This is a genomic window from Snodgrassella sp. (assembly GCF_024103505.1).
GTDB lineage: Bacteria > Pseudomonadota > Gammaproteobacteria > Burkholderiales > Neisseriaceae > Snodgrassella > Snodgrassella communis.
Map to the genome: position 1 here is coordinate 57,672 of NZ_JAGGIJ010000003.1, position 169,728 is coordinate 227,399.

Below are 169,728 nucleotides of genomic sequence, written 5' to 3' on the forward strand. Positions count from 1 at the left end.
TACAGATTTAGAAACTGCATACCTCAATGTAGCATAAATTATCAAATGGCTTAAACCAACAAAGAAACCAAGCAATTTGGCTTCAAATCTATAAATATCTCAAGCCAAATATCTAATTTAGCTAAGTTAGCAGCTTTAGCCTCCCCACACTCACCGTAATCACCCCCAGAAATCATTCCAGCACATATCAGGCTTGATGCATAGCCTTCGCCTCCATTGCCCAGTTATGAACACATTCACCAGCTCACTATTGTAATGCATAATTTACACCCTACTATTTCCGCTTATACCTGTTATAACCATAATAAAAGCCTGCTTGATTATTCGGAAAGTGTGCAAGACTTTATCAAAAACAACAACCCTATTCTGGGTTATATTCACCAGCATAGTAAAGTCGTTAACTAAGGGGCAATTGCATACTGCTTTAATAATAAAATCGTGCCTGTTTAGAATAATATTGCTCATTTTTAGCAGATTTCTTGAGAAAATAGCGATTCAACTGCGATCGCCAATAATTAATTTCAAATCATTAATTTGTAATTAAAACCTATCGATTTATTTATATAAATCAAAGCATTTTGTACTTGCCATACTTAAAAATTAACGATATATTACAGTTAAATACTATTAATTTACGCTATTAAAACACCTGAAGCACTATTCAATCGACTGAAATTTAATTCACAAAGGTAGCAAGATGAAACGATGGCTGTGTATTTTGATTTTATGCTTAGCTGGCTGTATTGACGGCCGCAGTGAAGAAGAAAAAAACAAGCAATTACAGGATAAATTAGCAATGAAAGATACCACTGAAATTACGGTTTTGATTCCTTCCAAGGTTTCAAGCAAAAAACTGGCGATTACTCTACCGCGCTGTTTTTTTGGGCCTAACTTGAAAAATAAAATTGTTGATGGAAAAGTTGAAGAGAAAGCGGTTAGCATTATGTATCAACTACCTACTTTCTCCGGTTTTCCCAATGATGAAGAAGCACTACATCAATGCCCTGATTTTTCCAAGCCAATCTCTGGCATAGGTATACGACCATTATTTACCCAAACAAGCGAAAGCAAATTGGAATATGGTAATTACTGGTTAAAACAGCAATACTACCGATTTTCAGTAAAAGAAGAACGAAATAATCAAGCACTGTACCGTGCTGGCATTGCGGGAAAACTAGCTATATTCGCTAATCAATCTGATAAAAATCAGCAAGATATCAGCATTGAATTCTGGCCATTTGATGCAAAGGATGAAAGCGACTCCTACCCTCATCAGACTGATATTCATTCCGTACTGGATAAGGAATTTGGCTTAGGGTATACCGTGTATTCCTCAAGATATCTGCATGGTAAGCATAAACCATCGCCAAATCAATGGTATTTTGCTGATGCTTTGATTGATATCTATAAACATAATGAAAGCCTGCTGGATCATCCGGAAATTGTCCAAGGCTTTATTGAAAACAATAATCGTATTCTGGATTATATTCACCAACACAGTAAGGTCGTTGACTAAGGAGCAGTTGCATACTGCTTTAATAATAATATCGTGCCTGTTTAGCATAATATTGCTCATTTTTAGCAGATTTCTTAAGAAAATAGCTATTAAGTTACGATTGCCAATAATCAATTTTAAATAATTAAATTTAAAGGTTTTAAAATGAAACGATGGCTGTGTATTTTAATTCTGTGCTTAGCTGGCTGTATTGATGGTCGCAGTGAAGAAGAAAAAAACAAGCAATTACAGGATAAATTAGCAATGAAAGATACCACTGAAATTACGGTTTTGATTCCTTCCAAGGTTTCAAGCAAAAAACTGGCGATTACTCTACCGCGCTGTTTTTTTGGGCCTAACTTGAAAAATAAAATTGTTGATGGAAAAGTTGAAGAGAAAGCGGTTAGCATTATGTATCAACTACCTACTTTCTCCGGTTTTCCCAATGATGAAGAAGCACTACATCAATGCCCTGATTTTTCCAAGCCAATCTCTGGCATAGGTATACGACCATTATTTACCCAAACAAGCGAAAGCAAATTGGAATATGGTAATTACTGGTTAAAACAGCAATACTACCGATTTTCAGTAAAAGAAGAACGAAATAATCAAGCACTGTACCGTGCTGGCATTGCGGGAAAACTAGCTATATTCGCTAATCAATCTGATAAAAATCAGCAAGATATCAGCATTGAATTCTGGCCATTTGATGCAAAGGATGAAAGCGACTCCTACCCTCATCAGACTGATATTCATTCCGTACTGGATAAGGAATTTGGCTTAGGGTATACCGTGTATTCCTCAAGATATCTGCATGGTAAGCATAAACCATCGCCAAATCAATGGTATTTTGCTGATGCTTTGATTGATATCTATAAACATAATGAAAGCCTGCTGGATCATCCGGAAATTGTCCAAGGCTTTATTGAAAACAATAATCGTATTCTGGATTATATTCACCAACACAGTAAGGTCGTTGACTAAGGAGCAGTTGCATACTGCTTTAATAATAATATCGTGCCTGTTTAGCATAATATTGCTCATTTTTAGCAGATTTCTTAAGAAAATAGCTATTAAGTTACGATTGCCAATAATCAATTTTAAATAATTAAATTTAAAGGTTTTAAAATGAAACGATGGCTGTGTATTTTAATTCTGTGCTTAGCTGGCTGTATTGATGGTCGCAGTGAAGAAGAAAAAAACAAGCAATTACAGGATAAATTAGCAATGAAAGATACCACTGAAATTACGGTTTTGATTCCTTCCAAGGTTTCAAGCAAAAAACTGGCGATTACTCTACCGCGCTGTTTTTTTGGGCCTAACTTGAAAAATAAAATTGTTGATGGAAAAGTTGAAGAGAAAGCGGTTAGCATTATGTATCAACTACCTACTTTCTCCGGTTTTCCCAATGATGAAGAAGCACTACATCAATGCCCTGATTTTTCCAAGCCAATCTCTGGCATAGGTATACGACCATTATTTACCCAAACAAGCGAAAGCAAATTGGAATATGGTAATTACTGGTTAAAACAGCAATACTACCGATTTTCAGTAAAAGAAGAACGAAATAATCAAGCACTGTACCGTGCTGGCATTGCGGGAAAACTAGCTATATTCGCTAATCAATCTGATAAAAATCAGCAAGATATCAGCATTGAATTCTGGCCATTTGATGCAAAGGATGAAAGCGACTCCTACCCTCATCAGACTGATATTCATTCCGTACTGGATAAGGAATTTGGCTTAGGGTATACCGTGTATTCCTCAAGATATCTGCATGGTAAGCATAAACCATCGCCAAATCAATGGTATTTTGCTGATGCTTTGATTGATATCTATAAACATAATGAAAGCCTGCTGGATCATCCGGAAATTGTCCAAGGCTTTATTGAAAACAATAATCGTATTCTGGATTATATTCACCAACACAGTAAGGTCGTTGACTAAGGAGCAGTTGCATACTGCTTTAATAATAATATCGTGCCTGTTTAGCATAATATTGCTCATTTTTAGCAGATTTCTTAAGAAAATAGCTATTAAGTTACGATTGCCAATAATCAATTTTAAATAATTAAATTTAAAGGTTTTAAAATGAAACGATGGCTGTGTATTTTAATTCTGTGCTTAGCTGGCTGTATTGATGGTCGCAGTGAAGAAGAAAAAAACAAGCAATTACAGGATAAATTAGCAATGAAAGATACCACTGAAATTACGGTTTTGATTCCTTCCAAGGTTTCAAGCAAAAAACTGGCGATTACTCTACCGCGCTGTTTTTTTGGGCCTAACTTGAAAAATAAAATTGTTGATGGAAAAGTTGAAGAGAAAGCGGTTAGCATTATGTATCAACTACCTACTTTCTCCGGTTTTCCCAATGATGAAGAAGCACTACATCAATGCCCTGATTTTTCCAAGCCAATCTCTGGCATAGGTATACGACCATTATTTACCCAAACAAGCGAAAGCAAATTGGAATATGGTAATTACTGGTTAAAACAGCAATACTACCGATTTTCAGTAAAAGAAGAACGAAATAATCAAGCACTGTACCGTGCTGGCATTGCGGGAAAACTAGCTATATTCGCTAATCAATCTGATAAAAATCAGCAAGATATCAGCATTGAATTCTGGCCATTTGATGCAAAGGATGAAAGCGACTCCTACCCTCATCAGACTGATATTCATTCCGTACTGGATAAGGAATTTGGCTTAGGGTATACCGTGTATTCCTCAAGATATCTGCATGGTAAGCATAAACCATCGCCAAATCAATGGTATTTTGCTGATGCTTTGATTGATATCTATAAACATAATGAAAGCCTGCTGGATCATCCGGAAATTGTCCAAGGCTTTATTGAAAACAATAATCGTATTTTGGATTATATTCATCAACACAGTAAAGTCGTTAATTAACCAGCAAGACTTACTATCTGCTTTAATAATGACATTAGATTAATTGCCATAATATTGCTAGTTTCAGGCATATTTGTTTGTAAAATAGCCATTAGACAGCAATTGCCTATTATAAAATTTTAAACAATTGCTTTCTGTTGTTTTTTATCTGTTTAGTGATATAAATCAAACATCTTATACTTGCCAGATTTGATAATTAACGCTATATTTATGTTAAACACTGTTAGTTTATGCTATTAAAGCACTTAGATAATTTAATTTGCTCAAACTCAATTAGCAAAGGTAGCAATATGAAACGATGGTTGTGTATTTTGATTTTGTGCTTAGCTGGCTGTATTGATGGCCGCAGTGAAGAAGAAAAAAACAAGCAATTACAGGATAAATTAGCAATGAAAGATACCACTGAAATTACGGTTTTGATTCCTTCCAAGGTTTCAAGCAAAAAACTGGCGATTACTCTACCGCGCTGTTTTTTTGGGCCTAACTTGAAAAATAAAATTGTTGATGGAAAAGTTGAAGAGAAAGCGGTTAGCATTATGTATCAACTACCTACTTTCTCCGGTTTTCCCAATGATGAAGAAGCACTACATCAATGCCCTGATTTTTCCAAGCCAATCTCTGGCATAGGTATACGACCATTATTTACCCAAACAAGCGAAAGCAAATTGGAATATGGTAATTACTGGTTAAAACAGCAATACTACCGATTTTCAGTAAAAGAAGAACGAAATAATCAAGCACTGTACCGTGCTGGCATTGCGGGAAAACTAGCTATATTCGCTAATCAATCTGATAAAAATCAGCAAGATATCAGCATTGAATTCTGGCCATTTGATGCAAAGGATGAAAGCGACTCCTACCCTCATCAGACTGATATTCATTCCGTACTGGATAAGGAATTTGGCTTAGGGTATACCGTGTATTCCTCAAGATATCTGCATGGTAAGCATAAACCATCGCCAAATCAATGGTATTTTGCTGATGCTTTGATTGATATCTATAAACATAATGAAAGCCTGCTGGATCATCCGGAAATTGTCCAAGGCTTTATTGAAAACAATAATCGTATTTTGGATTATATTCATCAACACAGTAAAGTCGTTAATTAACCAGCAAGACTTACTATCTGCTTTAATAATGACATTAGATTAATTGCCATAATATTGCTAGTTTCAGGCATATTTGTTTGTAAAATAGCCATTAGACAGCAATTGCCTATTATAAAATTTTAAACAATTGCTTTCTGTTGTTTTTTATCTGTTTAGTGATATAAATCAAACATCTTATACTTGCCAGATTTGATAATTAACGATATATTTATGTTAAACACTGTTATTTTATGCTATTAAAGCACTCAGGTAATTTAATTTGCTCAAACTCAATTAGCAAAGGTAGCAAGATGAAACGATGGCTGTGTATTTTGATTTTGTGCTTAGCTGGCTGTATTGATGGACGCAGTGAAGAAGAAAAAAACAAGCAATTACAGGATAAATTAGCAATGAAAGATACCACTGAAATTACGGTTTTGATTCCTTCCAAGGTTTCAAGCAAAAAACTGGCGATTACTCTACCGCGCTGTTTTTTTGGGCCTAACTTGAAAAATAAAATTGTTGATGGAAAAGTTGAAGAGAAAGCGGTTAGCATTATGTATCAACTACCTACTTTCTCCGGTTTTCCCAATGATGAAGAAGCACTACATCAATGCCCTGATTTTTCCAAGCCAATCTCTGGCATAGGTATACGACCATTATTTACCCAAACAAGCGAAAGCAAATTGGAATATGGTAATTACTGGTTAAAACAGCAATACTACCGATTTTCAGTAAAAGAAGAACGAAATAATCAAGCACTGTACCGTGCTGGCATTGCGGGAAAACTAGCTATATTCGCTAATCAATCTGATAAAAATCAGCAAGATATCAGCATTGAATTCTGGCCATTTGATGCAAAGGATGAAAGCGACTCCTACCCTCATCAGACTGATATTCATTCCGTACTGGATAAGGAATTTGGCTTAGGGTATACCGTGTATTCCTCAAGATATCTGCATGGTAAGCATAAACCATCGCCAAATCAATGGTATTTTGCTGATGCTTTGATTGATATCTATAAACATAATGAAAGCCTGCTGGATCATCCGGAAATTGTCCAAGGCTTTATTGAAAACAATAATCGTATTCTGGATTATATTCATCAACACAGTAAGGTCATTGACTAGAAAGGAGTAGGTATGCATTGCTTTATTAAAGGTGAAGGTTTCCAAGGATATCTTAATTTAGACTCTTATATAGCCGAAAAGAATTCCTATGATTTGACTGAAGCTCAAAAAGCGGAATTAAAATCAATTCTAACAGATATCAGGAATAGGCTTGCTCATGGCGAAGATGCAAATTATTCCAAGGCCTATGATTATTTAAAATCTACTATTCCAGCCGGTAATGTGGATGCCAATGGGTTAAATTGGTGGCTGAATGTGGCTGTGGGCACCAATAGCCGCGGACAGGCCGGCGGAGTCTTGGGCAATGTAATAGATAAAGCACTGCGCGTAAACACTGATCTGATTTTACGCTCCCGGCTGGGCAGATTTGATTGTAATAAATATAATAAATTTTCTAATGATATGGCTGCTGCTTTGCTAAACAATATAGCCGAATCTGGCAGAGTTTCGTTAGATGGTATTTTAAAATCGGATGCACAAGGCTTTACCCGCTTTGACCCAGATAGCCTGACTCCCAAGGACTGGCCGGGTTCGACACTTGACTGGCATCATCTTGATAAAATTGATACAGATAGTATCAACCTAGGGGATTTATTAAGAACCATGGGTAATCTTGCTGTTGGAACCTACAATTTTCGGAATGATCCACTTAATTTTGGCGGCTGGATTTGTGAAGATCTGAGAGACTGGCTTGATTTACCTCGCGACGGTAAATATTATGTCTATGACCCGCTGGTACTGGATCTGGATGGTGATGGAATTGAAACGACTGGTTCGAGAAAATTAAGTGGGGCGTTATTTGACCATGATGGTGATGGTATCCGTACGGCTACTGGCTGGGTAAAGGCTGATGACGGCCTGCTGGCAGTAGACCGTAATGGCGATGGGATTATTAATGATGGTACGGAGCTCTTTGGTGACAGTACGCTGCTGGCGGATGGCAGCAAGGCGGCCAATGGCTATGCGGCACTGCGCGAGTTTGACAGTAATGGCGATGGCCGGGTAGATGCGCAGGATGCGCACTTTGATCAGTTGCGCGTGTGGCGTGATTTGAATCAGGATGGTATCTGCCAAAGCAATGAGCTGTTTACGCTGGAGCAGGTAGGCGTGAAAGCATTAAATCTGGCCAATAAAAACAGTAATACCAATTTGAAGAATGGTAATACGCTGGCTCAGATCGGCAGCTATGAAACCACTGACGGGCAAAATCGGGTTATGGGTGATGTGAATTTCGAGCATAAGCCGGTTTTCAGTGAGTATGCTGAGGAAGTAAAACTGACTGAGGAGCAAAAGCAGGCGCCTAATCTGAAAGGTACGGGGCGGGTACGCGATTTACGCGATGCTGCGGCGCTGTCTCAAAATCTGGCTGCGGTGTTGCAATCTTACGCGCAGGCGCAAACGCGCTCGGAGCAACTGGCATTGCTGGATAAGCTGCTGCTGGAATGGGCTAAATCCGATCCGCAGTTTGATGAAAATGCTGACTATGCTTTAGGCATGAACTGGGTGAATACTGGTTCTGCCAGCTCTGGCGGTTCTGCGATCAGGCCATCTGAAGAAAGTAAGCTTACTGTTGTTGATCCGGAATGGGCGAAGAAGTTTAAGACTTATAGTGATAAGCTGAATGTGCTGAATGCGTTTACTGGTGAAACCTCAAGATTATTCTATGCGGGTACGCCAAAGCAGCGGCAGAAGCTTCTGGATACGATTGATAAGACTTATAACGGAATTCGCACTAGTCTGTATGAGAGTTTGTTATTTCAAACGCGGCTAAAGCCATATATGGAAAAACTTACCTTTAAGCTGGAAAATGATGAGGTTTCGCTGGATTTTTCGGGTATTGCGGCTACTTTTAATCAGGTTTTCCAGCACAATCCGCAAAAGGCGTTTGTGGATTTAGGTGAATTTTTGGCTTATCACTATACGGGCTTCTGGCCGGATGGGATGAAGCTTTTCGGTGAATATGTTGATTACGCGAAAGCGCATAATGTATTGGATCAGTGGTGTGATCTGCTAGGTAAGACGGTACAGGATAAGCTAAGTGTGCAGTCTGGCAGTGATGGCAATGATATTCTGATTGGTACGAATCTGCTTGGTGGTGGCCGCGATATTCTTCAAGGCGGTGCCGGAGACGATGTGCTTATTGGTGGTATCGGCAATGATGAGCTGGACGGTGGCGCCGGATCGGATGTGTATGAGTTTGCACGTGGATTCGGGCGGGATATTATTCGTAATCATGATACCGGGGTAAATAAGGTTGATAAAATTCGGTTTACGGATGGTATTGTGCAGGATGAGGTGATTTTTGCCCGTAATGGTAATCATCTGTTGTTGAAAATCAAGGGTACTTCTGATCAGATTACGGTAGTAAATTTCTTTACTGGCGATGGTCATGGTGGCGACCAGATTGATGTGGTAGAGTTTGCTGATGGCTCGCAGCTTGATGTAGAGGCAATCAAGGTGTTGTTGTTAAAGCCTACGGCAGGCAATGATGTGCTGATTGGCTATGAATCTGATGATACTTTGATTGGTCTTGGCGGTAATGATGTACTTAAGGGTCATGGCGGTAATGATTTTCTGGATGGCGGTGACGGCGATGACAATCTGGATGGCGGTGCCGGCAATGATGTGTTAATCGGTGGCGCCGGCAATGATTTTATCTATGGCGGTGATGGCGATGATACGATTAACGGCGGTACGGGCAATGATTATCTTGAAGGTGGTATAGGCTCGGATTTATTTGTATTTGATAAGAACTTTGGCCATGATCAGCTGCTTGAATTTAATCCTAGCGGTAAAGATGTTAATACGGTGTTCTTTAATAATTGGTCAAAATATGATTTTACCTATTCCCGTAAGGGGCAGGATCTTTATATTACAGCGAAGTATTCTGATGATTCGCTGAAAATTATTAATTTCTTCCGTGAATCTGGTGTTAATCAGATTGATGTGATTAAATTTTCTGGTTGCGGGCAGTTGAATGTTGATGATATCCGTGCACTCACTCAGTTAGGTACTAATGGCGATGATGAGTTATATGCTTATGGCTCTAAGCCTACTTATCTGCATGGTGGTCTGGGCAACGACCAGCTATTTGGAGCAGATGGCAATGATACGCTGATCGGTGGTGCCGGCAATGATCGCCTGTATGGCGGTGCCGGTAATGATTTCCTCTTTGGTGAGCTGGGTGATGATTATCTGGATGGTGGTAGTGGAGATGATCGTTTATACGGTGGTGTAGGCGATGATATTCTTGTTGGTGGTCTGGGTAATGATTATCTGGAAGGTGGTACTGGCAATGACGTTTATGTTTTCAGTAAGGGGCATGGTCAAGATACTATTTTGGAATATAATCCTTACAGTATGGATGTGAATACGATCAGATTCAAGGATGTTCGGGCTAATGAGGTGGTGTATCGCAAGGATGGCTTTGATCTGGTTATGTCTGGCTATAATGGTACAGATTCTGTTGTGGTTAAAAATTTCTTTTGCAGTACTGTGCACCAGATTGAGGTGTTCGAGTTTGCGGATAAGACGATAACCCGGCAACAGCTTGGGCTGGATAAGGTTGGTGCCTTTGCTCAGAACGGTATCATTACCCCTGCAAATCACATGGATGCGATTGGGCTTTATAATGATGATGCTGATTTATTCAGTATTAATTTTGCCCGTTTTGCTGACAACCATGTGGCTGAAAATGACAATGTGAATCATCTGAATGGTGTGCAATATTTATTTGATAAAGGTTCAAGCGAATATCAAAATTCAGGTAATGCTGAAAATGCACAGGTTACGACACAGGTGCAATATTTGATTACGGCCATGGCAAATATGTCGTCTGGTCATGCCGAGGCTTTAGCTGCGCCCGAACAGATAGTATTGACTCAGCAGGATAGGGTGATATCTGCCTACTGGGGTAGTTAATTATTGATTTTGGTTCAGAAGCCTGCAATTAATTTTGCAGGCTTTTTTATGGACTGCTGTATTTGAGTTTTTATTTTTGCAGATCAGTTGTTGTTAAGGTAACGCTGATGTGGAAAATTATGCTGCGGGTTTTGGTTTGTATTCAGATGGGTTATATGATTGCGTAAATGGTGCATATTTGAATAGTAACACTGGCTTTTGTCTGATTTGAAACAGGGACAATCGGTACTTTATTTTTTATTTGCATTAACAACCCGATGTACATTATTTGCAAGTATTTTATATTTTAGGGTTATGCTATTTTAGGAGATGGTTACTGTGCTAGCTTTTTAGGTTGTGGAGATCTTGAATGATACTTTATTCTGTCACGGTAGTTTGATGAGAAAGTCTATATAATGTTTAATTTAAAGTAACTTTGTCTGTATCAGTGTAAATACTTTTGCTATGCAGAACGGTTTATTAGCTAGGATAAGGGAGATAAGCGGGAAAATATGTGTAATCAATACCGGTTCAATCGGAATATACGCTGAATAATTCGGCTATTTACAGCCGGCATCTGCCTACAATTAAGCAACTGCAATATTTTCTGGCGGTATGTGAGGAAGGCAATTTTCGCAAGGCTGCCAGCAGGCTGGGGATAAGCCAGCCACCACTATCCATGCAAATTAAGGCGCTGGAAGAGAAACTGCAAACCACGCTATTTGTACGCAATACCCGTTATGTGCTGCTTACTGCACAGGGCAGGCAATTTCGAGATAAGGCCAGAAGCTGGCTGGAAGGTTTATCACTGGCAATAAGCAATATCAACCCCTACTCTGCTGACCGGTTAACAATTGGTATTACTAAAATTCTGGGATTTAATTTTGTTCCGCTGTTCCATGAATTTAGTAGCCGTTTTCAGCAGCACATTGATCTGTTGCAGCAGGACTATTCTTCTAAGGAGCTGCTGGCTGAATTCAATAAAAATAATATTGATTTGGTGATTATTTCTGATTATAAACATGATAGTCATCAGGCCAGCAGTTTATTGGTCTATCAGGAAACCATGCTGCTGGCTTTACCGGAAAACCATCCGGCTTGTGCACAGGAAAAAATAGATTTAAATGCGGTGGTGGATTTACCTCTTTACTGTTGCAAACGCTATCAGAATCCGGCGTTGTACGACCGGCTGCAAAAAATAATCAGCCAATTATCCACTCCGCTGGTGTTGCAGCAGAAATTGCATAATTTTTTAACTATGCTGATGGAAATTGCCATGGGCAGGGGTATGTTGTTGCTGCCAGCATCAATGGCACAGGCTCATGTGGAGGGAGTGGTGTATAAAAGGCTGTCTGCAAAATATGAGCAGCAGCTATCGATGGATATGCATCTGCTCTGGCATAAGTCGGCAGCGGACAACATCATAATCAATGAGATGATTGGGTACTTTAAGCTTCACAATACAGCTTCTGTATTCGTATAAAGACTTTATATCCTGCTATCCTAAAAAGACACAATAGATTGATATGTTTTTTATATCAATAATTTTGTATTTCTCTTCTCAGGTTGAATTATTTACTATCAATTTCAGCAATCAAGCATCTGCCTGATTTGAACTAAGTATATGGAATACTGGATAAAGCAGTTCAGGCACAATTAATTCTGATAGGATAATAAATAATGACTCATTCTTTACCCCAACGAAAACTTGGCCAGCATCTTACTGTCTCAGCCATTGGCTATGGCGCTATGGGGCTGAGCGAATTCTATGGTGCTGTGGAGACAGCACATGCACAAAAGATATTGCATCAAGTAATTGATTGTGGCGTTACTTTGATAGACACAGCGGATATGTATGGCCGCGGTGAAAATGAAAAGCTGATTGGTTCGGTACTGAAAACGCTGTCTGATTCAGCTCGGGCGCAACTCACTATTGCCACTAAATAAAGAAGATTTGGCTGAAAATGATTTCCGCCGTACCAATCCGCGCTTTCAAGATAATAATCTGGAACATAATAAACGGCCGCTACAGGCATTAGAACCCATGACGATCAAATACAATTGTACTATGGGGCAGATTGCGCTGGCATGGTTGCTGGCACAATGGGCACATATTGTACCGATTCCGAGTACCAAAAATGAGAAATACTTGCGCGAGAATAACCAGGCCAGCTTGTTGCAATTAGAAGAATCGGATGTCAATCTATTAAATGATCTGAAAAACTGTATTCAAATTCAAGGAGAACGGTATACGCCTGAAGGAATGAAAGGTATCTTCTGAATTTAGGCATACTCATGTCTGAGTAAGTGAATAAGCAGTAACTACCTCGCCACTGAATTTAATCTGTGGCGGGGTACTGTTAAATCAATGGCTGATAATTAATAATGATTTAATTGCCTGACGCTGATCCATTGCCTGATAGGCAGCCTGAATATCGGCTAAATCAAAGCGCTGGTTAAAGACTTTGCCCGGCTGAATTTCTTCATTCAAAACTGCTTGCAGCAATAGGTCTTTATCATATGTGGTAACGCTGGCAATACCACCACGCAAACCGATATTACGCCAGAAAATATCGCCGGTTTTGATTTCAGTCTGCTGTGGTACGCCTACACAGCCAACAATGGCGCCCGAGCGCGCAACTGCAATGGCTGTCTGTAAAGATTGTTTGGTACCTACGCATTCCAGTACGGCATCTGCTCCAGCCTGACTGGTGAGCGCTAATACTTTTTCAACTGCTTCATCACCTCGTTCCGGTACTATATCGGTAGCACCGAACTCCTGCGCCAGTTGTGCTCTGTCCGGATGCCGGCTCATGGCAATAATACGTTCTGCACCACGCAATTTCGCTGCAATGACACCACACAGGCCAACTGCACCATCTCCCATGACAACTACGGTATCACCGGGTTTGACTTCGGCACTGGCCGCGGCATGATAGCCGGTAGCCATGACATCGGCTAAGGTGAGCAATGAATTCAGCACGCTATCGGAATAATCCTGTGGCTGGCCGGGAATTTTAACCAGCGCCCAGTCTGCATTGCTAAAACGCAGATACTCTCCCTGATAGCCACCATTGCCACCCTGCTCCTGATTCTGGCAATTGCCGTCAAATCCGGCCTTGCAGGCAGCACAATGTCCACAGCCATGAGTAAAGGGTACGATAACAAAATCACCACTCTGAATATGCGTTACTGCATGGCCTACAGCTTCGACGATACCGATGGCTTCATGCCCGACGGGGCTTTCGGTTTTGCGCTGGCTGATACCGCGAAACCACCATAAATCTGAACCACAAACACAGGCACGGACAATACGGATAATGGCATCGGTAGGCTGCTGGATAACAGGTTTATCCATTTCTCGTATGGCCACTTCACCGGGCGCAACAAATACTGCTACTTTCATGGTTATCTTTCCTTAGCTGTTGAATTAAATCAATTTTGCCGTTAGTTTATAGCGGTTTAATCATCATACCATGCCAGCTGATAAAGAACAGATTCGTTTAGGTTATGATATTTTAGACTGTGGCTTATAGCTGGTATTGATGTAACAGTAATGCTATTGCTACAGATAAGATATTAGATATACAAAATACATTTAATTAACGGATTAAACATTAATCTGATATATTTAGATTTATGCTTCTGTTTATATTCACTTGGCGTGATTTGTATAGTACTCATGTGTTATTACTAACTGAATCTGATGCAGTTATATTGTGGCAACTATGCGATGGATATGTTTTTTTTTGCATGATTATGTCCAGTATTATGTTGTTAATCAGTGCATATGGCAGAAAAAATTAATTGTGTTTCTATTATATACCGCTATATTATTTATATATTCAGAAATAAATAATATTTTTATTCCTAAATTATTATCATTCTATTAATGAGTTTATATGGCTAATAGATATAAAAAAAGTGTTGTATTGTTTTTGGGTTTATCGCTATTTAGTTTTATTGTTTATGCTCAGTTTTTTGATCAAAGACAAACAGGTGCGCAAAAGGTTGGTCAGGTTGTCGATCAGTTTAATGGTGTCAATGTATATTACAATGGGCAAATAAGTCATGTCAGCGGGCGTAACCTAACTAAGGATGGTTACAATTTAGGGCAAAAATATCAATGTGTTGAATTTATAAAACGCTATTATTATGAGCGTTTCAAGCATAAAATGCCCGATAGTTATGGCCATGCTAAAGATTTTTTTGATGCTTCGATTGCCGATGGCCATATTAATCCAAAGCGTAATTTGCTACAGTTTCATAATGGTTCGCCAACTCGGCCAAAAGTTGATGATATTATCGTTTTTAGCTGGTCGCAATATGGCCATGTTGCCATTATAAGTAAGGTTAGTAATAATGAAATTGAAATTGTGCAACAGAATCCAGGCCCTTACGCGAGCAGTCGCGCTACTTATCCATTAATTTATAAAGATGGATTATGGAAGATTGATAATTTCCGTGTATTGGGCTATTTACGTAAAATCTGAAGTTATGACTATCCATGCTTAGTACGCCATTGATTCAAGCAGCTACATTGATATACGCCCGCTGCTGGGACTGCGATTAATATTTAATTGTCATTTACCAGTGGCACAAATAAAGTCTGCTGTACACAGGTTTCCTGAAAACCTTCAGCAGTTTTATCGATTACCCATAAAAACTGTACTCCGCCCTCATCCAGTGGTAGTACCATGCGGCCGCCTACTGACATTTGCTGCAATAAAGGCAGTGGTACTTCTTTAGGGGCGGCTGTGAGAATAATGCCATCAAAGGGTGCTTCCTGCGCTAGACCCAGATAACCATCACCGCATACAAGCCGGGCATGAGCCAGTAAGCGCACTGCGCGCAGATTCTGCTTGGCACGTTCATGCAACGGGCGCAGGCGCTCTATTGAATAGATGTCACGTAAACCGAGTGCTTGCAGAATTGCTGTCTGATAACCACAACCGGTACCGATTTCCAGAATGCGCAGTTTATTATTTATCGGGCGTTTGTCAAACAGCAACTGTGTCATCACTGCTACGGTATAGGGCTGGGAGATGGTCTGTCCCAGCCCTAGCGGCAGGGACATATCATCATAAGCATGGGAGCGCAGTGCTTCTTCAACAAAAACATGGCGAGGCACAGCAGACATGGCCGCCAGTACTTCGGCTCGGGTGATTCCCATCTGCCGCAGTCTTTCCACCATCCGTGCTCGTCGGAATTCATATCCGGTCCAGCTTACGCCCTGTCCCACTGTTGTCACCACTGTATATCTTGCAAAAATGTGTTTACTGTACCCAATTGCTGGTAGTTGGTTAAATCTAGTGTCAGCGGGGTAATGGTAACAAAGCCGGCTTCATTGGCGCAAAAGTCGGTATCCTGCCTGCTGGTATCGGCAGCACCCACGCCTCCGATCCAGTACATGGTTTCTCCACGCGGGCTATTAAACGGTACAATACACTGATCATGATGCCGCCGTCCCAGTTTGGCCACCTGATAGCCCTGCACTGCTTCTACGTTAACTGCCGGAATATTGATATTCCATAAAACGGGCTCGGCTGCTGGCTGCGCACACACTCGGGCTAAAACTGTATGCACTGCTTTTTCAGCCGTAGCCCAGTACTGGCCGCTGCGGTCGTTAATAGAAAATGCCAGAGCAGGAATACCCATTAGAAAAGCTTCGGTAGCAGCAGCTACGGTGCCGGAATACAAAACATCATCGCCCATGTTGGCACCATGATTGATACCAGACAGAACTAAATCAGGTTTAAAATCGGCCATGGTATGTAGGGCGACATGGATACAGTCGGTTGGTGTGCCATTAACATAATAAAAGCCATTCGAGGCTTTTTTTATGGACAAGGGGCGATTCAGGGTAAAAGAGTTACTCACACCACTCTGATCACTTTCCGGTGCCACTACTCTTACTTCGGCAAACTGTGCTGCAACCTTAGCCAACAAGGCAATTCCCGCTGATAAATAACCATCATCATTGCAAATTAATATTTTCATAACCATCCAATTCAAAATTTCTGTCCGGCTGCCTCTATATTTTCAGGACTGTTTATCCTGTTATGACCAGTCAACCCCGTTTATTTGTCAGGATACATGGAGGCGGTTAATACTCAAAGCAGTCTGCGCAAAGCAGATATTATTTCAGGTGCAGCCAGTATGCTTATTTGCTACTTGTTATTCCACATTTTTTTCTGTGTACCTTCAATTATAACAATCTGTATACATTTGGCATTTCCCCGGCAGTTAATTATAAGGGTTTATATGCATTCTGGCAGCCTTATCGGCAATTTTTGCCCTATTACGCCAATATCCGGTACAGATATTGATCGTGAATCAGGCGTTCACGGTGCCAACAGTTAAAGCAGTTGGTCTGTTATCGCTATATTATTGTATACAGCATAAATGCAGAAAACGAACCGGAACGGTTCGTTTATTACTCAATTCTAAGCTAGCTCAGCAGATAATTTCAAGCAGAAAATTCTGCATTGGTATACAAGGCCACTACTGCCCCGCCTTTACTTGCTGAAACAGTCGTACAGCCAAACGGACTGCATCCTGCGATTTGGGCGATACCACAAAACTTTTCTCCAGTACTTCCTGTGTAGGGAATATACTCGGATCGCTACTGATTTCACTGTTCATCTGCGCCCGCGCCGGTTTGCTGGCTGGAGCAAAGGTGACATAGTTACCATTTTTCGCGGCCACTTTCGGGTCGAGTGTGTAATTGATGTATTTTAAGGCATTGGCTACATTCTGAGCATCTTTGGGAATCATAAAGGAGTCAATCCATATCCCAACACCCTCTTTCGGAGCCAGTACCTGCAAATGTACCCCGCTTTTGGCATCTTCGGCTCGTTTTTTGGCAATATTCAGATCACCACCATAACCCGTAGCCACGCACAGGTCACCGCGAGCCATATCATCAATATAGCCGGAAGAACTGAAACGTTTCACATCATTGCGCACGGATTTAATCAGGTTGGTAGCAGCACGGATATCATCAGGCTCACTGCTGTTCGGGTCTTTCCCCAGATAATGCAAAGCCAGCGGATAAAGTTCTGTAGGACTGTCAAACAGGGAAATACCACAGCTTTTCAGTTTGTGTGTGTAGGCTGGATTAAATACCAGATCCCACAAGTTATCCGGCAGTTTGCCATCCAGTGCCTTTTCTACCAGTTCGGTATTAATCCCGATTGTATTCATGCCCCAGAAATACGGCACTGCATATTTATTACCCGGATCTACTTTATCCATCATTTTCAGCAGATCAGGATCAATATTGTTGTAATAGGATAGCTGGCTTTTATTTATCGGCTGGTAAGCACCCGCCTTGATTTCACGGCCTACGTTGGCTATAGATGGTACAACCAGATCATAGCCGGAACGGCCAATCAGAATTTTGGCCTCAAGGGTTTCGTTACTATCGTAATAATCGTAGCGAACCTTAATCTTGTTTTCTTTCTCAAATGCTTTAACTGTATCGGGATCAACATAATCCGACCAGTTATAGATATTGAGCTGGTCAGTTGAATTCATAACTGCGTTACTGGAGGCAGCATTTTTATTTGCTGTACCGGCATCCGAACAGGCAACCATCAGCACACTTACGATGGCTGACAATACCAGTGATTTTTTCATACATGATTTCCAATTTGTATGCCCGCGGTAAGGCGGGAAGCAAGTATTTATGACGTGCACCAGCACAGCCACCACTAAACCGACATTAAACTGTGAAATAACGCGCCTTGCAAGAGCATTTGGCAAATTATTACAGAGTAGCTGCCAGTAAGGACACAAAACAGTAATCTGCAATCAGAAAATCAGGCGGAAAAACCAGAATAATCCACCGGCCAGCGCAATGGATACGGGCAAGGTAAGTACCCATGCCATCAACAGATTACGGATAGTAGATTTCTGCAAACCGCTTTTATTTGCAGCCATAGTACCGGCAATCCCTGAAGTCAGTACATGAGTAGTGCTCACCGGCAGACCAAAACGATCTGCTGCCAAAATCAGTGCAGCGGTTACCAGCTCAGCAGAAGCACCCTGAGCATAGGACAAATGGGTTTTACCGATCTTTTCGCCTACGGTGACTACAATACGCCTCCAGCCAACCAGTGTACCCAGCCCCAGTGCTAAAGCCACCAGTACTTTTACCCATACTGGAATATATTTGGTGGCATGGTCAATCGATCGGTGGTAGGCGTTTAAATTATTTGTCTGTACTGTGTTAAGTGTATATTGGTTATGCAGGGTATTTTTTTGCAATAATGTTAAAGATTCGGAAACCAGATACATATCATTACGGATGTTACCCACTTGTTCAGGCGGCAAATTACGCAGGCTGTCGCTTTTACTTAGATTATGTTCAACGATTTGTATCAGTTGTGCCAGTGCAGCCAGTTGCTCTGATGTACCCTGTTTGTCTTCTACCAACGCTGTTACCTGAGTACGCACATCGGTATTGGTATGCAATACTAGCCCCGGTGGCAGTAATTCTTCGATGGTTTTCTGCGCCGCCTGTGAATTGGCGGAAAATTTTGCCCATTCCTCTTGTGGTACGGCATGATTGAGTGCATATGCCATTGGTACTGTACCAATCAGTATCAGCATAATCAGTCCCATGCCTTTTTGCCCGTCATTCGAACCATGAGCAAAGCTAACTGTAGTACAGGTAAAAATCAGTAACAGACGAATCGGCCAAGGTGGCGGTGCATCGTTTTCTGGTGCTTGATACAACGCAGGAATACGCAGCAGCCTTTTTGCTACAATAAGCAGCAACGCTGCCAGAATAAAGCCTAATAGTGGCGAAAATAGCAGTGATTCACCCACATGAATGACCTGATTCCAGCTCACGCCACTGGTACTTTGATGCGTTGACATCAGTTGATTGGCCACGCCTACCCCGATAATTGAACCGATCAGTGTGTGCGAGCTGGAAGCCGGCAATCCCAGCCACCAAGTACTCAGGTTCCAGATAATGGCAGAGGAAAGTAAAGCAAAAATCATTGCATAGCCAACATTGCTGCCCATGTGCAGAATTAATTCCACCGGCAGCAAAGAAATCACGCCATAGGCCACAGCACCGGTGGACAGCATCACGCCGAGAAAATTAAAAGCTCCTGACCAGATAACTGCTGTATTTGGCTTGAGTGAATGCGTATAGATAACGCTGGCTACTGCATTGGCGGTGTCATGAAAGCCATTGACAAACTCAAATGCCAGTGCAATCAGCAATGCTACTGTTAATAATGCATATACTATTAATGAAGAACTGGGCACACCCTGCAAATCATGGTAAATACAAATACCTGCATAAGCCAGACCGCCTAGCAGGATCAGCAGAAACACTATTTTACTTGCTTTACCAGTTTTCCCGGATGCCGACATAATTGCCCCAGACGAAGAAGTCGCAGATGACGCAGACACAGTTTTCTCCTGTTACCAGCTTTTATTCTGACTTATTGTAAAAGACCAATATGACAATTTTGTGACAGACAAAAATTTATTGTCTATTGTTGGAAATTCTGCTTATTTCGCCATTTCCAGTCACTTGCGATCTGTTTACAAACAGCCACATATCTGTGCCTACAGTACATTCAGTTTTATTGACAATGCAAAGCTGAATTCCTCATCTGCATTATTGAGTTACATCAGTATACAGAAGGTAATTAAACTCTACTATTGCCATCTTACAAAAATTGAACAATTCGGTTGCATATATGTCACTACAATAAAGCTGAAATTACGGGAATTGATTTTATCTAGTATACAGACAAATAACGTAATAAATTAATATATTTATATCATACAATTACCATGCAGATAAGCAAAAACTGACTTAATTCAGACTAGTTACCAGCAATTACTTCTATTAAAATAAAAATACAAATATTGACGTTTATGCTTTTATTTTTTAAAGTAACAATTGCTATTGCAATCTGTATTGTCCGTATTAATAATCAATAACATTTATTTTTCATAAATCACGCACGTCTATTTCATTAAATTGATGACAAACAAACTCATACATTGAGGAGGAATTACATGCACACATGGGTACAAAATTACTCTGCATTAGGCAACAGCATTTATCTCACCGTGCTGGCTGCCCTGTTACCGATTATCTTCTTCTTTGTGGCACTGACAGCCTTGCGCATGAAAGGTCATATTGCCGGTGCCATTACCCTGATTCTGGCTATTATTGTGGCAGTAGCAGCTTACAAAATGCCTTTCACTCTCGCCTTATCCGCTGCGCTATATGGTTTTTTCTATGGCTTGTGGCCGATTGCCTGGATTATTATTACTGCCGTTTTTCTCTACAATCTTACTGTCAAAAGCGGCCAGTTTGACATTATCCGCGCATCCATTCTTTCTATTACTGAAGACCAGCGTCTGCAATTGCTGCTTGTCGGCTTTTGCTTTGGTTCTTTTCTGGAAGGCGCAGCCGGATTTGGCGCACCTGTTGCCATAAGTGCGGCACTGTTGGTAGGACTGGGCTTCAAACCCCTATATGCAGCAGGTTTATGCCTGATCGCCGATACAGCACCCGTTGCCTTTGGCGCATTAGGGATTCCGATTCTGGTAGGTGGACAAGTATCCGGTCTTGATCCGTTTCATATCGGCCAGCTTGCCGGTCGGCAATTACCCCTGATGTCTATTGTGATTCCGTTCTACCTGATATTTATTATGGACGGAATGCGCGGTATTCGCCAAACTTGGCCGGCACTGCTGGTTTCCGGTATTTCCTTTGCCACCACTCAATTTATTACTGCCAATTTTATCGGGCCGGAATTGCCAGATGTCACCTCAGCGCTGGTAAGTTTGGTGTGTCTGGCACTGTTTCTGCAAAAATGGCAGCCAAAACAGATATTCACCTTTAGTGGTATGCAGCAGCCAAGTGAACAGCACAAACGCAAAGAATATAGCATCAGCCAGATTGCCCAAGCTTGGTCACCTTTTATCATTCTGACAGTCTGCGTTGCCGTCTGGACAATCAAACCCCTGCAAGCGTGGTTTAATTCATTTAGCCAAATCAAAATTCACTGGCCTATGCTGGACAATCTGGTGATTAAAACCGCGCCTATTGTCGCAGAAAACACGCCTATCGCCGCCGAATTCAAGCTGAATCTGGTAGGTGCAGTCGGTACATCCATCTTATTGGCATCCTTCATTTCCGTATTGATTCTGAAAATAAAACCACGTCTGGCTATCGATACGTTCAGACACACCCTCTACGATTTGCGCTATCCGATACTGTCAATTGGTCTGGTACTGGCATTTGCCTATGTGGTTAATTATTCCGGCCTGTCATCAACATTGGCACTGGTACTGGCCGATACTGGTAAAGCTTTCCCGTTTTTCTCGCCATTTCTCGGCTGGATAGGTGTTTTCCTCACTGGCTCTGATACTTCTGCTAATGCCTTATTTGGTGCATTACAGGCCAATACGGCCATGCAGGTAGGTATGGATCCGGTGCTTGCTGTTGCGGTTAATTCAGTCGGTGGGGTAACTGGCAAAATGATTTCACCACAGTCTATTGCCATCGCATGTGCTGCGGTAGGACTGGCTGGTAAAGAATCTGATCTGTTTCGCTTCACCGTGCGCCACAGCCTGCTCTTCTGTGTGATTGCCGGCCTGTTTACCGTCGTACAAACCTATTTGCTGCCATGGACATTAACCTTGTTCTGATTGCCCATACAATAAAAGCCCGCTCAATACAGCGGGCTTTTGTTTGGCTGTGATCACCGCTATGGCTAACCACCGGTTTTCGCCATAATGCGCACAATTTTGTCCGGCTGTTCATTAAATTCATGTTTTTCAGGTTTCAAATCCACCGCCCGCTGAATGGCATCTTCCAGCTGTGCTTCTGAACAATCAGCCAGCAGTAATGGCTTTAATGCCATACTTTGTTCCTGCCCCAGACACAGATACAAAGTTCCATCAACCGACATGCGTACGCGATTACAGGTGGCACAGAAATGCTGTGACCGTGGTGTAATCAGTCCTAAGGTGAAACGGCCATCAACACTTTCCCAATATTTAGCCGGCCCGCCTCCGTATACCCGCTGGCTCTCATGCAGCTGATACTTCGGCCGCAGATTTTCAATCAGCTCCAGCAGATTAAAATATTCCAGTTTCCGCCCGCTTACACCCATAGGCATTACCTCAATCAGCCGCAGAATAAAGCCATTGGCAATACAAAAGGCCACCATATCCTCAATATCACCGGTATTCACCCCCGGCAGCGGCACCATATTAATTTTAATCCGTTCAAAGCCTGCATCCCGTGCCACCTGCAAACTGTCAATTACTTTATCGAAGCTATCCTTGCCGGAAATCTCCTGCACACATTCACGCCGCAATGAATCCAGACTGACATTCAGCCGGTTCAGCCCTGCTTTACGTAAATCATGAGCAAAATGTTTAAGCTGCGTACCATTGGTGGTCAAAGACAAATCTTCTACCCCCGGCAAAGCTGCCAGCCGTGCTACCAGCTCCGGCAGATTTTTACGTAACAACGGTTCGCCACCGGTTAAGCGAAATCGAGACACGCCCATGCGGGCAAAAGCCCCGGCAACACGCTCAATGTCCGCGAACGACAACCAGTTAGCTGGCTTTTCAAATTCGGTAAATCCCTGAGGAATACAATAGGTACAGCGTAAATCGCATTTATCCGTTACCGAAATGCGTAAATAATCAATACGTCTGTTGAAGCGGTCAATCAGCATGAGAAAAGTAAGCGCCTGTAAGAAGGAAAATCATTTCAGAAACAAAAAACAAGACAAATATTTGGAATAATTAAGAAAAAAGCCGCATTTTATCCCATTTTACTCCTTAAATTCAATTGCATCAGCAACAATCATCTGCCACAAAAAGAAAAAACACGGCATAATAAACAATTATTGATTGATCCATGTTTTTATCATGATTACCGTGATTTATCTGGCACGTTTTGCCGAAGAGCTTGGCCTGACACAGGAACAGCTATCTCCCAACTTTACCGACAGCGATGCCCTTTTAGCCTACCTGCGCCAGCGTGGTGCCCCATTTAGTGAGGTTCTGGCAGCCGGTAAAGTATACAAAATTGCCGTCAATAATATTATTCAGCATGGCTGTGCTGCCCTTAAAGACGGTGACAGCATAGCACTGCTACCACCAGTAACCGGAGGCTAAAATGCAAATTCGGATACAAATACAAAACGAAGATTTTGACCTTAGCCAAGAACTGGCACTGGTTGACGCCAGCGCACCTGATTGCGGCGCTGTGGTCAGTTTCATTGGCAAAGTGCGTGGCCATGATAATCCGCAGCAGCCACTCAGCCACCTCTATCTTACCCATATGCCCGAAGTAACCGAGCACGAAATCAGCAAAATCATTGCTCAGGCAGCAGAACGCTGGTCATTACCCTATGTCTGCGTGATTCACCGCGTAGGCAAACTGCCAGTAGGCGCACAAATTGTACTGGTACTTACCGCCAGCGGTCACCGCGAACATGCCTATCAGGCCAATCATTTCATCATGGACTACCTGAAAACCGAAGCACCATTCTGGAAAAAAGAATATTTTGCTAACGGCCAGCAGCACTGGGTAGAAATGAAACACAGCGACCAGCAGCGCACTCAGTCATGGCAATAGATGCTCAGCTTGGCCTGATTGTCCTTGCCGGCGGTCTTGGCACTCGCGTTGGCGGTGCCAACAAAGCCTTACTACCGCTTAACGGCCAGCCGCTGCTGGCACATATTCTGCGCCAGCTTGGCGATTGCAGCGACCACATTATTATCAGTGCCAACCGCGATATTGCCCAGATACAGACTTATGGCTATCCGGTTTACCGCGATCTGCCTGCATATGCACAGATGGGACCACTGGCCGGTATCATCAGCGCAGCACAGGCCTTACCGGAACATATCGAATACCTGCAAATCGTACCGTGTGATCTGCCACGATTAAATGCCAACATCATCTTCCGTCTGTATCAGGAACTGCATAAGCAGCCCGAGCTGGATATTGTTTGTGCTGCCGACGCCAGCAATCTGCACCCCATTGTCTGTCAGATGCGCCGGCGTCATTTGCAGCCGATCCGGCAACAACTGAACAGCAGCGGCAAACACAGCGTACGCTCAATTATTCAGCCTTATCGCCACGCCATCGTTACTTTTGCCGATAGCACCCCGTTTACTAACTATAACAGCAGCGCTATGTTTACCAGCACGCGCAGCGGAGCAACAACATCATGATGGATTTTTATCAGGGACAGGAAACCTTACTACAACAGGCCAGCCGTATAGTCGACAGTGAAATCGTCCCCCTTAATCAGGCTGCCGGCCGCATTCTTGCCCAACCACTTATCGCCACTGCCGATGCCCCTGCATTCGACAACAGTGCCATGGATGGTTACGCCGTCTGCGGACTGGACTGCACTGCATGGCAACTTATCGGCACTGCTGCTGCCGGTGACACTCAGCAACTAACCCTGCAACATGGACAGGCTGTGCGCATCTATACTGGCGCCGGCATTCCGAGCAATACCGATGCCGTCATCATGCAGGAAAATACCAGCGTTAATGGCGACAGCCTGTGCAGCACCCGTACACCTGCTACCGGTGACAATATCCGCCGCCGTGGTGAAGAGCTGAAACAAGGTACTACCCTGCTGGAAAAAGGTGCCCTGCTCAACGCACAGGCAATCGGGCTGGCTGCCTCACAAGGTGCAAACGAACTGCATGTGTATCAGAAGTTGCGCGTCAGTGTATTTACCACTGGCGATGAGCTGGTAAGCGGCAATAGCCAGCTACAACAGCATCAGATATACGACAGCAACCGCCCGATGCTGCTGGCCAGCCTGAGCGAATATGCGTTTATTGAAATTATTGATGGCGGCATTCTGCCTGATAAACTCGATATCATCACCAATACCCTCGCCAAGGCGGCAGACAGCAGCCACAGCATCATTATTTCCGGCGGTGCCTCAGTAGGCGACCGCGATTTGGTTAAACCAGCCCTGCAACAGCTAGGCAATATTGAACACTGGAAACTGGCGATAAAACCGGGCAAACCTTTTGGCTGGGGCAATATTAAACAATGCCGCGTTATGCTGCTGCCCGGCAACCCGGTTGCCAGCTTTGTTACTTTCAAACTGCTCGGATTACCGGCACTGCAAACCGCAGCCGGCCGTCATATCATGCAGGCATTACCCGAATGCTATCAGGCCAAAGCTGCCTTTAGCATTGTGCCCAATCAGCAAAAACGGCGCGAATTTTTACGTGGCACGATCCGCTTTACCAATAACGGCCCCGAAGTGCAGCCATTGGCCAAGCAGGGATCTCATATGCTGTCTGGTTGCGTTGATGCACAGGTATTAATCGACATTCCCGCGCAAACCGATATTCAGCATGGGCAATGGTTGACTGTTTATCCTATATAAATATTTGATTTACTTAACAAAGCAAAAAAAAGCCTATGCTAAACATAGGCTTTTCTGTCATTTTTTATTGATTCACTTGTGTCTTTTAGAGGGTAATTCACCTTACCTCCTAAAAATTCGTATGCATTCGTGTAGCCTACCCATAAGCTTGCCTTTTGCATAACAATAAGTAAGCTTATTGCAGAATGCATTAGGAAAGACGTTGCCATTCCTGACTAATACAGGCATCTGCAACATGTTTTATACTGAAACACACCCATTATTTAAAACATCTTTATCAAAATCAGTTTTTTTAAATAGCAGATCAGCTAAATATCTTTTTTATCGATACTTTACAATTTAATAATCTTTATATACAATGCGCCCGCTTTCCTGAATCGTGCTGCTGCAGGAAAACAGTAATTATCCTCTCAGGAAGAGGAGGCTTTTTTATTGTTTTCTAGGTGGCAATGATGTCTACATTTATCCGTTTACAAAAACGATTATCCCGACTTGGGATTGAATGTCATTTTTATAATAATATCTATACTTTTCATCAACAAAATACAACTGCTCAAGTATTATTACCTCAGGCTTTGCCTTTAGAAGAAAAAGCAGTCAGGCAGTTACTGGATTTTGCATCAGTCAACGTACCTGACAGCTTAGGCCACGTGTGCGCAGCTCGAGCAACACCTGATTTTCACCCGGGCGCAATTGCACCAGTGGGCAGTATTGTGGCAACAACAGAAGACTTAGTTATTCCGGCAGCCATTGGCACTGATATTAATTGCGGTATGCGGCTTTTAGCAACTGGCTTAAGCTATGATCAAGTGAATGAACAAAAAGCAACCATTATCGCGCAACTCAAACGCGTATTATTGCAAGACGAGCGTAATGTTCCTGTTACACCGCAATCCTTTCAAGCATTGTTTGATGATGGTATAGCTGCATGGGTAGCGGCATTACCACAACAAGGTTTGTGGCAAGAAGTCAATTTAAAGCGACTACTGGCGGAGATTAATCAAATATCAGGGCAATCATTAATTACAGCGGATAGCAAATATGCGCCGGAGGCCTTTTTTGAGGCGCGAAACATTATCCGCCCAGCTAGCTTAGGTACAGTTGGCTTAGGTAACCATTTTGTTGAATTACAAATTGTAGATGAAATCCTTGATCGACATTTAGCTTATCAAATGGGATTAAAGAAAAACGCAATTGTAATAATGATTCATACCGGTTCGCGTGATGTGGGATTTTATATTGGTAACCGCTGGCAGGATAAAGCCAAAGCCTTATGGCCAGCAAATGCAAAATATCCAACATCAGGCTTATTTGGCTTAGCAGATGATGATGCACAAAATTACCTACAGGCGATGGGCGTTGCTGCACGTTATGCATGGATTAACCGCATTGTCATCACTGAGTTAATACGTAAAGAACTAATGGCGATTTTTAAGCACGATAATAGTCAATTAATCGTGGATATTTCGCATAACATTATTTTACCTGAGCATGGCATGAATATTCACCGTAAAGGAGCTACACCAGCCAATGATGGCGAATTTGTATTAATTCCCGGCTCAATGGGAGACTATTCTTATGTAGCAGTTGGCAAAGGAAATCCAGATTGGTTATGGTCTTGCTCGCACGGTGCAGGCAGAGCTGAAAAACGGCAATCAATGCGTAGCAAAAAAGTTATGTCTGATCAGGATAATTTATCATGGCAATGTATTACTTTAAAAGAGGAACGTTTACGTGAAGAAGCCCCTGCGGCGTATAAACCGATTACCCCGGTAATCGAAGCCCAAGAAAATGCTGATTTAATTCAGCCTGTAGTAAAACTTAAACCTTGGATCACTTTTAAAGCGTAATCACAAAAGCAGCCCAAGTTTTGTCAGTTTGGGCTGCTTTTATTGTTCTGTTGAGATATTGAACGTGAGAATGAATTATTGCTTATGCTATTAAATTGTCCATTATCCGAATAGGCTTTCACCAATAAAGCTTTGATAAGAAGATAAAATATAATTTATTTCCGGCTGGAATAAGATTTAATGCGGTTGCTTTTATTCCTTAAACATCATTCAACCCGCCCCATCTGTTTTAAAAAAATTTGCTGCTGTATAAACAGTTCAGGCAGAGTGATTTCATGATAATCAATCTGAAATTGCTTAGCTATTTGTTGGATAATCGCCGTTAAATGTAAGTAATGGCGATGGCTGAAACCGGGATAGATATGGTGAGTTAGGTGTAAATTCAGCCCGCCTAACCAGTATTCTATAATAGGATATTTTAATCGCCAATTAAGCGTCGTATTAAATACATGTTGTGTTGAACCATGTGGCATAAGACCATCAGTGGGCGCTTGGTAAAAAGTGGCTTTTGCCCAGTGGGTACCAAGAATCAGTATGACAAAAATCAGAGAAGCACACAGTTGGCTTAGTCCATAGGTGATGAGAATAAATCCTACACTGAATTGAGGACAAATAACTAAAGGAAGTACGATTGCCAGACTCACATGCAATCCTTTTATCATCAGAAAGGCAAACCAGCCAACGACACCATGATGGGTGAATTTATTTTTATCAAATTTTAGTCCCAACCGGTCTTGCCAGTCGAAACACCAGATAATAGCGGGAAAGGTCATGGCAGCAACCAATGGCCAGTAATAATGTTGATAACGCATAAACCAGTGATGCACTTGGAAAGGTGTCTGCCGGAGTACACCATTATAATCAATATCCAGATCGTAATTCTCAATATTGGTAAAAGGATGGTGCTGTACGACATGGCGTATGCGCCAACATTCCGGATCAATACCAAGCGGAATAGTCACAAGGCGATTAAGCCAAGTGTTGGCTTTGCTGGATTTAAAAAACACATTATGCGATGCGTCATGCACAACATTAATGGCTAATAGCAAGCCTAGCGAAATAAATATAACATAACAGAAAAAAAATAAATAAGCTGAGTGCTGATTAAGCGCACTGATATAAAACCCAAGACACAATATGGATAGTAAGCCTAGCTTAAAAAACATACCGCCATCTGCATAACGGTGATCTTTTGCCGTAAGTAAATAATTTTTAGCCGCGGTATTTAACGCTTCACGTAATGCTGCATCTTGTGTATTACTGAAAAGTAATATTGACTTGTTCGTACTTGGCATTAATTTAGCCCTTAATCGGAAGATTGTTTATCCGGTTTTTGCGCCAATTTGCGGATAAATTGTTGTTGCTGAACGAGCAGTTCAACATAACTCAATCTTCGGTAAGGTAATTGATATTGTTGGGCTAATCGTTCAATAATCAGCATTAACGCAGGATAATGACGATGGCTCCACCCCGGAAACAGATGATGGGTTAAATGTAAATTTAGTCCACCTAATAATTCGTTAAATATCTTCGGCGAAGGATACCAGTCACAACAGGTGGTAAATTGTTGATGATACCAACCGTGCTCCATGTGATTATCCGCAGGCGCAGTGTAGAAAGCCGGATCCGCCCAATGCGTACCTAAAAGTAAACAGACAACAATAAAAGATGAAACCATCTGCGTAATCAGATAGACCCATAACACACTATACCAACTGATGCCAACAGAAGATAAAATAAGTATTGGCACAATTAAGGCAATAATAAAGTGTAAAATTTTACTACCTAAAAATAGCGCCCAGCCTTTAATGCCCGTTAAGGTTTTTTTATCGGCGGCTAGCGGTGTTTTACCTAGCTGATCAGACCAATCAAATACCCAAGCAATATAAGGTAGCGACAATCCGGCGATAAAAGGCCAATAATACGGCTGAAACCGCATATGCGGATACCATTTTTGAAACGGTGTTTGACGAAAGACACCATTTTCCTCCATATCCAGATCATAGCCTTGAATATTGGGATAAATATGATGATAGTCGACATGCCTGACTTGCCAATAATGCGGATCAAGCCCTAACGGCAAAGTTACCAAGCGCCCGAAAATACGGTTAGCTAATCGTGATCGAAAAAGCACATTATGACATGCATCATGTTGAGCATTGATATTGGCCAGCATGGCTGACATGACAAAACCAAAATAACAGAGGGCAAATAACCCAATAGTCACTTGATGTAAGCTCAAGAGATAACACACAGCACAAAACAGTAATAATAATAGGTTTTTGAGCAGTAACGCGCTATTGGCAAAGCGATGATCACCTTTTTGGGCTAAATAAGCTTTGGCTTCTGCCATTAATATTTGGTGAAATTGCTCATCATGATGTGCGTAATGTAATTTAGCTAATGGCTTAGTTGACATAATATTGTCCTCTAAGCCACATAGCAAAAGTGATGGTACCGTGGATGACCATTAATCCCATAAATAGCTGCCAATAAATGGCAGACCATTGCAATAGGATAATAAAAAACAGCGGTATCAACCAGCAAAGTCCAAACCAACTGATCATTCCCCAGCGTTTACCTTCCGCCATGCCACCCAAGGCAATACTGCCTAAGACCAAACTACTAAATAACAGATACTGAGTAGCATTAACATTATGATAGCCATAGCCATAATCGTAAACATAACTTAGTACTAGCCCAAATAGAAATAAGCCGCCACTCACTAATAATGCATTGGGTAAACGATAATGCCCTAAACTCGGTGTATAGAGAATGTTGAACATTTTCATAAACGGTAACATGCTCGCCCAAAAAGGATTTTGCGACATAATGCCATGACTGCCATAGGCAATGGTTCTGTCTGTCGGCGTTGTTTCAAAGGTACCAAAAAGCTTATCCCAGATAATAAATGAACCTGAAAAATTACTATTTGCGTAATACTGATCTTTAAGGTGATGGACTTTATGGTGAGTTGGGGTAACTAATATCTGTTCCAATAGTCCTAATTTAGGTGTAATGGCATTATGATTAAAGAACTGGATTGAATAATGAAAAATAGATACGGCAATAAAAATTGGTGTAGGCACCCCGGCAATAGCTAATAAAGCAAAAAACGGGATAGAAGTGAGCGATGAATACCAAGAATTACGAATAGCCAAGGATAAATTAAAATGTTCACCCTGATGATGAACCATATGAATCGCCCATAACAGTGGTATTTTATGGTGCAGCCGATGCTCCCAGTAAAAGCCAAAATCCCAAGCTACTAAGGTAAATAACCAAGTTAATATAATCGGTACATGAACAAACAGATTAAAACTAAAATGCGTATAAATAAAATGATAGCAAACTAATTCCAGTCCACGAAATAACCACAGCATTAAATGCCCAGAATTTAAATTAAAAATGATATCCGGCCAGTTAATGGACACTTTTTTTACATATTGTAAAATCATGGCTTCAGTTATTATTAAGATTATCATAACTACAAAAGGTAAAACTAATTCCAGCATAATAATAATTCCTACTAACCTGACTGTTGTTGCGCTAAACGAGTAAACCCGTAACGCACGCCATATCCAACCATCAGCGCTAATACCATGCCTCCCATAAAATCAATAAAAAGATGGCGCCGAAGTTGAATAATCGAAAAGGCAATGGCCATGCCCCACAATGCCAAGATGATATTGCGCAGCGGATGATTGCGATCGAAGCTCCCCCAAATAGCAAGCATAGTTAAGGTCACATGGAGTGAGGGAAAGCAGTTAACCGGTACATCAATATCAATTAGTCTTGAAAGCAACCAAGAGCTGGCCGAGTTGCCCGTATCAACAGGAAAATCCATTGTGGTTGGAAAAAAAAGGTAACATAGCGCAGCCATTAACCCACTGAGCATAAAACAGGCAGACATCCAGCGCAGGCGGCTATATGGGGCAACCCAAAAACAAATTGGAATAATCAAAAAAAACGATAGATAAAACCAAATTGCATGAGGGGTAAAGTCAATCCACTGGTCAATCATCGAAGGTGCAAGGAGGGTTGGTTTACCTTGTAACTCAGCTGCGCTACGGTAACAGATCCCCACACTGATCCAACCCACCAGCAAATAGAACAATCGCATAAAACAAGGTTGCATTAGCTACCTCGCTGACGAATAATTCGCCGTCTTTTTTGCGCAAATTCATTTGGTAATGCCGTAACAGGTGTCAGCTTCCATGTTAACTGTTCAACATCTGCACCTTGTTGAATGAAATGAACATTTAATGCTTGTTGGCACTGGCTTAACTGCGCCTTGCTACAGCATCCCACCAGCTCAATGCAATGATCGGTATGCTGAATCAGGCGGTAATCGCTGGTTAATGGCAAAGTATTGGCAATCACCCGACTGCAATAATCGGCAAAAATAGTTAATGGATTGCCATATTGATCGGTTAGCAGTAGCTGATCATCGCATCGCCCTTCAATATGAGAAATTGCCATCCCTTGCCGCCCACATTGGCAAGGAGTAGAACGGCGAACTAAAATATCATCCAATTGATAACGGACGATAGGCTGCGTTTCACGGGTAAAATCGGTAATAAGCGGCGTAAATCGATTCTCATCTATCCACTGTGGTTCGATATAAATAAACTCTTCATTTAAATGTAGCGTTCCCAGTGGACAGGTGGCAGCAAGAAAACCTTCTGTGGCTTGATAAACTTCCGCTACCTGCTTAAATGCCTGTTTCAGCAGCTTTTTATCTTGCTCCTCAAGCACTTCTGCGGCTGATATCACTAAAACCGGATCGGCAGCTAACTGGCCGTTAAGCTTTTCTGTGGCCAAGGCGCGCAGTACCTGCGCAGGCGCCACAATAATGGTGGGTTGATATTCATTAAGTGATTGAATTTGATTCTTAAAATTATCAAACAAACCATAAAAACGAAAGGTCAGTCTGTTACTATTAGTGCTATGATAAAGGTGATTATCGGCTCTTAAAAACAGGGCAACGCGTTCTTTTGTCCATAGACCCCGCGGTAACATTTTCGCCAGTATGCCGCCTGCCCATATCTGTTGCTCTTTCGGGCTAACCACAAATAGCCCGCGTTGCCCTGAGGTACCCGAGGATAACCCCACACTAAATTTGCCCATTTTGGCGCTAAAATCGCGCCGTTGTTCGCTTTGTTGGGCGAGGGCCAATAAGGAATGGCAATTCAGGTGCGCGGTATTCATTTGATCAAAATGCGCCATCATTAGCTGTTTGTTCATTAAAGGCCATGTTTCAAATGGCCGATTAATAAACTGCCTAAAATACGGGCTTTTGGTTAATACACGCTGTTTAAATTTTTCTAATTGTTTCAACTGATATGCTTCAAGATCAGCACGTTGTTTAAATGTTAAGCGTTTCGTACGCCAATAATACCAAAGTATTTTTAGTAACCTCATTATTCACCCTCATGGCTTAAATAAATGGTAACGTTTGGCTGATACGAAAGTTGGTGCAGCTGCATAAGAGTTTGCTTATAGGCACGCGGATCGGCCATAATCAGCTGCGTCAAGCGCGAGGGTTGTTTTAACTCTTGATAATTGTCTTTAACCCATGCAGCATCACTGGCTAACAGCGTCCAACCTTCATCTGTCAAAATAAACGCGCCAATATGACCGGCAGCATGACCTGGCAGCGGGACTAAAATCACCTGTTTCTTGCTATTGGGTAAAATATAGCCATGAGTAAAAGGCGATAATTCCGGTGCCAGCGTGCATCGCTCGAACTGCTCTAAAAAACTGACTCGCTGTTCAAAATCAACCGGAATAAGATCCGGCACAAAGCCTTGCTTAAGGGCAAAAAATCCTCGCAAAGGTTTAACCGTTTGCCAACCTTGCTGTGAGCAGATAAAGCGGCTATGGATAAAATCTTTTAATCCAGCAATATGGTCCCCATGAAAATGCGAAATAATCACATGCTGTATACTGGCCAGCTCAATCCCCAACGCGGCAAATTGCGCTTTTAATGATTCACCCTGTTTCAGATAAACCGGTGTGGTTTTTTGATAAAGTTTAAAGATGCCCGATTGAGTATAGCGTTGAAAATATTCGGCATAACCGGTATCCCATAGCCAGCGATAGCCATCAACCTCAATCAGCCATGCCCGTGCCGGAAACTGACAGACATGAAATCCGGCACCGCGCATAGCCATACAAGCAATATGAGTACAATATCCGGCTTTAAAAGGAATAATTTTCGCCATCTCAGACTAACCCATTTTGTTGTAACCAGCGTGCCGTCAGTTCAATGCTTTCACTCAGATGATAAAGCGGTTGGTAACCCAAACGTTCTATCGCTTGTTTCTGGCTTAAGGTCATATCAAAATACAAACTACCAACGCTATAACGGGTTAAAGCTGGTTCTTGATGAGTTAAAGTGGCTACGCTTTCAAGCGTGGTCGCAATACCATAAAGCAAGCGATAAGGTAGCGCACGCACTTTATAATCGATATGCAGCTGATCACTTAACAACGCCTTTAATAACTGATTAAGCTGGCACGGTTGTTGGTTAGTTATATTAAAGACCTCGCCCGATTGGAGCGTTTGCTTGGTTGAGGCCAAAAATAACGCATACACCACATTTAGCACAAAAGTGAGATCAAGATAGGCTTTACCCCCTGCCGGTAAATATAACACGCCACCAGTGCGCTTTAATAACGCCAGCATACGCGGCATAATCACCCGATCATGTGGCCCAAAAATGCCACGCGGTCTTAATAGCAGGTAAACCGTACCCGGATAGCGTGTCACACATTCCTGAATGCGCTGTTCAGCCTGATATTTACTATCAGCATAATGATTAGCAAACCGTTTAGCGCAGTAATCTTCAGGAATATCGTGATGGGATTGAAAATCAAAATAGATCGACGGAGTTGAGACATGGATAAAGCGCTCAATCCCAAGCTGACCTGCCATATCGGCTAAACGTGAAGTCACCGCAACATTGGCCTGATAAAACCAATCATACTTACCCCAAGGGGATGATAATGCCGCACAATGCCAAACCACATCACAATCATTAAGTAATTGGCGGTATTCGCTATCTGTTGCTGTGATTAAATCAAGTTCAGTAAATCTTGCTCCCAGCGCAATAAGCTGCTGCCCTACCTTACCATTGCGACCTGTGGCATGCACCTGATAACCTTGTGTCAGTAACCACTCTACCGCATTACGACCCAAGCCACTGGTCGCACCAGTTACTAAAAACCTCATGGCAATAAAATCATTCCACCTAGGGTTAGCCCCGCGGCGGTACCAATTAACATGACCGGTTTACCCGGATTAAAGCGTTGAGTGATTATCGCTTCATGCAATGCACTAGGAATCGAAGCCGCCACTTGATTACCGCGAAAGCGATAAATATCAATCAAGGCGTCACTTGCCACATTAAGCCGTTTACGCATATGTTCCAGCGATAAATGACTGGCTTGATGAGGAATAACCGTAGCAATATCAGCAAGCGTTAAACCGGCTTGATTTAATAAACGGGCTAAATAAGGCTCAATTAATGACGATGCCAATCTGAATAGTGGCTTGCCTTGCATATGGAAAAGACAATCGCTTTCATCCATGCCAGTTCTCAGATTGCGACGGCTACCGCCACCGCGGATTTCGCACAGATCGATACCATCAGTATGCGTTTCTAATAAACAAGAAAGAATACCGCTGCGCCCATCTCCCTGTTCGACAATCGCACAAGCGGCGCCATCCCCAAAGATTAATGAGGATTCTTCGTCTTGCCAGTTTAAACCCCGTGAAGCCAAATCCGCCGAAACAATGGCAATGCGTCGATAAGCTCCGGTATTCAATAGCCCGGCAGCCACCTGTAACGCACTGATAAAACTGACGCAACTAACATTCACATCCAAGCTAGCAATGGTTTTGGGCAGTGAGCTGGCCTTTAAAATATGCGCTGCCGTATAAGGCAAAGCTTGAACAGGGAGTGCGCACGCTGAAATTAATAAATCAATGGATTGTGCAGCAATATCACAGCGATTCAGCGCATCATCAATCGCTTTGGCGGCCAAATCAGCTTGCTGTAACTGATGATCAGCATGATAACGATAGAGGATACCTGAACGCTTAAGCGAATAACCTACCGGTTTATTCAGTTTTTTATCTAATTCTGTGGCCTCAAGCTTATCCGGTGGTAATGCCACGCCAGTTGCAATAATTTTTATAGGGACTAGCGTTTTGATTGGTATTTCATTGTCATTAAACAAAAGAGATACTCCATAGGCTATCTGGTATCAATTATTATAGTCCACTATGTAATTTTAATAAATCTTTTTAAATTACAGGATAAAAGCGAATAAAAATTAACCATTTAAAATATTATTGATTAGATTTATTTGCCTAATAATGATAAAAAAGTAAAATCAGTTAAAAATAAATTTTATTCTTCATGCTCCGTATAATCCTCTAATACCGCATCGGTCATACGGTCTAAATGTTTAACTTTGCTCAGTGCTTTTAAATTGCGGTAGGGAATATAGCTGCAACGCTCCGATAATGGCCCGCTTTCTAGTAACGAAAATACCGGGCGGCGGATTTCTTGAAACACCTTTTCCTGCCGGCTATCTGGCGCAACAATATGTAGTTTAATATTCATATTGGGTTGTAAAGCAAGTAAATCCGCCATGCGTAAAATACCAGAATACACCGAAGTAGTATGTTCGACTTCAAACGCGCGCGTAATAGCGCGCCCTTTCAACCAAATCACATCAATTTGTTCAATGGTGCTTAAAGTGGTTTCATCATAATTAAGCGGTAATTTTTCTAATAATGCTTCAGTACCTTTTCTCCACTCTTTTAATACACGGCTACGATCAGCTTTCGGTAGCCAAATCTTCATTCCCATACAGGCACCGATCTGGGCAAGTAAAGCCTGCATTTTGAACGATTCGCGCACCTCTGGGTTTTGGGTTGGCACATCATAATCAACCAGCTCGCCATCAGTGGGCACTGATACCTTAACTACTTTATCGGTTCGGTTTACCGTATGGTTTTTTAATTTCTTTTGATCCTGCTCATTTAGAGGATAATCAGTGGCGATGTCATGTTGCTGTAATAGACAGTGCATTAATAACTTGCCATCTTTTTCATTAATTTTATTTAAACTATTACGCAGCAATCCAGTCCAACCCTTACTGTTTTTCTCAATGCCTTGGGTAAAAGAAAGATGTTGCCAAATTTGGTCAGTATACATAGGGATAGCTTGGGGGAATGGTAACCACACTTTAGCCCGAACATGAAAACGGATAGTAAAAGGATCATCCGATGCTAAAAAAAGTGGCGTATCATCTTCATAAGGACCATCAACCACCTCTAGCAGACCACACCAGCGAGATAGTCGAGTAAGATAACAAACAAAAATATCGCCGGCTTTGATTTTTTCGGCTAATGATTTTTGCCGCACGCGGAAACCGGCTACCGTTTTATCTGAATGGGTAAAAGCTTGGTATGTTTCTGGTGAAAAGATGTTGGTATAGTAAGCCATAAATAGTAATCCGCTTTGAATTAACCTTATTTCTGATTGTTCCGTTTTATTTTAAATTGATTAGCTAAATTGTTGTTTAATATCCCTAGTCCAAGATGAAAACTACTCAGTCATAGCGCATTTTCCCCTTATTGAGACCCACACCCACGCTAAAAACCGGTAAATCATTTATTGTTACAGGATTTATCTACCTCCTGAAAATAGTAGTGGAAATGATATATGGCATTAATCATAAATAATTGATTATATGCGTTTCCTGCATAAGCATATCTTATCTGTACTGCGGTAACACACTCCTTTTGAGCACAATTCAGGGATAACAGATATTTGTCCTTATCTGCAAGGGGATATAATATTTTTGTTTGCTATGGGTACTGTTAACAATACTTTTATTCCGAGCATAATAGGAAAAGATTTGATTACGCTAAAAAAATTTCTCCAGCCTTGTCATTGCAGCTACCCATTTACTCAGTCTCAAGGCTATTTATGCATTAAAGCTGTTTAGCTCCTGATTTTTATTTTAAGCCAAACAGCTTCCGGTTAATTTTAATGTCTGGGTACTTTACCCATGAGTAAAAACGGATTGGCACCACCGCGATGCCAACCGTCTTCGCTTAGCAGTATATCCAATGATAAAGAGGCTAAATCATCAGCAATCGGGTCAGCATACTGCTGTTTGGCCAGACGAAAGCGCTTGCGATAGGCATGGCAGCTCGGACAGCATTCAGCTTCGGCACCAGACAAGGCGCCATCACTAGCCTGTTCGATGCGATGTACACCTAAATCGCGGCTGTTATCACAGAAGCTGCACCGCGCACGTACGCTATGCCAGCGGCTGTTACACACACCACAGCACAGATAGCGCAGACCTTCAAGTTCGCCATGCCCGATTATCACCGCACCTACGGCATCAGTACCACAACATGGGCAGAATCCGGGTTCAGGCAATGGTTTGACTGCTGTAGCCGCTAAATTCAGCGCAGCATGGGTATAGATTATTTGTAGTACGGCGTTTACCCAAATCTGATAATCCTGCTGTGCCACGCCAAGCTGTTGGTTTAGTGCTTGCTGGCACAACTGGCTGCGTTCTTCGCTGCCTAGCTGCAATATTTCTTTCCATACCTGTGTAGCTGTTGGTGTTAATTGCTGTTGCAGTAAGGCATGTAAATCGGTAAACAGACGGCCGGTTAAATCGTGATTAGCTGTTAATAAAGCCGGAGTAAGCGGAAATTCAGCCGTATCGTCTGACGGCAGCATCCATGCAGCTTGTGCATAGCGCTCCAGCAAGGTTTGCTGGGCATGACATATAGCAGCAAGAAGCTGTAAATATGGCTGCCAGTCGCTGCTGTCTTCTGCGGCCAGTTCACTCAGGCGCAATGCACGCTGGCTGAAGATATCGGTCTGAGGCTGCTGCCAGAATGGGATATGAAAAAATTCCTGTGCCTGTATGGCTTCTGGTGTTGCTTGTGTTTTCATGTATCTATGCTATCTGATAGTGGTTACTCATGATGATGCGATTGTGCTGATACCATTATCAATGATTAAAATAACTGAGTTTAACTAAAATTATGCATTCTGTCTGGATTTGCTGGCGGTTATTTTTGCTGTGCTGCTGCAAGAGATGACGGTGATATCTGCAGCCAAGCACTTTATACAAACGAATAAGTTAACTGCGGGCAATAAAAAAGGTTCAGATTTTTCTGAACCTTTTTATCAGTATCAATCATTTATTTGATACCAAGGGATTTCTCGTATTCTCGCGCTTTTTCATCGTCAAAATCATGTTCCCAGCGTGAGATCACCAGTGAAGCCAGTGCATTACCGATTACATTCACTACGGTACGTCCCATATCCAGAATACGGTCGATACCTAGAATAAAGCCCAAGCCTTCCAGCGGGATGGATGTGGTAGCCAATGTAGCAGACAATACCAGAAATGATACTCCGGGCACGCCGGCAATACCTTTGGAAGCCACCATCAGGGTAATTACAATCATTACCTGATCTGTAACAGACAAGGGAATACCGTATAGCTGTGCCAGAAAGATAACGGCAATACTCTGATACAGAGTAGAACCATCCAGATTGAATGAGTAGCCGGTAGGAATCACAAAGCTGGTAATGGATTTCGGCGCACCATATGCTTCCATTTTCTCAATCATTTTTGGCAGTGCGGTTTCAGAACTGGAAGTTGAGAAAGCAACAATCAGCTCGTCTTTGAGAATCTTGATGATGGTAAAAATGTTGAAGCGGCAGATATAGGCCACGCCACCCAGAATCACCAGCGTAAACACCACCATCGCCAGATAAACGATGAGTATGAGTTTCATCAGCGGAATCAGTGAGCCAAAACCAAATTTGCTGATGGTTACGGTCATCAGGCCAAACACCCCAATCGGCGCATAGCGCATAATCATATTGGTGATTTTAAACATCACATCGGAGATGACTTTCAGAAAATCTGAAAAGAACAGGCGCTGGTTATCAGGCAGTTTGGTTAAACCCAGACCAAAGAATACACAGAAAAAGATTACCGGCAGGATTTCACCTGAGCTGAGAGAGTCAAAGATGTTATGTGGAATCATATCCAGAATCATCACAACCAGACCATGCGGTTTCTCGGCCAGTGTCTCGCTTTTCTGTACATACTGGGCAACGCTGCTGTGTTGCAGATTGGAAATATCAATACCGCTACCGGGATGGAACAGGTTACCAAAGAGCAGACCCACACCTATGGCAACGGTAGTAATAATCTCAAAGTACAGAATGGTTTTACCACCCAGTCTGCCCAGACTTTTGGAATTGCCCAGCCCAGCAATCCCCAGTGTCAGGGTACTGAGGATAATAGGCAGTACTATCATTTTAATCAGGCGGATAAAAATATCGCCCATTGGCTGTAATACATTAACTACCCATGATTGATAGGTTTTGTAGTACGGATGTGACGGATCTGCAAAGGTATGCAGATACAATCCTACTACTACACCCATGATCAATGCAAAGAGAATTTGCCAGGCCAAATTACGGCTATATCGTTTGATTATCGATAACATAGTCGTCCTTACTTTAATTGGTAATTTAGTTCTTATTCAAGCTAACAAGCAAAACAAAAACATATAGAGTATACCCTACTATTTCTTGTTTTATATATGCGTTAAGGATGAAAATATTGAGGATGGGTATAAATTACTTGGCGATTATAGCGCGCAAAACCCACCAGCGTGATATTAGCCTTGTGAGCTAAATCAATGGCATAGGTGGTAGGCGCAGATACGGCCACGATACACCCAATACCGGTTATTGCTGATTTCATTACCATTTCAAAACTAGCGCGACTGGACAATACCACAAAACCCTGCTTCCAATCCACTTTTGTACGCAATCCCCAGCCAATAAGTTTGTCTAAAGCATTGTGCCGGCCGATGTCTTCACGTACGGTTACAATCCTGCCAAACATGTCTGCCCACACCACACCGTGAACGGAACCGGTTTGCGCCCGCAACTGCTGACATTGGTTAAAATCAGTCAAAACTTGCCCGATTATACTAAAATTTATATGATCTGTACGTAATACTGGTTTTAATTCTGGTTGTACTGCTGCCAGACTATCAATGCCACACAAACCGCAGCCGGTGCGCCCGCTCATCTGGCGACGACGGCTTTTAAGACGGCTGAAAGCAGCGCTGGCCAGTTCAATCTCAACCATAATGCCATGCTGATGTTCACTGACTTCAATGGCATAAATCTGCTCTGCATTTTCAATAATACCCTCACTCAGGCTAAAACCCAGCGCCAGTTCGGTAATATTTGCAGGGGTAGCCATGAGTACAACATGGGATATACCATTATAAACGAGAGCTACTGGGATTTCGGCACTGATATTGTCACTGGTACTGCTGCACTGTCCGGCTTGTGCCACCCAGACTGTACGGCTTTGTGCGGGTGTATGATTCATGAGATTTCTTTGCCTGTATACAGGCAGTAACGGGGGGATAGACAATCCTGAACAGAAATCAGGACTAAAAGAAAGATATTAGTTTTACTGTCTGTATGGCGACAATAGCCATACAGACAGGATTACCAGATATTACCGGCAGGATTACTCGTTGGTCTGTGAACCAGAATTCTGTTGAGTTCTGGCTTCTTTTTTGGCCATCATTTCCCGATACCAGCGCGGATGGTGTTTTTTCGCCCATTCCTGAGTGACTACCCCTTCTACCATAGCCGGAATGGTACCTTTAATCCACAATGCGGCATAAACATGAATGATGATGCCAACAATCAGCAGAATAGCAGAAGCAGAATGTACCAGCAAGGCAATACGCACTACCCAGATAGGGAAATAACCGGAGAAATATTGCCGCCATGCTATCAGGCCGCTGAGTAATAACAACGCCATGCTGATCGTCATCACCCAGAACATGATTTTCTGACCAGCATTGTATTTGCCGGTATCGCCAATTTCTCTGCCCACCAGTATATGCCTGATGCCTAATAGCCATTTTAGGTCATCACGTTCAAAAAAGTTAAATTTAACGTAGCGGAAAAACTGGATAAAAAAGCCTAGGAACATCACGACACCGATAAACGGGTGCAGTATACGCGCCAGTTGCGGAGAACCGAACACTTCGGTTAACCAGAAGAAAGACGGATAGAAAAATCCCAGTCCTGAAATGGCCAGCAGTACAAAACAGCCTGCCACTACCCAGTGATTAAAACGTTCGGATTTTTTATAGCGCTGAAGTAACAATTTTTTCATTATGCGTCCCCTTTGTCCTTAAGGATTTCACCGTCGCGATTAAGAACCTGTTCTTCGTCATCATCGGGGCGATTCGGGCCAATGGTAATGTAGTGCAGCCAGCCTGCAAAAGCAGCAGTAGCAATACCAAAAGCAGCTATTGGTTTGAGCATACTTTTCCACAGTTTGACAGTGGTGCTGATACGCGGATTATCTGGTAAGCCGTGGTACAAGCTGGGTTTGTCGGCATGATGTAATACATACATGACATGGGTTCCCCCTACCCCCTGCGGGTCGTACAGCCCTGCTTGTTCAAAGCCACGCTGTTTCAAATCCTTAATGCGTTCACCCGCCAGACTTTTCATGTCTTCCTTGCTGCCAAAGTGGATAGCACCGGTAGGACAAGTTTTCACACAGGCCGGTTCCTGCCCGACAGCGACGCGGTCGGAGCATAAGGTACATTTATAGGCACGGTTGTCTTTTTTCGAGATGCGCGGGATATTGAACGGGCAGCCAGAAACACAGTAGCCGCAACCAATGCAATTTTCCTGATGGAAATCAACAATACCGTTTTCATATTGGATAATTGCTCCCGGTGATGGACAGGCTTTCAGACAGCCAGGATCGGCACAGTGCATACAGCCATCCTTGCGAATCAGCCACTCCAGTTTGCCGTATTCTTCGGTCTCGGAAAAGCGCATGACTGTCCAGCTATCAGCACTCAGGTCAATCGGGTTATCGTATACGCCATGATTGGTACCGACTTCGTCACGAATATCATTCCATTCAGAACACGCAGCCTGACAAGCCTTGCAGCCTATACAGGTAGAAACGTCAATCAGTTTGGCAATTTCAATCGGCTTGCGTGCCTGTGGCAGCGGCGTGAGCTGATTAGTGGCGGAACGACGTTTGATATCTAAAGATTGTAAAGCCATAATTTATTCCCCTCACGCTTTTTCGATATTACACAAAAAGGTTTTGTATTCTGGTGTCTGCGTATTGCAGTCACCAACAAATGGTGTGAGTGTATTGATGAGAAATTGTTTTTTCTCGCCAACATTTACCCAGCCACCATGCAGGGGAATACCAATCTGATGTACTGTCTGGCCGTTGATATCCAAAGGACGCAGACGTTTAGTGACTACGGCTTTGGCTTCCACCCAGCCGCGCTTGGTACTGATTTTAACGGTATCGCCTTTGGCAATATTTTTTTGTGCAGCCAGCTCCTCGCTGATTTCAACAAATTGTTCCGGCTGGGCAATCATCAGTAATTTCACTGATTTAGTCCAGAACTGGAAATGCTCAGTCAGGCGATAGGTGGTGCCGACGCAAGGAAATTCATTTTTATCACCGATGCGTTCTTTAACACTGTCAAACAGACGCACTGCGGGTGTATTCAGCACTTTCGGGTAGAGCAGATTTTTACCCACCGGAGATTCTGTCGGTTCATAAAATGTCGGGAATGGACCATCCACCAGTTTTTTAGTACAGAACAGACGACCAACGCCCTCCTCGTTCATGATAAACGGATTCATATTGGTGTCAGGTGCCTGATCGGCCTTATAGTCGGCAACATCAGCGCCAATCCATTTACGGCCATCCCAGTGAATCAGTATCCGTTCCGGATCCCAGGCTTTACCTGCCGGGTCGCAAGAAGCTCGGTTATAGAGAATGCGGCGATTTGCTGGCCATGACCATGCCCAACCCGGGGTATTGCCCAGTCCGGCATTGCTGTTATCGCGCCGTGCCATCTGATTGCCGTTTTTAGTCCATGAACCAGCAAAAATCCAGCAGGCACAGGCAGTAGTACCATCATCGCGTAACTGAGCAAAGCCATCCAGTTGTCCGCCTTTGGGCACGATAATATTGCCCTGTTCGTCCTTGATATCTGCCAAAGCCCAGCCATTGGACTCCTGTGCCATTTCTTCCGGTGTAGGTGAATGCGGTACTTTATACGGCCAGCTCAGATTAAGAATCGGTTCGGGTGCTTTACCGCCCTCTTTTTCATACAATGCCTTGATACGCAAATGCAGCTCAGCCAGAATCTCAAGGTCGGCTTTAGCTTCTTCTGGTGCTTCGGCGCCGGCATAGTGCCATTGTAACCAGCGTGAAGAATTGACAATAGAACCGTTTTCTTCCGCAAAACAGGGCACTGGCAGACGGAATACAGTAGTTTGGATAGCAGATGGGTCTACATTATGCGCATCACCATGATTTTCCCAGAAAGTAGCTGTTTCTGTATTCAGCGGATCCATCACTACCATCCACTTGAGGCGTGAGAATGCTTCAACAATACGATTAGAATCAGGGAAAGAACCCATTGCATTAAAGCCCTGTACCAGCAGACCATGCATCTGTCCCTGATACATCATTTCTGCCATTTGCAGCACATCGTACATTTTGTCCCACTTTGGCAGCCAATCATAGCCCCAATCATTTTCTTTGGTAGCGTTATCACCAAAGAACCATTTGAGCAGGCTTACCATAAATTTGGGCGTATTGTTCCAGTAATTAAGCTGTCCCGGGCGCAAGGCAGCCGGCGTCTGTACGTTTAAATAATCGGCAAAAGTAGGATTTTTCTTTTCATTGGGCAGGCTCAGATAGCCCGGTAAGCTGGTGGAAAGCAATCCCAGATCAGACAGCCCCTGAATATTGGAATGGCCACGCAGAGCATTGACACCACCTCCGGCCATGCCGATATTGCCAAGAATCAGCTGTATCATCGCCATGGTACGGATATTTTGCGAACCATAGGTATGCTGTGTCCAGCCAAGTGCATACAGAATCGTGCCAGCTTTGTTTTTTGCTGAAGTAGCTCCCAGTGCCTCACATACCAGCAGAAAGTCCTTAATCGGTGTGCCGGTAATTTTATGCATCATTTCCGGTGTGTACTGAGCATAATGTCGTTTCATTACCTGCCAGACACAACGCGGATCTTCCAGAGTCGGATCTACTTTGGCATAGCCGTTTTCATCCAGCTCATATGTCCAGCTGGCATTATTGTAGACAGCACCACCTTTAGCACCTTTTGGCGCGGCTTCCGGAGCCATGCTGCCGTCTTTAGTGGTGTAATCAGCATGCCCTGAAAACAGACCTTCATGAAATCCATAACCCTCGGCTACAATAAAAGCAGCATTGGTATAGTTTTTAACATAATCCCATTGAACTTTATTGTTCTTAATCAGCCAGTTAATTACCGCACCAAGAAAAGCAATATCTGTACCGGAACGAATCGGCAGATAATGGTCGGCCACGGAGGCAGTACGGTTAAAACGCGGGTCACACACAATCAGCTTGGTGCCCTTCTGTTTTTTGGCTTCAATAACCCATTTAAAACCAACCGGATGCGCTTCGGCGGCATTACCGCCCATGACCAGAATAAAATCTGCATTCTGAATATCCGTCCAAGTGTTGGTCATGGCACCACGGCCGAATGTTGCAGCCAGCGCCGATACTGTTGGACCATGACAAACTCGTGCCTGCGAATCGGTGCCTACCAGCCCGAGCGAACGCATGAATTTCTGCGTCAGAATACCAGTTTCATTGGAGCTGGCAGAAGCACACAGCATCCCCAGACTTTCCAGCCGATTTACGGTAACACCATCTGCATTTTTTTCAATCAGGTTGGCATCCCGTTCGTCTTTAATCAGACGGGCAATGCGATCCAGAGCCTCATCCCAGCTAATGTCTTTCCATTCACTGCTGCCTGCTTCACGCACCTGCGGATGCAGCACCCGGTTCGGGCTGTTCACAAAGTCAATCAGAGAAGCGCCTTTGGGACAAAGGCTGCCGCGGCTAACCGGATGATCCGGATCTCCTTCAATATGAAAGATTTTCTTTTTGGCATTTTTCGCGCCGTCACCGAGGCTGTACAACAACGTACCACAACCCACTGAACAATATGTGCAATTATTGCGTGTTTCAGTTGCCCGTAATAATTTGTACTGGCGGACTTCAGCAAAAGCAGTGGCTGGTGCCATGCCCATGACTGCTAATCCTGTCGCGCCGGCACCAGCTGCGGTAACCTTGAAAAACTGGCGTCTTGTCAGGTTCATGTTTGATGGTTCCTAATGAAATTATTTTTATTTATTGCAGAGAATTTAATCTCTTACAGTTTACTAAATATGCTAGTAATTTTATTAATGCTAACATTACACTCCATTATAATACTTTATTTGGACTCTTTATATTACAATTTTATCTCTAATTTTAATATTTATAAATAAATATAGTTTCATTTAAAACCTTGATTTATCTAATACATACAATTTTTTTTAATTAAATAATATGCTTAACCTGCTGGTGAAATTTATATTAGTCATTCAACAAATTATTTCATCTGCAAATAAATATTTGCATATATTCTGATTTATAAATATTTTTATTCACAATCACATATTAGGCTCAGATACAGGCCTCATTGCCTTTCGTTATATAGCAAGGTATATTTCGAAACAATTTTCTTTTATAATCAGCTCAGCTTAACCTCACCAAAGATAACAATATATTTTAACCAAGGATAAAACATGAGTCATATGTATACCCGTTTGAATGCCATTATCACCACAATAGGTCTATGCGTTATCAGCAATTCTTCTTTTGCCGCCAGCATCTCTGTGTCTGCTGCAACCAGTCTTTATAATGCATTCCAAGACATCGCCAAGGCATACATGCGGCAATATCCGGAAGACCAAGTTAAGCTCAATTTTGGTGCATCCGGAGCCCTGCTACAGCAGATGCAAAATGGTGCGCCGGTAGACGTATTTGCGTCGGCAGACCAGCAGACCATGGATCAGGCACAAGCCAGAAATCTGGTGCAGGCAAAAGACAGAATTAATTTTGTGAATAATACGCTGGTGCTGATTACACCCAAGAAAGGTGGCGTAACTGTACGTAGTCTGAAAGATCTGCAACAAAATGGTATTAAGCATATTGCACTGGGGAATCCGGCTTACACACCAGCGGGTCGCTATGCACAGGCAGCAATGGAGCAGGCGCATCTATGGAATAAGGTTCAGCCTAAAATCGTTAATGTAAATAATGTACGGCAAGCACTGGATTATGTGGCCAACCAATCTGCGGAAGCTGGTTTTGTTTTTGGTACGGATGCCGCTATTATGCCGGATAAGGTAAGTGTAGCCATTACCATTCCCACCCGTAAACCCGTCAGCTATCCTATCGCTAAAACCGTAGCCAGTAAGGAACCAGCGGCGGCATATCGTTTCATTGGCTTTATCCGCTCAGCAAAAGGTCAGCAGATACTTAAGAATTACGGTTTTCAGAGCGCCAGCTGAACATAATTTCTACTGGTAGTTATTACCATTGATTGCCTGAATTTTTCATTTTAAGGAGAAGCAATGGCTGCGGCGTGGATTGCCCTTGCCTTATCGCTAAAAATTGCCCTGTGGGCAACAGCTATCAATCTTGTTCTCGGTATTGGCACTGGCTATATACTCGCACGCAAGGCTGTATGGGGGCGGGAACTGATTGATACTGTCCTCACCCTGCCAATGGTGATGCCGCCAACGGTACTGGGTTATTATCTGCTGGTACTGATTGGTAAAAATGGTTTTATTGGCCAATGGCTACAGCATTATCTAAACATTAATCTGATTTTTACTTGGCAAGGTGCTGTAATAGCAGCCACAGTGGTATCGTTTCCGCTGGTATTTAAACCAGCGCGCGCTGCATTTGAGAGTCTGGATCCACAACTGGAACAGGCCGCCCGTGTTTTGGGTATCAGTAATGCCGGTGTTTTCCTGCGCATCACCCTGCCTCTGGCATGGCGCGGTATTCTGGCTGGTGTATTACTGGCGTTTGCCCGCAGTATGGGCGAATTCGGTGCTACACTGATGGTGGCTGGCAGCATTCCCGGGCAAACACAAACACTTTCAATTGCCGTATATGAAGCAGTACAGGCCGGTGATGACTTTCTGGCCAATACACTGGTACTGATAATTTCTGTGGTATGTATTCTGATATTACTGTTTACCAGCAAAATTTTATCCGGCAAAGTACCCATGCACAATCTTAAATAACCCAATGCCAGTACCGGAATATAACGATACTGCTTTTGCATTGCCTTGTTTGTGCTTGTTTTTAATTCAGCCAGTGGTTTTATGTTAGATTTTAATTTCCAAAAAAACCTCCAGCGTACTGATGGCAGCCAGTTTACACTGGATATTCGCCTGTGCACTCAGGCTCCACGTACGGTAATTATGGGCGCATCTGGTAGTGGTAAAAGCCTGATGTTGAAAGCCATTGCCGGCTTGTTAACTCCAACACAGGGTCATATTATTGTTAACGGAGTACCGCTGTTTCAGGCACCAGACCTCAATCTCAGCCCGCAGCAACGCAAACTGGCCTATGTTTTTCAGGATTATGCTCTTTTTCCACATTTGAATGTGCGCCAGAACATTGCCTGTGGTATTCAGCATGGTTTATTTAATCCGCGTAAATCCAGCCGTGATCCAGAAGTCGAACACTGGCTGACAGCTATGCAGCTTAATGCTGTAGCCGAACAATATCCGGCACACCTGTCTGGTGGCCAGCGCCAGCGCGTGGCACTTGCTCGGGCACTAATTGCAAGACCAAGTGCTATTCTGCTGGATGAGCCATTTTCCGCACTCGATACCCAGCTACGCGCACAAATGCGTACAGAACTGGCCAATTGGCAATACCAGCTAAACTTACCTATGCTACTGATTACGCATGACCCTGAAGATGCTGCTGCTTTTGACGCTCAAATCTGGCACATGGATAATGGACATTTATATTCAGCTCCCCATAGCAGCCATTATGAATGAATTCAATCTCGATACCGAACTGATTCCTACCATTAACGGCCAGCGAATTGGTAACAGCAAAAGGATCGCCCTACTCGAAAATATTCAGCGTTTTGGTTCGATTACTCAGGCAGCCAAAGCTGTACCCATGAGCTATAAAGCAGCATGGGATGCCATAGACGCGCTGAACAATCTCGCACCGCAACCTTTAGTATTACGCCAGACTGGCGGTCAGGGCGGTGGCAACAGCGTTTTAACCGCCTTTGGTGAAGCTTTTTTAAATTATTACCATACCATGCAGCAACGCCACCAGCAGTTACTCCGGCAACTGCAAAGCAATGCCGACTATAACCACTATGGTTTATGGCAGAAAATGAATCTGGATTTAAGTGCCGATAATCAGCTGGCCGGAATTGTAAGTCGCATCGTTGACGGGGCAGTAAATAATGAAGTTCATCTGCGCTTAAGCAGTGGGCAGGAACTGGTAGCAATGCTTACCCGGCACAGCTGTGAACAGATGGAACTAGCTGTTGGCATCGACGCACTTGCCCTGATTCAGGCATCAGCCATTATGCTTGCCCGTCCTGATGCCAATTTACTTATATCTGCACGCAATCAGCTTAACGGAAAAATACGCCATATCGATACCGGCGCAGTTAATAGTGTTATTACTGTAGACTTAGGTGCAGCGCTTAGCCTGACTGCTAGCGTTACCCGCAATAGCGTAGAAAATATGCAGTTGGATAGCGACGATGAAATTATATTGTTAATCAAAGCATCAAGTATCATTCTCGGGCGTCTGCGCTAAGCTAGCATATATTGGCATTTGTCATCCCATACACATAAACAAGCGAACAGCAGCCTGCCCTGCCTTATTCCACAGACTCATACACTGAAGCCAGAATAACCCTACTAATCAGTATCAAATTATTCTGGCTTATACTAATGCACAATAGCTAAGCTATTTACGGCCAGTGCATATTTTCTCTTTGTTTAAGTCTGTCATTTAAGCCGCAGGTAGATTGTAAACCCTATATATATGTATTTTAATAATATTTAGCAAAATTTATTCAAAAAAACTCTTTATATCATTTCATCACAATATATTGATAATTAATATCAATATGTATATTGATCATTTCCATTCTGCTGTTTAATCACAAGACTGAAAATATTATTTTATATCTTACCCAGACCTGAATCAGAAAATACCAGACATATAATACCTTCAGCATTATTTCAAAATCACCTCATCTTCCAGTTCATTAACTCCCGCATGTATACGTGGAAAATGCTGCGCCAGTAATTCTGTCAGTTCATCCAGTCCACCACTCAAACCGGCCATATAATTCTGCTGCTGAAATGCTTGTGTGATGTGATTGCATATCTGTTGCCACAGCGTCATGTCAACACAGGCATTAATACCCCGGTCTGCAATGATTTCCACCGCGCGGTCAGCAAACAGCACATAAACCAGAATGCCACTCTTTTCCGCCGTATCCCACACCCCCAGTTGTCCGAACCAGTACTGGGCACGCTGGCGTGCCGTTACATGATGGCAAAGACAGGCTGTGTTAAGACTGGATTCGATCACAAACCGCAGTTGCCCGGTATGGCGTTGTTCCGAGCGCGCAATCTGCTCAGTAAGCTGTTGCCGCGCCAGTATCGGAAAATACATACTTACCCGCTGGCGTGGATGTGTCCAGTGGCGCCAGAGCCGTGGCCACAACCTCATACTCAGTTTATTTGTACTCATACAGCCCATTCTTTCCTGTATATTGATTCAATTTGGTAGCACTACTGATTAATTTAAGAGTGTATGGAGTTTGATTTTATAAATCAACACTATAAAAATTATACTCATATTTAAACAGATACAGTTTTTTCCAATCAACAAGACTGATTTCACTGTTTTGTCTGTGACTGCTTTGAATATTTTTAGTACTGAGCAGATTAATGAAAAGAGTGAATTTTATGCAAAAGGTATAGGTATTTATCAGATTTACCTGTCTGAAAAGGAATAATCCTTTAAAAATCCTTATAAACTATCTATGGCATATTAAACTTAGCACCAATCAAGTAGCTCCCAAGCAGCTAAACAAATCCACGCAACTTTTTTATACAGGCATATGCAGCCTGTATACGCTGAGTATGCTCGGTTGCTTGCTGTGTTTCAGCAGCCGATAATTTCTGTTTGACCAGCTTGTCCGGATGATATTTATTCATCAGACGGCGGTATGCCTGTTTGATTTCCTGCACACTGGCATTTGCCGAGATACCCAGTACCTGATAAGCATCCTCATATGATTCTTCAACTGGTGGCGACTGTGTGTTACTCTGCCATTGTTGACGGTATTGCTGCTGTTGTTGGCGTTGCTGTTGTTGGCGTTGCTGCTGTTGGCGCTGCCGCTGTTGGCGCTGCCGCTGTTGGCGTTGCTGCTGTTTCCATTGCTCATTTGTCTGCCAGTAATGGTGGTGGTATTCATTATTCTGCTTATGTACTGTCTGGCTGGCAAAAATCAGCATTTGCGCATAGGGAATATGGAATTCATCCGCCATAATTTTCAAAATGTGCCGCTCATTGTTATGCAGCCGGCCATCTATCAGCGCAAATTCGAGTATATGTTTACAAAACAGCATCAAAACGTGCTTATCATGACTGTAGGCACCATACAGCCGGCTAAGCCGTGCTCTGAGCGGATAATTTTGCATTTGTCCGGTATTGAAAGCATAGCGTGTCAGCACTTCCGTTTCTGCATCCAGCTTCAATGCTTTAGTCATTGCATAAACACGCGACCGGTCTGCCTCTGAAACATGCCCCTTAGCAGCGCAAACTTGCCCTGCCACCTCAAACAGCACCGCAATATACAGATTTCTGTCTGTGGCAATAGACGCTTCAGCACCATCATTAACAATATGCACTGCATAGAGATAAAACAGAATCAGTATTATCAGCACAATATCAAGCAACATGCCGCTAACACCAAAACGCTTGGGTAAATACCACAGCACCAGAAAACAAATACCAAATCCGATTTTAGACATGTATGCCTACCAGAAAAGAAATCACATAATCCATGCAACAAAATAAATAACTATACTTTGTACCTCATACTGCTTTGTTTCAACATGCCCCAAAATTACCAGCGACCAGAAGCACCACCGCCACCATAGCCACCGCCTCCGCCACTAAAGCCGCCACCAGAGCCTCCTCCGCCAAAAAAATCATCGTCTCTGTTGCTATTGTAGCCACCGATAAACACATTACCGGCAAAAATAAAGGTCACGATAAATGACAAAATAGCAATAATTATCGCCACAAACAGATTCCAGCCAATGTACCAGCCTAGCGTTAACACCAGAAAAGCTACAATTGCACTGCCCAGCGTATTGCCAAATATATTCTTTAAAAATGCACCTGCTATAAATATTAGAAACATCGCTTCTACTAACATAGCGGTAAAACTGTTTGTTTGCTGCTGATCTGGTTGCTGTGCTGCTGGTAGATTTTCACCTTTAATCAGTTTTTCCAGCATATCTACTGCCTGTCGCACACCACCATCTGCATTATTTGCACGCAATTGTGGCTGCAACACATTATCCAATATTCTTTTAGCATAAATATCAGGAATGGCACCCTCCAGCCCACGTCCTGGAGCCAGAAATATTTTGTGCTCATCACGCACCAGTAATAGCAACACTCCATCATCCACTCCCTTACGCCCGGGTTTCCAGACATTCATCACTCGAGTGGCGTAATCAAATGGCGTTTCCGGTGCAATAGTAGGTACAGTTAATACCACAATCTGGCTGCCGTGCTCGCGACTGAATGCCCGCAATTGCTTGTTTAAATCATCACGGGTGTCTGGCTGTAACATATTAGCCGTATCCATTACCGGAGCAGTCAAAGCCGGAACTGGTACCAGATTTTCAGCAGCTGATGCCAGCAAGGCAAAGCAACAACCCAGAAGCAATAACAATAAATTGCGGGCTGATAAACGGATTATATTCATGATTTTCACCTTGTTGCTGTACGTACCGAGTTCATACCGGCTAGACAGCTCCTAGCTGTAACAAATAATTGTGCCATATTGTGGCCACTAAAACAGCAATAGCACAAGATAAACAGGAAGTCAGCAAACCGTACTGAATATTCAAATTTTCTGCTTACATTCATGCATGGCCGGTTTATACTCAGGTAACTAATATATCTTAAATATCAGAGCAATTTTGCCATAAAAACAGAATAGCGGTATTTGCAACAAAACAATGAAAAATACAAAATTTAATTTAATTTTAAACAGCTTTATTGGATAAAAACTATTTGGTAATACAATAATATAGGCACAAATACTAATTATGATCTAGACATTAATACTGCCGCCATTACTTCTTTTAAGACTAAGCTACAGCATCCCAATTAATAATATTTAAACAACTGGCTGTTATCAAACCGGCAGGCATCATTATAAATACATCACCATATGCATAGCCAGAAAATTAATGACACCATATCCAGACAGCTAATAGCGCAACTGAATTATATTCTGCAACAACCAAAATTTTGCCTGAATATGCAAGATTGAATGCTATCGAGCTGGTATAAGTCTGCTTTACTGCACCCGAAAAGCCGGTTTTGTAATGATTTGACAGAGAAACAGCCAGTTTATACAAACTGGCTGTTTAGGATTGAAATGAACAATCAGGCAGGCAACTAAACTAGAATTCTACATGCGGAGCCTGCTTCACAGCGGCCTCATTTTCCGGTACAAAATTTGGTCGTACATGCATACCAAAAATTTTGGCGGTGAGATTATTCGGGAAAGAGCGCAACGTAGTGTTATAAACCTGTACCGTCTGAATATAACGGTTACGCGCCAGCGCAATGCGGTTTTCCGTACCTTCCAGCTGCGCCTGTAAATCGCGGAAACTTTGGTCGGCTTTCAAATCAGGATAATTTTCACTTACTACCAGTAAACGGCTCAATGCACTGCTCAGATTACCCTGAGCTTGCGAGAACTGCTGCATTTTTGCCGGATCAACTGCATCGCTGCCAGTCATATTCAGACTGCCAACACGTGAACGAGCATTCGTAACATCAGTTAGAACCTGCTGTTCATGCTTGGCATAGCCCTTCACCGTATTCACCAGATTGGGCACCAGATCAGCACGACGCTGGTACTGATTCAGAACTTCCGACCAGGCCGCATTAGCGGCTTCATCCTGCGATTGCATAGTATTATAGCCGCAGCCACTGAGGCTCAAGGCCAAAATAAATACACTTAGCCAGCCCATCAACCGTTTATACATTGTAAACTCCCATATGTATTATTGTTACATTTTAACATGTTATCGTGACTTTTTACGCCATAATTAGCGCAATCTTATATACCTTAAGCTATAATTAATGCAAAATAATAAAAATCATTTTAACCAAACTGTAAAGGATTTTATATGTTCCCAGAATATCGCGAGCTGATTAGTAAATTGAAGGCGGAAAATAATCATTTTGCCAACCTATTTGAAGAACACAACCGGCTGGATGATAAAATTACCGGTCTGACCAATAATCCTGTTACCAGTGGTCTGGATAATCTAGATGAGCTAAAACGGGAGAAGTTGCGTCTGAAAGACGAAATTTATGCCATGCTACGGGAAGCAGATGGCAAAGCCTGATGTGTAAAACCCTGCCTAAAGCAGGGTTTTTACTGGCTTGAAATATATCAATCAGGTTCAAGTTCAGCGTTACAATTGGTAGCAGATTCATGAGTAGGTCTTAACACAAGTATCTACTGCGATGTTTAATGCCAAACCATTGCCATCCAAAACTTAAGTTGCTGCGTTAGCAACAATTTTTCAGGGTAAATATATCTTTCCTTAATGCCCTAATTAGACATAATCTCTATTTCTGTAACTGATCACTCCACAGATACTTATGCCTTTTATTTTCCGCTTACTTCACTTTTCAACAAAGCAGCAAGACGCTGCTGTATAACAGCCGGAAAAGAAATAGCCCTATTACTGTCCAGATCAAAAGCCACAAATACAACCTGTGCCTGAACCACTGTCTGGCCTGTATTTTTCAGTGTGATAGTCTGACTAACTTCCACTTTACGCGCTTGAACTTTACTAAAAGCTGTAGTAATCAGCAAATCATCACCAAAACCAGCACTGCGCCGGTAACTGATATCAATATTAATCACCGCCATACCACAGCCAGCAGTAGTCAATAACGGCGTTAAACCAGCTTCATCAAAATAGTGCCAACGTGCTTCTTCCAGAAATTCAAGATAACGCGCATTGTTAACATGCCGGTATACATCCAGATGAAAGCCGCGCACCCGAATTTCAGTCTGATGTCTCGGTAGCGGCAACTGAATCATTTTTGTATGTAAATCCTGCATCGTCTGAATTATTCCACTACTGTCCAGCCAATGGTTCCATTTGCACGCAGCGGAATCAGGCGCTCCTGACCATATGGAAAGTGTGGCGGGACAGTTTGAGTACATTTAACCAGTGTGATTGTATCCGTATTCGGATCCAGACCATAAAAACGTGGGCCGTTTTCAGCGGCGAAAGCCTGTAATTTATCCAGTGCTGCGACCTCTTCGAATGCCTCAGCATACAACTCAATAGCCGCAAAAGCACTAAAGATGCCCGCACAGCCACAAGTACATTCTTTACTGGCCTGTGCATGAGGAGCACTATCCGTGCCCAGAAAAAATTTATGTGCCTGTGCACCACAGACAGCCTGTAATAATGCCTGTCGATGGGTTTCACGCTTCAATACCGGCAGGCAATAATGATGTGGTTGTATTCCGCCCGCCAGCAAGGCATTGCGGTTATAAAGTAAGTGTTGTGGTGTTACCGTGGCTGCCACATTATCACCCGCTTCAGCTACCAGCTGTGCTGCTTCTGCGGTGGTAATATGCTCAAGTACCAGCTTCAGGCTGGGCAAACGCTGTAGTAGTGGTTGTAACAGCTCATCAATAAATACAGCCTCACGGTCAAAAATATCGATTTCGCTTTTGGTTACTTCCCCATGAATCAGTAGTGGCAAGCCTACTTCGGCCATAGTTTCCAGTACGGGTAATAAAGCCCATAAATCATTGACACCAGCAGCAGAATTGGTGGTAGCACCAGCCGGATACAGCTTGCACGCAATGATACCGGCAGCTTTGGCTGCGCGGATAAGTGTCGGCGTAGTCTGGTTGGTCAGGTATAGGGTCATCAGTGGCTGAAAATGGCTATCAGCCGGCACTGCGGCCAGAATACGCTCACGATAAGCCATAGCTGCCGCAACTGTGGTTACCGGTGGTTTCAGATTAGGCATAATCACAGCGCGCCCCATCTGACGTGCACTGAATGGCACCACTGCTTTTAAAGCTGCACCATCACGTACATGAAGATGCCAGTCATCGGGTCGGGTTATGGTGAGAGTCTGCATCTGCATCCGTTTCATTAACAGGCTGTTACACTGCTCAAAAAGACAATTGATTAATGTACTACTCTGCCGCTGCTCCGGCATCCGGTACTGGCATAACCCTAAAAAATGCCGAAAATAAGGGTATTAAATCATAGCCAGACTGATTCTAACGGTGTTTTATCCACATGATCATTACACCGTCATCCCTATTTTGCTGATGCAACAATTCATGTCCTGTCTGGCGGCAAAAAGCAGCAAAATCATCTGGCGCACTTTTATCCGTTGCCAATACCTGTAATACCTGCCCACCATCCAGTGCCGCCAGCGCTTTTTTGGCACGCAGAATCGGCATCGGGCAATTCAGACCGGTAACATCCAAAATAGCATCACTATGTGGTTCGCTCATAAACAACCCATCACAGATTATTGTAAAACACAATTATACAACGTGCATGCAAGAGACCAAACATTCTCAGCGGTAAACAGCCACAATCACAGCAATATTAATTACAATACAGCACCCACCAGATACATTCTGGCTGCATAACATTACTTCAGCCTTTCACACATACCACCTGCCGTAAGCGATGCACAATTTCTACCAACTCATTCTGTGCCGTCATCACAGCATCAATATCCTTGTAGGCCATCGGAATTTCATCAATCACATTGGCATCCTTGCGGCACTCCACATGAGCAGTAGCCTGAATCTGGTCAGCAATACTGAATCGTTTTTTGGCTTCGGTACGGCTCATCACTCTTCCGGCACCATGCGAGCAGGAGCAGAAACTGTCTGCATTACCTAAACCTTTGACAATATAACTCTGCGCACCCATTGAACCGGGAATAATGCCCAGTTCCCCTGCACGGGCTGAAACCGCACCCTTACGGGTAATATAAACTTCAGCACCAAAATGCTGCTCTTTCTGCACATAATTATGATGACAGTTTACTGCGGCCAGATGAGTATTAAAGGGTTTGCTGATTACCTGACGCAACGCCATAATCACATTGTGCATCATCGTTTCACGGTTTAAGCGCGCAAATTCCTGTGCCCAGTGTACGGCTGAAACATAATCCTCAAAATGTTCAGTGCCTTCACGCAAATAAGCCAGATTTTCATCAGGCAGATTCTGAATATGCACCTGCATATCCTTTTTCGCCAGTTCAATAAAAAAAGTACCAATGGCATTGCCAATACCGCGTGAACCACTATGCAACATTATCCACACCCGCTCAGCCTCATCCAGGCAGATTTCAATAAAATGATTGCCAGTGCCAAGCGTACCCAGATGGTGGTAGTTATTAGTATTGAGAAATCGCGGATATTTGGCGGTGAGCTGTTCAAATCCCGGCAGCAGTTGCTGCCAGTACTGGTCAACCACTGAGGGCGGACTCTGCCAGCTGCCCTGATCGCGACCCCGATGTCTGGGCGACAGCCCGTATGGTACCGCTTTTTCGATCTCCCGCCGTAACCCTTGCAGATTATCCGGTAAATCAGCCGCCATCAGTGAAGTCTGCACCGCCATCATGCCACAACCAATATCCACGCCCACAGCGGCCGGAATTATTGCACCAGATGTAGGTATAACACTGCCAATAGTAGAACCTTTCCCCACATGCACATCTGGCATAACCGCAATGTGCTGGAAAATAAACGGTAATTGAGCAGTTTTAATCAGTTGCGCTTTGGCTTTCTCATCTACCGGCACCCCTTGGGTCCACATCTTAATTGGTCTGGCATGTTCCGTTTGCAGTAAATTATATGTCGTCATTTTACCCCCTTGTTACCGCTTTATTTTTCATTAATCTGGCTAATTCAGGCTGGTAGTCAATGCCTTATAGACGGACAGCATATTTTCCAAAGTATTGTTGCTGTTAACAAAACTTGCCAGAACGATTAACCAAAAAGTTATAATACAGCAATGATATGTACCATATCATAGCAGAATTAAGTTCTATTATAGCTATCGCTCGGATTGAATAGCTTGCCTGTTGGACAGATAACCTTAAAACCCACAGGCAGACACACTAAAATTCTAAATCTTTCGATTTTTTAACTCTGCGATAATCATTCGATTGTTCTATCAAATGTATTTCCTAAAACCTCATCAGCTGCTTTATTATAGCTTAAAGCTTTATTTAAAATTTGTCTTGGCCTCCTTAGAGAAATCTAATCTTAATTAATAAGCCCCTCTCACATACCATAGCCCTTACCAATATAACAATGTAATTATCATTTTCAATGGGCAAATAATTTCTTCAAATTTCTCTACTTCTATCTAATTTTCCATAATCTAACAGTAAAAATTGACTTTTGAGATTCAAGATCAGAATCCAATCATCCTACTTAATAATTTTGTTAGAAAAATTTCCTGATGATTTTAGTATTTTATACTGATTCAGCATATTACTATCTATTTCGTATATTACATTAACTAAAAATACAATTTTTCTTAAACCAGTTTTGCCATAGTTCACTTCACACAGCTTTATAAATCACAGCATACTAAGCGTGAGAACTGAGCAGAATTTAGCAACAAAGATAATCCTTAGCTTTACCCGATAAAACCAGCATAACAGCTTCAATCTTGCGCCAGCTCCAGCATCTCCTTGGCATGATTACGCGTAGTGTCGGTAATAGTTTCACCACCAAGCATACGCGCAATCTCATCAACACGTTCAGCAGATGTTAAAACCTTTATTTCGCTGAATGTCTGCCCCTTACTGCTGTGTTTGCGTACCTGCCAATGCTGCTGTCCACAGGCAGCCACTTGTGGTAAATGGGTGACAGCCAGTATCTGACGGTTTTGTCCCAGACTGCGCAAAGCATGGCCAACAACATCGGCCACAGCCCCCCCAATACCGGTATCTACTTCATCAAAAATCAGCGTAGGTACAGCATTGTATTGACTAGTCACCATCTGCAACGCCAAACTGATACGTGCCAGTTCACCGCCGGAAGCCACTTTACTCATGGCACGTAAAGGTGTGCCCTGATTGGCCGCTACCTGATACTGTACCTGCTCCAGACCATGCAAAGAAGGTGAGGCACTTAGAAGTTCAATGTTAAAGCGTGCGCCCTGCATCGCCAGATTCTGCATGTGGGCAGTGGTTTGCTTCGCCAGCTTTTTGGCTGCCTGATGACGCTTTGCCGATAACTGCTGAGCTGCCTGCATATATTCATTTTTGCGCTCAGCTACCCGTGCATGTAATGCTTCAATATCTGCGGATGCTTCCAACTCGTTCAAGGCAGCTGCAACCTTAGCCAGTTCTTCAGGCAGCTGCGGTGGCTCCAACCGGTATTTACGCGCCACACTCATTAATTCCTGCATTCGCTGTCCCTGCTGTGCAAGCAGATTTTCATCTGTTTCAACACTAGCACTGGCTTCGCGCAGATAAGCACTCACTTCTCCCAATTCTGCTTCTACCGACTCCAATAATGTCACACTATCGGCAAAAGCAGGCGCAGCATTGGCCAGTACAGCCAGTTGCTGCCGGCAGTGATATAAACGGCCTTGCAAGCCATCATCACCATTAATTATTTCCTCCACGCTGGCTGCTGTATGCAGGATATCAGCTGCATGCACCAGTGCATCATGGCTCTGGCTAAGAGCATCCCATTCATTTTCTTGCAGATTCAATGCATTGAGTTCATCAAAGCGCCATTGCAAACGCTCACGTTCAATATTCAGGCTGTCCGCCTGAGTTTGTGCTTTTTCCAGCTCACGTTCTGCATCATGCCAGCGCTGATAAGCTTCGCGTACCTGCGCAACTTCCTTATCTGCACCTGCAAAAGCATCCAATAATACACGTTGTGCGGCTTCACTATTTAAAGAGTGATGGGCATTCTGACCATGAATATCAATCAGCAATTCGCCAATCTGGCGTAACTGACCAAGCGTTACTGCCTGATTATTGATAAAGCTGCGGCTTTTTCCTTTCACATCAATTATGCGACGGATACTCAACTGCGTTTCGTGTTCAGCCAGCAATCCTTGTTCCTGTAATAGCACACACGCCTGCGGTACATCACCAACATCAAATAGCGCAGATAACTGTGCCTCTTTGGCGCCATGGCGAATCTGTCCGTAATCAGCCTTATCACCTAGCAACAGACCTAAAGCATCCAGTGTAATCGATTTGCCCGCACCGGTTTCCCCTGTCAGAACAGTAAACCCGCCTTGAAAACTCAGATTCAGCTCATCAACAATCACAAAGTCCCGCAAAGATAACGCCAAAAGCATAAACAGCCTTTCTGAAAGAAAGCATTAATAATTTAGACCTGATTTTAGTATTTTTTAGAAGAACAGGAAACACTTTTTTAGAAAAAACTAAAATTACCTGTAATAAATTTCGATTTTATTAATTATTACCACATTTTTCTGATTATCGTCGAGATGATACTTTTGCCTTACAACTAGAGCTGGCCTCAAAAATTCATCAAAGCAGGATTAATTTCTGATTGAGTAAATATGATTTATATCCATTACTTCCTCCTTATACCAATTGATCACCCCAATGCAGTTTCTGGCGCAAAGTTTTGTAATACTGGTAATTAATCGGATGCAGAATTCTGAGAGAATTGCGATAACGATTGATACATACCTTATCCATACTCTTCAAATCAAAAAATACCTGACCATCGAAATGAGCACGAGCGTCACTGCCTTTAGTAACCAGCACTTCAATTTCACTGGTATCATTAACAGCAATTGGTCGGTTTGACATTGATTGCGGGCAAATAGGTACTAGACTAAAAGCACGCAAAGTCGGTTGCAGAATCGGGCCACCTGCAGCCAGTGCATATGCTGTTGAGCCTGTCGGCGTAGACACAATTAAACCATCCGAACGCTGAGTGTAGACAAATTCTTTATTAATAAAAACTTCAAATTCAATCATCTGCCCCAGCGCACCACGGCTAAGCACCACATCGTTCAACGCCAGCGAATGATAAACGTCCTCACCGGCGCGTACCACCGTGGCTTCCAGCAAAATACGTTCTTCAGGCAAATATTTTCCAGTAAGCATACCGGACAGCTCAGTTATCATTTGTGCTCGAGGCACTTGTGTCAAAAAGCCCAGATGCCCCTGATGTATGCCAATCAACGGTACTCGGTATGGCGCCAGTTTGCGAGCAACTGACAGCAATGTACCATCACCACCCAGTACAATAACCAGATCACAACGCCGCCCCATATCAGATTTTCTGATGACATGACAATATTGAAGCTGCTGCGGATTAATCTGGTTATCTGCTTGCGCCTCACTATCCAGATATACCGAAAGACCTTCATTGCATAAAAAAGCAATAAGTTCATTCAATACTGCACTCATCATCGGCGTTTGTGGCCGCGTCACTATACCGATATGATTAAACTGGCTATTCCTATTCATGAAGATATTTATTCCTGACTAAGTAGCTCACTTTACTAAAGCTACAATAATTTTTGTCCTGTTATTATAAATGTTAATGCATCAACATACTTGTATTATGTAATCTTTCGCCGAAAATACAAAAATCATTTATACGAGACAAGTTAAACATTAGCCTGAAACAACAAAACAGAACAATGATTCTTTATACATTGTCCCAAACTTCTGTATAGAAAAAAGCGCATAAATAATATCCCTGAGCATAACCAGAAGTATATGCTGAAAAATATGATATCCTGCGCCCACAATACCGCTACATACACGCTAATATATTAATCTTAAATAGCCTCAAGCAAAATTTAAATGTTCAAATCCAAATAAGCAACCCAGCAAATGCCATCAACCTGAAATCAATTCACCAATTAAGCGACATATTATCAAAGATTGATATACCAAATAGAAATCCCAAACAACGAATCAGTCATGCCTGATCAGCATACTTCTGCCAACCAATTCACGCCCATCATCACAACCTACCCCATAAGCACGATATATGAGCTCAGATTCAATTATCCTGCGAAATACCTAATATTACGCATATTGAATAAAATAAGATTGATATTAACTATAAAAATTTATATGTCTCATTTAAAATAGCCCAATTTCAATCTAACCAGCGTATCTGCTAACCAGATAAGCAGGTTTTAACCATACGGAAACTAAAATGGCAACTGATAAACTAAACAGTAAAAATAAAATGGCATTAAAAGCACGTGCACATCAACTTCATGCCGTTGTACTAATTGGACAACACGGACTAACTACCGAAGTAATCGCCGAAACTAACCGCAATCTTGATGCACACGAGCTGATAAAAGTACAGGTAGCTGGCGACGACCGTGCACAGCGTATTGCCATTGCTGAAGCACTGTGCACAGCAACTGGTGCAAAACTGATACAGCATATCGGCAAACAGCTGGTGTTATACCGCCAGAAATCCGAAACAACTGAATAAACAAAAGCGATTCATTCCATGAATCGCTTAGTTATTTACCCCTAGTGGTTTAACCCAAGACAACAGGCAACTGATTAAAACCACCTGCCTAAATATAAAAAACCTCAAGAATTTCATATTCACGCACACCACTGGGTGCCTGAACCTCAGCCACATCGCCTTCTTCCTTGCCTATCAGCGCGCGCGCTATCGGTGAGCCAACAAAAATCTTTGCCTGTTTAATATCGGCCTCATCTTCACCAACGATCTGATAACTAACCACTTCTTCAGTTTCCAGATCCTGCATTTTCACTGTTGCCCCAAATACCACTTTACCATCAGCATTGGTTTCTTTCGGGTCAATAATGTGTGCCAGAGAAAGTTTATGCTCAATTTCAGCAATCCGGCCTTCAATAAAGCCCTGTTTTTCCTTAGCAGCTTCGTATTCTGCATTTTCCGACAGATCGCCATGTGAACGTGCCTCAGCAATAGCCTCAATCACAGCCGGACGAGCCACACTCTTGAGTTCTTGCAGTTCCTGCTTCAGCAAATCGGCACCATTTACGGTCAATGGAATTTTTTGCATCATATTTCTCCAAGATACCGAAGTCGAATGCTCCAACGGTATTTCGCATTAATAACAAAAAGCAAGCCGCCCGATTCTGGCGGCTTGCGCTGTTCCATAGATGCTATTTTAGCAGACCAGTATAAAATAGCAAAGCTTATTTCGCAGGTGTAGAAATAAGTTCTTAGCTCCTGCTTTAAGATTGGCTGATGATTTTTGCCATCATTCGATACATTTGCAGATTCCAGCACAACATCGGCTCATTGTTTGGTCTATGATTACATTATGCCAATAATATATCTAGTTCTCCTTTAATGTATGCATAAGCTATACCTAAAACCATAAATAGCTGCATCATCCACTATTATTGCGCATAATATTAAAAAATAGACAAACTGACACAGTAACATAAACATTATTCATATGATAATAAAATTATACCGATTATTTATTATATGTTTACATATTAATTATTTTGTTTACTCACATACCGAAACAGCATAGCATCAAAAAACGCATACAATTTCGTATGATATTTAAAAGAAAGCAAGACAAAAATGGATAAAAAAAATAATTATCGTTGGTTTGTACTTGCAATTGGTGTTCTGGCACAAGCAACATTTGCAATGGGTTTTGCTGGTACTCCCATCACTGGAATTTTAATGCGAGATGCTTACCATTTTTCATTATACGAGCTTAGTTTTGTTTTAGGTTCAATGGGATTAGGAGTTGCAGCTTCCGAAATAATTTGGGGGATTCTGACAGACAAATTAGGTGATAAAAAAGTTCTGATTTTCGGCTTATGGTCATCAGCCATAGTATATGCCTTAATCGCCATATCACTTACGCCAGAGGCTTCACTTGGCGGCGTTAAGTATTTACACTTGGGAGTGGCACTAGCAGTCACAGGAGCGCTCAGTGGCAGTATTAACTCATCATCTGGCAGAACAGTGATGTCATGGTTTGATGATAATGAGCGTGGATTTGCCATGAGTGTTCGCCAGACTGCAATTCCGGTTGGCGGGGCAATTGGTACAGGGCTACTGCCTTGGCTGGCCTATTCATATGGTTTTGAACTAATGTTTATTGTGCTAGCCATCGCAGGTTTCAGCGTGGGGCTTGTAGTTGTATTGTTCATTAATACCAAACACGCCGAATCAGAATATACATCTAAATCAATGCTCACTATTCCTTCACCACTGAAAAGTGTTGAAGTATGGAAGATTGTTATAGTGGCTGGTTTTCTAACAGTACCTCAAATGGCCATACTTACATTTGGCAGCATTTACATGCGCGATATTCTACATATAGGTTTGGCATCAATCTCCATTATTCTTATTGGTGTGCAGATTGGCGGCGGAATGCTCAGGATTTGGTCCGGATACTATACAGACAAAAAAAAGAATCGCATTTCCTTACTAAAATATTACGCCATACTTGGTGGAATTGCCTCTTTGCTGCTCTGTGTAATGGTGAATAATACATATATGGGTGTTGTATTTGTTGTACTAACTGGTTTATTTGGTCATGCGTGGCATGGTATCGCTTATACCGAAGTGGCGGTGAAAGCTGGCATTGAACGGGCAGGAACAGCCCTAGGTATGGTTGGTACTACCGTATTTATCACTTCGTTTCTAACACCTATTATCATTGCCTGTATTGCCGATGGCTACGGATGGAGTGCTGTATGGGGCGCGGTAGCTATGCTGACATTTGCCACATTATTGTGTTTTATTCCATTCTCAAACAGAAGTAAATTTTAGTTTCTATCGCCCAAATCGATAAACCATTAAGCACGATGTAACGCAATAACCTTTTAATTTAATCCTTTTGTATGCAAACTAAATTGCCTTATCAAATATGATTAAATAATACAGTTTAATTGTTCTTATCTCGTAAGCAATATTAACCCTATTTATTGTTAAATATCCATTCAGTAAAGCGCACTTTGTTCAGGCAGTTCTTTAAGAGTCTTTTTCAAAAAGTTCCAGCATACAACGATCGTGCGCTTTCATTTGCGTTAATATTGGCGACAAGCGATTCAAATCAGCGTAATGAATATAGGAAATGAATTACATAAGCGTCATTTAGATGATATTCTAAATCAGCTAAATGCCATGTTCCTTAATACAACTTTTTATCTAATATAAAGTTATGAATAAAAACGTATTCATCATATTATTTGTTCTGCTTCTAGCCTCGTACAATAAAATTGAAGTAATAGAAGAGAATAATCGGGAGAGTCACATAGTAGTTAATAAAGAGTTAAATAGGGCCGATAGCGATACTATGGAAAAATTTATGAACTTTAATCAGATAGAACAAACACCTGTAGATAGTCTGATAAAAAAATACCCGCCCTTGTGGGATAAAACTTTTATTCTGGGTAAAAAAGACGGTTTTATTACCGAATTTAGAGTAGGACTATTCAAACAATTTACACAAAAGGAAATAAGGAGCAGAGATATAAAAATTAGGGAAGTAACTTGGGCTAGCAGTGATGAAGAAAACCTCACTGTTTGGTTTGAAGAAAAAGACCACAAATGGATTCCTGTTGAACATTTAATCTGGGATAAAAATGCTGAGTTTTAATGTTTACTTTAGCAATCAAATATTTCTCCTATAGGTGGCTGTACTATTTTAGGGAATAGTTACATATTAGATACAATTAGCCTAATCAAGATGCAGGTTTTAACGTATAAAAATATGGCATAGTTACCAGTAAATGAGATTAAAACCAACTATTATGCTGATTAATCACAATTCGGTTTACTCAATCTGCACTAAATAGGTTGTTTGAGTATTAGTGTCTTCCCTCATTAAATAAAACGCCCTTCAAATATACATCTGAAAGGCGAAAATTACCAAAAATCAATTTATCCAGCTAATTCAGTCATGAATTGGTTTTTAATCAATTTTGGATGATTAAAAAGGAATATCGTCATCAATATCATCCACCGGCGCCGGAGTTGGTGCTGGTCGTGGTGCCTGCCGACGTGGTGCTGCCGGTGGTGGACTGGAAGCAGCAGGCGCAGCATCATAACCGCCCTGGCTATAGTTATTGCCGCCCTGAGCATAATCAGCACCGCCACCGGCCTGATCATAGCCACCACCAGCGCTGGCGCCATCATTACGGCTGCCCAGCATTTTCATTTCATTGCCGATGATGTCGTAAGCTGTTCGTTCAATACCATCTTTGCCACTGTATTTACGGCTTTGAATACGGCCTTCAATATACACCTGACTACCTTTACGCAGATACTGGCTGGCTATTTCACCCAGCTTGCCAAACAGTGTAATGTTGTGCCATTCAGTACGGGTCTGGCGTTCGCCATTGCGGTCACGCCATTGTTCATCAGTAGCGATAGAAAAATTGGTTACTGCATCGCCGCTAGGCATATATCGCGTTTCCGGATCTCGCCCCAAACGCCCAACCAGGATGACTTTATTAACAGACATGGTGGTTTCCTAATAATGAATACAGGTAATCTTCGCAGACAACCCATGTTGATAAGATTTTTTGTTACAGAATGCTTGTTATGCCCATTGCCAGTGCCGCTGCCAGGCACCAATAACAGCATTTGAATAAGTAGTACGACCCAAACTGCCATTATAACGCGCCAGTGCTCTTGCCATATTACCATTCTCTCGATTTCGATAATAACGCAGAATGGTGCAACCATAGCGTAAGTTAGTGCGAATATCGAATAAGTTATGTTCTGGACGACCTATCTGCTTTACCCAGAAAGGCATTACCTGCATCAGCCCGCGAGCACCTACACCAGAAATAGCATACTGGCGAAAACGGCTTTCTACTTCAATTAAACCAAGTATCACCTGTGTATCCAGACCGGCACGCATCGCTTCATACTGGATATTGGTAAGTAGCCGTTTACGCGCATACTCATCTGGAACATATGGCGTAAGCCGTGTTGACATGGCATTTAACCAGCGGCTGGCTTCTGCAGGTGAAGCAAAAATCAACCGTGGTGGATTGGCATTATTGACAGCATTGCGCATAATGGAAGTCACGTCATCAGAAAGCGTTTCTTCACGTTGTGCTCCAGCCAGTGCCATCCGTGGCATGGCTACACCAAGCATGGCCGCGCTGCCTGCCAATAATAACCGACGTCGCGATACAGTCTTACTTCTGTACTGCATATGAGTTAATTCCAGTTGTGTACAACATATAAACTAAGTTAAAAGTTGATTGATTGTATACAATTGTAATGGATTATTTTAAATCAGGTTAGCAAGATTAAAGATTTTGCAATTAATTTATAGTTTAACAGGGTGATTTTAATACAGAATAATAAATGTCACAGAATAGCTTTTAATATAAAAAAGCCGATGTTTAACATTGGCTTTTTTATATAAGCAATAATACTGATTTAATTCAGAACAATAGATACGAATGTTTCGCGTGCCAGTTCCTCCTGCGCCAGATCGGTTACCACTGTTGAAATCTGTACCCCAAACCAATCCTTAAAATTATCAAAGCTTAAAGTTGGCCATAAGCTTTCATCCTCGCACCAGTCAGCCAGTTCAGCAGCAAAAATATCCTGATAACGCTGCTCAACTTCAGTCCATAAATCATTAGCATCCTCACGAGCAGAAGTCAGATAGGCATTGGCATCCTGCTGTAAAACCTCCAATGATAACTCTTCCAGATCAATATCTGGCAGGTTTTGTAACCATGCCCAGAATGGTTCAAGCGGAATGAGCAAAAATACACTGCGGTTTACTTCATACATAATTGCATCCCTGTGGTAATACGACCAGATTTTCAGTTACAAGTTTAAATTCTGGCAATGCCCATATTTGTGCTTAGTGCACATTCCAGTAAGGCTGGTTGACTGAGGCTGTATCAGCAGGTGCTGTAGTAGTACCGGCAACATATTCAGCAGAAGATACTGGCTCAGTTTTTACATGCTTGCTGTTGGTAGATGGTACAGAGGTCTTGATTGCTGCATCAGCAGGTTTATCTGCTGTAGCTGATGCTGGCTGTGTATGGGTGCTATTACCACCATCTGGTGCCACCAGATTGTCGATATCGTCGTCATCGTCCTCATCATCAGCAGGAAATAATGTACCTCCAACCTGTTGATTACGCAGTCTCATATACATATCACGCATATAAGTATAGCGATCCAGCGCTGCATCATTCAAGCTATCGGTTACATCCAGCAAAGCCTCACGAGTAGCAACTCCATTTAAGCCGGTAACACTCCAGCGTACAGTGTTATCCTTGAAAATAGCATTTTCTACTGGAAATGCATCAGTGATGGTGCTACCAATACTGTCACGTACGGTTGATGGACCCAAAATCGGATAAACAAAGTAATGACTGTTTTTCCAGCCCCATGAGGCAAAGGTGTCACCAAGTGTATTTTTATTATTCGGAATCTGACCTGCATCAGCAATATTCAGCAAACCGCCCAAACCAAAGGTGGTATTGATGCCTACGCGTACAAAATCTGTACTAGCCTTCTCAATATCCAGCCGCAACAGATTACTGCCGAAACTGACTACATCGCGTAGATTATTGAAAAAGTTGTTTACTCCGGTACGTACAGGTGACGGTGTTACTTTACGATAACCACGAGCTACCGGTGTCATGATGTAACGATCCAAATGATCATTAATATTAAACATTACCCGGTTATATCCTTCATAGGGGTCTTTATAGGCCTGCTCTTCAGCCCAACCCGCCTGACTCAGAAATAATAGCAGTGTGGCTGCCAGCAACTTTTTCTTACTCATTGTAAAGATTCCTCTACACCATAGAGTGCCATTAGGGTAATCAGTCCTGATGGCACACCAGTGATGTGCAACATAAATTTCTGTCTGTGTGCCAATCGCTTTGCGGCAATTAGTAAAGCCACACATGCTGAATCAGCTTCAGTGACGCCACTAACATCTATTTTTTCAATGCCTTCATTCTGAATACAATTGCAGAATCGCTTGTAATCGCTCTCCCCTACTGTACTCATGGTTATCTTGTCATGAAGCATCAGGGTTTTACCCTGCACAGTGGTCTGCACGGTTAATTACCGTTTTTCGCATGCAGATCAGCTATCAGTCCATCAATCCCTTTTTGGCTAATAGTCTGGTTGAATTGGTTACGGTAAACAGTCACTAAGCTAGCACCTTCTACCGTGACATTATAAATACGGTAAATATTTCCTGATTGATAGGTAGCATAATCCATACGTACTGGTTTACTGCCTGGTGCAGTAACATCGACACGTATAGTTACTTCACGCCCGTTTTTTGTCACTATCGGGTTATTGTTTACGTTGGCCTGTGCATTTTTAAATTTTAGCATTGTGCCGGAATAGGTTCGAATCAATAATGTCTTAAATTCTTGTGTCAAGGCCTGCTTCTGCGCAGGTGTTGCTCCCCGCCATGGAGCGCCTACAGCCAAAGCGGTCATACGTTCGAAATCGAAATATGGTGTTGCATAATTTTCTGCTTGTCTGCGCACTTGGTTATCATTACCGCCATTAGCAGCCCTGAGAATATTCAATACCTGATCGGCATTATTTTTAAGCTGAGTCACAGCCTGCTGTGGTGTCGCACATGCAATGCTGATACTCATAATACCAATACTTAATGCTCCTAATAGAGCTGATTTATTTAATTTCATAATTTTATCCTTCAAATTAAGAATACTTATTTTTCTCTAAATATTACTGCTTAATTACTCGCAGCAGTACTATTTGTTTTATTATCACTCTTGGCGTTACCTTCAGCAAAATTAGTCATGAATTTACCGATTAGTTGTTCCAGTACTAAAGCTGAACCAGTAAGATAAATTTCACTTCCATCAGTAAGATTATCCGGATCACCGCCCGGAGACAATCCGATATATTGATCACCCAACAATCCAGAAGTCAGAATTTGTGCAGAAGTATCCGTGCTTAATTGATATTTCTTATCAATTTTTAAAGTAACTTTTGCCTGATAATCTTTGGTATCAAGCACAATTTTATCCACTCTTCCTATAACCACACCGGCTATTTTGACAGGAGCCTGAGCTTTCAGCCCGCCAATATCATTAAATGATGCAGTTACAGTATAGCTAGGTTGTGCAGAACCGATACCATTACCACCAGCCACGCGAAAAGACAAAAATAGGATCGCCACTATGCCTATTAGAACGAATAGACCAACCAGCATTTCCAGACTGTTTTTTTTCATATCATTACCCTGTTAATCTGTATCTTATTTGGTAAACATCAGAGCTGTCAGCATAAAATCCACTGCCAGAATGGTCAGAGAACTGGATACTACGGTACGTGTATTAGCGCGCAAGATGCCTTCTGAAGTAGGCTTTGCATAAAAACCCTGATAAACCGCGATTAGTGTGACTACTACACCAAACACAAGTGACTTGATCAGACCGTTCACTACATCGTAATAAAAATCCAGATTGTTCTGCATTTGCCCCCAGAATACACCGTTGTCCATACCAAAATAGTTTACGCCAATCTGATAAGCGCCATATACACCAGCTACATTGAATATTGAAGCCAGCAAAGGCATGGAAAGCACACCAGCCCAGAAGCGCGGTGCCACTACCCGTGCCACCGGATCAATAGCCATAACATTCATTGCTTCCAGCTGCTCTGTGGTTTTCATTAGACCAATTTCACTGGTCATTGCACCACCGGCACTACTGGCAAACAGGATTGCTGCAAGCACTGGACCCAGTTCCCGCAGCATGGCTGCTGCCACCATATAACCAAGGATATCAGCCGACTTGAATTTAGCCAGCTGCGTATAAGCCTGTAAGCCCAGTACCATACCGACAAATAACCCTGATACGGCAATAATTATGATGGAGAGAACACCGGAAAAATACATTTGCCGAATCATGAGGCTCGGACGGCGTAATACTGTTCCACTACGCATCAGGACGGCAAACAGGAACAGTACGGCACGCCCCAGATGCTGGACAAAACTCAGGGTTTTTGCACCCAGTTGCTCGATTGCTTTCATCACGCGATATCTAAATCCTGTTGTAAGGTTGTGGTTGCCGGATAGCGAAATGCTACAGGCCCGTCAGCCAGTCCATGAATAAACTGATTTACCCATGGTGAATCCAGCTTACTCATTGCATGCGGAGAACCTGAAAAAATTATTTCTCCATGTGCCAGAAATACTACATGACTGGCAATATCCAGTGATTGCTGAATATCGTGTGTCACCATGACACTAGTGGTTTGCAAAGCCTTATTGATTTTACTTACCAAACTGGCTATTACGCCAAGTGAAATCGGATCCAGCCCTGTAAATGGTTCATCATATAACAATAGTGCCGGATCCAATGCGATTGTGCGCGCCAATGCCACCCGGCGAGACATGCCGCCGGAAAGCTCGGATGGCATTAAATGTTCTACTCCGCGCAAGCCTACTGCATTCAGCTTCATGATCACCAGATCATGAATCATAGTTTCCGGCAAATCGGTGTGCTCACGCATCGGATAGGCTACATTATCGAAAACAGACAGATCCGTAAATAGAGCACCAAACTGAAACAGCACGCCCATGTTGCGGCGGTGGTGATACAGTTCTTCACGATTAAATTTGGCAATATCGCGGCCATTAATCAACACTTGTCCCTGCTGTGCGGTAACCTGGCCAGTAATTAAGCGCAACAGTGTGGTTTTACCACTACCGGAACTACCCATAATAGCGGTGAAGCTACCTTGTTCCAGTTTAAAATTAATGTTTTTCAAAATGGTGCGATCGCCATAGGCGAAAGCCACATCTTTCATTTCAATAAACGGCGTAGCCATATTCAGATTTCCCATGCCGTATAGCAATTTAGATTTTATGATGTCTGCTGGTATTTATCAAATACAGGTGTATGCACTAATTAGGCTTCCAGTACTGGCTCATTTCAACCGCGGTATTAATGGCAGCAAACAGGCTGCTACTGGTAGCTTTGCCTGTAGCTGCAAGATCCAGTGCCGTACCATGATCCACTGAAGTACGGATAAAAGGCAGTCCGAGAGTAATATTGACTCCCTCACCAAAACTTGCATATTTTAATACTGGTAAACCTTGATCATGATACATCGCCAGAACTGCATCAGCCTGTTCAAGCATAAAAGGCTGAAATAGCGTATCTGCCGGAAATGGCCCGGTGATTTTCATACCTTGCTGCTGTAACTGGCCAATTACCGGCATAATAATATTGTTTTCCTCATGCCCCAGATGGCCACCCTCACCAGCATGAGGATTAAGTCCCGCAACCAGAATACGTGGCTGTAGCAAGCCAAATTTTTGCTGTAAATCAAGATGCAGAATAGTTAATATTTCTGTTAGTAGTTCTGCTGTCAGAGTATCGGCTACATTTCGCAGCGGTAAATGAGTAGTAGCCAAAGCCACTTTCAGGCCACCACCAGCAAGCATCATCACTACCCGTGGCGTTGCACTTTTGGCCGCCAGATATTCTGTATGACCACTAAACTGGATACCACTATCGTTGATAATTCCTTTATGTACCGGAGCTGTCACCATAGCTGCAAACTCATTTTGCTGAATGCCAATGTGGGCTCTATCCAGAAGTTGCAATACATAAGCAGCATTGTGCACGTTTAATATTCCTGCTTGTGCCGGTACCTGCAGCGGAGTGTGGCACACTTCCAGTATTCCGTGTGCAGATTTACCATCTGGCCGATACGGCTGGATGATTATATTCTTTCCCAGTAATGCTGCCCGCTGCTGCAATAGCTGCATATCCCCAAGTACGACTATGCGTCCCGGTAAATCACCGGCAGCCAGATCCAAGCAAATATCGGGACCAATACCAGCTGGTTCACCACTGGTAACAGCAATAACCGACTGGTTATTCATGTGACTCATATTAACATTCTGATTGCATTAAATACTGACGCATCAATAGAAGTAGAGTTTACAGCCAGTATGTCAAAAGACAGTTGCTGATGGCTGCAAACTGGGTGGATTAGCCTGCATCAGAAATATTAATCCAGAGGACGAATATTGATATAAGCCTGATCATGCAGCTGTTTCAGGAAATTCTGTAATAAAATTCCACGTTTTTCCTGTACCAGCACTGCACGCATACCATTACGCTGACGTTCTGAAGGGCTATCATTGCTTCTCACGTCTACCAGACGTATTACATGCCAGCCAAACTGGGTACGCACTGGCAAGGATATCTGCCCGGGTCGCAATGTTTTTACAGCTGCTTCAAATGGCGGTACGGTTTCACCGTCAATAATCCAGCCCAGATCACCACCATTTTGTGCACTGCCATCCTGTGAATACTGTCGTGCCAGTTGTTCAAATGAAGCACCGGAACGCGCCTGCTGGGCAATCTGCTCAATCAGCTTACGCGTGATATCATTATCATTTTTCAACAGAATATGTTGTACATGATAAGAATAGGCTGTCACTGGTGGCGGCAATTGCCGGCCTTCCTGCTGTGCCCGGGCAATGGCATCGTCAACTTCGGCATCACTTACCTGACTCTTACCCATGACTTCACTTTGTTCGATTTTCTGTGCCAGCAGGTTTTCAGTCATAGTACGACGTAACTGGTTTTCGCTAATACCTTCTTTTGCAATGCGCTGAATCAGCTCTTTAACACTCATGTGTCGTTGTGCTGCAAACTGTTCAATAGCTTCATTTATATCAGCATTACTCAGACGGATATTGGCACGTTTGGCCGCTTGTATCAGTAAATCTTTACGTATCAGCTGTGCCAGTGCCTGCTGCTGCAAATCTGCAGTATTAATGTTTTGGCCTTTTGGCAACTGTGAACGCATCTGGGCAGTAACCAGATCCAGCTCCTGCCGTGTAATCACATCATCGTTGACAACAGCGACAATGTTATCCACTGGTTTAATATCCAGAGCCTGTGCTGAAGGTAAGGCGAGAGCCAGCAGGCTTGCTGTCAGCCAGAAATGTGTGCGCTTCATTAGTGTTTTACCTCATAAGTATTGCTGTAACCGGGGATTTGAGAACTGAGCTGATTGAGTGGTCCGTTACCTACTCCAGTCAAGTCACGCAGCTGTAATTGAAATAATACGGCAGTTTTGCGTTTTTTATAGTCATCAGTATAACGTGTTCCTACTAGACCAGCACTCCAGCAGTGACATGGGCTCTGATATTCAAAACCTACTGTCTGACTTAGTGAAGTACTGTGCGTAAAATCATAATTTTGTCGCGCAACCAGATAGTAATTACGGGTTAAAGGCCACTGCACACCTACATCAATTGTACGCATTTTGCCATAAACATCGTCATATAAATTTTCGTCACGGCCATATTTATAGCGTACGCTTACTGTCTTACCCGGCTTTGGCGTGTAGCGGATACCAAAGTTATAACTTTCAGATGTCTTCAAATCCTGATTATAATGCCATTTAGATTCAGCAGTAATGTGATTACTCAAGGCTGCACGACCAAAAGCAACTATATCTGAGCGTTTACGTTCTTTATTTTTTGGGGTGTTGTCATTCAATTTAACATTGTCATCACGGAAATAAAAACGCTGGCCAATACCGGCCGCAAAGCGCTCTATACCACTAGTACTATCATAAATGCGTGATTGCAGTGCAGTAGTCAGAAAGTTGGCTGCATTGATTCTATCCTGACCGGAATAACGATTTTCACGAAAGAGCTGATCGTAAGTAAAGCTGTTTTCTGCGGTATCAAACAGCGGTATATCATCCTGGTTCCGTCTCGGAATGTAGGTATAAAACAAGCGTGGTTCTAGCGTCTGGATAAAACCTTTATGCAAATGGCGAGTTTCCCACAAACGTTCAAACGTAATACCTGAGTCTACGCTGAATAATGGCACTACCCGATCCATATTGCGGCTATCCTGATTATTCTGCTTACTTATATCATAATGAGTAGCATGAAAACTCAGTTTAGGCCGAATATAGCCCCAGTTATTGGCATAATCTGCCGTAAAGGTTGGTAATAATAACAAACGGGTGCCATTAGGATATTTATACATCCAGTCTTTATGTCCAGTTTGCCGACCTTCAAAGCGGGTTGCCGCTGCATACACATTAACCGCATAATGATTACCAAAATAACGATTCCAGGTAGCAGACAAGTGTGGTAGCCGTGAATAAGGCTGATCTTTATAGCCGCTGGTAGAAGCCAGAGTCTGATACTTCTGTACCATTAAATTACCATCAAAGGTTCCACCCCATAAATCCTGATGGTAATTCAGCCATGCCTGCCGGTTAAGGTTGACACTGCCACTGTCTCCATTCCAGAAATCACGGCGATAATCATCATCTGAAACCTGATGGTAATCAATACCTCCCGTTAATCCCTTTGCCAGTTGCTGGGTATGGGTAAAATCGATTTCTGCACGATTCTTGTGACTGCTTTTCTGATCATTAGGTACCCAGTCGGCACTGAGCTGTCCCTGATATTTAGGTTGAAGATAGCGAAAATCACCCCCCAGCTGTATACCACGGCTGCTGATAAAATGTGGGCGAATAGTCGCATCATAGTTGGGCGCTAGATTCAGATAGTAAGGAGTCATTAACTCAAAACCATCAGACCCTCCCTTGATTGTAGGCGCCAGAAAACCGCTTTTACGGCTGCCGTTTAACGGGAAATCAATCCATGGTGTATAAAACAGTGGTACCCCGCCAAATACCAGTGTTGCATTACGCGCTACACCAACATTTTTATCATAATCCAGATCAATACTGCCGGAACGGATATACCAGCTGTCGTCCCCCGGATTACAGGTATTGAATTTGGCACTTTGCAGACGGTAGCGATTTTTACCGCCCATCTGTATCTCATCACCAACTCCCTGTAGACGCCGGTTATCCTTTTCCATCTCAAAACGTCCGGCATCACCTACACCAGTACTTTTAGCCATGTCATAGGTCACATGTTCACCGGTAACACGTCCCTGACCATTATCCAGCGTAAAGTGATCACCAGCTTTAATAATCTGGGTCTGCTGATCATAATCAGCCCAGTCTGAATTCAGAGTAACGTCATTACGTTCAATAATGACATTGCCTTTGGCATGAACCTGAACCTGGGACTGCCCGTTAACATCATCAGCCACAAGCCGTGTAACATCGGTACCGAGGTTAGTTTCACCACTGCTCTGCACTGGTTTGACAAAATGTTGCGGACGCTGTGGTGCCGTACAGACATTGCCTTCTCCCATAGACAGAGGAGAGGCAGCAATAGCTAGCCCGGGTAAGGTACAAAAAACCGTAGTTAATGCCAAAACCAATGGTTTGGGAGAGAATAAGTAGGACAATGTATCACCTTAACGGCTTTGCCAGTTAAAATAGCGTTTATTTTAACCTGAAAAATGTCATGCAACGAGAATCCGCACTAAAAAAATGGTTACATACCTGCTATCCACAACAGGATTTTGTTTTAAGCTTCGCTGCTGCCGATGCTGATTTCCGGCGTTATTTCCGGGCTGAGTTTCATGATGGACAGACAGTAATCTGTATGGACGCGCCTCCAGATAAAATGAGCATCCAGCCTTATATGAAAGTACAGAAGCTTTTTCAAGCCATCAATGTTCCAGAAATTTATCACGCAGATGAACAACTGGGATTCATGACTCTGCAAGACTTTGGCAATACGCCCTATCTGGCTGCACTGCAACAGGATAAACGTATTGAAGTACACAAAGTATTATTGCTAGAAGCGATTGATGAACTCATCAAACTGCAAACAGCCAGTCTTCCTGATCAGCTTCCGGTCTATGATGAAGCTGTATTAAAGCGTGAAATGCAACTTTTTCCTGAATGGTACGTACAAAAAGAGCTGGGTTTGTCTTTGACAGAAAAGCAGCAACAACTGTGGCAGCAGAGCCTAGCTGCCATTCTACCTGTTATTCTCGCACAGCCACAGGTTTATGTGCATCGCGATTACATTGTACGCAATATCATGCTCACCCATAACCGCCCCGGTATTCTGGATTTTCAGGATGCATTATATGGCCCAATTACTTATGATTTGGTATCGTTATTACGTGATGCCTTTATTGAATGGGATGAAGAATTTATCCTTGATATTGCCATTCGTTACTGGGAAAAAGCACGGGCTGCCGGGCTGCCGGTACGTACTGATTTTGATCAGTTTTATCGTGATTTTGAATGGATGGGCGTGCAACGCCATCTGAAAGTAGCCGGTATCTTTGCCCGCCTGTATTATCGTGATGGTAAAGACAAATATCGTGGTGAAATTCATCGTTTCCTGAAATATTTGCGTAAGACCAGCCGCCGTTATCATGAATTGCGCCCATTACTGCAATTAATCACCGAGCTGATAGGAGCGGAAGAAGTTCAGACCGGTTACACTTTCTGAAATAATCAATCACATCTGAAAAATAAAAATATCCAAGCTGCTTTAACTGTAAGCAGCTTTTTTAAACTAATCAACAGGACTTTGAAATAACAGTTTAAGTTTTTGCCAGAATCCCATTGTTGTATAGTAATTTAGTCTGCTATTCAAATTCCATTCTCTTTGTTTCATTTTTGCCATTAGACATGCTAAGTCAGACATTTCAGCTTTCAATTTTTCATGTTCAATATTTAACAGATTGAATTGTCAATATTGAAAATTTAAAAAGATAGTTATCCTTCTCAATAATGAAATTGATCTTATGCCCAGACTTTTCTAGCCATTCGTCATTCTCTAGTATACAAAATATATTGTTTGCTAAATAATCCTGATCAATAAAAATTTTTCTTGCTTAAACTATAAAGGTATATACCCGTCAAATCGCGTGGTTTTGCCTAAATATTGAAACGCTGGTGTTTTTTCTGCCAAAACCACACCATTAGCCGGCCGTTTTACCACAACCCGCTTTCGGGCAAACTTTTGTGCGGCCAGCAGTAGAGCCTGATCATTATCCGCATCAGCAGTACCCAGTAATTCATGAAAATACGCCATTTCTTTTTTTACCGCTGCTGATTTCTGCTTTTGTGGGTACATTGGATCCAGATACACCACATCTGGTAAGGGTATCTGTTTTTGCGTTGGTTCCAACAAATTAATACTGCCATAATGCAGATTAATCCGCTGTGCTATCGGTGCAGTCTGCTCATCTGCCCGTGCACGCTGCAAACCATCTGCCAACAAGGCATGAACATAGGGATTGTGTTCAAACACCACCACATCTAAACCCAATGATGCCATTACAAACGCATCACGGCCTAAGCCTCCGGTAGCATCCCATACAAGTGGCTGATTTTTAGCCTGAACCGCGCGTGACAGTAATTCACCCCCACCAAACAGACGCCGGTGCCGTGCCGTACCCTGTACAAAATCCACACGCACTACTCCCTTATACCCCGCTTTAGCCAGAGCAAGGCCACTTTCTTCGTAAAGTAAATACAACCCTTGCGCAGGTGGCTGCGGCTGATAATGTAGCTTTTCAGCAGTGAACAAATTCTTTAAGTGAATAGGCAGATTCGTTATGTCTACTACCTGACCAGTTAAAACCAGTGGTTGCATCATCAAACAATACCCAATCGTTCCATCCGGTAACGCATCGATCGAAAGCTGATACCCAGTAATTTGGCCGCCTGTGTGCGGTTGTAGCGGGTTTGTACCAATGCCTGCTGCAAGATGTGTCGTTCTATATCGTCCAGATAATCCTGTATCTGAGTGTGTCCAAACTGAAAATCCTGAGGCGATGCATGACTATCTGACGATAAGTTGCTGCTACTGTCGGAAAACGCCGTATGCTGTGCCTCCAGTTGGTGACTATGAATCTGTAGATCATCAACCTCTATAACCTGATTTTTGGATAAAGCAATCGCTCGTTCCAAAATATTTTCCAATTCCCGGAAATTGCCCGGGTAGCTGTATTGCAATAAGGCTTTTTCAGCAGCGACAGTTAAAGTCATGGTTTCACCGTGCAAAATTCGTTGCAACAAAACCTGAATCAATTGCGGCAAATCATCACGTAACTCACGCAAAGGTGGCATGGTAATGGATACCACATTCAGACGGTAAAACAAATCCTGACGAAATTGTCCCGACTCAACCAAAGTATTCAGATCTTTATGTGTTGCACAGATAATACGCACATCAACCTGTTTTTCTTCCATCTCACCAATCCGGCGTACAGCACGTTCCTGAATGGCGCGCAACAGTTTAACCTGCATTGATAATGGCAAATCTGCTACTTCATCCAGAAATAATGTCCCGCCATCCGCATGTTGGAAAAAACCTGCCCGATCGGCATCAGCACCTGTAAAGCTGCCTTTTTTATAACCAAAAAATTCACTCTCCATCAGTGCTTCTGGTATGGCTCCGCAATTTACAGCGACAAACGCTTTATCTCTGCGTGCCGATAGCTCATGAATACTGCGTGCTGCCTGTTCTTTACCACTACCAGATTCCCCTGCGATATATACCGGTACATTACTTTTGGCCAGTTTACCAATAAGTTGTCGCACTTCTGCGATTAGCGGTGAACTACCCAGTAAGCGCTCACATACAGGTGTTTCGCTGGCTTTGTCAGAAGTTGGTTCATTTTTCATTTTTTTATCAGATTGTTTTGGTGCTGATGCTTGTTTGCTGATTGGTTCGATTTCCACTGTATTATTAATGGTTAGCACAGACTTAACCAGAGTACGCAGTTGTGCTAAGGTAATTGGTTTTTGCAGATAGTCGAAAGCACCATTTTTCAGCGCCTCTACAGCCTGTACGGCATTGCCGTAAGCTGTAATCACAGCAATCGGAATATCCAGATTATGGGCAGTAATATAATCAACAATCTCCAGACCGGATCCATCCGGCATCCGCATATCTGTGAGCACCAGTGAAAAAGTATGGTTACGTAAAGCCTTTTTAGCTTCAGCCACACCTGCAGCTGTTTGTACAGATAAACCCATTTTAATCAGGGTTAATTCCATCAAATCACGAATATCGGCTTCATCATCTATCACCAGTACCGGCTTCTTTAAATCTATTTGATTATTCATCAACCATCCTTGGCAACGTCAGTTCAAATCCATTCAACTGCGGGCAATAGCTTAACTGGCCATGATTGGCCTGAGCAAGTTCACGTGCGACATACAGCCCCAGCCCCGTCCCGCTGGCTTCAGTGGTAAAAAATGGTTCAAACAAGTGTAGCTGGTTTTCAGCACTCACTCCGGCACCATTATCTATTACTGTAATCGAAATTTTCTGCTGCGCCTGTCTATGGATAATTACACGAATTGCCTGCTTATTTTGCAAGCTATGGCGCCATGCATTATTCATCAGATTCCATAAAATCTGTTGCAGATGTACTGAGTCGCACCAGACAATTAAATGATCAATATCGATTTCCAGCTGAATACAATTTGCTGCCTGCGGCTTAATCAACAAAAACTCCTGCATAAATGCAGACCAGAAAACGCACAAATCAATTGCCTGCTTATTTTTTTTATCTCGCTTATTCAGCATACTGATATCTTCAAGCATTTTATCAATACGACTGATATTCTTATCCACAATTTGAAACAGTCTAAGCCGTGCCAAATCGTGCTCTTCTTCCTGTAATAACTCATTAGCCTGACGTACAGCCGACATCGGGTTACGGATTTCATGCGCCAGATTGGCCGTTAACTGTCCTAATGACGCAAGTTTGATTGCCATAGCTTCCTGATCGATTTCCGTACGAGAGCGCATTGACAGCATCAATAGAGGGATATTGGCCTCCTGTAATAGTCGTGCATGCACTCGCATCGGCCAACCATTCAGTGTGCAGTTCATCTCAAAAATATCTTTCTGTTCCGTATGCCAATAGTGCATTATCCGGCTGAATATTGTTGTGCGTGTATCTGTCATCAATATCGGAAAATAATTTTGTGCCTTACGATTAACTAACCACACCAGACCACTCTCATCCAGTACAACCACACCTTCCTGTACATAATTGAAAGCACGATCAAGTAAATGACGGTAACTATCCAGCATTTGCGATTGCTGATATTGCAAGCTTTGCGAACGCACCAGTGAAGTAGCGGCATAGGAGGTCAACCCGGCCACGAAATAAGCAGCAGCTATCAGCATGATGGCTATAGTACAAACCCGCATACCGATATTTTCAAAACCACTGTGACTTATCTGCAAACCGGCGATGATAACGATCAGTAAGGTGACATAGCCTGCATAAATCATCGGATAGCGACCACGGCTAAACAGACAAGCTGAACCAACAAATGGCAGCAGCAAAATACCGAAACCACTATCCACACCCCCACCCATGCTCATCAGCCAAGCAATCATGGTAATGTCTACAGCCGCATTAACATTCGGTAACGCATCCGTCTGATTCTGCCAGCGCGGTACCAGCATAGAAAACAATATCAGAAATCCATACAGTATCGCCCAGCTATAAAGTTCAATTGTATTGAATATAGGCCCGGTCAGATCCGGCTCGTCCATGCTCCGAGTCAGTACGTAAAACGTCATAATCGAAAACAGCAGACTCATGCGGGCAATATTGAGCAAGGCTGAAAGCCTGTCCAGATACTGCGGCCAGCTATTTATACGATTTTTCATACCGGCTTAATTTCAGTTATTTAAATCACCATGTATAGCAACAATATTACCCGTAACACTTAATTCTTTGCCTTTATGTCCACGTTTGTTACTGATATCCTGCACGCGTAATACCTCCTGATGACGTCCGCCACGTTTACCCTGTGTTTCCAGCATAAATTCTGCGCTATCCGATAGAACAAGATAATGTAGATTCTCATCTGTCGGCAAACTCATAATCTGCAGGCCACGGCCTTTGGTCATAACCTTCAGTTCATGCAGCGGGAAAGCCAGCAGACGATTGGCACTAGAAACGGCAATAAGCTGAGTGTTACTGGTCACAGCCAGACTATCAGCCTTAACTGGCTGTGGTGGCAACAATGTTTCATCGCCATTAACAGTCATTACTACCTTACCGTTTTTAGTACGGCTAACCAAATCCTTGAAGGCAACCACAAAACCATATCCACCACTGTTGGCAAGCACATAATGCTGATCAGGTAAGGCACTGAGCATAGCCACTATTCTTGCGCCTTTATCCAGTTCAATCAGTGAGCTAGCCGGTACACCATCACCGCGTCCGCCGGGAATGCTAGCTGCATCCACACTATAGGCTCGCCCATGTGAGTCAAGTAATATAACCGGCCATACCGTACGTCCTTCTACAGCCTGCAACAGGCCATCGCCTTCTTTGAAAGTAGTCTGACTCAAATCTAGATTATGCCCAACCCGTGTTTTCAGCCAGCCTTTCTGGGACAGTATCAACGTTACCGGCTCATCAGCCGTTGTCTGAGTAAGTGTAGCTCGTTCAGCAGGTTGAATTAGCGTGCGACGCTCATCCCCATAAATTTTGGTATCAGCCTCAATTTCCTTAATAATCAGACGTTTTTTAGCTTTTTCATCCTCTAATAAGGTAGTTAACTGTTCCCGCTCTTGTTGCAATTTGTTCAGTTCAGTTTCCAGCTTAAGCCATTCCAGTCTGGCCAACTGGCGCAAACGTATTTCCAGAATATCATCGGCCTGTATTTCGCTTAAGCCAAACCTAGACATCAGTTCATGTTTTGGTTCATCTGATTCACGGATAACGCGAATAACTTCATCAATGTGCAAGAAAACCGTCTGCCTGCCTTGCAATATATGAATGCGTTTTTCTACCTGCTCCAATCGGTATTGCAAACGTCGGGTTACAGTCAGGATACGAAAATCTAGCCATTCGCGCAAAATCTGAGATAAATTTTTTTGTGCCGGCTTATTATTCTGCCCCATCATAACCAGATTAACCGGCACATTACCTTCGAGGCTAGTTTGTGCCAGCAAGGTATTCATAAACTCTTCTGGTTTCAGACGACTGGATTTAGGCTCAAACACTAAGCGCACAGGATCCTGCCCGTCTGACTCATCACGTACCTTTTCCAATAGTGATAGCATCAGAGTACGCGTATTTTGCTGCTCCTGCGTCAGATTTTTTTTACCAGCCTTCGGTCTTGGATTAGTCTGTTCTTCTATTTCTGCCAGAATTTTTTGCGCAGATGTACCTGGCGGCAATTCGGTAACTATAGCACGCCAGTGTCCGCGTGCCAGTCTTTCAATTTCATAACGTGCACGCACCCGAATACTGCCCTTACCTTGTGCATATATTGCCTGAATATCTTCCGGCGCCGTAATAATCTGTCCACCACCGGCAAAGTCAGGGCCAGGCAAATATTGCATTAATGCCATTGTATCCAATTCTGGCTGTTTCAATAGTGCCACAGCAGCAGCACTGACTTCACGCAAATTATGAGAAGGAATTTCAGTTGCCATTCCTACTGCAATACCAGAAGCACCATTGAGTAATATCATTGGTAACCGCGCCGGCAGTACTGTAGGTTCAACAAAGGCACCATCATAATTGGGAATAAAATCCACTGTACCCATGTCGATTTCTGACAACAGTAATTCAGCAATCGGAGTTAATCGTGCTTCGGTATAGCGCATTGCCGCAGCACTGTCACCATCGCGGGAGCCAAAATTACCAATCCCATCAATCAGAGGGTAGCGCAAAGTAAAGTCCTGAGCCATCCGCACCATAGCATCATAAGCAGATGCATCACCATGCGGGTGGTATTTACCCAGAATCTCACCCACCACACGTGCTGATTTCACTGGCTTGGCTCCATGTACCAGTCCCATATCCTTCATCGCATACAAAATGCGTCGTTGTACTGGTTTTTGGCCATCCGCGACATCAGGCAAAGCTCGCCCTTTTACCACACTCATAGCATAGGCAAGATAAGCACGTTCAGCGTACTGTCCCAATAACAGATAATCGTCACCGCGGTCTGGCTGTTGGATTACTTCACTCATATCATTCTGACTTCACTAAATTTTTATCTGAAACAGATTACTCAGGCTATGTATTGTAAAGGATTTCTGTCTTATACCCAAAATTGTCAGATTCTGGTTTGCTTACAAGGTAATGGCTTCAGCAGCACAAAAATAGATATTGATACATTAAACCGATTGGCAATATTCATTGCTATACAGATTCTGCCGCACAACTTATCGTATATTTGTACAAGAGACACAAATTTCCGGCGTTAAATACAATTTCTGTTTTAACAGTATATTTCCTGAATAAATACTATTTATATTCAAACAATGAAAAAAGCTGTCCAGAATTTATTCTGGACAGCTCTGATATTGCTGAAATATTAATCAGCCTGTCGACGGATGACCGCCGGAATTTCAAAATCATCCAGCACAGACTGATTAGAAAAATCTGCAGCAGCCAGATTCATGCTTCGCGCACTGCGACCAGAGCGCACTACGCTACCAATATCCGGATAGACATCGTCTGTACCAGTAGACTGTACAGTTTGCAATACACGTAGATTGCTTGACTGCTGATGATGTAAAACTTTCTGCTCCTGTAAACCAGTAGCAATAATGGTTACCCGGATTTCGCCCTCTTCCATACTTGGATCTTCAGATGTGCCGTATTTCAAGGCTGCATCATCATGCGCATACTCATCGATCATGCACATAACTTCCTTGTATTCAGACATTTTCAGGCAACCCGGAGCAGTAGTAATGTTAACCAGTACACCTTGTGCGCCATCTAAAGTCACATCGTCCAGCAGAGGACTAGCAATAGCCTGTTCGGTTGCAATACGAGCACGGTCAACACCATGTGCACTACCTGAACCCATCATTGCCATGCCCATGATGCTCATCACGTTTTTCACATCGGCAAAATCCAGATTTATAATACCCGGATTAGTGATGACTTCGGCGATGCCTGCTACTGCATTGCGCAATACATTATCTGCCGCACGGAAAGCTTCACGCATACTTACGTCTTCGCCCAGTGCTGACATCAGCTTGTCATTTGGAATAACAATCAGAGAATCAACGGTATTTTTCAGAATTTCAATCCCGTTATTAGCCACCTGAATACGTTTACCTTCATATTCAAAAGGACGGGTGACTACTGCAACAGTCAGAATACCCATTTCCTTGGCCAACTCTGCCACTACTGGCGCAGCACCCGTACCGGTACCACCACCCATACCTGTAGTGATAAATAGCATATTAGCGCCACGAATGGCATCCGACAGTGATTCACGATCTTCCATCGCGGCATTACGGCCAATTTCCGGATCCGCACCAGCGCCGAGACCACGGGTCAAATTATTACCCAGCTGAATACGTTTTGAGGCCTTACTGTTTTGTAAAGACTGTGCGTCAGTATTGGCACTGATAAATTCAATACCAGCAACCGCATTATCAACCATATTGTTAATCGCATTACAGCCACCGCCACCAATACCAATTACTTTAATAACAGCAGATCCAACCACTGTCTCTACAACATCATATACCAATTGCATTCATGTCTCCTGACAAACCTGTGCATAAACGTCATCGACCTTTGTATAACTATCATTATATAGACATTTATACACAATGCGCAAAAATTCTGTCATTTAATATTTGAGTTAAGTTAAAAATTGTTCTTGAACCAAGCTTGTAATTTCCCAATCCATGACTCTTTCGGCTCGGTAGCAGCAGCTACTGGCATATTTGTTTTATTTTCATCTTCGTAGGCGGCCTGCAACAGACCAATTGCAGTGGCATAACGAGGATTGCGGATCCGTTCTGATACACCACCCATTTCCTGCGGTACGCCTATACGTGCCGGCAAATTAAATACGTCCTCAGCCAGTTCCACCATACCGGGCAATAGTGATGCGCCTCCGGTTAGAACCACACCGGAAGTCAAAACGTCTTCCGGGAAACCAGAACGACGCAATTCATTTAATGTCAATTCCAGAATTTCTTCCACACGCGGACCAATCACACTGGCCAGTGTGCGACGGGAAATTTGGCGCGGATTACGGTCGCCCACGCTGGGCACCTCAATCATATCATCCAGACCATCCATGGTAGCCAGTGCCACACCGTGATTGATTTTGATGTATTCGGCAGCACTATGCGGTGTACGTAACGCCTGAGCCAAATCTTTAGTAATTAAATCACCGGCCACCGGAATAACGGCGGTATGCCGGATAGCACCATTGGTATACACGGCAATATCTGTTGTACCACCACCAATGTCAATCACACACACACCAAGGTCTTTTTCATCTTCAGTCAACACAGCCTGACCACTGGCCAGAGGCTGTAAAATCATTTTACTGATTTGCAAACCGCAACGATTGACACATTTCTGGATGTTCTGCATGGCAGTTACTGCACCAGTGATAATATGGATACGCGTATCCAAACGCACACCACTCATACCAATTGGTTCTCGCACCCCAGGCTGATTATCAATGATAAATTCCTGCACCACCGTGTGCAGAATATCATGATCAGGCGGAATATTCACAGCCTTAGCCGTTTCAATTGCACGGTCTATATCAGCTTGACTGACTTCACCATCCTTGATTTTCACCACACCCTGTGAATTGAAACTGCGAATATGATTACCAGCAATACCAGTTGTAATACAGTCTACCGGTACATCGGCCATCATCTGCGCTTCTTCCATAGCCTGTTTGATTGCCTGTGCCGTGGTTTCGATATTAGTCACCATACCAGCTTTCAAGCCACGCGATGGTGCCTGTCCCAAACCAACAATGTGAATTTCGCTGTCGTCCTGTACTTCACCAATAAGGGCGATTACTTTTGACGTGCCGATATCCAATGCACTGATGTATTTTTTACCTTTAACCATGGTCATCACTTTAAATTCAAATAATCAATCGGTCGGTCCGTATCAGTCCAGTTATGCTCCATGCTGATCAATTGCTGCGGCAGCATCTGTTATATTAACACCAGCTGGTTCTGAAACAGTTCTATTTTTGTACCTTAGCGCAAAACCATCCGGATAACGCAAATCCACATAATCAATATTACTGGCCTGATTCTGCAAAACCTGCTGCCACGCCCAGACAAAGCTAGCCAGACGCTGCTCTACTTTTTCCCGTCCAAGTCGCAGGGTAATACCGTTAGTTAATATCAGCTGCCAAGCAGAACGGTCACTTAATTGCAATTCTTGAACATGCAGACCGGTCGGTTGCAATAGATTTTCAAATGTTAACAAATGTACAGTCATATAGCGAGCAGAACCGGTGGTTCCAACAAGCAAAGGCAACTGATCCTGAGCTACTGCATTAAATATCCGCCCGTCCATATCGACCAGTTGCTGTGTATTCCAGCGCGCTACCGGTACCCGCTCTTTAATATCCAATTGCACCGTATCCGGCCATATTCGCTTTACCTGAACCTTGGCTACCCATGGCAGCTTAGCCAGCTCCGCCTGCGCAGCATTTACATTCACCGTAAAAATATTACCTCGCAAATACTGACGGCTGATTTTTTCAATTTCAGTTGACTGCAAATGCTTCAGCGGTTGTAAAACCTGAATCTGTCGCACCGGAAAATAAGGTGAATGTACCACCCATGTTCCACCTGCTGCCAGCAGGCAGAATAATACACACACATATAACCAGCGATAAAGCCGTTTTAAGGCTTGCGCATTATCCCAAAGTCGCATGACTTAAAATTTCAACACACAAATCTTCAAAACTCAAGCCAATTTCACGTGCAGCTTTGGGCACCAGACTGTGCGCAGTCATACCGGGCACAGTATTTACCTCCAGAATATAGATAGTGCCATCAACATCACGCAAGAAATCTACCCGCCCCCAGCCACGTCCGCCCAGTGCTTTAAAGGCGCGGGCTGTTAAATCACGCATATACTGTTCATCTGGCGCGGTCAGATCGGCTGGGCACAAATATTTAGTATCATCGCGGTGATATTTAGCTTCATAATCATAAAATTCTGTTGCCGGTACAATACGAATACTCGGTAAAACCTGCTCACCAAGAATCCCGCAGGTATATTCACCACCTTCAATTGCCCGCTCAGCCAGAATTTCACCGTGATACTGTTTCAGCTGCTGATAAACCTGTGCCAGTTCACCAGTCTGTCTGATTTTAATCACACCAACACTACTACCCTCTGCCGCTGGTTTGACAAACAATGGCAAGCCCAGTTCTTTTTCTACTGCCGCAAAATCACTGTCATCCCGCAATACGATAAACGGTACACAAGGCAAACCAACACCTTGCCAGACCAGACGGCTACGAAACTTGTCCATACCCAAAGCACTGGCCGCCACGCCACAGCCAGTATAAGGAATACCTAAAGCTTCGAGCGCACCCTGTACTATTCCATCTTCACCATAAGAACCATGCAGAATATTAAAGGCTCGGGTAAACCCAGAACTGACCAGCTCAGATAGTGGGCGCTCAGATGGATCGAAAGCCTGCGCATCGATACCGCGACTTTGCAATGCTGTCAGAATTGCCGCTCCACTTGCCAGTGAAACTTCGCGTTCACTGGAGAAGCCACCCATCAGCACAGCGACTTTACCAAAATCATTCATTATTGTAATTAATCCTGTTTTTCTTTTTGCGTCTTCAACCTAGATAAAAATAGGCTGTCCGCACTATACCGCAGCAATACCCGTAAGCATAGCCGGTACCTTATTAATACTGCCGGCACCCATATTGAGCAAAACATCACCATCTTGCAACACATTTAATAAAGTAGACGCCATTTCGTCTACGTTTGCCACATAAATCGGTTCAACTTTACCCAATACCCTAATTGCGCGCATCAATGCTTTACTGTCTGCCGCCACAATCGGATCTTCACCAGCAGCATATACCTCAGTTAATACTACACCATCAGCTTTACTTAATACCTGCACAAAATCCTCAAAAAGGTCTCGTGTACGTGTATAGCGATGAGGTTGGAATGCAACCACCAGACGACGCTCAGGATAAGCACCACGTGCTGCTGCTATGGTTGCAGACATCTCTACCGGATGATGACCATAGTCATCAATCAGCAATGCCTTGCCTCCTTCCGGCAATGAAATATCACCGCATTGCTGAAAGCGGCGTCCTACACCAGCAAAACTTGCCAATCCAAGCTGAATAGCCGACACCGGCACGCCAATTTCCAGCGCCACACCAATCACTGCCAGTGCATTGAGCACATTGTGCTGTCCCGGCATATTAACCGTTACATTAAACGGTTCAATGCCCTTTTTGCGGGTATGCACATCAAAATGCATCTGCGCACCACAAGCAACAATATTAGTTGCATACAAATCAGCACTGTCATCAAGTCCATAAGTCACAAAAGGTTTCTGGATCTGCGGTAATATCTGGCGCACATGTTCACTGTCAATGCACAGAAAAGCCTTGCCATAAAACGGCATCCGATGCACAAAATCCACAAACGCCTGATGCAGCTTTTCTACATCGTGGTCATAAGTATCCATGTGATCGGTATCGATATTGGTAACTACTGTAAATAAAGGCGTTAAATAGAGAAATGACGCATCCGATTCATCTGCTTCAGCAACAATATATTCACCTTTGCCCAGCTTGGCATTTGTGCCGGCAGCAGTTAACCGGCCACCGATTACAAAAGTCGGATCCAGTCCGGCAGCCGCCAGCACAGAAGCCGTCAAACTAGTAGTAGTGGTTTTCCCGTGCGTACCGGCAATCGCAATGCCACGGCCAAAACGCATGACTTCTGCAAGCATCATAGCACGCGGGATCACTGGAATTTTCTGTGCCAGTGCAGCCACAACTTCCGGATTATCTTTTTTAACAGCCGTTGAAGTAACTACAACATCAGCCCCAATAACATTTTCTGCACGGTGACCAGAGCAGATACGTACACCGATTGCCTGTAAATGCCGAGTTGCTGCATTATCAGCCAAATCAGAACCACTGATCTGATAACCCTCATTATGCAAAACTTCAGCAATACCACACATACCAGTACCCCCAATACCCACAAAATGGATATGGCGGATACGGTCTTTCATATTTTCTTTCATACTGTATAACTTTTCCTGCTAATCCAGACTTCCGGCTGGATACTCGGCCAAACATCCTGCAAGCCGACTCAATCATAATTTAATGGATACTAGCCACGGCTGCCGCTGCCACCTTAGCTGCACTATCTGGCTGTGCCAGTGCACGTGCCTTAGCCGCCATCTGCAAACATCGTTCGCGCGATAAATCTTTCAGTACAGTCATTAACGCCTGCGCATTCAAACCACTTTGCGGCAATAACACAGCAGCACCATCCTTAACCATAAACTGCGCATTAGCAGTTTGATGATCATCAACAGCATGGGGATAAGGTACCAGAATTGCCCCTACTCCGGCCGCTGTTAACTCGGCAATAGTCAAAGCTCCGGCACGGCAAATCACCAAATCAGCATCACGATAGGCAGAAACCATATCCGTGATAAATTCAACACATTCAGCATTGACGCCACACTCAGCATAATTATGCTGCAATTGTGCCAGCTTATTGCGTCCAGACTGATGCATCAGCCGCGGACGCTGTGATACTGGCAATAAAGCCACTGCCTGCGGTATAACCTGATTCAAAACATCCGCACCCAGACTGCCACCAACCACCAGAATATTCAACACACCCTGCCTGCCGGCAAAGCGTTGTTGTGGCGGTGGCAATGCAGCGATATCAGCCCGTACCGGATTACCAACCAGCCCGTTCTTATTAGCAAATACCTGTGGGAATGCATACATTACCTGATTAGCAAAATGCGACAGCATCTTATTGGATAAACCGGCAATAGCATTCTGTTCATGCACAAGCAGTGGCAAACCACATAACTTGGCTGCTATCCCCCCCGGGAAAGTAACAAAACCACCAAAACCAATTACCGCGTCTACACCATGTTTGCGAATGATCTGCCGTGCTGCTGTAATAGTCCTTAGCAGCGTAAACGGTAATAGCAACTTACGTTTCAGCCCATTACCACGAATACCTTTTATGGCCAGCGTTTCCAGCGGTATGTCGTACTGTGGTACCAGACGTGTTTCCATCGCACCAGCACTACCCAGCCAGACAATACGATGCCCCTGCGCCTGCAATGCCTGAGCAACAGCGAGCGCTGGAAAAATATGCCCGCCTGTTCCGCCTGCCATGACCATAAAGGTTTTTACACTCATTGTTTTTTCGCCAAGCCAAAAATATTCTGTGATTATTTAAACTTTAAACCCACGCATGACGCGCCGATTCTCATAATCAACCCGTAACAGCAAACCCACACAAATTAAAACAATCATGACGGCCGAACCACCATAAGACAACAAAGGCAGAGTAAGACCCTTAGTCGGCAAAAGGCCAATATTCACACCAATATTAAAAAAACTTTGTATACCAATCCAAATACCAATGCCTTTTGCCACGAAAGAACCATAAAACAGTTCCAGATCACGCGCCTGTTTACCAATGGAAAAAGCACGAATCATCAGCCAAATGTAACAGAACATTAATACCAGAATACCCACAAAGCCAAATTCTTCCCCGATAACCGCCAAAATAAAATCCGTATGCGCCTCAGGTAAATAAAAACGTTTTTCCAGACTGGCGCCTAATCCTACACCAAACCAACCACCACGCCCGATTGCCATTAACGAATGCGTCAGCTGATAGCCTTTCCCCAGCGGGTCTGCCCATGGATCAAGAAAACCGGCAATACGAGCCATACGGTAAGGTTCGAACAAAACCAACATAATCATGGCCAGTAAACCAAATCCTACTACAGCCATAAACCAACGAAACGGCAAACCGGCCAAAAACAGCAAACCAATAGCAATAACAGAAACAACCACAAACGAACCAAAATCCGGTTCCAGCATAATCAACCCCAGCCCAAGCCCTATTGGAATACCGGCAAACCAAACCTTTTTGAATTCTTTCAGTATCTCAGCGCGCCGAGTAAAAAAACTCGATAAATATAAAATAATGGCCAGTTTGAAAACCTCTGTGGGCTGAATATTGATCATTCCCATATTAATCCAGCGTTTGGCACCATTAATTTCCCGCCCCATTACCAGCACCACAATCAGCAGCATAATACTGAATAGCAACACCAGTGGAGTCAATTTTTTCCAAGTACGCAAAGGAATACGAGCCGCTATACAGCCGAAGACACCCCCACTCAATAAAAAAACAGCCTGACGAATCAGATAAAAATAGCTACTGCCACCATCATGCTGTGCATAGGCAATTGAAGCCGAGTACACCATAATCAGGCTAAAACTCGCCATCAACACCACCATCCACAGCAGTGACTGGTCAAAAGTATCGCCGCGCCGCAACAAATTACGATCCAGCAGACGTGATTCAGTAATCATACTGCGCCGTCCTGCAACTGTTGAACACTGGCAATAAATACTTCACTGCGGTGTACATAACCCTTAAACATATCATAACTGGCACAGGCAGGGCTCAGCAGAACAATATCTCCCGGGTGCGCCAACGCAAAAGCTCGTTTAGTGGCCTGAGGCAAATCATCACAATATTCTACTGGATAAGTAGTCTCTGCCAGAGTAGTGCCCAGTTGATGAGCATCCACCCCAATCAGCAAAACAGCACGTGCCTTATCGCGCAATGCAAGCCGTAAAGGAGTAAAATCCTGTCCTTTTCCCTGTCCGCCTGCAATTAATACAATCGGCTTATCCAGCCCCTGCAAAGCGGCACACGTAGCACCAACATTTGTCCCCTTGGAATCATCAATAAATACCACACCATTGACTTCAGCCACTTTTTCTACCCGATGTGGCAAACCCTTAAATGCATGTACATGCTGGAGTAATTGCAACCGTGGTAAACCAATAGCTTCGCATAAGGCGAATGCAGCCAATACATTGGCTGCATTATGCGTACCCTGTAAAGACAATACATCATAATCCAGTAATGGCTCATTACCCGCACATAACACACCTTTATTAAGCCAGAAATCAGTAACCTGTTGTAAAGAAAACCACTTCACCGGACGATCATGTCGCAGCATCGCACGACAGAATACATCATCAGCATTTAATACCTGAATGGCCTGACCACGGAAAACCCGATCCTTACTATGGGCATAATCCAGCAAATCATCATAACGATCCAGATGGTCTTCTGACACATTCAGTACTGTGGCAGCAGACGCATTCAGACAGGGCGTGGTTTCCAGCTGAAAGCTCGATAACTCCAGCACCCAGACATCGGCAGCCTTACCAGCACGCTCCATATAGGCTTCAAGTACCGGCGTACCGATATTGCCAGCCACTACCGTATCCAGCCCACACTGTGCGCACAGAAAACCCACCAGACTAGTAGTAGTAGTTTTACCATTAGAACCAGTAATAGCAATAATTTTACTATCACTATCAGTAAGCAAATCAGCAAGAATCGCCACATCACCCAGCACCACACCGCCGGCACGTTTAAAAGCAACGATAGCTTCATCACGCTGACTGATTCCGGGACTTAAGGCCAGCACATCATACTGATACTGCCCGAGCACAGCAGCCAATTCACCTGTATGAATATCAACCTGATAGCATCCTGAGACTGACTGTCGTGTCTTTTCGTCTGGCTGAGCATCATAAGCGGCCACATCAGCACCCGCCTGTGTCAAAAATGCCAGCATTGAAACGCCTGTACGTCCCAGCCCTGCAACCAAAACCTTTTTATTACGCCAGTCAATCATGGCTCAGTCCTAGACTCATTTTCAATTACAATATCAATCAAGATACTATCTATTATATTCCTGTTACCACTAACGAATTTTCAGCGAAGACAATCCCACCAATACCAGCATCATAGTAATAATCCAGAAACGTACAACAACTTGCGTTTCTTTCCAGCCTTTCTGCTCAAAATGATGGTGAATCGGCGCCATCAAAAAAATACGCTTGCGCCGTAACTTGTATGACCCTACCTGTAACATGACAGACAAAGCTTCAACCACAAATAAGCCACCCATAATCACCAGCACAATTTCCTGACGCACAATCACCGCAATTGTACCCAGTGCTGCACCCAGTGCCAACGCACCGACATCGCCCATAAATACTTGCGCCGGATAGGCGTTAAACCATAGAAATCCCAGACAGGAACCACAAACGGCAGCACAGAAAATCATCACTTCATTGGCACCGGGCACATGCGGCAGCTGCAAATAATGGGCAAATTCAGCATGGCCGCTAACATAGGCGAAAATAGATAAACCGGCAGCCACCAACACTATTGGAAAAGCAGCCAGTCCATCCAAACCATCAGTCAGATTGACTGCATTAGAAGTACCAACAATCACAAAATAAGTCAGAACCACAAAGCCAATACCACCCAGCGGATAAGTAATTTCCTTGAAAAATGGCACAATAAAAGTAGTTGTTGAGCTTAAGTGTGCAGCATAAAACAGCACCAGACCGGCAATCAGCGCCACCGCGGACTGCCATACCATTTTAAATTTAGCCGAAACACCGTGCGGATCCTTATAGACTACTTTTTTCCAGTCATCATAAAAGCCCAAAGCACCAGTACTCAGCATCACCAGCAAAAGTACCCAGATATAAGGATTAGCCAAATTGCCCCATAATAAAGTTGTTACAGTAATGGCCATTAAAATCAGCGTACCGCCCATAGTCGGCGTACCCGTTTTGATCAGATGAGTTTTAGGACCATCATCGCGTACGGCCTGCCCCACCTTGAGCTGGGTTAATTTACGAATCATCCATGGCCCGAATGCCAGACTCAAGCCCATAGAAGTGAGTGCCGCCATCACAGCACGAAAAGTAGTATATTGAAATAAATGAAAACCATTTATCCAGTAATGAAAAAGTTCTGCTAACCACAACAGCATGGTTGTTTTCCCTTGCCACGGACAAAGCCATGACGGTTAATCTGATAATCACTGCTGCCCGAATGAAAACAGTCATTCAAGGCAGCCTGAACCGCACAAAACGGTATTCTAAGTTGTTCAATCCAGCTTGACGATAACTATCTACAGCTTATTCTTGCGTCAATGCCTGTACCACATCTTCCATATGCATAAAACGCGAACCTTTCACCAGAATAGTAGCCGTCTGCTGATCCCATGCACGTAAATCGTCAATCAGCCTGCTTCTGTCCTGATAAAGCGCTTCTGCAACGCCATAAGCTTCTGCCGCATACTGACAATTGTCACCGATAAAAAAAGCAGCCTCTATGCCGCGCTTTCTGATATAAGCACCGACTTCAGCATGTAAAGCAGGAGCATTACTGCCCAGTTCACCAATAGCACCCATAACAATAATCCTTGGCGCCGCAAATGCAGCCAGAACATCAATAGCAGCCTTGAACGCATCCGGATTGGCATTATAAGTATCATCAATCACAAGAGCACCATGAACACCGCGTTTCTGTTGCAATCGACCCTTAGCATTTTCAAACTCATTGAGTCCGCGCAAAGCCGTCAAAGGCAAACCGGCTGCCAGCGCCAGTGCACAGGCAGCCACAGCATTGTGCACCATATGCAATCCCGGCACCGGCACCTGTAAATTAATTACCCCTTGCGGGCTATGCAAATCAAAACAGATACCTAAAGGCTGCAAGACAATATTTTCAGCATGTACATCTCCCTGCTCCGTACCAAAACAGATATAACGCTTATCACGTAAAGCAGCAATGCAAATAGCAGACTGACTATCATCAGCAGGAACAAAGCCAATTCCATCCGCACCCAAACCCTCATAAATTTCACTTTTAGCACGGGCAATATCAGCCACATCTGCAAAACCACAGCCGATATGAGCACGCAAAGCATTATTAACCAGCGCATAGTCCGGACAGGCCAGACTGGTTAAATAACCTAGTTCACCGGCATGATTCATACCCATTTCAATTACCGCATAGCGGTGTTGTGGCTGTAGCTGCAACAACGTTAATGGCAAACCAATATGATTATTGAAATTGCCTGTAGTGGCCAGAACAGCTTCGTTGCCGGCATAATGACGCAAAATAGCCGCCAGCATTTCCTTTACAGTGGTTTTACCGGCCGAACCAGTAATACCAAAAACCTGCAATGCCGGATTAACCGCCATTCGCCAAGCGTGAGCCAGCTGCCCTAATGCCTTCTCAGTATCTGCTACTACCAGACAATGCGCCTTATTTTGACAGTCATCCCGACTGACAATACATAACCGAGCACCCTGAGCCAATACCTCATCAATGAAATCATGACCATCAAAGCGTTCACCCTGAATCGCGACAAACACATCGCCCGGCTGAATCTGACGGCTGTCAATAACCACCCGCGTTACCGGCTGATTAGCGACAGACAACACCTGTCCAAAAGCTTGATAAATAAAATCCAGATCTAAATTGAGCATGTTCTACCAACAGTTACATAGACATCAGGTGCGTTGACGCAAAGCAGCCTGAGCCACTTCAAAATCAGAAAAATGCTGCTTTTGACCACCGATATCCTGATAGGTTTCATGACCTTTACCCGCAATCAGCACAATGTCACCAATTGCTGCATGTTGCACAGCATAGTGAATCGCACTGCCACGGTCTGCCTCAACCAGCACCGGCGCCTTAATTGCCGGTAAAATATCGGCAATAATTGCCTGCGGATTCTCCGTACGTGGATTATCACTAGTTACCACCACACAATCGGCTCCGGCATCAGCTGCTGCCCCCATTAATGGTCGCTTACCCGCATCACGATCACCGCCACAACCAAAAACACACCACAAATGTGCACCGGCTGGTTTGATTTCCTGTAAAGTAGCCAACGCCTTTTCCAGCGCATCTGGCGTGTGGGCATAATCAACAACCACCAATGGCTGTTTATCTCCCATCAGACAATCCATACGTCCGGTAGCCGGATGAATCTGCGGCCACACAGCAAGCACCTCATCAAAAGCAAAGCCATTGGCACACAATACACCAACACAGGCAGCCAGATTCTGAGCATTGAAGCGCCCGAGCAAACGCGTATGCACAACACCTTCACCCCACGGTGTACGTAAATGTATCTGCATACCACTGGCAGAGGCCTGAAACTGATAAATATGAATATCGGCCTGTGCATGAAAGCCATAAGCCAATATAGTTAAATGCGAACGAGCACGGCGCAAATCCTGCCACAACTCATAGCCGAATTCATCATCGATATTAATAACAGCATGTTGCAGGCCAGACCAGTAAAACAATGAAGCTTTACATGCCCCATAGTTCCGCATACTATGATGATAATCCAAATGATCACGGGTCAGATTAGTAAATACCGCACTGGCAAAAGGCACACCAACCACACGACTTTGATCCAAGCCATGACTAGACACCTCCATGGCCACAGCTGTCGCATCCTCTTGCACAAACCGGCGCAGCCATGTCTGATTGGCAACCGCATCCATAGTCGTATTAACACTGTCATGTAACTGTTGCCAGTAGCCATTGCCTACCGTACCCATAATGGCACATTTTTTCCCAAGAATATCAGCAGCCTGTGCCAGCCATTGTGACACCGAAGTTTTACCATTGGTTCCAGTTACACCCCAGATGGATAGATCCCTGCCCGGATAGTCATAACAGGCAGCAGCCACCAATCCGGCACGCTGACGCAAATCCACTACAGCCTCATTTGCTACCTTCCAGCTAGCCTGCCACCTGAACCGACCATCATCATCCCAGAATACAAATACAGCACCCTTATCAATAGCAGCCTGAATAAAATCGCGTCCATCAGCGTATTCACCCTGACAGGCCACAAATACATCGCCCGGCTGTACCTGTCTGCTGTCAACCCGAAGAGTACGATCCGCAACCAGTGCACGAGTTTGAGCACTTAAATGATATTCTGCTAAAGGATTTTTCAGGGAAAACATAACACAGCCGTTTCGAACATTTCTATCAGATACAAACAGACAGACAATCTGTGCAAGCACAGATTGTCAGAAGATTAATGCCTTTCAGAATGCAAACCAGTCTTTACCGGCTTTGTAGGCGAGACACCCAGTACATTCAGCGTACCCACCATAACATCATGAAATACCGGGCCAGAAACCGGACCACCATAATAACCATTAGTAGTAGGATTCTGAATATTGACAGCCACAATCACACGCGGATTATCCGCCGGTGCAAAACCAATAAATGTAGCCATATGCTTAGAATCAGAATAACGCCCGTTTACCAGCATTCTTGCCGTACCAGTTTTAGCTGCAACATCATACCCATCTATAGCACCCTGCAAACCAGTACCACCAGGCTGAGTAACAGCAATCATCATATGGCGCACTTCCCGCGCTGTTTTGGACTGAATAATACGTTCACCTTGTGGTATCTTGTCCAGCTTAAGAAAGCTCACCGGCAATAACTCCCCATCATTGGTGAAAATAGTATATGCCCGCGCCAGCTGTAGTAAACTCATCTGAATACCATAACCAAAAGACATAGTAGCCTGCTCAATCGGACGCCAGTTGTGCCAGTCACGCACCACCCCCGGTGTTTCCCCCGGAAAACCCGAATGCATCCGGTGGCCAAAACCAATAGAAGTATACAAATTGTACATTTCTTCCGGCGTAAACATCGCAGAAATCTTACTTGTTCCCACATTAGACGACTTCTGAATAATGCCACGCACATCCAGATAAGGGTAATTATGCGTATCCCGCACCGTAGCCGGCCCGATTTTATACGGCATAGTATTGAAACCCGTGCCCGGCCTGATTTTGCCGCTATCCAGCCCCTTAGCAATAGTAAACGGCTTCATTGCACTACCCGGCTCAATCATATCAGTAACAGCACGGTTACGCCGTGCATCGCTTTCAGCCGCACCCGGATTATTAGGATCATAACCCGGTGAATTAACCAGTGCGAGAATCTCACCGGTTTTACCATCCAGCACAACTACCGAACCAGCCGAAGCAGTGTGATACTGCATTGCCTTATTTAAAGATTCATAGGCAATAGACTGAATACGCTGATCTATTGACAGCACCATATCGGCACCATTCTTCGGTGCCTGATTACGCGGTGAATCCAGACTATCAACAATATTACCTTTATTATCGCGCAGTACAACCTTAGCTCCGTCAACCCCATGCAGCATACTTTCACGCGACAGTTCCAGCCCCTCCTGCCCCTTACCATCAATATTGGTAAAACCAATAATATGAGAAAAAACCGATCCCATCGGGTAATGACGTTTACTTTCATGTTGAAAGGCCAAACCTTTAATATTCAGCGCAGCCACCTTTTCTACAATCTCTGGCGACAATTGCCGTTTCAGATAAATAAAATCCTTATTGCGACTGAGACGGCTTTTAATCGTAGACACCGGTACATCAATCAAAGCAGACAACTGTTGCAGCTCAGAATCAGCGGGCATCTGCTCCATAGCCGAAGGCACTGCATATAAAGAATCTGCTGGTGCACTGATAGCCAGAGCAGCCCCATTACGGTCAGTAATCGTGCCACGGGTAGCCACCAGAGGCAGAGTACGAACAAAGCGCTGATCACCCTGCTCTTTCAGAAATTCATGCTTTTCAGTCTGCAAATAAATACCACGTCCGATTAACATAGCAAATGCCATAGCCAGCGTACCCAGCACCAACACAATTCGCCCGTTGCTTGTCACAGGCTTAGCCTGTTTCACCTCACGGGGGAGCATACGCGGCTTATAATCGTTTTTAATTAACATAGTAGTTTGTTCCACTGCCGGATATAACTGCCCAAAAGCAGCATTCCATTATTCTCTGCCCGCGCATATCATCATTTAACTGTCTGCGGTGCAGCCAGCATCTGCGTTTCGGCCAGTGCTGGCGAATGCAAACCCTGCCGTGCTGAAGCATCCAGAATCAACTGATGATTAGATAACCTTGCCTGCGCTAACTTTAAACGACTGAAATCCTCATTCAGAAGATTTTCTCCTTTTTGCGCCTTATCCAATGCAATAAAAAACTGGCGCGAACGATCCTGTACTGTTACCACAGCAAAAGCTGAAGCCAGCACCAACAAAAGCAAAATAATGTTGATTTTATTCATAATCAACCAACCATAAATTTTTATCTAACAACAGCGTTCTGCCACACGCAATACTGCTGAACGAGCACGCGGATTGGCTTCAATCTCAGCCGAAGTGGGCTTTTGCGCCTTGCCTATCAAACGCAGCGGCGGTTGCTCACGATCAGCCTCCTTAACTACAGCCCAGCGCGGTAAAGGCGCCGGCCGACTGTATTGCTGCATAAAACGTTTAACAATACGATCCTCAAGCGAATGAAACGAAATCACTGCCAGCCTGCCACCAGCCACCAAACAATCCATCGCCTGTGGCAGCACAGCCGTTATTTCTTCCAGTTCACCGTTAATAAAGATACGAATGGCCTGGAAGGTACGTGTGGCCGGATCCTGGCCGCGCTCACGAGTACGGACGACTTGCGCCACGAGGCGCGCCAGCTGGCCGGTTGTGGTAATCGGCATTTCTTCCCGCTGTTCCACGATTGCGCGTGCAATCTGGCGACTAAACCGCTCTTCACCATAATTTCTAATCACCTCATGTATAGCCTGCTCTTCAGCTACTGCCAACCATTGGGCTGCCGACTGTCCACGCGTAGTATCCATACGCATATCCAGTGGCGCATCAAAGCGAAAACTGAAACCACGGCCAGCCTCATCAATCTGCGGGGATGAAATACCCAGATCGAACAACGCACCATTTATCTGCCTGATACCCAGCTGCTCCAATGAGCGAGTCAGTGCACAAAAACCCTCGTGCACTACCAGCACCCGCCCATCTTGCTGTGCCAGTTGCTTCGCCACAGCTATCGCCTGCGGATCCTTATCAAAAACAACCAGCCGGCCATCAACGCCCAGCTGCGACAGAATCAGGCGCGAATGACCGCCACGGCCAAAAGTTCCATCAACATACACCCCAGCGGGCTGCACCTGTAAACCAGCAACTGCCTCATTCAAAAGAACAGTCACATGGCCGCCATTACTCATCAGTTCACTCATAATTGCAGTTGAGTCTTGCCCAACTCTGCTGCCAGCATGTCTTCATCCATATCCAGTGCGGCATTATTCTGTTCTTCCCACAGAGCCCTACCCCATACCTCAATGCGATTGGCACGACCCACCACATAAACCTCACGTTCAAAATTCACCAAACGGCGCAAATGCGCCGGCAACAATACCCTGCCGGCACTATCCAGCTCCATCGTATCCGCATTATGCAACAGCAAATTCTGATAAGCCTGCAATACCCTGTTACCCGCCACAGGCAGCTGCAATAACTGCGCTTCCACACTGCGCCATGATGACTCAGGATACAACAGCAAATGCGTGCGCTTTTCCAGTGTAGCCACCAGAACCGGAGTGAAATGACGCGCCAGCAAATCGCGAAATTTAGCCGGAATGGCCAGTCGCCCTTTACTGTCTATACTCAACTCGTACGCGCCGCCAAACATCATTCAGCTCCAGTTCACCGTAACGGGATTATCCCCCACTTTGCCACACCTTTACACACTTATTCACACTATAAGGCAATTTTGCATACAGGGTCAACGTAATCCAGTCAAACTTTACCTATATAGAAAAGCAACCGAAAGCATAAAACACAATTATTTCAACATATTAAATTACCATTCATCCAAACCAGATTACCTGTGCCTTTTGCGATACTTTATCCGGGCAGACACAGATTAAAATCAACGTTTATAATGACTTCCTCCTTACAATTTTCACCGTCTATCCCATGGATCACTTACCCAGCCCTGAAAAAGCTGCCCTAGCCAGCTCTCAGACATTGACAGCACTTATTCAGCAAAAAATCCAGCAACAGAATAACTGGCTGTCTTTTACAGACTATATGCAAATGGCGCTTTACACACCCGAGTATGGTTATTACACCGGCGGTGCACAAAAATTTGGCAGGGATGGTGACTTTATTACCGCACCAGTATTGACACCACTATTCGGCCAGACACTGGCACAACAACTGAATGCACTATTACCCCAAACCGCAGGTAACATTTACGAATTTGGTGCCGGCACCGGCCAGCTGGCCGCATCTATCCTGCCAGCACTGCACCACAGCCAGCTTCAACACTACTACATCATCGAACTGTCAGCAGAACTGGCGCAGCGCCAGCGTGAATACATTCATACCCATGCCCCTGCGCAGGCAGATAAAGTTACCCATTTAACCCAGTTACCAGCACAATTTGATGGCATACTGCTCGGTAATGAAGTTCTGGATGCCATACCAGTACCGGTTTATCAACGTCATGGAAATCAGATAGCAGAGATGGGCGTCAGCTGGCTGGACGGCCAATTAAAATGGCAACCCCGTCCCCTTAACAATCCGGCTGCACAACAGCAGATACTGCAAACCTTCCCCGCAACAGCAGAACCCTATCAATCCGAACTGCATCCACAACAATATGCATTCATCGCCACACTGGCGCAAAAACTGCAACGCGGAGCCATGATCTGGATTGATTATGGCTTTGATGCAGCACAGTATTATCACCCGCAGCGCCGGCAAGGTACCCTGATCGGACATTATCGCCATCACACCATTCATAACCCCTTTTACTACCCCGGCCTAACCGACCTAACAGCCCATATCAACTTCACCCGCATTGCCGACGCCGCAATCGATAACCATCTAGACTTAATTGGTTACACCAATCAGGCAACATTCCTGCTCAATCTGGGCATAACCGAATTACTGGCACAAACCGGCAAGCCAGAAGATACAGCCTACATCCAGGCAGCCTCAGCCTGCCATACCCTGCTCAACGCACATGAAATGGGCGAATTATTTAAAGTTATCGCATTTGGCAAAGATATTGATATTGACTGGCAAGGATTTATACATGGAGATTTGTGTCATAAATTATAAACAAACCAATTACAGAAAAATCTTACTTGCAAGCATATAAACAAAATCACTTTATCTTACATAATATTCATTTATAGCCAATCGTCGCCTCATTTACAGCAACTTCTGGTAACAAAAAAATACCATAACAAATACACATAAAAAACCGGCTCAGCATCCCATCATCCGCCACAGATTAGCAAAAGAACAAACCAAACCCAGCGTTTTCCCACCCATTACCACCCACAATAAAAAGCCTGCAAATATAATTTGCAGGCTTACCTTTACAACACCGATTTTTACTTAACCGTAGGCTGCAAGAGTATTCTGAGGCGCAAATTGCTTCAACTCATCCGCAGCCCATATCCGGCCTTCACCGCTGCCACTAGAGAAAGTAGCCATCGCCCCTACCAGCTGCTGTACCTGTTTGGCTGTATAGTGCATACCATCCGCCGTATGAACCTGATACTGCCGGTAAGACTCCCCAGCAAACCAATTATCCAGCCGTACCTGATCATTAGAGCCAACATGACCAATAATCAGATCAGAGCCACTCTGTCTCAGCCGCAACTCATCACTGCGATAGTCAACAAAATCCAGAATATCGCCCTGCAACTCATTGGCTGCCTGATCAAATACCTCATCACTGCCATGACCGGCTCGGAACACATAACGATCCCGCTGCCAGCTACCGCCAACCAGAAAATCATTACCACTACCACCTTCGAGAACATCCTCTCCGGCACCACCAAACAACTGATCATTTCCGGCATCACCATACAGCGTATCATTGCCATCACCACCATCAAGCAAATCATTGCCACCATTGCCATGTAAAATATCATCACCGCCGTAGCCGTACATCAGATCCTTGCCTGCCGTACCAAAAAGCTCATTGGCCTTATCATTACCTTCAATAATGTGATCATAATTAGCAGCATTGTGGTGATGCACATTATTAGCTATCTGCTGCAAAGAGCGCATTACATAGGAATTAGTGCCATCAGCCGGCTGCGCAAAAAACAGATTATTCATATTCAGACTGCCGGCACGTCCATCCAGATAGTAACCAACCAGATAGATTACATCCCCATTAACACCATTAGTAACCTTAATACCCTTCTCATATGCACTGATCGACAGATTATCCAGCGGTACATCCACAATCACTATCGACTGCCCACTGTAATCCTCAATCGTTGTCATACCGTCGCCACTATTGAATACAAAGATATCATCACCTGCTCCCCCGTTCAGATAATCATTACCCTTGCCGCCATACAGCCAGTCACGACCCTCTCCGCCATAAATCCGATCGTTGCCATTACCGCCATAAAGAAAATCATTTCCCTCATCCCCTTGCAACAGATCATTACCTTCACCGCCGAAAATCGTATCATTGCCGGCACCGCCATAAATCACATCATCACCGCCAGCAGTGTCCGTATCATTTACATTCATCATATCACCGCCACTGAGAAAATCATTCCCATCTCCACCATAAATCACATCATTACCACCTCCGCCAAAAATAGTATCCTGCCCCGTACCACCATCAAGGTAATCATTACCATAGCCACCATCTATATAATCATTACCATCTTCACCATAGATCGTGTCATTACCATTATCCTGCGGCCGAGCTTCTTTAGGGCTATTCCAGCTCTGATCACCGAATAAAACATCATTGCCGGCACCGCCATAGATCACATCATTACCCAGCTGTCCCATTACCACATCATTACCGTCACCAGCGTAAATCCTATCGTTATAGCTATCATCCGTCGCCACAATATTCATACCAACACCCGAACTGAAATCACCGGCTATCTGATCGTCACCAGCGCCGCCATAAATAATATCGCGACCGCCACCACCAACGAGCACGTCATTACCGATGCCACCATCCAGCGTATCATCGCCATAGCCGCCCATTAACATATCATTGCCGGCGCCACCAGAAAGATAATCATTCCCCGCCATCTCCTTATTCAGCTCATGATTGGCCTGATTGTCATCGCCCCAGAGCACATCATCGCCATCACCGCCGATAATCCAGTCATCACCGCCTCCGCCGATCAGCAGATCATTGCCCGCTCCGCCATCAATAAAATCATTACCATGCTCGGTAATATTCCCATTGAGCCAATCACCAAAAATTTTATCATCGCCGTCATCGCCATAAAGCTCGTCATTGCCGGCTCCACCGATAATGTTGTCATTATCATCGCCGCCATGAATCACATCATCGCCATAACCACCATCCAGATAATCATTGCCGGCTCCGCCCCAGATATGGTCGTTACCTTTAAGTTCAGGGTGGGGAGCGCTGGATTTCCCATCATCTCCCCAGATTCGGTCATCACCATCGTCACCATATAGATAGTCATCACCCCCTCCACCGATTATCTCGTCATTACCGGCACCGCCATAAATAGTGTCATTGCCATGATATTTAGCATTCAGTCCCGTTTTTTCATCAATATTATCATCACCCCAGATCTTATCGTTGCCCGCGCCGCCGATAATGACATCATTGCCACCACCGCCAACTATCTTATCATTGCCATCACCACCATCAATATAGTCATTCCCATGCAAGGCACCATCCAGAGTATTCAGAAATCCTGGCTTGATAATACCATCACCATATAAAATATCATTTCCCTTACCACCGACAATATAATCATTACCGGCCATACCATAGATACTGTCGTCTCCCTGTTCTGTGCTGCCCGAAGCTACTGAATCACCTTCAATATAGTCATTCAGATTACCGCCTACAATATGATCACTGCCATCACCGCCATATAAAAAGTCGCCGCCCACATTCGCAGCATCATCAACCGCTTTGCTGATACCATCAAATATCGTAACATCGTTATGATCTATATATACACCCCAGTTTGGGCCAGCATAAATCAGCTTTTTACCATCAGCCGGCATCTTCCAGCGCTCACCCGGGCGGATGCGATCTTTCACGGTTAAATGATTATTCGCCCAGATAAAATCATCACCGGCACCGCCTTTAATGATGTCAGAGCCACCACCGCCGGTAAGTAAATCCGAACCATCGCCGCCGAAAATAATATCGTTGCCGCCCATACCGTCAATCGCATCTCCACCACCCAGACCATAAATCTCATCGGCGCCGTCTGTGCCTTTGATCACATCCTCAAAGCCCTTTTCAATCACACCATTAACAATCTCACCCTTGGCATTGCGGTTTTTCCAGCCCCAGTAATATCTGCCGGCATAATATTTATCCAGATTAAAATACCCCTCCTCATGAATAATCTTCGTGCGCCAGTCACCAACAATTTTATTGATCTTATTGTTATTATTACCATTTAATCTGGGCGGATTGATACCAAGCTTGCCACCCTTCATCTCATTCCAGCCCACAATCGTTAAAACATCATTTTTATTAGTCAACGACTGAATCACCAGATCACCACTAACTTCATCCAGATACATATGCCATTTATTATCATCTGAAAGCCAGTTATTTTTGTTTTTTGCTGTCCATCTGTATTGTGAAACTTGTTTATTATTTAAATAAACCACACCACGTCCGTCAGTATCGTAAACCTTATCCTGACCATCACCGGCATTAAAATAATACCGGTCTACACCATCTCCGCCAGCGAGAATATCATTGCCCGTACCGCCCCTGAGCGTATCATTGCCGGCTCCGCCAAACAGATAATCATTACCGGCTCCACCAGTAATATCATCATTACCCTTACCACCGAAAATCACATCCGCCTGTTTGCCACCCACCACTCTGGTATTGCCATTACCCAGCATCACCACCTGATGGGCATTATTGCCGGCATTAGCATCCGTACACCAGCTTTGCTTCGTTTGCTCGTCACGGAATAAAATAGCATCCTCCGCACCAAAGCCGTATTGTTTACGAATCGACTCAACTAATGATTTTTGTTGCTTATAACTATAAGCCTGTGACATTTTTAAAGCCGAAGTTTCATGAGTTAGCGCTTTACCTTCTAATGCTTTTTTATATTCATTTGCCTGAGCCAGACGCATTTCCTGAATCATCCACGTGCGCACCTTAATCCAGTCTTCGCCTACATCCTTAATCGCCCGCACCACCGGCATTTTGTCTGGATTCAGTACCACCACCGGATTCAGCTGCATCAGCGCATTCAGATACAGCGATACCAACTGCTTATTGCCCTGCTTTTCCCATGCCTGCAACTGCATTAATAATTTTTCTGGCAGCTCATCAATAAATGCCAGTTGATATTTAAATTCAAACTTGCCCGGCTGGCCGGCAATTTCCTGACGATGCCCATTCACCGGATCAAAAACAAATCCCACCCCTTTTTCGGCAAAATTATTCTCATTAATACTATTAACTCTTGGATTGGATGAATTAATGCTATTAGTATTTAATACTGCTGCAATAACCCATTGTGTTAGCCCTTTTCCTCCCACTAATGACCAATTGAATCTAAACTGTTGTTGTTCCGCATCGGTATTTTTCTGATTGGCAAAATAGCTGCCTGTATATTGATAAAATGGAGAAACATAGTCCTTGTACCATAAATTTTGTGAACCTTCGCGTGCATGTTCCACTAAAAAGTTCTTAAAGGAATCAACCATTTTAGTGTTATTGATCCAATTGGCAGCCACAGCCTGATCAGAAGCAGAAATAGTGATTTCTGCATAGCCATTATGTTTCGGATTTGGCGAAATTTGGTCTGTACCTAAATGCTCAGTATACCAGTATAGATTTATTGCAGTGGTTGACGTTGGCATTCCAGTAATTTTATCAATATAAATATGGCCACCCTTAATATCCTTTACTATATTAAATAGCTCATAACTACAGGACAAACCATTTATAACGGTTCCGCCGGTTTTCCACATCCGTTCCCACAGTAATTCAACAATATTTTCGCCCGAAAGTACCTGTCCGTTAGGCAGCTTGGCTGAAGCATAGCGTTCGATCAAGCGCATCGGCTCATACAGCGTCCAGTAGTTAATATCAAGATTATTATTGTTAAATACACTGATATGAAATTCCCGCATCTCTTTATAGGAAATATCCTGGCTAATACTGCCTGCTCCGGCATTCTTTTCTAATGTATCCAGATAAGCCATAGCCATCTCCTTGCGGATTTTATTAGTCTGATCCTGCGTCAAAATATGCTGCTTCTCTGTCGCCACCGCCTGCATAAATTCCAGCGCACCATGACCAGTAATAGTATCCGCAGACTCTACCCCATAAGCCCAACTGGCATAATGATAGCCACGCTCAGCTAGTTGCTGGTACACCGCGCCCACATCGGACAAATCACCATTTTTAATCCGATTCCGCCATGCCTGAATTTCGCTTCTGCTGACTTTTTGTGCTTCAAACATAGTACTCTCCTTGTGATAATTAATCAGTTGTACCACTACCAAAAACTAGGCCTTACCAATCTGTTTCCCCAGCAGCTTGCCTTCCCGTGTTACCCGCCAACTATCCAATATCTGCATAATCCTGCCCTCCATCTCTTGCCACTGAGACAGATACGTCCGGTTATAGATCATCCGTACCTGAATATGCCAGTCATCGTTATAAAACATATGACTACAAAAATTGATATGCTGAGTAAATTGACAATCAATATAGGTTTTAATATTGCCCGCCTGATCTTTTTTAAGCAAAATATCCTTGGCATTGACATCCGATTTCCACGGTTCACCGGTTTCCGGATCAATACCATTATTTGCCTTATACACAGTTAAGCCATACAGTGGTTGTTCCTGCTGGATATAATCAATATCGGTTACTTCTTTTGATATCTTAAAGCCTTCCTGCACATAGGCATTAAAATTCAATGGCGCCGCACCATAGACACCATAGGCACTAACACTTGCCCACGGGAAAGGTTTGCCATACGGAATTAGAGTCTCATTATCGCGACGATAATCCTCTTCTGTCTGCCGGAAGGAGGTATAGACATCGCCATCAGTAATCCGATACTGAAAGCCAAATGACTCAATTGCTAAATCATAGGTTTTAGGTGGACGCTGGTATTTCGCTTTGATTTTCGGATCGGCAAAATCACCCGGATCGCCAACATAGCGCGCCCAGCCATCAATCACCCCTGCCGGGATACTGATGGAGTGAGTACCCAGCTTACCAATGGTGTCATAACGCCCACGACTATCCTGATTGCGGAATGGTTCCTGTACCTGCTGCTCTGGTTGTTTTTCCGGCTGTTCGTTCACATAATAGTCACAGCCGGCTAGCAGCAATACCTGCCACAGCAGCATAAAAATCAGAATTCTCTTCCTTCCAGATTTCATCATCAGCCCTATTGCTCTATTTCTTAATACAAAAATTAACACAATATGTACAGCAATGGAATAGCCAAATAACCTTTTGTTGCAATTTTGTTGTTTTAAATTAAATACTAGCCATCTTTATGCAACAATAGTGCGGCTATCAAGACCAATAAATCTTTACATAAAAATAAACTCAATTAGCATAACTTGCCCAGTAATTGCTACACCGTGCCCACTTCGGACAAAACCAAAAACTAGGCCTTACCAATCTGTTTCTCCAGCAGCTTGCCTTCTGGGCTTACCCGCCAGCTATTCAGTATCTGTATAACCCTGTCCTCCATCTCCTGCCACTTCGGTAGATAAACACGGTTATAACCAATAAGAACTTTGATATGCCAGTCATCGTTATAAAACATATGATCACAAATATTTACATACTGAGTAAATTGACAGTCGATATAGGTTTTAATATTACCCGCCTGATCTTTATGAATCATTCGATCTCTGGCAAGGGTATCCGATTTCCACGGCTCGCCTGTTTCTGGATTAATACCATTATTTGCCTTATACACAGTTAAGCCATACAGTGGTTGTTCCTGCTGGATATAATCAATATCGGTTACTTCTTTTGATATCTTAAAGCCTTCCTGCACATAGGCATTAAAATTCAATGGCGCCGCACCATAGACACCATAGGCACTAACACTTGCCCACGGGAAAGGTTTGCCATACGGAATTAGAGTCTCATTATCGCGACGATAATCCTCTTCTGTCTGCCGGAAGGAGGTATAGACATCGCCATCAGTAATCCGATACTGAAAGCCAAATGACTCAATTGCTAAATCATAGGTTTTAGGTGGACGCTGGTATTTCGCTTTGATTTTCGGATCGGCAAAATCACCCGGATCGCCAACATAGCGCGCCCAGCCATCAATCACCCCTGCCGGGATACTGATGGAGTGAGTACCCAGCTTACCAATGGTGTCATAACGCCCACGACTATCCTGATTGCGGAATGGTTCCTGTACCTGCTGCGCTGGTTGTTTTTCCGGCTGTTCGTTTACATAATAATCACAGCCAGCTAGCAGCAATACCTGCCACAGCAGCATAAAAATCAGAATTTTCTGCCATCCAGACTTCATCATCAGCCCTATTGCTCTATTTCTTAATACAAAAATTAACACAATATATACAGCAATGGAATAGCCAAATAACCTTTTGTTGCAATTTTATTGTTTTAAATTAAATACTAGCCATCTTTATGCAACAATAGCGTGGCTATCAACCCCAATAAATCTTTACATATAAATAAACTCTATTAGCATAATTCACCTTATAACTGCTACACCGCGCCAATCTACGTGACTAATCCTTAAAATATGCTGATAATTAAGTAAATTTTCGAGATTACTGAATACATAAAAAAGGAAAAAGCCATGTCATTATTATTATCTCCAGTCACCATTGGCAATCTGTCGCTGAAAAACCGCGTAGTTATGTCGCCGATGTGTATGTATGAAGTAAAAAAGGAAGATGGAATAGTTACGCCGTTTCATTTTGCTCATTATGGCGCGCGAGCCATTGCCAATGTTGGTCTGATTATTATTGAAGCGACTGCTGTACAGCCAGATGGGCGCATTACTAAGTATGATTTAGGTCTGTGGGACGATAAGCAGACAGAAAAATTTAGCCAGCTGGTAGATTCATTACATTATCTGGGCAGTAAGGTTGGTGTCCAACTGGCTCATGCCGGACGTAAGGCAGTTGATGCACAACAGCCGGTAGCACCGAGTGCCATCGCTTTCAATACCAGTTCAATAACACCCAAAGCACTTAGCCTAGACGAAATCAAACAGATCCGGGCAGATTTTGTGGCTGCAAGCAGGCGTGCGCAACAGGCTGGTGTAGATGTTATTGAAATTCATGGTGCTCATGGATATCTGATCAATGAATTTCTGTCACCACTGAGTAATCAGCGCGGGGATGAATATGGCGGTTCGTTAGCGAATCGATATCGTTTGCTGCACGAAATTGCCACTGATATGCGCGCACAGTTCTCCGGCTCATTGTGGGTACGTTTGTCTTTATCCGATTACGACCAAAGTGGTCAGCAAAACAGTATTGCCGACTGGCAGCAAGTATGCCAGTGGCTTGAACGAGATGGTATTGATGTTATTGATGTATCCACCGGTGGTGTTATGGATTATGCCCCCGATTTGCCACTACATGGCGGTTATCAGACACCGTTTGCTACTGCCATAAAACAGGCCGTGAATATTCCGGTAGCGACAGTAGGCTTACTGGATAGTCCGGATCTGGCTGAATATATCCTGCAAACCAAGCAGGCAGACCTGATTCTGGAAGGACGGGTATTATTACGCAATATCAACTGGTTAGCTGATGCTGCCCGGCAGTTGCACGACCATCATTATCAGCCTTTCAATGATTCTTACCAGCGCGGGCAAATGAAATAAGATTATCCGGTCTGTTCAGTAATAGTAAACACTCTTTATTATTCTATTTCTGTTGCCACCTGCACGGATTGCGGTTGCAAACAAGACAGATATTGTGGCTGCATCTGTACCAGAAAACCGCGCTTACCGCCATTAATATAAATCAGTGGCAAAGCATAAATACTTTCCTCCACATATACCGGCAGCCCGGCCTTATTGCCAAACGGGCTGGTACCACCTACCAGATAACCCGTCCATTTATTGGCCTGCTGCGGGCTGGCCGGTTCTATATGCTTCATACCCAGCTTTCTTGCCAGCTGGCGTGTAGAAATATGCCGGTCACCGTGCATCAGTACAATCAAACCTTGCTTGTGTTCATTTTGCAGCACAATGGTTTTAATCACTGCATGTTCGTCCACGCCCAGTGCTAATGCCGATTGTGCCGTTCCTCCATGCTCAACGTAAGCATATTCACGAGGTTCAAACGGTATCTGGTGCGCACGCAAAAAACGGATAGCAGGAGTTACTGGAAATTTACTTTTACTCATCACTTCACCTCATCAATTCAGGCAAGGACAACTGTGCTAACATCATTGTTTTACTACTATAAGAGCCTGTACATGAGTATCGAATTTTACCAGAGCGGTAACCGCCTTGCAGAAGCCACCATTGCCAATGGTCTGATATTTCTCGCCGGACAGGTACCCACTAATGAGGATGCCGACATCACCGCACAAACTGCCAATGTTCTGGCACAGATAGATACTATTCTAGCTGCCTGTGGCAGTGACAAACAGCATATCTGCGAAGCAGTTATATACCTGAGCGATATGCAGGAATATGCGGGCATGAATCAGGTATGGGACAACTGGGTTACTTCTGGTAAAGCACCGGCAAGAGCCTGTGTTCAGGCTGTTCTGGCTAATCCAGAATGGAAAGTGGAAATCAAACTGACTGCGGTACAGAAATAATCCAGCTGAAACAATAAACCCGCTATAACAGCGGGTTTATTTTTGAGTAAGCTAACTAATTAGCTACGGTAATCAGCATTAATCGCCACATACTCTTTGGATAAATCACAGGTATAAATTTTCGCCTGCGCTTCAGCTCGTGCCAAATCAATTATCACGGTTATTTCATCCTGTGCCATTATCTGCTGACCAGCCTCTTCTGTATAGCTGCTGGCACGCCCACCTTTTTCTGCCACCAAAACATCACCCAGATATACTTTAATTGCTGCTACATCAAGATCAGCGATTCCTGCATAGCCAATAGCACACAAAATACGCCCCAGATTGGGATCACTGGCATAAAAAGCGGTTTTTACTAGTGGTGAACGAGCAACTGCATAACCCACTTGCCGCGCTTCAGCTTCTGTCAGCGCATGACGTACATCAATAGTAATAAATTTAGTTGCACCTTCACCATCGCGCACGATAGCCTGCGCCAGCTCCAGTGCCAGATCAGCCAGTACAATTTTCACCGCAGCATAATTCTTGCTGGACATAGAAACGATTCGACTTAATGAAGACTTACCCGTAGCCACAACCACAAAACTGTCATTCGTAGATGTATCGCCATCCACAGTAATCGCATTAAATGTTGTGGCCGCCACCTCTGCTACCATTTGTTGTAACAGTGGCTGGGCTATAGATACATCAGTAAACACAAATCCGAGCATAGTGGCCATATTCGGATGAATCATACCCGAACCTTTGGCAATTCCGGTAAAGTGTACCTTATGCCCATCAATATATACGGTACGGCTAGCCATTTTGGGCACAGTATCGGTAGTCATGATTGCGGCCGCAGCCTGCGGCCAGTGTCCAACTTTAACTTTTGGTAATGCTGCTACAATTTTATCTACTGGCAATGGCTCAAGAATCACCCCAGTAGAGAATGGCAGTACTTCTGAAGCTTGGCAGCCAATCTGTTGTGCTACCTTTTCACAAATAAACTCTGCATCTGCCAGCCCCTGCTGGCCGGTACCGGCATTGGCATTACCGGTATTAATCACCAGTGCACGTACTCCTGTACCGGCCGCCAAATGCTGCTTGGCAATCTGCACAGGTGCCGCACAAAAACGGTTTTGTGTGAATACAGCGCCAATGCTGTTTACACTATTAAGTACCACCAAAGTTAAATCATCGTGTTTTGGCTTTTTGATTCCAGCCTGACCAATGAAAACCTGCACACCATCAATAGCCAAAATCTGTTTATCACTCGGTACAGATAAATTAACTGCCATAAATATTCTCCTTTATATTGAATGCATCAGCTTATTTTTTACAACGCTAAATAAGTCCTCATCACGATTCTGGCTGAAATTTACGTTTGGTTAGCACGCGCCAGATAAACATCACATAGCCAGATAAACTATAGAGCAGGAAAAATGTAAACAACACCACCGATGGTTCCCATGTCACCACCAGCAGGAAGATTACAGCCAAAATCATCACAAAAAAAGGTACTTTGCGGTAAACATTAATTTCTTTAAACGACCAGAAAGGTATCTGCACTACCATAGACAAACCACCAAACAGGGTAATAATCAGGCAAAGCCAGTTTAAATGAGGTAAGCCGTGAAACGTATGACTTACCCAGATCAGACCAATCACCAGAGCAGCAGCTGTCGGGCTGGGAATCCCGATAAACCATTTCTTGCTTACCTTGCCAATCAGAGTATTGAAGAGTGCCAGCCGCAAAGCCGCACAGGCACAGTAAATAAAGGCTACTGAATAGCCAATTTTACCGAAATGAAATAACTGCCACTTATACGCAACCAGCGCTGGTGCTACGCCGAAACTCACCATATCTGCCAAACTGTCCAGCTGCTCACCAAACGCACTTTGGCTATTGGTTAGGCGTGCAACCCGTCCATCCATCCCGTCCAGCAGCATAGAAATAAATACTGCTATTGCTGCAATTTCATAATGACCATGCATAGACTGAGTAATCGCATAAAAAGCCGCAAACAGCGCAGCCAGCGTAAATGCATTCGGCAACAAATAAATACTGTTGTCACGTAGCCGCCGGCGCCGGCTCGGACGATTAGGACGATTATGTTTAATCATATTAGCTTGTTCTTGTGTCATCTTTAATCAAATCCTCGGTAGGCAGCATTAACTACCAACCTGTTCATCATGTCTTACATGCTTAAAGTTAGCCAGTTCAATCATGGCCGTACGCAAATCAGCCAGTCCACTACCATCTTGTACTGAAATATAAACTGCCTGTGGACGGCCTCGTGCATCACATACGATACCCTGTGGTCGTTGCGCAGCAGCCAGTTTGTCAATTTTATTATAAATAATCAATTGTGGTATGTTTGCTGCATTAATTTCTTTCAGCACCGCATTCACATCATCGATTTGCCGTTCAAATTCCGGATGAGTAACATCAACCACATGTAACAGCACATCAGCCAGCGCAGTTTCTTCCAGCGTAGCTGCAAAAGCAGCCACTAGACCATGCGGCAAATCACGCACAAAACCTACTGTATCAGACAACAATACACTTGTCTGATCATTCAGATACAGGCGACGCACCGTATTATCCAGCGTAGCAAACAGCTGGTCTTCCGCCACTACCTGTGCCTTAGTCAGGCGGTTAAACAAACTGGACTTACCCACATTAGTATAGCCTACCAGTGCAAAAGCAGGCAGCATACCCTGATTACGGCTTTTACGTTGTGTTGCCCGCTGCCGCCGTACTTGCTGCAACTGCTGGCGTAAACGGGTGATTTTCTGCCTGATAAGGCGGCGATCGGTTTCCAGACGTGTTTCACCCGGCCCGCGTAACCCTATCCCCCCGCGCTGGCTTTGCAAATGCCCATAACCCCGTATCAGCCGGCTGGACAAATGCACCAGCTGTGCCAGCTCTACCTGCAAACGTCCCTCCTGACTACGCGCACGCCGTGCAAAAATAGCCAGAATCAAGCCCACCCGATCCAATACCCGGCATTGCAGCAACCGTTCCAGATTACGTTCTTGCGTTGGCGTCAGCGCATGATTGAATACCACCAGATCAATCTTAGTCTCAGCTACCTGCTGCGCCAGCTCTTCAGCCTTGCCCTTGCCCACAAACAATGCACTATCCGGCTGCTGGCGTTTACAAGTCATCACGCCCACCAGTTCAGCCCCACTGGCACGCACCAGTTCCTGTGCTTCAGCCAGTGCCGACTGAAACAGCGTTGTACGGCGCTCAGCCACAACCGGAAAATCCTTATCCAGCATGACACCTACCAGCAACACCCGTTCAGCTGCCTGTTGGGCAGTCAAACTGGCTTTAGCAATTTCACTCATAAGCTATCTGATTAAATAACAACAGGCTGCCTGATCCCGAAAAGGAGCAAACAGCCTGTATAACAATAAATAATATTTATTCCTGTGACAGGACATGCTGTGCAGCTAGCGCTGCCCGGTCGGTGGCTTCTTTCACCATATCAGCCTGTTCTGTGGTGTTGTCCACAGAATTGGCACCATTTTCTGGCGCAGAAGTGGCAGCCGGCGGCGCATGTAAGGGCAAAGTAGCCAAAACTGTACTACTGGCTCTTACCTTATCACCAATTGCTACCAGCGCAGTGGCATCTTCAGGCAGATAAACATCCACACGCGAACCAAAGCGGATAAGACCATAACGATTACCGCGATGCAATATATCGTGTGCATTAACATAACACAGGATACGCCGTGCCACCAGACCGGCAACCTGTACAAAAGTTACCGGCCGGCCAGTCTTTGTTACCGCCAGCACCGCATTACGCTCATTTTGCACACTAGCCTTATCCATTGAAGCATTCAGAAAACTACCCTTAAAATAATCTACCCGCTCCACCTTACCATCAATTGGACAGCGATTGGAGTGAACATTAAACACATTCATGAACACACTGATTTTCAGCGCATTAACACCACGATATGGGTCAGTAGTTTTTTCCAGCACAACAATGCGCCCGTCTGCCGGGCTTAATACATCTTCCGGCCCCGTGGGAATATCACGTGCCGGGTCACGGAAAAACTGCACCACAAATACTGTCAGTGCCCATAACGGCAGCGACCACCATCCACACCAGATAGCCGTTAATATGCTCAGCACCAGACTGCCAATAATAAACGGCCAGCCTTCCTTTGCAATCAGAGGGTAAGGATACACACGCGACACAAGACTACTCCTTTACAGATGAGATACTGCGGACAGGCCGCCACATAGAAACAATGACAAAATTATAACCTGAAATCTGTCTTTTGAAATACTGCCTATAACTTTAAGCAGATTTCACAATACCAGCAATATAGTAATGAATACACACCACAACTTTGGGTTACGCAGGCAGCAACTATCATTTAAACAGAAAAATGGCCAGCATCACCAGCGCAATTACCGCCAGCCAGAAATTCTGCTGTCGCTGAGTACGCAGTAAATGAACATAGGCATCACGCCATTGCAGATGCTGCCTTTCATCTACCAAAGCATTCAGCTTGCGTGGCAGAACTGGCAGCATCTGAGCCCAGTCCGGAGCTTCCTGCCGTATCGCTTTCCACAGAGCTTTCAAACCAATCTGGTTATGCATCCAGCGGGTTAAAAACGGTTTGGCTGTCGCCCATAAATCCAGCTCGGGATCAAGCTGTCGCCCTAGCCCCTCAATATTCAATAACGTCTTCTGCAATAACACCAGCTGCGGCTGAATTTCAACATTAAAACGGCGACTGGTTTCAAATAACCGCATCAGCACCATACCAAAGGAAATCTCAGCCAGCGGCTTATTAAAAACCGGTTCACATACTGCACGTACCGCTGCCTCCAGCTCCTCCACCCTTGTGTCTGCCGGTACCCAGCCAGATTCCACATGCGCCACTGCCACCCGATGATAATCGCGATTAAAAAACGCCAGAAAATTAATCGCCAGATAACGTTTATCGTAATCAGTCAAAGTGCCAACAATACCAAAGTCCAGCGCAATATAACGGCCGTCATCCGCCACCATAATATTTCCCGGGTGCATATCCGCATGGAAAAATCCATTATCAAACACCTGAGTAAAGAAAATTTCTACCCCATAACGAGCCAGCTGGCGTAAATCAATATTTTTCTCACGCAACCTGCCCAGACTGGTAACAGGAATACCATCCATCCACTCAATAGTCAGTACTTGGCGGGCACAAAAATCATAATAAACTGCTGGAATAATCAGCATCGAACTATTACTGAACTGGCGCCCGAGTAAACTGGCGTTAGCGGCCTCTTTCATTAAATCCAGCTCATCATGCAGATAATTCTTGAATTCAGCCACCACCTCGCGCGGCTTCAGCCGCTTGCCATCAGCAAACAGCCATTCCACCCAGCGCGCACCCATAGCCATCAGTGCCAGATCCTGATCAATCACTGGAGCAATATTCGGACGCAACACCTTAACTGCTACCTTCTGACCAACACCACCATCTGCATTAAACAGATAAGCTTCATGTACCTGCGCAATAGAAGCACTGGCTACCGGCTGCGGATTAAAACGGGCATAAATCGCCTCCAGTGGCTTACCCAGCTCACTTTCAATAACCTTAATTGCCACATCGCTGTCAAACGGTGGCACACGGTCTTGCAACAGAGCCAGCTCATGAGCATAATCAGGCGGTATCAAATCTGGCCGCGTAGATAATACCTGCCCAAACTTTACAAAAATCGGCCCCAGACTCTCCAGCGCCAGACGCAAGCGTACTGCCGCCGATAACTGCCGGTATTTGCGACCACGAGGCATCATGGATACAAGCCTTTGTAACCATAACGACCTTATATGCACTTGCACCAGATCTAGCAAACCATATATATAAATCGTCTGGATAATTACCCAAATTCGTTTAGGCCAACACCACATGAATGCCGCTCCGGTTTATCCAAATAAAACGACTATTGTACGGGATTTTATTCCCCTTTACCGAGCAATAGCCGCACCTGCCGGTATCACTCTGTTTTAGCATTCTTTTCCGTTAACTGTACCGCACCGGCCACATCTCCCGGCATAAACACATAAGCACGCCCGAAACCGGTTACCAGACGCGCTTTTTCCAGTTGCAGGCGAAACAGCATAAAATCCGGCAACTCGCCCAGCACATCTACCGTTTTGCCTAGCTTAGCTTTCATCGTCTGCAAAGCCGCAATACCATCAGTAGTATCTTTTTCAATAGTGGTTACCGACACCGTGTAATTTAACCGCGCACGGGCAAATATATTGCGAGCAGAAGCTTCATCTTCAATCAGCATCACATTCGCCTGCTGCTGCCGCTGTAAATTCTGCGTATGTAACGACAACCCCGACAACAACACATACAGACAACCATCATGCTCGGCAAATGGCGCATAGCTCGCTAGTGGCACCCCATCCTGTCCTACTGTAGCCAGAACCAGAGAATCTAACTGCTGTAGCCGTGTTACGGCTGCCTGAAGTTCAGCTATATCATGTTGCTCGCTCATATATCTATTCCTAAATCGGATTAACCATATCAAATATTAATGATAATAATTTCCATCTGAAAACTCAAACACCATTTATACTCTGCACCACCCATCATTGCCCGCAAAAACATCCATACCCAACAATACAGATAAAAAAATAATTCTGAATCAATTATAAACATAAATAACTGATCTAAATCAACATATCTGCCATCCGTCAGCCCATTTTACAGCGGCAATAAAAACATATTAAATATCAACAACCCAAAATTTAGGTAAAATCACCAGCCGGCCTCCACTAACCCTTTCAAATCGACTTAACCAACCAGCAGTGGTACAGCATCATGACTAAACAGCATAATCAAACAACAAAACAACCCCAGAAACATCCTCGGCCATTTAAGCAGCGACTGCTCAAACTGGTATTATTCTGCGGTTTTCTGATTCTGTTTATCTTCCTGCAAGCCAATCTGGACAGCAGAACAGCCGAAAACCGCAAACCTTGGCACTCAGATTTCACCATTGCCGCATTTGAACCAAATGGCTCCTTTCTGGCCTTACCCTATTCCTATGTCCAGCAGCATTCACTGGCTAAAACTACCTTTCTGGCCAAAAAAACAGACGGCAGCAAACAAAAGAATGACAACGATACCTTTAGCTACAAAGTTGTACAGCAAACAGCGCAACAACAACTGATCCAAACCAGCTTGCGGACATCCCGCAGCATAACTGTTGCCACCTATCAAGCAACAGCCAGCACTGTTACACCCATCAAATCCACTGCCTATACCGTAGAACAGATATCCATAGCTGCGGTATTGGCCTTAATCAGCGTATTAATCTTACAGTTTTTATACCGGCTTTTACGCCGTCGCATTTCTCACCAGTAAGCAAATTAAACTTTTCCTTTCACATATCTCCTGCCTTATTCAAACACAAAAAAGCCACCTGTAACAGGTGGCCAAACAAACCATACCAATTGATTGAATTATTCAGGCTGAATCAATCCGTTTGCAGTTGACGTCACTGCTGCAACCGACTCTACTGCCTGCTGTTGTGCCTGTAATTTATGCCGTGCATCCAGATAACGCTGAATAGTCTGCATCAGCTCCTGCGTACCCTGATGTGCCAAAGCACTGATTTCAAAAACACGTGGCGTTGTCAGATCAAATTCAAACTCATCATTTGGCTGCGGATAATCCCAGCCGATATCGGCCAGAAACTGAGCCACACGGGCAGCGCGCTCATCCTCAGCCAGCATGTCTATTTTATTCAACACCAGCCAGCGTGGTTTATCGTGTAATGCCTCATCAAAACGGCGCAGCTCCTCAATAATCGCCAGCGCCTCAGCCGCCGGATTCACATCCTCATCAAAAGGTGCCAAATCCACCACATGTAACAACAATCCCGTACGCGACAAATGTTTCAGAAAACGATGCCCCAAACCAGCACCTTCGGCTGCACCTTCAATCAATCCGGGGATATCAGCCATCACAAAACTATGATTATCATCACTACGCACCACCCCCAGATTCGGATGCAAAGTCGTAAACGGATAATCAGCCACCTTAGGCCGCGCTGCTGAAACCGCACTAATCAACGTAGACTTACCGGCATTCGGCATACCCAGCAAGCCCACATCAGCCAGTACTTTTAATTCCAGCAGCAAACAGCGTGCCTCACCCTCTTCACCGGGTGTTGCCTGTTTTGGCGCGCGATTAACCGATGACTTGAAGTGAATATTACCTAAACCGCCCTTACCACCTTTAGCCAGACATATTCGTTGGCCATGATGCGTTAAATCGGCTACCACCTGCTCCGTATCCACATCACGAATCAGCGTGCCTACCGGCATCTTCAGCTCAATATCATCAGCACCACGTCCATAGCGGTCAGAACCGTGGCCTTTTTCACCATTTTTAGCCTGATAACGTTTAACAAAACGATATTCCACCAAAGTATTGATGTTTTCATCAGCCACCGCCCAGATACTGCCACCTCTGCCACCATCACCACCATCCGGGCCGCCCTTGGGCACAAATTTTTCGCGGCGGAAGCTGGCCGCACCATTGCCGCCACGGCCGGCAACTACCTCGATTTTTGCTTCATCAATAAACTTCATATCATTCTCAGTCTGCAATATTTATGCCCGGGCAGACAAAAAGCGTACTGCCCATGTGAAAGCGTCATAGCGTGATTATAGCTAAACTACAGCACAATAGTGCTGACTATTCACCACAACCGGCTTTACAACAAAAAAGCCCTGCCAGACAGGCAGGGCTTAGTATCAGTAAAAACTTACTCGTCTGCGCCAGTATACGGACGCACACTTACCGTTTTACGGTTCAACGCGCCTTTCACAGCAAATTCCACATAACCATCCACTTTAGCGAATAAAGTGTGGTCTTTACCCATACCTACATTTTCACCAGCGTGAAAACGGGTACCGCGTTGACGAACAATAATTGAACCAGCCGGAATCAACTCATTACCAAAAGCTTTAACGCCTAAGCGTTTGGCTTCTGAATCACGACCGTTGCGGGAGCTACCGCCTGCTTTTTTGTGTGCCATTCTGTTATTCCTTCACTCAATTAGGCAATCGCCACGATTTCAATCTGGGTAAAATTCTGGCGGTGACCTTGACGTTTCTGGTAATGTTTACGACGACGCATTTTGAAAATGCGTACCTTATCGTGACGGCCATGGGCAACCACTTTAGCGGTTACTTTCGCACCTTCAATAAAAGGTGTACCCACCTTCACCGCTTCACCGTCAGCAATCATCAAAACTTCATTCAGTTCGATCTGGCTGTCGAGTTCTGCTGGTATCTGTTCTACTTTTAATTTTTCGCCAACGGTAACTTTATACTGTTTACCGCCGGTTTTTACGACCGCGTACATACTCAACTCCAATAGGAATTCAATTAAAAAAACAAAAACTAAATTTCCGCACAAAAACGGAATTGGCAATTATAACAATCACTGATTTTACTGTCAAAACAGTAAATAAAATATCTTTCTGTCTGTATAGAGCTATACATATTAAAGACTGCAATCCGAATATATCTATCTGTCCACTATCAGCATCACACCTGTCAGTAAACCGCCTTACTAACAGCCAGTTAAGAAGCGGTAATCAAACCTGTAGCAATGACTTCATCAATAACACTCAGCACCATAGGCATCTGCATAAGACTTCCTATCTGCAACACTGACTAAGCTTAGCGTACTGTTCAAGCAAAAATCATGGCCACAAATTCTTGCTGATTAATCAAGCATCCAACAACCGGCTCCACACTACAAATAACTAACTTTATTAATCTGAAAACCTTATCCTAAAATACAGCCAATACACAAAAAAACCACAAAAAATTTCTTTACGAACACAGAAATTTGCAAAAAGCAATTTAATGCCAAAAAAGTCAATAAAAACCTATTATATTATTAATTATGACATATTTAAGCAATAAAATAACAAACAAATCACTCAAAACCAAGAATTACACACACCAAACCCATTCAGCATTTATCTATAAACTAATACTAACTATAACTTAGTGCTTGAATTAACATTGATTAGCGAATTTAAAATAGTATCAATAGCAGACAAGCTGAAAACCAGCTAGATACAAGGCTGAAATAAATTTCATCTCTAATTTCATAACAATCAATCGACATAAATATTAAAATCAAAAGCATAAAAAAAGGCCAATCGAAAATATTTAATCTCCAATTCAGCAAAATTTCCTCTCCTAAACTAATGTCATTTATACAACCTATTGAAAAAAATTAGACTTTATTTGTGTTAACATAAATTTTCCTTAATCAATCAATTTAGGAAATAAAATGAAAAAATTAGCCGTACTTTTTACATCTTTGCTTTTAGCCCTTCCCGCCAGCAGCTTTGCCGGTAATTCCAATGTAGGCATAGTTCACCCTATCGGTGATGTTAATTTACCTATTGCCAAACCGATTGAGATCACTTCTCCCTGGTTATTAGTTGAATCAAAACCCATTTTGCATATTCTGTACATTTGTACTTGGCAGCGTGCTACCATCAACATTAATGGCACCACCAAAATAGAGAAACAAACACATCTTGGCCTTGGTAGCTGTATACACACCATGCCCAGAAACTAAACAGCATTCAAATATCCATCTCAAACTCCTTATTCGTAAGGAGTTTTTTATTGACCATAGCATTTCAGACTGGCCACCCCCGATTTGCACAATCCAGCCAGATTATCTGGTCTCAATCATTGAAAACACCAAACAGCAACATACTTTGATTACCCAAAAACATTTACATAGCTATATACATACAAATCTGATAGTGAACCTATCTGCACAAACTTAGCTACAGTAAGCGCACAGCAACATTTTTACCTTACCAACCTCACCTGCCAATACATCAATCTTTATATATACCGGTAGACAAAACCACCATTAATTGCATACAGAAAAATAACCACACTAAATATAATCTTGACCGATTTCGTCTCTGCATCCCCTTACAGCAATATTGAAGCCATCGCCAAAAGCACAGCAAACAGCACAATACCTAGCGTAATACAGGAAAAACCAATATCTGTAGCCATAGACTTGTATTGATACCGAAAACATTATTCACACGCCCTAATCCATTAGCAAAATACACGCACTGTCTGTACAGGACAAAATCAGCTACCTAACAAGCATCAATCCAGCAGCCATACGTTACCAAAGCAAGCAACATACTCACCTAGAACAACTGCAATTTGATCAACCAACTGACTCACATATATCTACAGACATAAAAGCCTACTGCGCATTCAATCTTCAGCACCTTACTGCGGCCACAGAATCCATCTGAATTAACCCAATCTAACTTTTCTCTTTCCTAAATTGATTTCAAGTATAATAATAGACAATAGTGCCCAGCAGTTACGAGCACATATGGATTAAATCACATCACCAGTACCAGTTGCAGAAACCTTAAACACATGCTTGAAAACCTGCCTTATTTCCAAAAACACCTGCCAGAAGACCTAAACCGAGTTGATGCAGTAATCAACCGAGCTGTCGAATCTGAAGTTGTCCTGATTTCTCAAATCGGCCAGTATATTATCAGCGCCGGCGGAAAACGTCTGCGCCCGATAATCACCATTCTTGCCGGTAAGGCACTGGGCTACAATGAGGATCCACTGTTTTCACTGGCAGCCATGGTGGAATTCATCCACACCTCTACCCTGCTGCACGATGATGTAGTAGATGAAAGCGACCTGCGCCGTGGCCGTGAAACTGCCAACAACCTGTTTGGTAATGCCGCAGCCGTACTGGTAGGTGACTTCCTCTATACCCGCGCCTTTCAGCTAATGGTAGGTTCCGGCAGCCTGCGTATTCTGGAAGTAATGGCCGAAGCCACCAATATCATCGCTGAGGGTGAAGTGATGCAGCTGATGAATATTGGCAATATCGACGTAACCGAAGAACAGTATCTACAGGTAATCAAATACAAAACCGCCAAATTATTTCAGGCCGCAGCACAGGTGGGCGCCATACTGGCCAAGGCTACCGAAAAACAGGAACTGGCACTGAAAAACTACGGCACTTATCTGGGCACAGCATTCCAGATTATCGATGATGTGCTGGATTACGCCGGCGATGTAGATACCATTGGTAAAAACGTTGGTGACGATCTGGCCGAAGGTAAGCCCACCCTACCGCTGATTTACCTGCTCAATCAGGGCAGCCCTGCCGCCGCTGCTGATGTGCGCCACGCACTGGAGCATGCCGACCGCAGCTATTTCGACAAAATTCACCATCATGTTATTCATTCAGATGCATTGGCCTATTGCACCGAACAGGCCAAAAAAGCAGTAGATGCCGCCATTAACTGCCTGAATAATTTACCAAATAACGATACCACACAGGCCATGCGTGATTTAGCATTGGCATCTTTAGCCCGAATCTCTTAAAATAGCGGGCTATGGCTGATTCCAACCATAGCCCTGTTTTTCAGTCTCGCCGTAGTTCAACGGATAGAACACATGCCTCCTAAGCGTGTGATACAGGTTCGATTCCTGTCGGCGGGACCATTTCACCAGACCCGGTTACTACACGCTAAATAATCAGTTTTCTTCCTGATAATAAATCTTATAAAACTTACGCCCATCACCATCTCTACCTTTTTCAATCATATCTTTGCCACCATGAATATAGATATGAAAATTTTTATCCAGCTTCACTACACTCTTAAAATACCTCTCCTGTTTTTTTACTGCTTTCGGAGAAATATCAAAGTTCTTAACCGGTTCTAATTGAGTTTCCTGCGCATAATTCTGACTAAAATCTTGATATTTCTTAATTAAATCATCTTTAGCAAACACCTGCTGCTCAAATTCCTGTAAATCAAACTGTTCATTATTTTTAAAATAGTCCACAGAACGATTAAGTAAACCTATTTTTTCCGACTTACTGGCTTCATCATCAGCATCCATGGTTTGAGCTATAAATTGCTTGGCCGTTTCCATAATATATGTCGTCTGATGAAATTCGTTATTGATTGGTTTAATACTTAGAAAATCTTCTGTCCAGTACTTGGCTTCTGCACGTCTGTTAGTGTTATCCACAATGGCAATCAGATAGCCCTGTTCCCGATGCAGATTAAAAATTAGGCAACCTTTATCCAGCTTCTGAATACTTAAGCCTTCAATATCCGCCAAATCGTAACCAGTTTGCTTGTCTTCAACTTTAAGAATTTTCTGCTTATTTTCAGATTTAAAGATACCAATACAATCCACTAATTCATCATCAACTGTACAATCAGCAAGATAAAATACCCCTAACTCACCAGCTTTGATTTGCGGGTGGTTACTTTTATCATACAGATAACATCCAATATTCTTTGATTGATTAATAAAATTATCAATTTCTTTGTTCGCAAACATATTACTAATATAGGTATAAATCGGATTGAGTTCCAAAGTATGTGAAAAATAAAATTTATATAAGTCATCAAATTTAAAATTAGAAGTTATCAAATTATTAAGTGTTTCTTTAACCTTTTCATAATTAGTCAATTCATCATATAACCTTACACCATCACCATTACTTTTATTACCAATACCATGCATAATTAAATGACTTATAAATCCTAATTCTATTTTATTCATAATATACTATTCTTTTAGTAAATTTTTTGGAATGAGGGCATTATCACCAATAAATTCATCTACAAGATGAAAATTCTCCATTTTATGATTTTCCCAATAATGCGACTCTGCATGCTCCAATAAAATTAATTGAAAAGTCTCATCTGTGTCTTTATTTAAGGTATTAAAAAACTCATTTAATAAAAAGAATACATCAAGTAATTTATCACTATCATCTTCTCTTTCAAAATATGGTTTGCTAGGTTGATCTATAAATAAGATTTGCGGAACAAAATCACTTTTTGTATTCAGCAAATACCTATGTAGTCCTAAAAAGAAACATAAGTGCAGAATCATAAAATTTGACTGACTTCCTGTAATGATTGGAATCGATGATGATACATCTGATAAAGAAAAGATGTTCAAAGACATTGTTGCCATATTGAATTCTACTTTACAATCCTTAAAATCAGATATATTCTTAAATTTTTCAAAATAATATTGAATGCAACTATTTAATAGATTAATATTTGCAAATCTGGTATTTTTGGTTTTTCCACATATTTCAAGCAAATTTTTTCTATTTTTTTCTAATATTTTACACATTGCCTCTATCTTATTCTCATTAATATTACATCCAACATTAAATGATGATAATATATTATTTAATTCATTGCTAATTTCACCAATTCGTATATATTCTTCAGCCATATCAGGTAAATTATCAATTGATTGTTTCAGTGAACTAATTTCAATATCTATATTTTTTAATTCTTGTATTAATTTTTTTTCCTCATCTTGAACATCAATCGGAGGGTTTTTCTTTTTAGCTAAACTTTGTTTTATTTCTTTTAATGAGTCAGACAAATTAGCTAAAAATAATTTAGATTGATATGAATTAATAAGTTGGGAATTTAAATTTTTATACAAATAATCTATTGGTTGCAAGCTATCGGCCATCTTGTTAATATTATTCTTATACTTTTCATACTCATGATTAAAATTTCTAATTTCATTTAACTCTAGTAGTATTTGTCTCTTTTTAGACCTTAATGTATCTAATTTTTCAAATTTTTCAGAGTTTATAGCTGAATCTTTTTTATCTTGTATAATCTTTTCTATTAGGGTTATCGATTCACTAATATTCACGAAACTTATATCGTAGCCTAATAAATTATAGAATTTACACTTTTCGATTAAACTTTTAATTCTTTCAATTAATTTCGATTGTTTTTTAGTATATAGTTTTTTATCTTTTTCTAAATCAGATAGTTTTTTCTCAATTGTACATAGCTTGTTATACGCTTCAATGGTATTTAAATCATGTATCCCTATAGCTAGATCAAAAATTTTAGTTAATTTGTCAATATTTCCAAGGTTTGAATAAAAAATATTATCTAAATAAATATTACGTACACCAATTACAGTATCTGTCAAAGCACAAAAAATTAAAAAATCCCTATAGTCAAATTGATATTCTTTTTTTAAGGATTTATTTGAAGAGTTGGTAACAAAAAAAGATTTAATACTATTATTAAAACCAAATACCTTATTTAATTTCTCCTTTAATTCATTAATATTTTTGATATTATTTTCAGGTATTAAAGGAAAATCACCATAAGCAAAATAAATGTTTGATGAAATTCTTTTGTCACTAGGAGATTGGCGAACAATAGATATTTCACGTCCATTAACGCTAAAACGTAAGCCAAACCATGATGTTACTTTACTTATTGAAGTAGCAATATTAAAATTTTCAGATAATAAACAATAATCTATAATAGACCAAATTGTAGTTTTCCCAGTATTTGATAATCCTGTTATAACATTAATTTTATTCGGCAAAAAATTTAAACTTCTAGTTTTTGTGGTTTTATCATTAAACCAAATCTTTATTTCATGTATAGTTAGTTTCATAATTCAATCTTTAAAATCTTGTATAAGAAAGTTGTTTGATGAGATTCTATTAAATTTAAAAATTTTGGAATAACACTTTGTATTTTATTAAATCTAAGACCTAAATCTGCATTTCCAAAATTCCACAATCTTTTATTTACTATATTATTGTTAATAATATCAATTTCATTTATATCTTGAAATATAGTAATAAAATTAATATATACGGGTAATAAGGATAAATATCGTTTATTAAAAGATACAAATACTCTAGGGTTGTTTTTAATCAATTGTGATAGAGTTAATTGATTATCAGAATTTTTTATAAGGCAATTTACTGTTCGTTCGTCTAATAAGAATGGTAGCACTAAACAACCTCGAGCTATATCTAAATGTATAACCATGTTCAAAATTGATTTAAATATCGCCCCCACTAATGCCTCATTATTATATGTATAATAATAATTCATATTAATTTTTATATTTGTTTTCCCAGTCATAATGCCAACCTATTTCCAACTTATCTGAAAGATGATAAAAAAAACCATTATTTATCTCAATACCTACCGAATTTTCAAAACCTTTTATCTTTAAATCTAATTTTTTTAAAGCATTAACAATAAGAATTGCTCGCTGACATATATCTTGTTCTAGCTCATCAATAGTAGCTTTATCAACAAATATTGCTTTTTCTATTTCCCTATAATTATCATCAAATATTTCTCCCCACCTGAATAAACATTCGTTTTTGAAATTATCTATTTCTTCATTCGTTAAATAATTTTCATTAAGCCACCATTCAATATGATTTATAGCCTTGAGCATTAAAGTAGTATATTTTCTTATTCTTCTGAATTTATTGGCTCCATATCCCAACTCTCCGATCTCATCCAATTGTCTAATAAATATTTGCTTTTCAATATTTTCTGGCAACTCATCTGTAAAAGTTCTAACAGGTAATGAAATATGTCCATATATATCTGCACAACTACAGCATTTTAAAGCTTTGATCTCATCAAAAGTCATCATACAAGCCTGATGGTTCCTGATTGCATCATACTTACTATAATTTAACTTTGTGAATAATTGTGAATAAATTTTATCTAAGTCTTTTTCGTAAACTGGCCAATTATCGTTTATATAATTTTTAATTTTTTGTTCTATATCATCCACAGCAAGTTGAATATCAAGTTTCAGTAAAAATTTAGACAATTTATTTTCATTCAAGTTCAAAATTATATTTATATATTCTTTACTTTCTTTACTTCTGGTAGAGCTCAATAGCTCACTTAATTTTTGTTTGAAACATGATAAATCCTGATCTCTAATAAAATTTTTATGTATTTCAATAAATATATTATTATTTTCTGTTTTATTCGTAATAAGCCGAAATGAATGATTAGACAAAAAATTATCAAACTTTTTAATGTAGCCAACCCACCTATTAAGTGTTTTCCATAATATTGGATCAAGATTATTCATTTTCACAATACCGCCTGTCTTATCAGTCTGTATTGAATGCTTTAATTGTATTAATATTTTAGTATTTTCACTAACTTCCAAATAAATGTCTTCTTTGGATTCATAACCAATTTTCTCTCCCTTTTTTAATTGTAGAGCAAGATAAACAAAATAATAAAATTGGTAATCAAATCCTAACCCTTGCGCTCCTGCTGAACTTTTGTTTAACTCTATTTCGACTTTATCCATAACATAATTTCACTAAAATACATTTCAAACGATCTGTTATTAACATCACTTTGATACAGTAAATACTAAATTTTATTAAGATAATACTAATTTCGTTTTCGATGATTAATTATCATCAATTCTATTATTTTAAGCCAAAATAATATGGCTATTAGATTGAAACTTTAAAACATAATCCAATTTATTTTCAAATAGCAAAACCATTTCATCTATTTTTTATAAAAATCATAATGTTAAAATTTATATTTATATACAGTATGACTGTATTATGAAAACAACACTTCAAAATCACTTATTTTTCAATAATCTTTAACATTTGAAATTACATCATTAATGAGGTTATTAATTTATCTTAGTAACTGCATTCACTGATTTACCTTTTAGGTTTATATAAATACAACTACAATTATCATGATTTAACAACCATACTTTAAATTCCATTATAAGGAAATTCTATATGACAGCCAGCACCACACTACTCCCCATTACAGAAATCGCCCACAACTGTGGCATCCCAGAGCAATATCTTATTCCTTATGGTCATGAAGTAGCCAAGGTGGATTTACAGATGATTCAGTCAGATGCAAAACAAGGCAAGCTGGTACTGGTGTCGGCGATTACGCCTACGCCGCTGGGTGAAGGTAAAACGGTTACGACAATCGGGCTGAGTCAAGGGCTGAATTTTATCGGGCAGAAAGCGATTGCCTGTATCCGCCAGCCCAGTCTGGGGCCGGTGTTTGGGGTAAAAGGTGGTGCAGCCGGTGGCGGTAAGGCGCAGGTGTTGCCGATGGAGAAGCTTAATCTGCATTTAACTGGTGATATTCATGCGATTACGGCGGCACATGATCTGGCCTCTGCGGCACTGGATGCACGCTTATATCATGAGGAGCATCTGGGTGAGGAGTTTACGGCGCAAACGCAGTTGCCACGGCTGAATATTGATAAAAACCGGATTGTGTGGAAAAGGGTTATTGACCATAACGACCGTGCGCTGCGCCGGATTAAGGTGGGCGTGGGTGGTGGTGTTAATGGGGTAGAACGGGAAGACGGGTTTGAGATTTCGGCAGCTTCGGAGCTGATGGCGATTCTGGCTCTGGCTACTGATTTACAGGATATGCGCCAGCGCATCGGGCGGATTATTCTGGCTTATGATACTCAAGGTAATCCGGTTACGGCAGAACAACTGGAGGTAGCCGGCGCGATGACGGTATTACTGAAAGAGGCGATTAATCCTAATCTGATGCAGACGGCGGAACAGACGCCGGTGCTAATTCATGCCGGTCCGTTTGCCAATATTGCGCATGGGAATTCTTCAGTGCTGGCAGATAAGGTGGGATTGCAGCTCGCTGATTATGTGGTTACTGAAGCTGGTTTTGGTTCGGATATGGGTATGGAGAAGTTCTTTAATATCAAATATCGCCAGACTGGTGTAGCACCGTCGTGTGTAGTGCTGGTGGCTACGGTGCGCAGTTTGAAATCCAACAGTGGCCGCTTCAATATTAAGCCCGGGCAGGCGTTACCGGCGGAGGTAACGCAATGTAATGTGGAACTGCTGGCAGAAGGCAGTGCCAATCTGGGCTGGCATATTCAGAATGCGAAAAGTTATGGTTTGCCGGTGATTGTGGCGATTAACCGCTTCCCATACGATCATGATGAAGAACTGGATTTTGTTAAACAATATGCTTTGGAACACGGAGCCTGTGCTTGTGAAATCAGTGATGCGTTTACTCTGGGCGGTGCAGGTACGCAAGCGCTGGCGCGGCATGTGGTGGCTGCGTGTGCACAGGATAATGCGGTTACTCTGCCCTATGCGGACAATATGCCACTGGCAGAAAAGATTCAGACGATGGCAAAAAAATATGGCGCGCGTCAGGCTAATTTGTCGGCACAGGCTGAGCAGAATCTGGCGGAAATCCAGCAGCTTAAGCTCGACCATCTGCCTTTGTGTATGGTGAAAACGCCGTTGTCTATCAGTGCCGACCCTAATCTGAAAAATGTGCCTACTGATTTTGATGTTGAAATTACACGTTTGCAGCTATCAGCCGGTGCCGGTTTTATTCGGGTGTATGCGGGTAATGTGATGACGATGCCGGGGCTGGGTACTTTACCTGCTTACCGCCAGATTGATGTTGATGCTGCGGGCAATATTGTCGGCTTGCATTAGTGTTGTTTGAGCTTGATTAGCACGGATAGGTGTTAATTATCTCAGGAAAGGCCACGATGGTTTGTATGCTGTTGTGGCTTTTTTCTTGCGGTCTATTGTGGCGGGCTATGCTGGTACGGCTTCAGGCTGGGGGTTATCTATAGCGCTATTTTGCTAAGCGTTGTTAGTTGTGAAGTGATATTGGTCAGGATAGAGTTTAATTTTCTGGTATGGATAGATGGTGTTTTTGAGCTATATAAAGTAATTTGGCAAATATTATCATCTTTGTTTATATTTAATTTATTGCACAATTATATTTAACAATTTTATAATTTAAAATTAAAATAACAGGTATAAATTAAACATAATATAATTTATACCTGTTATTTTTTAACTTAAACCTTTAATTCAAAGGTTGTAATAAGGCATCGAAGGCATCTATAAATTGTTGTAATCCTTCCTGTTGCAGGCGGCTGGCCAGTATTTCAAGGTTGATACCTAGTTGCTCGATTTCAATCAGTACGCTTTTGGCGTGTTGTACGTCCTGAGTCAGGGTAGCCGCAGCTTTACCATGGTCGATAAAGGCGTTGAGGGTATTGGCTGGTACGGTATTGATGGTGTCTGCACCAATGATGTTTTCTATGTAGCAGACGTCGGAATAAGCCGGATTTTTGGTGCCGGTAGAGGCCCAGAGCAAACGCAGTGGTGCAGCCTGCTGTGCAGCCAGATCGGTAAACTCGCGGCTTTGGATAAATTGCTGCCATTCGGCATAAGCGGTTTTGGCCAGTGCTATGGCGGTTTTGCCCTGTAAAGAAGCTGGCAGGGTGATGTCCAGTGCGCTGTCAATCCGCGACAGGAAGAAGCTGGCTACTACCTGTATGCGGTTTACGGGCAGGTTGTTGGCCAGACGCTGGCGAATGCCGGCTGCATGTGCCTGCCATGATTTTTGCAGCTGGGCTTTGGAAAACAGCAGGGTAAGGTTGACGTTGATGCCTTGTGCCACAAGTGTGGTTAAAGCCTGTATGCCGCTATCGGTAGCAGGTATTTTTATCATGACGTTGGAGCGGTCGAGCAGCTGCCATAAGCGTACGGCTTCGGTAACGGTGGCCTGTGCGTCATCGGCCAGATCAGGAGCGACTTCCAGACTGACAAAACCGGCTTTTCCCTGACTGCTTTCATATAAAGGCAGGCAAATATCACAAGCAGCCTGTACATCCGCCACGGCTAGCTGTTCGTAACGTTGTTTCGGGGTAAGTGCCTGCTGTTTGAGACGGGCAATATCGCTTTGGTACAGGCTGTCACCGGCGAAGGCTTTCTGGAAAATAGCCGGATTGGAAGTCACGCCACTGATGCCCGCCTCCAGCATTTGTGCCAGCTCTCCTGACTGAATCAGGCTTCTGGAAAGGTTGTCTAGCCAGATTTGCTGTCCCAGTGTGTTGACTTGTGATAATACGGCCATTTTGTTTCCTTGTGGTAAATATCTGTTAGATATGATTTGTTTAGGTTAATCAATTGATTGAACCGGTTGTTAATGGGTTATGGCTTACTCTAACGAGGCTTGGGTATTTTGACAAGTTCCTTAAGCAAACATAATGACTGTTATCAGGTTATAATCAGGTTAAATTTGTTTTGTTTGCTTATTATTGCTGCTGATGGTGCTATGAACGTTCAGGATAAATATTTGGACTGGGGCAAGGAAGTTTTTGCTATTGAAGAACAGGCTGTACGGGAAGTTGCGTCCAGTCTGGATGAGCATTTTGCCGCGGCTGTGGCTACTATTCTGGATTGTCGCGGGCGGGTAATTATTACCGGTATGGGTAAAAGTGGCCATATCGGGCGCAAAATTGCTGCTTCTATGGCTTCTACTGGTACGCCAGCTTATTTTGTCCATCCGGCTGAAGCAGGACATGGCGATCTGGGTATGATTGTGGATGGCGATGTGTTGATTGCGCTGTCCAATTCTGGTGAAAGTGAAGAAATTCTGGCGCTGATACCGGCTATCAAGCGCAAACATGTGCAGCTAATCTGTATTACCGGCAAAGCCAGTTCCAGTATGGCGAAACATGCGGATATTCATTTGTGCGCTCATGTATCACATGAGGCTTGTCCGCTGGGGCTAGCGCCTACATCCAGTACCACTGCGGTGCTGGTACTAGGTGATGCGCTGACGGTTGCGTTATTGCGGGCGCGTCAGTTTACGCCGGAAGATTTTGCACTGAGCCATCCGGCCGGCAGTTTGGGTAAGCGTTTGTTGTTAACAGTGGCAGATGTGATGCATGGTGGTCAGGAAATGCCGCTGGTACAGGAAGATACGCTATTGCATCAGGCCATTGTGACTATGAGCGAAAAAGGTCTGGGTATGCTGATAGTGGTAGATTGCAACGGGCAGTTAAGTGGCTTATTTACAGATGGCGATTTACGCCGTCTGTTCCAGAATAACCAGCAATTGAAAGACTGGACAATGGCAGATGTGATGGGACATGCGCCTAAAACCATTAGGCCAGATCGGCTGGCTACGGAAGCATTAAAAACCATGCAAACCAATAAGGTAAATGGTCTGGTGGTTATTGATGAGGATAACCGTCCGGTTGGTGCGCTGAATATGCATGATTTATTACAGGCGCGCATTGTTTAGGCGGTCTGGCAAGTTATTTTAAGGGTATATTGATGAATGCAATGATGTCTGCTACTGCACTCTTGCAGGCTGCACAGCAAATCAAGCTGTTTATTATGGATGTAGACGGTGTGCTGACTGATGGCCGTATCTTTATCCGTGATAATGGCGAGGAAATCAAGGCATTCCATACGTTGGACGGGCATGGGCTGAAAATGCTACACCGGCACGGTATCCAGACGGCAATTATTACCGGACGTGATGCGCCCTCTGTTGGAATTCGTGTTCAGCAGCTCGGTATTCAGCATTACTTTAAAGGTATTACGGATAAGCGCAGTTGTTATCAGCAACTGCTCCAGCAACTGGAATTAGGTGAACAGCAATGTGCTTATATCGGTGATGATGTGGTGGATTTACCGGTGATGAGACATTGCGGGCTGGCGATAGCCGTACCGAATGCGCATGCGCTGGTATTACAGTATGCTGATTATGTTACTCGGGCGCAAGGTGGTGCCGGTGCGGTACGTGAAGTATGTGATTTGTTACTGGATGCACAAGGATTTCTGGCTGCTGAAATGGCGGAGTATCTGGCATGAGTGTGTTACGCAGCCGCAGTAACTGGGTTTTCCCGCTGATTCTGGCAGTGGCACTTGGTGGTATCAGCTTCTGGCTTGATCGCATTACTGAAGTGAAAATGGTGGAAATTCCGCTGAATCCGAAAGAACCAAAGTATGAGATTAGTACGATTAACGGCGAACGCTTTGATGAGCATGGGCAGTTAAGTGAAACGATCCATGCAACTGCTGCACGGCAGTTTCCGCAGCAGACTGTTATTTATATTGATAATCCTGATATGAGTTTGTATAAAAACGGCGCTGAACTGTATCGTATTAAGGCCAGTACCGGCCAGTATTATACTGACAGCCGGCAGGTGGATTTGCTTGGGCAGGTAGTGTGGCACAAGAAATCGGTAGGCGATGAGCCGGAAGGCCAGCTGCAAACCAGTGTTTTACATGTAGATACACAAACTCAGGTAATTAAAACCGATGCGCCGGTCACATACCAGTATGGGATGTCGCATGGTACATCGCAAGGTTTTGAATATGACAAACAGCGCGGTTTTCTGAATTTACCCGCGCGTGTAAAGGCTATTATTTATGATCCGCATTCGCACTAGTGGTAAAGTTTTAGCGGCTATGCTGCTACTCGCAGGCAGCATGGATGTCTGGGCACTGGAAAGTGACCGGCAGCAACCAATTCAGATTGAGGCTGATCAGGGCTCTCTGGACAAACAGAATCAGACAACGGTGTTTACTGGTAATGTTAAAATGCGGCAGGGTTCTATGTATATGAATGCTGCCCGTGTGACTGCGCATAAGGATAATACCGGTAACCAGACTATTATTGCTGATGGCAAACCGGCTACGTTTGGCCAGCAACTGGAAAAAGACGGCATGGTATTTGGTCAGGGCGATAATGTGCATTATGAAAGCCAGAGTGGCATTGTTACCATTACTGGTAATGCTCAGGTAAACCGCGGCGGCGATATGGCGCGCGGCGCTGTAATTGTTTACAACACCAATACTGAAGTTTATACGGTTAAAAGTTCACCCAAAGGGCGGGTACATGTCATTATCCAACCACAACAGAAAAAGAAATAGGCTAGGCTCATGAATGTAACGTCTACTGTGCCGCAAAGCCAGCTATGTGTCAGCGGCCTGCAAAAAAGTTTTAAACAGCGTCAGGTAGTCAATGATGTTGCTTTGGAAGTAAATAGTGGTGAGGTAATCGGTTTACTTGGCCCGAATGGTGCCGGTAAAACCACTAGCTTCTATATGATTGTGGGGCTGATTGCTGCCGATGGTGGTCGTATAACATTGGATGGTCAGGACATCACTCATCGTCCGATTTATGAACGTGCCCGTTTGGGTTTGGGCTATCTGCCACAAGAGGCATCGATTTTCCGCAAAATGACGGTAGCCCAGAACATCAATGCTATTCTGGAAATCAGTTATCCGCCGGAAAAACGCGCTGAACAGCTGGAGCTGCTGCTTGCAGATCTGCATATTGAGCATATACGCAATAATACTGCGATTTCTCTGTCTGGTGGTGAACGTCGCCGCGCCGAAATTGCGCGGGTACTGGCAATGAATCCGCGCTTTATTCTGCTGGATGAACCTTTTGCCGGGGTTGATCCGATTGCGCTGATTGACATTCAAAATCTGATTTCATTCCTGAAACAGCGTGGTATCGGCACACTGATTACAGACCATAATGTGCGTGAAACCCTGCGTATCTGTGATCGCGCTTATATTATTAATCAGGGTAGTGTACTGGCTTCCGGTATACCAGAAGAACTGGTTAATAATGAACAGGTGCGCGCTGTTTATCTGGGTGAGCATTTCGAGTATTAAGTGCGTATGCAAAAGACCTCTACTCATCTTAAACTCAATCTTACTACACGTCTTAGTCCCAAGCTGCAACAATCATTACAGGTATTGCAGCTATCCACACTGGAACTACAGGAACTGGTTTCTGGCTGGCTGGCCGATAATCCTTTCCTCGAAGAAGTTGAAAATACGCCTGAGGATGCTACAATTTTTTCTCAGTATGTTCAGCCGCCACAACATGGCATGATGGAAGGCGAAAGCGATATCTGGGAAACGCTGGCCGATGAGCCTGATATGTATGCATTACTGCGCCGGCAGGTGTGTGAATACGACTTGGACGATGCTACGGCAACTCTGGTTTATTTTTTGATTGATAATTTAAATGAACAGGGTTATCTGGACGGTAGTTTAACCGATCTGGTAGAAAATGCACCTCTGGAGTGGCGACTGGATGAAAAGGAGCTGGCTCGTGCTCTGGCTATCCTGCAACAGTTCGAACCAACGGGTGTTGGTGCACGTGATTTACAGGAATCGCTGCTACTGCAACTGGATAATCTGTCACTTGCACCAAGCGTGAATAGTGATGCCATTCATACCTGTGCGCACCTGTTGATTAGTGAATACTTTGGTCAGTGGCTCAGCACTCACCAGTTCAAGCAACTGTGCCGTAAATTGCCACAGTTTTCTGCCACTACTCTTGAAGCAGCCTGCAAACTGATTGGCACTCTGAATCCTTTTCCTTGTTATGGCTTACCTGATCGCAATGGTATTCTGGCTATACGTCCTGATCTGGAAGTGTATACCGATAACAACGGTTGCTGGCAAATCCGTATTCTGCGCGATGCTTTTCCACAATTGAAAATAGAAGCTGGTGTAGAGGAGTGGTTACAGCAAGAAAACACGGAAATGGATGCGATGTGCAAAAGCAAATGGCAGGAAGCACAAACCTGTATTAATAGTTTGCAAATGCGAAAAACCACTTTACAGCGTCTGGGAGAATGGATTTTGCAGCAGCAACAGGATTTTTTCAATTTTGGCTCACTGGCCTTAACTCCATTAACAATCAAGGAAACAGCTCAGGCACTGCAACTGGCAGAAAGCACCATTTCACGTGCAATTAATCAAAAATACCTGACTTGTTCACAAGGTGTTTTTCCTCTGCGTTACTTTTTCAGCCAGTCTGTAGCCACCACAGATGATGGCACAGGTAACAGCCAGACAGCTATTAAATCATTACTGCAAAGTATGATTAACGAAGAAGACCCACAACATCCCTACTCTGATTCGTATCTGGTCAGCCAGTTGGCGAAACAGGGCATCAATCTGGCACGGCGCACAGTAGCAAAATATCGTGAGGCCTTGAAAATTCCACCGGCGCACCAACGTAAAGTACAATACAACAATCATTAATTTTCAGTTAGCTTATATAAAATTTATTTTGTCTTTCCCAAAACCCTTAAAAAGGAGTTAAGCTATGAACCTGAAATTTGTCGGGCAAAACCTAGACGTTACCGCTGCCTTGAAAGATTACACCGTGAGTAAGCTGGAACGTATTATTCGACATGCGGATCAGGTAATCAGTGCAACTGTTACTTTTTCGGTATTAAAAGTTCAGAAAAAAGCGGAAATTGACTTACATCTTTCTGGTAAAGACATCCATATTGATTGTGTTGATAATGATATGTATGCGGCCATTGATTGTTTGATGGATAAGCTGGATCGGGCAGTCATTAAATACAAGGAAAAAAAGCAGCCTTCACATCAGACACCCGAGATAATAACCGATATTGCCACAGAATCTGAATAACTTGTTAGCTACCTTAAAATTATACCGATATGAATACCTTTGCAGTTCTGAATGCAATTTTCTGCTAAACTGGTTCACTACAGGTATATAATCAATCAGGAAATAATACTTTGTCTGCTATTAACAGTTTTCTAGCAATACAAATATGAATTGATACAAAATTATTCTATTACTCTTGAAAAAGGTATTAACATGAAACTGAATATGAAAACATTGGTATTACTAGCCGCAACAGCTGCATCTCTCTCTGCCTGTGCAGACATGACACCAGCTCAGCGCAATACAGCTGCTGGTGTTGTCGTGGGCGGTGTGGCTGGTAATCTGCTGGGAAAAGATACCGGTGCAACCTTGGGTGGCGCTGCACTGGGTGGCGTTATTGGCAGCCAGATTAAATAATCAAATTGTTAAATGTAAAAAGCCTACTATGAATAGTAGGCTTTTTTTATGACTACCTGTCTGTACCGAGTTATTCAGCTTCTGGCAGTTCAATTTTGCTGATACGTACCCGTTCCAGACGATGACCGTCCTTGCTCAATACTTCAAAACGATAACCGACATAATCAATAGTATCGCCGACATCGGGGATATCCTGCATTTCTTCCATGATTAATCCTGCTACAGTATGATATTCAGCATCTTCCGGTAGTGTCGGCAAAGACAGATGCTGAGCCAGAATGGCATATTCCAGACTGCCATCTACGGTAACACTGTGATCAGCATTTTGCTGAATACTAGGTGCATCTGCGCGTTCATACTCTTCCGGAAAATCACCGGCAATGGTTTCCATTAAATCTTTCATACTTACCAGCCCGAGAACGGCACCAAACTCATCCACGACCAAAGCAATATCTGCACTTCGTGAACGGAATAACTCCATAGCATCAAGCACGGTACTGCTATCAGGTAAGACTAGTGGCTGCCGTAAAGCAGCCTGAATATTTAACGATTCACCCTTTAAAAGTTGGTTTAACAAATCCTTTTTATTAACAAATCCCAAGGGTTCATCAATACCTGCCTTGCCTACTACTACCAGTCGGGAAAAGGGCGTATCTTGTAATTGCTGGTGCTGTTGTTGTCGTGGTTGCGATAAATCCAGTCGTTCAATGTCGCTGCGTGGTGTCATTACGCCCATTATCGGTCGTTCTGCCAGAGTCAACACACTACGTATCATGGATTTTTCATTTTCTTCAAAATGCTCATCGTCTTCTGCTTGGGTGCCATTCTTAGCCAGTTCCTTTTCACGCAATCCCATCATCCCCAATACACTGTCTGCGGTACGATACCGCCATGAACGACCAATCATGTCATTACGACGGCTATTACGTGTAGAAATCTGGTTAAAAATTTCAATCAGGATAGAAAAGGCGATAGCGGCATATAGGTAACCTTTAGGTATTGCAAAGTGCAACCCTTCAGCAATCAGGCTGAACCCAATCATCAGCAAAAAACCCAGACACAGCATCACCACTGTAGGATGCCGGTTTACAAACTCGGTTAATGGCCCGCTAGCCCAAATCATGATTGCCATAGCAATAATTACCGCCAACATGGCTACTGTAATGTGTTGCACCATGGCTACAGCAGTAATCACCGAATCAAGTGAGAATACCGCATCCAGCACCACAATCTGCAATACCACACTCCAGAAACTGGCATATACAGCCACATTGGTAATCGAGGCCATGGCCGTATGGCCTTCCAGACGCTCATGTAATTCAGTGGTTGCCTTATAAAGCAGAAATAGTCCACCGCCAAACATAATCAGATCTTTAATTGAAACGGCAAAACCACCAATATGCACAAACGGCTTGGTTAGAGTAATAATAAAAGACATCAGTGCCAGCATCACAATACGGATGAGCACGGCCAACGTTAAGCCGGCTATGCGGGCATGGTCGCGCTGCTTCGGACTGGTTTTATTCGCCAGAATCGCCACAAATACCAGATTGTCTATACCCAGAACAATTTCCAGAATCACTAGGGTAATCAGCCCCACCCATGTGGCCGGTTCTCCCAACCAGCTAAAATCCATTTTCTTTTCCTATACGTTAAACAAAAACAGGCAGCCTGCTACACGAGCAAAGCTGCCTGAAACCAGAGAAAAACATGTCTACATGCACAATACTACTGCCCGAGACCCCGTCTTCCATCTGAATGTTTCCTTAAAATAAACTTGTTTTAGTTTAGCAGTATGATATAAAAAATCAAGTGCCGTACATCAAAACCACTGTTAATCTATCTTTCTAAACTCGGATTATGCACAAAAAACATGGTATGCTATTACCTTGTTATCTTTTTTAGTTACTCATGAATCTGTTTCGTCACGCTCAGTTTTATACTACCGTTAATCACCTGAAAGATCTGCCTACAACAACCGCTGAAATTGCTTTTGTAGGTCGCAGTAATGCAGGTAAATCAAGCGCCATTAACACTCTGACCAACCACACCCGTTTGGCCTATGTGTCCAAAACGCCCGGCCGTACCCAGCATATCAATTTTTTTGAACTGACCAATGGCGGGTTCATGGTTGATTTACCCGGTTATGGTTATGCACAGGTACCGGAAGCAATACGCCGGCACTGGGTAACTCTACTAGGTGATTATCTGCAAACAAGGGCGCAGCTAATCGGGCTGATTCTGATTATGGATGCCCGCCATCCGCTTAAAGAGTTGGACAAACAGATGCTGGATTTTTTTGCAGTAACCAATCGCCCTGTTCATATTTTGTTATCCAAAGCAGACAAATTATCTAAAAATGAGCAGATTAAAACATTGGCCAGTGTTAAAAAAGCACTCCAACCATATTTTGCCCGCCAGCAAGTCACTGTACAACTATTCTCCAGTCTAAAAAAACACGGCATAGACGAGGTGAATCAGATTGTAGCTGATTGGTTTGACCAACACGCTTCTCTTCCTGTAGCAGAGACAGATACACCAGTACAGAAAGCAGACAACTAAATTTCCTACTATAGAAAATCTATTAAGAAAATTAAAATGACTGGATTTGAACAACAATGCCGTCAGAACTATTAGATGAAGATTTTTACCATTATTTTCAGGAAAGACTTACAAAGCTAATTGGTATGGTCGATAACGTTATGAAAAAGGAAAAAGATGGTTATGCAGAATTTATGATAAAATTATAATATCAATAATTTTGTTTAACCTATACATTATAATTAAATAGGTTATTATCTAGAATAGGATGTATTTTAAGCTATATTCATAGCTCTATTGATTATGTAGATAAATATAATCTTGTCCATTCAGATGATTAGATAAATATTATTATATTAACGGAATATTTTAAAACTGAAACATTATCGAATTTGTTGTGGTTAGCAATTTTATTTAGACACCAAGATTGGTTTGAAACCATTGTTAAAGCTGTCGATTCTGATCAAGAAAAACGAGAGAAAGCATTAGATAGTCTAATTGCAATGAAAATTGCAAACTACCCAATTACTGTAGAAAAAACACCACGAGAACTAAACTTTCGTAATCTTCTTTATAAAGCTATTCATGCGCAAACCGACAAAGATACGTTAAAGTTTTTAGATGAATACTTACGCCGTTGGTATGATGGTCTGCGTAAAACTGGATACAATTATGATGATAGTCATTTAAAACAGCAGGAGAACGCTAAAGACACTTGTTCTGTTGTGGGCTATTGGTGCTTTGAAGCCGCTGCGGTGGCACATTTGAAAGATATTGATGAGAGCAACCTACACCATTTTATTTAGTACCCCAAAGATAAGGTTGAATATGCTCGCAATAATCGTCAATAGATATTGCGTCAATTAATTGCAACGGGGGAAGATTATCGTTATTGTTGCTGGTTTTACAAGGTAGGCGCGTTAAGTCAATAGATTTCCCACTTTATATATTAGCGCTAAAAAAGATTAACTAGGTTCATACTGATTATCATCAGGAAATAAATATGACATAAATAAAATATAAAGAGGTAATTTTGTGGTTTTAAGTTCCTCTAACAAGATCACTTTCAGCTAAACCAATAAAATTGATTAACCGGCCGTGTAGTATTTTCGTGTTAATTTATATTAGTGGGCTTTTTTATAGCCAGCCTGAATCATTTACAGATAAGATGTAAATCAAATCAGACAATTTTGTATCAATAACGGATACATTAATCTTATGCCTAAACAGGCAATCCGGATAAAGACAATCACTTTATCCGGCTGCTGAATATTACTTAGCTTTTATCTTTCTGGCGACTTCTGTTTCTGCTCGGCGTAAATTTAGGCAACAAAAAATGCATACTTAAACCTTTGGGCTGCTGATTATCTGCATAAATCTTGCCATGGTGGCGATCAATAATATGCTTGGTTAAAGCCAGTCCCAAACCAGTACCCGGTTTATTGGCACTGCTGTCTGCGCGATAAAAGGCAGTAAAAATGTGCGGTAACTGATTCTCGGCCACACCGGGGCCATCATCACTGACATCAACCTGCCATTGCAACTTACCCCCTTCATGCACATGAATTTTGATTTCACTGCCTTCAGGGCTGTAATTAATTGCATTACGTACCACATTATCAAAAGCACGATACAAATAGCTTTCATTAGCTTTTACCATTGCAGTTTCTGGTATATCACTCTGCCATGATAAGGTTTGCTGGTGTTGCATGGCCACTGCCTGATTGTCTTCGACAATCTGTTTAATTAGTGGCACCAGTGGTAGCGGTTCAAGTGTAATTGGCAAGTCAGAAGTTTCTAGTCGCGACAAAGTAAGCAGTTCACCTACCAGTAAATCCATGCGCCCAAGCTCACTTTCTAGACGCTGCAAGTGCTGTTCCTGCTTTTGCGGCTGCACATGAATCAAACCGATAATGGCCTGCATACGTGCCAGCGGCGAACGCATTTCATGAGAGACGTGATGCAATAAGTGGCGTTCTTTTTCAACCAGCTTTTGTAATTTATCGGCCATATTGTCGAACTGTACAGCCAGAGAATACAGTTCATCACGCCTTTCTGAAAGCTGATGCGATACCCGAGTCTGCAAATTTCCATGTGCCAAACGATCCATACCTCGCCACAGAACACGGATCGGCTGGGTAATATTATTGGCCAGAATATAGGCTGTAAGCAGACCAACAACAATAATGAAACTGAGAATAATAAACTCATGCCAGACTGGTGCAATAGGCAGACCGGGTATAAAAAATGGACTTGGCGGACGAGGTGTGCGCTCATGACTCCAACCACGAATCATAAACAGATATTCTTCCCCAAGTGAATTATAAGAAATCTGCACCAGTTTTGAATCTGGATGTGACAAGGCAAATTCATGAGCCTTATCAATATCTTCAGGGTCAATAGGGCGCCCAAGAATATCGTTCTTGTTGTCACCAGTGATAACGTACAGATTTTCACCACCGGGACTATTACCCCACTCCTTTAACTGCTCCCGTATACCGGCATCACCACGAGCCTGAAATGCATTCATGGTACTGCTGAGCAGGTTTTCTTCAAAGTTACGCTGCTGTTTGAACCGGGTTTCAGCCAGCGTGTTTTGTACCAGCCAGAAAGAAGAACTGGCTACAAAAATGGCACAAACAATCACTGCACAAAACGTAGCAAATATACGGGGAAACAGTTTCATATGGTAGAACAGGCCGTTTATCAACAGCCTGTATTCTGGTTCAGTTTTTAACAAACAAATAACCCAGACCTCGTACGGTCTGAATCAGACTGGCATTGCCAAGCTTATGCCGGATACTGGAAATATGAACGTCTATACTACGGTCGAATTTGGCCAGTTTGCGCTCCAATGCTTCGAGTGACAGGGTTTCTTTGCTTACCACCTGCCCAGCATGACGCATCAGTACTTCGAGCAAATTAAATTCCGTACTGGTCAACTCAAGAGGTTCATCCTCAATAGTAACCTGACGCTTGGCCGGATACAGCACCACGCCACTGGCTGCAATACTGTTCGGGATACCATTTTGGTCATTGTCTTGACTCTGGTGCGTACGGCGTAAAATCGCATTAATGCGTGCTAATAACTCACGTGGCTGACATGGTTTCGGGACATAATCGTCCGCACCCATTTCCAGACCAATAATGCGATCAATATCATCACCTTTGGCTGTCAGCATAATGATCGGCACCTTGCTTTGTACGCGTACAGTTTTCAACACATCCAGGCCGTTCATTTTCGGCATCATGGAATCCAGTACCACTACGTTATACTGACCACTTAAAATTTCTTTAACACCAGCTTCGCCATCAGCGACACGACTTACTTCCAGTCCTTCTGCTGTTAGATACTCAGTGAGTAGTTCAGTCAACAAATTATCGTCATCAATTAATAATACACGATTCATATCATCCTCCTAAATGGAAGTGCACAGTTTGTATTTACTACAAACCCATATACTTTATTTACACTTTGTATCTTAACATGTGGGTTGAAATTATCTTTACAATAACAGGGCTTTTGCTCACTTTTTCATTAAAAACCACTATGTTAAATATGTGTTTAAACCCTATAAACAATTCATTTTCTGAGCACTTTGCTGCTGATATTTCAGACAATCCTGCTGCAACTGTGGTATCACTGCCACTGCTTGCGGTCGTTCCCTGATTCCATTTATGAAACTTGGAACTAATCCCGGATAATAATGACTTACCTGACTAAACCACAGCTGTGCAGCCTCATTCTGATGTTCCTGTTGCAAGTAAAGTCCACGCATGAAAGTGTTGCTGTAAGGGCGATATTGGCCAGCGAGCAATGCAGCTTGTTTACCCCATAAAGGTAAAGAAGAATTAGTAACATTAAGTTTTTCAATAACCGCCATATCAACATAATAACGCAGAAAATACATCTGTTTACGCAAGTCATGCATACGGCTTACTTGTTCCACCTGTGGCATGTCACGATTAGCACGCACCTTTAAAAAACGTTGATAAGACCACATTTGCTGCAACAACAATCCCATACATATCAATATCAACACAGCCCAGAACTGGTTTGCCCGAACAGAGGCTGGCAGACCCAATTGGGTCTGCTGATGCTGTGATAACGGTGTCAATGCGATGAATAGCACAAATACAGCAAGAAAATAGCTATACCATAACGGATATTCCAACATACTGTGGCATAAAGACACCAGAATCATGCTCATCAGCACAATGGATGCCGGGTTAAATCCTTTACGTAAATGTGGCCATATTGCCCAGATAAAAGAGAGACTAGCAATCAAGAATCCAATCAATCCTGTTTCTGCTAGTAATTGCAGTACAAGATTATGACAATGAGTAAACAGCACTGTATTTTCATACTGGCGAAATCCGCTCGGATAGATATCAGTAATGGCAAAACCCTGATAAGCATAGCTGCCCCAGCCATAACCAAACCAAGGAGCGCTTTTGAATATCAGCCATGCTTTATGCCATTCCATTTGGCGTCCGGACTGAGCAAATCCACCCTGCTCCAGCCGAGCAGTACCAGACTGAAAATTAATATGCATCAACATTTCAAATAAAGGGCTTAGTATCAACTGAAACAGCAATACCAGTCCGATAGCTGTGGCTAGCATTAGCAACAAACGGTTTGCCGCAGCACCAGCGCGCCAGCGCCAGAAAAATAGTGACAAACCAATAACCAGCACATACACAATAATCGTACGTGAACCAATCAGCCCCATTACTCCAGTAAACCAGATTAATAGTGACCATACCAGCCAATTAGGCAGACGCCGTTGCTGCCATAAAAAACATAAAGCCAGCACACCCCACATCAGGTAATGCCCAAGATGATTACGCTGTGCCAACTGCCCATAAATATAATAATTACCCGGACCATTCAATATACCGGGAAACCAGCCAGTCACACCAGTAAACTGCAGCACACAGACTAGCGACTGTAACCATACCCCCAGCACCAGCGCCATAGCCAAAATAGTCACTGCCTGAGTCTGGCCAATGCGAATCACCCAGTCGCGTGCAGCCCAGGCCAGTATAGCAAGCACCATAAAAACCAACGCAGTCAAGTCAGACTGGCTGGCATAAGGCAGTTGCATTATGCGTGCCTGTAGTACTAACAGAATAGCAAGCAATAGCAGCCCGATAGTGGTAGCTGGAAGTGAAAACTGTGTTTTGCGTGTCAGCACGGTTAACCCGGCCAGACAAAGTACAAAAAACAAGGTTCCTGCTTCCAGATAAAAACTTGACAACGTACCAACACGCCAGCTCGACATAAATGGTACGATGCACAAGGTTAGCATTCCCAGCCACCAGATTAGGGGGGATGAACGGTAAATATTCGGACACGAATCAATTCGTGGCTGATTCATATAATTCTCCAACGAACAATGTCGTTAACTGGCTTAGTATTTATAAACAGGCTGCCTGAAAATTTTCAGGCAGCCTGTTTATTTCAGTATACAAAATAAAAAATTTATTGTCTCCGCGAATGAACGGATAAAGCTGTCTCTTTCCTGTCACCACCCAGACAGCGACATATCAGAATCCCAACTTCATAAAGCAAAATCAAGGGAATAGCCAGCATGGTTTGCGACAAAACATCCGGCGGCGTTACCACTGCTGCCACAACAAAAGCCCCTACTACGATATAAGCACGGGCTTTTGTTAACTGTGTAACTGATACCATCCCAATTCTGTTTAGCAGAATCACCAGTACCGGAACTTCAAATGTTACGCCAAATGCCACAAACATACCTAGAATAAAGGATAAATATTTATCAATATCGGTCGCCATACTGACTCCGACAGGCGTAATACCAGTAAGAAAACGGAATATAACTGGAAAAACCAGATAGTAGGCAAATGCCATACCCAGAGCAAACAATAATATGCTGGCAATTAACAGCGGCAAAACCAAGCGTTTTTCATGTCGGTACAAACCCGGTGCAACGAAAGCCCAGATTTGATATAACGTATGTGGCAACGTTAGCAAAAATGCTGCCATCAACGTAACTTTTAATGGTACAAAAAATGGCGCAATCACTTCAGTAGCAATCATATGCTGACCGGCCGGTAAATTTGCCATTAACGGCTCAGCTACAAAAGTATATATTTTCTGCGCAAAAGGCACCATAAGCGCAAAACACAACAACATAATACCCAGAATCCACATCAGACGGCGACGCAATTCCAGCAAGTGATCAATCAATGTCAATTCAGTATTTTCATCAACCGGCATTACAAGCACCTATCCATTAATGTCGGCGTACGCGCAATTTTGGGCTTATGCTACGCCGTGGTCGCATATCCCGCCGGCGTTGTAAAGCCTGCCGGCGTAATGAAACCCGATGCAGCAATGGCGCTTCTGCTACTGGTGGGCAACAATCAGGCAAGGGTTCTGATAATACTGACATACTATCTGCCTCCACATGCGATTCATCTTTGCCCAGCTGGCGTTTCAGTGCATCTACTTCGCCTCGGATACTGCGCACATTGGAGTTGATATCGTGCTCAAGTGTTCGGGCGGTTGCTTCTATACTGTCACGTGCCTGTCTGAATTCCGCCACTCCGGCCTGTTGGCTCAATTCGGTCTTAACATTATTAATAAAATTCTGAATGCGACCTACCCACAAACCAGCGCTACGCGCCACCTTGGGCAACCGTTCCGGCCCAAGTACCACCAGTGCCACAACGGCAATCAGTAAAATTTCACCAAAGCCCAAGCCAAACATAAAAGTCTTCTACGCTTTATTGTCATCATTATTATGATCGATTACAGCATCCTTTTTCGCGATCTCTCGATCACTTTCATTCAGTCCCTGCTTAAAGTCATGTACCGCACCACCCAGATCCTTACCAATATTGCGTAACTTTTTAGTACCGAAAATCAGCACAACAATCAGCAAAACCACTGCCCAATGCCAAATTGAAAAACTACCCATAATATTATCCTTTACTTCAACTGCCTAAAAAAAACATGCGCCGGCTGTTTATTCACAGCAGCGCACATTTAAAAATACGTTGTAATTACTGTGATTTACGGCTGGCTTTTTCTGTCAAACCAGAAATATGCTGTCGCTGCTGCAATTCCTGTAACACATCTTCAACCCGTATCTGATGATACGTTAGCAACACCATAGTATGAAACCAGACATCAGCCACTTCCTTAATCAAATGCTGTCTGTCACCATCCTTGGATGCCATCAGCACTTCACCAGCCTCTTCAATAACTTTTTTGAGGATTTTATCTTCACCGCTATGCAATAACTGCGCAACATAAGAAGATTGAGGTGACGCCTCTCGCCTGGCATCAATTATATCAGCCAGCTCAGTTAAAACCATGGCCACATCTGCTGCTTCTGGTGTTTGTGTCATCCTGTTCCCTTTTAATCATCATGCGTCTGCTCCTGAGCAGAACGCATATATATCTCATTTTCAGCTTTAATAACCGGCTCGACACTTTGCCAGTTACCATTCTGGTAAAGCCGAAAAAAACAACTGGTATGCCCAGTATGACAAGCAATACCGCCATACTGTTCAACCAGTAACACCACAGCATCACCATCACAATCCAGCCGCAGTTCATATACCTTCTGCATATGGCTAGACTGTTCGCCTTTCTTCCACTGCTGTTGACGCGAACGGCTATAATAATGAGCAAAGCCCGTTGTTACTGTCTGGCGCAAAGCCTGTGCATTCATCCATGCTACCATCAGCACACGCAAAGTATGTCTGTCCTGCACTACTGCACAAACCAAACCATGCTCATCCCACTTTACTGCATCCAGAAGCGTATTCACCACAGCAATTGTCCTCATTTTCAGGTAAATATACAACCACCATCAGACCTGAACTATACACGCATTTCAATACCTGCATGTTTCATTGCCATTTTAGCATCCTGAATACGTACTTCGCCGAAATGGAAAATACTGGCTGCCAGCACTGCATCAGCATGACCTACCTGCACGCCCTCAATTAGATGCTCAATATTACCCACACCACCGGAAGCAATTACCGGTACGTTAACAGCATCACTTACAGCCCGAGTAAGAGGTAAATTGAAACCGGCCTTGGTACCATCACGATCCATACTGGTCAACAGAATCTCACCTGCTCCACGCAGCGCCATATCCTGCACCCACGCTACTGCATCCAGCCCTGTCTGTCTGCGCCCGCCATGAGTAAAAACCTCCCAGCACGTATTTTCAGCGTCAATTGCCTTGGCATCTACAGCCACAACAATCGCCTGATTGCCAAAAAATGCACTAGCTTTGTTTACTAGCCCGGGATTTGTCACTGCAGCTGTATTAATCGATACTTTATCTGCGCCTGCATTAAGCAGCCGGCGTATATCTTCAACACTGCGTACCCCGCCACCTACAGTCAGCGGAATAAACACTCGGCTGGCTACCGCCTCGATAACATGTAAAATCGTATCACGATTATCTGAACTGGCGGTGATATCCAGAAAAGTAAGCTCATCAGCGCCTTCATCATTATAGCGTTGGGCTATTTCCACGGGATTACCAGCATCGCGCAAGGAAACAAAATTAACACCTTTGACTACACGCCCGTTATCAACATCCAGACAAGGAATAATACGCTTGGCTAAAGCCATGATACTATCTTTCTCAGCTATGCAATAGCAATAATCAGTTCAGCCAGCGCTCAACCAGAGTAGGCATATTCAGCTGTAAATAATAATAGACAACACCTATTATTATTGAATAAATCGCGGCACTTAGGCTACTGAGGCAAACAATATCAAATAACCATATGGCAATAAACACATAAATCCATTGCGCAATCCATCCCAATAACCAAGCATTGTTCACATCTGGCCAAGCATGTTGCATGATGCAGTTTACCCCCATCATTATGATAATAAACATACTGGCCTCAAAAAAACTCTGCCTTTTGCGATTCATTGTCAAGAATAGCCATAACGCCAATATCAGCGAACCAAATATATTAACCATCACACTGTCTCCCTAATCATACAATATTACAGTTAAATAAATTACACCGGTTTCCCGATAACCCCTGTTATCAAACATCATTATTTTTCAATATTTTTAGTCAGAATCCAGATATTTTGCTGGACAGATGAAAGCAGAATCTAGCATTTATTCTGGTCAGCCATGCGCTGGGCAGTTGCCAGATCAAGGGAACCTTCATAAATTGCCCGTCCGACAATAGCACCGGCAACACCTTGTTCTGCTACTGCGCATAGTGCCTCTACATCTGCCATACTGGTCACACCACCGGATGCAATTACAGGCACAGCAACCTCCTGAGCCAATTTCACTGTGGCATTTATATTGACACCGCCCATCATTCCATCACGCCCGATATCAGTATAGATAATACTGTCAATACCATCATCTGCAAACCGTTTGGCCAGCTCTGTCACATGCAAATCAGTTACTTTTGCCCAGCCATCAATCGCAACCAGACCATCTTTAGCATCCAGTCCGACAATAATCTGCCCGGGGAAAGCAGCGCATGCCTGCCGGACAAACTGTGGATTCTTGACTGCAGCAGTGCCGATAATGACGTAACTTAGTCCCAGCTGTAAATATCGCTCAATAGTATGTAAATCACGAACACCACCGCCAAGCTGAACCGGCACATTATCAGCCACCTGCTCCAGTATTGCTTTGATAGAAATCATATTTTCTGGCTTACCGGCAAAAGCACCATCCAAATCCACCAAATGCAAACGGCGTGCTCCCTGTTGACACCAGTGCAAAGCCATCTTTGCCGGTTCATCAGAAAATACCGTCGCTCTGTCCATTAGACCTTGTTGCAGGCGCACACACTGTCCGCCCTTTAAGTCAATCGCAGGAATCAATAACATATCAAATTCGCATATACCAATAGATTAAACACCACCACCATTAAATTAAACTAACATGTACCATCCCACTGCAAAAAATTACCCAGTAGCTGCAAACCAGCCACATGGCTTTTTTCAGTATGAAACTGGGTAGCAAAAACATTATCCTTACCTACTATACAGGCAAAATCACTGCCATAATCTGCCTTACCCATAACAATAGACGAATCTTGTGGCAACAGATAATAACTATGAACAAAATAAAACCATTCATCTTGTTCAATCGAGGCAAACAAAGGGTGGTTTTGAGTCTGATGGACGCGATTCCAGCCCATATGCGGTATTTTCAGCAATCTTCCATCCGCATCTGAAGCATTCTGAAAACGCTGTACAGTTCCTTGAAACCAGCCCAACCCGGCAGTATTACCTTCCTCACTGAAATCAAACAATAATTGAGCACCAACACAAATACCAAAAAAGGGTTTACTCCGTAAACCATCCATTAGTGCCTCGGCCAACCCGCTTTGCTGCAAAGCTGCCATACAGTCCGGCATAGCTCCCTGCCCGGGAAAAATAATTTTATCTGCCGCATATACCTCATCCGGTCTCGCCGTCAAAATAATTTCGGCCTGCATCTGCTGTAACTGATTTGCAGCCTGTACCGAATGCAGCACCGAGTGCAGGTTGCCCATACCATAATTAACAATGGCTACCTTCATCTTCAAATCTTTATTAAAATCAAATGAGTATATTCGAACCAGATTCTCCTAGAATCTGACTCTCATTATACGGGCTGATTGTAACCCGTTACCTTACATGAAATGAGAATCGCTAAGAATCAGCAAAAATAGATTTGTCCAATACCTAGCTATCATTCTGAAGTGAAAAAGCTTGTTCTTACCATCAATCATCCCGGTGAACTAATCTCATCACACTGGTTTTATCTTCCAGCTGACAGTTCATTCATAGCTACCAAGCACTTAGCATCAACCCGTCTATTAGTAACGACTGCGGATTTGGCAAGGAAACCATCATTATAGCCACCAGATTTTACAATCGAACATTATCACAAATAAACAAATAAATATATAAATAAAAAATTATTTATATATTTTAATCTTAAAGCAGCCATCTAGAAGCATGTCAAGCATTCGCTATCGTCACACAGACAAACATCAAAAGTAGTGTTAACAATATACTTAAGACAGTACAGAAAAAATTATCCGTAAATGTATACACCTCAACATATAATCAATCTATCTAGAACCATTAATCAGTCAGCGTACCCTTGGTTGACGGCATTACCCCTGCCATACGCTCATCCGCAGCCACAGCCATCCGCAACGCGCGACCAAATGCCTTGAAAATCGTTTCTGCCTGATGATGCGCATTCACACCACGCAAATTATCAATATGCAACGTAATCATTGCATGATTCACCAAACCATGAAAAAACTCACTGAACAGATCAACATCAAAGCGCCCGATTAAAGCACGGGTAAACTCAACGTTATACACCAGCCCCGGTCGACCCGATAAATCCAGCACCACCCGGCTTAACGACTCATCCAGCGGCACATAACTGTGACCATAACGTGTAATTCCGCACTTATCTCCCCAAGCCTGTTTCAATGCCTGTCCCAGCGCAATACCAATATCCTCAACTGTATGGTGGTCATCAATATGCACATCTCCGCGACAGCGGATATCCAAATCAATCAACCCGTGGCGTGCAATCTGATCCAGCATATGCTCCAGAAAAGGCACGCCAGTATCAAAATTCCCCACACCAGTGCCATCTAAATTAATGCTTATCTGTATTTTAGTTTCGCTGGTATTACGTATAATTTTCGCAGTCCGCATGCAATTTCCCATTCAAAAATCATTTACCTGCTTATTTGGCGTAAATTGCCAACAGCATTCCTCTATTTACAACCACAATCTATACCAACTCATGTCTGCCGACAAGACTGCCCTATTATTTCTTATCGTATATTCTTAAAGCAGCATCCCTACTAAACATAACATTATCCGGCAACTTACCCTTGCTTTCGACCAGTTTGACTACATTATATTAATATTTAGCTAATCTTATTCAGTACAACCATGAGCCAAACCAGCCATTATCAGTTAGAACAAATAGACAACACAGCTCTGCAACGCCTGTGTGGAGTATTAGACCAGCATATTGCCAGTCTGGGCAAAGCCTTAAATCTTGAAATTACCCGCCGTTTCGACCATTTCACCTTAACTGGAAAACAAATCAGTCAAGGAATCAAAGCACTGGAAAATCTGGCCAGCATCGCGCGGGAACGCGACCTCAACGATAGCGACGTCCAGCTGGCTGCAATAGAAGCCAAAACCAGTATTCATCAAGATACAGAACATCACGAACCTAAAGTCTGGACATTGCGTACCCGTCGCGGCAATATCGGTGGCCGTACTCCACGCCAGAACGGCTATATACAGGCATTATTAAAACATGATGTAGTATTCGGTCTGGGTCCTGCCGGTACCGGCAAGACCTATCTGGCCGTAGCCGCAGCCGTAGATGCCATCGAAAAACATCAGGTAGAACGCATCGTACTAGTACGCCCTGCCGTAGAGGCTGGTGAAAAACTGGGCTTTCTGCCCGGTGATCTGGCACAGAAAGTCGACCCATACCTGCGCCCCCTGTATGATGCCCTCTACGACCTGATGGGTTTTGACCGTGTAACCAAACTGCTGGAAAAAGGACTGATTGAAATCGCGCCCTTAGCCTATATGCGCGGACGTACACTTAACGGCGCGTATATCATACTGGACGAAGCCCAGAATACCACACCTGAGCAAATGAAAATGTTCCTCACCCGCATAGGTTTTGGTGCTAAAGCAGTTATTACCGGTGACACCAGCCAGATTGACTTGCCTAAAAACATCAAAAGCGGCCTGAAAGACGCGCGCGAAAAGCTCAACAACATTGACGGCATCTATTTTCATGTATTTACCAGCGAAGATGTAGTACGCCATCCTCTGGTGCAAAAAATCGTTGATGCCTACGATGCTGCTGCCGAAAAGGAGCAATAATCCACAATGGTGTTTATCGAAATAACTAGAATATTTAATCTACAATAATGGAATTCAATGATTTAAATGGTATAACTTCCTTATATAATGAATATAAACATTACATAACAGTGCATAAAGACATACAGCAACTAAAACAGAAAGTAGTGGAAATCATAGTAGCAAAACAATTTATTCCCATGATGAACGACCTCAAATGGATTAAATTGCAGCATGCTGTGAGCAGCTTAGCTTTTGAACCGCCTTATGTATTGCGCTGTATCACAGATAAAGATAAAACCTGTCACACCTGCTTAAACGAAGTACCAAACTGGCTAGGTGACTGGAGTAACTACTATCATGAAGGTATGCCTCCACTCTTTATGATTGAGTGGCTGAAAGTTCGACCACAACTAAGCCAGCATAGAGGCAGATTAATTGCCGATGCAATCATTGATGAAACCACTGCATTCAGAGCAATCCTTGAACGCCTGCGTATCCCTTATGATGAAGAAGACAACATTTTTACCATTTATGGATATAAACAGGCCAAACATACAATCTTAGAAAACACATGCCATCCAGCATGTTAAACTAGAACCGTTAAAACGGATTTCAACCAAGTATAAACATGCAAAAAACCATCCTGATCACCGGTTGCTCCAGTGGCATTGGCTATGCCACAGCACAATTACTGCGTCAGGACAACTGGCGCGTCTATACAAGCTGCCGTCGCGCAGAAGATGTAGAACGCTTACGTGCCGAAGGTTTTCATAGTCTGCAACTGGATATCACCAGTGACGAACAAATACATACTGCTATCGAAACCGTAATCACCGAATTCGGCCGATTGGATGCCTTATTCTGCAATGCTGGCTATGGCCAGACTGGTGCTGCCGAAGACATCAGCCGCGCAGCCCTGCAGGAGCAGTTCAACACCAACGTATTTGGTACTTGGCAATGCATCAATGTCGCCATCAAAATCTTTCGCCGCCAGCAACATGGCCGCATTTTGGTTAACTCCAGCATACTGGGTTATGCAGCCATGCCATGGCGCAGTGCCTACATCAGCAGCAAATTCGCACTGGAAGGATTATGCGACACCCTGCGGCAGGAAACTCATGCCAGCGGTATCCATATCAGCCTACTCGAACCGGGGCCAATTGCCACCCGCTTCCGTCCCAATGCCCTTGTCAAATTCAAACAGTATATAGATGTTGAAAACAGCGTACATCGTGCTGCCTATCAGGCGCAGCTCAACCGCCTGCAAACTGCTGGTGCTGTAGCACCATTTACATTAACTGCCGAACAATGCGCCAGCGTCTGCGTGCGTGCCCTGAATGCCCGCAAACCCAAAGCACGCTATCCGGTTACCGTACCGGCACATCTATTCTGGTATTTAAAAAAGCTCTTACCCATTAGCTGGCTGGACTGGCTGTGTCGTATTGCCGTCAGCAAACAGGGAAAGTAAAACAGAATCAACCATCCCTCTTATCTTTACAGCAAACAAAAATCTTACCGCAATGACAGAACCATCCAGTACACGCCATTATCCCGCAAGAGACACAACAACCGCACAAAATAAGCCCACAATCAAACAGTACCAAACTTGCTTGCTTCATCTAGCTTGGCAGGTAACGGCCGTAAGCGGCGCCAAACTGCTTAAAAATACAACACCACTTGATACATTTACGAGCAATTCTTCAGCTTAATAAGACTCAATTAAACAAATCCTGCTACAGCCTAAAGAGAAATAGAAAACTAAACTTTTATTTTTCCTGAAATTTAGCTAAGCTCATCCTGAAAGCCGATTAATCTTCTTCAAAATTGATTTCAACTAGACAAACAGTCTATAGTAAAAACTAGACCAGCCGTCTAATTATCAACAACAGGAATACAACCATGTTAGCTAAAGCCATACTGTTAGAAAAAAATCAGACCGCGTTTTCCTGTCACATCCAGAACATCACCGAAGAAGCGTTATTGCAGCAAACAGGCGATACCCTGCTTCAAATACAGTATTCCAGTTTAAACTATAAAGATGCACTGGCCATCACCAATACTGGCCCAGTAGTGCGACAGTGGCCGATGATACCCGGCATAGACGGCGTTGGAACCATTATTCACAGCAACAGCAAACAATATCAGTCAGGAGACAGCGTCATCTTAAATGGCTGGGGCTGTGGTGAAACCCATTGGGGCTGTCTGAGCCAGTATGCTTATCTCAAATCAGACTGGCTGATACCTCTGCCCACAAATATCAGTGCCCAACAGGCCATGATTATCGGCACTGCCGGCTATACAGCCGCCTTGTGCGTCCAACGCATAATCGAACATGGCATCACCCCGGAACAAGGCAACATCCTGATCACCGGCGCAACCGGCGGCGTGGGTTCAGTCGCCATCATGTTGCTCACCCAACTGGGCTACACCATCACTGCTGCCACCAGCAAAATCAACAACACAGATTACCTACAACAACTAGGCGTGCAACATTTCATCGACAGCAAAACCTTAGCCTGCGCTGGCAAACCATTACAAAAAGAACAATGGGCAGCAGCCATAGACGTATTGGGTTCACACAGCTTAGCCAATATCTGTGCCCAAATCCAATATGGAGGCATCGTCACTGCCTGCGGCTTGGCACAGAGCATGGATTTTCCAGCAACAGTTGCCCCCTTTATCCTCAGAGGCATTACACTGGCTGGTATCGACAGCGTTATGGCACCCTATCCAAAACGCATTGCCGCATGGGATTTTCTAGCCAAAAATCTGAATACCAAACAATTGCAACACATCGGACAAATCATTTCCCTGAATGAATGCCCCAAAATTGCACAAGACATCATTAATGGTACAACCAAAGGGCGATTTATCGTCGACGTAAACCGTTAAACGGACAACTAACAAAACACCTACCGTCCCCAACATGAATAGAAAACAATTCAGCTTAAAGTAATGTTAAAATAACCACAGCAAACCTATACAATACATAACCACCTGCACCACACAAAACAATGAACCCGCCAACCATCTATCTGGCTTCAGGCAGCCCGCGCCGGCATGAAATCCTCACTAACCTTGGCTACCATGTCCTGCGCCTACCGGCAGAAATTGATGAAACGCCTTATCCGAGCGAAAACGCAACAGATTACGTCCAGCGCATGGCACGCATGAAAAATAGTGCTGCGCTTACCACATGGCAACAAAACCAACAACAGCCACCCGAATTTCCCCTTATCAGCGCCGATACCACCGTCAGCTTAAATAACCTGATTCTGGGCAAACCAGCCAGCCCCGACGATGCATTCCGCATACTCAAACTACTTTCAGGACGTCAACATCAAGTTCACACCGCAGTTTGTATTTACTGGCACAACCACACCAGCGACATTCTGCAAACCAGCACCGTCCACTTCGCCCCCTTACAGGACGAGCAGATTACTGCCTACATTGCTACCGGCGAACCACTGGATAAAGCAGGAGCCTATGGTATTCAAGGGTTAGGTGGCATGTTAGTCGAATACATCAGTGGCAGCTTTACCGGCATCATGGGTTTGCCTGTATATGAAACCACCCAGTTACTCAGCCAATATGGCTGTACACCACTTAACCAATCACAATCAATCAGTTCCGTACCAGTATAGAATCATGAAACGCTCTTCATTACTGCTCATTGTCACCATTACCTGCATAGCTGCCTGTTCACACCACGAAAACCATCGCAGCGCCAGCGAAACTGCGGCTATCACCGCTTCAGATGTACAAAATGCCCATCTGGAAGCCACCATTACTCTCGACCAAATAGCAAATGAAACAGCTTCGGGCAGCAGCACACCAATCTCACATCACCATTCAGCACAACCTGCCTCCACCCACTTACAAAACCAATAAATCAAATATCTAGAATATTAACTTATCAACATTAAATCATAATAAATCCATAACATATACAACCCATCCAATAGCAATCAACAACAACTATTTAAAATAATCAATCAATTACAAAATCAGTTAACTTGCATCAACACAAGTAATATTCAACAGCATAAAGCATAAAAAAACAAAACATTACCGGCCATCTACAGCAAGCATAATTGACGTACAAAAATCAAAACCCTACCATTCTTGATTAAATAACTTAATCAAGATGAGCATCTTAATGGTTGATACCGCAACAAAATCCAATGGACATGGAGGCACCAGAGCCGGAGCTGGACGTAAAGCCAAAATTGCCGGGCCCAAAATAGTCAAACGCATACCTGTAAGCCTGATACCCACAGTAGAACACCTGATAAACCAACTGGCTGATACCCCGCTGCGCCCAGCACAACATCTGCCTGCCAATTGCTGGAAAATAGCTGACAACCTCAGCCAATTAAACATCCCATTAGCCACAGAAACCATTCCTGCCGGCTTTCCCAGCCCGGCAGAACCTTATATCAGCGATTATCTGGATTTCAACCAATACCTAATAAAAAACCAGGCTGCCACCATTGCCGTACGCTGTGGCGGAGACTCCATGCACGATGCCGGCATCAGCCGCAACGACCTGCTCATCATCGATCGTTCCCTCACCCCCAGACACCGCGACATCGTCATGGCCGACTTGGGTAACGAATTCACCATCAAACGCCTGCACAAACTAAGTAACAACCACATCGAACTGCATTCCGAAAACAGCAGCCAGTCCTATCCCAACTTCAGCTTTAGAGAAGGCGATACCCTCACCATCGTCGGCGTAGTCACCTACATTATCAAACACACCCGTTAACCCATAAATCATGTTATCAGATCAACAACTTGCCTTTGTCGATATCGAAACTACCGGTGGCCGTACTACCAGCGATCGCATTACCGAAATCGCCGTCGTCTACACTGAAGCTGGTCAGCAACAGCCACAGGTTTTCCACACCCTGCTAAATCCCAACACCAGCATTCCACCTTTCATTCAGACTCTTACCGGCATCAGCAACCAAATGGTAGAACAGGCACCACATTTCAACGACGAAATTGCCGATCAGCTCAGTGCCATTTTCAAAGGGCGTATCTTCGCCGCCCACAACGTACGTTTTGATTACGGCTTCATCAAAGCCGCCTTCAAACGTCTGGGCAGAACCTTCAACCCACAACAACTATGTACCGTCAAACTGTCACGTCAGCTTTACCCTGAACACAAACATCATGGGCTGGACAAAATCATTGCCCGTCACAACATCGACATGCACAACCGCCACCGTGCCTTTGCCGATGCACGCGCCATCTACGACTTCTGGCAGCAGCTCAAACACAACTTTCCAGCCGACATACTGCATCAGGCTTGCAAAACCATCATGCAACGCCCCAGCCTGCCCGCCCACCTTAACAACGATATCCTGAAAAACATCAGTGACGATTACGGCGTGTACCTCATATACGGCGATAACGACCTCCCCTTATATATCGGCAAAAGCAAACAAGTTAAAACCCGCCTGCTGAGCCATTTCGGTCAGGATGTACACAACAACAAAGAAATGAGCCTGTCACAGCAGGCCAAAAAAATAGACGTAATCCCTTGCAGTGGCGAACTGGATGCCCTGCTCACCGAATCTGCACAAATCAAACAGCGCCAGCCTATCCTCAACCGTCGCCTGCGCCGTCAGAAAGACCTGTTCAGCTTCCAGCTCAGTACCAACACACACGGCTACGACACCTTGAACATCGTGCCCATGCATCACGTCCAGTTCAACCAGCAACAGCGCTACTACGGCCTGTTTCACAGCAAAAGCGATGCACAGAAAGCCATCAAAAATACCATCAGCAACACCGACCTGTGTCTGCAAACCCTTGGTATCGAAAAAGGCAGCAGCAACCGCCCCTGCTTCCGCCACCAACTACACCAATGCAGCGGCGCTTGCATCAACAAAATTACTGCCACCACCCATAACCTCAAACTGGCACTGGCCTTACAAAAAATCAAACTGGCCGATTGGCCATTTACCAGCTATGCCTATATCAAAGAACAACAAAAATACCATATCTTCCATCAATGGATTTATCTGGGTAGCGCCAGCAACAACGACCAACTGCACACCATCCTCAGCCAGCCACAAGGCCAGCTCGATCGAGACATTTATCAAATCATCCAGCAGCACAAACACCGCCTGCAAGCCCTGAATCCCACTCATGTTTGCCCTGATTGACGGCAATAACTTCTATTGCTCCTGCGAAAGAGTTTATCGCCCTGAACTCAAACAACAGCCCATCATCGTCCTGAGTAACAATGATGGCTGCGTCATCTCCCGTTCTAGCGAAGCCAAAGACATCGGCATCAAAATGGGCGTCCCCTATTTCCAGATTCAGCACCTCATTCAGCAGAGAAAACTCACCGTTTTTTCCTCCAATTACGAACTATATGCCGACCTGTCACGGCGCATGATGAACACCATCGCCTCCCTCGTGCCAGCGATTGAAATCTACTCCATCGACGAATGCTTTGCCGACCTGCACAACCTGAATAACCTGCACCAGCTCGGCCACAACATCCGCAACCGCATCCAGCAATGGGTAGGTATACCCACCTGCGTCGGCATCGCACCCACCCGCACTCTGGCCAAATTCTGCAACCATCTGGCCAAACGCTACCGCAACCATTTCAACGGCGTCATCGTCTGGACAGACTGGAATCCCAACATCCAGCAACGCGCCCTTGCCAGCACCCCTGTTAGCGAAATCTGGGGAATCGGCCGCAGAATCGGCCAGAAACTCGCAGCTCAAGGCATCCATACCGCCCTCGACTTCATCAACGCCCATACCCCCACCCTTAGAAAACAATTCGGCGTCGTACTCGAGCGTACCCAGCGCGAAATGCAGGGTTTACCCTGTAGCGAACTCATCATCAACGAAGCCAGTCGCCAACACATCGTTCGCAGCCGCAGCTTTGGCAACATAATTACCAGCCTCAACGGACTGCAAGCAGCCATCAGCCACCACATCAGTGCTGGTGCGGCCAAACTGCGTCAACAAAACAGCCACGCCCACATCATCAGCGTTTTTATCTACACCAACCGCTTTCGCCACGACCAATCTCAATACAACGGCTACCAGTCTATCAAACTGCCACAGCCCAGTGCCGACACCCTCACCCTAAACCATATCGCCCAGAATCTGCTGCGCAACATCTACCGCCCCGGCTACAAATATAAAAAATGCGGCATCGAACTAAGTGGCATTGAACCAGCACAGACATTCCAGCAACAGGACTTACTTTATCCCAACCAACACAACCACAGCACCAAACTCATGAGCGCATGGGATAGCATCACCAGCCGTTACGGCCGCAACAGCATCCAGCTAGGCAGCGAACTGCAATCCAGCCACTGGCACATGACCCGCGCCCAACTCAGCCCGTGCTATACCACCCAGTGGCATAATTTACTAGAGGTAACAGATTAATTGGCCAGAAATAATTACCTTTAAACCATACCAAAATTAATAATTAACCACATAATAAGTTGTAAAAAAGAGAATAAAAAACCATATAATTTATTATAAACATATCGAAATTACGATTTAAATTTAAAATAGGTTAATATTGGCTTTCCATTAGCATACAAAAATAGCTAAATAATGAACTTTTCACACTCATTAGCAAAATATAATCGATACTATACGGAAAGTAAGGTCTGGAAATTACTTAGAGCAACTACTGCACCACTCATTCTTGCCTTTATTGAGCAATTATTTTCCACTGGACAAAATGAAGTACCCTATAGTCAGGCTCGCGTGTTACTAGAAGCAGAATTGGAAAACAACCTGTGGGAAGCAGATACACCAGCATCCACCTATATTAATCAATGGATCAAAGATGGGTGGTTGCGTGAGATGGACAATAAACTAACTAAAACGGATGCATGCGAAATTGCATTGCGTTTCTGTCAGGGATTCGACGAACGTAGCATCAATACCAGCGCTTCACATCTACGGATTGTACAAGAGGCCGTTCGGGAACTAGTTATCGCATTAAACGAAAATCCAGAAGAAAGAATTGCCCTGCTCAACCAGCGCAAAGCTGAGCTGGAAAAAGAAATTGAAACCATACAAACCAAAGGCATTAAAATACTATCTGACCAGCAACAACGAGAAAGATTACGCGAAATCTACCAACTTGCTTCCGTATTAACCAACGATTTTCGCTATGTTGAAGAGGAAATTCGTCGTCTAGATCAAAATATCCGCGTCAAAATGATAGAAAAAGATAATAATCGTGGAGCAGTATTGCAAGCCATTATGGATCAGGAAGCCCTACTTGCCCAAAGCGATGCTGGCAGCGCATTTGAAGGATTCTTTCAACTACTTTGTGATCCAAACCGTTCAACCGAATTTAAAGAACAACTGGATATTATTCTCAGCCAGACCTCAGCCAGTCACCTGCAACCACCACAACGTAAATTTCTCAAACGTTTATTACAGGAACTCAATCAGGAAAGTGAACATATATTTCAAATCCGTCGGCGAACAGAAGAAAGCCTGAAAACCTATATCGAAAGTGGCGCAGCACAGGAAAAACGTACTGTTGATCGACTAATCACACAATTAGAACAACTAGCAGTCAATTTCACCAGAAATAAAGTTAACTTTAAACAAACTACCAGCCTAACATTACCTACCGGCAACATAGAAATTAACTCTCCCGACTCAATATCTTTAAAAGAACCCATAGCAGCAATACAAATCGCAGACATCACAGAACATACCAACTCAACCGCCCCAAGTGAAGCAGTCATAACCTTACTAGATACAGTACAGATTAAAGAATTAGCTACCACCATTTATCACAACCTTTGTACATTTGGACCATTAACTATCGCCGGTCTGGTTGAGAAAAAAGCAATTAACTTTGGACTGGAAGAACTAGTGGCCTATTTAAGGATTGCCCAGCATATTCAGGCAACCGAACTAAACACTAAAGAATCTATTATCATTCAGGATAAACAGGGAGTTCAGATAAAAGCCACTCTCCCCAAATATCTACTCAGTGCCTCACTTTTTCCTGCTAATCTGGAAGAGCTTTCACTATGAACCAAGAAGAAAATGACAAAAAATTATCAGCTGGCGAATTTTTTGATCAGCTTTGTGCAGAAATGATCCCCGTCGATTCTGTTAATCAACCAGACAATGAAATTATTAATAATGACGCAGAATACGCACAGTCGCCAATATTGCAGCCGGACAATATCGCACAACCAGAGTCTAGCTTCCTACCAACAGAAGCCAGACATGCTTTAGTAGCCTTACTCAAACATGGTGTGATTTTAGCTGCGCAAAAAAACAATATATTTACCAGTATTTGTCATTACAAAGCTCAAATAGAAACTTATTTAGCCAATATATATCTAAAATTAATATTGGATCAGCACTATGGAGTAGCTTACATCACCCAAATAAAAGAGGCCACAGAAGAAAATGATGAAATACCGCTATTAATCAATAAGCGGCAACTGACAGTTCATGACACATTAATATTAATTATCCTGCGTAAGTACTTTCAGGAACGAGAAACAGTAGGAGAAAGCAAAATAATTATCAGCTTTGAGCATATTGAAGAACTTTTAACCCCCTTCTCACCACTAACTAATCACTCGACACTTGAAAAAAAGACTCTTAACGCTGCCCTAAACCGTATGAAAGAGCGTCATATACTGGCAAACGTACGAGGCAGCGAGGATCGTTATGAAATCACGCCCATTATCCGCTATATTGTTAACGCCAGTTTTCTAGAAAACATGCTTACAGAGTACAGAAAATTAAGCGAAAAAGTACAGTCCGATACAGTAGAAGCAGAGAAAGAAGAATCAAATGAATAAACCCATGATAGATAATGAGCTATTCAAAGTTGGTCAAATCCGCTTACATGAACTATCTGTGTATAACTGGGGATCATTCCATGGTTTGCATACAGCCAAAATCGATCCAGTTGGTACACTAATAACTGGCGATAACGGCTCAGGTAAAACTACATTTATTGATGGATTGATGGCATTACTACTGCCAGCAGGACGCGCCAGTTTTAACGTTGCCGCAGCACAAGGTGATCGCAGCGACAGAACCCTGCTTTCATATATGCGCGGCAACTTCGGCTCCGCACATGACGGCAACAGAACCAAAGTAAAAAGCAAACGCAACCAATCAGTTATCACAGGATTACGTGCCTGTTATCTAGCTGATGAGGGTAATTACATCACACTGGCCGTATTATTTTGGGCAACACCTTCTGCAACCTCTTCAGCAGATATCAATCGTCACTACGTCATTGCCAATCGTAACCTTCAGCTTAAAGAATTACTGGAATACTTTAGAGATGGTGAACGACGCCTACTGAAACAGAGATTAAATAATGATGCAACAATTGCTTATTCAAACGACAATTTTTCTGACTATCAGGCACTCTACCGCAAATTGCTGCACATGGATAACAAAAACACCCCTGCTCTATTATCCCGAGCCCTAGGTTTAAAAAAAATCGACGACTTAACAGCCCTAATTCGTGAGCTCGTACTTGAACCAAGTGAAATCAAAGAAGAAGCTCGTAAAGTTGTAAAAGAATTTGCAGACTTAGAAACCACACATGCACAACTGCTTGACGCAAAAGAACAGCAGCGACATTTAATTAAATTACCTGAACTCAATCAGAAATATAATAATTGTCTAGAAATCTCAAATAACCTTGAACAGGAAAAAAACGGATTAACAGCCTATTTTGGCGAACTAAAATGTCAACTCTATACCACCAAGCTTCAGCAGCTTCAAAAACAAATTGATCACTTACAACACAAGCTCGACGAACTAAATCAAAATGAGCAAGAGTTAGAAAGCCAGGTTGAAAATTACCATGCAGCTTATCTTCTCGCCGGTGGCGAAAGCATTGAACCACTAAAAAAACAGCGTAAACATGTACAACTTGAATTAGAACGCGTAAATCTACAGGCATCAAAATATCAGAAAGAAACCCAAACATTAGGGTTAAATCCAGAACTGGTTCGAATACAATTTGAAAACAACCAACAACTAGCAACAGAAAAACTGCAAAACCTAAAGCAGGATACCCAAAATGCCCAAGATAGATTTGGTCACGTCAGTGGCGAATTAAGCAACTTACAAGCACAACTCAACCAAACCCAAGAACAAATTACCGGAATTAAGGCAAGACCAGATTCCAATATTGCACTCAAATTTCAACAACTTCGCGATGAAATGGTTGCATCACTAAACCTAACAATCGAACAATGTCGCTTTATTGGCGAATTAATTAACGTTAAAGAAAGTGAAAGTGACTGGCAAGGAGCCATTGAAAGAGCATTAGGCGGGCTCAGAACTACCATGATTGTTCCTTATGACGTTTTCTCACAAGTAACACGCTGGTTAAACACCCGTCACACTGGCTTGCATGTCAGAGTACAAGTCGTACCAGAATTATTTCAACACCAAAAAATAAAAGCCGAATTTAAACCGGAAGGCTATTTAAACAAACTAATCTGGCGCAATCATCCTTATCGGGACTGGTTAAAAAAGCATTTGCAGCGTTTCGATTTAACTTGTGTGGATTCAACCGAAGAGCTGGATAAAACGCCTTTTTCCATCACACAGGCAGGTTTAACCCATCTGGAACAGGGTCGTTTTGAAAAGAAGGATCAGAATAAAATAAATGATCAAACAGTTTGGCAACTAGGCTTTTCCAACAAAGCACGATTAGCGATATTAGAACAGGAGTTAACCTCACTGACACAAAAGATAGAAGCGCAGGCTCAAATCGTTCAGCAAAAGCGTAAAGATTTGGACAAAATCGAAGAGCAGAAACAGCTATGGCAAAAATTACAAAATTATTGCTGGGAAGAGATTGATCTACCAAGGCAGCAAGCTAAACTCAGTAGAATAGAAAAAGAATTAGCTGAACTATTACAAAACGGCAACGATTTAAACCAAGCACAATTACGCTGGGAAACGGCCAAAGCAGACTTACAACAATTACACGAACAAGAATTACAACTCAAGCAGGAACAAGGGAGTAGAAATAACGAGCTGGAAAACACAAAAAGAGAACTTCAGCGCGCACAGGATGATGCAGATCAAGGAATTGAACACACAGTAAGACAACTATTAAATCATCGTATTGGTCAATATAATGATGACATATTACCATCACTAATCAAAAAACAAAGTTTTTACCTAAAACAGATTGAAGATTCATTGAAGGAAAAAAACCAAGAAAATGAAAAAACGCGCGACAACCTGATTCGTGTCATGTCATATTTTAAGTCTCGCTGGTCTATAATCGCCAACGATTGGGCTACAAGTATTACAAGCATTGAAGATTATATAACTCACCTAATCAAACTGGAGCAGGAAGGACTGCCACAATTACAGGAACGTTTTAAAGAACGTTTAAATAAACATGCAACAGAATCACTGGCTAGAATCCAGCAACAATTAGATGCAGAAAAAAATGAAATAAAAGAACGTATTCAGGTTATTAATACCGTATTAAAACGTACCGAATTCAGAAAGAATACTTACCTTAAATTAAATACCAAAAACGAACTATATCCCAATGTAGCAGAATTTTCGAACCTACTCAGAATTGCTTTTAACTTATTTACCAGTGATGATCATGAGCGTCGATTTGAAACATTAAAAGAAATAGTCACAAAGCTGGATAAAGCCTGCAACACAACCTCAGCAAACACACTAGAAAGCCTACGCTTACTTGATCCACGTTATCAGATGTCTTTTTTTGCAGAGGAACTGGATAATGAAACCGCAGCCGTCATAGATGTACTGGAATCATCTAGCGGTAAATCGGGTGGAGAAAAAGAATCGTTTGCCGGCACCATTGTCGCAGCCAGTCTGGCCTATGCACTAACACCAGATGGGCATGACAAACCTGTTTACTGCACAGTATTTTTAGACGAAGCATTTTCCAATACCGCAGAAACAGTCAGCCGTCGAGTATTAAATGTTTTTAAAGCATTGCATATCCATATCAACTTGATTACGCCTTATAAAAACCTTAACCTAGCACGCGAAACAGCACGCTCCCTGCTCATTGCCGAGCGTAACCAGCAAACTCATGAAAGTCATTTATGCGAAGTAACTTGGGAAGAGATAGATACACAACTAGCACAAATAAACAATCCTGAAATTATCAAACAGGCCCAATCATTAGGAATTGAACTTACCCCAATAAAATATACTTAACTTCATATTTTTTATGGCTTGCCCGAATGCACAACATAAAAACCGAATTCATGCAAAAACTAACAAACAAAACACCGCAGGTATGAATATAATCCATTACACTATAAATTTTAAAGTGAATTACAGCAATATTAACCGCATCTGAACATACCTAGTGACAATCAGAATATGACAGAATTAAGCCCCAAATGGGGTAAACTTCCAGCGGAAGTTTACACACAAATCAAAAAACGAGAATGGGATCACCCAAAGCATCTCAAAGAGCGCTTACTGAATCAGCGTCAGTTTCCAATTGAAATTTCCTTGCTGCCACCATCAGGTAATCAGGTACTTGATAACATGATGCATTTTAAAAATTTCATTAATCAATGGGACAAATACCCACAACAAGAATGGATAAACTGGCAAGAAAAAACATTAAATAAGGTCGGTCAACAACGCATACCTACCAAGCTAATACTTAAAAATCGAACCGAACTATTTGAATTTTTAGGTCCAGAGGTACAACAAGAAGTCCACAAATGGGAGAAAACAATACAACCATTAATGATATTTGAGAAACGCTTTTACCCAGTTTTAATTAATCATTTATCTACTATTCAACAACTAACTGTCCAACAATCGACTAGCATTATTAGCATATTGAAACAGCTATATCCATTCATGGGTACTGGTTCATATCTACGTACATTACCTTTGCAAGGTATTGACACCAAATTTCTGGAAAATAATAAAGTATTAATCAGCGCTTTACTTGATGTTCTGCATAATGGCGCAATTACAAAAGCAGGTGGCTTGCTTAACTGGCTGGGATGTCTAGAAAGCACTAAAGGCTGGTTAATGGTCAAACCATTATGCAAAAAAGCACAAAGTGCTTTAGCTGAACTACCCATCTTACAAATGGATCAACATACACTGATGAAATATGAACTACCTGCTAATAACATTTTAGTAGTCGAAAATATTCAGTCAGGTTTAGCACTACCCCAACTACCAGATAGCATTGCTGTTTTTGGTGGAGGCAACAATGTCAGCTGGCTTTCTGCACCATGGTTAAAACAAAAAAAAGTAGGATACTGGGGAGATATTGATAGCTGGGGGTTAAAAATATTGAGCCAGGCTAAAATGCATTGCCCCCATATTCATACATTGATGATGGATGAAGAAACGTTATATAAATACCACAAATCCATGACAAAAGAATTAGAATCTTATCATGATCTCCCAGCCCATCTAAATCCAGCAGAAAAAAAAGTGTTTACCATACTACAATCTGGAAAGTATGATGATAATCGCTTAGAACAAGAACGTTTACCAAATGATTACATTCTTACCAAATTACAAAATTGGCTTTCTAATTATTAACCATAAAATTAGAAAACAGGATGAACTTCTATGATTTCCGAGATCTTTTTATTTTTCTAAAAATTTAATAGAACGTAAACCATTCAAATATTTGAACAACAGAACAATGCTTTCTTTCATATTTTAAATTTTGTTATGAATAACACTTTAAATATTAATCATAATTATTCCTAAATAACTATTATTTTTCACATCTAAACGTAAAATTTCTCAAAGTACATCTATTCAATAAGATAACCAAATACTCAAACTGAGTACAATATTTATATAGCTTATTGAAGCAATGTAAATATCCCAAACTTAGTACAAAACTGATGTAGAAAATCATGCTGCTTGTTTTAGTGTTTTATACTCAATCGGCGTCATATTATTTAGTGCTTCATGAGGCCTCTCAGTATT

General features: G+C 43.2%; 152 protein-coding genes and 1 tRNA gene. 57 read left to right on the forward strand and 96 right to left on the reverse strand.

Features of this window, described 5'->3' with window-relative positions:
* Positions 1-697: 697 nt before the first annotated feature.
* From J6578_RS04455 to J6578_RS04500, 10 genes are all read left to right on the forward strand, one after another.
* Positions 698-1,516, forward strand: coding sequence for a hypothetical protein (locus tag J6578_RS04455; RefSeq protein WP_287953981.1), 819 nt, complete (start codon positions 698-700; stop codon positions 1,514-1,516).
* A 144-nt stretch (positions 1,517-1,660) separates the two neighbouring features.
* Positions 1,661-2,479 carry a hypothetical protein gene (locus J6578_RS04460; RefSeq protein ID WP_287953981.1) on the forward strand — a complete coding sequence of 273 codons (819 nt, stop codon included), beginning with the start codon at positions 1,661-1,663 and terminating at the stop codon, positions 2,477-2,479.
* A 144-nt stretch (positions 2,480-2,623) separates the two neighbouring features.
* Positions 2,624-3,442: a hypothetical protein gene (locus J6578_RS04465; protein WP_287953981.1), complete on the forward strand. Its 819-nt coding sequence runs from the start codon at positions 2,624-2,626 to the stop codon at positions 3,440-3,442.
* A gap of 144 nt (positions 3,443-3,586) precedes the next feature.
* A complete protein-coding gene (locus tag J6578_RS04470; RefSeq protein WP_287953982.1) occupies positions 3,587-4,405 on the forward strand; it encodes a hypothetical protein in 819 nt (272 codons plus the stop codon).
* 290 nt (positions 4,406-4,695) lie between these two features.
* Positions 4,696-5,514, forward strand: coding sequence for a hypothetical protein (locus J6578_RS04475; RefSeq protein WP_287953982.1), 819 nt, complete (start codon positions 4,696-4,698; stop codon positions 5,512-5,514).
* A gap of 290 nt (positions 5,515-5,804) precedes the next feature.
* Entirely contained in the window at positions 5,805-6,623 is an 819-nt protein-coding gene (locus tag J6578_RS04480; protein ID WP_287953983.1) for a hypothetical protein, read from the forward strand.
* Between the two features lie 12 nt (positions 6,624-6,635).
* Complete coding sequence (locus J6578_RS04485; protein WP_287953984.1) at positions 6,636-10,544, forward strand: SPM autocatalytic domain-containing protein; 3,909 nt, start codon at positions 6,636-6,638, stop codon at positions 10,542-10,544.
* 574 nt (positions 10,545-11,118) lie between these two features.
* On the forward strand, positions 11,119-12,006 hold the full coding sequence (locus tag J6578_RS04490) for a LysR family transcriptional regulator (RefSeq protein ID WP_287954046.1): 888 nt from the start codon (positions 11,119-11,121) through the stop codon (positions 12,004-12,006).
* Between the two features lie 197 nt (positions 12,007-12,203).
* Entirely contained in the window at positions 12,204-12,470 is a 267-nt protein-coding gene (locus J6578_RS04495; protein WP_287953985.1) for an aldo/keto reductase, read from the forward strand.
* 7 nt (positions 12,471-12,477) lie between these two features.
* Positions 12,478-12,804 (forward strand): aldo/keto reductase, encoded by a 327-nt coding sequence (locus J6578_RS04500; protein ID WP_287953986.1) that lies wholly within the window; start codon positions 12,478-12,480, stop codon positions 12,802-12,804.
* A gap of 84 nt (positions 12,805-12,888) precedes the next feature.
* Here the strand turns inward: J6578_RS04500 and J6578_RS04505 are convergent, their stop codons facing one another.
* The gene (locus J6578_RS04505; RefSeq protein ID WP_287953987.1) at positions 12,889-13,929 is read right to left on the reverse strand and encodes a zinc-dependent alcohol dehydrogenase family protein; all 1,041 of its coding nucleotides are present in this window, start codon (positions 13,927-13,929) and stop codon (positions 12,889-12,891) included.
* Between the two features lie 496 nt (positions 13,930-14,425).
* On the opposite strand from J6578_RS04505, the gene J6578_RS04510 reads away from it, so the two are divergent.
* Positions 14,426-15,016: a CHAP domain-containing protein gene (locus tag J6578_RS04510; RefSeq protein ID WP_093091073.1), complete on the forward strand. Its 591-nt coding sequence runs from the start codon at positions 14,426-14,428 to the stop codon at positions 15,014-15,016.
* An 83-nt stretch (positions 15,017-15,099) separates the two neighbouring features.
* Here the strand turns inward: J6578_RS04510 and J6578_RS04515 are convergent, their stop codons facing one another.
* The 4 genes from J6578_RS04515 to J6578_RS04530 form a co-directional block, all read right to left on the reverse strand.
* Positions 15,100-15,777 carry a protein-L-isoaspartate(D-aspartate) O-methyltransferase gene (locus tag J6578_RS04515; RefSeq protein ID WP_051608126.1) on the reverse strand — a complete coding sequence of 226 codons (678 nt, stop codon included), beginning with the start codon at positions 15,775-15,777 and terminating at the stop codon, positions 15,100-15,102.
* A complete protein-coding gene (gene surE, locus J6578_RS04520; RefSeq protein WP_287953988.1) occupies positions 15,771-16,523 on the reverse strand; it encodes a 5'/3'-nucleotidase SurE in 753 nt (250 codons plus the stop codon). Before surE ends, J6578_RS04515 begins: the two co-directional genes overlap by 7 nt.
* Before the next feature lie 504 nt (positions 16,524-17,027).
* Positions 17,028-18,164 carry a polyamine ABC transporter substrate-binding protein gene (locus J6578_RS04525; RefSeq protein ID WP_093091079.1) on the reverse strand — a complete coding sequence of 379 codons (1,137 nt, stop codon included), beginning with the start codon at positions 18,162-18,164 and terminating at the stop codon, positions 17,028-17,030.
* 174 nt (positions 18,165-18,338) lie between these two features.
* Positions 18,339-19,955: an inorganic phosphate transporter gene (locus tag J6578_RS04530; protein WP_287953989.1), complete on the reverse strand. Its 1,617-nt coding sequence runs from the start codon at positions 19,953-19,955 to the stop codon at positions 18,339-18,341.
* Between the two features lie 618 nt (positions 19,956-20,573).
* On the opposite strand from J6578_RS04530, the gene J6578_RS04535 reads away from it, so the two are divergent.
* Positions 20,574-22,217: a lactate permease LctP family transporter gene (locus tag J6578_RS04535; protein ID WP_287953990.1), complete on the forward strand. Its 1,644-nt coding sequence runs from the start codon at positions 20,574-20,576 to the stop codon at positions 22,215-22,217.
* Positions 22,218-22,282: 65 nt separating this feature from the next.
* Here J6578_RS04535 and moaA read toward each other — a convergent pair whose 3' ends face one another.
* Positions 22,283-23,257, reverse strand: a complete 975-nt coding sequence (moaA, locus tag J6578_RS04540; protein WP_037406208.1) for a GTP 3',8-cyclase MoaA — start codon at positions 23,255-23,257, stop codon at positions 22,283-22,285.
* 196 nt (positions 23,258-23,453) lie between these two features.
* On the opposite strand from moaA, the gene J6578_RS04545 reads away from it, so the two are divergent.
* The 5 genes from J6578_RS04545 to J6578_RS04565 all read left to right on the forward strand — a co-directional run bounded on the left by J6578_RS04545 (position 23,454) and on the right by J6578_RS04565 (position 27,804).
* Entirely contained in the window at positions 23,454-23,702 is a 249-nt protein-coding gene (locus J6578_RS04545; protein WP_037406207.1) for a MoaD/ThiS family protein, read from the forward strand.
* A gap of 1 nt (position 23,703) precedes the next feature.
* Positions 23,704-24,165, forward strand: a complete 462-nt coding sequence (locus tag J6578_RS04550; protein WP_093091089.1) for a molybdenum cofactor biosynthesis protein MoaE — start codon at positions 23,704-23,706, stop codon at positions 24,163-24,165.
* The gene (gene mobA, locus J6578_RS04555) at positions 24,156-24,767 is read left to right on the forward strand and encodes a molybdenum cofactor guanylyltransferase (RefSeq protein WP_287952374.1); all 612 of its coding nucleotides are present in this window, start codon (positions 24,156-24,158) and stop codon (positions 24,765-24,767) included. Before J6578_RS04550 ends, mobA begins: the two co-directional genes overlap by 10 nt.
* Positions 24,764-25,954, forward strand: a complete 1,191-nt coding sequence (locus J6578_RS04560; protein ID WP_287953991.1) for a molybdopterin molybdotransferase MoeA — start codon at positions 24,764-24,766, stop codon at positions 25,952-25,954. The genes mobA and J6578_RS04560 overlap by 4 nt, the downstream gene beginning before the upstream one ends.
* A gap of 452 nt (positions 25,955-26,406) precedes the next feature.
* A complete protein-coding gene (locus tag J6578_RS04565) occupies positions 26,407-27,804 on the forward strand; it encodes an RtcB family protein (protein ID WP_287953992.1) in 1,398 nt (465 codons plus the stop codon).
* A 206-nt stretch (positions 27,805-28,010) separates the two neighbouring features.
* Here the strand turns inward: J6578_RS04565 and J6578_RS04570 are convergent, their stop codons facing one another.
* The 15 genes from J6578_RS04570 to fdnG all read right to left on the reverse strand — a co-directional run bounded on the left by J6578_RS04570 (position 28,011) and on the right by fdnG (position 46,120).
* Complete coding sequence (locus tag J6578_RS04570) at positions 28,011-29,099, reverse strand: fatty acid desaturase family protein (protein WP_287950154.1); 1,089 nt, start codon at positions 29,097-29,099, stop codon at positions 28,011-28,013.
* Between the two features lie 11 nt (positions 29,100-29,110).
* A complete protein-coding gene (locus J6578_RS04575; RefSeq protein ID WP_287953993.1) occupies positions 29,111-30,157 on the reverse strand; it encodes a fatty acid desaturase family protein in 1,047 nt (348 codons plus the stop codon).
* Between the two features lie 55 nt (positions 30,158-30,212).
* Positions 30,213-31,319, reverse strand: a complete 1,107-nt coding sequence (locus tag J6578_RS04580) for a sterol desaturase family protein (RefSeq protein WP_287953994.1) — start codon at positions 31,317-31,319, stop codon at positions 30,213-30,215.
* 14 nt (positions 31,320-31,333) lie between these two features.
* A complete protein-coding gene (locus tag J6578_RS04585) occupies positions 31,334-31,927 on the reverse strand; it encodes a phosphatase PAP2 family protein (protein ID WP_239363108.1) in 594 nt (197 codons plus the stop codon).
* Positions 31,928-31,941: 14 nt separating this feature from the next.
* Positions 31,942-33,228, reverse strand: a complete 1,287-nt coding sequence (locus tag J6578_RS04590) for a F390 synthetase-related protein (protein WP_287953995.1) — start codon at positions 33,226-33,228, stop codon at positions 31,942-31,944.
* Complete coding sequence (locus tag J6578_RS04595; protein WP_239363116.1) at positions 33,228-34,031, reverse strand: MBL fold metallo-hydrolase; 804 nt, start codon at positions 34,029-34,031, stop codon at positions 33,228-33,230. The genes J6578_RS04590 and J6578_RS04595 overlap by 1 nt, the downstream gene beginning before the upstream one ends.
* 1 nt (position 34,032) lies before the next feature.
* On the reverse strand, positions 34,033-35,040 hold the full coding sequence (locus tag J6578_RS04600; RefSeq protein WP_287953996.1) for an NAD-dependent epimerase/dehydratase family protein: 1,008 nt from the start codon (positions 35,038-35,040) through the stop codon (positions 34,033-34,035).
* On the reverse strand, positions 35,037-36,050 hold the full coding sequence (locus tag J6578_RS04605; RefSeq protein WP_237750566.1) for a 3-oxoacyl-[acyl-carrier-protein] synthase III C-terminal domain-containing protein: 1,014 nt from the start codon (positions 36,048-36,050) through the stop codon (positions 35,037-35,039). The genes J6578_RS04600 and J6578_RS04605 overlap by 4 nt, the downstream gene beginning before the upstream one ends.
* Positions 36,051-36,223: 173 nt before the next feature.
* Entirely contained in the window at positions 36,224-37,327 is a 1,104-nt protein-coding gene (locus J6578_RS04610) for a type II restriction enzyme NmeDI-related protein (protein WP_287953997.1), read from the reverse strand.
* A gap of 546 nt (positions 37,328-37,873) precedes the next feature.
* Positions 37,874-38,803, reverse strand: coding sequence for a formate dehydrogenase accessory protein FdhE (locus tag J6578_RS04615; protein ID WP_287953998.1), 930 nt, complete (start codon positions 38,801-38,803; stop codon positions 37,874-37,876).
* A 251-nt stretch (positions 38,804-39,054) separates the two neighbouring features.
* Positions 39,055-40,380, reverse strand: a complete 1,326-nt coding sequence (locus J6578_RS04620) for a cation:dicarboxylate symporter family transporter (RefSeq protein WP_093091113.1) — start codon at positions 40,378-40,380, stop codon at positions 39,055-39,057.
* A gap of 101 nt (positions 40,381-40,481) precedes the next feature.
* Positions 40,482-41,282 (reverse strand): formate dehydrogenase accessory sulfurtransferase FdhD, encoded by an 801-nt coding sequence (gene fdhD, locus J6578_RS04625; RefSeq protein WP_093091115.1) that lies wholly within the window; start codon positions 41,280-41,282, stop codon positions 40,482-40,484.
* Between the two features lie 144 nt (positions 41,283-41,426).
* Positions 41,427-42,086: a formate dehydrogenase subunit gamma gene (locus J6578_RS04630; RefSeq protein ID WP_037490658.1), complete on the reverse strand. Its 660-nt coding sequence runs from the start codon at positions 42,084-42,086 to the stop codon at positions 41,427-41,429.
* Positions 42,086-43,000, reverse strand: a complete 915-nt coding sequence (fdxH, locus tag J6578_RS04635) for a formate dehydrogenase subunit beta (RefSeq protein ID WP_093091117.1) — start codon at positions 42,998-43,000, stop codon at positions 42,086-42,088. Before fdxH ends, J6578_RS04630 begins: the two co-directional genes overlap by 1 nt.
* A gap of 12 nt (positions 43,001-43,012) precedes the next feature.
* Positions 43,013-46,120: a formate dehydrogenase-N subunit alpha gene (gene fdnG / locus J6578_RS04640; RefSeq protein ID WP_287953999.1), complete on the reverse strand. Its 3,108-nt coding sequence runs from the start codon at positions 46,118-46,120 to the stop codon at positions 43,013-43,015.
* Positions 46,121-46,591: 471 nt separating this feature from the next.
* Here fdnG and modA point away from each other — a divergent pair, with 471 nt between their 5' ends.
* The 4 genes from modA (at position 46,592) to J6578_RS04660 (ending at position 49,658) form a co-directional block, all read left to right on the forward strand.
* Entirely contained in the window at positions 46,592-47,359 is a 768-nt protein-coding gene (gene modA, locus J6578_RS04645) for a molybdate ABC transporter substrate-binding protein (RefSeq protein ID WP_218060191.1), read from the forward strand.
* A gap of 63 nt (positions 47,360-47,422) precedes the next feature.
* Complete coding sequence (modB, locus tag J6578_RS04650; RefSeq protein WP_287954000.1) at positions 47,423-48,103, forward strand: molybdate ABC transporter permease subunit; 681 nt, start codon at positions 47,423-47,425, stop codon at positions 48,101-48,103.
* Between the two features lie 81 nt (positions 48,104-48,184).
* Positions 48,185-48,871 (forward strand): ATP-binding cassette domain-containing protein, encoded by a 687-nt coding sequence (locus J6578_RS04655; protein ID WP_093091123.1) that lies wholly within the window; start codon positions 48,185-48,187, stop codon positions 48,869-48,871.
* Positions 48,864-49,658, forward strand: a complete 795-nt coding sequence (locus tag J6578_RS04660) for a TOBE domain-containing protein (protein WP_239363204.1) — start codon at positions 48,864-48,866, stop codon at positions 49,656-49,658. Before J6578_RS04655 ends, J6578_RS04660 begins: the two co-directional genes overlap by 8 nt.
* Positions 49,659-50,084: 426 nt before the next feature.
* Here J6578_RS04660 and J6578_RS04665 read toward each other — a convergent pair whose 3' ends face one another.
* The 4 genes from J6578_RS04665 to J6578_RS04680 form a co-directional block, all read right to left on the reverse strand.
* Complete coding sequence (locus tag J6578_RS04665; RefSeq protein WP_239363221.1) at positions 50,085-50,606, reverse strand: TPM domain-containing protein; 522 nt, start codon at positions 50,604-50,606, stop codon at positions 50,085-50,087.
* A gap of 338 nt (positions 50,607-50,944) precedes the next feature.
* Positions 50,945-51,895, reverse strand: coding sequence for a DnaJ domain-containing protein (locus tag J6578_RS10370; RefSeq protein ID WP_287954001.1), 951 nt, complete (start codon positions 51,893-51,895; stop codon positions 50,945-50,947).
* A gap of 95 nt (positions 51,896-51,990) precedes the next feature.
* Positions 51,991-52,863, reverse strand: a complete 873-nt coding sequence (locus J6578_RS04675; protein ID WP_287952398.1) for a TPM domain-containing protein — start codon at positions 52,861-52,863, stop codon at positions 51,991-51,993.
* A 706-nt stretch (positions 52,864-53,569) separates the two neighbouring features.
* Complete coding sequence (locus J6578_RS04680) at positions 53,570-54,160, reverse strand: LemA family protein (protein WP_239427912.1); 591 nt, start codon at positions 54,158-54,160, stop codon at positions 53,570-53,572.
* A 144-nt stretch (positions 54,161-54,304) separates the two neighbouring features.
* Between J6578_RS04680 and J6578_RS04685 the strand changes: the two genes are divergently transcribed.
* Positions 54,305-54,526, forward strand: a complete 222-nt coding sequence (locus J6578_RS04685) for an HP1242/YdcH family protein (protein ID WP_037406160.1) — start codon at positions 54,305-54,307, stop codon at positions 54,524-54,526.
* A 266-nt stretch (positions 54,527-54,792) separates the two neighbouring features.
* On the opposite strand, the gene J6578_RS04690 is transcribed toward J6578_RS04685, so the two are convergent.
* The 6 genes from J6578_RS04690 to J6578_RS04715 form a co-directional block, all read right to left on the reverse strand.
* Complete coding sequence (locus J6578_RS04690; protein ID WP_287954002.1) at positions 54,793-55,254, reverse strand: acyl-CoA thioesterase; 462 nt, start codon at positions 55,252-55,254, stop codon at positions 54,793-54,795.
* 8 nt (positions 55,255-55,262) lie between these two features.
* Complete coding sequence (gene pyrC / locus J6578_RS04695; RefSeq protein WP_093091340.1) at positions 55,263-56,297, reverse strand: dihydroorotase; 1,035 nt, start codon at positions 56,295-56,297, stop codon at positions 55,263-55,265.
* A 145-nt stretch (positions 56,298-56,442) separates the two neighbouring features.
* A complete protein-coding gene (locus J6578_RS04700) occupies positions 56,443-56,682 on the reverse strand; it encodes a sulfurtransferase TusA family protein (RefSeq protein WP_037406159.1) in 240 nt (79 codons plus the stop codon).
* Between the two features lie 148 nt (positions 56,683-56,830).
* Entirely contained in the window at positions 56,831-58,051 is a 1,221-nt protein-coding gene (locus J6578_RS04705; RefSeq protein WP_287954003.1) for an RtcB family protein, read from the reverse strand.
* 810 nt (positions 58,052-58,861) lie between these two features.
* The gene (gene recN / locus J6578_RS04710) at positions 58,862-60,523 is read right to left on the reverse strand and encodes a DNA repair protein RecN (protein WP_287954004.1); all 1,662 of its coding nucleotides are present in this window, start codon (positions 60,521-60,523) and stop codon (positions 58,862-58,864) included.
* A gap of 253 nt (positions 60,524-60,776) precedes the next feature.
* The gene (locus J6578_RS04715; protein WP_093091141.1) at positions 60,777-61,673 is read right to left on the reverse strand and encodes an NAD(+) kinase; all 897 of its coding nucleotides are present in this window, start codon (positions 61,671-61,673) and stop codon (positions 60,777-60,779) included.
* A gap of 703 nt (positions 61,674-62,376) precedes the next feature.
* Here J6578_RS04715 and yhbY point away from each other — a divergent pair.
* The gene (gene yhbY / locus J6578_RS04720; RefSeq protein ID WP_287954005.1) at positions 62,377-62,667 is read left to right on the forward strand and encodes a ribosome assembly RNA-binding protein YhbY; all 291 of its coding nucleotides are present in this window, start codon (positions 62,377-62,379) and stop codon (positions 62,665-62,667) included.
* Positions 62,668-62,755: 88 nt separating this feature from the next.
* Here yhbY and greA read toward each other — a convergent pair whose 3' ends face one another.
* Positions 62,756-63,232, reverse strand: coding sequence for a transcription elongation factor GreA (greA, locus tag J6578_RS04725; RefSeq protein WP_037406146.1), 477 nt, complete (start codon positions 63,230-63,232; stop codon positions 62,756-62,758).
* Positions 63,232-63,462 (reverse strand): hypothetical protein, encoded by a 231-nt coding sequence (locus J6578_RS04730; RefSeq protein WP_141683401.1) that lies wholly within the window; start codon positions 63,460-63,462, stop codon positions 63,232-63,234. The genes greA and J6578_RS04730 overlap by 1 nt, the downstream gene beginning before the upstream one ends.
* A gap of 306 nt (positions 63,463-63,768) precedes the next feature.
* On the opposite strand from J6578_RS04730, the gene J6578_RS04735 reads away from it, so the two are divergent.
* Together J6578_RS04735 and J6578_RS04740 are read left to right on the forward strand one after the other, a co-directional pair.
* On the forward strand, positions 63,769-64,974 hold the full coding sequence (locus tag J6578_RS04735) for an MFS transporter (RefSeq protein WP_239427917.1): 1,206 nt from the start codon (positions 63,769-63,771) through the stop codon (positions 64,972-64,974).
* Between the two features lie 391 nt (positions 64,975-65,365).
* On the forward strand, positions 65,366-65,803 hold the full coding sequence (locus tag J6578_RS04740) for a hypothetical protein (RefSeq protein ID WP_287954006.1): 438 nt from the start codon (positions 65,366-65,368) through the stop codon (positions 65,801-65,803).
* Positions 65,804-66,136: 333 nt separating this feature from the next.
* Here J6578_RS04740 and J6578_RS04745 read toward each other — a convergent pair whose 3' ends face one another.
* The 12 genes from J6578_RS04745 to J6578_RS04800 all read right to left on the reverse strand — a co-directional run bounded on the left by J6578_RS04745 (position 66,137) and on the right by J6578_RS04800 (position 76,499).
* Positions 66,137-66,670, reverse strand: a complete 534-nt coding sequence (locus tag J6578_RS04745; RefSeq protein WP_093091149.1) for a single-stranded DNA-binding protein — start codon at positions 66,668-66,670, stop codon at positions 66,137-66,139.
* 78 nt (positions 66,671-66,748) lie between these two features.
* Entirely contained in the window at positions 66,749-67,372 is a 624-nt protein-coding gene (locus J6578_RS04750; protein ID WP_093091151.1) for a lytic transglycosylase domain-containing protein, read from the reverse strand.
* Between the two features lie 230 nt (positions 67,373-67,602).
* Positions 67,603-67,965, reverse strand: a complete 363-nt coding sequence (locus tag J6578_RS04755; protein WP_287954007.1) for a VacJ — start codon at positions 67,963-67,965, stop codon at positions 67,603-67,605.
* Between the two features lie 73 nt (positions 67,966-68,038).
* Positions 68,039-68,974 carry an MlaA family lipoprotein gene (locus J6578_RS04760; RefSeq protein WP_338126760.1) on the reverse strand — a complete coding sequence of 312 codons (936 nt, stop codon included), beginning with the start codon at positions 68,972-68,974 and terminating at the stop codon, positions 68,039-68,041.
* Positions 68,971-69,255 (reverse strand): STAS domain-containing protein, encoded by a 285-nt coding sequence (locus tag J6578_RS04765; protein WP_093091157.1) that lies wholly within the window; start codon positions 69,253-69,255, stop codon positions 68,971-68,973. Before J6578_RS04765 ends, J6578_RS04760 begins: the two co-directional genes overlap by 4 nt.
* A 2-nt stretch (positions 69,256-69,257) precedes the next feature.
* A complete protein-coding gene (locus J6578_RS04770) occupies positions 69,258-69,860 on the reverse strand; it encodes an MlaC/ttg2D family ABC transporter substrate-binding protein (RefSeq protein WP_093091159.1) in 603 nt (200 codons plus the stop codon).
* A 50-nt stretch (positions 69,861-69,910) separates the two neighbouring features.
* Positions 69,911-70,414, reverse strand: coding sequence for an outer membrane lipid asymmetry maintenance protein MlaD (mlaD, locus tag J6578_RS04775; protein ID WP_093091161.1), 504 nt, complete (start codon positions 70,412-70,414; stop codon positions 69,911-69,913).
* A 24-nt stretch (positions 70,415-70,438) separates the two neighbouring features.
* Entirely contained in the window at positions 70,439-71,215 is a 777-nt protein-coding gene (gene mlaE, locus J6578_RS04780) for a lipid asymmetry maintenance ABC transporter permease subunit MlaE (RefSeq protein WP_037405015.1), read from the reverse strand.
* Positions 71,215-72,015 carry an ABC transporter ATP-binding protein gene (locus J6578_RS04785; protein WP_093091342.1) on the reverse strand — a complete coding sequence of 267 codons (801 nt, stop codon included), beginning with the start codon at positions 72,013-72,015 and terminating at the stop codon, positions 71,215-71,217. Before J6578_RS04785 ends, mlaE begins: the two co-directional genes overlap by 1 nt.
* 76 nt (positions 72,016-72,091) lie before the next feature.
* Entirely contained in the window at positions 72,092-73,078 is a 987-nt protein-coding gene (pdxA, locus tag J6578_RS04790) for a 4-hydroxythreonine-4-phosphate dehydrogenase PdxA (RefSeq protein WP_287954047.1), read from the reverse strand.
* Between the two features lie 128 nt (positions 73,079-73,206).
* Positions 73,207-74,166, reverse strand: a complete 960-nt coding sequence (locus J6578_RS04795; protein ID WP_239363272.1) for a peptidylprolyl isomerase — start codon at positions 74,164-74,166, stop codon at positions 73,207-73,209.
* Positions 74,166-76,499, reverse strand: coding sequence for an LPS-assembly protein LptD (locus tag J6578_RS04800; RefSeq protein ID WP_287954008.1), 2,334 nt, complete (start codon positions 76,497-76,499; stop codon positions 74,166-74,168). Before J6578_RS04800 ends, J6578_RS04795 begins: the two co-directional genes overlap by 1 nt.
* A gap of 59 nt (positions 76,500-76,558) precedes the next feature.
* Here J6578_RS04800 and amgK point away from each other — a divergent pair, with 59 nt between their 5' ends.
* Positions 76,559-77,563, forward strand: coding sequence for an N-acetylmuramate/N-acetylglucosamine kinase AmgK (gene amgK / locus J6578_RS04805; protein ID WP_093091167.1), 1,005 nt, complete (start codon positions 76,559-76,561; stop codon positions 77,561-77,563).
* A gap of 393 nt (positions 77,564-77,956) precedes the next feature.
* Here amgK and J6578_RS04810 read toward each other — a convergent pair whose 3' ends face one another.
* From J6578_RS04810 to mraZ, 19 genes are all read right to left on the reverse strand, one after another.
* A complete protein-coding gene (locus J6578_RS04810) occupies positions 77,957-78,718 on the reverse strand; it encodes a class I SAM-dependent methyltransferase (RefSeq protein ID WP_287950111.1) in 762 nt (253 codons plus the stop codon).
* Positions 78,718-80,193 carry a sigma-54-dependent transcriptional regulator gene (locus tag J6578_RS04815; protein ID WP_093091171.1) on the reverse strand — a complete coding sequence of 492 codons (1,476 nt, stop codon included), beginning with the start codon at positions 80,191-80,193 and terminating at the stop codon, positions 78,718-78,720. Before J6578_RS04815 ends, J6578_RS04810 begins: the two co-directional genes overlap by 1 nt.
* On the reverse strand, positions 80,186-81,760 hold the full coding sequence (locus J6578_RS04820; protein ID WP_100150347.1) for a two-component system sensor histidine kinase NtrB: 1,575 nt from the start codon (positions 81,758-81,760) through the stop codon (positions 80,186-80,188). The genes J6578_RS04815 and J6578_RS04820 overlap by 8 nt, the downstream gene beginning before the upstream one ends.
* Positions 81,761-81,772: 12 nt before the next feature.
* Positions 81,773-84,085 carry a DNA topoisomerase IV subunit A gene (gene parC, locus J6578_RS04825; protein WP_287954009.1) on the reverse strand — a complete coding sequence of 771 codons (2,313 nt, stop codon included), beginning with the start codon at positions 84,083-84,085 and terminating at the stop codon, positions 81,773-81,775.
* A gap of 347 nt (positions 84,086-84,432) precedes the next feature.
* Positions 84,433-85,611: a cell division protein FtsZ gene (gene ftsZ, locus J6578_RS04830; RefSeq protein ID WP_093091177.1), complete on the reverse strand. Its 1,179-nt coding sequence runs from the start codon at positions 85,609-85,611 to the stop codon at positions 84,433-84,435.
* Between the two features lie 113 nt (positions 85,612-85,724).
* Positions 85,725-86,960: a cell division protein FtsA gene (gene ftsA / locus J6578_RS04835; protein ID WP_093091348.1), complete on the reverse strand. Its 1,236-nt coding sequence runs from the start codon at positions 86,958-86,960 to the stop codon at positions 85,725-85,727.
* Between the two features lie 51 nt (positions 86,961-87,011).
* On the reverse strand, positions 87,012-87,782 hold the full coding sequence (locus J6578_RS04840; RefSeq protein WP_239427927.1) for a cell division protein FtsQ/DivIB: 771 nt from the start codon (positions 87,780-87,782) through the stop codon (positions 87,012-87,014).
* On the reverse strand, positions 87,766-88,677 hold the full coding sequence (locus J6578_RS04845; protein WP_093091181.1) for a D-alanine--D-alanine ligase: 912 nt from the start codon (positions 88,675-88,677) through the stop codon (positions 87,766-87,768). Before J6578_RS04845 ends, J6578_RS04840 begins: the two co-directional genes overlap by 17 nt.
* 63 nt (positions 88,678-88,740) lie before the next feature.
* Positions 88,741-90,150, reverse strand: a complete 1,410-nt coding sequence (murC, locus tag J6578_RS04850) for a UDP-N-acetylmuramate--L-alanine ligase (protein WP_287954010.1) — start codon at positions 90,148-90,150, stop codon at positions 88,741-88,743.
* A 79-nt stretch (positions 90,151-90,229) separates the two neighbouring features.
* Entirely contained in the window at positions 90,230-91,297 is a 1,068-nt protein-coding gene (gene murG / locus J6578_RS04855; protein ID WP_093091183.1) for an undecaprenyldiphospho-muramoylpentapeptide beta-N-acetylglucosaminyltransferase, read from the reverse strand.
* Between the two features lie 36 nt (positions 91,298-91,333).
* The gene (ftsW, locus tag J6578_RS04860) at positions 91,334-92,488 is read right to left on the reverse strand and encodes a putative lipid II flippase FtsW (RefSeq protein ID WP_093091185.1); all 1,155 of its coding nucleotides are present in this window, start codon (positions 92,486-92,488) and stop codon (positions 91,334-91,336) included.
* A complete protein-coding gene (gene murD / locus J6578_RS04865) occupies positions 92,485-93,831 on the reverse strand; it encodes a UDP-N-acetylmuramoyl-L-alanine--D-glutamate ligase (RefSeq protein ID WP_239427964.1) in 1,347 nt (448 codons plus the stop codon). The genes ftsW and murD overlap by 4 nt, the downstream gene beginning before the upstream one ends.
* A gap of 72 nt (positions 93,832-93,903) precedes the next feature.
* Positions 93,904-94,989, reverse strand: coding sequence for a phospho-N-acetylmuramoyl-pentapeptide-transferase (gene mraY / locus J6578_RS04870; RefSeq protein ID WP_239427929.1), 1,086 nt, complete (start codon positions 94,987-94,989; stop codon positions 93,904-93,906).
* 148 nt (positions 94,990-95,137) lie between these two features.
* Positions 95,138-96,496, reverse strand: coding sequence for a UDP-N-acetylmuramoyl-tripeptide--D-alanyl-D-alanine ligase (locus J6578_RS04875; protein ID WP_287954011.1), 1,359 nt, complete (start codon positions 96,494-96,496; stop codon positions 95,138-95,140).
* Between the two features lie 24 nt (positions 96,497-96,520).
* A complete protein-coding gene (locus tag J6578_RS04880; RefSeq protein ID WP_287954012.1) occupies positions 96,521-97,999 on the reverse strand; it encodes a UDP-N-acetylmuramoyl-L-alanyl-D-glutamate--2,6-diaminopimelate ligase in 1,479 nt (492 codons plus the stop codon).
* A 74-nt stretch (positions 98,000-98,073) separates the two neighbouring features.
* The gene (locus tag J6578_RS04885) at positions 98,074-99,816 is read right to left on the reverse strand and encodes a peptidoglycan D,D-transpeptidase FtsI family protein (RefSeq protein ID WP_287954013.1); all 1,743 of its coding nucleotides are present in this window, start codon (positions 99,814-99,816) and stop codon (positions 98,074-98,076) included.
* A 71-nt stretch (positions 99,817-99,887) separates the two neighbouring features.
* Positions 99,888-100,160, reverse strand: coding sequence for a cell division protein FtsL (gene ftsL / locus J6578_RS04890; RefSeq protein ID WP_093091195.1), 273 nt, complete (start codon positions 100,158-100,160; stop codon positions 99,888-99,890).
* A 24-nt stretch (positions 100,161-100,184) separates the two neighbouring features.
* Positions 100,185-101,129, reverse strand: a complete 945-nt coding sequence (rsmH, locus tag J6578_RS04895) for a 16S rRNA (cytosine(1402)-N(4))-methyltransferase RsmH (RefSeq protein ID WP_239363327.1) — start codon at positions 101,127-101,129, stop codon at positions 100,185-100,187.
* Positions 101,126-101,581, reverse strand: a complete 456-nt coding sequence (gene mraZ / locus J6578_RS04900; protein WP_037404983.1) for a division/cell wall cluster transcriptional repressor MraZ — start codon at positions 101,579-101,581, stop codon at positions 101,126-101,128. The genes rsmH and mraZ overlap by 4 nt, the downstream gene beginning before the upstream one ends.
* 287 nt (positions 101,582-101,868) lie before the next feature.
* On the opposite strand from mraZ, the gene J6578_RS04905 reads away from it, so the two are divergent.
* Positions 101,869-103,020 carry a class I SAM-dependent methyltransferase gene (locus J6578_RS04905; protein ID WP_287954014.1) on the forward strand — a complete coding sequence of 384 codons (1,152 nt, stop codon included), beginning with the start codon at positions 101,869-101,871 and terminating at the stop codon, positions 103,018-103,020.
* Between the two features lie 282 nt (positions 103,021-103,302).
* On the opposite strand, the gene J6578_RS04910 is transcribed toward J6578_RS04905, so the two are convergent.
* From J6578_RS04910 to J6578_RS04920, 3 genes are all read right to left on the reverse strand, one after another.
* On the reverse strand, positions 103,303-108,390 hold the full coding sequence (locus J6578_RS04910) for a calcium-binding protein (RefSeq protein ID WP_287954015.1): 5,088 nt from the start codon (positions 108,388-108,390) through the stop codon (positions 103,303-103,305).
* 45 nt (positions 108,391-108,435) lie between these two features.
* On the reverse strand, positions 108,436-109,326 hold the full coding sequence (locus J6578_RS04915; RefSeq protein WP_287954016.1) for a hypothetical protein: 891 nt from the start codon (positions 109,324-109,326) through the stop codon (positions 108,436-108,438).
* Between the two features lie 230 nt (positions 109,327-109,556).
* Positions 109,557-110,447, reverse strand: coding sequence for a hypothetical protein (locus tag J6578_RS04920; protein ID WP_287954017.1), 891 nt, complete (start codon positions 110,445-110,447; stop codon positions 109,557-109,559).
* 291 nt (positions 110,448-110,738) lie between these two features.
* On the opposite strand from J6578_RS04920, the gene J6578_RS04925 reads away from it, so the two are divergent.
* The gene (locus tag J6578_RS04925) at positions 110,739-111,776 is read left to right on the forward strand and encodes an NADH:flavin oxidoreductase/NADH oxidase (protein ID WP_287954018.1); all 1,038 of its coding nucleotides are present in this window, start codon (positions 110,739-110,741) and stop codon (positions 111,774-111,776) included.
* Positions 111,777-111,814: 38 nt separating this feature from the next.
* Here the strand turns inward: J6578_RS04925 and ybaK are convergent, their stop codons facing one another.
* The gene (ybaK, locus tag J6578_RS04930) at positions 111,815-112,303 is read right to left on the reverse strand and encodes a Cys-tRNA(Pro) deacylase (protein WP_100149776.1); all 489 of its coding nucleotides are present in this window, start codon (positions 112,301-112,303) and stop codon (positions 111,815-111,817) included.
* A 72-nt stretch (positions 112,304-112,375) separates the two neighbouring features.
* Between ybaK and J6578_RS04935 the strand changes: the two genes are divergently transcribed.
* Positions 112,376-112,726 (forward strand): RidA family protein, encoded by a 351-nt coding sequence (locus tag J6578_RS04935; protein ID WP_287954019.1) that lies wholly within the window; start codon positions 112,376-112,378, stop codon positions 112,724-112,726.
* Between the two features lie 59 nt (positions 112,727-112,785).
* Here the strand turns inward: J6578_RS04935 and argJ are convergent, their stop codons facing one another.
* From argJ to J6578_RS04965, 6 genes are all read right to left on the reverse strand, one after another.
* Entirely contained in the window at positions 112,786-114,003 is a 1,218-nt protein-coding gene (gene argJ / locus J6578_RS04940) for a bifunctional glutamate N-acetyltransferase/amino-acid acetyltransferase ArgJ (protein WP_287954020.1), read from the reverse strand.
* A gap of 61 nt (positions 114,004-114,064) precedes the next feature.
* Positions 114,065-114,829, reverse strand: a complete 765-nt coding sequence (gene pssA / locus J6578_RS04945; protein ID WP_037405315.1) for a CDP-diacylglycerol--serine O-phosphatidyltransferase — start codon at positions 114,827-114,829, stop codon at positions 114,065-114,067.
* A gap of 48 nt (positions 114,830-114,877) precedes the next feature.
* Positions 114,878-116,059 (reverse strand): GTPase HflX, encoded by a 1,182-nt coding sequence (gene hflX / locus J6578_RS04950; protein WP_093091211.1) that lies wholly within the window; start codon positions 116,057-116,059, stop codon positions 114,878-114,880.
* Between the two features lie 76 nt (positions 116,060-116,135).
* A complete protein-coding gene (locus J6578_RS04955) occupies positions 116,136-116,918 on the reverse strand; it encodes a phosphatidylserine decarboxylase (protein WP_093091213.1) in 783 nt (260 codons plus the stop codon).
* A 178-nt stretch (positions 116,919-117,096) separates the two neighbouring features.
* Entirely contained in the window at positions 117,097-118,626 is a 1,530-nt protein-coding gene (ubiB, locus tag J6578_RS04960) for a ubiquinone biosynthesis regulatory protein kinase UbiB (protein ID WP_287954021.1), read from the reverse strand.
* An 86-nt stretch (positions 118,627-118,712) separates the two neighbouring features.
* Complete coding sequence (locus J6578_RS04965) at positions 118,713-119,222, reverse strand: HugZ family pyridoxamine 5'-phosphate oxidase (RefSeq protein ID WP_093091217.1); 510 nt, start codon at positions 119,220-119,222, stop codon at positions 118,713-118,715.
* 326 nt (positions 119,223-119,548) lie between these two features.
* Between J6578_RS04965 and J6578_RS04970 the strand changes: the two genes are divergently transcribed.
* The gene (locus J6578_RS04970) at positions 119,549-120,094 is read left to right on the forward strand and encodes a hypothetical protein (RefSeq protein WP_287954022.1); all 546 of its coding nucleotides are present in this window, start codon (positions 119,549-119,551) and stop codon (positions 120,092-120,094) included.
* Positions 120,095-120,192: 98 nt separating this feature from the next.
* Here the strand turns inward: J6578_RS04970 and obgE are convergent, their stop codons facing one another.
* The 3 genes from obgE to rplU form a co-directional block, all read right to left on the reverse strand.
* On the reverse strand, positions 120,193-121,326 hold the full coding sequence (gene obgE, locus J6578_RS04975; RefSeq protein WP_287954023.1) for a GTPase ObgE: 1,134 nt from the start codon (positions 121,324-121,326) through the stop codon (positions 120,193-120,195).
* Positions 121,327-121,502: 176 nt separating this feature from the next.
* Positions 121,503-121,775 (reverse strand): 50S ribosomal protein L27, encoded by a 273-nt coding sequence (rpmA, locus tag J6578_RS04980; protein ID WP_025331257.1) that lies wholly within the window; start codon positions 121,773-121,775, stop codon positions 121,503-121,505.
* 20 nt (positions 121,776-121,795) lie between these two features.
* A complete protein-coding gene (gene rplU / locus J6578_RS04985; protein ID WP_093091223.1) occupies positions 121,796-122,104 on the reverse strand; it encodes a 50S ribosomal protein L21 in 309 nt (102 codons plus the stop codon).
* 945 nt (positions 122,105-123,049) lie between these two features.
* Here rplU and J6578_RS04990 point away from each other — a divergent pair.
* From J6578_RS04990 to J6578_RS05000, 3 genes are all read left to right on the forward strand, one after another.
* Complete coding sequence (locus J6578_RS04990) at positions 123,050-123,343, forward strand: hypothetical protein (protein ID WP_239427940.1); 294 nt, start codon at positions 123,050-123,052, stop codon at positions 123,341-123,343.
* A gap of 842 nt (positions 123,344-124,185) precedes the next feature.
* Positions 124,186-125,160, forward strand: a complete 975-nt coding sequence (locus J6578_RS04995; RefSeq protein ID WP_287954024.1) for a polyprenyl synthetase family protein — start codon at positions 124,186-124,188, stop codon at positions 125,158-125,160.
* A gap of 45 nt (positions 125,161-125,205) precedes the next feature.
* Positions 125,206-125,280, forward strand: a tRNA-Arg gene (locus J6578_RS05000).
* 33 nt (positions 125,281-125,313) lie between these two features.
* On the opposite strand, the gene J6578_RS05005 is transcribed toward J6578_RS05000, so the two are convergent.
* Genes J6578_RS05005 through J6578_RS05020 form a run of 4 tightly spaced genes read right to left on the reverse strand, consistent with a single transcriptional unit; the run spans position 125,314 to position 129,942 of the window.
* The gene (locus J6578_RS05005) at positions 125,314-126,357 is read right to left on the reverse strand and encodes a nucleoid-associated protein (protein WP_287954025.1); all 1,044 of its coding nucleotides are present in this window, start codon (positions 126,355-126,357) and stop codon (positions 125,314-125,316) included.
* Positions 126,358-126,363: 6 nt separating this feature from the next.
* Positions 126,364-128,253: a DUF3732 domain-containing protein gene (locus J6578_RS05010; RefSeq protein WP_287954026.1), complete on the reverse strand. Its 1,890-nt coding sequence runs from the start codon at positions 128,251-128,253 to the stop codon at positions 126,364-126,366.
* Positions 128,250-128,732: a hypothetical protein gene (locus J6578_RS05015; RefSeq protein WP_287954027.1), complete on the reverse strand. Its 483-nt coding sequence runs from the start codon at positions 128,730-128,732 to the stop codon at positions 128,250-128,252. The genes J6578_RS05010 and J6578_RS05015 overlap by 4 nt, the downstream gene beginning before the upstream one ends.
* Positions 128,704-129,942 carry an ABC-three component system protein gene (locus tag J6578_RS05020; RefSeq protein WP_287954028.1) on the reverse strand — a complete coding sequence of 413 codons (1,239 nt, stop codon included), beginning with the start codon at positions 129,940-129,942 and terminating at the stop codon, positions 128,704-128,706. The genes J6578_RS05015 and J6578_RS05020 overlap by 29 nt, the downstream gene beginning before the upstream one ends.
* A gap of 457 nt (positions 129,943-130,399) precedes the next feature.
* Here J6578_RS05020 and J6578_RS05025 point away from each other — a divergent pair, with 457 nt between their 5' ends.
* On the forward strand, positions 130,400-132,106 hold the full coding sequence (locus tag J6578_RS05025) for a formate--tetrahydrofolate ligase (RefSeq protein WP_287954029.1): 1,707 nt from the start codon (positions 130,400-130,402) through the stop codon (positions 132,104-132,106).
* Between the two features lie 382 nt (positions 132,107-132,488).
* On the opposite strand, the gene tal is transcribed toward J6578_RS05025, so the two are convergent.
* The gene (gene tal / locus J6578_RS05030; protein WP_239427945.1) at positions 132,489-133,544 is read right to left on the reverse strand and encodes a transaldolase; all 1,056 of its coding nucleotides are present in this window, start codon (positions 133,542-133,544) and stop codon (positions 132,489-132,491) included.
* A 201-nt stretch (positions 133,545-133,745) separates the two neighbouring features.
* On the opposite strand from tal, the gene J6578_RS05035 reads away from it, so the two are divergent.
* The 8 genes from J6578_RS05035 (at position 133,746) to J6578_RS05070 (ending at position 139,292) form a co-directional block, all read left to right on the forward strand.
* Positions 133,746-134,720 (forward strand): KpsF/GutQ family sugar-phosphate isomerase, encoded by a 975-nt coding sequence (locus J6578_RS05035; protein ID WP_093091356.1) that lies wholly within the window; start codon positions 133,746-133,748, stop codon positions 134,718-134,720.
* A 41-nt stretch (positions 134,721-134,761) separates the two neighbouring features.
* Complete coding sequence (kdsC, locus tag J6578_RS05040) at positions 134,762-135,295, forward strand: 3-deoxy-manno-octulosonate-8-phosphatase KdsC (protein WP_093091358.1); 534 nt, start codon at positions 134,762-134,764, stop codon at positions 135,293-135,295.
* Positions 135,292-135,876 carry an LPS export ABC transporter periplasmic protein LptC gene (lptC, locus tag J6578_RS05045; RefSeq protein WP_037404951.1) on the forward strand — a complete coding sequence of 195 codons (585 nt, stop codon included), beginning with the start codon at positions 135,292-135,294 and terminating at the stop codon, positions 135,874-135,876. The genes kdsC and lptC overlap by 4 nt, the downstream gene beginning before the upstream one ends.
* Positions 135,857-136,360: a lipopolysaccharide transport periplasmic protein LptA gene (lptA, locus tag J6578_RS05050; protein ID WP_093091239.1), complete on the forward strand. Its 504-nt coding sequence runs from the start codon at positions 135,857-135,859 to the stop codon at positions 136,358-136,360. The genes lptC and lptA overlap by 20 nt, the downstream gene beginning before the upstream one ends.
* A gap of 9 nt (positions 136,361-136,369) precedes the next feature.
* Entirely contained in the window at positions 136,370-137,113 is a 744-nt protein-coding gene (gene lptB, locus J6578_RS05055; protein ID WP_239352307.1) for an LPS export ABC transporter ATP-binding protein, read from the forward strand.
* Between the two features lie 6 nt (positions 137,114-137,119).
* Positions 137,120-138,499, forward strand: a complete 1,380-nt coding sequence (rpoN, locus tag J6578_RS05060; protein ID WP_287954030.1) for an RNA polymerase factor sigma-54 — start codon at positions 137,120-137,122, stop codon at positions 138,497-138,499.
* A gap of 64 nt (positions 138,500-138,563) precedes the next feature.
* Positions 138,564-138,896, forward strand: coding sequence for a ribosome hibernation-promoting factor, HPF/YfiA family (hpf, locus tag J6578_RS05065; RefSeq protein WP_093091245.1), 333 nt, complete (start codon positions 138,564-138,566; stop codon positions 138,894-138,896).
* A 192-nt stretch (positions 138,897-139,088) separates the two neighbouring features.
* The gene (locus J6578_RS05070; protein WP_093091247.1) at positions 139,089-139,292 is read left to right on the forward strand and encodes a YMGG-like glycine zipper-containing protein; all 204 of its coding nucleotides are present in this window, start codon (positions 139,089-139,091) and stop codon (positions 139,290-139,292) included.
* Between the two features lie 70 nt (positions 139,293-139,362).
* Here the strand turns inward: J6578_RS05070 and J6578_RS05075 are convergent, their stop codons facing one another.
* Positions 139,363-140,928 carry a TerC family protein gene (locus J6578_RS05075; protein ID WP_287954031.1) on the reverse strand — a complete coding sequence of 522 codons (1,566 nt, stop codon included), beginning with the start codon at positions 140,926-140,928 and terminating at the stop codon, positions 139,363-139,365.
* A 275-nt stretch (positions 140,929-141,203) separates the two neighbouring features.
* Here J6578_RS05075 and yihA point away from each other — a divergent pair, with 275 nt between their 5' ends.
* Entirely contained in the window at positions 141,204-141,854 is a 651-nt protein-coding gene (gene yihA, locus J6578_RS05080; protein WP_100149793.1) for a ribosome biogenesis GTP-binding protein YihA/YsxC, read from the forward strand.
* Positions 141,855-142,225: 371 nt separating this feature from the next.
* A complete protein-coding gene (locus J6578_RS05085) occupies positions 142,226-142,639 on the forward strand; it encodes a PoNe immunity protein domain-containing protein (protein WP_239363408.1) in 414 nt (137 codons plus the stop codon).
* Positions 142,640-143,109: 470 nt separating this feature from the next.
* Here the strand turns inward: J6578_RS05085 and J6578_RS05090 are convergent, their stop codons facing one another.
* The 13 genes from J6578_RS05090 to hisB all read right to left on the reverse strand — a co-directional run bounded on the left by J6578_RS05090 (position 143,110) and on the right by hisB (position 153,549).
* Positions 143,110-144,519 (reverse strand): sensor histidine kinase, encoded by a 1,410-nt coding sequence (locus tag J6578_RS05090; protein ID WP_239363411.1) that lies wholly within the window; start codon positions 144,517-144,519, stop codon positions 143,110-143,112.
* Positions 144,520-144,559: 40 nt separating this feature from the next.
* Positions 144,560-145,243: a response regulator transcription factor gene (locus tag J6578_RS05095; RefSeq protein WP_037404941.1), complete on the reverse strand. Its 684-nt coding sequence runs from the start codon at positions 145,241-145,243 to the stop codon at positions 144,560-144,562.
* A gap of 162 nt (positions 145,244-145,405) precedes the next feature.
* On the reverse strand, positions 145,406-147,214 hold the full coding sequence (locus J6578_RS05100; RefSeq protein WP_239363414.1) for a PglL family O-oligosaccharyltransferase: 1,809 nt from the start codon (positions 147,212-147,214) through the stop codon (positions 145,406-145,408).
* A gap of 104 nt (positions 147,215-147,318) precedes the next feature.
* On the reverse strand, positions 147,319-148,083 hold the full coding sequence (gene tatC, locus J6578_RS05105; protein WP_093091259.1) for a twin-arginine translocase subunit TatC: 765 nt from the start codon (positions 148,081-148,083) through the stop codon (positions 147,319-147,321).
* A 16-nt stretch (positions 148,084-148,099) separates the two neighbouring features.
* Complete coding sequence (tatB, locus tag J6578_RS05110; protein WP_287954032.1) at positions 148,100-148,576, reverse strand: Sec-independent protein translocase protein TatB; 477 nt, start codon at positions 148,574-148,576, stop codon at positions 148,100-148,102.
* Between the two features lie 9 nt (positions 148,577-148,585).
* A complete protein-coding gene (tatA, locus tag J6578_RS05115) occupies positions 148,586-148,786 on the reverse strand; it encodes a Sec-independent protein translocase subunit TatA (protein ID WP_093091263.1) in 201 nt (66 codons plus the stop codon).
* Between the two features lie 85 nt (positions 148,787-148,871).
* A complete protein-coding gene (locus tag J6578_RS05120; RefSeq protein ID WP_502957989.1) occupies positions 148,872-149,186 on the reverse strand; it encodes a phosphoribosyl-ATP diphosphatase in 315 nt (104 codons plus the stop codon).
* A 44-nt stretch (positions 149,187-149,230) separates the two neighbouring features.
* Positions 149,231-149,647: a phosphoribosyl-AMP cyclohydrolase gene (gene hisI / locus J6578_RS05125; protein ID WP_287954034.1), complete on the reverse strand. Its 417-nt coding sequence runs from the start codon at positions 149,645-149,647 to the stop codon at positions 149,231-149,233.
* A gap of 50 nt (positions 149,648-149,697) precedes the next feature.
* On the reverse strand, positions 149,698-150,465 hold the full coding sequence (gene hisF / locus J6578_RS05130) for an imidazole glycerol phosphate synthase subunit HisF (RefSeq protein ID WP_239427952.1): 768 nt from the start codon (positions 150,463-150,465) through the stop codon (positions 149,698-149,700).
* Between the two features lie 34 nt (positions 150,466-150,499).
* A complete protein-coding gene (locus J6578_RS05135) occupies positions 150,500-150,739 on the reverse strand; it encodes a hypothetical protein (protein WP_287954035.1) in 240 nt (79 codons plus the stop codon).
* Between the two features lie 227 nt (positions 150,740-150,966).
* Positions 150,967-151,707: a 1-(5-phosphoribosyl)-5-[(5-phosphoribosylamino)methylideneamino]imidazole-4-carboxamide isomerase gene (gene hisA, locus J6578_RS05140; protein ID WP_100149798.1), complete on the reverse strand. Its 741-nt coding sequence runs from the start codon at positions 151,705-151,707 to the stop codon at positions 150,967-150,969.
* Between the two features lie 50 nt (positions 151,708-151,757).
* Positions 151,758-152,405: an imidazole glycerol phosphate synthase subunit HisH gene (gene hisH, locus J6578_RS05145; RefSeq protein WP_287954036.1), complete on the reverse strand. Its 648-nt coding sequence runs from the start codon at positions 152,403-152,405 to the stop codon at positions 151,758-151,760.
* A 550-nt stretch (positions 152,406-152,955) separates the two neighbouring features.
* Positions 152,956-153,549, reverse strand: a complete 594-nt coding sequence (gene hisB, locus J6578_RS05150) for an imidazoleglycerol-phosphate dehydratase HisB (protein WP_287951354.1) — start codon at positions 153,547-153,549, stop codon at positions 152,956-152,958.
* Between the two features lie 243 nt (positions 153,550-153,792).
* Here hisB and J6578_RS05155 point away from each other — a divergent pair, with 243 nt between their 5' ends.
* From J6578_RS05155 to J6578_RS05215, 13 genes are all read left to right on the forward strand, one after another.
* On the forward strand, positions 153,793-154,752 hold the full coding sequence (locus J6578_RS05155) for a PhoH family protein (RefSeq protein WP_100149800.1): 960 nt from the start codon (positions 153,793-153,795) through the stop codon (positions 154,750-154,752).
* A 110-nt stretch (positions 154,753-154,862) separates the two neighbouring features.
* A complete protein-coding gene (locus tag J6578_RS05160) occupies positions 154,863-155,324 on the forward strand; it encodes a DUF6678 family protein (protein ID WP_143557741.1) in 462 nt (153 codons plus the stop codon).
* Positions 155,325-155,362: 38 nt separating this feature from the next.
* On the forward strand, positions 155,363-156,202 hold the full coding sequence (locus J6578_RS05165) for an SDR family NAD(P)-dependent oxidoreductase (protein ID WP_287954037.1): 840 nt from the start codon (positions 155,363-155,365) through the stop codon (positions 156,200-156,202).
* A gap of 431 nt (positions 156,203-156,633) precedes the next feature.
* Positions 156,634-157,626, forward strand: a complete 993-nt coding sequence (acuI, locus tag J6578_RS05170) for an acrylyl-CoA reductase (NADPH) (protein ID WP_287954038.1) — start codon at positions 156,634-156,636, stop codon at positions 157,624-157,626.
* A 122-nt stretch (positions 157,627-157,748) separates the two neighbouring features.
* On the forward strand, positions 157,749-158,378 hold the full coding sequence (locus tag J6578_RS05175) for a Maf family protein (protein ID WP_287954039.1): 630 nt from the start codon (positions 157,749-157,751) through the stop codon (positions 158,376-158,378).
* Between the two features lie 4 nt (positions 158,379-158,382).
* Entirely contained in the window at positions 158,383-158,625 is a 243-nt protein-coding gene (locus J6578_RS05180) for a hypothetical protein (protein WP_239352377.1), read from the forward strand.
* 268 nt (positions 158,626-158,893) lie between these two features.
* Complete coding sequence (locus tag J6578_RS05185) at positions 158,894-159,505, forward strand: LexA family protein (RefSeq protein WP_180296219.1); 612 nt, start codon at positions 158,894-158,896, stop codon at positions 159,503-159,505.
* A gap of 10 nt (positions 159,506-159,515) precedes the next feature.
* On the forward strand, positions 159,516-160,913 hold the full coding sequence (locus tag J6578_RS05190; RefSeq protein WP_287954040.1) for a 3'-5' exonuclease family protein: 1,398 nt from the start codon (positions 159,516-159,518) through the stop codon (positions 160,911-160,913).
* Positions 160,897-162,165: a Y-family DNA polymerase gene (locus tag J6578_RS05195; RefSeq protein ID WP_287954041.1), complete on the forward strand. Its 1,269-nt coding sequence runs from the start codon at positions 160,897-160,899 to the stop codon at positions 162,163-162,165. The genes J6578_RS05190 and J6578_RS05195 overlap by 17 nt, the downstream gene beginning before the upstream one ends.
* 174 nt (positions 162,166-162,339) lie before the next feature.
* The gene (locus J6578_RS05200; protein ID WP_287954042.1) at positions 162,340-163,791 is read left to right on the forward strand and encodes a DUF3375 domain-containing protein; all 1,452 of its coding nucleotides are present in this window, start codon (positions 162,340-162,342) and stop codon (positions 163,789-163,791) included.
* Entirely contained in the window at positions 163,788-164,576 is a 789-nt protein-coding gene (locus J6578_RS05205; protein ID WP_100149808.1) for a DUF4194 domain-containing protein, read from the forward strand. The genes J6578_RS05200 and J6578_RS05205 overlap by 4 nt, the downstream gene beginning before the upstream one ends.
* Positions 164,569-167,964, forward strand: a complete 3,396-nt coding sequence (locus tag J6578_RS05210) for an ATP-binding protein (RefSeq protein WP_287954043.1) — start codon at positions 164,569-164,571, stop codon at positions 167,962-167,964. The genes J6578_RS05205 and J6578_RS05210 overlap by 8 nt, the downstream gene beginning before the upstream one ends.
* A 168-nt stretch (positions 167,965-168,132) precedes the next feature.
* Complete coding sequence (locus tag J6578_RS05215; RefSeq protein ID WP_100149810.1) at positions 168,133-169,329, forward strand: Wadjet anti-phage system protein JetD domain-containing protein; 1,197 nt, start codon at positions 168,133-168,135, stop codon at positions 169,327-169,329.
* Positions 169,330-169,728: the final 399 nt, after the last annotated feature.

Coding starts and splice junctions, on each gene's coding strand:
- J6578_RS04455 (WP_287953981.1), top strand. CDS start 698: ATGAAACGATGGCTGTGTATTTTGATTTTATGCTTAGCTGGCTGTATT.
- J6578_RS04460 (WP_287953981.1), top strand. CDS start 1,661: ATGAAACGATGGCTGTGTATTTTAATTCTGTGCTTAGCTGGCTGTATT.
- J6578_RS04465 (WP_287953981.1), top strand. CDS start 2,624: ATGAAACGATGGCTGTGTATTTTAATTCTGTGCTTAGCTGGCTGTATT.
- J6578_RS04470 (WP_287953982.1), top strand. CDS start 3,587: ATGAAACGATGGCTGTGTATTTTAATTCTGTGCTTAGCTGGCTGTATT.
- J6578_RS04475 (WP_287953982.1), top strand. CDS start 4,696: ATGAAACGATGGTTGTGTATTTTGATTTTGTGCTTAGCTGGCTGTATT.
- J6578_RS04480 (WP_287953983.1), top strand. CDS start 5,805: ATGAAACGATGGCTGTGTATTTTGATTTTGTGCTTAGCTGGCTGTATT.
- J6578_RS04485 (WP_287953984.1), top strand. CDS start 6,636: ATGCATTGCTTTATTAAAGGTGAAGGTTTCCAAGGATATCTTAATTTA.
- J6578_RS04495 (WP_287953985.1), top strand. CDS start 12,204: ATGACTCATTCTTTACCCCAACGAAAACTTGGCCAGCATCTTACTGTC.
- J6578_RS04505 (WP_287953987.1), bottom strand. CDS start 13,929: ATGAAAGTAGCAGTATTTGTTGCGCCCGGTGAAGTGGCCATACGAGAA.
- J6578_RS04510 (WP_093091073.1), top strand. CDS start 14,426: ATGGCTAATAGATATAAAAAAAGTGTTGTATTGTTTTTGGGTTTATCG.
- surE (WP_287953988.1), bottom strand. CDS start 16,523: ATGAAAATATTAATTTGCAATGATGATGGTTATTTATCAGCGGGAATT.
- J6578_RS04525 (WP_093091079.1), bottom strand. CDS start 18,164: ATGAAAAAATCACTGGTATTGTCAGCCATCGTAAGTGTGCTGATGGTT.
- J6578_RS04535 (WP_287953990.1), top strand. CDS start 20,574: ATGCACACATGGGTACAAAATTACTCTGCATTAGGCAACAGCATTTAT.
- moaA (WP_037406208.1), bottom strand. CDS start 23,257: ATGCTGATTGACCGCTTCAACAGACGTATTGATTATTTACGCATTTCG.
- J6578_RS04545 (WP_037406207.1), top strand. CDS start 23,454: ATGATTACCGTGATTTATCTGGCACGTTTTGCCGAAGAGCTTGGCCTG.
- J6578_RS04550 (WP_093091089.1), top strand. CDS start 23,704: ATGCAAATTCGGATACAAATACAAAACGAAGATTTTGACCTTAGCCAA.
- mobA (WP_287952374.1), top strand. CDS start 24,156: ATGGCAATAGATGCTCAGCTTGGCCTGATTGTCCTTGCCGGCGGTCTT.
- J6578_RS04560 (WP_287953991.1), top strand. CDS start 24,764: ATGATGGATTTTTATCAGGGACAGGAAACCTTACTACAACAGGCCAGC.
- J6578_RS04565 (WP_287953992.1), top strand. CDS start 26,407: ATGTCTACATTTATCCGTTTACAAAAACGATTATCCCGACTTGGGATT.
- J6578_RS04570 (WP_287950154.1), bottom strand. CDS start 29,099: ATGCCAAGTACGAACAAGTCAATATTACTTTTCAGTAATACACAAGAT.
- J6578_RS04575 (WP_287953993.1), bottom strand. CDS start 30,157: ATGGCAGAAGCCAAAGCTTATTTAGCCCAAAAAGGTGATCATCGCTTT.
- J6578_RS04580 (WP_287953994.1), bottom strand. CDS start 31,319: ATGCTGGAATTAGTTTTACCTTTTGTAGTTATGATAATCTTAATAATA.
- J6578_RS04585 (WP_239363108.1), bottom strand. CDS start 31,927: ATGCGATTGTTCTATTTGCTGGTGGGTTGGATCAGTGTGGGGATCTGT.
- J6578_RS04590 (WP_287953995.1), bottom strand. CDS start 33,228: ATGAGGTTACTAAAAATACTTTGGTATTATTGGCGTACGAAACGCTTA.
- J6578_RS04595 (WP_239363116.1), bottom strand. CDS start 34,031: ATGGCGAAAATTATTCCTTTTAAAGCCGGATATTGTACTCATATTGCT.
- J6578_RS04600 (WP_287953996.1), bottom strand. CDS start 35,040: ATGAGGTTTTTAGTAACTGGTGCGACCAGTGGCTTGGGTCGTAATGCG.
- J6578_RS04610 (WP_287953997.1), bottom strand. CDS start 37,327: ATGGCTTACTATACCAACATCTTTTCACCAGAAACATACCAAGCTTTT.
- J6578_RS04615 (WP_287953998.1), bottom strand. CDS start 38,803: ATGAAAACACAAGCAACACCAGAAGCCATACAGGCACAGGAATTTTTT.
- J6578_RS04620 (WP_093091113.1), bottom strand. CDS start 40,380: ATGTTATCGATAATCAAACGATATAGCCGTAATTTGGCCTGGCAAATT.
- fdhD (WP_093091115.1), bottom strand. CDS start 41,282: ATGAATCATACACCCGCACAAAGCCGTACAGTCTGGGTGGCACAAGCC.
- J6578_RS04630 (WP_037490658.1), bottom strand. CDS start 42,086: ATGAAAAAATTGTTACTTCAGCGCTATAAAAAATCCGAACGTTTTAAT.
- fdxH (WP_093091117.1), bottom strand. CDS start 43,000: ATGGCTTTACAATCTTTAGATATCAAACGTCGTTCCGCCACTAATCAG.
- fdnG (WP_287953999.1), bottom strand. CDS start 46,120: ATGAACCTGACAAGACGCCAGTTTTTCAAGGTTACCGCAGCTGGTGCC.
- modA (WP_218060191.1), top strand. CDS start 46,592: ATGAGTCATATGTATACCCGTTTGAATGCCATTATCACCACAATAGGT.
- modB (WP_287954000.1), top strand. CDS start 47,423: ATGGCTGCGGCGTGGATTGCCCTTGCCTTATCGCTAAAAATTGCCCTG.
- J6578_RS04655 (WP_093091123.1), top strand. CDS start 48,185: ATGTTAGATTTTAATTTCCAAAAAAACCTCCAGCGTACTGATGGCAGC.
- J6578_RS04660 (WP_239363204.1), top strand. CDS start 48,864: ATGAATGAATTCAATCTCGATACCGAACTGATTCCTACCATTAACGGC.
- J6578_RS04665 (WP_239363221.1), bottom strand. CDS start 50,606: ATGAGTACAAATAAACTGAGTATGAGGTTGTGGCCACGGCTCTGGCGC.
- J6578_RS10370 (WP_287954001.1), bottom strand. CDS start 51,895: ATGTCTAAAATCGGATTTGGTATTTGTTTTCTGGTGCTGTGGTATTTA.
- J6578_RS04675 (WP_287952398.1), bottom strand. CDS start 52,863: ATGAATATAATCCGTTTATCAGCCCGCAATTTATTGTTATTGCTTCTG.
- J6578_RS04680 (WP_239427912.1), bottom strand. CDS start 54,160: ATGTATAAACGGTTGATGGGCTGGCTAAGTGTATTTATTTTGGCCTTG.
- J6578_RS04685 (WP_037406160.1), top strand. CDS start 54,305: ATGTTCCCAGAATATCGCGAGCTGATTAGTAAATTGAAGGCGGAAAAT.
- J6578_RS04690 (WP_287954002.1), bottom strand. CDS start 55,254: ATGCAGGATTTACATACAAAAATGATTCAGTTGCCGCTACCGAGACAT.
- pyrC (WP_093091340.1), bottom strand. CDS start 56,297: ATGCAGACTCTCACCATAACCCGACCCGATGACTGGCATCTTCATGTA.
- J6578_RS04700 (WP_037406159.1), bottom strand. CDS start 56,682: ATGAGCGAACCACATAGTGATGCTATTTTGGATGTTACCGGTCTGAAT.
- J6578_RS04705 (WP_287954003.1), bottom strand. CDS start 58,051: ATGACGACATATAATTTACTGCAAACGGAACATGCCAGACCAATTAAG.
- recN (WP_287954004.1), bottom strand. CDS start 60,523: ATGCTTTTGGCGTTATCTTTGCGGGACTTTGTGATTGTTGATGAGCTG.
- J6578_RS04715 (WP_093091141.1), bottom strand. CDS start 61,673: ATGAATAGGAATAGCCAGTTTAATCATATCGGTATAGTGACGCGGCCA.
- yhbY (WP_287954005.1), top strand. CDS start 62,377: ATGGCAACTGATAAACTAAACAGTAAAAATAAAATGGCATTAAAAGCA.
- greA (WP_037406146.1), bottom strand. CDS start 63,232: ATGCAAAAAATTCCATTGACCGTAAATGGTGCCGATTTGCTGAAGCAG.
- J6578_RS04735 (WP_239427917.1), top strand. CDS start 63,769: ATGGATAAAAAAAATAATTATCGTTGGTTTGTACTTGCAATTGGTGTT.
- J6578_RS04740 (WP_287954006.1), top strand. CDS start 65,366: ATGAATAAAAACGTATTCATCATATTATTTGTTCTGCTTCTAGCCTCG.
- J6578_RS04745 (WP_093091149.1), bottom strand. CDS start 66,670: ATGTCTGTTAATAAAGTCATCCTGGTTGGGCGTTTGGGGCGAGATCCG.
- J6578_RS04750 (WP_093091151.1), bottom strand. CDS start 67,372: ATGCAGTACAGAAGTAAGACTGTATCGCGACGTCGGTTATTATTGGCA.
- J6578_RS04755 (WP_287954007.1), bottom strand. CDS start 67,965: ATGTATGAAGTAAACCGCAGTGTATTTTTGCTCATTCCGCTTGAACCA.
- J6578_RS04760 (WP_338126760.1), bottom strand. CDS start 68,974: ATGAGTAAGAAAAAGTTGCTGGCAGCCACACTGCTATTATTTCTGAGT.
- J6578_RS04770 (WP_093091159.1), bottom strand. CDS start 69,860: ATGAAATTAAATAAATCAGCTCTATTAGGAGCATTAAGTATTGGTATT.
- mlaD (WP_093091161.1), bottom strand. CDS start 70,414: ATGAAAAAAAACAGTCTGGAAATGCTGGTTGGTCTATTCGTTCTAATA.
- mlaE (WP_037405015.1), bottom strand. CDS start 71,215: ATGAAAGCAATCGAGCAACTGGGTGCAAAAACCCTGAGTTTTGTCCAG.
- J6578_RS04785 (WP_093091342.1), bottom strand. CDS start 72,015: ATGGCTACGCCGTTTATTGAAATGAAAGATGTGGCTTTCGCCTATGGC.
- pdxA (WP_287954047.1), bottom strand. CDS start 73,078: ATGAATAACCAGTCGGTTATTGCTGTTACCAGTGGTGAACCAGCTGGT.
- J6578_RS04795 (WP_239363272.1), bottom strand. CDS start 74,166: ATGAAGCGCACACATTTCTGGCTGACAGCAAGCCTGCTGGCTCTCGCC.
- amgK (WP_093091167.1), top strand. CDS start 76,559: ATGCAACGAGAATCCGCACTAAAAAAATGGTTACATACCTGCTATCCA.
- J6578_RS04810 (WP_287950111.1), bottom strand. CDS start 78,718: ATGATGCAACCACTGGTTTTAACTGGTCAGGTAGTAGACATAACGAAT.
- J6578_RS04815 (WP_093091171.1), bottom strand. CDS start 80,193: ATGAATAATCAAATAGATTTAAAGAAGCCGGTACTGGTGATAGATGAT.
- J6578_RS04820 (WP_100150347.1), bottom strand. CDS start 81,760: ATGAAAAATCGTATAAATAGCTGGCCGCAGTATCTGGACAGGCTTTCA.
- parC (WP_287954009.1), bottom strand. CDS start 84,085: ATGAGTGAAGTAATCCAACAGCCAGACCGCGGTGACGATTATCTGTTA.
- ftsZ (WP_093091177.1), bottom strand. CDS start 85,611: ATGCAATTGGTATATGATGTTGTAGAGACAGTGGTTGGATCTGCTGTT.
- ftsA (WP_093091348.1), bottom strand. CDS start 86,960: ATGGTTAAAGGTAAAAAATACATCAGTGCATTGGATATCGGCACGTCA.
- J6578_RS04840 (WP_239427927.1), bottom strand. CDS start 87,782: ATGCGACTTTGGGATAATGCGCAAGCCTTAAAACGGCTTTATCGCTGG.
- J6578_RS04845 (WP_093091181.1), bottom strand. CDS start 88,677: ATGAATGATTTTGGTAAAGTCGCTGTGCTGATGGGTGGCTTCTCCAGT.
- murC (WP_287954010.1), bottom strand. CDS start 90,150: ATGAAAGAAAATATGAAAGACCGTATCCGCCATATCCATTTTGTGGGT.
- murG (WP_093091183.1), bottom strand. CDS start 91,297: ATGAGTGTAAAAACCTTTATGGTCATGGCAGGCGGAACAGGCGGGCAT.
- ftsW (WP_093091185.1), bottom strand. CDS start 92,488: ATGATTACTGAATCACGTCTGCTGGATCGTAATTTGTTGCGGCGCGGC.
- mraY (WP_239427929.1), bottom strand. CDS start 94,989: ATGCTGTTGTGGTTAGCAGAACTTTTTCATTACTGGATAAATGGTTTT.
- J6578_RS04875 (WP_287954011.1), bottom strand. CDS start 96,496: ATGCTCAATTTAGATCTGGATTTTATTTATCAAGCTTTTGGACAGGTG.
- J6578_RS04880 (WP_287954012.1), bottom strand. CDS start 97,999: ATGTTTTCCCTGAAAAATCCTTTAGCAGAATATCATTTAAGTGCTCAA.
- J6578_RS04885 (WP_287954013.1), bottom strand. CDS start 99,816: ATGTTAATTAAAAACGATTATAAGCCGCGTATGCTCCCCCGTGAGGTG.
- ftsL (WP_093091195.1), bottom strand. CDS start 100,160: ATGAATAAAATCAACATTATTTTGCTTTTGTTGGTGCTGGCTTCAGCT.
- rsmH (WP_239363327.1), bottom strand. CDS start 101,129: ATGAGTGAACTGATGAGTAATGGCGGCCATGTGACTGTTCTTTTGAAT.
- mraZ (WP_037404983.1), bottom strand. CDS start 101,581: ATGTTTGGCGGCGCGTACGAGTTGAGTATAGACAGTAAAGGGCGACTG.
- J6578_RS04905 (WP_287954014.1), top strand. CDS start 101,869: ATGGATCACTTACCCAGCCCTGAAAAAGCTGCCCTAGCCAGCTCTCAG.
- J6578_RS04910 (WP_287954015.1), bottom strand. CDS start 108,390: ATGTTTGAAGCACAAAAAGTCAGCAGAAGCGAAATTCAGGCATGGCGG.
- J6578_RS04915 (WP_287954016.1), bottom strand. CDS start 109,326: ATGATGAAATCTGGAAGGAAGAGAATTCTGATTTTTATGCTGCTGTGG.
- J6578_RS04920 (WP_287954017.1), bottom strand. CDS start 110,447: ATGATGAAGTCTGGATGGCAGAAAATTCTGATTTTTATGCTGCTGTGG.
- J6578_RS04925 (WP_287954018.1), top strand. CDS start 110,739: ATGTCATTATTATTATCTCCAGTCACCATTGGCAATCTGTCGCTGAAA.
- ybaK (WP_100149776.1), bottom strand. CDS start 112,303: ATGAGTAAAAGTAAATTTCCAGTAACTCCTGCTATCCGTTTTTTGCGT.
- J6578_RS04935 (WP_287954019.1), top strand. CDS start 112,376: ATGAGTATCGAATTTTACCAGAGCGGTAACCGCCTTGCAGAAGCCACC.
- argJ (WP_287954020.1), bottom strand. CDS start 114,003: ATGGCAGTTAATTTATCTGTACCGAGTGATAAACAGATTTTGGCTATT.
- pssA (WP_037405315.1), bottom strand. CDS start 114,829: ATGATTAAACATAATCGTCCTAATCGTCCGAGCCGGCGCCGGCGGCTA.
- hflX (WP_093091211.1), bottom strand. CDS start 116,059: ATGAGTGAAATTGCTAAAGCCAGTTTGACTGCCCAACAGGCAGCTGAA.
- ubiB (WP_287954021.1), bottom strand. CDS start 118,626: ATGTGGTGTTGGCCTAAACGAATTTGGGTAATTATCCAGACGATTTAT.
- J6578_RS04965 (WP_093091217.1), bottom strand. CDS start 119,222: ATGAGCGAGCAACATGATATAGCTGAACTTCAGGCAGCCGTAACACGG.
- J6578_RS04970 (WP_287954022.1), top strand. CDS start 119,549: ATGACTAAACAGCATAATCAAACAACAAAACAACCCCAGAAACATCCT.
- obgE (WP_287954023.1), bottom strand. CDS start 121,326: ATGAAGTTTATTGATGAAGCAAAAATCGAGGTAGTTGCCGGCCGTGGC.
- rpmA (WP_025331257.1), bottom strand. CDS start 121,775: ATGGCACACAAAAAAGCAGGCGGTAGCTCCCGCAACGGTCGTGATTCA.
- rplU (WP_093091223.1), bottom strand. CDS start 122,104: ATGTACGCGGTCGTAAAAACCGGCGGTAAACAGTATAAAGTTACCGTT.
- J6578_RS04990 (WP_239427940.1), top strand. CDS start 123,050: ATGAAAAAATTAGCCGTACTTTTTACATCTTTGCTTTTAGCCCTTCCC.
- J6578_RS04995 (WP_287954024.1), top strand. CDS start 124,186: ATGCTTGAAAACCTGCCTTATTTCCAAAAACACCTGCCAGAAGACCTA.
- J6578_RS05005 (WP_287954025.1), bottom strand. CDS start 126,357: ATGAATAAAATAGAATTAGGATTTATAAGTCATTTAATTATGCATGGT.
- J6578_RS05010 (WP_287954026.1), bottom strand. CDS start 128,253: ATGAAACTAACTATACATGAAATAAAGATTTGGTTTAATGATAAAACC.
- J6578_RS05015 (WP_287954027.1), bottom strand. CDS start 128,732: ATGACTGGGAAAACAAATATAAAAATTAATATGAATTATTATTATACA.
- J6578_RS05020 (WP_287954028.1), bottom strand. CDS start 129,942: ATGGATAAAGTCGAAATAGAGTTAAACAAAAGTTCAGCAGGAGCGCAA.
- J6578_RS05025 (WP_287954029.1), top strand. CDS start 130,400: ATGACAGCCAGCACCACACTACTCCCCATTACAGAAATCGCCCACAAC.
- tal (WP_239427945.1), bottom strand. CDS start 133,544: ATGGCCGTATTATCACAAGTCAACACACTGGGACAGCAAATCTGGCTA.
- J6578_RS05035 (WP_093091356.1), top strand. CDS start 133,746: ATGAACGTTCAGGATAAATATTTGGACTGGGGCAAGGAAGTTTTTGCT.
- kdsC (WP_093091358.1), top strand. CDS start 134,762: ATGATGTCTGCTACTGCACTCTTGCAGGCTGCACAGCAAATCAAGCTG.
- lptC (WP_037404951.1), top strand. CDS start 135,292: ATGAGTGTGTTACGCAGCCGCAGTAACTGGGTTTTCCCGCTGATTCTG.
- lptA (WP_093091239.1), top strand. CDS start 135,857: ATGATCCGCATTCGCACTAGTGGTAAAGTTTTAGCGGCTATGCTGCTA.
- lptB (WP_239352307.1), top strand. CDS start 136,370: ATGAATGTAACGTCTACTGTGCCGCAAAGCCAGCTATGTGTCAGCGGC.
- rpoN (WP_287954030.1), top strand. CDS start 137,120: ATGCAAAAGACCTCTACTCATCTTAAACTCAATCTTACTACACGTCTT.
- hpf (WP_093091245.1), top strand. CDS start 138,564: ATGAACCTGAAATTTGTCGGGCAAAACCTAGACGTTACCGCTGCCTTG.
- J6578_RS05070 (WP_093091247.1), top strand. CDS start 139,089: ATGAAACTGAATATGAAAACATTGGTATTACTAGCCGCAACAGCTGCA.
- J6578_RS05075 (WP_287954031.1), bottom strand. CDS start 140,928: ATGGATTTTAGCTGGTTGGGAGAACCGGCCACATGGGTGGGGCTGATT.
- yihA (WP_100149793.1), top strand. CDS start 141,204: ATGAATCTGTTTCGTCACGCTCAGTTTTATACTACCGTTAATCACCTG.
- J6578_RS05090 (WP_239363411.1), bottom strand. CDS start 144,519: ATGAAACTGTTTCCCCGTATATTTGCTACGTTTTGTGCAGTGATTGTT.
- J6578_RS05095 (WP_037404941.1), bottom strand. CDS start 145,243: ATGAATCGTGTATTATTAATTGATGACGATAATTTGTTGACTGAACTA.
- J6578_RS05100 (WP_239363414.1), bottom strand. CDS start 147,214: ATGAATCAGCCACGAATTGATTCGTGTCCGAATATTTACCGTTCATCC.
- tatC (WP_093091259.1), bottom strand. CDS start 148,083: ATGCCGGTTGATGAAAATACTGAATTGACATTGATTGATCACTTGCTG.
- tatB (WP_287954032.1), bottom strand. CDS start 148,576: ATGTTTGGCTTGGGCTTTGGTGAAATTTTACTGATTGCCGTTGTGGCA.
- tatA (WP_093091263.1), bottom strand. CDS start 148,786: ATGGGTAGTTTTTCAATTTGGCATTGGGCAGTGGTTTTGCTGATTGTT.
- J6578_RS05120 (WP_502957989.1), bottom strand. CDS start 149,186: ATGGTTTTAACTGAGCTGGCTGATATAATTGATGCCAGGCGAGAGGCG.
- hisF (WP_239427952.1), bottom strand. CDS start 150,465: ATGGCTTTAGCCAAGCGTATTATTCCTTGTCTGGATGTTGATAACGGG.
- J6578_RS05135 (WP_287954035.1), bottom strand. CDS start 150,739: ATGTTTATTATCATAATGATGGGGGTAAACTGCATCATGCAACATGCT.
- hisA (WP_100149798.1), bottom strand. CDS start 151,707: ATGTTATTGATTCCTGCGATTGACTTAAAGGGCGGACAGTGTGTGCGC.
- hisH (WP_287954036.1), bottom strand. CDS start 152,405: ATGAAGGTAGCCATTGTTAATTATGGTATGGGCAACCTGCACTCGGTG.
- hisB (WP_287951354.1), bottom strand. CDS start 153,549: ATGCGGACTGCGAAAATTATACGTAATACCAGCGAAACTAAAATACAG.
- J6578_RS05155 (WP_100149800.1), top strand. CDS start 153,793: ATGAGCCAAACCAGCCATTATCAGTTAGAACAAATAGACAACACAGCT.
- J6578_RS05165 (WP_287954037.1), top strand. CDS start 155,363: ATGCAAAAAACCATCCTGATCACCGGTTGCTCCAGTGGCATTGGCTAT.
- acuI (WP_287954038.1), top strand. CDS start 156,634: ATGTTAGCTAAAGCCATACTGTTAGAAAAAAATCAGACCGCGTTTTCC.
- J6578_RS05175 (WP_287954039.1), top strand. CDS start 157,749: ATGAACCCGCCAACCATCTATCTGGCTTCAGGCAGCCCGCGCCGGCAT.
- J6578_RS05180 (WP_239352377.1), top strand. CDS start 158,383: ATGAAACGCTCTTCATTACTGCTCATTGTCACCATTACCTGCATAGCT.
- J6578_RS05185 (WP_180296219.1), top strand. CDS start 158,894: ATGGTTGATACCGCAACAAAATCCAATGGACATGGAGGCACCAGAGCC.
- J6578_RS05190 (WP_287954040.1), top strand. CDS start 159,516: ATGTTATCAGATCAACAACTTGCCTTTGTCGATATCGAAACTACCGGT.
- J6578_RS05195 (WP_287954041.1), top strand. CDS start 160,897: ATGTTTGCCCTGATTGACGGCAATAACTTCTATTGCTCCTGCGAAAGA.
- J6578_RS05200 (WP_287954042.1), top strand. CDS start 162,340: ATGAACTTTTCACACTCATTAGCAAAATATAATCGATACTATACGGAA.
- J6578_RS05205 (WP_100149808.1), top strand. CDS start 163,788: ATGAACCAAGAAGAAAATGACAAAAAATTATCAGCTGGCGAATTTTTT.
- J6578_RS05210 (WP_287954043.1), top strand. CDS start 164,569: ATGAATAAACCCATGATAGATAATGAGCTATTCAAAGTTGGTCAAATC.
- J6578_RS05215 (WP_100149810.1), top strand. CDS start 168,133: ATGACAGAATTAAGCCCCAAATGGGGTAAACTTCCAGCGGAAGTTTAC.